Here is a 230,686-nt window from a genome sequence, read left to right as displayed (position 1 = left end):
CTGAAAAGATTGAAATCACGGGTAACGCCATCGGGTTAGATGTAGGACTTAAAGAGTTTTACACTGACTCAAATGGCATTGCAGTTGATAACCCGCGTTTCCTCCGCCAGGGAGAACGCAGGTTGAAGAAATCCCAAAAACGAGTTTCAAAACGAGTCAAGGGTTCGCAAAACCGGAAAAAGCTAGAGCGATTCTAGGGAAGCGCCACCTCAAAATCAGCAGACAGCGTAAAGATTTTGCCGTGAAGCTGGCAAGATGCGTCATCCAGTCTAACGACTGTGTAGTCTACGAAGATTTGAGGATTAAAAATATGGTGAAGAATCACTGTCTGGCAAAATCGATTAACGACGCTTCTTGGTATATGTTCCGAATTTGGCTGGAATATTTTGGCAAAGTATTCGGAAGAATTACGATTGCCGTACCAGCTAACGGAACAAGTCAAGAATGCTCTAGTTGCGGAACAATTGTTAAGAAAAGTCTCTCAACGCGAACCCACGCTTGTCGGTGTGGATGCGTATTAGATCGTGACTGGAACGCAGCTAAAAATATCCTAAGTCGGGGATTGAGTACGGCGGGGCACGTCGGAACTTGGATCTTAGATCCGAACGCTTGTGGAGAATTGACCGCTACCGATGTTGAAGTAATTCTGCATCGGCAAGTCGATTCTGCGAATCAAGAATCTCCTCGGCTTTAGCCAGGAGAGTGTCAATCCTGTAAAATAACCGCGATAGTTAAAAAAAGCTAGTGGCGCGTTTACCGAAAGAATTGCCAAAACATGAATTTTTGGGGCGGGTTGAGACTTTCTCTCTCATACAAATCCGAGATGAGAGTAAACCCGCCTCGGCTCAAAACTCGCAACTGTCGATCGATTAATTCTTGCGAGCCGGCGATACTTGATAAAGTCCTCTAACGGGCCCTGGATCGGTCGGTGCATCTTGCTGCTGTCTTGGAAGTGTAAACTGATCTTGGAGTCCGGCGGGAGTGGCGAAACAGCCGCTTGGTTGAGGTGCTAGCTGACAAGCAGCAGGCAGTGCCATGATTGAAGCATCGAAGGGATTGACGGCATCGGGGACGCGGAGAATCGGATCGCTGGAAACTTGGCGCTGCATTACTCGTCGGTAGAAGCCGTTGACGCGACTGGCATCCCGCTCAATTTCTTTTTCGGGAAAGGCAACGACGCCGCTGGGGGAACCGATGCCTAAATAGTCGCCCAAGTAACCTTGCAAGCTGACGTTGTGGTAAAAGTCTCCTGAAGCTTCAAAGAATTGTCGGTTGAAGTCATCGGCAATCGGGTGAAATCGTGCTGTTTGTGCTTGACCTGGTTTGACGGATGCCATTGCGGCAGAGGCGACAGCGAGAATCAACGCGCCGCTCAGGCCTTTTAACTTTTGACTCATATATTTGGGCCTCCTTAATTAATTCCGATTCCACTATAAACTGATTATCGGCGGATTATTTGTGTTTTTTACACGGTGTGAGTTATGAATGCTGCGGATTTAAAAGTGTTGCGCGATCGACTTCTCGATTTGTTGTGCGAGTTTGCCTATCGCGAAGGCGATTTTGTGCTGTCTTCGGGGCAGAAAAGTTCTTATTACATTAACTGCAAACCGGTGACGCTGCACGCTGAAGGTGCTTTGGCAACGGGACGTTTGCTGTTGTCGATGCTGTCGTCGGATGTGCAAGCTGTGGGCGGCTTGACTTTGGGTGCTGACCCGATTGTAACTGCGGTGAGCGTAGTTTCGGCTTTGGGCGATCGACCTATACCAGCTTTAATTGTCAGAAAGGAGACGAAGGGACACGGGACAATGGCGTATATTGAGGGGCCGCTGTTGCCAGAGGGCACGAATGTGGCGGTTTTGGAGGATGTGGTGACGACGGGCAAGTCGGCGATGCAGGCGGTGGATCGGTTGCGGGCGGCTGGTTATAAAGTCGATCGTATTTTGTCTCTGATTGATAGAGAGCAAGGTGGAGGGGAATTATATCGCGAGGCGGGATTGAATTTTCAAGCCATTTTTACCATTCAGGATCTTAAGGAATGGATTAGTAGCAAGAAATAGGGAAAAGTGCGATCGCCAGCCTCCTCCTCAGAAGAATCCCGTCAACCGCCGAACATTTAATAGCGAGAAGGGCGGGCGATCTCATCAAACTCACAGCACTTAATACCACAAAAAACCAAAAATGTCAACTCAAAATTACAGAAGAACAGTTGAAGAAATCCGTGAGTTAGCTTCTATGTTTTGGCCTTCCGACTTATCTCAAAAGGAAGCAGAACTCAGTGTCATACCAAAATTGATAGAAACTCAAGAGCAATTTATCGCTATTCTTAGCGTCCCAGTTTCGGAGTTAAGCGGACTATTTCAAATAGTAGAAGCTTCAACACTTTCTGCAAATATGTTCCTGAAGCATTTAATTGTACTGGCGGACTTTGGGGGAGAAATGATAAAAAGAGTGAATAGTCAGTTTACTTCTATGTTTCCCTTAAAGAGATTAGATTACCTTTGGAACCTGCAAACTTACTCTTATCAATTCACTTTTCTACCAGCATCAGGTCAACTAACCAATAATAAACTAGGGATTGACGGTAAAAAAATTCTCCAAAATCAATCTCTATCTTTGGCACATAAAGATTTAATAGCAATTCTTTTGTTCGGCGCTAGTTCGCTGAATGAAAAAAGCGCTGAGGTTCTAGCTAAATGTGAAATTGGTAATTACTTAGGTCAACCCGATAAATTAAATAAGTTTATTAAACAACGATATATCTGGGTTAGCCGGATAACCTCTGGGTCACAATCCAATACTTTAGGTCAAATCGCTCAAAACTTTGTCAAAGAATACTTACAAGATAATTTAGGGGTTATAGATATAGCTATTAGACCTAACGCTCATTTACCCGGCGTTAGACATACTGACCAAGAAAGCGAAAAAGGACTAACAACATTTGATCTAGTTCTTTCTAAAGAAGATAAGTTTGTTGCAATAGAGATTAGCTTTCAGGTAACAACAAATAGTGTAATTGAACGTAAAGCTGGACAAGCAAGAGCTAGATTTGAGCAGATTGAAAATGCAGGTTATAAAATGGCTTATATCATTGATGGCGCTGGTAACTTTGAGAGGGAAAATGCAATCAGAACCTTGTGTACGTACAGTCATTGCACTGTTGCATTTTCCCACAATGAACTGAATGTACTTTGCGATTTTTTGAGGGATTACTTTGTGCCTAACAATGAGTAAAGAGATGGTATACTTAAGAAATGGTGTTAAAATCTAAACTAACTAAAATTATTATGCCAAAAATCCGTTTTATTGACTTATTCTCAGGAATAGGCGGCATGAGATTAGCGTTTGAATCCGCTGCTCGTTCCTTGAATCTGGAAACAGAATGCGTATTAAGCAGCGAAATCAATCCAGACGCTCAGTTAGTTTACCAGAAAAACTTTGCCGACACACCTTTAGGCGACATCCGATTAATTGACAAACTGCCTGAACATGAAATTTTACTAGCGGGATTTCCTTGTCAGTCTTTCTCCTATGCTGGCAAAAAAGAGGGCTTTGGAGACACCAGAGGCACCCTATTTTTTGAGATTGCCAGGTTAATTGATACCTTTAAACCTCAAGCATTTATTTTCGAGAACGTGCGGGGGCTTGTCAGCCACGACGGCGGCAGAACCCTCGAAACTATTAAGGGCGAAATCAAAAGCCGAGGTTACAGCTTCGATTATTTTTTGCTCAACAGCTCTAACTTTAGCTTACCTCAGAACCGCGTCCGAGTTTACCTAGTAGGAATTTTAAATGCTTCGCCCCAATTTAAGCTAATTACCGACTTAGGCCCAAAAGATTCGCATTCCTCTAGTCATCAACAGCTATCGTTATTTTCTCCCTTAAGTCAACCTGTCACAGTTTCAGATATTTTGGAAGACAATCCAGATGCAAAATATGATTGTTCGCCAGAATTTGTTAAGGCATTGAAACAAATAGTTAACAATGATTTCAGCCGACTGCACGGTAGGCGGCTAATTGACTATCGCGGCGGCAATTCGATTCATTCTTGGGAACTGGGTTTGCGAGGCGAGTGCAGTTTAGACGAAATTGAATTAATGAATCTTTTTATCTTGAAAAGGCGCAATAAAGAATTTGGAACTGACCGAGATGGCAAGCTCTTAACTAAAGAGCAAATAGCTACTTTTTTTGCTCATCCCAATCTCGATCAAATTCTGGATTCCTTGGTAACAAAAAAGTACCTGCAACGGAACAACAATCGATACAAACCTGTATCCGGTAACTTTTCCTTTGAAGTCTATAAATTTCTCGATCCGCAGAAAATTTCTGTAACAATTGTTGCCAGTGATGCTAATAGATTAGGAGTTTACTATCATCAGCGAGTCCGCAGGATTACTCCCCGCGAGGCGGCGCGGTTACAAGGTTTTTCCGATAATTTTATTCTGCATTCTAATGATGAGAAAGCTTATCATCAACTGGGTAATAGTGTAAGTATTAATGTAGTTGAAGCTGTTGCTCTAGAAGTTATCCAAAATGTTTTGTGCTCTACCAAACAAAAAGTTAGCGCCTGGTGAATTGGGAAGGGTGGGCGGAGTGTTTCCGCCCACCCTTCCAACTAGCTTTGCGCTACAGGTTGCTCAGCCAAAAACTTCTCTAATTCCGTCAATCGATTTTTGATTTTTGATTTTTGATTTTTGATTTTAGCATTGACCCCACGGATAAATGCTCTTTCTTGAGGATTTTTGATTTTAGATTTTGGATTGATTCCACGGATAAATCACGTGGCGGGTACCACCTTTGAAATTCTTGGTCAAAGCATCGGCATCAAGCTTAGATCGGTGTTTTATTGGGTGGGATTAGAAATTATGCCCGCTCTAATTTTATCAAAATCAGCTCAGGTACTTGGAGGACAATAGAAAATAAAGTTTTCGGTGCTAAACAAGCGCAAGCTTTCAGGTTCAGCATCTCTACCAATCGGCAGATTTTAGCAGAGCGAAATTATAACCTGAGTGAGATATTAACTAGAGAAGACTGTTTTAAGGTGTTAGATGACCTGGCGCAAGGAGAAGCAGCAATGATTTTACCTGCATCTGTTAAAGGGAAATGGAAACGACTGGCAACAGCCTTTATTTGTCCTCTGACACTAATTGGTGTTGGCATTCAGCAACAACCGATTCAAGCACAACAAAATCCATCTAAGACTAATGTTGCTGCTTTGCCAGATGGTATTTACCTGTACGGAGATTCGCCACAGCCCAACCAAGTTCTTCAAAACTATATTGTGTTTCAACGCCAGAACGATCGGGTAGTGGGTGCAATCTACGCGCCGCGATCGGACTTTGCGTGCTTCACTGGTACAATTCAGGGAAATACACTGTACGGGAAGGCAATCTCAGCCGGAAAGGTTCAAACAGTTGAAGTCAATACTCAGCTAACAAATCTGCATTCTATTCGCACAATTAGCTCAAACGATCGGCGCATTCTTTCAACGTGCCAAGAAACTGCACAAGCTAACATATCGAGGTAAATCTTTTACTTAGCTCAAATGGTGCATGAGGCTGGCGGTGCGTTACACGGCGTTAACGCACCCTACAAATTGAAAATTTCTCGTTACCAGGCAGAGCATGGTAATAAATATCTTGGTAAGTATTAATGTAGTTGAAGCTGTTGGTCTAGAAGTAATCCAGAATTGTTTATCCTCTGCAAAGCAAGGGCATTTGAAAAATGCAGTTTAATCAGCATCAAGCAGCAAATTTATTGTTCTGCGGTTGAGGAAGTGCGATCGCCCGCACTCAATATCAAATCCACACTGACTGTAAAATCAGGAAAGGCGATCGGTGCCACCTCTTGACCAGGGTACAAGTTTAGTATTAAACTATAACCGTTTGGTGTTGGCTGGCGGTAAACTTCTAAGCTGTTTTCCACTAAATTAACCAGCCAAACCTCTTGAATGAGCGATCGGGCATAAATAGGAATTTTGACATTTCTGTCATTATCCACTGTACTGTCAGCGACTTCTACCAAAAGTAACACTTCTGAGGGAACTGGATGTGCTGTCTCGTAATCATCATCGCGAAATTGGAGCAATACTACATCAGGTTGCGGTTCAGTACGTTCGCTTAACAGAACAGGGTTTTGGACATCAACAATAACTCTATCTTCTGGTAATCGGTGAAAAAGTCGGTTAAGTCGTCTCACAGCAGTTGCGTGACGAGTTCCAATAGCAGCCATTTGAATAATTTCTCCTTCAATGAGTTCGACGCGCTCAGCTTCAGAAAGAATCCCTGTCTCACCCATTAAATGATATTCTTTCACCGTAAAAAGGCGTTTTTGAAGTTGAACGGACATCGCAATTCTCCTTTTCGGAAACTCCTTTTAATATAACCTTAAGTAAGGTACGCCATCAGCACCCTAGTTTTGGGCGAGCAGGATGCCCGCCCCACAAGAAACGAAACAGCTTTACGATTAAGTAAGGTGAGCAATGCCCACCCTACTAATATTAGCTTTGGGCTACAGGTTCCTTAGCCAAAAACTTCTCTAATTCTGTCAAAGCATCGGCATCAACCTTAGTCTGCATCGGACAGAACTTAGGCCCGCACATCGAACAGAATTCAGCAGTTTTGTAGATATCCGCTGGCAAAGTTTCGTCGTGATATTCCTTTGCCCGTTCTGGATCTAATGACAGCTCAAATTGACGGTTCCAATCGAAATTGTAACGCGCTTTTGAGAGTTCATCATCGCGATCGCGCGCACCCGGCCGCCTCCGCGCAATATCCGCTGCGTGGGCTGCAATTTTGTAAGCAATTAACCCGTTTCGGACATCCTCAGCATTCGGCAATCCCAAGTGTTCCTTCGGAGTCACGTAACACAGCATTGCAGTACCGTACCAACCAGCCATCGCCGCCCCAATTGCTGAGGTAATGTGGTCGTATCCAGGCGCAATATCTGTCACCAAGGGCCCCAAAACATAGAAGGGTGCTTCGGAACATTCCTCCATTTGTTTCTTGACATTAAACTCAATTTGATCCATCGGCACGTGGCCGGGGCCTTCCACCATTACCTGCACGTCATGTTCCCAAGCTTTGCGAGTTAATTGTCCCAAAGTCTTGAGTTCGGCTAATTGAGCTTCGTCGGAAGCATCGTGAGTGCAACCGGGGCGCAGAGAATCTCCCAAACTAAACGAAACATCGTATTTTTTGAAGATTTCAATGATGTCGTTAAAGTGAGTGTAGAGGGGATTTTGTTTGTGGTGGTGCAGCATCCACCGCGCCAAAATACCGCCGCCGCGAGAGACAATGCCAGTAATTCTGTTCCTCACCAGCGGCAAATGTTCGATGAGAATTCCGGCGTGAATTGTTTGGTAATCAACACCTTGTTGAGCGTGTTTGTCAATGATGTGAAGAAAGTCATTCGCGGTTAGGCTTTCCATATTACCGTGAACGCTTTCTAGAGCTTGGTAAATTGGTACAGTACCGATCGGCACCGGTGAAGCTTTGATAATCGTAGTGCGAATTTCATCCAAATTGCCGCCGCCAGTGGACAAGTCCATCACGGTATCAGCGCCGTATTTAACTGCTAGTTTAAGCTTGTCAACTTCTTCTTCCATATTGGAAGAGTTGGGAGATGCACCGATATTAGCATTGACTTTGCATTTAGATGCAATGCCGATCGCCATCGGTTCCAAATTCGGGTGATTGATGTTAGCGGGAATAATCATCCGTCCCCGCGCTACTTCCGCGCGGATCAGTTCTGGCGGGAGATTCTCTCGCTTAGCAACAAAGTGCATTTCCTCAGTAATTACACCTTGGCGGGCGTAGTGCATTTGAGATACATTGCTCTGCCCGCTACGCTTAGCGATCCATTCGGTACGCATATTTAATTTCCTTGATAAACAGCTTCCCTCCGCTGGTATTACCCAGACTCAGGTTCTAAGGGTGTTTTCTCAGCCCGGATATTCGGGCACCCCTAGCTAAGCTATTAATAGTAGCACTGATGTCTGTACTAAATGAAAGCAATTAAGGAAATCTTAATATAAACAATGTGGTGAGGATATCGAAAGTGCGAGATCCCTTTCCTGACTTCAGATGTTTCTGCTGTTTAAAAAGTACACGCCAGCGAAGCTATCCTGAAGGGAATCGCACCCCATTTAACAACCTAAAAACAATCACACCTCATCAGGATTAATCCCCATTTCGCGCAATTTTGCTGCTAGGCGATCGGCGCGTTGTTTTTCTTCTTCAGCGCGAAGGCGTTCTTCTTCAGCGCGAAGGCGTTCTTCTCCAGCGCGAAGGCGTTCTCGTTCCGCCCGCAGGCGTTCTTCTCGGGCACGTTCCTCTCCAATTAACAGCAAATTCCCTTCACTATCCCACCAACGCAACCAAGGTAAATTCATCTCATCATATTCACCTTGCCAAATTCCCAACTCAACTCCAAGCTGAGGAATCGGATAGCGACCGCGCTCATTTGCACTCATGCGCTGATAGCAATTGTCTTCTAAATGATACATTTCTACAGCGGCTTTTTTCACTTCATAAATCCCGTAGTAAGGCACGCGAATCGCCTGTTCGTAAACCCAAAATTTGCCCGCATTTTGTTCTTCGGCTTGACCGGGTTCGGGCGGAGGGGTTCTGTCTCGCTCTTCTGAACCATTACCCGAAACAAATTCCAAAACAATCAGCGGTGCAACGTATTCTTTCCACAATACATAAGAACGTCGCACCTCACCATTTAATAGTGGGGGAACATTCGGCACATAAAACCAATCGGGCGCTTCGGCACCGCGTTCGAGAGGGTCAGTTAAACGCCAATAAATCCCGCAATCTTGGCCGATGCGATAGCGTCCGTCAGGATGAATTCTTTGCAATATTGGTCGGAGTGAATCAGTGAGAATAATGCTTTGAGGAAGTTCTTGAAAGTTTTTCACGAAAGTACCGTCTGACTCTGGTAATTCAGTGTGGTCTGGGAGATGGGTGACTTCCAATTCAAATGATTTGGCAATAGTCATAAAACGTGAACTCATTTGAGTAATTAAACTTATTATATAGCAATCCTAAATCATTTGTGAATTTCTTACTCCCTCCCCTTGATAAGGGGAGGGTTGGAGTGGGGTAAAAATTTTACGACTCCTGCAAGGATTGCTATAGTAGAAGTTAGAAGGAATAATCTAAATTTTGGAATAATTCAAATCGCCCCCTAAATTAGTAAAATTTAATCATATAAAAATTCCTATTAACCCAATATAAAATCAACGCTCACTTCTAAATCGGGAAAAGCCAGCGGCGCAACTTGTTGACCGCGCCAAAACTTGAGCATTAAACCATAACCGTTCGGGCCGGGCTGACGGTAGACTTCCAAACAATTTTCAACTAAATCTACCAGCCAAACTTCCTGAATGAGCGATCGCGCGTAAATCGATACTTTCACATCTCTGTCATAATCAACCGTACTATCTGAAACCTCAACTAACAGCAAAACTTCAGACGGTACAGGATGGGCTGTGGCGTAGTAATCAGCGCGAGGTTCCAGCAATACAACATCCGGTTGAGGTTCAGTGCGCTCAGTCAACTGGATAGGGTCTTGGGCGCCTATAATCGCACGTCTTCTCTCCAAATCCGAGAACACAGCGATCAGACGCTTAACGGAACTTGCATGGCGAGTACCAATTGCAGCCATTTTAACAATCTCTCCTTCTATAAGTTCTACCCGATCGCCCTCGGAGAGAATACCAGCCTCAGTCATCAAATGATATTCTTTTACTGTAAACAACCGTTTTTGAAGCTGAACAGACATATAACTATTCTCCTTGTTTGCAGCTTACCTAAATTTACCATAAAAAAACCGCCCCAAACAGAGCGGCAAAAAAATATTTTTTTTGACGATATACCTCAGATAAAAAGCATTTTAATTCCAGCTATTAAGTTTGCTCAAAACTAGAAAATAACTGTTTATATGGTTCATGTTCAACCATTTATAGAGCTAAATTTGATTGGCGCTGCCAAAGTGTATCTCGATATACAGGCAACATATTCTCATCATTTATCAACTTACAAATAGGGTTAGCCTCCCGATTTTACTGACACTTATGAATTTTTAACAACCGGATTTCCCGTGAATTTAAGTCTCTTTTTCCCCGGAATCAACTTTGTCTGTATCCTGCTTTAATTCTGATACAATTGCGCCGCGATCGCGCCAAGCTTCGGCATTTTCTGGTTTGATGGCAATAGCTCGATCGTAAGCTGCCATTGCTTCCTCATACCGCTTTAATGCTGACAAAGCTATCCCCACATGACGCCAAGCATCGTAGGAGTCAGGCTTAATAGCAATCGCTTTCTCATAAGCTGCGATCGCTTCTTCATTGCGCTGCAATTTTGCCAAAGATTCCCCTTTGGCAAACCAAGCTTCGTAGCACTCCGGATTCAGGGTAATTGCTGATTCGTAAGATGCAATTGCTGCTTCGTGCTGCGACAGTTTATCGAAAGCTGCACCTCGGTTGTGCCACACTTCAAAATCCTGCGGTTTGATGGCTATTGCTTTGTCGTAGGATTCGATCGATTCTTGATATCGCTGCAATTTTCCGAGTACAGCGGCTCTATTGTACCAAACTTCGTATTTATCCGGCCGGATGCAGATCGCCCGATCGTAAGAATCAATAGCATCGCTGTAGCGAAGCAGTCTCCACAGCATATTGCCTCGATTGTACCAAGTTTCGTATCTGTTGGGATTGAAAGCCAGAGCGCGATCGTAAGATTCGACTGCTGCTGCGTACTGCTGTACTTTGGCCAGCATCGCGCCTCGGTTGTGCCAAATTTCGCTGTCTGTTGCTTTGATAGCGAGGGCGCGATCGTAACTGGCGATCGCTTCTTCGTAATGCTGCAATTTAGCCAACAAAGCCGCTATACTGTGCCAACAACCGTATTTTCGGGATTCGCTCGAACTGGCTCGCTCGTAACAGGCGATCGCCTCTTCGTACCTGTGCAATTTGCCTAGCAAATGCGCTTTATTATACCACAATTCGTAGTTATCTGGTTTAATCGAGATTGCTTGGTCGTAACAGGCGAGTGCTTCTTCCGGGCGCTGCAATCTGATTAACACATTTCCGCGCCAATACCAAGCCTCATCCAAATTTTTATTAGCTAAAACAGCTTTTTCCAAGCAGACTAATGCCTCATCATAATTGCCTTGAAAATAAAGCCCTTCGGCTTGCTTGATATAATCGTCAGCAATCAAATTTTCGTCGCTAGCAGGTGGAGTTTGCGAATTTGGGGAATTGTTTAATGCCGGTTGAGGTGCGCTTTTGAGAGCTTCTTTGGCAACAACTGCGGGAACTTGGGAAATTTCTCGAACAATTTGAGATTTTTTCTCGTCAACTTCTTTCAGCAAAACTTGCAGGTGCATGATAAATTGAGATTTGAGAGTCTCAATTTGCTCGACCGAAGATTTGGAAAGTTCAGTTTCTCTAGTTAAAAAATCAATGGATTGTTTAGCTGCACCTATTTGCGCTTCTAATTCATCCCTCAACTTTTGAGTCAGTTGGCTGGAATTTATCAGTTCCGATTCCAATACACCAATGCCCTGCAATCTTTTATTGGCATCAGCAACCAAGTGTTTGATTACCAGCCGTCGCATCATCCAAAAAAAGGCAATTGTCACTGGTGGAAATACAGTACCGAGAATTAGCAAAATATTGAGCAGAGTTATGGTAGTATTAAAACCGTATCCAGATTCAGCACTGCCACTAGACGGGGAGATAAAAGCTAAAACCTCGCGAACTTGAGGATTGCTTTCAACCCCGGTTTGGATTAATTTAGCCAGCCAGGTTTCTTGTAAAGATTTTGTTAGTTCATCGCCGGATATAGCAGCAGTATTCGCCTTGGTTTTTGCACCAGCAGATGAATCGGGTTGAGCGGCCGCTACCAGCAAACCTGTCGGCGATTGTACAGCAATTCGCGGGGAAAATTGTTCGTGGGCGATCGTCTCAGGCTCGCTAATTGACTCAGCCCGACGCGATGCGGTAGTATTTGAGGAAAATTGTTCGTGGGCGATCGTCTCAGACTCGCTAATTGACTCAGCCCGACGCGATGCAGTAGTATTTGAGGAAAATTGTTCGTGGGCGATCGTCTCAGGCTCGCTAATTGACTCAGCCCGACGCGATTCAGTATTATTTACCGCATCAACAAAGTTGCTAGCCTGCGGTGTCTGAGGAGAAATAGGATGTGCAGCAGGATTGGCGCTAGTATTAGCAGTTAAATTGTGGGATGCGAGGGCAGCCAGAGTCAAGAGAGCTACATTTGAGACGCGCATAAACGTCAACTCATTTAGGAGAAATTGGTGCTTGGTTGTCAGCGATCGGGCGATCGACCTCATACTCTCAGCAGTTAAAATAGCTGACATGAGGAATGCTGACTTACTATCTCCAAAATACGCGCGGAGTCTGACTTTTCAGGAAAACTGCCAGTAATTACGGCTGGGGAACTTTGGTGAAAGAATATATTCTCGCACCTAATCCGGTTGAATGACCCTCGGAATCATCATGAGGCGGGTAGGGGTGGCTTCACCAATCTGCAGAATTAGCCAACTATCCGGGTGAACCCGCCCCAACCTACCCGATTTTTAACTCTAAACCGCAGCTAAAACCGCTTCCGGCTGCTGACTTTGTGCTACCACTTCCTCTAAATCAGCGCCGTAAATTTCACAGCTATTATTCGGACTTTCAATCAGCTTAATTTTGTGCAACTCTGCGCCCAATTCCCGAACGGGCGATCGCAACAATTGCCCGATCCGAACCGCAATATTCTCCGCAGTCGGCACAACTTTCTCAAAATAAGCAATATCCTTATTTAAAAAAGTGTGATCGAAGGGTTCAACAACATAATCGTCAACGGCTTTTTGCAAAGCTCCCAAATCAGCAATCATGCCAGTCCGCGCATCAATTTCCCCTTTAACAGTCACCTCTAAATGATAATTGTGACCGTGACCGTTGGGACGAGCACATTTGCCGTAAATTTCCGAGTTTTCTTCAAAACTCAAATCGGGACGAGCCAACCGATGGGCGGCGCTAAAATGAGTGGACAAAGTTAGATAAGCTTCCATTCCGTTTCCTAAATATTCAGCCCAAAGTTCGGGATGTTCAAACAATTGAATTTTACTCACAGGTAAATGAGGGGCTAGCCTCAGCCAAATTTGCCGTGCTATGTTTTCGGTAGTTGGCAGAGTCTGCTCAAATTCCGGCCACGCTTCGTTAAGGTAGGAAAAATCGAGATCCTTGATAACTTCCCGCTTGATGACGTGCTTGACATCAGACAGGTTGAGCACCATGCCGTACTCGTCGAGTTCGCCTATCATGGAAACGTAAAGGACGTAATTGTGTCCGTGTCCCGGTGCGCGGGCAGTTGGGCCAAACCGCTCAAAGTTCTCGGCTTCGCTTAACTCCGGCAGCCAGTACCGGTGACTCGCCGAAAACTGTGCCCGACGATTGATGATGCACTGCATAAAAGTCAAGTAGGGTAAGCTTGTTAAGTTCTGTAAAGGACTTACTTCTTAAGGATAAACTAATTTTTGCTGGAATTTTTCGATTATTTGAGGGTACTGTCAATGAATTTCTACCAATTTTCCAGATATTGGCAACAAGTCGCTATTCGATCGAGCCGCCAGGTCCATTTTACGCCACAACACAGATATCCGGCCGAAAATATCGCTACAAAAGAGTTTCTCGCCATCAGTTGCTAACCCATCAGTTACGAGTCTTTGAGAGAGTGCCACTGAACCCGCACCTGTAACAGCGCGCGCCCGGAATTTCGACTTTTTAGTCTTGGCCCTGCCATGGTTAACAGTTTGCGGTTCAGTTGCGCTCAAAACTAATCACTCCTTACCAATCACCAATTACCCATTACCAAATATTAATGAATTCGATTACTGCAGGAGCCGATCGCTTTTTTGAAAATTTGTCTGGTGCGACAACAACCCCCCTCTTCTATATCGGGGACGCTCATCTGTCCATCAGTGCGATCGTTAAACTGATAATTTTAGCTATATTTGCCTTGATTATAGCTAAGATTATCAGCGAAGGAATCAAGCGCAGCGTGCTAGTTCGGATGAGATTGGATCGCGGCAGTCGAGAAGCAATTTCCACCATCATTAGCTATATTTTAGCAACTATTGGCTGTATATTCGTCCTGCAAAGTGCCGGCATCAACCTCACTTCTCTCACCGTCTTGGCTGGGGTTGTCGGCATTGGTTTTGGCTTCGGCTTGCAAAATCTCGCCAGCAACTTTATCAGCGGTCTCACCCTGCTATTCGAGCACCAAATTAGAGTCGGAGACTTTATTGAAATAGACAAGTTATTAGGAACAGTAGAAACAATTTCAATCCGCTCTACCATTATTAAAACAATTGACGGTCTATTTGTAATCATACCAAATATTAAGTTTGTCGAAACTAACATTATTAACTGGAGTTACAGAGATCCCAGATGCCGCCTCCACATCCCCGTCGGCGTTGCTTACGGATCTGACCCCGTAATAGTTACGGAAGCGCTATTAATTGCGGCGCGGATGGAATCGAATGTCTTGTCCCATCCTTCTCCTAAAGTATGGTTTCACGGTTTTGGAGATAACGCTTTAAATTTTGAACTTTTAGTTTGGATTGACCAGCCGCAGGAAAGCGATGCCATTAAAAGTGCAGTAAATTTTTTAATAGATTACGAATTGCGCCACCGGAATATCGAAATTCCCTTTCCCCAGCGGGATTTGTGGCTGCGAAACCCGCAAGAGTTAACTCAACTTTTTTACAATCACAAAGACGATAATTCCAACGGACAAGTTTTTCCGCAGAATGCCAAACATTCAGCAGATTTAAAATCTAATTCCACCCTTTCTGAACCGAAAAATTCAGTACCTAAATCCCCTAATAATTGGACGCTGCGAGATTTGTTGCGGCGAGTAACTTATTTTGAACAGTGTACGGATTTAGAACTGCGACAGTTAATTGAATACGGCTACCGACAACTGTTTCCAGCGGGACAAGTTGTATGTAAAGAAAATGACCCTGGGGATTCTTTTTATATTATTCTTTCGGGTACTGTAGAAGTTCTTTCTCAAAAAGCTGGTCAGTATATTGCTACGCTTCACGAGGGGGAGTTTTTTGGGGAAATATCTTTGCTGTTGGGTACTCCGAGAACGGCGACTGTTAAAACTAGCGAAGATGCAATTTTGTTTGTGGTGGAACGTCACGATTTGCAAAAACTTTTAAGAGAACAACCGAATTTAGCCGATCAGATTGCTCAAAAATTGTCGGAACGCCAGCAAGCTTTGAGAAATTTGGGATTGTTAGATGGCGACTCTCTGGAACAAACTCCTTTTATTAAAATTCGCAAGCGAATTCAAGTTCTTTTTGGAATTTGAAAGAAGGCAGAAGGCAGAAGGCAGAAGGCAGAAGGCAGAAGGCAGAAGGCAGAAGTAAGAAGTAAGAAGGAAGAGGGCAGAAGTAAGAAGGAAGAGGGCAGAAGGAAGAGGGCAGAGGGCAGAGGGCAGAAGGAAGAAAGAAGAAGGAACAATCTGCTTTTTTAACTTTTAAATTTTAATTCATCCTGCGCTTCCCGCCGCAGTCTAGCTGCAATTCTAAACAGTTCTTGACCGGTGTGCAAGTGGCGATCGTCATAATTGAGGGTAAATAAATACAATTCTTCTATGCCGTCTCCGACTTGATTGATACAGTAGTAGAGATGGGCCGCAACTCCGGCTACATTAGATGGATTGGGCATTGATGTAAGAAAGTTATGAGCTTTTTTGAGAAACTCGCGACTGGTTTCGATATACAGTTGAAACTTTTCTATCAGTTCGTCATCAAACGGATCTGCTGACAATTCGTCTATTTCTTTTTTAAGTGGCTTCAAGATGCTGTTGAGCATTCTATTGACGGGTTTGTATACTTTAATCAGCCACTGTTCCATTTGTTCGTCAGCGTCCCTTGCTGTTTGTGTTTGCTGGCGGCTGACGTTTGGGGCGACTGGTGATTCCTGTTCACTTTGCTGGGAAAGTTGGCGATCGTATGATTGTCTGTGCTGGGCATCTCCTAATATTTCATAGGCTGCATTGAGGCGGACAATCTCTTCGTGACCGGCTGTGGAACTCTGGCTGTCTGGATGAAATAATTTGACTAAACGGCGGTATGCTTGTTTAATCTCGGCTTGTGTTGCTGTTGGGCTAATCTTTAGGGTTTTGTAGTGATTGATAACGGAAGACACGCTGTTATTTCCTTGAAAGCTGGATAATCTGTGAAAAAGTGCTTGACAAAAATATCATTTTTTGCTAATTTATTAAGTATTTATCTGATATAAATGTCAAGAATTGTCAGTAAAAAACCTCAGTTTTCAACTTATCATAAATCTATTTTAGAAAAACATTGAGGCTTGGGAAGTGGTCAGCCGATCGACATTGAGGACTCCTATAGCCCTCCTCCCAGCAATTGTTAGCTGCTTCCTTCCCGACAAGACAGCTTACCGATCGCGAAGTTAACGCGCCGAAAGCGGTTCGTTCAAAAAAAATCCCCTTGAGAAATTCGGCCTCGATCGCGATCGAGGCAGCTACAATCTATCGCAATTCTTTAAGCTAAAAAGCCAAGCAGGGCGTACACTGCACGCCCTGCTGTGAGTTTCTGCGACTTTGGTCGGAGGCTAGCCTAGTTGAGGGCCATCGCCAGATTGAGTTCTGGATCTTGGAACAAGGGAGTGCTGAGATAGCGTTCGCCGAAGCTAGGCTGAATCATCACAATCAATTTCCCTGCATTTTCCGGGCGCTGGCCGACTTTCACTGCCGCACATAGTGCCGCACCGCTGGAAATACCGGACAAAAGTCCTTCTTCTCTGGCCAAGCGGCGGCCGTAGGCGATCGCCTCGTCATCCGTAACAACTATAATTTCGTCGATCGAATCTACATTCAGCACCGGCGGCACAAAACCAGCACCGATACCTTGAATTTTGTGAGGCCCTGGCTTTCCGCCCGACAGTACCTGACTGTTGGCCGGCTCAACGGCGATCGCCTTAAACTCGGGCTTCCTGGACTTAATCACCTCTGCCACACCCGTAATCGTACCGCCAGTGCCGACTCCCGAAATCAGGAAATCCACCTCGCCGTCTGTATCTTCCCAAATTTCCTCAGCCGTTGTGGAACGGTGAACCTGCGGGTTTGCTGGATTCCGAAACTGCTGCAACATATACGCATTGGGAGTTTTGTCCACAATCTCTTGAGCGCGGCGGATGCAGCCGCTCATGCCCTCAATTCCCGGAGTTAGTTCTAGTTGGGCCCCGTAAGCTCGCAGCATCGATCGGCGTTCCGTACTCATCGTATCCGGCATCGTCAAAATCAACTGGTAGCCCTTAGCCGCCGCCACCATTGCTAAAGCAATTCCGGTATTGCCAGAAGTCGGTTCCACTAAAACCGTTTTGCCTGGACTAATCAGCCCTTCGGCCTCGGCTTGATTGACCATATTGACACCGATGCGATCTTTCACCGATGCTGCCGGATTCATGCCTTCGAGTTTTACCACAATCCGAGCCACGCAGCCTTCAGCTTGGGGAATGCGGTTGAGTTGCACCAAGGGCGTCCGCCCTACTAATTCTGTAATGTCGCCAGCAATACGCATAATCTTTGTCAGTTTGTGGTTGAAAGTAAATGTTAATTCCTAGTTGGCAATATTTTAACTAGATGTAATACATGATATCAAGCTGCCGTCTGCCATTGCGCTTTTCGCATAGATCCTGTAGCGTATATTTTTGCAAAACTGAGTTGGCAATCGATCGAGCTTCTTGCCAAACTTCCCAAATCACCGCACTTTCTACAGTTTGAGCAGGCGAGTCTTTTTCAGAGCGATCGAACTCTGAGCCTTCGAGACAGTTGATAATTTCTAGGAGGGTAATTTTCCAGGGTTCCCTCGCCAAGATATAACCTCCCTTAGCTCCTCGCTGGCTGCGAATCAGCCCGCAGCGTCTCATGGTAGCCAGCAACTGCTCTAAATATCGATCGGGAATATTTTGCTGAGCCGCTATCTGGCGAATTTGCAGAGGCTCGCCTTCATCGTAGCAATCGGCAAGCTCCAGCAAAGCTAAGATTGCGTATTCGCTTTTACAGGAGAGTTCTACCATAATTGCTTCAAATATCTGAATTATCAACTCCTAAGTCAGATGTTAAAATTCTCCTCAATGTTGAGTTCCCAATTCTAACTCCTAACTTTACCTTTTATTATACCCCGGTTTTCCACTGAACTTAATCGACTTTCATCGCTCGATCGTTGGGAAGCTACGAAGTCTCGCTTCTGTGAAACCCAGTTTCTCGTTTCGACTTCCTCCCCTTCCACGACCGCACTACATCAAGACACCGGGTTTCTGCGTCTATGACTGATAATTTTTAATTTTTAATAGATTCTCGGCATAGATTCTCGGCACCCCATTCGTCCCGCCCACAAAAAAGCCCTGCAGCAGGCAGGGCTAAACTTGGCATCTAGAGTTGCCAGCAGAGAGGGTAGGGCCCCCCTGCCTCCTCTAACCCGCTCTTAGAACGTGAAAGTAGTTCTCAGAGTACCAATGATGATGTCATCATTACGGTCATCTTGATTGGGATTAGTTACCCAAATCACGCCCGGAGTAACAGAAATGTTGTCCGAGAGCTGAAACTTGTAGAACCCTTCGACGTGATACGAATCATCGTTGCGGAAGCTCCGCAAACTGCTTGGAGCTTCTAGTTTATCCAAGTAAGGCTCACGACCTACCACGATCCCTAGCAAGTTGCCTTCTTTCCCTAAATCAGGCAAAGCCAAGGTGACAGCGTAGTTCCAGATTCTCGCATCGCCGATGCCGAGAATGCGGGCATTGGTTAAACCAGCCCAGCCACCAAGGATAAATCTCGGGCTCAGCCGCAACGAAGCCTGAGCGCCGTAGGAGTTGCTGACAACTTTGCGAGCCCGGAAGCCATCAAAGCCTTCGCTCAAACCGTTGAGAGAATTAGCCACGCCGGTACCGGTGAAACCGCCGGCGACGCTGGCCCCGAAACCGTTGTCAAACCCAAAGTTACCTCGGTTAAAGTAACCATGGTTGTAGTTGAAAGCAACTTGCAAGTTGCGTCCGGGGGTAAAAGTCAACTGACCCATCGCCGTGTAGTCGCCGTTCGTCAAGCCTGCACCCCTAGCCGGACTCGCTGCATTTGACGCCAAATAACCAAATGACAGAGAAGTCGGACCGAACACGCCGCCCAGCAAGCCCCTGCCACCGAAGGCATAGTCAAAGCCGATACCTGCACCGCCACCTAAACGATAAATCGGGTTCCGCTGTCCAAAGGCGCTCAATGACCCGTTGCCACCGTCAAAGTCTTCAAAATAAGGGTTGACAGTCGGGATAAAGTCGTCCCAAACGACATTGTTGGCTGCAAGGGTAACGTTCAGTCGCGGACCGACGGGGAACTTGTACAGCAAGGTGTCTAGCGCAACAACGTTGTCGGTTCTGCCCACTACATTCCAAGTTTGAGTGCCTTCGCTGGTAGCCCCAAGATTGAAGTTGCGACCGTTGCCGACTTGAAGCCTGGTCAGCAACAAGTCTCTGCCGGTGAAGCTCGTATTTAAATTGAGACGCACCCGCTGTTGGAAGACAGCTTCGTTATTGTTGCTGCCGACTCTTCTTTCGTCTCGACCAAACAACCCAACGTTACCGCCAAAGTCGTCACTGAGGGCAAAAATGGCTTCCCCAGTCAGCTTGGTAGTAGTTGAGAATTGGTTGGCTTCGAGTTCGGCTGTCCGAGCTTCCAAAGCATCGACGCGGCCGCGCAGGGTTGCCAGTTCCGCTGCAAATTCTTCTTGGAGCCGTTGGAGGGCTGCCAAGTCTTCTTTGGTGGCGAAGTTGCCAGTGCCGCCTCTAATTAGCTCGCTAACCTTGTCTAAGCAAGCATTTAAACCGGCTGCGAATTCGTAGCGGGTCATGGCGCGGTTGCCGCGGAAGGTGCCGTCGGGATACCCGGCAATACAACCGTAGCGCTCGACTAGGGATTGCAGTGCTTGGAATGCCCAGTCTGTGGGCCGCACGTCGGAAAGTTGAGAAACAGAGGTGACTTGACCTTGAGTTTCGCCGCCGGCAGCACCTTCGCTGCTGTACTGGTTGAGCTGTTCTAATGTGGCGGCTGGGTTTTGCTCTTGTGGTGCGGCAGTTTGAGCTAAAGATTCAGCCGGTTGTGGCAAACTTTGTTCTGCCGACTCTGCCACTACGGGGGCTGGAGTTTCTAATTGAACTGCACCGATTTGCTCTGGGAGAGCGGTAGCTGCCGGGGCTGGAATTTCTAGTTGGGCTGCCGCGGCAGAATTTTCTACTGGTTGAGCGACTGTTTGCTCAACTGCGGCTAAAGATTCACTTGTAGGTTGTGATGCCGCTTGGGGATTTGCCTCAGCAGGGGCTGTGTTGGCTCCGACGATCGCACTTTCAGGTGCAGCCGTGGCCGAATCTTCAATCGCTGCGTGGGTTTCGCTGCCAGCGGCTTGGGAAATTTCTTTTACTGGCTCGGAGGCTGCAGTTGTTTCGGAAACAGCAGCTAAAGCATTTAGTTTCGCTTCGGAGGTTTCAGCGGTTTCAGCGGTTTCAGCTTTGGCGACAGCGGGATTGAGCGCATCAGCAGCCTGCTGAGCGTCTGCTGCCATCGCGCTCGAAGAAACTACTAGGGTAGCTCCTAAGACTGCTGGGCTGATTAGTAAGTAACTCCACAAAAATTTCGACATATTCACTCTCATCCTCACACCGATTACAGAGAAACTTTTCTAGTCTTCTATGTGGTCAGTCGTTGCTCAACTAGCATACTCTAAAAAGAGACCTAAAATTCACTTTTTCTTTTGATTCTTTCGGGCTGACCGAGTATATAGATGTGACTGACGGCTGCACAGAGCCTGTTTTTTAACCTGTACTCAACGGCGTCAAAACCAGACCAGGCTTGGGCTGTGGATTGATTTGACTGCTGACACTCGATAGCGCCCGATTGCCTACTTACTTTTTAGCACAGCACGCCCGACTCGTCTAGGCTGATTCGACTTTAACATCCAAGCTGTGTCCGAGAACGTTAAAGACTTGGCGGTGATCGAACAGTTCTAACAAATCGGCGTTTATTTTATTGTGAGCAGCTTCTTGCCGCAAAATTTTCATCGCTGCCTCTGTTCGCAGAGCTCGCTTGTAGGGTCGATCGCCTGCTGTCAGGGCGTCGTAAATATCGGCGATCGTCATCAATTGTGCTTGAATTGGAATTTCTGACTTGTTTAAACCTCGCGGATAGCCAGTGCCGTCGAGTTTTTCGTGATGTCCGTAGGCAATGTCTGGAATATTTTTTAAATCCTTTGTCCAAGGAATTTGTTTGAGAAACTCGTAAGTGTGAGTTACGTGAAATTCTATTGCCGATCGTTCTTCCGGCGTCAGGTTGCCCCTCGACACCATCAATTGCACGATCTCGTCTGGGTTCAGCAGGGGTTTCTTTGCCCCATCTATATCTCTGTAAGTTTGTCGAGAAATTTCTCGCAGTTGAGCTAGGGGTTCTGCTGCCAAAATGTGAGGCTCGTTTGCCTCTAGCAGCACTTCCCAGTATTCTGCTAATCTGCTTTTGGCCTCTGCTAGCTTAGTGTCTAGCTGTTCGATTTCCTGGCATTGAGCGCACTCTGGCTCCTGGTTCGAGTGTTTTCGGTAGGCTGAATGCTCCAGCAAGTATTTATATTTAGACTGGACGCATTCCATTTCCATCGTCCGTTGAGCTAAGCCAAAGCGGTGGCGAATGATTTCTAGCTGTGCGGGGTAGAGCTTTTTCTGTTTGGTCAAAACTGCTTCGGGCACTCCAATTTTGCCAAAATCGTGAAGCAGGGCGGCGTAGCGAAGTTCTTGAATTTGGCGGTTGTTAAAGTAAATAGAGCGCAGTCCTCCGCTGGTGACGGTGTTTACTTCTTCTGAAAGGCGTACTGTGAGGGCTGCTACTCGTTCTGAATGGCCGTAGGTACAGGGGTCTCTGGCTTCTATGACTTGCACCGAGGCTTTGACGAAGCCCTCGAACAAATTTTCTATGCTGTCTTGGAGTTGATTGCGCTCGATCGAGATTGCTGCTTGAGAAGCGAGCGAGCGAACTATCCTTTCTTCCCACTCCGAATACTGCTGCGTCGATTCCCAGGCATTGTCTGCTGTCAGCACCGTATCTGCCTTTGTTTTGCGGTTGATCAGTTGCAGTACACCTATTGTCTCCCCCTGTCGGTTTTGCATCGGCAGTACCATTACCGAGCAAGTGCGGTAATCAATATCCCTGTCAAAACTGGTATCTAGCCGATAGGGTACGCCGGGGGGTAAGTCGTAGGCATCAGACAGGTTCAAACTTTGACCTGTAATTGCCACGTATCCCGCCAAGCTTTTGTCTGTCAGTGGCAGGGCAAACTCTTTAAACGACAGTCTCGGTTTAGAAGCGTTTTGGGCTACCTTGAACAGCAGCTTAGATTTTTCGTCGCTGTGATCTACTAAGTAAACGCTGCCAGCATCGCTGTATGTAATTTCTCTACTTTTGGATAAAATTAAGTTTAACAATTCGCCCAAATCTTGGGCGCTCGACAGAGCCGCGCCAATATCTAAAAGCTTTTCTATCAGATCGGTTTTTTCGGCAGCAGACTCGTTCTTGAACTCTGGCTTTTCAAATACGATCATGGTCGGATGATGGGGAATAGCCTTTTATACATTGAACGTTTGGCCTCTCGACTTTTTAGCACCCGATTCTAACCCCAAGTCGATTTTTTATTTGCGAGCTTTTCTCTAGCGGGGACTCTTGTTGGGCCAGCGGGCACTCTTTTAATCTAGCGTAGAAATTTCTTGGGCTAGCGCAAAGTCTTTCTCAGTTAACCCTCCGGCATCGTGAGTTGTCAAGTTAAGTGTAACTTTGTTGTAGGAAATTTCTATATCGGGGTGATGTGCTGCTGCTTCTGAGGAGGCGACCAACTTATTCACAAAGGCGATCGCTTCGATAAAATCTTTAAATAAACGGGTAGAGCGCAGTTGTTTGCCTTCAACCGTCCAGCCTGACAATTGACTGGCGCGCTCTTGAATTTCAGTATTGTTAATTAGCTCAGCCATAATTTATTTTCTTTGGGATTAGCAATGGCAGATTAACTGCCCACGTGTAGAAACCCTTACCAAAAACTATCCGCTCTCACCAATAGTGTTTAGTCTCAAGTTTTAATACTCAAGATTTAACACTATTTGAGGTGAGAGCGGTCTAGCGGGTCTTCAGATTAGAACCTGACTGCCGGGAGAATCCCTAGCTCAGCCTGGTTCCCCGTGGAAGTCGTTTCCCGTTGGAGACGACGGCTGACTGCTAGTGAGCGGCCCCGGCGCACAGCCGGTAGTTTCCAATCTGATGACCCATGCGTTTACTACTTTCTATCATGGGCATCACCTCCAGGTTTAGCTAAATGGCTTAATATTGGAACGCACATCACCTAAATACAAGATTTAAGGTGATGATTTGTGCGCTAGCCATTGCCAGCGTTACCAGAAGAACTTGCGTTCTGAGTATCATTCTAGTATTCACAATTATTAGAATAACACAAGGAATTAGAAGTGGGGGATGCAAATTGAGATTTTTGTAAGATGAGGGCAAATTACTGCTGCTGCCAGGTCTTCGATCGATCTCTACAGCAAGCGGGCGATCGGCGTTTCAGCTATTTGCCCATGTGTTCTTCAGAATCCGGGCTGTGCGCTTATCAGGTGCATTGCAACTGCTACACAAAACTTGGCTAAAACATTATAAATAATACCCTGAAAACCCCGCGACTTTAGTCCGGGGATGAAAGGGACAAGGAGGCTTTAGCCTCCCAGTCTATTTTCTGAACTCTCAGGATGGCGCTGTCAAGTAAAACCATGTAAATCTTTGTGAACAACTAGAGGGATATTAAGCCGACTCTGGTAGCATAAGACTATCGTGATGAGGTCGAAGTCATGTTAGTTTTTGAGTTCAAAGCATACGGGAAAAAACAGCAATTTGACGCTGTAGACGAAGCAATTAGAACAGTGCAGTTCATCCGAAACAAAGCACTGCGGTTTTGGATGGAAAACGAAAAAGTTGATAAATACGCATTGAACAAGTATAGCGCTGTTTTAGCTAAGGAATTTCCGTTTTGCGACGAATTGAATAGCATGGCTCGACAATCGAGCTCAGAAAGAGCGTGGTCGGCAATCTCCCGATTCTACGACAACTGTAAAAAGAAAGTCCCAGGAAAAAAAGGATTCCCGCAATTCCAGAAACACAACCGCTCCGTCGAGTACAAAACTACGGGCTGGCGTCTGGCAGACGACCGGAAATCAATCACTTTTACCGACAAGCAAGGAATCGGAAAGCTCAAGTTAAAAGGAACGCGCGACTTACATTTCTCTCAGCGCAGTCAAATCAAACGAGTACGTTTGGTGAGACGGGCAGACGGATATTATGTCCAGTTTTGCATTCAAGTTGACCGTTCTGAAAAGATTGAAATCACGGGTAACACCATCGGGTTAGATGTAGGACTTAAAGAGTTTTACACTGACTCAAATGGCGTTGCAGTTGATAACCCGCGTTTCCTCCGCCAGGGAGAACGCAGGTTGAAGAAATCCCAAAAACGAGTTTCAAAACGAGTCAAGGGTTCGCAAAACCGGAAAAAAGCTAGAGCGATTCTAGGGAAGCGCCACCTCAAAATCAGCAGACAGCGTAAAGATTTTGCCGTGAAGTTGGCAAGATGCGTCATCCAGTCTAACGACTGTGTAGTCTACGAAGATTTGAGGATTAAAAATATGGTGAAGAATCACTGTCTGGCAAAATCGATTAACGACGCTTCTTGGTATATGTTCCGAATTTGGCTGGAATATTTTGGCAAAGTATTCGGAAGAATTACGATTGCCGTACCAGCTAACGGAACAAGTCAAGAATGCTCTAGTTGCGGAACAATTGTTAAGAAAAGTCTCTCAACGCGAACCCACGCTTGTCGGTGTGGATGCGTATTAGATCGTGACTGGAACGCAGCTAAAAATATCCTGAGTCGGGGATTGAGTACGCGGGGCACGTCGGAACTTGGATCTTAGATCCGAACGCTTGTGGAGAATTGACCGCTACCGATGTTGAAGTAATTCTGCACCGGCAAGTCGATTCTGCGAATCAAGAATCTCCTCGGCTTTAGCCAGGAGAGTGTCAATTAAGTCTCACCATTCAATCTCAATTACTTCTGAAGGGTCAGCTTCGGAGTTTCATCCCCGGGAGTCGGCTCATTCTAGTCTACAAGCGTTAATTGGGTGGAGGAACGCCCTAATTTAATTAATCTTAGTTTAAGCTTTTAGCCATGAGTCATCCACTATTTTCAACCAATTTAACGAAACGCGGACTTCGGTTCGACCTTGTAACAGGCTGGTAAGTTTTGACTTGCACGCTCGGTTTATTTTCCCAGATAATTAAGCGTTTTTTAGGAGTTGATGTAATTATACCGCCCAGAATGTTAATCAGTCAAGTTAAGTATGACCCACTTTTGTAAACTTTTTGGCAATTTAGTCCATCTCTGGTGGCGGGGAAAGACCGCTCGATTTATTGCCAGATAGGAGAGTTCACCAGATATAAAGACACAAGTTGTTCTAGCTACCGGCAGAGTTGGTTTTTGTACAAAATCAACTTTTTTGAGGGCGCTAATTCGATCGAATCCTGGAAACAAAAAGCTCCCGCCACCAGGCAGGAGCTTTTTAAGCATTAAGGGTAAAGCCTAAACTGCTTTATCTTACCCTTTTAAAATGTTGGAAATTTTGATATTGCGCGCTGATTACAGAGCGTTACCGCGAGGCAGAACTTCTTCAGGGAAGATGAAGTTTTCGTGGGGTTGGTCTGTCGGAGCCATCCAAGCACGAATGCCTTCGTTAAGCAGAATGTTCTTAGTGTAGAACGTTTCAAACTCAGGATCTTCAGCAGCGCGCAATTCTTGTGATACGAAGTCATAGGCGCGCAGGTTTAATGCTAAACCGACGATGCCAATGGAGCTCATCCACAAGCCTGTGACAGGTACGAACAGCATGAAGAAGTGCAACCAGCGTTTGTTGGAGAAGGCAATTCCGAAGATTTGCGACCAAAAGCGGTTGGCTGTCACCATCGAGTAGGTTTCTTCTGACTGAGTTGGGTTGAAGGCGCGGAAGGTGTTAGCACCGTCGCCGTCTTCAAACAAGGTGTTTTCTACGGTTGCACCGTGGATGGCGCACAGCAGCGCGCCGCCCAAGATGCCTGCAACGCCCATCATGTGGAACGGGTTGAGGGTCCAGTTGTGGAAGCCTTGCAGGAATAACAAAAAGCGGAAAATTGCTGCGACGCCGAAACTGGGGGCGAAGAACCAGCCTGATTGACCCAAGGGGTAAAGCAGGAACACCGACACAAACACGGCGATGGGGCCGGTGAATGCTAGGGCGTTGTAGGGACGGATGCCTACCAAACGGGCGATTTCAATCTGACGCAGGCAAAAGCCGATCAGTGCGAAGGCGCCGTGGAGGGCGACGAAGGTCCACAGCCCGCCGAGTTGGAACCAGCGGGTGAAGTCCCACTGTGCTTCGGGGCCCCACAGGAACAGCAGGGAGTGTCCGAGGCTGTTGGCTGGGGTGGACACTGCTACGGTGAGGAAGTTGGCTCCTTCGAGGTAGGAACTTGCCAAACCGTGGGTGTACCAGGATGTGACGAAGGTGGTGCCTGTTAACCAGCCACCGATGGCTAGGTAGGCGCAGGGGAATAGCAGGATGCCAGACCAGCCTACGAAGACGAAGCGATCGCGTTTGAGCCAGTCGTCGAGTACATCAAAGATGCCTCTTTCGGTCTGGGCGCGTCCGACTGCGATTGTCATTTACGCAAATCTCCAAATAGATATAATTACAGCGGATCGGTCTCTAAATCATCAATCTCCAACCGTTGCCTCTGCTTAGCAGAAAACGAGTGGGATTATGAAGAGAGTTTACTTTTCTTTACCGTATTGACGATTATAGAGGTAATTCTTTACAAGAGCAAGTTTTTCTTGAAAAACTTCCGGCTATTGACTTGTCGGAAGTCCCCGAAGTCCCCGAAGCCCTCGAAGCCCCCGAATTCTTTGCCCTGCATTTGGGCACTTCTACTGTAGAGGAGTCTTTGGGCTGTGCGTCAGAACCCGGGTGGCTGGGTAGATATATCGGCCTCAACCTCTGATTTTTCTAAGAAACTGGGTTTCCGTGGGTAAGTCCTATATATATACTGAGGATAGAGCTCCAAACTTAGGTTTTTAAGACTATATGTTCAGCATTGACATCATTGTGAAGAATACGCCCGTCTCGCTGTCGGTGCAGCGGAAGTTGGAGGAGGACGCTGAGACTGTTTACCAGGAGGTACTGGCGGCGGTTCGCAACTCCCAACCGCAAATTTTGGAACTCACCTGCGAGAAAAATCCTGAGAAAAAGGTGGCTGTACTCAGCAGCGAGATTTCTGGGGTGGTGGTTTCTCAGAAATCGGGGGCGTCATCTACAGGCAGATCCCCTGGCTTTGTTTCGATGACAGCAGAATGAGGGCTGGGGGTGTTGGTGGCGATATGAGTCAGCCAGCCGTTGCTGTGCGGGATTTGGGTTTTTGCTGGCCGTCGGGCGATCGAGTGTTGCAAGGTTGCTCTCTGGATGTACCCAAGGGCGAATTTTGGATGCTTTTGGGCACTAACGGCAGCGGCAAATCTACGCTGCTGAGGCTGATGGCTGGGCTGCTGCACCCCCAGTCGGGGGAAATTAGCCTGAGTGGGCGGGTGGGTTTTGTGTTCCAAAATCCCGACCACCAATTGGTGATGCCGACGGTGGGTGCGGATGTGGCTTTTGGTCTGGTGGAGGAAAAGCTTTCTAACATTCAGGTGCGGGCGAGGGTGGCGGAGGCTTTGGAGGCTGTGAATTTGCTGGATTTGCAGCGGCGGCCGATTTATGCTTTGAGTGGGGGCCAAAAGCAGCGAATTGCCCTTGCTGGGGCGATCGCCCGTCACTGCGAAATTCTGCTGTTGGATGAACCGACGGCTTTGTTAGATCCTGATTCTCAGTTGGATTTGGTGGCGGCGGTGCAGCGGTTGGTGAAAAATCGCGGGATTACGGCTTTGTGGGTGACTCACCGTTTGGATGAGTTGAATTATTGTGATGGGGCTTTTTTGTTGGAAAAGGGCCAAGTTGTCGATCGGGGAGATCCGGCGCGTTTGAAGCAGCGGTTGATGCAAAGCCAAGATGTTTAGCTGTTAAGCAATGCTTGAATTAAGTCATTCGGCGATTGAAATCGCTTCTACAAAAACGAAGTCTGCCTCCGCAGACTAAGAGAATGGCTGCACGCCAAATCAATCTCGCAATCCCCGATCGCGCAACCAAGCATCTGCCCAAATTGTATCGGCTTCTGACAGCGGTGGTATGACTTCCCAGTTGCGATAATCTATCTTGAGGTCGTAACTTGCTATGTCGTAAATTTGAGTGAATAATTCCTGCAAATTGATTACAGGTTCGGTATCGCCCGATCGCAGCGGCAGAGGAAAGGCAGGCATCGCGTTTTGCACGTTAAAAGCGTACAAATCTGCTCTGGGACGGCGATTTCCCCGACACACCAAAACGCTATAGTGACTTTCAACATTATTGCCAATAACTGGCATTTTTCGACCGCGCCGCAATAAATCTATTTCAATTAAATGAGTGCGGCTACCTAAAATTTCTTCTCGCTTTTCTTCGTACATTTGTCGTCCTTTTCCTGTGCGCTTATTGCTAGGCGAGAGGATTTCTATCAGGGTGATTAGTGCTTGGTTTCCTCTTTCTCTAATTTCTAAATAGCCTTCCCGAACCTGGTATGGCATGGGAATATTTACTGTCAAGGGTTGTGTTGGTGGCGCTGCAACGGCTACGTTTGATGTTATTAATTCAGTTGCAGTTTGTGGCTGGATTACGTTTACGTCAGGAATGCCAATTGACAAATCATCATCAGCGGTTTCATAGATTCTCACTTCCAACGAGACTAAATACTTAGGACGCAGTTGGGGAGACAAAAATCTAAAAATTTCACTAATTAACAAGTGATGCAGGGCAGGCCAGAGTTCGGGATGCTCTAAATACGGGTCCATACCGGGAAAGGGAGATGGCATTGATGTGACTCCTTGACTCAAGTCTATTTATAGTTTAGCAACATTTTTTTGGGGAATTTAGGGCCGATCGCACTTCCGGTAAAATAGAATAATTCCTATTTTTGGAAGCGCGATTCCCTACGGGATAGATCCGCACGCGCGTACTTTTCAACAATTAAACTTCGATCGGCAATTGTGTTTGAATTGGAACGCTGTTTTCATTTAACACAGAGACCGCATTTACGAACACAATTGTATGCGGGACTGCGGGCATTAAACGGCGCAGTGCATTTAGGTAAGATTCAGCATCGGGGCGGCGGGCGAAACGGGCGACTGTTAACCGCTGACAGTTGGGGAGGTGGCGAATTAGATGCCAAGGTTGAAGTCGATCGCGATATGTCGATTGTTTTGGTATCATAGGAAAATCCTTCCCACTTTTGTGGGTGGTGAATGAAAGGCGATCGCTCTAGATTTCTCAGGTCCGAGGGCGATCGCTGTTAACTATCTTTATTAAAAGATATGAGCATAGCTGCTGTCAAGCATAAATGGGATTAATTCGATTGCGAGTTCGAGAACTCGCTGAGGAGAAGGGTTGGACGCTCAAAGAAGTCTCGGACAGAACGGGAATTCCTTACAGCACGGTTAAAAAATACGCCCAAGCTCCTAAACTGGCAACAGTAGACTACACGGCTTTGCAGAAACTTGCTGCTGTCTTCGATTTGATGATCGAAGATTTGGTTGAGGTTTTGGAACATTGAACTGATTTGTCAGCGGGAAGATGGGTCTAATTCGATTGCGGGTTCGAGAACTAGCCGAAGAGAAGGGTTGGACATTGAAAGAAGTTTCTGAGCGATCGGGCATTCCTTACAGTACGGTTAGAAGCTATGCCCATTCTCCCAAGCTGGCAACGGTAGATTACACAGCTTTAAACAAAATGGCTCGCGTGTTTGATATTGCGATCGAAGATTTGGTTGAGATTTTGGAAGAGTAGGCTGATTTATCGTTGGGAATATGGGACGAATTAGGCTGCGAGTTCGAGAATTTGCTCGAGATAAGGGTTGGAATCTGACAGAAGTCTCCAAAAGAACAGGTATTCCATATACCACGATCGTTACCTATGCCAATTCTCCAGGCATGGCAACTGTAGATTACACAGCTTTGGACAAGATGGCCCGTGCGTTCGATATTGCAATCGAGGATTTAGTTGAAATTCTGGAACAGTAAACTGATTTATCGGCGGGAAGATGGGGCTAATTCGGTTGCGGGTTCGATAACTCGCTGAGGAAAAGGGTTGGACGCTCAAAGAAGTCTCTGACAGAACGGGAATTCCCTACAGCACAGTTAAAAAATACGCCCAAGCTCCAAAAATGGCAACGGTGGACTATACGGCTTTGCAGAAACTTGCTGCTGTCTTCGATTTGATGATCGAAGATTTGGTTGAGGTTTTGGAAGGGTAAACTGATTTGTGATTTAGTTTTTGCACTTCTTGTCACAGTCCGTCGGGGGTTGAAACCCCCGCCTCAAAGCTCAAGTCGTCTAAAGACGACTGAAAAGGCGATCGGTTTCCGCTTCAATCCTTTTTTTAAAATTTTTAATCAATCATTTCTTCAGTCCAATTCAGTGGACTTTCGCTTTGAGGCTCTTGTTGAAACAAGAGCCGGAATCGGGCAACAAATGCAAGATACAGCATATTCCATGTATATAGCAATCCGATCTGAGTCTCACAACACAACGCCATCTTGTCTTCCTAGACTTCTTGTATAGCAAGACTTTCAGATTTTCCATATCTAGAAAATCACTTAGGATTGCTATATGTGGTACACACAATCTTGTGAGATCGCCCGTGTAAGGTGCGTCGCCCACGGGCGATCTGCAAGTTTTATCAAATATGAAGCAGATCCGCACCCGGAGGATTAACATCACATAATATAGCTGCTACTGTACTTCCAAGCAATTTAAGTCACTCGGTAATTTAAATCGCTCAGCTATTTGTGTTCTCAGTCAAAAATGGGTATTAACTAATTGATGGGGAAGCTATTCCTGATGTTAAGGCATCTCTATATGGTAAATATTTTTGCCTTCTTTTATTTTTAAAATAAGTAAATTAATGTGTGTCAAAGCAATTGGAAATGGCTCTTGATGAGACTCACATAAAGTGCCGATAATCGTGACAAAATCTTCATAGGGTGGCCCACCAATATATGGTGGTACTTTCTTTAGTAGTTGTTCCTTCAATTTTATTGGTTGCTCAATAAGTATTGATTCACGATGGTTTTGACTAGATAAAATATTTGCAAAATCTGTTGACAAAAACCCCAGATCGCCGTAAAGGATAAGATATCCTACAACCTCTACTTTAGTGCCTAACAAATTAATTTGATTTAAAATTATTTCACTAACTTTCATTGTTTTTTTGAGAATATGCGTTACAGCGCGAAGACTCGGTAAAAACCCGGTTTCTTTTTCGGAGTGCGTAAATCCCGATCGCACTCAATTCGATCGCCCATTCTAAAAATCCCCAAAACCTTCAATTCCGGCACGAATTGCCAAAAGTGCGATCGACCCTGCCAGTCTTGATGAAAACCCGCTAGTTGATACTAAAAATTTGGCGATCGCGCCTATCAATTCCTCAATTTCTCGTTCTAATTTTTGCTGCAACTTTGCTTCTACTTCTAATTCGATTTTTGCTCTAAGTTTTTCCTCAATTTCTTGTTCTAATTTCTGGCGTAAATTCTCCTCCTGTGATTGTTCCCGTTGTTTTTGTTTAGCGCGATCGATTTCAACTCTTTTCTTAATTGCTTCCTCAGCGATGCGAATATTTTCTGCAATGGGTACACCTTCAGGAGTACACATCGGCCCGTACCATGTAGCTTTTGAATCCGGGGGATTGCGGCGACCAAAAAATATCCGAATCGCTTCATCATCATGCCGATGCGATAGCACGTAAGCTTTTAATTCGGATCTGCTCATTTCATCAAAGTTCGGTTTCATCCAAAAACCTCCAAAGTCCATTACTAGATACGATTACTTGCAGCTCATCACTTACGAAAATATATACTTCTGTGGTTTGAGCGTTAAAACGGAATAGTTGAATATCTCGGTAGTAGCTAGAGAACATCTGGCAGACGCGCAGACAGGCTTGGGCTTGTTCGTCAGTGGGATTAATCGTTCGTTCCTCAATTGTGGCACAAACTTTAGAATATAATATAACTTACGCATAGGAACCCCGAAACCGGGTTTTTTCTGAGAAGACGCGTTACAGTGCAAAGACTCGATAAAAACCCGGTTTCTTTGTCGGAGTGCGTAAATCCCGATCGCATTAAAAAGAGGGAATTTGCGATTTTTCGTTGGGTGGGGGCGGGTATTTGAGATTGTCTATCTGCGTCGTAAATGATTGGTGAACCCGCCCCTACAGGTCGATGGAGGATGTGCGATATCTCAGATTTTACGGTTGATTCCCCTACTTCATCTCATATCCAAATAAATTCGGATCGACTTGTCCCAAATTCAAATCGGCCAAACCGTACTCAGCCCAACGCCTTTCTACCATCGCCGCCACATCCGGATCGGACTCCAAAACTTCCCCCCATTCGTGATCGGTTTCCGGCGGCATCTTCGTAGTAGCATCAATCCCCATTCTGCCTCCCAAACCGAGTTTTTCACTGGCAAAATCTAACGTATCGAAAGGCGTGTTCGGCAGAATAAATACATCGCGAACCGGATCGACTTTAGAACTAATTGCCCAAACTACTTGACGCGGGTCGCGAATGTTGATACTTTTATCGACAACAATCACAAACTTAGTGTAAGTAAACTGCGGTAATGCACTCCAAAATGCTAAAGCAGCCCGGCGCGCTTGACCGGGATAGGCTTTATCAATCGAGATAATTGCCGCTTTATAACTAAGCGCTTCCATCGGTAAGAAGAAATCGACAATTTCCGATACTTGCTGCCGCAAAATAGGGGTATAAATGCGGTTAAGCGCGATCGCCATCATTGCTTCTTCTTTCGGCGGCCGCCCGCTAAATGTGGTCAGATAAATCGGGTCTTTCCGGTGCGTCATGCAGTGGAATCGCACCAGCGGCGAATCTTCCACGCCGCCGTAATAACCCATGTGATCGCCGAAGGGCCCGTCGGGCAGAACTTCACCGGGGGTAATCGTTCCTTCTAACACAATTTCCGAGTCCGCCGGTACTTCCAAATCTACGGTTTTGCACTTGGCCAATTGCACGCCGGAACCGCCGTAAAGTCCCGCAAATAACCATTCCGATAAATCTACAGGAATTGGCGTTGCGGCGGCGAGGATGATTAAAGGATCGACTCCCAGGGCGATCGCAACTTCCAACTTTTTACCAGCCTGCGCCGCTTTCCGCAAGTGCCGCGCGCCGCCCCGCACCGATAACCAATGTACAGTCATCGTGTTTTTTGACTGCAACTGCAACCGATAAACCCCCACATTCGGCGTGCCCGTTTCGCAATCTTTGGTAATTACCAAACCCAGGGTGATAATTTTGCCCGCATCTCCCGGATAAGGGCGAATCATCGGGATTTTGTTCAAATCCAGCCCTTCTCCCTCAATTACCACTTGCTGACAAGCTGGGAAAAAGTCGCGGCCCGGTTTGGCTTTCACTACGTCGAACAGCACTTTGCCGAATTCTATCGCTTGGGAAATCTTTTTCGGCGGTTTTGGCTGTTGCAGCATTCCCAGTTTTTTGCCGAGCTCTTCTAGTTCGTGAGGCTTTTCCATGTTCATCGCCCAGCAAACGCGCTCTTCCGTACCCAACAGGTTGATGGCGACGGGGAATTCGGCGCCTTTGACATTTTCAAACAGCAGTCCAGGGCCGCCTTTTTGCAGCATTTGGTTGGAAATTTCGGCAATTTCGAGGTCGGAATCGACTAAGGCGCTAATCCGGCGCAGTTGTCCTCGTTCTTCGAGTAGTTTGAGGAATCCCCGCAAGTCTCTAGCCATTGTGTTTAAATAAATGTTAAGTTTCTTTTACTATTATGGGGCTTCTGAACTGCTCAAGGGATATCTATTTAATGAACCGCGAAGACGCGAAGCGCGCTAAGGAAGACAAAAAAGAAGATAGGTAATTTTTTACCGCTGAGGGAGGAGGCTGCAATAATAGTTACATGAAATGTCCTCGATGCGAATCTGACCAAGTTCGTAAAAACGGCTGTCCCAACGGTCACCAGCGGTATCTTTGCAAAGCTTGCCGCAAACAATTTTTTGAGCCCGCAGATCCGCAGTCTTTAAGTCCCAAATGCACCGAAACACGGTTAAACGAAGCTATCCCGCAAGGAATCGAGTCTGCAACCACCCAAGAGTCCGGCGGGATTGCGATTTTGCTGTTGGATGCAGAAAATCTGAAACTTAAGGTTAATACAGAACAATTTTTAGCCAGTTTGTGCGACTATCCCCTGCAAGTTAAAATTGCTTTTGCTAACTGGAAAAACCCGAGTATCGGCAAGTTGGATGCTGAACTTTACGATCGCGGTTATGAATTAATTCACGTTCCGGGCGGTGCTAATAGTGCTGATGGTAAGATGATTGCCTTTGGCGCTGCTATTTTATATCGATATCGGGATGTGCGACAAGTTTTTGTCTGTTCTTCGGATGGTTTGTTAAATCATCTTTGCAATCAGTTGCAAAATCAGGGAGTGACTGTGTTTCGGGTGCGCCGGAAAAATTCGGTTTTGTCTGTAGAAAACTGTCAGAATGGTGAGAGCAATCACTATTCTTGCGAAAGGGAAGAGGAAATCCCTAGTTTTGAAGAATTGGCTAGTCAAGTTGCAGAGTTGTTGAAGGCTGAACACAAATCTATTGAGGAGCGAATCGCTCGTTTTTCTAGTGTGGCTGAGCTTTTTAAAGAGCGCCAGACTGTTGTTTTCTCTTCTACAATTTCGCCAGCAGCACTGGCGGAGTCAGCACAAAACGAAGTTACCCCGGTGCTTGAAGCTTCTTTGGCGACCTTTGCTGTCAATCAAAATGTTGCGGAGCCAAATTTTCCCGAAATAATACCTGGTCTCAATTCAAATGCTATTGAGTCGCTGGATGTTTTTAAAACTATACTTGTAGAAATAATTGAAAATGCAAAAATTGAGTTAAAAGAGGATTCTATTTCTGTGGTCAAAATTAAGAAAGATTTTTTGGCAAAGTATCAATCTCATGCTGATTTAGTTGTGAAAAATTTTCTGGGTAACAAATCCAGTTTAATCAAATATTTGCAGTCGGAATCGGGCGTTTTTCAAGTACAATTAATCGGTCAGGAACATCAAGTGGCGATCGCCAAAAATTCCTCCACTTCAACAACTCATTCCTCTGCTGCCCTGGAAGCATCTCTAGTCAAAATTATCAGAGGATTAACTGCTCGCTCTCCCGGTAGTTATATTCCGATTAACCAGGTAGCTAGCGAGTTTAATAAGTTATACAATCAACCAATTACTAAAAAACTGCAATCGCTGAATTTGGGCAGCAATGTGATTGACTTTTTGCAGTCATGCCAAACTTTTAAAGTTAAAAAAAATGGTAAGACTTATCAAGTGGCGATCGCACTGTCAGCTCGTTGATGTGTTTAATAAATCAGGTTTTCGAGTCTTGTACCTAAAAATTTAATCTGTTATTAACCAAAATTTAAGACAAGCTTATTCTTTTATTATTTAATCTGTTATTAACCAAAATTTAAAACAAGCTTATTCTTTTATATCCCTTTCGTTGCCGATTTCAGTCTATCCTAGGTCGTAGATTTGCCAAGTCGGCTATTAAGGGAGAGGAGGAATATGAATTTTTTCACAGGACGTTGGCGACGTAGTTTTATAGTGGCATTAGCAGCAGCAGCATTTTCGCTGACTTTGATTAGTTCTGCTGTAGCTGCGGTAACACTAAATGGTTCGGGAGCAACTTTCCCTAAACCTCTTTACGATCGCTACTTCTCTCAGATGAGAAGTGCAAATCAAATTACTGTAAACTACGAAGGAACTGGCAGCGGTGCTGGTATCAAAGCATTAATTGCAGGCACTGTTGATTTCGCAGGCAGCGACGCGCTGATGACTGCTGAACAAATAGCCGAAGTAAAGCGCGGCGTCATGGCGGTTCCGACTGCTGGCGGCGCTGTTGCAGTTGTCTACAACTTGCCCGGAGTGACGAATCTGAGGCTAAATAAGGATGCCATGAACGGCATCTTTGAAGGCAAAATTACTCGCTGGAACGATCCTAAAATAGCGGGAATTTCTGGACAAGCTAAAAACTTGCCCAATACTCCAATTCGAGTAGCTGTGCGGGCAGACAGCAGCGGTACTACCTTTATTTTTTCTAACCACTTGCAGGCAACTGGTAGCACCATCAAAGCTGCCGCTCAGCCGAAGTGGCCAGACACCGCTGTCAGGGGTCCAGGAAACCCCGGCGTAGCTGCTTTGGTGAAAAATACAGCGGGTGCGATCGGCTACGTTCAAGATACTTATGCTCGGCAAAACAATCTCCAAACAGCGTTTATTCAAAATAAAGCTGGCCGATTTGTAGATCCTAGCTTGGCTGAAGCAGAGAAAGCTTTAGCAGGGGAAACATTCCCCGCAGATTTCCGCTTAGTAGAAGGAAATCCTAACGACGGTTATCCGATTGTTGGTTTGACTTGGCTGTTAATCTACAAACAGTATCCTGCTGCGAAAGCAGAGGCTATTAAAAAGATGGTTAATTGGGTGATGACTACAGGTCAAGGTATCAACAAACAGCTAGAGTTTACTCAGATTCCTTCAGCTACAGCTCAAAAGGTGGTTCAAACAGTTAATCAGACTGTGGTTGCTAGAGGTTAATTTGGGCTTTTCAGAGTTATGGATTTTGAGTTAAATGTATGGCTCAAAACTCATATTTTGTATAGCAATATTCCTGATGTATGAGTCCCAATAAATCTGTGCTTTTCCCGCAGTCCGGCAGGGATTTAAATCCCTGCCTCATAGCGAAAGTCCTCGCTATGAGGACTAATAATAATGACTTAGGTAACAAGTTCGGCACAGATTTAAATCTCTACCTTATACCGAAAGTCCTCAAGTCCTCGCGAAGGATAACTGGTAATTATAGACTATCCATAAAGTGGGTTTTTACCAGATTTATTTTGGGGAATTCCAACAGTTATCTTGAGAGGAATTGAGCTTTGAGGTGGGGGTTTAACCCCCCGCCGGACTATGGGAAGACGAGATGATGCTGCTGCCGGATAGCAGGATAAATGCGTACCCTACAAGCTGGTCTTTCGATCGAATATTTCGCTGTTTACGCAATAACTCGGCTATGATCAATCTTTCAAAAAAACAAAAAAAACAGACTCGACAACCTGCAGAAATAAATACAGAATTAGATTTGACAGATACTACGGGTGAAGGTCTATGGATGGAGTCAGGATTTACAATATTTGTATGGGGTTTTGCCCTAGCGACAGCGGGTACGCTGTTTTGGATAAGTGCGGTAATTTTTAAAGATGCTTGGCCAGCTATTAGCCATTTTGGAGTCTCATTCTTGTGGAATCCCAAGTGGGATATCGGCGAGTTGCAGTTTGGGGCTTTGCCGTTTATTTACGGTACTGTAATTAGTTCTGCGATCGGCATAATCATCGCACTTCCTTTAGGGCTGTCAGTAGCTATAGTTACTAGCGAGAACTTCTTACCCGTTTGGGTGCGATCGCCCTTGGGATTCATGGTTGAATTAATTTCGGCCATTCCCAGCGTGATAGTTGGGCTGTGGGGAATCTTTGTTTTGATTCCCTTTTTGTTGCCATTGCAGCAGTCATTGTTCGATAATTTCAGTTGGTTTCCCCTATTCAGCAGCGAACCTTTAGGCCCCGGAATGCTCCCGGCTGGAATACTGTTATCAATTATGATTTTGCCAACAGTAGCCGCCATCAGCCGCGATGTATTGCTATCTGTTCCAGTAGATTTGCGAAGTGCTTCCATGTCCCTTGGCGCCACCCGCTGGGAAACAATATTCAAGCTGTTATTACCAGCAGCTAGTTCAGGGATTATCGGCGCCACCATATTAGCATTGGGACGCGCATTAGGCGAAACAATGGCAGTCACAATGGTAATTGGCAACTCGATTCAAATTAACACATCCTTGCTCGCTCCCAGCTACTCAATTCCTGCTGTTTTGGCAAGTCAATTTCGGGAAGCTCTCGAACCGCTGCACATCGGCGCTTTGATGTATTTAGCCTTAATTTTATTTGCGATCACTTTGTTGGTAAATGCGATCGCAGTATTGTTAGTTCAGCTAATTGGCGCCAAGGGAGCTAAAACTTAGGAATGAGAATTAAATAACTTACAATGCGTGATGGTTCTTGTGGGATGGGCCCATGAACCCGTCCAGAAAGGGCGGGCTATAAGAGCCAAACCCACAGACTTGTGTAAATTATTTAATTCGCGATCCTTAACATCATCGAAAGCAATTTGGTCACAAGCCACGCTGCTAGATTTATCCCCTGGTTCAATCTCAAATCTAACATCTAAAATCCCATGACTCAAGCCCAAAAATTAGACAGCATTCTGGATGCAGAAATCAACAACCCCCTGTCGCTAAGCCGAACTCTTTTCAGCCGGGGAATGACAGCTCTCGCTTTCGCTCTGACAGCTCTCGCCCTGCTCCCTTTGTTTGCTATTTTATACAAAATTCTGGGGGAAGGACTCACACATTTGAGCTGGGAAGTGCTAGTGTCTCTACCAGCACCCGTCGGAGTTGAAGACCAGCCCAACGGCTTTGCAAATGCGATTATTGGCACAAGTTTAATGGTAGGAATTGCGACATTAATCAGCGTACCCATAGGCGTAATGACGGGAATATTTTTGTCTGAGTTTGGTAGAGAAAACAAAGCGATAGCCAATAGTATTCGCTTTATCACCGTCATTCTCAGCAGCGTTCCCTCGATCGTAATTGGCGTCTTTTCCTACGCCCTAATTGTCGTTACCACCAAAGCATTTTCATCCTTAGCAGGCGGTTTTGCCCTCGGCATCATCATGCTTCCAGTGGTTGCTCTGACAACAGAACAAGCATTAAAATTAGTGCCTACTTCTTACCGCCTCGCTTCTGCTGGTTTGGGAGGCGGACGCTTTCAAACTATGTTTCGCATTATCATACCCTCAGCACTTCCAACTATTACCACAGGTATTTTACTCGCTGCTTCCCGGGCCGCAGGTGAAACCGCGCCGCTGATTGTAACGGCGTTGTCGAGTCAATTTTGGCCTCCTTTAGTTGATAAGTTGGGCGAGATAATGCAGTCTCCTATAGGTGCAGAAACTATCTCAAAACTCCAAGAAATTCCCGACACACTGCTGACTCCGACTCCTTCTATGTCAGTATTAATATATAGCTACGCCAGCTCTCCTTACAAAGAGCAGAACGAATTGGCGTGGACTGCTGCCTCTGTCCTTTTGGGTATGGTTTTAATTGCTAGCGTCGCATCCCGTACAGTAACTCAGAAACGCTTACAAAACCGATAAACCCATAACTCAAGTGCATCTATTCGTCAAATATTAACACTCTAACCAGGTAAATAATGAAACCTCAAGCTAACTTGAAATCCGAAAATTATACAGATCAATTCCTAGAAGATGCCACCCCGGAAATTGACCCCAATGCAATGCCAGCACTGCGGATTCAGGACTTGAGTTTTTATTACGGAACTCACAAAGTCTTAGAAAATTTATCGATGAATATCCCTCACCCGCAAATTACGGCGATTATTGGCCCTTCAGGTTGCGGCAAATCTACCTTTCTCAAAGCTCTCAACCGGATTGGTGAATTGGAGGGAAAGGTTCAAATTAAAGGAAGAGTAGAGTTTTTTGGACAGGATATTTACAGCCAGAAAGTAAACATTAATAGTTTGCGCCGTCAAATTGGGATGGTGTTTCAAAGACCCAATCCTTTTCCGCTTAGCATCTACGATAATATTGCTTATGGGGTGAGGATTTTTGGTCGCAAAAGCAAAGCAGAATTAGATGAAATTGTGGAATCTGCACTCCAAAGTGCGGCGCTTTGGAATGAAGTCAAAGACGATTTGAAGAAATCGGCTCAGGGGATTTCGGGGGGACAGCAGCAGCGACTTTGTATTGCTCGCGCTTTGGCTGTGAAGCCGAAAATTTTGCTAATGGATGAACCTTGTTCTGCTTTAGATCCGATTTCCACGATGAAGATTGAGGAGTTATTTCAGAGTCTGCGGCAGCAGTTAACTGTTGTGATTGTGACGCACAATATGCAGCAGGCTGCTCGTGTTTCTGATTACACGGCATTTTTTAATACTGACGAAAGTCGCATCGGCCACCTGGTTGAATTTGGGCCGACAAGTCGGATTTTTACTTCTGCAAGCAATTCGAGTACGAGGGATTACATTCAAGGCCGTTTCGGTTAATTTACATCTTGAACCTCTTTCAGAACAGGCTTTCGGGCCTGTTCCACAACAGACAAATATTTTTGTGCAGCCCGGAAAGCCTGCTATAGTTATGTCTTCAGAACAGGCTTTCCGGCCTGTTCCACAACAGACAAATATCAGCCCGGAAAGCCTGCTATAGTTATGTCTTCAGAACAGGCTTTCCGGCCTGTTCCACAACAGACAAATATTTTTGTGCAGCCCGGAAAGCCTGCTATAGTTATGTCTTCAGAACAGGCTTTCCGGCCTGTTCCACAACAGACAAATATTTTTGTGGATCTGGCATCTTGCCTGCTATATTTATGTCTTCAAAACTGCTGAAGCGAGAGTTGGGTATTTTCGGCGCTACTCTCATGGGCCTGGGATCAATCGTCGGTACCGGAGTATTTGTGAGTATCGGCATTGCTGCGGAAGTTGCTGGGCCGGGAGTGATTTTGGCTGTAGGTATTGCGGCTTTTGTTGCTGTGTGCAATGGCCTTAACAGCGCTCAATTAGCAGCAAATCATCCTGTTAGCGGTGGTACTTATGAATATGGCTACAAATATCTCAATCCTTGGCTGGGTTTCACTGCCGGCTGGATGTTTTTGTTAGCGAAAACGGCTTCTGCGGCTACTGCTGCTTTGGGTTTTGCGGGGTATTTTTTAAATGCAGTTGGTGTAGCCGATCGCACTTACCTGATCCTAACAGCTTTAGTCGCCCTCGCCACCCTCACTTTCATTGTATTGACGGGAATTAGGCGATCGAATATTGCCAATACTGCCATAGTCTCAGTTACACTTTTATCCTTAGCGGTGTTTGTTGCTGTCGGTTTGCCAGAGGTAAGGTGGGAAATGACCGCGCTACAGAATCATAGCTCGATCGGCTCCATCTTCCAGGCCACCGCCCTGATGTTTGTCGCTTATAGCGGTTACGCCCGCATCACCACAATGAGCGAGGAAGTGCGGGAACCGAGGGAAACCATTCCCAAAGCCATAATTTTCACTTTGGTGCTGACAATGCTGCTTTACGTCGGGGTAGCAGTAGTTGTCGCCGGCGCGGGGGAACCAGATAAATTGTCGTTACAAATAGGCGGTACGACTGCACCTTTGGAAGTCATCGCCCGCAGTTTCCGAATTCCGGGAGTTTCTCAACTGCTAGCCGCCGGCGCCATTACCGCTATGTTGGGAGTCTTGCTGAACTTAATTTTAGGGCTGTCGCGCATCTGGCTGGCGATGGGGCGGCGTCGGGATATGCCGAGAGTCTTGGCGCGCCTGAATCCAGAGGGGACAACTCCCTACATGGCTGTTGTGGTTGTCGAAGTTACGATCGCACTTTTAATCCTCGTCGGCGATGTCAAAACCACTTGGTCATTTAGCGCTTTTAGCGTTTTGATTTACTACGCTATCACCAACCTCGCCGCGCTGCAACTTTCCCCCGCCGAAAGGCTTTATCCGCAGTGGTTGGCTTGGGTGGGTTTGGGGAATTGTCTGTTTCTGGCTTTCTGGGTGGAGAGGGAAATTTGGCTGACAGGATTGGCATTAATTGCCACCGGTTTAATTTGGCGGGCGATCGTCCGACTCCCGGCGAAAAACTAGAATTGTGATAAATTGAAACAGCATTCCGCATTGTAGAGGGCCATGCCCGATCGAACCCCCTTGCTGGCGACTCAAGAATCTCCCGCATTCAGCGCCATCAGTCGCTATATCACTCAAACCCTAATTACCATTCAGCAACAGCATCCCGAATGGATAACTGAAAAATACAGGAAAACCCCCTGGGCCAAACCTGATTTTCAGTCACTTTTGATTGGAAAATTGACAAAAAGTTTCAGCGTAGCCAGCGATACAGATTCCTTGCTGCTGACTGCGAAAAAATACCTACAAATTCTGCTGATTCCAGAGTTCGTTAATTCACCTCAATTCAGCAAATTATGTGCCCAAATTCAGCAGCTAGCCAAATCTCAAACAGCACCAGCTAAATCAGAAAAATCAGTTTCGTCAGAACCTCCAACTCCAACAGCCAATCAACCAGCCCCGCTTCCTCTCGGCATTGCTATCTTGCTGCTAGATGTCGAAAACTTGCAACTCACCATCGAAACCGAAAAATTCCTAGAGGGAATTTGCCACTATCCCATCCAAATCAAAGTTGCCTTTGCCAACTGGCGCAGCATGGGCAAAAAAGATGCCGAATTTCACCAGCGCGGCTATCAACTAATTCACGTCCCCCCCGGCAAAGACAGCGCCGACTTAAAAATGGCTACAGTCGGCGCATCGATTTTCGTACATTATCCCACAGCCAAAGAGATTTTTGTCTGTTCTTCCGATCGCGCCCTCACTCACCTCAGCAACACACTGCAAGCCCACGGATTAACCGTATTTCAAGTCCGCAAACAAATAGATAAAATCATAGTTTTAAACAGCAAAACCGGACAAGTGGAAACCCATTCCCTTGTAACCACACCGGAAATTACACCCCTAGAACAATTAGTTATCCAACTAAAAGAATTAATCAAAAAAGAGCAAAAACGCACCTCAACTCAGTGGATAAAAGTTTCTACTGTTTCAGCTTTATTTAGGGAAAATTACGGCTTAGTCCTCAATCAAGTTGTTGCCCATCATTTGCTAGGTACTAAAACCAGGGATATCTTTCTCAAATATCCCACCGATTTTGTCCTTCACAAACCCTCCGAAGTTTCTCAAACTTATGTCACTCTTTTTGAAGTGAGATTATCGCCCCCACCGCCAATACTTAGCCAAGAAATTCTGAATAACCACCAGGCAGCACCTGCAAGTTTGACAGAAATTAATTCTCTGGAAGACTTGGAAAGAGCTCTTGTCAAAATCGTAGGCGACTTAACAGGCAACTCTCCTGAAAATTCTGTATTTCTCTCCAATGTAGGCAGCGAATTTCACCGACAATACGGCAAACAAATTACCCAAATAATTAAAGATTTTAATCTCGGTAGGAAATTTACTAAAGTTTTGCAATCCTGCGCTTCCCTCCAGCTTAAAAAAGCCGAAAAAGGCTGGCAAGTTTCCCTTCATTAATATTATTGGTTGTTGATTATTGGTTATTGGTGATTTGTTATTAGTTATATCGTTTCTGGTTGCATCGGAATAATATATTTGGATGATGTCGCGTGCGTGCGTCCACAGCGAACGAGCGAAGACGAGCGCACAGCATAATTCCGATGCCACCGGACATGATATTATTTGTTATTTGTTATTTGTTCCCCATGCCCAATTCCCTGCGCGGGCCAATTCCCAATTCCCCATTACTAGCAACTTGAGTTATCATACAATCTGGACGTAAAGAAATGTAAAGGGATATGCACGACAAAGTTGTGGTTGTGGTGGGTGCGACGGGCGGCATCGGTTCAGCGGTGGCCCGCAAACTTGCTGATGCGGGTGCGAGGCTAGTGCTCGCCGCCAGAGACAGCAGTAAGTTAGACGCTTTAGCTAGCGAACTTTCAGCAACAGAGGTACTGTGCGTGCCCACAGATATCACCGATTTACCGCAAGTCGAGACGCTGATGCACAAAGCTGTGGAACATTTCGGACAAATTGATGCCCTTATAAACGCCGCTGGTGCCGGAATTCTCAAGCAGTGGAACAAGTTAGAACCCGCTGATTTAGATGCAATGCTTGACTTGAACTTGAAAGGCAGTTTTTACACGTCTCAAGCAGCGGCGAATGTGATGAAAGAGCGCAAATCCGGCCATATTTGCAATGTCATCGGGATTTTGGGCAAGCATTCGATGGCGATGGGAACGGCTTATTGCGCTTCAAAGTTTGGGGTAGTTGGTTTCAGCAAGTGCATGGCAGATGAGCTGCGACGCTACGGCATAAAGTTTACGCTATTCTATTTTGGCGGTGTGGATTCTCCGTTTTGGGATAATGTGAGTTTGAAGGTAGACAGGTCAAAAATGCTGACTACCGAAACTGCTGCAAATGCGATTATGTTTGCTCTTTCGGCTGACCCGCAAGCTGTGCCGATGGAGATTAATATTCAGCCGGAAAGTCATTTGTTCTTTTAGCGATTGAGGAGTGATTTGAAGGCATTCGCGATGCGGCAGCGGAAGCCCAAAGCCTGAAAAATTATGACATCTTTAAGTTTGAGAAGTTGCGCGGAACCTAATTGTGTAGGGGCGCCTCGGCACACCTTACCGCTTGATGAAGACCTCGCGGCGAAATCCAAGTTATCGCAGACACCGAGTTTCTTTTAATTGCCGACCTATTTCTGCCTTCAGGGGGAGTTAGGGGATTCAATTTTTACGTTATTATTAATCCGGCGCACAAAAAAAACATGAAAAATATCCATTCCTCAATTCCCCCCTTGCATTTTCCCACTGAAAATCAGCCGATTATCCATTTTTCACTTTCCATTTTCAATTATTGATTATGGAGTTCGATCGCATTCACTTTTACGTTGAAAATGCTAAAATATCCCGCGACTGGTTTGTCAGCCGCTTAGGCTTTCAATCAATAGCAGGTTATGCCAACAGTCACAGTCACACTGAGGTTGTCAGCAGCGGCAATGTATGTTTTGTTTTATCTTCGCCCCTAACTTCTGCTAGTCCCGCTGCTAGTTGGTTGAAGTTTCATCCTCCAGGGATTGGCGATGTGGGTTTTCGGGTAAAAAATATCGAATTAGCGGTAGCTAGAGCGGCTGCCGAAGGCGGTAAAATCCTGGAACCGATTCAAGAAGACCTAAACGAAGGAGGCTATTTTAAGCGGGCAAAAATCGCTGGTTGGGGAGATTTAAGCCACACGCTGGTTGAGCGAATTGGCGGTCATTCACGACTATCGGCTTCTCCTAAGCTGCCGGTGTTTACCCTAATCGACCACGTAGTGTTAAACGTTGAATCTGGCGATTTGTCAAGTGCTGTTAGTTGGTATCAAAAAATATTAGGTTTTCAACCGCAGCAAAATTTTGACATTCAGACTCAGAAGTCGGCTTTGCGGAGCCAAGTTATGGTGCACGCTGAAGGTGGGGTGCAATTTCCGATTAATGAACCGGCATCAGCTAATTCTCAAATTCAAGAGTTTTTGAGTGCAAATCGGGGGCCGGGTATTCAGCACATGGCTTTGCAAACTAATAATATTGTGCGGGTTGTTGCCGATTTGCGATCGCGCGGTTTGCCTTTTCTGCCTGTTCCTCCAACATACTACTCCGAATTGCAGCAGCGGCAAAACTATTTGCCCGCAGATTGGCCAGCAATTGCAAGTTCTGAAGTTTTGGCAGATTGGCAAGAAGATACTCCCGCAGCGATGCTGCTGCAAATCTTTACCCAGCCAATTTTTGCAGAACCGACTTTCTTTTTCGAGATTATTGAGCGCCGAGTTAGTTTAGTTAACGGCATACAGGTGCAAGCAGGAGGTTTTGGGGCGGGGAATTTTAGAGCTTTGTTTGAGGCAATTGAACGCGAACAAATGAAGAGGGGAAGTTTGATAGATGATTGACAAAACTTTCACTTTTTAGGTCATAAAGCCGTGTTAATCAGCACTGCGATATCTTTCCACCCGTAGGCAATTTCTTTGAGTGCAACTCCTGCTCTACTTGTTTGCTGTTCGTCTACTTTTTCACCTCCTAAGAATTCATAAAACCTGTAGGCTGGATTGTCTCCTAGTACCCAAACTAGCATCGAGTTCAAACTTAATTCTGCCAATTTAGTGGCAACTGTTCTCACGAGTTGCCGTCCGATTCCTTGACGCTGATATTCCTCCAAAATATAGATGGCAAATAATTCTCCTTTATATATATATTTGCCCGTGCGCTCGCAACCACCCGCAGCAAAACCCACAATTTCTCCCGATTCATTCTCAGCAACGCAGACAAAAACCCCAGTATTTTTGACGTTGACCAGGATTTCTTGCCAACGGCTTTCTGCTTTTTCATAGGACTGTTGCGCGAGGTAATCTGTCGGTACAATTTTTCGGTAAGCTGTCCGCCAAGTATCTAGATTAACCCGTGCGATTGCAGGTGCGTCAGCGATTTTAGCTTCTCTCACAATCATCAGAACATACTCCTTTCGGGCCCTGAAATTCTCTTTTCAAATCTAGGCAAACTATACGATCGCGCCCTTCTAGTTTAGCTCGATACAGGGCTCGATCGGCTTGTCCAATTAACTCCTCGATCGACAAACCAGCAGCAGGTACAGTAGTAGCGATTCCCATACTGAGAGTTATAAACTTACTTACCTTGGAAGCAGCATGAAAAATTGCCGCAGCTTTCAAATCCCTGCGAATTGATTCAGCTACCCGCTTTGCTCCTTGCACATCAGTTCGCGACACAATTACCGCAAATTCTTCGCCGCCGTAGCGGGCGGCTAAATCTCCTGCCCGCTGAGCGTTGCTAGCTAAAATCTGGGCTACTTGTTTTAAACATTCGTCGCCTCCTTGATGCCCGTAACGATCGTTGTAAAGTTTGAAAAAATCGATATCGCACAAAATTAAAGACAGCGACTCTTGTTCTCGCTCCATCAACTGCCATTCTAACTCCAATTTTTTGTCAAAACAGCGGCGGTTGGGAATTTGAGTCAATCCATCCACCGCAGCGAGCCGCTGCAATTCCATGTTAGCTGCTTGTAATTCTAATTTTGCTTGTTCTAAAGCTAAATTTTGCCGAGCTAATTCTTCACTTTGCCGTTTTTCTTGTTCGTACAAAAATCGGATTGAAGCTTCAGCTTCTTGCAATTCTTGCTCCGCATATTTGCGCTTGACAAATTCTCCTAATTGAGAACTTACCACAGCTATGATCTGAAGTAAATCTTGATCCGGTTGCAGTTCTTCCCGGCAAAAAAAAGTCATTACTCCTACAACTTGGCCTTTAGCGTGAATGGGGAAACCGAATCCCGATCGCAGTCCCGCTGCCTCGGCCAAGCGCGATCGCACGAAATTGCGATCGGCCACAATATCGGTAATCCACTGCGTAGAACCGCTTCTGGAAACCGCTCCGGGCAAACCCTCACCCGCCGCCAAAGTAATCTGCGGGTCGTTTTCGGCAAACTCGCTAACTTCTTCCCCTGGCTGCCAAACTGCCACCCGCCGCCAACAAGGAGTTTCCTCGATCGGACAGCAGAGCTGCAGGCACCAAAGCGGCTGTTTTTCAGATTTTATTTCCGCACCCAATCTAGTGTCTGTCTCCGCCTCTGCAGGCGTCCAAAGCTCGCCCAGATCCCACCCAAAACTTTGGCAAATAGCTTGCAAAATTCTCGGAGTTGCGTTATCTAGAGAACTTGATTCTGACAGGATATGAGTAACAGCATACTGTGCTTCTTGACACTTTTTTATGCGTTGTTGCTTGGTAATGTCTTTGCCGATATAAACAAAATCTTGTATAACCCCGCTCTCTGTATCCTTGCTTCCTATGCTTGTCTCGAAAGTAGAGCATGAAAACGCGACAATCAGCTTTAAACCTATTTTCGTTTGGCAAGCTACTTTTACTTGAGGCCAATATTGGCTTTTAAGTGCAGGAGGTAGCTGGCTGACTTTGCGTAACAATTCCTCCTCTGCCGTAATCATGGATATGGATTTGCCGATTAATTCCGATTCGGTATATCCAAATAATTGCTGTGCAGCTTGATTCACTTTTTTGATTTTACCCGATGTTCCTGTTACGAACAAAACATCACCTAGGGAATTAATAATTTTGTCAATATAATCGCCAGTCGCAGCTAAATAATCGGCTTTAATACTGTTTTCGTTGGCCGCCTGAACCATGCTTTGCTGAGCTGCAATGCTATCTGTCACATCTTCGCATAAAATAATCAATCTGTCACCGTTGGCTTGTCCCTTATAACCAAAAATGTACAAATTTAGATACAAATAAGATCCGTCTTTGAGAACTCGCGTAATTGATTTTAACTGAAAGTCTTGCTCTCGTTCTTCAATAATGCCTTCAAGGATTCCTTCAAGTCCGATCAGTTCAGGAAAACTATCGCGCACGTCCTTTCCTTCGGCTGCTTCCTCATGAATGTAGGCAAAATCTTGCACTTTCAAAGATATTTCTTTAATCTTAAGTTCCCGATCGACTGCGATGTATTCAATCCTGCGTAAGGATAACAGCTTATAAAGAAGAATATTCATACTTCTTGGGCTGCTCTCTACAGTTAATGTTGGAAGTATTTCGTTATTGTAGAGCATCACTCTCCAAGGTTAGCAGGTAAAGTTAGTTGTTGTTTGGCTGCTATTTATCACGGGAATTTTTACACTGGCGGATGTCATCACTTGTTACCGCTGGCTAATTTATGGAAACAGTACAGTTTAGATTCTCCAAGCAGTTTTTGTTTATTTTAATCAGATGGCAAAATATTAATTGAACCAACATTTTTTGAGAAAACGAAGTCAAAATCAGCCTCGATTGAGGTTGATTTTTATGAACAATATGTAGTGGTTTACACTATTTGTGTGGCCCATTTTAATTTTAAATTCCCCGATATAGGTGATAACCGCTCAAGTTGAGGAACAGCACAGTTTAATTCAAATTTTTGCTTTAATTAGCACCATTCCTATAGACCTTACCTCCCCTGGGTATTTGTGTCAATTTTTGTAAAGAAAGTGTTACCTTTAAATGATATAGTATCGAAGGATTTGTATAAAAGCTTAAAAATACTCTGCTAAATGCTGAGACTTATTACCGACTTTGACGGCCCGATTATGGACGTGTCCGATCGCTACTACCGAGTTTACCAGCAGTGTCTCGCCGAGACTCAGCGTTCGGGCCAACCAGTGCGCGAACTCCCCAAAGCCGAGTTTTGGGACATGAAGCGCGCGCGGGTTCCCGAAACCGAAATCGCCATCCTCTCAGGATTAGATGCAGCCCAAGCCCGCGATTTTGCCCAGAAACGCCGTCAAACCGTCCACACCCTACCCTACATGATTTACGATCGACCAGTTCCCACCGCTGTGGAAACTCTCGAAAAGCTGCAGCGCGCTGGAGTAGACTTAGCGGTGATGACCATGCGCCGCGTTAGGGAACTAGATGAAGCCTTCAACCGCTGCAATTTAGGGCAATTTTTCCCAGAAAACCGCCGCTATTGCCTCCCCAACGATTACGTTAAAACCGGGGATGTCAAAGATAAGCCCCTGTTGATGGCAAGAGCTCTCGCCGAACTGCCGCCGGCTTCTGACACTTGGATGGTTGGCGATACGGAGGCAGATATCGTAGCAGCAAAAACGCACGGTGTCAAGGTAATTGGTGTTTTGTGCGGCATTCGGGATCGCACCCAACTAGAAATGCACCAACCGGATTTAATTGCTAACAATTTGAGCGAAGCAGTGGAGATTATTTTAGATAGTCAGTAGTCAGTTGTCAGTTTTCAGTTTTCAGTTGTCAACCATCAACAGTCATTAGTTATTGGTAATTGTTAATTGGTAATTAGTAATTGCTAATTGGTAACAATCAACTAACTACTAACACCTAAAACCTACGAACCAAGCAATAACAATTAACCAATAACAATAATTAACCGCTGTCAACTGTCAACTGTCAACTGACAACTGACAACTGACTATCGCAGAAAACCGCTGACCAGCCACAGAATTAAAAACGTAAACAAAGCGATAAATTTCTCTGTTGTTATAAATGCCGGACTGACCAAAGAACCCAAAAAGCCTCCCAGCAACAAGCCTATAACCAAGCCTGCCACAGTCAGCAGCACGGCGCGACCAAATTTTTGTTCCTTGCGATTAACAAAATAAAGACAAGAGCCGACCCCAAGTGCCAGAGTCAACTGTAGTAAACCATCATTAGCCGCCGGATAAATAGTCAGTCCGCCTAACCCCACATACACCCCAGCCGGCCACAAAATGTCCGATCGACTAGGAGTATCGATTAGCCGCTGCAACCAAGCTGGGCTGCCACTAGGAGGAGACGGAGTAAAGCTTGGGGGTGCGGGAGTCAGCCGTTCGGGAAAGCGGATGCGTTCGGGTACTTTAATTTTACCTTCCTGTCGCTGCCGCAGGCGATCCATGAGGATCGCGTCGTAAGCGGCTTCGAGCAATTCCAAACGTTTCTTGTCACCGCTGTACTGCTCAGCTAGGCGCGTGCGGGCCTCTTGCACTTCATCAAAGGAAGCATCTTCATCGACTTCAAGAAGTTGATAGGGAGTTGGCTCACTCATGGTAATAACCCGCTGAAGACTCTCGTTATAGAGCAATCTTAACAAGAGAGGAAAGCGGGGCGGGGGCTCTGCCGCTTTCCCAAAAGTTTTGCTGCTAGTTTTTAGTGCTTTAAAACAGGAACCAGCAAACCTTACGAAGGTAGAAACTAGAAGGCATTTGGCATTCGTAAATAAAAAATAATGAATCCAAAGATTTTTATTTTTATCTGGGCCGTCTAAAATTTTACCTTCTCCCAAATGCCCTCAGAAGGAACTTGTCCTGCTGGCACTCACAATTCCCGACCACTGGACTTTTTTAAGTCGATCGCGGCGGTACGAAAAAAAGCGAGCCGAGTCAGAATAAGTACAGAAAGGAGCGATCGCCACTTGAGAAAGATCGATTCCCAACTGCTGCAATTGCAGAGCATTGCAGAGGCGAACATCCAAGCGTACCTTTCCCGGTTCTGGATCGGCCAAGACAGGCGTTTCGGGGAGTTGGTGCAAAAACTCTAGCATGCCGTCGGCTGTTGCACTAACGGCACTCAAAGGAGCAATGGTGGCTCCCAGTTCCGCTGCCACTTCCACAGATACCTGGTAAACCTCTCCAGCGATCGCCGGCCCCATAGCAATCTTCAGATTTTCTAGTTGACTGCCTTGTGCCACAAGTTGAGCGATCGCCTCTGGTAATATCTTAGCAGCAGTCCCGCGCCAACCCGCGTGAACTGCCGCAACCAGTCCCGTGCGATCGTCAGCAATCAGCACCGGCACGCAGTCAGCCGAGCAAACCCACAACGCCTCCAATTCTCGCTCTGCCACCAAGCCATCAGCCTCAGCATAGCTTGAGGCAGCGGTTTCCGGGCCCGGAGCCGCAACCGGGGACAACTCAGTGGTTTTAAGTACCGCATTGCCGTGTACCTGTTGGAGTCGGTAAACCTTAGCTCCAGGTTCGAGAACCTCCGTCAGATCGATCGGCCCCTGGGGCGAGAAATCGCGAGTAAAAAAGCCGTGAGACCAGCGAGAAAGCAAGCTGCAAGTCAGATAGGGCAAGCCTTCAGAACTCTGCCAGTCCCAACTGATACCGTCAGCCCCTCCGGCGCACTCAGAGTCTGGAAAATTTGTCAAGCGATCGCCAGCTACAGTCATGAAACCTATCCTTACCCAAGCGAATCATTTAGCTTGTATTCTAAACAATCAACAATTTTGTCTGCGAAGTTTAAAGATCGGGCCGGGTTTCAGGAAAAAATCGCGATCGGTCGGCGGTTTGAGGACGACCGACGGCGCCGAAATTTTGCATGACCCGAGAAATACAGGCAACTAATTAACATAGAGGAACGCCAAAGCGCTATCATCAGTGTGGCCGTCACAGACTTCTAGGCAAGTGCCATCGGGATCAAAAACACCGGATATCGATCGCGACTGAATGCGTAAGGCATTTGAGCTTGTTCTATTAGCAAAAAAAATTGCCTCAAGCCCGGTAAAATCAGTTAGGCCTGTATATAAAGACAAGGATGGCCATACATTCGATCCCGACCAAAAAAATGGGATACAAGCCTCCCCCTTCTAAGGGGAATTTCGGTTCGGAATCTCTCAGCGAGTTGTTTGAATAAACAGCACCGCATTTATTCAGGTTAGCTCTACAATGGTTGTATGTTAAATCTCACCTACGAATACAAGCTCATTCCTACCGACGCGCAACGCCAAACTTTCGACCAGTGGCTCAATATTTGCCGCAAGGTCTACAACTTTGGATTGCGAGAACGAAAAGATTGGGTTAATTCTCGTAAGTGTGATATCAACTCGTGCAGCATTAAGCAGGAATACATTATCCCGGATGATGCACCGCGTCCAACCTTTGCCCGTCAATGCAAATCATTGGCCCAAGCAAAGAAGTTAATTCCTGAGTTGAAACTGCCTCACACCCATGTCTTGCAGCAGGCGTTGCGCCAACTAGAGGCAGCGTTTGTGGCGATGTGGGAACGAGGACACGGTTTTCCTAGATTCAAAAAGCGGATGCGCTCATTTGTGTTCCCTCAATTGAATCTAGAATCCGTTAAACGATTTGATGGTGCCGATTGGGTCAACCTGCCCAAGATAGGCCCGGTAAAAATGCACCTGTCGCGTCCAATCCCTCAAGGCTTTGATGTCAAGCAAATTCGCGTTGTTAAGAGGGCTTCTGGTTACGTAGCCATGCTCAGTTTGCAATGTGATGTCGCAGTGCCTCAAGCCTCACCTTCAGGGCATGGATTAGGGATTGATTTAGGGTTAAAACATTTTTTGGCAACTTCTGATGGTGAATTGATTGATAGACCTAGATTTTTTGTGGATGGACAACGCAAGCTGAAATTGCTGCAACGTCAACTCAAGCGCAAGAAAAAAGGTTCTAGGAAGTTTCGTCAAATTCAACACCAAATAGCCTTGCACCACGAATACATCTCGAACAGCCGCAAAGACTTTCATTTCAAAACCGCACATCATTTATGTACCTGGGCCCAAACAATATTTGCTGAGGACTTAAACCTCAAAGCAATGTCAGCCGGAATGATGAGCAAGCACACGCTTGATTCCGGGTTTGGTCAGTTCCTGAATATCTTGGGTCATGTTTGCTTTCAGCGAGGTGCATACTTTGCAAAAGTAGACCCAAACGGAACAAGTCAAACTTGTCCCAGATGTCAAACTCATACAGGCAAAAAAGAACTATCCGAACGGGTACATAGATGTCAAACCTGTGGCTATGAAACGAATCGAGATGTGGCAGCCGCGCAAGTGGTGTTGCAGCGCGGATATACAGCGGTTGGGCAAATCGCAGTGAATTTTGGGGAGGGCTAGCTACATGAGTAGTCCCAATGAACCAAGAATCCTCGTGCCTTCGGGCCGAGGAGTTGTCAATTCGAGATCCTTGTGCCCCCTGTTGAGTTGGGAAAAAAAATCGTGAAACCAGTTCCAGACAAGCAAATAACAGCCCCTTTGAACACCAAACAGCAAAAAAAGAACCCTACAGGCGTCCCGACTCGATCGCGCCTTTTGTCCGATCGCTCACTGCTGGTGGGACTGGGTTGCCTTGCCAGTCTGGGACTGCTCAGCAAAGGCGTAGTTTGGGCTCAAGCCGAAACTCCGCCAGCAGAACAAGCCGTCCCCGGCGCAGCAGACCTCCAGCCATTATTTGAAGCTCCTCTCCCGCCCCCAGAACCCTCATACAGCCAAGGGTCGCCAGAACCAGACCCTGCACCGCAGGCAGAAGTTCCGCAGTCCGAGCCTTTCGATGCCAAACCGCCGTCAGAGCCCGAGTACGCCAGCGAACCACCTCCGACCAAATACTATCTGCCGGAACCCGCGCTGATTCCCCTGCCCGAAGCGACGGCCCAGGAGCCGCCTTTTGAAGCGCCAGTTAACCCAGCGCACGCTGAAATCGACCACACAGACTACAGCGTTGGCGCTACCAGCGAGTACGAAGCGCCAACCAGAATAGAGTTTGCAGAACGATCGAACGGCTGCCAAGGAGTTGACGGTTTGTGTGCGCCTCCTCCTGTTTCCGAGCCGGTGACGGCAGATGCAGGAGAACCCAACTACAGACAGGAAACTCCGATCGCAGACGACCGTTATATTGCAGCCCCTCCTCCTCGAAATCGGCCAGAAAGCCTTCCGGGCGATGTTCGAGAAACTGTTGCGGGAAATAGTAGCGGGAATCCTGTGGGTAAACTCGGTCAAGCCGTTCAACAAATAGGAAGCCAGGTTTGGAGGGATTCAAACCCACCGGAATCTGCTTACGCACCCCCGCGCTACTCGGCTAACGCTGGATACTCCGCAGACACCGGCTACTCGGCTGCTAACATCGGCTACTCCGCAGACACTGGATACTCCGCAGACGCTGGGTATTATGCCGGATCTGCATCTTACGGCGGCGGCGCTCCAGCGCCCAGCATGGGACTCGGGCCCGTTCAAGTCGGTGCGGTTAGTGTCAGCAGCGGCAGCAATACCGGTTTTGCTTACTACAATCTCACGCCGCGTCCTGCAGGCCTGCCCGGAAATGGCAACACCAGCTTGCTGTTTCCGCTATCTATTGCTGCGGAAATTACTTCGCCGTTTGGGTGGCGGACTCATCCGGTTATGGGCTACGGCAGGTTTCACACCGGAACAGACTTGGGGGCGCCGATGGGAACGCCCGTACTGGCGGCCTATGCGGGTCAAGTGGCGATCGCAGATTGGTTGGGCGGCTACGGTTTGACTGTGGTTCTCAACCACAGCAAAAAGTCTCAGGAAACTCTCTACGGCCACCTTTCGGAACTGTTTGTGAAACCGGGAGAGTGGGTAAAACAGGGAGAGACCATCGGCCGCGTCGGCAGTACGGGAATGTCTACAGGGCCTCACCTCCACTTCGAGGTTCGGCAAATGACTGACCAGGGTTGGGTGGCGATCGACCCGGGCTCTCAGCTAGAATTCGCTCTGGCAAAAATGATCGGCACTTTGGAAACCGCCAAAGTACCCCAAATGCCGAAAATGGTGGAAATACAAACCGCTAGCGGACTCAAGGATTTGGAAAGCGATCTGCCTCAGCTTCCCCCTCTGCCGCTGGGAATGGACATCGAAGTTCACAACCTCCAGCCGCCATTCCCCGAACTGTTAAAAGCTGAGATTTCTAAGCCCAAAGATGCCCAAGCAGTCAAACCCAAAACTCAGAAGCAAGCTAGCAGGTAAAAATTGGGGATTGGCTAGATAAATTTTCTTGTGGAACGGTCGAAAAGCGCGCCCCACAAGAAAATTTATGTTTTGTGCAACGAGCTCGCGTGTTCGTTGCTTTTCCTCGTTACCGGGATCTTTCGGGTAACGAGGAAAAACTGATAAAAAATGGTAACTTGCAGCTTATGCTAATAGCGCAGCATTTGTGGGAATTAAGTTTATTTCTGATTATTCTAGTCGGCCCGATTCCCTTAAGCTTGTCTCTTGCCTTCGAGAATCAGAAAGAAAACAATAACTATTCATTTCCCCATTTTCTCCTCGTACTCCTGACGGGATGGAGCATTGCACAAGTTTGTATCGGCTTAATTTTAGGAAGTGCCGATCGACTAAATATTTCTGCGGTGATTGTAGCAGAAATTCTGATTTGTGCGATCGGCTTCATCCTGATTTATACAAAAAACCACAAAACTTTTACCTTGTCGCAGTGGCAGATTCCCCAACTCAAGCAACCTTTGGGCAAAGCAGAATCGCTAATTATTGTTGCCACCGCTGTTGCAGGAGTTGTGCTGTTGGAAACTCTCGCAACCAAACCCACAACCAATTATGATTCATTGTGGTTTCACCTGCCTGCGATCGCCCGATGGTATCAAACCCATTCATTTACATTATTAGATGCTGCGGGGAATTGGATTTTTGAACAAGAACAAGCCCGAGTATATCCCTACAATTGGCACGTTTTATCTGCTTTGTTTGTGCTTCCCTTCAAAGAAGATTTTCTGGCAGCTTTCCCCCTGCTAATTGCGTGGGTACTTGAGGGAATTGCAGTCTATCTATTAAGCATAAAATTTGGAGCAACCCGAATTCACGGTATGGCAGCAGCATCTTTAGTATTGACAGTACCGATGATGCTCAACCAAGTTAACACCATTCAGCCCGACTTACCGCTAGCTGCAATATTTACAGTCGGTTTGTATCTAGGTTTATCCTATCATAGCAGCAGAGCGCAATCGGAACTCTCCCTATTTTTGGCAGCCGCAGGAATGCTAGCCGGAATAAAAATCACTGGGATAGTCTATGCTGCCTCACTTTTAGGAGGATTAGCAATATTAGAACTTAAAAGATTCGCAGTTAATAAAAAATCCGCCCCAGCCAATTTTAGAATTCGCCACTTTATCAAACCAGTCTTGCTGTGTGGCATAGCTTGTTGCTTGCTTTTAGGAGGTTTTTGGTATGCGAGAAACTTGCTGCAAATCAATTATCCTGTCGGCGAAGTCGGCGCTCTTAAAGTTCCCTTAGAGCCTGTTTCCTTACCGTCTCCCATAGCTGCACCAATACCTCCGGTACAGCAGCAGCCCGCTTCGCCACTTCTAAAGATTTGGCAAAGCACTTTAGCAGCTCAATTTAATCCCAGCAATATTTCCCACTGGCAAACTGTCGGCTTACAAATTATCATTAGATTGCAACTGCCCTTTCTGGCGATCGCGCTTCAGGTATTGGCAGCACCTCTGGCTTTTATCCAGGGTAAAACTAGAATAATCAATCAAAATAATATTATTTTAATTATACTTCTCGCCAGCACGGGAATTCTCTATCTAATTACACCTTACACCTCCGGTACTGTCGGAGAGACGATCGGCCAACTCAGCCCTATACTCGGTTTTAACCTCAGATACGGATTTCCCTTTTTAAGCGTACTCGCCATCGCCGCCGCAGCTACAGCAACTCTCTTGAAAACTCAAAATAAATTTATTCTGGCAGTGGTTTTGGTTAGTGGTTTTTGCGGAATTACTAGCAACACAATTTTTGATTATATTAAAAATGCTTCTTTCACCGGAGATAGTATTGTTTGGGGGAGTTTGTTGATTGACAATTTGAAGTCTAACCCAAGAGAAGCTATTAATAGTATCTGGAAAATATTAGCTCCGAGTTGGCAATATATATTACCATATCCGCTATTTTATCTTGTGTCAGTGACGCTGGCTGCAATATTGTTGAAAATCAATCCCGGCTTAGGATGGCTGGATCATCTATTTCCCACCCGCAAGAAATCGATTTACATAGTGATAATGGGTGTCTGTATAGGATTGTTAGTAATTGGTCATTGGAGGGAAAAGCGAGATTTTGCACGCACCGAACTGTATCGCGGTATTTACGAATATATTGATAAAAATACAGTACCTGATGAAAGAATAGGCTTCTGTTTAAGTTCGCGCAGCTACCTGTTTTACGGGAGAAATTTGGACAGAAAAGTTTTATATGTACCGTTTAGAGCCGATCGACTTTCGGCATGGATTGACAAACTCCGGCAAAATAAAATTACGACTGTAGGATTCGGGCCCCTGACTGAGACAAACGCAGCTACCAGAAAAGCTTTATCTTGGCTGACAAGTGCCCAGGGCCCGCTGCAACCAGTTTTCGGGAAAGATTTTAATACTGAGTCGGTGCTGTATCGCTTGAAAAATTAAAAGTTATTAGTTATGATGAACCAAGCTAAAACTCTATTTTCAATTATTGTTCCGACTTACAATCGCCCCGATAAATTAGCGGCGTGTCTTCAGTCTTTTGTTGAAATTGAATATCCGCGCGATAAATTTCAAGTTATCGTGGTCAACGACAGCACCGAAATCTCTGTAGAAAATACAATTTCCCCTTTTCAAAATCAGCTAAATATCACCCTTCTGACACAACCAAACTCAGGCCCGGCAACGGCGCGAAATACTGGATCTTTTGCCGCAGAAGGCAAATTTTTAGTGTTTACAGACGATGACTGTACTGTGGGGACAGATTGGCTGCAAACTCTGGAAAAGCGATTTGGGGAAACACCAGATTGCTTAATCGGAGGTCGCACTGTAAACGCGCTGCCGGATAACATTTATTCTACTGCCAGCCAGCAACTGATCGATTACCTTTACAGTTACTATAATGCTATTGGCGATCGCGCGCAATTTTTCACTTCTAACAATTTTGCCCTTCCCGCTGAGGCTTTCCAAAAAATCGGCGGCTTTGACACGACTTTTTCTCTAGCGGCTGGAGAAGACCGGGAATTTTGCGATCGGTGGTTGCATTCGGGCAATGCCGCAATTTACGCTCCCGAAGTTATAGTCTATCACTCCCATGCACTAACTCTTGGCAAATTTTGGAAACAGCAATTCAATTATGGTAGAGGTGCTTTTTTGTTTCAGCAAATGATCTCGAAACGCGGGGCTCATGGGAAACTACAACATCCGTCATTTTATCTGAATTTGCTAGCTTATCCATTTTTCCACGCACCGGGCTTTCAAAAGCTATTAATTGCTGGCTTGTTTTTAGTTTCTCAGGCGGGAATTGCTGCGGGATTGTTTTGGGAGAAAAACCATTTTGTTGAGGAATAGAGTTGGATTATTGAACCGCAGAGAACGCAGAGAACGCAGAGAGAGAAGTAAGAGTTAGTAGGGTGCGTCTGCTTTGAGCCGTCAATTATTGATAAAATAATTCGCGGATTACGCACCCGACAAATTTATTCTTTAGTCCGCTTGAAGTGGACTTCGTTTGTCTAGCAGCGGTTTCAACCGCCGAGTTCGATCTTGGCTACGATTAAATAAATCCGTGTTCTGCTAAGAATTCGGGTGTAATTGTTCCCAAACTGTTGATTGTGGGGGTTTCTTCCCACGGTTCGGGATGGGATTTTGAGCCGCTGCGGAGAAATTTGGCGACATATTTGCCCAGAATATCTGCTTCTAAGTTTACTAAACTTCCCGGTTGCAAATAGCTGAGGTTTGTCTCGCCAAAACTGTGGGGAATTACCGCAACTTCAAACCAATTGCCGTCAGCATCGCAATCGGCCACGGTTAAGCTGATGCCGTTGACGGCGATGCTGCCCTTGGAAACGATGTAAGGTGCGATTTGACGTTGCCATCCCGAATTGGCTGCTGGTGGGGCAGTAAACCGCATCTCCCAAGCGTTGGCGGTTTGGGTTGATGTCGCTAAAGTGCCGATCGCATCTACGTGCCCGGTCACAAAATGTCCCCCCAATTTGCTACCGGCGCGCAGGGAGGTTTCTAGGTTTACCAAAGCGTCGGGGAACGATCCCAGAGTTGTCCGCCGGAGGGTTTCTGGGGAAGCGACGGCGACAAAACCTTGCGGTAGAACTTCCACCACCGTCAAACAGACTCCATCCACGGCTACGCTGTCCCCAATGGCTAAATCTTGTAAAATCTGGTAGGAGTTGTTTGAGGTGCAGGAAATTTGAAAATAATCGTTGCCTAGCGACTTCAGCTTTCCGAGAGATTGAATTAGTCCTGTAAACATAAGTATTTTTCCGTAGTCGATCGCTTATTTACATGAAACCATAGAGACAAACCAGAGACAGGAGGTTTTGCCGTCCCCCTGTCCCCCCAGGGCGGTTTCATTCTCACCAAAAACATGAATTTTGTAGGGGTAGTGCCCCCGTGCCTACCCCGCCACAGACGACTGTACAGGCGTTTGGGACATGGGGGCAGCCACGGGGGGCTGCCCCTACAAAAGAATGAAACAGCCCTGCCTCTCCCCCGACTCAATCTAAAATCTAAAATCTAAAATCTAAAATCGATAGTCCCAGATCGGTTGCAGATTCCGGCGAAGATCGAGTCATACTGGATTTAGGTGATCTATATGTCCAAGTTCTCTACTGCCTTACAGTTTCTTAATTCTATGAGGCCGATCGAATGATTGAAATGAAAGTCGCTGGAATTGCCTTAGATGCAGCCACGCGCAGTCCTATTGTCCTATTGAGAGACGCTACTGAGCGACGCGCTTTGCCTATTTATATCGGTCAGGAGCAAGCAAAGGCTATTATTAGCGCGATCGAAGGCCACAAGCCTCCTCGGCCCTTAACTCACGATCTGATGGTCAATTTCTTAGAGGCATGGAGTCTTACCTTGGAGCGCATAGTTATTCACTCGCTGCAAGATAACACGTTCTATGCCGTCCTGATCGTCCGTCAGGGAGAAGTTAAAAAAGAGATCGATGCCCGACCTAGCGACGCGATCGCCCTGGCCCTGCGTACGAACTGCCCCATCTGGGTGATGGAAGAAGTCGTCGCCGATGCTTCGATACCGGTCGATCGAGATGCTGACGAGGCAGAACGCCGGGCCTTCCGGGAATTTATCTCAAACCTCCGTCCAGAGGATTTGATCAAGAGAAGCGGCTTGGGCCCGGGCGAAACTTCCTAAACTTTATGCGCTATCGACGGTTTGGCAAAACGGAGTTGCACCTGTCTGTATTTTCCTTGGGAACCATGCGCTATTTGGCTAGTGAGGAAACTGCCTGTCAGACTGTACAGCAGGCGGTTTCTCAGGGAATCAATCACCTGGAAACGGCTGCAGGTTACGGTTGCAGCGAGGAATATCTCGGTGCGGCCCTTTCGGCTGGTTTGTCTGTCGATCGATCGCGCCTCCACCTCACTACAAAAATTTCCCCAACCGAGGATGCAGCAGCCGTGGAACGCTGCATCGACGCATCCCTCAAACGCCTGAATTTAGACTATATAGACTGTCTGGCAATTCACGGTTTGAATACTTGGGAACATTTGGCGATTGTGCGATCGCCCACAGGCTGCATGGAATCTGTACGCAAAGCCCTGGCTGATGGTCGCATTCGGCACGTCGGCTTTTCGACTCACGGGCCTCTGGATCTGATTTTGGCTGCAATCAATACAGATTTGTTTGAATTTGTCAATCTGCATTATTACTATTTTTTTCAGCGCAACGCCCCGGCAATTCAACTCGCCAAAGACAAAGATATGGGCGTTTTCATCATTTCTCCGGCAGATAAAGGAGGGCAACTCTACACGCCCCCGGAAACTCTCGCACAATTGTGCTCGCCTTTGTCGCCCTTAGAGTTAAACTATCGCTTTTTACTTAGCGATACTAGGATTGGGACTTTGAGTGTGGGCCCTGCAAATGCGACAGAATTAGAGCAACCCCTGAAATATTGCGATCGCGACTTTCCCCTCACCCACGCCGAAATCGCTGCCTTCGATCGGCTAGAATCGGTTATTGCAGCCACTTTGACAACCGACAAATGCAGCCAGTGCTATGCCTGTTTGCCTTGCCCGGAAAACATCAACATTCCCGAAGTATTGCGACTCCGCAATCTCGCCGTCGGGTGCGACATGACTGACTTTGGCAAATACCGCTACGCCATGTTTGAAAATGCCGGACACTGGTTTCCCGGCAGCAAAGGCAACCGCTGCACCGATTGCGGCGAATGTTTGCCCCGGTGTCCCGAAGAGTTAGACATCCCAACCCTGCTCAAAGATACTCACCAGCGACTGGGCGGCAAAGCAGGCAGGCGGTTGTGGGATTGAAAAAAAAGGTGAAGCAGGGAAAAGGCGATCGAGCGTATCTAAGTTTTGCAAGAATTACGCTAAACTTTGGTTTAAGTAAATTTACGATACAGTCGATCGATAAACTACTGAGTCTGGCGACTGTCTGCAAGAGCATCCCGATTTTGCAAAAAGCGTTTTCACAGGAGTGCGAGCATCCTGCACAGCCAAGCCTAAATATAAGTGCGATCGCTCCTGTGAAAGCACTCATTTGGATGCTCCCAACACACTTTAAATAGGAACCGACAGTATTATATGTAAAAACAACTAAATAACACAATCTGATTGAACAGCGAGAAACCGATTTTTTTGAGAAGACCCCTGTCATTTTCTTGATTGGTTGGCGGCGGCGAGAGGCAACAATTTTATGATGAGTGATTAACCGAACTCGATATAAAATCTAAAATCGTTCAACTGAGCGCTCACGCCGAAATCTAAAATCTAAAATCTAAAATCTAAAATTGATTGATTGCCTTCGAGATTAATTGATCGCCTGTCATCTACAACCGATCCCGCATCTACTACTATGGCTCAAACTCAGTTAAACGACAGCAAGCCAAATTGTCTGCAGCCAAATGAAGTTGCGACTTCCGAAAGATTTAAAACAGCTTTCAAGCCGTCCACTTACAACTTGTCCGTTACCAGAAAACAGTTAATTGGACTGCTGGCGTTACAAACAATCTTGCCAGTCGGACTAACGGGAACAGCACTTTGGCTAACATCGGCAGTTGGAAGCAACGAACTGCAAAATCAAGCTAAATCCGAACTGAGCCTTAGTGAAATTAACTACAATCTCCAACTCGATCGCGCCGCCGACCGTTTGCAAAACTCCTCTGACAGCCAAACGATCGCCCAAACAACCTTAGCTTACAACAGCGGAAATAAAATATCATCTTTGCAAAAATCTGTCAAGAAAATTCTAGAAAATCAAGTCAAAACAGGAGCAATACACAGTGCAGCTTTAGTGGGGAAAGATGGGAAGATAATTGTTAGCGTTAATCTCAATCAAGAGGGAAAAAGTTTTAATCCTCGCAACCTAGCCTATCAAGTATTAGCAAAAAAAGAGCCAATTACGGCCAGCAAAATTATGGCTAAATCTGAAAATCAGAAACAATTGCCAACTTTGCAACCGGGATTGAGCGAACGTATTCTTGTGAATTACTCAGAAATACCCGTAAAAAATCCCAAAAATCAGACTGTTATTGGTGCTTTATTTATAGGAAGAAATTTGAGCCAAATCCCGATCGTTGCCAGTAGCGAAATAGTCAATTCATTCGTCGGATTTGACGCTATTTATGCACCGCTTAATGAGGGCAAATATGTCTTGGTAAGTGGAAAAAGTGTTATGAAAAATCAACGGTTGCCCGACTTACAGTGGATGGACAGATCGCTACTGATCTCTGCACGCGCCGCCGATGGGAAACCAGTTGCTCAGCAAATAAAAATAGGGAATCAGGCTTATACAGTAGCTGCCAAATCCCTTGGCAATTTAGCCGGAAAACCCGCAGTAATTTTAGTGCGGGGCATCCCCAAAACCTCGATCGCAACTTGGTGGGGCAACAACTGGCTGCTGCTGGCAATGTCTGCGGCTGCCCTTGTCCCCTTAGCCTTGGGAGTTGCAGTCGCCCGCCGGATTGCCAAACCCGCTAACTCAAATTTATCAACAGCAGACGGGAATTGGCCCTCTAATTCCAGCGCCGAACCGCCGCAGCGTTCCCGGAATTTGGATCTAATTTATGACAATTTAAATTTCGGCGAATTCCCCGATCTATTTCCCAAAAAATCGAGTTTAAACGGTAAATTAGCGGTGGATTTTCGATATAAAAAAACTGCGGGCGATGGCCCCATCGCAAATCCCCACATCCCGCTCGCTTTCCAACCCCTAGCATTGCCCGCAAACTCCGTCTCAAACCAGTCGCGGCAGGCAAATACAGAACTAGAAAAAAGCGCGATCGCCTTAAATCTAGTCCAGGAAGCTTGGCAAGACTTAAATCGCCTCAACTGGGAATTGCAGCCAGAAATACTCGATCGCCAAAACACTCAAAAAGCCCTGCGAAAGAGCGAAGCACTGCTGCAAGCAATTTTAGACAACTCAACAGCAGTGATTTACATCAAAGATGTTGATGGAAAATACCTGCTCACCAACCGCCATTTTGACAATTTGTTCGACATCGCCAAAGAGCAAATAACAGGGAAAACCGACGCCGATATTTTTCCCGAAGATAAAGCAGCAGCCCTGCGAGAAAACGACCTAAAAGTTCTCGAATCCTCCTCGCCCCTAACCATCGAAGAAATCATCCCTCAAGACGACGGCCCGCACACTTATATTTCTCTGAAATTTCCCCTCTGCAACTCCGAAGGTAAAGCTTATGCAGTCGGTACAATTTCTACAGACGTGAGCGATCGCAAACTTGCCGAACTCACTCTAGAAAAAGCCAAAGCAGAACTAGAAATAGAAGTCGAACAGCGCACTCTATTCCTCAAACAAGCCAACGAACTCTTGCGGTTTGAACTCGCAGCCAGAGATTAAAGTCAGTGAAGGAGTCGCCTCCTCCACTGCTCTCCAAAACGGAACGTGATAGTTTCCCATCATTCCGCTCCTCAATAAAACGGCTGTTGTCATCAGTACGTCATTACCAACATATCGTTTTCCCAAGCCCAAAGGCTTGGTTCCACTGGTGGCTTAGGTTTAGCACTTTTGCAGCTAGATTTGTTACCAAGACTGCCATCATTGGCAGTCTTTGTGTCGTGGCAATGTCGATGGAGTAGCTGCCAATTATCATACGATTCCTTTCCACCTTTCGATTTGGGGGCGATGTGGTCAACCTCTATCGAATCTCCATCTTTGAAGTAGTTATCGCAGTGAGCGCATTTCCCTTTTTGTCGCTTGAGTAGTTTGGCTACTCTTACGGGTATTTCTGGGTGTACTCCCATTCTTGAACTCCAATATATCCAGTCACCGTCATAGGGTGATGCCATCCCTTTTACTTTTACATAGCGCTTTATTTCAGTGGAACTATGTTGTATGAGCTTTAGAGGATTGTTACCCTCTCCGGTTGCGAACACCCAGTTATTGCCTTCTACGGTTTTGAAGTATTTAAGGCGTGTCCATCCTCTGCCCTTGTTCCTATGACGATGGCGACCCCATTTGAGAAGCTTCCAAACCACTAAGTGCCACAGCCTATCAAATATTTTCTTGCTGACGACTGTTGAGAAGTAGTTACACCAACCCCTAATGATAGGATTGAGATTTTTTATTAAAGTCGCTTGGTTTAACCCACGCGATTTATTTATTACTTCCGCAACTTTTCTGTAGTGCCTTTTCTGACTTTCCTTGCTAGGGCTGATAATAGTTTTAAAGCCCAATAAAGTGCCTCTAGTTCCCTTACTTGAGTTGTGTTTTCCTACTGGAAACTGCCTGATGTTGAATCCTAGAAAGTTAAATCCAGGTTTTTCATCATCTAGTTTATTCAGGGTGTGGGCTAATCTTGTTTTACTCGGCTTTAATTCTAACCCAATGTCACTTAACCACTTCTCTATCTCAACCTTACACAGCTTCACAACTTCTACATCCTCATGGAGAACTACGAAATCGTCCGCATATCGTATCAGTGAAATCGATTTGATTTTGTCTCGTAATCCATAAGTATGACCACGAGAGTCTCTCATCTCGAATTTTGGGGCTAAACCCATAATCAATTCCTCAATCCCATGTAAGGCGACATTGGCAAGTAGAGGTGAAATCACCCCGCCCTGTGGTGTCCCTTCATCAGTTGGGAACAGCTTGTTTCCATCCATAACACCAGCTTTTAACCAAGCCCGGATTTGTCTCCGTAGGGTAGGATAGGTATTTAATTTTGAGAGAAGTACATCATGGTTAATGCGGTCGAAGCATTTACTGATATCGGCATCCAGCACATATTTTGATTTCTGACTTACCGCACTGAATATTGCTCCTATTGCATCGTGGCACGAGCGTCCTGGTCTGAACCCGTATGAGTTAGGTTCAAATCGCGCTTCCCATTCTGGTTCTAACACCAGTTTGACTAACGCTTGCAAGGCTCGGTCTTCCATTGTCGGTATGCCTAACGGTCTTTCCTCATCTGTCCCTGGTTTGGGTATCCAAACTCGGCGTGTTGGCTTAACCTTTGAACCCAATGATATTTTATCTATCAGTGCGAGACGTTGCTTTGGGGTCAGCGATTTAACACCGTCCACGCCTGCCGTCTTCTTTCCTTGATTATCTTGTGTTACCCGACGAACCGATAATGCTTTTGCTGCCCAAGAACTTATCAACAGTTTCTGGAGTCTGCGTACTAGCTTGACATCACCACGATTAGACGCTTGATATATCCGCTTTTGCAATTTAAAAACGTTACGCTCTAGCTTTCGCCAGTTGATATCGTTCCATTCATACATCGGTTTTTCTACCGTGTTCATAACATATTCATTGCTACTTGTAGCTATACCATCCGTATTACCGTAAGTCCGTTAGCATATCCTCACCATTGCAGTGAGGCGTTGGCTTTTGACTCAATCTCTACCACCTGTTACCTGGAAGTCCAGATGTTTCGTCTTAGCTGACTGCTCGAAGTATTCGACCTCTTCGAGAGTAATCAGGTGGGTTACTTCGTTCCTCATAACCATTGGTCTGTTCCGTTAGGATGTCACCTCTTCACCGAGTTTTTGGGTAACGTAGGTATGTCGGGCAAAATTCTCATACCACCCTGTACTAATGCCCTTTTGGGACTACCAGCGCATAAAGCCTTATTTCGCTGGTTCGCCGTAACGGTGATTCAGGCAGTGACTTCGCATTTGCTATCCGTAGGAACTTGCTCACGGGATACCACTTTTAGGCTAGTGGCTCTTTCCGCTTTTATCTCCGCTTCACCGATTGATGGCTAGTCTCTACAGTGGGAGATATGCTTTCACCTCTACGTCTGAGGGGCAGGACTTATCGTTTTCTAGGATACTAACGCTCACCTGCAAGGTTATGAAGTTGTCATCTACAAGGGATTAAAGTGCGAACTCAATCCTCATGGATTACCCTGTAGAAGCCAGTCATCCCCCAATTTCTCGGTTTCGACTGAACGAATCGCACTCCGCGGCGCCATCACAGTCAGACAAATGACGGCTCAGGTAGCCCGACACGCCAGAACTGTTGACGGCATTCTCGGCGCTTCTCTTGACCTAATTTTTCTAATAGATCGATCGGGAAAATACACCTATGTCAGCCGCACCGCCGCTCAAGCCGCCGGCATGAACCCCAGAGAAATGATTGGCAAAACCTGGCAGGAATTAGGCTGGTCGCCAACAATTATGCAGCGGGTTCACCAAGAATGCCACGGCATATTTGCCACAGCCGAGCCCGTGAAAGGCGAAGTAATTGTCCCCACGGCAAACTGGGGAACCCGCGACTACGAGTACATTCTCAGCCCGGTTTGTGCGACAGACGGCAGCGTCGAAGCGGTGGTGGCGACACTGCGGGATATCACCGAACGCAAAGACGCGGAGGAAGCGTGGCAGTTGGCCAAAGAAGCAGCAGAACTCGCCAACCGCGCCAAGAGTGCTTTTCTGGCAAACATGAGCCACGAGTTACGCACTCCCCTCAACGCGATTATCGGCTACAGCGATATGCTAGCGGAAGATGCCGAAGAGTTAGGCAACTTACAGGTAGTCTCGGATTTAGACAAAATTCGCACTGCTGGCAAACACTTGCTGCGCCTAATTGACGACATTCTAGACATTTCCAAAATTGAAGCTGACAAGATGGAGATTTACCTCGAAAGCTTCGATGTTGGAGGCTTAATCGAGGAGGTGGCAACAACCATCAAACCGCTAATGGATAAAAACGGCAATACTTTGCAAGTATTGAGTTCTGACAATATCGGCGCGATGCACGGCGATTTGATGAAAGTGCAGCAGGTAATGCTGAATTTGCTCAGCAATGCTGCTAAATTTTCGGCAAATGGGACGATCGTGCTTACTGTCGAAAGAATTACCAGTGAAGAATTAAAAAATAAATATCAACCGAAAGTTGCTCAAATGTTAATTTTGGATGCAGACTTTTTAATTTTCCGAGTGACCGACACGGGCATCGGCATGACACAAGAACAGCAAGAGCGACTGTTCCAACCTTTTACTCAAGCTGACAATTCAACTACTCGCAAGTACGGCGGTACGGGTTTGGGACTGACTATCAGCCAGCGTTTTTGTCAGATGATGGGCGGCGATATTGAAGTTACTAGCGAGTTAGATTGCGGTTCTACTTTTACTGTTTGTCTGCCTGCTTCATTGTTTAAGCGATCGAAATTTTAACATGACTGTAGGGGCGGGTTTTACCAACAATAAAAGCAAAAAAAACAATCCGATCAACCCGCCCCCACACAACACAAAATCGCAATGTACATCTTTTGCAGATAATAAAATGTAAGGTTTATGTAGGCGATATGCTGTGGGGGGGCGGGTTTTCGAGATGGCGAGTTTCAGACATAAATGGTTGGTAAAACCCGCCCCTACGGGAAATATATAAGAAATCAAACAATAATTATGAAATACGATGTTGATACCCGCAAGAATTGCATTTGGACAAAAAGTTTATTTTTGTTCCCGATCGCCTGTTGTGCGTGCTTCGGAGCCTTGCTGTGGGGACAATCTGCGGCATTTTCCCAGCAGCCGGCTTGCCCGACAGGCAACGCTGCTAATTTACCGTCGCCCCCGCTTTCGCAAACCGAAAAAAGCGTGCCGAGTCTGTGGTTAGCTCAAAAACAGTTTGGCGGAAAATTGCTCGATCGCTGGTTTGTCGATCCCGGCAATACTTGGGTAATTATCATCGTCAACCGCCAGCTTTGGAGTTTGCTCGATTATATGGAACGCTATCAGTTTGTCAACCGCTTCGGCACTGTCGCCAGCGAATACGGTTACAATGTGCGAGTTTGCAACCGTCAAGGCACAGCTTTGGCAGTTTATTCGTGCAAGGGCGATCGGCTTAGTTGTCGCATTGATTTAGAATCTCTCTCAAATCCGGGCCTCCGAGGAAGGGTGAAAAGATTTTAGATTAGTGTCCCTACAAGAGCTAGGACACGGGGCCGTGCCTTTGGGAGTGTCAACAAGCAGGTCAAACCCATAGTCCGGCAAGGGTTGAAACCCCTGCCTCAAAGCTAAAGTCGTCTGAAGACGACTAATATCAAATCCGTTAGCATCGGAATAGTAAATTCAAGTTCACTGTTCACTGTTCACTGTTCACTGTTCACTGTTCACTGTCAACACTCAACATCATAAGGAGTGTTACCGGAAATGATATATAGCAATTCTTGCAGGAGTTGTAAAATTTTTACCCCACCCCAACCCTCCCCAAGGCATCGGGGAGGGAGTAAGAAATTCACAAATGATGCGAGGATTGCTATAATGAGTTCTTCAGTCCTCTTTGAGAGGACTTTAGCTATTAGACAGGGGTTTCAACCCCTGGCGGACTCGCGGGATGACTAACGAACTTAAGTTGACACTCCCAAAGGCGCGACACCGTGTCCCTACAAGAGCTATGTACCTCACTGTAATTTAACTTTTCACTACTTGCCTAGTTTCTTGCCAGAGCGATCGATATTGGGCAATCCCCGCATCCCCAAACGGCAGCAGAAAGTCGCTAGCAGCAAGAATCTTAGCATCCGGCAACAACACAGAATTAGTGCGAACAGCTTCCGGCAAATCCTCCGGTTTCATGCCGACAATTATCGGCGAACTAGCCTTAGCCAGCAAAGATAATTGAGGAGCAATCCGAGGCTGCAAACAAAAATCAATCCATTTATCAACTAAAGAAACTGGATTCCCTGATGCTGGTTCTACCCACAAATCTGTCCAAAGTGCAGTTCCCGAAACCGGAATTACTAAAGCAATATCCTTTTGAGTTTGCAGCAGCGGCAGCAAGTCGCCAGAGGAACCTACGGCCAACCAAGTATCGCCTAAAATTAATGGTTGCAGGTAAGCGTCAGAACTATAAAATTTAACTTGTCGGTGCAGATTGGCGAGTTCTTTTTTAAGATTTGGGACTCGATCTAATTGCTGCGTATTGTAAGATTTCCCTAGCTTTTTTAATGTTAAACCGATAACTTCTCTGGCACTGTCTGGCAAAGAAATTCGATCGCGCAATTCAGATCGCCACAAATCTTTCCAATCTGTCGGAGTCCACCCCAAAGCCTTAAATTTGTCGGTTCGATAGGCAATTACCGTACTTCCCCAGCGGTAAGGTGCAGCCCACACTTTACCTTGAGGATCTAATTTACCCTCATCGTTGCGCCTGACGAGTTTTTGCCATCTTTCGGGCAATTGTGACCAATTAGCAAACTTAGCAGGATCGATCGGCTGAATCAATTTTTGCCTAATTGCCAAAGTCAGCCAGTAATCTCCCAACATCACCAAGTCAGCTTGATTTTTTGATTTGGGAACCCGTTTCCACTCCTGCAATAGGGCGAATAATTCTTTTAATTGCGGTTCTTGCGTTACCTGCAAAAGCGGAGACGGTTGTACATCGCGGCTAAATTTGCTTACCAGTTGGGCCGGAATACCGTTTTTGAGCGATCGAATTTTGAGAATGGGCTTCGAGCCGCACCCTGCCGCCAATTGACTTAAAGTTAGGGTGGCGGCCCCCAATAGCAAAGACCTTCGTTTCACCTGTCAATCCGCTTTTCTAAATATTGACCGATCGTTTTGTGTTCTGCAGCCGGGGAAATAATCGTTTGTCGAGTCCGGTAGTTGGCGCCGATTTGTCTTATTTCTTTTTCAAACACAGAGCCATTGTACTCGGTTCTGCTGCGCTGTGAGTCTGTTTTGCTCTTGCCCTGATTTTACCTTCTACCTTGTCGATCGAGCTTTCCGATGCCGAAAACTCCGTCAGCTTAACGCCTAATTTCTCGGCTCCAAGTTCCTTTGAGCCAGTTTTGCTCGCCAGCCGGGTCGATCGACTGCATCTGTGTTACATTTTTTAATATAACGAAACAACGAGAGCGCTGCCATCTGCAGTTGGATGACGCTTTTTACACAACCGAAGTGAAAAATCCTTTTTAAATCGGGGACAGCTTAATAACTAAAAAAACTAAAAATCCATTCATCTGAATCCTGAAAGCACTGGCGAGAGCGAAGTCAATCTAATAGGACGCTCTGCGATCCGACTCTCAGAAACCCGACGTTTTAACTCTGATTGAAGGTTTGAACGAAGTATGGGGGTTAAGCAACCCGGTGGCTGTGTCCAAGACTATGTAAAATCTAAAATCTACAATCAACAATCGACTCACTAATGACGACCGATTATCTTCAAGCTCGCTCCCTAAATCTACCGTCAGGATTGGAAACACAACAATTACGTCAAAAATTAAATAATTTAGTGATAAATCCAAGTTATGTAAAGATTTACCTTATATCTAAAGATATAAGTTACGATCCAAAGGATGATTTTATGGAAGCGCTCCGCCAGCAAGTTACACAATTGACCCACAAAGTCGAGGCCCTCTACAAACTCATAGAAAACCTCAATGAAAAGCTCTTGGAGTCTGCCAAGGAGACGAAGCTGACCCAGCAACAGAGAAACGATCGCTCTGGAACCCTAGGAAACGACCAAATCTCGCCCTATCAAACCTACAGCAGTCTCGACGGCCTCCTCGAACACAAGGATATACTGTTAGATGACAGCTACTTCGACAAGAATTCTCAAAGCATGGAAAAAGAGCTGAGCGCAGACATTCAAATCCAGCGCTTAACAGCTCAGCTAACAGCAGCTTACAATCGAATTGCCGCCTTGGAAGAACAGTTGCTCTCCAAAAGAATGCACTCGCAACATCTAGGCGGGCCTAATTAAATATTGCTAGAATATTGCTAGCGGGGATCGGGCAGTAATTTAAAAAAATACAAGTTGCGTTGATTTATGCTCGTCTACTTATAGATTCATTGCATAGAGTTTTTTATCTCCCGCAATTAGCAGGGGAATACTGCATCAAAGCCAGATATTATGTAGGAAATTCTGTAAATCTGAGAGCAGAAATGCTACAGGAAGTGATATAATTATTCAGCCAAAACTAAGCTGGGTGAGCCGGAAAACCATGTTCGCAGCTAGATCGGCGCATCTGAATTTTTAATATTTAATTCCTAACATTCCTGGACGCACAAAAAACTAAAAACCCGGTTTGCGAGTGTATTCGTCGCTGCAAAACCTCAATATTTTCAGTAAAAACCGGTTTGGTTTTTTTGCCTCCAAGAGTGTCTAATGTTTAATTTCACACCTGCGCCGTGCTAAAGCTTCAACAGCTTGAAGGAGTTGAGGAGGAGTCCAATTTGCAGCCAAGCCACTGGCGATCGCACACGCACCCGCACCGACACCTTCCTTAACATAGCCGCGATCGTAAGCTTGCAGTTGCCCGTAGCGAGATCCAGCAAAACTTAGCTGCGCCGCCAACAGAGGCACACCGCCGATCTCATTGGCAAGTCCTACAGTGTCTCCTGTAGGGTCTTCGGCTACCCAGCGCGTAGTCCCCACCGCAACTTGTTCGGGACGCCATACCAGAGCATATTCACGGGCTAAGGCTTGCATCAAAGCGTACACTGCCAGCATTTGCGTGCCCCCAGCCAGGAGTACCCCGCAAGTCCGACTCGCGGCGATCGCCATTGCCGCCACCGCTATTTGCATCGGATCGCCCACCGCCGCCACCAATTCCAGGGGAGTGCTGTTTTGTCCGCCAATTTCCCACTCAGCATGATTGAGTCCCGCTGTCACCGCAGCCAATTTTTGAGCGTGATTGCAGCGAGGATGAGAACTATTAACTTTGCCCGCCGCTGCAATACCCAAACCCATTAACACGCCCAAAGCAGTAGTCGTTCCCCCAACTACGCACTCCCCTAAAATTAAATAGCTGCCATTAGTTTGAGCGGCCAATTTAGCTCCCCAAATTAATCCTTGTTCGAGCAAATGTTTGACTGTTTCGAGTTCTAAAGCATTCCCAGAAATCAGACACTTTGCTGCAGTGCCGCCCAAATCAATTGCAGGTACGGGAGGTGGGAGGGGCAAACCAGCATTAAATAGGTAAAGCGGAAGTTCCAAAGCTTCGACTACAGCGCGAGATATCAGTACCGGCGAGGCACCCGCTTCTAGGGGCGGCAAAGGATATTGGGGCGATGCTTGGGGGCCGTTATACAAAAATTCTGCATCGGCCAAACAAGTAAATTGTCGATCGTGCGGGGTTGCTCCTGCTGCTGAAATCCCCGGAATTAAGCCTGTAGCGGTAAATCCTAACACGCAGGCAAATATCGGTTTTCGTCCCCGATAGCGATCGATCCACCGCTGGCCCTGTTCGATTTTTGTATAAATACCAATCATAAATTAGTCATTAGTCATTAGTCATTAGTCATTAGTTAGCAGTCATTAGTTAGCAGTCATTAGTCATTAGACCTCTCCAATAATTATTGTGGAACAGGCATCCTGCCTGTTCAAGACTTGCTTTTCAGGAGATATCTATTAGTCATTAGTCATTAGTTATTAGTAGCAATTAGCAATGCCCTGCGCGGGCCCATGCCCCATGCCCTGCGCGGGCCCATGCCCTGCGCGGGCCAATAACTACTCTTCATAATCGATCAAAACTTGCACCCAGCTTGGCGGCCGCGGAATTGGATTTCCCAAACGATCTAATAGCAGCAAAGCTACTAAATGCACTACAAATAAATAGACAATATTGTTAACCAAAATCATCCCGGCGGCGATCGCCCCAATTGTGTTCAAACTCGGTACATTAAGCCAGCCCAGCTTCACAAACACCCATTCCACCATCTCTGTTACCTGGGCCGTTACGTAAACCCATAGATCTTGACCCACCAACGCTGACAGCAGCCAAAACCGAAAAAAGAAGCCTACAGTACCAATGAAAGCGCCCACACTAATAGAGAGTGACCAACTCGCTTTGCGCCTCCAAAGTCCTCCCAGCGCAACTCCCATAATTCCAAAAGGCATCACGTATAAAATGCTCCGCGTCGGGCCCATCAGTACCGACAGCAGCAAACCCGATACCAAAGCTGCCATCCAAGCTGCTCGGTTGCCCCAGCGCAAGTAAACTAGGGCGATGGGTATCGGGAAAAAAACCCGCAGCAAAGGCCCCAGCGGAAAGTAATAATTTACCAGCCAAATTAAGCTCGCGGTACTTGCCAAAAAAGCCGTTTCTACAAGCCTTAAAGGCGCTTCCCCAGAGGCGCGCTTCTCCGGATCGGGATTTGTACGATCGCCAGCCATTGCTGAAATATCGGCGGTTTGCGGCTCGTTATTTGTACTGGGTGAACTACCCGAATTAGACGCAGCATCTGCTGACAAAAAATCACTCATCCGATTTTAGATTTTAGATTTTAGATTTTAGATTTTACGGGACTTGCGCCCGATACGGCTGATTCCCGATTTTCCGATTTTAGATTTTAGATTTTAGATTTTACGGGACTTGCGCCCGATACGGCTGATTCCCGATTTTCCGATTTTAGATTTTAGATTTTACGGGACTTGCGCCCGATACGGCCCAAACCCGGTTTTCCGATTTTCCGATTTTAGATTTTAGATTTTAGATTTTACGGGACTTGCGCCCCATAAGGCTGATTCCCGGTTTCACTGTTTGGATGCCTCGCCGCCAAATTTAATATTGCTCGCAGAAACCGGGTTTCGGTAGGAACGCAAGTCTTATTTGAGATGGATTTTCTCAGCCAGAATTTTCAGCAGCATTATTTTTCGATTTTGACTTCCTGGATTACCAAAACCGAACAAGATGCGTGGTGAACGACATAATTGCTGACGCTGCCGAGAAAAGCCTCTGTGAACCCCGTGCGGCCGCGCCTCCCCAACACTATTAAATCTGCGCCCCAATTTTCGGCGGATTCACAGATACAATGCCCCGGATCGCCCTCCATTTTGCAGTCAAATTCCACCTGCAATCCTTTGTTTGCTGCAGCGTCGCAGTAATTTTTCAGCAAACCCGAAGCGTGTTTTACCTCCCTTTCCAGCCGCAAACGTTGAGCTTGATAAGCTTGATCCATTAACTCGACATTCATGCCCAAATCTACCGGAATTGGCACTGCCGTCTCGCCCAGCGAGTTGACAGTAACGCAGTTAAATAGCATCACCTCGGCCCGATCGCTCAGAGCTAATTCTAAAGCTTGAGTGAAGACGCGGTGGCCGAGTTCAGAATCATCTAAGGCGGCGAAAATTTTCTTAAAACTCACAGCTTTACCTCCTGCGGGAAATCATTAATATCAGTTAGTTAACAGAGAGTGCTTTGGAATTAGATTCAATAAAAGCAAACTCTGATACTTCTAGACTAACAGACGCTCTAAGGCGTGCAAGTCGGGAATGCACAAAACGTCACGTTCGCGCTGAATAGTTCCTTTTTTTTCCAGCTTGCTCAGCACTCGCGTTACTGTTTCCCGAGCCAGCCCGCTGAGGCTGCTCAATTCTCTGTGTGGCAGGTTGGGAATTTCTGTACCTCCTGTTTCCATGATTTTTTTGCCTTGCCCCTCGGCCAAAAATAATAGAATATCTGCTACTCGCGAGGTACTGTCCGACTCTCGCAAACGCAGGCGGCGGTTGACTTGTCTCAGGCGGCGGGCCATCAGTTGAGCTAGCCGAATCCCTGCTAGCGGCTCGGTATGAATGAGCTGCACAAAATCCTGAGATGGCATATTGCCGATCAGTGTCGGGGCTAGGGTAATCACATCTGTCGATCGCGGTGCTTCTTCGATCGCGGCCATTTCCCCGAATAATTCTCCTTTCCCCAAAATATTCAGTGTTACTTCTTTTCCGTCTAGGTTGTAGGTGCGAATTTTCACCCAACCATCCAATATAAAATACACTGATGTTCCCCAGTCATTTTCGAGTAAAATCACTTGATTTGACGGATGACTGCGGGTAACGATGTGGACAGTTGCTCTCTCGATTACAGGATCGGGTAATCCTGCAAAAAAAGGAGTAGAAACTATCAATTGATTTATATTAGAATTCGGATCTCGGGTGTTAAAGCGGTCTTCCATGAGGCCATCATTTTAATTTATGCGCTTGAGCTGCGCTGGGCAGTTAGAAATAGCTTGCAGCCGAGTCATTCGATTTGAGATTCAAGATTTGAGAAACAAGGATCTAAAATCGGCAATTTTACCTCTAAAGTTTGGCGGTCAAAGGCTCAATATGGTAATTAATAGCCTCAAGCTCTGATTGGGAGCTAGAAACTTAAGAATATACCATAATTTTTTAGATATATACCACCGAGCAAATTTTATTAACAAAATTTTAGCAATGTGGCAAACGACTGAGCCGATCGAATTACCTTTGAAAGCACTTCGCGAAGACAAGCTTAACACTGCTGAGAGATTTCTTGTCACTGCCGTGCTGTCGAGAAGGCAGAATCCACGAGCAAAAGCCTGCAAGCACTGCAGACAGATCCCCAATCCGAGCAATTGGCTAGAACCTGGCAAATGTCAGCACGATCGGCAAAATCCACAGCCATTGCGAGCCTAAAGACTGGCGCTCTTCGCGAGCGAAACCCACCCACTTCCCAGCAAACTTTTCTGCTACCCCAAGATTATTGTACCATTAGTATCTAGCCATGAATACAGAGAAAAGGCTATGATAAAGGGTTACTCAAACCCAGTATACGGGGACAATCCCGAATCTCGGTATCCCAAATCGCAAATTGTTTGAGGTTTTTTCCAAGTCGGTGAAAGATCGAGAGAGCGTGGCGCGCTCCCATGCTAACGAAACTCGCGGTGACAGTGTGCGGCCCGCCGTTCCAGGGGGTGAAGGCAAAAGTTCGTGCCGATGGCAGCTATTCCTAGCAGGAATCAGCCTCCGGGTTGGGAAACTCGCCCCTGAGCCACAGAATTTCAGAGCACTTGCAATTGATAGCAGCGGGGATTTGGTGCGGAAGTACCGGCTAACCTATCATAGGCAATAGAAGTTATGCGAAGACAAAACGTTAATTAACAGTTGTCAGAAAATATTAGTGAATTATTGACAGACTCGCATTCAGATTATTCTATCTATAGGCATCGCTGCCGCCTGACTTCAGTCTTTTTTCGGTAAAGTTTCTCCCAAGCCGCATTCCCAGAGGTTCCGCCCTTGAATTCTCAGAAGTACAAAATTCAAGCACTGATTGCTGAGATAGACGAGGTACTCAGCAAGCCCGCACCCCGCTTGCCTTGGACGGGTTCGATCGATACTGTCCACCAGCGCCAACTTTTAGAGCGAGTTCGCGCTTATCTGGTTTCCTCAGACTCAAAGCTAACGGCCCCAAAAGCCCCCGCCCGCCCAAATGTCCGCCCGCAACCAGTTCCAGTGCCCAAAGTGCCTCTGGCAGCCCCTGGCCCCTCAGCCGCAGAGCAAATCATGCTTGCCGTAACCGGAGAAATCAGCCACCTGCGTTCAAGCCTGACAGGGCCGCTCCAAGAAGACATAGAAGCTCTGCGGCAAGAGCAGCAAGCTCTAATTCAAGAAATCAAACAGCTAGAAGCAAAACGGCAGCAGCAACAATCCCTAGCTCAGCAACAAGCCAACCAACAGCAAATTATTGCTGAATTCTTGCAGGTACTGACTGCCCGCTTGGAAGAAACCTTGACTAGCGATTTCTCCCAAATTCTAAGTTCGCTAGAAAATCAGTTACTGCAAAGCATCTCAGCACCCTACTCTTTGGGCAGTGCGCCTGATGAACAATCGGCTGTTGACGTAACACTTAACCGACAAACCTCAGAAGAACACCCGCTGCTGACGCCGGCTCAGAGGTTGGAGCAAATGCAACTGTTCCAATCTCATGCTGACAGTCTGCTGATGAGTCTAGATTCTAGGATGGCTATCGTGTTCGAGGCTTTGCAAGCAAATCTGCAAAGCTATCAAGCTTCTTTGAGACAAGAACTCGAAAATATGTACGGTTTGAGCCAGCAGAGCGAGGCGATGTTCGCAGCTTTTGTCAACCACTTGGCCGCACAGTTGGGGCGAGAAGCATCTTCCTACGTTCAACAGCCGATCGATTTAGCAAATAATCTCGAAACCGCCACCCCAAGCGCAGCCGATCGATCGGATGCCGCTCCCGCCCTTTCCAATACGGCGATCGAGCACTCAGCCGCAGAGACTCTGACTGGAGACTCGGTGCAGGAAATTCGCACCGGCGAATTCGGAGAACAAGACAGATTTCCCTACGCCGGTACAGAAATTTCTCCGCAATACGGACGGTTGAGGCGCGAACGCGACCGCATTCAAGCCCCAATTTTGCTCCCGGAGTTGGCAGATAATTTATTCGGTTCTACACCCGAAATATCTCGAAATGCACCTCGGTTTCCGGGCGGTGAATCGGAAAATAGGTTAACAGAAACAGACGAAGAGATTGAGGATTTGTATGCAAGTTTGTTCGCGGGAGAAGCGGTTCCTGAAGTAGAATTACAAATCGAAAGTTTCCCGGTAGAGAATACTGCAATTGAGGTCACAAGTGAAGGTGTAGAAGATCGAGGGGCGGATCGGGAAACTGCCGAATCGCAAAAAATGACCGAAGATTTGTTTGTAAATCTGCTGGATGAAGGCGAATCTTTGGAAGAGCTTTTAGTAGATGAAGATTCAGACTTTGTAAGGGGTAATTCTGTAGATTCTCTAACTTTAGATAGTGCAGATTTATTTGAACCGCAAGCGGCAGCAGTAGCTGAAGTTTCAGAAGCACCAGCCTCAACCGCTGAGGTGCAAATTGACACGGACGATCGAGAAAATCTAGAAACGGCTCAAAACCGAGGCGAGGAGTTCGGCGCTACAGTCCCTCAATCAGCAGCTTTGCCGTTGAGAACGCCTGCAGAAATTAGCCCGAACCGCCCCAGTGCCGCGCCCGGTTTGTCGAGTATCGGTGAAATTCAAAAAGGCGAGTCCGGCACTCCGTCGCAGAGGCTCGATGATGGGTACATCCAAGCTTCGCCGGAGGAGGATTTGCTGCCGGTCGAGGCATTAGAAGATGACCTCGATCGAGCTCTCAATTTGGACAACAATACTCTGGAACTGCTGGAGGCAGACCTCTACAATCTGGAGGGATTGGAAAATACTAGCTCCCGGCGATCGACTTCCTCAGCCGCTACCAGCTTGGATTTATTGGGGAGTTCCCCCGAAGGAAGTGCAAAAAATCCCTTTGCAGAGGTGGCAGAGGAAGAACTCGGCACGCTGGAGGATTTGTTCTCCGATGTGTTGGAACTCTCCTCGGATGATGAACCCTTTGTTTTGGAAAACGAACTTGAGGATGATTTGTTGGCGGAGGAAGACGAATCGAACTTGACGCTAGACGAGATTTTGGCTAGTTTGACCGAGACCGATCGACCTTTGACTGATTCTCCCCCTCCAGAAACTGCCGAAACTAACGAACTGCGATCGAGTCCTCCAGAAAGTCAAAAAAAAAACCTAATTTCGACAGAGAGTAAAGCAGGAGTTGTTGAGGGGAAAACCGATTTTAGCGAGTTTGCCGAAACACAGCAGCAAGAGGCGGCTGGGCATTCTGCAGCAGATGCGATCGCCCCATCCCCAGAAGGCCGAAATTCTAGCTGGTATTTGGGCATTGATTTCGCCTCCAGCGGCCTGTCTGCGGCTTTGCTCGATCGCACCAGCGGCCAGTTGCACCCGATTTACTGGGAAGCATCGCAGGCTGAGGCTCGGGCACCAGACGCCAGTTGTCGGATTCCCTCGGCTGCGGTGCTGGCCCAAACAGCGCCAGGAAGCCCGGGGTCAGAGGTGACAGTCAAGTCGGTGGGATTCCGACCCCAGGCTTTGGCTGCAGGAGAATTTTTACTGGAAAATTTTAAATTGCCTTTAAAGGTGGGCATTCCTTATCAGCGGGAGGCTGCTGGGATGTACGAACCGCTGTTGCAGTGGTCGCCCTTGCAGGCTTTTTCGATCGCCTTGCCGCTGCAAGGTGTGCGGGCACTGCTGGCTACTTTGAATCCGAGTTTGCGGGGACAAAAACTTGACGGATCGGGGGAAGTTTTGGATTCTGCACCGAGGGCGATGTTTGCAGGATTGCCAGTTTCTAATTTAATCTGTAGGGCTTCGGGACTGACGCCAGAAACTCTCGATGCGGCGCTTTTAGACTTGCAGGGTGTAATTTTGGGGACTCCGGCCGGCTGGTCGGATGTTTATATGTTTAATCTGCGGGAGGCGGTTTTGGGCGCGTCTCTGGTGGCTTCTGGTTCGCAAATTTTTGTGGTGGAAGATGCGATCGCCACTTTGCTTGCTGCTGTAACTCCTGTGAAAAATGGCATGGAAGCCGAGTCGTCGGCCGTGGATGCTGCTAAGGGCGGTGAAGAAGCTGCACCGCTGACTGTCAATGCTTCGTCTTTTAGCGGGGGAACTTTGATTTTGAATGCGGGGGCGGCGACGGTGGAATTAGCTTTAGTTGAGTTGCCGTCCAATCTTCAAGATTTAACTCGTGCTGATTTTACTTGCCAGAGTTTTGGTTTTGCTGGCGATGCTTTCGATCAGGATATTATCTGTCAGTTGTTGGCTAAAAATGAAACTTGGGGAATGTCGATCGATTTGCCACGTCCGGGGCATCCAGATTTGCCGAGCCGCTATCAATTGCAGCAGCGGTTACAAGGTTCTGCTTTTGGGCTGCAATTGTTAGAAGCAGCAAGGCAAATAAAAGTTATTTTGCAACATCAAAAAAGTTTTGCTTTGGATATTGGTCAGCAGCATTGGGATGTGAAGCGCAAAGATTTGGAAAGTCTGGTTTTGGTGCCTTTTGTGCAGCAGTTGAACCGTGAATTGAATGCTTTGCTCAGCCGCGCGGGAATGTCGCCGGCGGGGATTAATCAGGCGATTTGTGCGGGGGGTATGGGTGGTTGGGCTGCGATCGCCCGCTGGTTGCGGCAGAAGTTGCCGAATGCGATCGTGGTTCAAGATCGGGAATTGGAGGGCGATCGAGATATTTTTGAGATTCACAATTCTGCATTAAATTCTGTATCTCAAAGTACAAATTTTTCCCAAAAAATGGGTCGAGTTGCCTGCGGCTTAGCGAGTTTGCCTCTCTATCCTCAAATTTTGGATGTGTCGCAGCAGCAGTACAGCGACTTTTTTCTGCTGTGGGAATTAATGCAGGTTTTGGGCGGGGAAACTCTCAGCTTTCAGGAAATTTTGCAGTTGTTGGAGGGCCAAGGCGTGAATACCCGCACCTGCGAACCCCGGATTTTGGGGATTTTGGAAGGAAATTTGCCGCCGGGACTTGTGCCTGCGGAGGAAGATTTCATGCTGCTGGCCGAGGAGTCGAGGCAAAATCCTGATTGGGAAGCAATTTTGGCCGAGCCGCTTTTCTTTGAAGATGTTTCGCGGGGTTATCGGTTGAATCTCGAACACGCCTCTGTTGTTCGCGAATATTTAGGCAAACTCGCCTCTAGCAGCCAGCAAAAATTGTTAGAGCCGCTAACACTTGCTTGGGATGTTCGCACCGATATTTATCGCTAAACGGCAAAAAACCCGGTTTCTCAGTAGAATCCTCCCTGTCTTCCGGGAAGAGTGCTAGTCGAAACCAGGTTTTTTTGCGTCCAGGACTAACTTTTTTCTGTAAATTTACGTAAGTTTACATAAACTTTATACGTTTTTATAAAAAATACATAGAAACTTTATAAAAGTGTGATTGCTTTTTAAAGATTGTGCAAAGCTGAGTATTTCAGGTTCTGCAGATTTGGGATGGCTAATAAGATGGACGTAAGAGATCGTTAAAGTTGAGAGAAATCATATGAAACTTCCGATGGATGCCTCGTCGAAATCATCATTATTAGAAATGCTGTCCTTATTTTTTCAAGAATCTACTTATAAAGTATGTGTATCAAAACAACAGCATCACAGATCGGTAACGAGCAAGGTAAAACGGTCGATCGATATTTTGGGCTCGCTGCTGGGACTGGCAATTGCAGCAGTGGTGGCGGTGCCGGTGGCAGTGGCGATGCTGTTGGACAATCCGGGCCCGCTGCTTTACAGTCAAGTCCGCTGCAGCTTTAAAGGGCGACATTTCAGAATATGGAAATTTCGATCGATGGTTGTCGGTGCAGAAAATCTCAAACATTTAGTTAGCAACCAAGCCCAGGGTCACATTTTTAAGAATGAAAATGACCCGCGAATTACCCGCGTCGGCCGCTTTTTGCGGAGCACGAGTTTGGACGAGTTGCCTCAATTCTGGAATGTGTTAGTCGGCGACATGAGTTTAGTGGGAACTCGACCGCCAACTCCCGATGAGGTTGCTGCCTATGACGAGTTCCACTGGCAGCGTTTAAATGTCAAACCCGGTCTGACTGGGGAGTGGCAAGTCAACGGACGGTCTAGAGTTAAAGACTTTGACGAGATTGTCCGCATGGATCTCGACTATCAGGGTAAGTGGTCTGTTGTCTACGACATCACTCTGATTTGCAAAACAATTTGGGTAGTCTTGAGTAAAAACGGTGCGTGTTAATAGACTTGCTGTTTTGGGTTGTTTTTGGATTTTAAAATTTAGGAAAAAACACGGGATGAAATAGTAGGAAACAGATTAAATATATGTTAATAGAATTAGCTATTGGTGACGCTTACGGTGCGGGTTTTGAATTTGTTGACCAGCAGACGATCGAATTGTACAACAATCTCAACGGCTACATCAAGCATCCCCGTCACGACATCGGGCCTGGATGTTACACAGACGATACGCAGATGAGTTTAGCCGTCGCAGAAGCGATCGTCAGCCGAGAACCTTGGACACCGGAACTTTTAGCCAGCAAATTTGTTGCAGCTTTTGGGCGCGATCGGCGATTGGGTTATGCTGGCAAATTTTACAATTTTTTGCTACAAGTTCAAGACGGAAAAGAATTCTTAGAAAAAATTCACTCCGCTAGCGATAAAAGCGGATCGGCGATGCGAGCAGGCCCTATTGGCATTTTTCCGACGGTTGAAAAAGTCATCGAAAATGCTACCATTCAAGCTGCAATTACTCACAACACTCCCGATGGCATTAATGCAGCTATAGCGGCTGCTTTGATGTCTCATTACTTTATTTATCAGCTAGGTTTAAAGAAGAATTTGGGAAATTTTCTAGAAAAGCACGTCGCTGGTGAGTGGTCGATACCTTGGCAAGGACAAGTCAGCGCTAAAGGTTTGGTCTGTGTTAGAGCAGCTATTACTGCGGTCATGCGAAATGATAGTATGAGCAAACTGCTTCAAGATTGCATAGCCTTTTCGGGAGATGTCGATACAGTAGCAACTATTGCTTTAGCTGCTGGTTCTTGTAGCAGTGAAATTGCCCAAGACCTGCCAGAAAATCTGGTACAAGGATTAGAAAATCTATCTTACGGCAGAGATTATATCATCGAACTGGATCGACAGTTAATGAATTGCGCGATCGACTTCTGAGTTCTTCCTGATATCTGTTACATCCGTTAAATCCCTGACACTGTTTCGTTGCCGAACTTCTTTCTATTAGGATTAAGCCCAACTGTCACAAATAGAGTTAAATTTTATGTATGTAGTTGCGCTGGGGCGCTCTTTCCAAAGCTAAGGGATGAGAATTAAATAAAATCCACTTTTCATGACTCTTGTGGGATGGGCGTCCCGCCCGCCCAGAAAGGACGGGCGGGACGCCCATCCCACAAGAAAAAAGGGAAATTATTTAATTGACGATCCTAAGAGCGAATCGAGCACAACTACATACCTTTGTTTAATTTTCCAGTTGGCCTTCGTCTTATCTATTATGAATTTGCCTAATTTGATTACTTTTTCTCGCTTGCTGGGAGTGCCTTTTCTGCTCTACGGTTTGTACGACCCAAGCGGGCAAAGCCGCTGGATTTGCACCGCAATTTTTGTGGTAGCTGCAGCTACTGATTGGCTGGACGGCTATTTGGCTAGGAAGTTGAATCAAATTACCGATTTGGGTAAGTTTCTCGATCCTTTGGTGGATAAATTGTTGGTTCTCGCGCCGCTTTTAGTGTTGATTGAGTTGGGTCGAGTCCCGGCTTGGGGAGTGTTTTTGATTTTGGGTCGGGAGTTGACAATTGCGGGGTGGCGTGTTAATAAAACTACGATTTCGGGAGCTAATATTTGGGGGAAGTTGAAGACGGTGAGTCAGATTGTGGCGATCGCACTTTTAATTGCTCCTTTGTCTGAAGCGTGGAATTTTCCCGCATTAATTGCTTTTTGGGTTTCTGTGGCTTTAACTTTGATTTCTGGCGCTATTTATCTGTGGCCGGAACAGGAAATAAAAGAAAAGTAAGGGAGTTTTATATCATTAAACACGCGCTTTCCCCCAGTCCGGCAGAGGTTTAAACCCCCGGCGGACTGGGGGAAAAGCGAGGATTTATCAAGATTACTTCCCCTTAATAATGACTCCCAGATTTCCGGTAATGCACCGCTGTCACGCCGTCATTTTTCAGCAAATGACCGTTTTCAACCGCCGCATAAACTACCCAGTGATCGCCGCATTCCATCCGACTTATCACTTCGCATTCCAGATAAGCTAGAGCCTCAGTCAAAACCGGACAGCCGTTGCTAGCTTCCATTGTTTCGACTCCGGCAAATCTGTCTTCTCCCGGAGCAAAGTTTTTCATGAAATACTTCCGCAACTGTCGCCCTTCTGCTAAGATATTGAGTACAAATTTATCTCCGGCGTACATCAAAGCTTCGATCGATCGATCTTTCGCCACCGCAATCGTCACGCCAGGGGGATTAAACGTTGCTTGCGACACCCACGAAGCCAGCATCGCACTGGTGACATCCCCCCGCTTCGCCGAGAGTACGCACAGCGAACCAACGAGTCTCCCTACGGCTTGTTCAGTGCGATCGCTCCCCGCTGCTAACTGCGGTTTCGGTGCCCGCAATTTTTGCGATCGAATCAAAGCTTGAGCAAAATCCGTTCCCGCTTCTTTGCACTCGTGAATCGTCGCCGCCGTCGGCTTAAATTTGGCTCGAATCGGCTCAAATCCAATTCGATAGCCGGCATCTTTCAGCTTGTTTTCTACTAAGTCGATCGCCTCTCCACTCCAGCCAAAAGAACCGAAAACCCCGGCTAATTTGCTCTTAGTTGCGGTAGATAAAACTATTCCTAAAGCAGTTTGAATTTGCGTCGGAGCGTGTCCTGCTAGCGTGGGAGTTCCGATGATAAATCCCGCGCATTTTTCGATCGCCTCTTTAATTTCTCCCGGTTCGGCAAATTCGCAGTTGATAGTTTCCACCGCAACGCCGGCTTTCGTAATTCCTTTGGCGATCGCCTGCGCTAAAGTAGCCGTATTTCCGTAAGCCGAAGCATAAATCAAAGCAACTGTCAAGTCTTTTGAATTTTGTTGCTGGCTCCATTCCCGATACAAATTGCTGAGTTCATTAAGGCCGTAACGGACGATCGGGCCGTGACCGGGAGCATAAAATGCTGCTGGTAAATCGGCGAATTTATCCATTGCTGCCAGCACTTGTTTTGCCTGAGATGCGTGCAGGGAATCGTAATAATAGCGCCGATCTTCGCTGTAAACGCTCCACCCTTCATCGAATACTTGGTCGCCGCAAACGTGAGCTCCAAATAGTTTGTCAGTGAACACGATTCGAGTTTGCGGATCGTAGGTGCAAAGTTCATCAGGCCAGCGAGGAGTCGGAGTCGCGATGAATTTTAAGGCGTGACCTTTTCCTAAGTTGAGAGTTTCTTCTCCCCGAACGATCAAAATGTTTAATTCTCGATCGGGAAAAGCGGCGCGCAAACCAATTGCGGCGGGATTCGTGCAAACCAAAGCTACTTCAGGAGCTAATTCTAACAGAGCTTTAATTGTTACTGACCTGTTAGCATTGAAATGCCCCAAAATTATGTAATCCAGCTTGGTCAAGTCCACCCGTTGCTGCAAAAATTCCAGGTAATTTTCTGTAAAAGATTCCCCAGGCGGGTCGAACAAGGCAGTTTTGTCAGCTTGAATAATATAGCTATTGGCTGTCGTCCCCTTTTGCAGCGAATATTCGACTTCAAATTTGAGTCTATCCCAAGTGCGCGATCTCACAATAAAAGTATCGAGTGCGATCGGGATAAACTGCACGTCGCGTGGTTTAGCATTAGATCCGACTCTAGGAGTCAAAGTGTTAGTCATTTATTGCACCTATGAGAAACTGAACTACAGAACTTCTTTTAATTTCGTGCCAAAACTTGGTATCTACAATGTCAAACCTTGCACCTCTACCCTGTAAATTGGTATCCAGGTCAGTCAAAAATTCCCTGGTTTTCAAATCGTCGCCAATTTGGATAAAGCTCACCCCAATTTCTTCATCTTTATCTATTTTATTTGCCGCACTTACAATTATTTCGGCGACAGCAGCGGCATTTTCTGGTTTTTGATCTAAAACTGCAACAATTATGGCTCCTTTCTTTCCTTTGGGATTTGGTTGGCTTGCGAAATAATCGCTAAAAGTTGATTTCAGAGCTTCTTCCAAATTAGTTACAGTCGGGTTGGCTGAATCCTGTTCCGTATTTTGTCGCTGCAAAATTTCAGCTAACCGGGCAACATTTGAATTTTTATACTTCCACATAGGAGTAGAAGCTTCGTAAAGGGTGATGCCGTCGCTGTCAAATTCCTGACATTTTTTTGCTAAGTCGATCAGAGATGCCTGTGCTTCTACCCACTCCTCGTACCAAGGATGGTGAGGGTCTCTGCTGGCAGCGCTTCTGGCAATAATAATTGTGTAATCTCGGTCTTCTAAAACATTGGCAGGCATTGGCAATTCCCCTAGTTAAAATGGAGTCTAAATGACAACGGTTTGCCCGGTTTGCAGCTTGTGGCGCACCCAACACCCAGAACCAGGTAAGGTGCGCCACAAGCACCCAAAGTTGAGAGTTTTTGCGTCGCCAGTTGCGTCGTGGACTGTAATTGTAAGGTGCGTCAGTAGATAGTCGATGATGAAGTCGAATCAAACATCGGCTGACGCACCTTACTCATACGTTTGCGGTGTGTTGACTCAGAAAGTCGATCGATATTTCGTTGAATTTCCCTCTTGCACCTGACCACAGTCAACTGTCAACCGTCAACTGACTTCCTAATAATGATTTCCGACTTTTCGGTGGTGAACTGCCGGCAGTGCATCGGGATTGGAGACGCGGCCGCTATCGACGATCGCATATACGATATGATGATCCGAAAGTTCCATCCGGCTGACTACTTCGCATTCCATGTAAGCCAAGGAATCTGTCAGAATGGGAGAACCGTTGGTAGCAGGTTGAGTTTTAACTCCGGCAAATCGATCGGCACCAGGAGCAAAACGCTTTAAAAAGTGCCTCATCAAGGTTTGATAATTGCCTTCTTCCAGCACGTTGAGAACAAATTTATCTCCCGCGTGCATCATCGATTCAATCGCCCGATCCTTAGCAACTGCTATTGTTAAACCCAGAGGTTTAAAGCTAGCTTGAGTTACCCAAGAAGCTAGCATCGCACCGCTAACATCGCCTTTTTGGGCGGTGATGATGTACAGTCCGCCGCTGATCCGTCCCAAAGCTTTATCGAGGTCGCTGTCGAGGGATTTCATCTGTTTGACAGCCTTGTCCCGCGTCAGCCACTGTCCCAAGTCGGTGCCGGCTTCGTCGCAAAGTTGATAAATCGCTTCTGTCGGCGTTTCTTTAATCAAAATGTTGGGAAATGCCTCTTTTAAACCCAACTCTTTAAACTTGTTTCGCAGCGGGTAAATCGATGCGTCATCGCCCCCGCCGGATTCGCACAAACCGAAAGATTGTTTGTTGTTAGCCGCAACTAAAATTGTGTTGATAGCAGCTTCCGCATTCGCAGCAGCAGTACCGCTACTCGGCGGCGAACAAATTACGATGCCGACGGCGGTACCGACAAGTTCGCGGACTTCTTGCAAGTCGGCGATTCTCAAATCCATCATTTCCACAGCGACATCGGTTTTGGTGATACCGTGGGCGATCGCTTGGCTGAGCCGATCGCTAAATCCGTAGTCGGAGGTGTAAAATACCGCTACAGTGGTTTCTGCCTTAGCTTGCGCTTGGCTCCACTTTTTGTAGCGTCCGGTAAGTTCCACCACATTGTGGCGCAGCAGCGGCCCGTGACCGGTGGCAATTGTACCGATTTCTCCCAACTCTGCCATCCGCTTCATCGCAGCGAGTACCGATCGAGCGTTGGGAGCCATCAAACACTCATAATAAAAGTGGTAATCTTCCTCAACTGCTGCTAAATCGTCATCGAAGGTGCTGTCGGTACAGTAGTGCATCCCGAAAGCGTCGCAGGTGAACAGCACTTGAGTTTTGCTGTCGTAGCTGAAAATAGTATCGGGCCAGTGCAAGTTCGGCGCCGATACGAATTCGATAATGTGGTCGTTTCCTAAATCTAGTTTGTCCCCATTTTTGACTACCAATCGCTCAAATGGTTGGTGTACAAGATTTTCTAAAAATTGAATTGCTACTTTCGCCCCCACGACAATCGCTTGGGGTGCCAGCGCCAGCACGTCTTTGACTAAACCGCTGTGGTCGGGTTCGGTGTGGCTGATAATTAGATAGTCAATCTCTTTCGGGTCAATTTCGCCCGTCAGAGTTTCCATGTACTGCTGGCGAAACTTCTCGTGCGAGGTATCGACGAGGGCGGTTTTTTCACCGCGAATGATGAATGAGTTGTAAGTTGTACCGTTTTTGAGTCCGAATTCGATGTCAAAGCGGTCTCTATCCCAGTCCAGGCATCGAATTGCCGTTGTATCAAGGGCAATTTCGACTTTTTCCACCGTCAATCTGCGTTGGACTCGTTCAGTCAGCGCTACCATCAGTGCCTCCTTGTCTTTTACCCATTACCTTATTGTCTTCATTCTGACACGTTTCTTTTGTAAATCTTTATAAATTTTCTTATGAGGCTGTTAAGTATCCCAAAAGTTATGGCATAAGGCAGTTCGGCAACGCGCACTGAATCGGGAGGTAACGGATTTCAGGAAGAAGGAAAATTCAATAAAATCAATTTTGGGTCTATAAACAGTTGACAAAAAACAGATATGTGTGGTAATCAAACTGAGTTTGAGCGGTTGGGCGATCGCCCTTTTAGAAGACTATCAGTCAAATGCGATTCTCGATCGCGCGGCAATTTGGATTAGGGACAATAACTCGGCATTTCAGTCAACCTAATCAAACGTAAAATGCGATCGCGCTCTCTTATCCCCCATTTCTTTAATCAGTCGGGGATTTGGGGATAATGATAGAAGAAAAAAAATTCCAATCCGCAATCAAAAACCTACTCATTGATGTAAATCTATGTCTGAAAGTTCTGTTTATAAAACTAATTTTAGTTGGCAATTATGAAAGTTGCAACAGCGAGTAGAGGAGTGGTGGAAACTAAAAAATACCCAAAATATACCGAATGTGAAATTGCCATCAGTTGTTTGATTCCCCATCTTGTGGGCGATCGCTAAAGCATCCTTTTGGTTAATCTTAGCATTGCTCGCAGTCTGGTCTAGTTGGCAGATTTCGCAACTGTTACGTTTTTATCTTCATAATTTCAAAAATAGGAATCAAACAACTGATGGCAGTGCCCAACAAACAATTAAAGATTTGTCCGTAGCAGAGTGGTTTTTGCGATCGCAAAAGTTGCAGCAGCAAGGGAAATACCGCCAAGCTTGCCGCTTTCTTTACATGGCGGCGTTGCAGCGGTTAAATGATGCGGGAACCGCGATTCACCAACCCAGCCGCACTGATGGCGAATATTTGGAATTAATCCAGCAATTACCCCAGCCAGCGCCTTACGAAACTTTGATAAAAATACATCAGTAACTATTTTTTGGGAATAGGGAACCTTCCGCCTCAACCTTTGAAGAGTGTCAGCAAGCTTAGCAAACAATTAAGAATTAAGTCGGTAAGCGCAAAAAAACAATAATATCCAATCGATAATTCTAGGGGCAGGTTTTCCAAAAAATTATTGCCAAAAACCGACCATCTCAAAAACCCCCACCCAAGGGCAAATCGCCATCTAATTCTTTCCATATACAAGGATTAAAGGTCGTACTCGAATAACGCGCGCAGCATCTAAGAGTACGACCTTGAAATGGTTTTATCAGACCCAATTAAGCAATGGGTTGAAGACAACGAAACTAGCACCAGCAATGGGATTCGGGTCGAGACCGCCCACAATGGGCCCTGTGGGTGAATCCCATTAGTTGTCGGTGCCAGCGACTGTCACACAGCGAAGATTTTACCCGCGTACCTCGCTTTCTTGAAAAAAGCTGTAGTGAGGAGCCAGACTGATAAAAAGTATTTAACTACTTGCGGGGCATATTAGTAGAGCAAGGATTCCTCGCCCTACTAACAGCCTTAGATGAGAGTGATACTTGTTGCCGCTGTACTGCCGAAATTGTAGCCCGCAGTGGGGTTAGCAAGACCTAAGCGCACAGTCCCATTATTGGTACTAAATGGGTTGTCTTGAATAATAAAGGTTTGGCTGAGTTGGCCGTTGGCGAAGGACAACGTGCCGCCAGTGGGGCCGCCCGGGTTAAGCAGGTAGTCACCATATCCAGGTGCAGTGCCGCTGCCTGGAGTACCCGCCAGAATAATATAATCAACCGATGCTGCACCTAAGCCGCTTGAGCGGGTAACTGTAATCGTTGAGGTGCCCCCCTGACTGGCGATCGAGCCGTAATTAGACGCACTATACTGGAAGACATTGCTAGGTGCACTGCCGCTACCGTCAATAATGTCTAGTCTTGCTGTTGACGGAGTGCCGACGGGGCCGTTGTTGAGAAATAGGTTAACACTCTCAGTCATTTCAGGCACAGTATCAGGATTGACAAAGATGTTGAACGTCGTGGAAGTTACCCCAGGGGCAAAGTTGAGTACACCAGCAGTAGACAGATAATCAACCGCACTTCCAGTTGATAGGGCGGTGCCGTCAAGAGTACCGTAGCCAATGCTTGCGGCAGCGGTAGTGGCGCCGATGCGATTGACTGTCACCGTAGCAAAGCCAGATGATTCCGGAGTGGTGAAAGTAGCCGCACTAAAAACAAACTGGGTTGCTGTTGCTGGAGTGGGCGTCGGAGTTGGCGTCGTCCCAGTTGGGGGCACATCACTAATCGTCAAAATTGACGGACTACTGCCGACATTGCCACCGAAGAGCACTAAATTCACCGTTTCCGGCGATGATTCCAAAATCGAATCAGTCAAAGCCGGCACGGTGAAACTAGCGGTAGTTTGCCCCGCAGCAAAACTACCAACACCCCTGTCGCGCTATTGTAATCAGGTGCACTGCCTGTTGAACTTGCCGAACCGTCAAGAGTAGCGTAGTTAATCGATGCAGCCGCCGTGCCACCGGTGCGAGTAACGTTAATCGTCGCTACGCCGCCTTCAGCCACTGTGTAATTTGGTTGGGCGAACTGGAAGATACTTGGAGCTGTCGGAGTTGGAGTCGGAGTTGGCGTCGTCCCAGTTGGGGGCACATCACTAATCGTCAAAATTGACGGACTACTGCCGACATTGCCACCGAAGAGCACTAAATTCACCGTTTCCGGCGATGATTCCAAAATCGAATCAGTCAAAGCCGGCACGGTGAAACTAGCGGTAGTTTGCCCCGCAGCAAAACTCAACACCCCTGTCGCGCTATTGTAATCAGGTGCACTGCCTGTTGAACTTGCCGAACCGTCAAGAGTAGCGTAGTTAATCGATGCAGCCGCCGTGCCACCGGTGCGAGTAACGTTAATCGTCGCTACACCGCCTTCAGCCACCGTGTAATTTGGTTGGGCGAACTGGAAGATACTTGGAGCTGTCGGAGTTGGCGTCGGAGTTGGCGTCGTCCCAGTTGGGGGCACATCACTAATCGTCAAAATTGACGGACTACTGCCGACATTGCCACCGAAGAGCACTAAATTCACCGTTTCCGGCGATGATTCCAAAATCGAATCAGTCAAAGCCGGCACGGTGAAACTAGCGGTAGTTTGCCCCGCAGCAAAACTCAACACCCCTGTCGCGCTATTGTAATCAGGTTCACTGCCTGTTGAACTTGCCGAACCGTCAAGAGTAGCGTAGTTAATCGATGCAGCCGCCGTGCCACCGGTGCGAGTAACGTTAATCGTCGCTACACCGCCTTCAGCCACCGTGTAATTTGGTTGGGCGAACTGGAAGATACTTGGAGCTGTCGGAGTTGGCGTCGGAGTTGGCGTCGGCGTCGGCGTCGGAGTTGGCGTCGGCGTTGGCGTCACATCAATGCCTTGATATTGAATACTCCGCACTAGGTAGTCGGAACTATCGGTTTTGGTGGAGGTAGCGAGGTAGGCAGCGGTGGGGTTCGCGTAGGCTGTGGCGGAGAACCGCAGTTCGTCAAAAGTAACGCCGGTGAGAGAGTCTCCTACTATCTGGAGTGTGAAATTGCCATCGGTACGATCGCCAGTGAAAGTAACTCCATCTGAAGACACACCGAGCGGTTTTGGAGTGGTAGGAGCGCTGAGGCGAGTGATCGTAAAATTGCTGGCCGATACCTCCGCCCCATCCTTAAAGAGTTGCAGCGAACCAACTTCATCGCCTTGATCGTCCGCTGTAGTAGAACTTGATTTGGGAAATAATCCACTGAGGTCGATCTTGGCGCTAGTGATATCTTTATTATCTGCCCATTTCACCTTCAGCACCTGAGATAGATTGGTGTTGGGGTCAAAGTTGATTTCCGCCCGACTTTTAGTGGCGTCGGTAAACCAACCACTATAAGAGCCGTAGACACCAATACCACCGGAAGCGCCGTAGCTCAACCCGCTTTTAGAGTCGTTCGTTGCTAACGTGAGGTTGTTGATGGGAGTAGGGGTAGTGTAGTTCGTTTCAAAGCCATCAAAAGCTATCCCAGACAGTTGGATGCCTTGATTCTGGGCTGCAGTAGGCCATTGTGCAATTAGCTCGCTGACACTGCTGTAATTAGTGGTTGTACCCAAAGAACCATTGAATGAAGTAGCCATAGCTTGTCCTTTGATGATGAGTAATTAATGATTAGAAGTGACTGAAAACCAGAGGTTGGGCTTTCTTGTAGCGATCGATCACTGCAAGAAAATTTTCCTCATACCTGCGGGTAAATTAAGTAAAAATGCTTGCCCAATAAGCATTTGAAGGTATTATTGCCCCTGATTAAATATTGAGTGTAAATAATTACACCTAGTGAGACCTATTTACATAGATTTGTTTAACTTTCATCATCAAGAAGTTTTATCCGGAAAAAGTGCGATCTTTTTTTCAGCCCTATAAAAAGCGGGTTGTCCACATCTGTAGAGGAGAGCTTAAATCCCAGATTCCGGCCCCCAAGAGGCAGCTTTCGCTGCTTCACCGGGCAAAAGTGAATCAGGAGAGACTATTGTGAGTAAAAATACTCAGGACTTTATAGGTCTACGCATAACCCTGTTGGGAATTTCTGAAAATTGAGGTTCGGGCGTAAGTTAAATCTGATTCTATTAAAAATGCGTTAGCGAAACTTGCCGTAGGCATCGCTAAAAAACCAAGTTTATTAGTGATCCCTAATGTGATTGACGATAATGTGATTGACGATCGCTCTCAAGATGTCAAATGGGTTCTATACTACTGCCAGAGTAACAAAACAGGGTGAATCTGACTAAAGCAGGAATTATGCACTTACCCTGCTCTGATTTGTCAGCGGCAACTCTACAATAAACTCAGTTCCTTCGCCAACCTGACTGACGCAACGGATCTTGCCACCGTGAGCTTGGACAATTACCTGATAGCACACTGAAAGTCCCAAACCAGTGCCTTTCCCCACAGGTTTAGTAGTAAAAAATGGGTCAAAAATCTTGTCTTGAATTTCTGCAGGAATGCCAGTTCCCGTGTCGCGGATAGAGATTGTTACCAAGTCCGGCTCGCTTTGCCAACTGCGGATAGTTAATTCCCCCGGTTTGGTCGTTGACTGGAGCGCATCTAAAGCATTGTCAAGCAAATTATAAAATACTTGGTTGATTTGACTGGCATGACATTGAACGGGCGGTAAACTGCCGTATTGCTTGTCTATTTTGATATGGGTTTTTAGCTTGTTTTGCAGCATCAAGAAACTGCTTTCTAAACCTTCATTCAAATCTACTGGTTTTAATTCAGCGTGGTCTAAACGAGAAAAATTTCGCAGCGTCATCACGATCGAGCGAATCCTCCCGCTGCCTTCCCGCATTGAATTGAGCAGTTTACCAAAGTCTTCTCGAATGTAATCGAGTTCTAGTTCTTCATTGATTCTGACAATTGCTTCCGCTGCTTCCGGGCAGGCATTTCCGGCTACTTCTAAAGCTTCGTTCAAGGCTTTAAAATATTCTTGAGCGTGAAACAAGTTAGCGTGGATGAAATTGTTGGCGTTGTTAATTTCATGAGCAATTCCCGCTACCATTTGTCCCAAACCTGACATCTTTTCGCTTTGAATCAATTGCTGCTGTGCCGATCGCAATTCTTCTAACGCAGCCTGCAACTGCTGGGTTTGAGCTTGAGATTTTACCGCAGCCTCTTGGACTTGGCTGTAAAGTTCTGCTTGCTGAATGGCGATCGCCATTTGGTTGGCTATCTGGGATAGCAACTCCATTTCTTGCCGCTGCCAATTGCGGGTATCCCGGCACTCGTGAGCAATCAGCAAACCCCACAGCCTACCGGGAAATTTAGGATTATAGCTTCCGGCTGTGTCGGGGGTATTTTCTTCTGTTCTTGATGTAACAATCGGCACAATCAGATTAGCTTTTACCTGCAAACTATCTAAGAAATCGACGTGACAAGGCTCTAAACCAGCATTAAAAATATCATTAATTGCTTTGACTCGCCCTTGCTGGTAAAGATCGGCGTAATCTCCCCGAAAACACTTATCAGCCCCCATATCTCCTAAAATTGAAGGCCAAGGAACAGTCATGTTTTCAACAACAACTTTTCCTTGCCAGTTGTCTTGAAACTGATAGATAATTACTCGATCGCACTGCAGCATTTGGCGGACTTCCCTCACCGCTGTTTCCAGGATAGTTCCCAGATCCAGGGTACTGCGAATTTGGTTGCCGATCAGCCGCAGCAGCGATTCTCGTTCGGCTTGGCGCCTGGTTTTGCTATAGAGTTTGGCTTGATTGATCGCGATCGCCAATTGCGATCCTACCCCTTCTAAAAGCTGCTTTTCCCAATCAGTCCATTCCCGTTCGCGATCGCACTGATGCAAGCCAATTATCCCATTCACTTCACCTTGATAGCGAGTAGCTACTGCCAGCATTGACTTAATCTCCAAAGCTTCGGCAATTTTTCTGGTTTGTGGGTTCAATCCCGGAAAATCGAGAAACTTCGTCACTGCTAGGGAGTCTTGCTGAGACACGACGGCAGCCAAATGGGGGTTGTCAGTCATCGGTACTTTCATTCCCAGTTGGATCGGATAGTCGCCCGCGTTGTACTCTCCGCGCGTGACTAAAGTTTTTTCTGTATTTGATTCTTTGACTAAAATGCTCACGCGGCTGCACTGTAACGCTTGCCCCAGCAATCTGCAGGCCGATGTCAAAATTTCTTCTATATCAAGTGTACTGCGAATTTCGTTATTAATTTGGTTCAGCAAGTTTGATAACTGAACTTGCTGCTGCATCTGCACGATTAGGGCTTTTTGTTGGTCTACTTCCGGCAGCGAAAGACTTTCTTCCTGCCTCCAATTTTCCGATTCAGGCAACCGCGAAGTTACTCTGTGCCAGGGGTTTTCGTGTTCTTGTATTTTTAAAGACATATTTACTCAGCAGTTGTACAGTATTTTGATTGAGTCTGGTTTTATAAACCTGTGCTTACCTCCCCAACAGCCCCATCGCAGCTACCAGGACTTTTGGACTATCTTAAGATATTATAAAGGATGCAGCCTGAGCAAAGCAATTATTTGCTTTACAAATATTTATATTTAGCAAGTATGCGCTCTGCAGGGGACAATACTAATTAGCGCGCTGCAGGGAACTTGGTGAGATGTCAAATAGAGTTAACCGCCCGGTTAAGCGAATAAAATTAATCTAAAATCTATCTTTAGTTCAATGTTTGCGCGCGCTGGATCGACATGAAAAATTCAATTCCCGACAAGTTTCGTTTGCCAGCAAGCACGGACAACATTACTTCTGGATTTACAGGTAACGCCCAGATTAAAATAGCTTTGGCGATCGGCAATTCCCGGCTGCACTGGGGATTATTTGCGGGCAAAACCCTCCAGAAAACATGGGATACAGAGCATCTCAATGCTGATGCTGTTTCCCGGTTCTCAGAGGAGGAAAAAGCAGAATATTTGGTGCAAATAGTCATGAGGTCGATCGAGGAAATATCTTCTCAAAATCTCCTTTGTCTTCCTGCTACTCCCGCTTTTTCTAATCCTGACACACTTTCTTTAGTGCCGCTGCCTCTAATTTTGGCTTCAGTAGTTACCCAGCAAACAGCAATTTGGCAGAGTTATCCTGATGTCCGAATTATTACTTTAGACCAGTTGCCGATCGGGGGACTCTATCCTACCTTGGGAATTGACAGAGCTTTGGCTGTACTGGGCGCTGGCAACCAATTGGGTTGGCCAGTTTTACTTATAGATGCTGGTACAGCTTTAACATTTACTGGGGCTGATGTCAATAGGTATTTAGTTGGGGGCGCAATCTTACCAGGTTTGGGTTTGCAGTTATCGTCGCTCGGTAAAAAAACCGCTGCATTACCCTTAGTCAATTTACCACAAAATCTGCCGCACCGCTGGGCGACAGACACTGCTGGGGCAATTCAAAGCGGAGTTGTGTATGCGACGGTGGCAGGAGTTAGGGATTTTATTGAAGATTGGCGGTGTTTGTTTCCTGATAGCAAAATTGCGGTCACGGGGGGCGATCGCACTATGCTTTTAAAATACCTCACCGCATCCTTTCCTGATACAGCCGCAGGCTTAATTGACGCACCAGAGGCTATTTTTTGGGGAATTAGCCTGTTGACTGTTGACTGCTGACTGTTGACTGTTGACTTTTGTCATTTTATTAATGACCAATGACCAATGACCAATGACCAATTCCCAATCATTACCAATTCCCAATTCACTTCGCAAACTCGCGAATATAGTTAGCAACAACATCCGGGACTTCCTGCGGCAAATTGCTTTCCCCGGGACTGACTAATTGCAGTTCGGCATTAGGAGCCAGAGCAGCATAGGATTGACACAGAGACGAAGCTGCGGGAGTATCTTCAGAACCGTGCAACACCAAAACAGGCGCTTTCAGCAAAGGCAAATTCTCATCAACTAATTCCGCTGTAATTTCAGCCCGCCGGCGCCCGAACAGCAACTGCACGGCAACTGGGGACTCCATCAACTGCTGTCTGAACTTTAGCAGTCCGTCAATCTTTTTTTTGCTACCCAGCAACTTAGCAATTGGATAGATCGATCGCAGCCACCACAAAGCCAGCGGAGGTTTGCCGATCAGCCACCTAGCCGTCTGCCACCGCCCCCGCCGGTTGCCAACCTTGAGGCCTTCTGGGGCCAACAAAACCAAACCCTGAACTCGATCGGGATATTTGATAGCGTAGCTGGTGGCCACCCAGCCGCCCAGAGAGTGAGCGATTAAATAAACCTGTCGCACGTTCAAAGTATCGAGGTATTGGGCGAGACATTCTACTTCCAGGTCGATCGAATAATGAAGATTCGGGCGTTCCGAGTCGCCAAACCCCAGCAAATCCGGTGCGAAGCACTGGTAGTAGGGGCTCAAATGTTCGATCGTCCTCAGCCACTGACTGCTGTCGTGCCAAGAACCGTGCAAAAATACTAAATTCGGGCCTTGACCGACTTCGTGCCAGAAGATTTGCCCTACAGAGAGTTTGACCCGAGAATTTCGTAGCGGTGAGTACATCCGGTTAAATATTTAGTAATAAAAAGATGATTAATTTAATGTTCGGAGTTTGTGAATAAAAGTAGGAAAACAGTGCAAATTAATTCCACAGTGATAACAGACAACTTTTGACGGCGAGGTAATTTCCGACTTTTCTCAAATTTGGATGCCCCGCCGGTTTACGCCAAAGTTGTCAGACCTTGAAAATAGTCCTGTAAGTGTTGGTCGTTATCGTGGCTGAGCTGGCCCTCTGGCAGCGATGCGGGCAAAAAAGCCTCAACCTCGCTGACTTCAAGCGTATCCTGAACTTGCATCTTTCCCTCTACCTCTGCTGCCACCACGATACAAATCGAGTGCAGGCGAGGGTCTCGATCGGCTGCCGAATAAACACCCACCAAGCGGCGGATTTTGACTAAATCGAGTCCTGTTTCCTCCGCTAATTCCCGCCGGACTGTCGTCGGAATATCCTCTCCCCAATCCACCATACCTCCCGGCAGTGCCCAGCGACCGTTGTCGCGGCGGCGAATTAACACAATTCGCCCGTCAGGCAATACCGGAATCACGGCAGTACCAGTGATGGGATGTCGGAAAATCAGTCCCAGCACAGTTTGTCCAATTTGCCACAATCGACGCATAAACTCAAAAGCTTGTTTAGGAGATAGTAATTTCAGGCCTCCTAGCTTGCAGCTCCGGAGTCTTAATTTTTAATTTTTGATTCACGCTAGAGATCTGGCAAGTCTGCTAGGATATCCGCCGCGTGAGTTTCTGGTTTGACTTTCCGATAAACCTTTTCAATCCTACCATCAGGGTCGATCGCGAAGGTCGATCGAGTAATTCCCATAAATTCTTTTCCCATAAATTTTTTGAGTCCGTAACAGCCGTAGGCGGTAGCAACTTCGGCGTTGGAGTCGCACAGCAAGGGAAAAGGCAGTTGATATTTAGCTGCAAACTTGGCGTGGGACCCGGGCCCGTCCGTGCTGATGCCGAGGACTGCAATATTGCGCGACTCGTAGTCTGAGTAAATGTCGCGAAAGCCGCAAGCTTCTTTAGTACAGCCTGGGGTATTGTCCCTAGGGTAAAAATAAAGTACAACTCGCCGCCCTCGAAAATCTGCAAGGCTGACGACATTGCCTTGCGCGTCTGGCAGGCTGAAGACAGGAGCTACGTCACCGGGATAAATCGTCATTTGTCGTATTTTGTCAAGAGTTTATAGAAATCTTCTGGAAGATTGAAAACATGGCGTCCCGATCGCACCCAGATTCCGAGCGACTTGAATCCCCGTGTTCTTTTTTCTGGGTCTTGTACCGTGTGTGCTATGATCGTCATCGGTCTAAAATTGAGTATAACTAGCCAACGTAAAAACTTAACTGGATTAGTTGAGTGCGTAGTCACACCTAACGGTGTTGCGGTTTAGGAAAGCTAAATTTGAAGAAAACCTAACTACATAAAGAGAACTGATCGAGTACGGTAGGGCATACCGGAATTAACGCTTGGGGAGAAGACATTTATAATGCGGCGGTCGAAATCCTGTCGCAAGCAAGTGACTTCGCTGAACCAAGAATCTCAGTCACCAAGAGTGTACAGAGTGTCAACCTTAAGAATCCCCGTGCGTGAAAGCCCGGGGACTGTCAATGTTTATTAGTGAGGTCAGAATGGCTAAGCGCCGCAATCTCAAGAAAGAGAAGGCACAACGAAATCAAGCATACGCTCGCAAGTTTCGCAAGCGGAGAAATCAAGATATGTTCTCCAACAAGAGAAGGCGATTTGATGGCGGCAACGGCGGTGGCATGGGCGCCATGAGCGGCGGCAGACAGGACAAAGACATGGCTGCTGCTGAAGATTAATTGAGTCAGGCTATCTGCCGAACTTAGAACCAGAGTGGAAAACACGATCGTTCTAAGGAGAGATAGCCAGCCGGAATTTGTCCAATAATTCAACGATGTTTAGGCGATCCGATCGCGCGCAGCGATAAGTGACTTTCTCACTTGTTCAAACCCGGTACCCCCGTAACTATTGCGAGCCGCCACCACTTGCTGAGGTGCGATCGCGCTGTAAATGTCTGTCTCAAAGGCTGGGTGCAAGTCTTTCCACTCCTCAAGTGTCAAATCTTTGAGGAGTTTGCCCCCCGAAAGGCAAGTTTTGACGACTTTGCCGACAAGGTTGTAAGCTTCCCGGAAGGGAACGCCTTTGGCGGCCAAGTAGTCGGCTACGTCTGTAGCGTTAGAAAAGTCTTCCGTAACGGCAGCAGCGAGGCGATCGCCATTAAACTCGATTCCTTCGCGCAACAAAATGGTCATTGCTTCCAAGCAACCCTGTACCGTTCTTACGGTATCAAACAAAGCCTCTTTATCTTCTTGTAAATCTTTGTTGTAGGCCAAAGGAAGTCCCTTCACTACTACCAACAAGGCTTGCAAGTTACCGAACACCCGTCCCGCTTTGCCCCGCACCAACTCCGGCACGTCGGGATTTTTTTTCTGGGGCATGATGCTAGAACCAGTAGCGCAGCTATCTTTGAGCGTAATAAATCCAAATTCGTGAGCAGACCACAAAATCATTTCTTCTGACAAGCGGCTCAGGTGTACCATAATCAAGCTGGCTGCAGCGAGAAATTCGATCGCAAAATCTCGATCGCTCACTCCATCTAAGCTATTAGCATAAACATTGTCAAAATGCAATAGTTCTGCCGTATATTGTCGGTCGATCGGGAAAGTCGTCCCCGCCAGCGCGCCACAACCCAAAGGGGAAACATTCACCCGCTTGCAGATATCGCCGAGACGTTCCCAATCGCGATCGGTCATTTCAAAATAAGCTAACAGGTAATGAGCCAAACTGATCGGCTGAGCGCGCTGCAAATGAGTGTAACCGGGAATTAAAGTTTCTACGTGACGATCGGCAAGATCGAGCAAAACCCCTTGAAATTCCCGCAATTGCGATCGAATTTGGGCGATGCGATCGCGCAAATACAAGCGAGTATCGGTGCCGGCCTGATCGTTGCGCGATCGGGCCGTGTGCAACTTTTTCCCCGCATCCCCCACGATATCCGTCAGCCGCTTCTCTACTGCGAAGTGAACGTCTTCTGCATCAACTCCCGGAACAAAAAGTCCTTGGCGGTATTCGCGGCGGATCTGTTCCAAACCATTGACTAACTGTTCCCCTTCTGCTGCGGAAATAATCCCCGTTTTGGCCAGCATTTTAGCGTGAGCGACAGAACCAGTCAAGTCATACTCAATCAATTCAATATCGAAGCCAATACTAGCATTGAATCGGGCGATCGCCGGGTGCAGCGCCGATTCAAATCTTTGACTCCAAGTTTTTTGTTGTGTTGTCATTGCTCAAGCTAAAACTAGATTATATCTCTCTTGCAGAAGTCTATAAAAACCGTTTTTTAGCAAAGACTTTAGTCCTTCCTCCGGTTTGTAGTCTGGACTTTAGTCCTCCATCCCAGATTGTGCAAGCAAAAACTCAAGTCCTGACTACAAATTTTTTATACATCTTTTGACCAGAAAAAACTGAAGTCTTGACTACAAAATTGTGAAACTTTTGCTGCATCAGAAAGAAGTGAAGTTGGGGCTACAAACCTTTTAAATCCGTTACCGATACCTTCTTCGACAAGAACTCTAAGGAAAAATCCCTTTAAAGAACCAGCCAACAAAAATACCTATAAAAAAAGCTCCTATTTGACCAGTCGAAACAAAATTGTTCCAAGCTTTCTGGAAATTCGTAAAAATTTCGTAACTTTGAGCCAAAACCACCGTCGAACTCAAATGAGATTTCAAAACGACCACGTGAGCGACATCGTTCCAATTCATCGAACTGGTTAATCCAGCAGTAATTTCCGGCATTAAATTAACTATCATGGTGATTTTCTCCTGCTAAAGGTGTTACCCTAAGTACAACCAGTGTCATGTCATCTTCGTTACGATTGCCGATGCCAATAAACTGGTGAACGCGATCGAACAAATAATCCAAAATCTCTTCAGACTGCTGGTAATTTTGACAGGCCCACTGAAAAGCCGAGGTCAAGTTATCCTCATCAAACCGATCGCCCCTTTGATTAGAAGCATCGGTAAATCCATCTGTGTAATAAATAATAGTATCTCCTGGCTGCAATTGCACGCTTGCTTCTTGGTAATGCGAATCAGCATCCAGCCCAATTAACATTCCCTCCAAAGTATCGAGTTGAAGAATCGAATTAGTTGCAGCTTGCCACAGCAAAGGCGGGTGGTGAGCAGCATTGCTGTAAGACAAAACGCGAGTTTTCGGGTCATACTCCGAATAAAACAGAGTCACAAAACGGTGGGAATTTTCCAAATCCGCGTGCATAACCCGGTTTAAATGTTGCAAAATTCTCGACGGCGAGTGGCGGTTCAAAACCTCCGCGCGCAGCATACCCCGTGTCATCGTCATCAACAGGCCAGCCGGTACACCTTTGCCCATCACGTCGCCGATCACAATGCTCCAGCGGCCCTTGTCGATTTTGGACTTGAGATTTTTAATTAGGGATGGGGGGTGTTCCCCCTCATTCTCCTTGCCGATCGGGTCATAGTCAGCGGGAATAAAATCATAATAATCTCCGCCGACCCTGCTAGCAGTTTGGCAGCGGGCGGCCACGTCAACACCGGGAATTTTCGGACAACTGCGGGGTTGCAGCCGCAATTGAATTTCCGCCCCGATTTCTAACTCTCTGTCTAAGCGGTCTTTTTCCGCCAACTTAACAGTAAGTTCGTCTTTGCAAATAGCCACGGCGGTTTGATCCGCCACCAACCGAACTAATTTCTGCCTGCTGGGAGTCCAGAGATATTCCGGGTCACTGCTAAAAACATAAAGCCGTCCGCGTTCCAAATTGTTGACTAAAATTGGCGCCCCAAACAAATGAACATCCGGGCCCAAATAACGACCGACTTGCAGGTCTAGACTAGAAGTTTGCCCAGAGGTTTCCGAAAACGATGCAGCAGTAGCGCCCGCACCTGCTGTAGCTTGCCTGGTGGCTATTTCCAGCGCTTTTCGCATATCTTGGCACTGCCGTCCTTCCTGACAGTGCAACTGCTGGAACCTGACTTGACCGTTGGGTTTGAACAGCACTAAGGCTCCCCCGTCGGCATCGGTAACGCGAGTCGCCACCAAAGGTACCAACTCCAAAAATTGGTTGAGATTGTTAAAACTTCGCAGGGCAAATCCCAGCGAACCCAACATATCTTGGACGTTGTGCTGGTATCGGTGCAAGCGCGCCACCAGTTCTTTGAGGGCAAATACTGGCGTCGCGTCGGTAGAATTGCGACCCGGAGGGCGGTCAGCAGGTTGAGGTGAGGATCGAGGCAAAGGCACAGCAGTCATTTTAGATTTGTGATTTTCGATCTGAGAACGAGGAGGAATGATTGAGGACTTACGCGCCGCTTGAACAAAACCCGGTTTTTTTTCGAGCAAATAGTTTGGGTTGAGCAGGTAGGTTGGGCAGTAGGGGAACTTTACCCAACAGCATCAATTTTAGATTTGAGATTTTCAATTAAAAAATTGGAGATTTTTGCTCGCATCTCAAATCTAAAATCGCCAATTCTTTAATCGTTTGTTGGGTGTCGATCGCGCTTTGATTCCAACTAAGCTAACTAAGCAAGAACAGGGCGAAGGTATTGTTTCTAGATATTTAGTTTTTTACTCGCCACCGGGTGGCGATCGGCGCCAGACCTGCGATGCTAGTTTGAGGTTAAGGATTTGAGATTTTGAACCTCTGTATCCGCCTCCCAAAATTGGGACGACCACAGATACCTCATCAATCTAAAATCTAAAATCTAAAATCTAAAATCGAGTAGGGCTTCCACAAATTCGTAACTAGAAAACGGACGCAAGTCTTCGATGCTTTCCCCGACTCCAATAAACCGGATTGGCAGACCGAGCTGCTGCACTACTGCTAGGGCAACACCACCTTTAGCAGAACCGTCGAGTTTTGTCAATACTACTCCGCTTAATTTTGCCGATTCTGCGAACACTTCTGCCTGTCGCAAACCATTTTGACCCAGTGTGGCATCCAAGACCAGTAGAGATTCTACGGTAGCGCCTGGGGCTTTCTTATCTACAATGCGACGGATTTTACTTAATTCGTCCATCAGATTTTTTTTGTTTTGCAGGCGGCCTGCGGTGTCTACGACCAGCAGTTCTGTGCCTCGGGCGGTGGCGGCGGCGATCGCGTCAAACACGACAGCAGCCGGATCGGTATTTTTCCCTGGGTTGGCAATAATTTCGACGCCGCTGCGGGAACCCCAAACTTTCACCTGTTCGACGGCGGCGGCGCGGAAAGTGTCGGCGGCGGCAATGAGGGTTTTGTAGCCGGACTTTTGAGCAATGTGCGCTAGTTTGCCGATCGTCGTAGTTTTGCCCGCACCGTTGACTCCTACGATCAACCAGATGTTAAAAGTGTCTTTTTCCGGGGCAAATGTCAGGCTGTAGGCGGGATTACCGGCGGCGGTTTCGGCACAGGGAGCGTCGAGAATCTCGCGCAGGATGGTTTTCAGGTAGGCTAGAGCCTGTTCTGGCGGCAGCACTTCTTGTTTGAGTCTTTCTTGGAGGCGACTGATAATGATGTCGGTGGCTGCGACTCCGACATCGGCTTGCAGCAGCAAAGTCTCAATTTCGGCTACCGCGTCTTGATTGAGCGGCCCTTGACCGACGATCGCCTTTAGTCGATTAATTAAGCTGCGACGAGTTCTTTCTAAGCCTTTCCGCAGTTTTTGCAGCCAAGTGATTTCTTCGACGGATACTTGGTCTGGCCGGCGACCTTGACTTGCCAAGATTTCTGAAGACCACAGGAAGCCTTCGTCAAAGGCGAAACCGGGAATTTCTTCGATAATTGCGGCTCTCTCGGCGGCGGCTGCAATTACGTCTGGTTCTTCCAGGGCGGTTTCTTTGAGGCGTTCGATGCGCTCCATGCGATCGGCTTGAGCTCTGGCCCAAAACGGCAGGGCTTCGGCTGCTTCGCCGTCGGATGCGAGTGATGCGGTTTCTACAACCTCAGTTGCAGGTTCGGCAATTTCTATATTTTCTGCTGTAACTTCTAATTTTTGAGCTATGGGTGCAATGTCGATCGCCCCGGCTTTTGGTTGCAGAGTTTCTGGAATTTCTACTGGGTTAGCTGCATCGGTTTCTACCGCCTCGGTTGCTTCAAGTGCCGCTGGTTCTGCAACTTCTGGAACTTCTGCAACAGTTGGTGCTGTGGGTGCTGGTTCGAGTTCGATCGTCTCCGTTGGTTCAACAGCCTCCGCTTCTGCAACTTCTGGAACTGTCGCGATTTCTGTTGCGGCTGCTGGAACTTCAGCCGCTGCTGTTTCGGCAACTTCTGTTTCGGGTTTTTGCTGTTTTTGAATATTTTTGTAAGCAGCTTTCGCCCAATTGAGATAATCTTCGGCTACAGCGGGGGAACTTGAATCTGCTGCTGTATCTGTTTGAGGCTCAACCGATGCGGATTTTGCAGACTCATCTTGAGTTTGTTGGGGTGTATCTTTTTCGGAAGATTCGCTTTCGCTGTACTGGCGACGAAACCAATTAAATACCATAGAAGTAAATGGGGAATAGAGAAGAGTTATTAGTGCAGTCCTGGATGCCTTAAGGCCAGAGAAACCGGGTTTTTTAGCTTACTGTGGACTATAACGAAGGATTTTCGTAAAAAACCCGGTTTCTGACTACCCGTGCGTCCAGGACTATAGTCATTAGTCATCAGTTCTTAGTGTAGAGCGGATTGCCGATTGCAGATTGCCGATCGCTATTGACCGATGACTGATGACTGATGACTGCTGACTATCGACTACTGACTAATAACTTCTGCGTTGATTTTATCGACTACTCGGCGGAGGACTCCGTTGATGAAGCGATGTCCTTCGTCGCCGCTGTAGCGTTTTGCCAGTTGGACGGCTTCGTTGACGCTGACTTGTTCGGGTAAGCCGAGATATAGCATTTCGGCGATCGCGATTCTCATGATATCTCGATCGATCCGGGGCAACCGTTCTATTTGCCAGTCTACCAGCGCTTCCGAGAGCAATTCATCAATTTGAACACGGTTGGCGCTGACTTTCGTCAGGATTTGCAAAGCATAGGTGCGGACATCTTGCTGGTTGGCTAGCTGGATCAGTTCTGGAAACTCCATTGCTGAACCGAGACGGTTGATGGCGGTTTGGGTGAGTTCGACAGCTTCCCGCACCATTGTTCTAGCACTTTGTATATCGGCGGCACGGATTTCGCTGGCAAGCAGCTTGTCGCTACTCCGCTGCACTTCGGATGCTGCTGCTTCTAGGGATTCTTGAACTTCTGCTGTCAGGGTGCGGATGGCGGCGAGGAGAACATCTTGCAGTTTCTTGGCTTCTAAGAGTTCTGGATTCGCCGGCAGTTGGCTGATGCCGAGGAGTGCGAGTTCGCGTGCTGTTTCGCGGGCTTTTTTCATAGTTTTTAGATAGAGATTGAGAATTTAGGAAGTTTTTCGATCGCGCGCGGACTTGAACTTTAGCAGAAAACTCGACTAAAAGTTCTACCAGACCGGCAGTCTGACTCGCCAGCGGCGGGTAGTTTACAGATACTTCGCCCTCAAACCCAAGATTTATGCAAAGGAATCCGGTTTCTGAGTATAAGCTTTCTCGGTTTGGGCTGGTTTTGTCGAAATATTATAAATAAAACCCTGAAAACCCCGCGACTTTAGTCCGGGGATGAAAGGGGTAAGGAGGCTTTAGCCTCCCAGTCTATTTTCTGCGCTCTCAGGATGGCGCTGTCAAGTAAAACCATGTAAATCTTTGTGAACAACTAGAGGGATATTAAGCCGACTCTGGTAGCATAAGACTATCGTGATGAGGTCGAAGTCATGTTAGTTTTTGAGTTCAAAGCATCGGGTAAAAAGCAGCAATTTGACGCTGTAGACGAAGCAATTAGAACAGTGCAGTTCATCCGAAACAAAGCACTGCGGTTTTGGATGGACAACGAAAAAGTTGATAAATACGCATTGAACAAGTATAGCGCTGTTTTAGCTAAGGAATTTCCGTTTTGCGATGACTTGAACAGCATGGCTCGACAATCGAGCTCAGAAAGAGCGTGGTCGGCAATCTCCCGATTCTACGACAACTGTAAAAAGAAAGTCCCAGGAAAAAAAGGATTCCCGCAATTCCAGAAACACAACCGCTCCGTCGAGTACAAAACTACGGGCTGGCGTCTGGCAGACGACCGGAAATCAATCACTTTTACCGATAAAAAAGGAATCGGAAAGCTCAAGTTAAAAGGAACGCGCGACTTACATTTCTATCAGCGCAGTCAAATCAAACGAGTACGTTTGGTAAGGCGAGCAGACGGATATTATGTCCAGTTTTGCATTCAAGTTGACCGTTCTGAAAAGATTGAAATCACGGGTAACGCCATCGGGTTAGATGTAGGACTTAAAGAGTTTTACACTGACTCAAATGGCATTGCAGTTGATAACCCGCGTTTCCTCCGCAAGGGAGAACGCAGGTTGAAGAAATCCCAAAAACGAGTTTCAAAACGAGTCAAGGGTTCGCAAAACAGAAAAAAAGCTAGAGCGATTCTAGGGAAGCGCCACCTCAAAATCAGCAGACAGCGTAAAGATTTTGCCGTGAAGTTGGCAAGATGCGTCATCCAGTCTAACGACTGTGTAGTCTACGAAGATTTGAGGATTAAAAATATGGTGAAGAATCACTGTCTGGCAAAATCGATTAACGACGCTTCTTGGTATATGTTCCGAATTTGGCTGGAATATTTTGGCAAAGTATTCGGAAGAATTACGATTGCCGTACCAGCTAACGGAACAAGTCAAGAATGCTCTAGTTGCGGAACAATTGTTAAGAAAAGTCTCTCAACGCGAACCCACGCTTGTCGGTGTGGATGCGTATTAGATCGTGACTGGAACGCAGCTAAAAATATCCTGAGTCGGGGATTGAGTACGGCGGGGCACGTCGGAACTTGGATCTTAGATCCGAACGCTTGTGGAGAATTGACCGCTACCGATGTTGAAGTAATTCTGCATCGGCAAGTCGATTCTGCGAATCAAGAATCTCCTCGGCTTTAGCCAGGAGAGTGTCAACTGCTATGGGGAAAGTTTACACGGTCTTACGGGTCACTAAAGATGTCTTGGTTTAGTCTTCTTCGACTGGGACAGCCTGGTATCTTGATTCGGATACCAAGGGTTCGAGTGTTTTGCCCTTGATGTTTTCGGGGCTTACTGCAATTGAGTTGCTGGGGTTGACGATGCCGCCGGAGATGATGACTTTAAAGGCATCTTCGATCGACATTGACAAATTGACTAAATCTGCCTCCGGGACTATAGCGTACCATCCGGTAGTGGGGTTGGGAGTGGTGGGGATGAAAATACCGATCGGGGTTTCACCGGAAAGGTGAGGCGGGATATCGTTACTCTCGATCGTACCGGTCACAAATGCTAAAGTCCAGATTCCCCGCCGGGGATATTCTACTAACACCACGCGGCGAAATTTGTCATTTGATTTGAGGAGGGTTCCCAACAGTTGTTTGAGGGTTTTGTAAACCGAACCGGCTAAGGGAATTGCCTGCAGCAGCCGTTCGCCAAAGTCTAGCAGCCACTTGCCGAAAATGTTGCGGGCCATTAAACCGATGACTAAGATACTCAGCAGGGGTACAGCCAGACCTACTAAAAGATTTAGCAGATTCACCAAAATCGGGTGGAGTCCGTCAAAAGGGTTGATCTGCTTGGGAATTTTGGTGAGAAAATTGATCACCCAACTGGCGACGGTAATTGTCAGCCAGATGGTGGTAGCTAAGGGTATCACTACCAATAGTCCTGCGATCAGGTCGTTTTTTAAGTCTTGTTTGATGCGTTGGAGCACGGCGGGTCAAATCTCCTCGTAACTGGTTCCCAATAACCTGAATAAAGCTGAGACTAAAGCAACTGCACGGGCTTTACTGGAAGTCACCATAGACGATCGTCTTCAATTCTGCTAAACCCTACCATTTCTGAGGGGGAAGAGTTAGGGATCGCCGGTGCTGTACCTCTATTTTAAAGAATTATTGCAAGTTGGCGCTTGGTTTTAATATATGCGGGCTGTGCAGCAGCTCACCGTATTGTATATTTTAAGACATTTTGGCTCTGCCTCAACCAATCAGCCGATCGGTCAGAGCCAGCCTGGGAGTTCAAGTGTAGCGAGTCCAGAGAAAATTTTCTGGGATTTGTAGAGGAAATTAATTGGTCGATCGAGCTTTCTCAGATTTGCGGCTGGGTGGGACTTCGTTGTATCGAATTCAGAGGAATCTATCCAGGTTGAGTTCAGTGTCTGTAGAAAAATCTATCTTTGGATAGATGCAGCGCGACCATTGTTATTAGTTTACGAGGGTGATTGTTGAGGGGACAGCGCTCGACAAGCCAACTGCGAGCTCGGTTGCAACTGTTGCATCCTAGGCAAATCCGGCAAAAAGTAAAGCAGACAGACCAGCAACTTGGACTTTTTTGACATATCGATCGATATTCAGGAAATCAGGGCAGAATTCAAGCGAATTCGAGTTTGAGAGGAGCGACAAAGCAATATAGAATTAATCCGGGCATCACTACAAAAAAAATAATCTGCCAAACGAGGTAGCAGTCGTTAGTAGCAAGCGAGATAAATTACTATATAGCTAGTTGTTTCTGGCCAGAAGCGCGCAACTATTTGCTCAACAGGGTCTAGCTAAACGGTTGCATAGAAGCAAGACTCCAGCGGTGCAGATTCTTTGGAAGCAGACGAAAGTTAAGGAAAAACAAGCGTACTAGCCAATCAAGTCAGAGCGGGGATTCACCTCGCGACAAGCAGCAATAGACTTGGTTAGAAGTTAGGATTGAGATATGAATGCTCAACTCATGAAACCAATTGATTTTTACATTTTTTTATGCGATTCAAAACCAAGATTTTTTTGGCCTTCACTTAACCAGCCGCAGCCAGATCGAATTTTGTATCAGATAATTAATATTTAAGTAAAAGGAATTTTTGTGAAAACGCTCAATATCCTCTTAGTAGAAGACAGTCCCCTAGATGCCGAACTGATTGAGGCATATCTAATGGATGGCGGGTTCCAATTTTCTCTGGTGTGTGTGGAAACTAGAGAAGACTTTGCCGCGGCGCTGGAAAAACAATGTTTTGACATTATTTTGGCAGATTATATGCTGCCTTGTTTTAACGGAATAGCGGCACTGGAAATCGCCCACACTACTTGTCCGGGAGTGCCGTTTATTTTTGTTTCGGCTACTTTGGGCGAGGAAGTGGCGATCGAAACTTTGAAAAGCGGGGCTACTGATTATGTTCTCAAACGCCGTTTGATACGCTTGGTGCCGTCGATTCAGCGGGCCCTGCGGGAAGTTCAAGAACGGAACGAGCGCAAGCAAGCCGAAGCACAGCAGCAGGAAAGCGAAGCTCGATTTCGGATTATGGCAGATACCGCGCCGGTGATGATTTGGATGTCGGACACTGACCAACTTGGCGATTACTTTAACAAAGTTTGGCTGGAGTTTACCGGTAGAACTTTGGCGGAAGAAATGGGCACGGGTTGGATGGAAAACTTGCACCCAGATGACTTGCCAGAATGTCTGGATATTTACCAAAAAGCCTTCGACGCTGGCAGCGAGTACCGGCTCGAATGCCGCCTGAGACGCTATGACGGCGAATACCGCTGGGTTTTGGGTACGGGCGTACCCCGGTACAGGCCCGATCGCACTTTTGCAGGTTACATCGGTTCTTACATCGATATTAGCGATCGAAAACAGGCAGAACAAGAACGCGCTGCAGCTTTGTCCCGCGAACAAGCAGCCCGCAAGCAAGCAGAAGAAACAGCTAAAGCGCTGCAATCGGCAAACGATAAAATTACTAACATTCTCGAAAGCATTACCGATGCTTTTATCGCAGTAGATTTAAATTGGAACTATACCTATGTCAACCAAAAAGCTCAAGACCTTTTAGGCAAGTCACAAGCTGAACTGATCGGTAAAAAGGTTTGCGAGATATTTCCCTGGGCCGTCAATTTACCGTTTTACAAAATGGCGACCAAAGCATTAGCAGAAAGGGTAACGGTCGAGTATGAAGAATTCGTACCGTTATGGAATAAGTGGTTGAAGATGCGTTTTTATCCTTCCGATTCTGGTTTGTCGGGTTACATCCAAGACGTTACCGATCGCAAGCAAACAGAAGCTGCACTCCAAGCTAGCGAAGAAAAACTGAGAATGTTAGCCGAAGCTAACTTGATAGGAATTATCTTCGGGGATGTTAACGGCAGCATCCTCGATGCCAACGATGAATTTTTGCGGATAGTTGGTTACACGCGGGAACAGTTGCAGCGCGGGGAATTAAACTGGATTGACATGACGCCGCCGGAGTACCAGTCTCTCGACGAGAAGGGGATTGCAGAGGCACAAGCAACGGGCGTTTGCACTCCCTACGAGAAGGAATTCTGGAGGAGAGACGGCAGCCGGATTCCGGTGTTGATCGGATATGTTTTGCTGGCCCAAAAGCGGCAAGAATCTGTGGCTTTTATTCTCGATTTGACAGTTGGCAAGCAGTTGGAAAGAGAACTGCACGATCGAGCCCAGGAATTGGCGCGGGCGAACCGGATTAAAGACGAGTTTCTAGGAACTTTGTCCCACGAATTGCGGACGCCGCTGAATGCGATGCTGGGATGGGCGCAACTGCTGCGAAGCCGCAAGTTTGACGAAAAAACGACTGTTCGGGCTCTGGAAACGATCGACCGCAATACACGCTCCCTAGCAACTCTGATCGACGATTTGCTCGACGTGTCGCAGATTATTACCGGGAAACAGTCGCTGAATTTGCGGTGGGTGGATGTGATTTCGACTGTTGAGGCTGCGATCGATACTCTCGCGCCCGCGATTGCCGCCAAAAATATTGAAATTGTGACGGATTTCGACCCAACTACCGGGCGGATTGTTGCCGATTCCGGTCGCTTGCAGCAGGTAGCGTGGAATTTACTCTCGAATGCGATTAAGTTTACTCCCGATGGCGGACAGGTGAAGGTGGCGGTGCATAAGGTGCAGGGGACGATGGGCTCTGAGCAATCGGCTTGCTGTAAAAATTTGTCGCCCGCTAATGTCGAAATAGAGGTTAGCGACACGGGACAAGGGATTTCAGAAGAGTTTTTGCCGCACGTTTTCGATCGGTTCAGCCAAGCTGACAGCTCTATAAGGCGATCGTACAACGGATTGGGTTTGGGTTTGGCCCTAGTGCGGCATTTTGTGGAAATGCACGGGGGGACGGTGCAAGCAGAATCCGCCGGGAAAGGAAAAGGCTCGAGGTTTTTAGTGAGATTGCCAATTCAACAGCTTCATTGCAACGGCGGATTTTCTGTGGCCGGGCTCGGGGAGTTGGCGATTTCTCAAAGCAAGGCGCCAATCCCTGTAAAGGAGGCTTTTGTTAGCAGCAATCTTTCGGGAGTGCGGGTGTTGGTGGTCGATATCGACGCCGATTCCCTGGATTTTGCCTGTACAGTGCTCGAAGATTGCGGCGCCCTGGTGGAGACTGCTAGCTCTGGAATGGATGTCCTGGAGGCGATTGAAAGGCTGAATCCGGATGTGTTGGCGATCGATATCGAGATGCAGGCCCCTGATGGAAAGGATCTGCTGCGGCAAGTGCGATCGCGGATGGTGGACAGGGAAATTCCGGCGTTGGCGTTCACGGCGGTTGGTAGGGTAGAGGAACGGATACGGGCACTGCAGCAAGGTTTTCAAATTTACGTGCCCAAGCCGATCGAGCCTGCTGAGTTGGTGGCGGTGGTGGCAAGTTTGGCGGGGCGATCGAACGATTTTAGATTTTAGATTTTAGATTGACTCGGCGATGACGGATGTCGTAACTAGACATCAATTTTCTTGCATTCGAGCGATCGAATCATAATTCTGAGGACTAAGCCCAACTGGCAGATTAAATAAAAATATGCAGTTGCGCTTGTGCGCTCTTAGCTTAGGAAATAGCGTACAAGCGCAACTGCATACTTAAAATTTAAGCTTTATTTGTAAGAGTTGCCCTTAATCCTCATCGTGCCGAAAAACTTTTTTAGTATGAATTAGACTTAAAGCTAATTTGTCAAGTCCCAAAAGTTATAAATTTAATTTAAGTCAAAGTTTTTAGCTTTCGATCGCAGGTGCAGGAACGATCGCCCCTAACACTATCTCCTCAAATATCAAGTTCAGCAACGAGATGCTTCATTAGAAAAAGATTCGGCCAGCGTAAATGCTTCCAACACTCCTCTATTGCCCGCCGTGCAAGGATTTTTTTGTTCTTGGATGTAGACTCGCCGCCCGGTTCCCACTATCTACGGCTAGATACCAATTGCACCCGGCCGGCATCCATTTCATCCATTAATAACTCTAAAGCCTCATAATCAATATCCGAGATGTACCCCAAACGGGTGAGCTCGTAGTTGATTTCGTTTTCAATGTCAGGCGTCAACTGCTTAATGTAGAGGGCTTTTTCTACAAGTTGACGAATAGCATGAGTTGCTTGCATAGTAAGTCGGAGAACTCCGTACAGTTTAATTTTCCTCTGAACTGTCGAGCAAACAGGTGATCTAGATCAGAACTAAAAAGTGATTTAAATTACATTGTTCAGTTTTATCTAACAGCTAGGGCAAAGTCGATCGCAATTTTTAGAGTTACCAAGACTTGCGCCTGCTGGCATTAATAAAAAATAGTATAGTAGCTTACGTTTTCTGCCCAAATCTTAGGCAAAATTTCATAAAAATGAGTCAATAAATAAAGATTCAGTAAAAGCACTGAAAACAACTAGTCAGTTTGCCTCAGCTTAAGTTAGGATTCAGAGTAATCAAGTACGTTTATGCTTACATCCGTCCAGCGCAGTAGTTGAAAATACGTAGCAATCATAGGCTTGACATATGCAGACACTTCTTGCCCATAAACCAATTACGGTGATTCGACCCCTAGACTACCTGAATGCAGCCACCTGCCCAGAAGTCGGACGGCAACTAGCGACAGCAATTGCAGCCCCTGGGGTTGTAGCGGTACTCGTAGATTTGGGTGCAGTAAAATTTATTGACAGTGCCGGTTTGATGGCATTGGTTTCGGGGCTGAAGCAGGCGAAAAAAATGGGGTGCAGGTTTAGTCTTTGCTCGGTATCCCCCGGAATTAAGATGATTCTGGAACTCAGCCAACTCGATCGAGTTTTTGAGATATTTGAAAATGTCGATAGCTTTGATGCCGAAAACTCCTGCGTAAAACAACACTGATAGAGCCTCCTCATCGACGAGAACACGCAACAAAACACAGCAAATTCGGTTAAATGCCCGAAAAGACAGACGACAGTCGTTGGCGTGTTGGCAGATTTTAAGGTAGGCTGCTTAAGAGTCGCAAATATTTAGCGAGTCGAGCCGTGGCAGTAAAAATCGAAGAATTACTTACAGCAGAGATTAATCAGCCTGCTCGTTATCTGGGAAACGAATTGGGGGCTACGCACAAGCCTTGGGACGGGGCGTCTGTGCGCTGGGTTCTTACTTACCCAGAAGTCTATGAAGTTGGTGCTTCCAATCTGGGGCACATCATCCTTTACAACATTTTGAATGCTTTGCCGAGACAGTTGTGCGATCGGGCTTATTTGCCCGCACCAGACTTGGCAGCAAAACTGCAATCGACCAAAACTCCCCTGTTTGCCGTAGAATCAAGGCGATCGCTCACAGAATTTGATATTCTGGGCTTCAGCCTCAGCTACGAACTCGGAGCTACAAACATTCTGGAAATGCTGGATTTGGCCGGCATTCCCCTAACTTGGCAAGAAAGAGCGACAAATCGCCAAAACGGTCAAATGCCGCTGATTTTTGCTGGCGGGCAAACGGCAACTTCCAACCCCGAACCCTACGCGGACTTTTTTGACTTCATCGCTTTGGGAGATGGAGAAGAGTTGCTGCCAGAAATTGGCTTGATTTTGGCAGAAGGCAAAACTAATAATTTGAGCCGAGAAGCATTGCTGCTGGATTTAGCGCAAATTCCAGGCGTCTACGTCCCTCAATTCTACGATATGGCGGCCGACGGTTCTGTTCGTCCCAACCGCCCGCAAGTTCCAGAACGAATTCTGCGCCGCGTGGCAACTCCGATACCAGCTTATTCGATCGGGCTGGTTCCCTACGTCCAGACAGTACACGACAGACTGACAGTAGAAATCCGCCGGGGATGCACCCGCGGCTGTCGCTTCTGTCAGCCGGGAATGCTGACTCGCCCCGCGCGCGATGTCGAACCGCAGCAAGTCGTAGAGGCGATCGAACAGGGGATGCAAGCCACCGGGCACAGCGAGTTTTCCCTGCTTTCCCTCAGTTGTTCCGACTATCTGGCACTCCCAGCAGTCGGGATGGAAATCAAAAATCGCCTGAAAGATAAAAATATTTCTCTGTCTCTACCCAGCCAGCGGGTTGACAGATTTGACGATAATATTGCCGACATTCTCGGCGGTACGCGACAAGGGGGTTTGACTTTTGCCCCGGAAGCTGGTACTCAGCGGATGCGGGACATCGTTAACAAAGGTTTGACCAACGAAGAATTGCTTCGGGGTGTCAAAACTGCGGTCGATCGCGGCTGGGATAAAATCAAGCTGTATTTTATGATCGGTTTGCCCGGAGAAACCGATTTCGATGTTCTCGGCATCGCCGAAACAGTCCGCTGGCTGCACCGGGAATGCAGGGTGGATGGCAGGCGGGGACTGACTTTTAACTTGACAATTTCTAATTTTACGCCTAAGCCTCACACTCCTTTTCAGTGGCACTCGGTTTCTACTGCTGAGTTTTCCCGCAAGCAAAAACTCCTGAAGGAAGAGTTTCGGGGGATGCGGGGCGTCAAGGTGAATTACACTGATGTGCGGATTTCGGCAATGGAGGATTTTGTCGGACGGGGCGATCGGCGTTTGGCTGCTGTAGTCCGCCGCGCTTGGGAACTTGGCGCGGGTATGGATGCGTGGTGGGAAAGCTTGGATCGGGCTTACAAAGCTTGGACTCAGGCGATCGATGAATCGGGCCTTACCTGGAAATACCGCCAAGTCGAAAGCGGCGAGTGGAATCTTTTTGAGAAGGAAGAGGATCACGACACGGATGCGGACACGGATACACGGATGAATTTAACGCCGGGGGGGGGCACGGCGGGGGCGGGCACGGCGGCACCGCCCCTACTGGATCAACCTTTGCCTTGGGATCATTTAGACACGGGGATCGACAAAAACTGGCTGAAAATTGACTTGCAAAAGGCTTTAGAAGCAGCGACGGTTCCAGACTGTTCTTTTGAAGGGTGTTCGCGCTGCGGGGTTTGCGGTACCGATTTCGGACACAATGTGGTTGTGGATGCGCTGCCAATTCCTGAGTTTGCTGGGCAGTTTGTCCCGAATACGGAGCGGAAACAGCGTTTGCGGGTTTGGTTCGGGAAGGTGGGCGATATGGCTTTGGTTGGTCATTTGGATTTGATCCGATTGTTCGATCGAGTAGTCCGCAGAGCCGATTTGCCGATTTCGTTTACCGGCGGGTTTCACCCGAACCCTCGGATTTCTCTGGCAAATGCTCTGCCTCTGGGCGTTGCCAGCACTGGGGAAATTGCCGACTTTGAGCTAACTGAGCCGATCGATGTTGAAAGTTTTCGGGAAAAGTTGGTCGCTAAGCTGCCGGAAAATATTCCGATTTACAAGGTTGAGTCGATCGATCTCAAAGCTCCTTCTGCTAACCAGTTGTTGGAAGCAGCGGAGTACGTGATTGCTGTCGCTGTAGCGGGCTCGTTGACAGAAAATGGCGAATTAGACCGGGAAAATGCTGCTCCTGTCTCCGTGGCTCCTGATGCCAACTGGGAAGCTTGGGTCAAGAAGATCGTCGAAACCGAGGCTTTTTGGCGGGTGCATACTACTAAGTCGGGAAAGACGCAGAATGTCAATTTGCGCGATCGACTGCACAAACTAGAACTTGTAGAGCAGAAACCAGACAGCAGCACCTCTGCTAGGAGTGCTACATCCGAAGGTAGAGCCGTCTTGCGCTTTACCGGCAGTTGTCGCAGCGACGGCAACTTGCTAAAGCCAGAACATATTGTGTTCATGCTCGAACAAGTCAGCCAGCAGGAAATTCAGCTTCTGCAGGTTGAGCGCAGTCAGCTAATCCTGGGTTATGGTTAAGATAGGGAAGGCGTGGTGGAATATTTCACCTTCGACTCTCGATCGGGATGTGTCGTTTCACGCTATAATCGCTTGTTATGGAAGCCGCCGCGGCTCGAGCGCTTTAGTCGCTCGCCGCTAAGAGTCAACCAGCAACGCGGGCTGGGTGCAAATTGCTTCTGTTCAAGACTTCAAGCCTTTTTGTTGTACATTCACGGGCTAAATCTACCGCCAAACCCGCTGGAGCGGGGTCTGAACCACATTTAGCGATTAATTTCGATTGATCGACTGGTTGTCGGTGGTCGGCTTATTCAATAATCTCACGGTTCAAACCGCAGAGCGGGTATTCAACAATAGATGTTTTTGACGGGTCAAAAAACGGAGATAAGCCCCCGACTTAAGTCGTGGAGAACCAAAAATTTGAGATTTTAGATTAAAGTTCCAGCTCCCAGATTTATCTGTGGAGTAAATCTCAAATCTAAAACCTAAAATCTCAAATCGACCGATCAGTCAAAAAACAGAGATAAGCCCCCGACTTAAGTCGTGAAGAGCCAAAAATTTTAGATTTTAGACTTTAGTTCAATCTCCCAGATTCATCTGTGGAGTAAATCTAAAATCTCAAATCTAAAACCTAAAATCTCAAATCGACTGACCAGTCAAAAAACGGAGATAAGCCCCCGACTTAATTCGTGGAGAACCAAAATTTTAGATTTTAGATTAAAGTTCCAGCTCTCAGATTCATCTGTGGAGTAAATCTAAAATCTCAAATCTAAAATCTCAAATCGACTGACGAGGTTTTAGGGTTGGCAGGGGCGGAGGTTGCAGTCGAATGCCAAGCTGGGGTATGTTGAGTGCGATCGCGCAAGAATTCAACAAAAGTCTAGGCGCTTTCACTCCTACCTACTTTCGCTCAAAACCAGCCCTCAACCACCACGCAAGCGGAGTTATCAGTTCGTAGTGTTAAGTTGTGTGTTAAGAAATTGGTACGGTGTCGATGAATTTATTCGCGCTCGTTCAAAGGAAGAGTTGTAAGTGTTGAATTTTGAGTATTGATTTCGCAATTCTCAACTCAAATCTCAATATTGCTAACTCGATAAAAGCCTCCTTATTTCTATCTCTCAGATTTATCTGCTGAGCATAACTCATAACTCTGTACGGGCGGGTTTAACTACTTTATCTGTAACAGTTAACAGTGAACAGTCAACAGTTAACAGTGAACGGTCAACAGTTAACTTTCCTTCCAGCCTGCACCAACTCACAGCTAATAACTCTTCAAGCTACTACTAATTACAGTCTAAGTCAGAGGCACTATGAGTGCGTAAGTGTCTCTAACTTGCTGCCAGTTTTTTGAGGAAATTGAATGACAAAGCAGATAGTTATAGCAGAGCAGCATCGCATTGCTGCCGTCTTTTCAGAAGATCAAATCCAAGAACTTGTGGTAGCCACAGGCAGCCACCAAGTCAGTGACATTTACTTGGGAATTGTTGAAAATGTACTCCCTGGGATAGATGCGGCATTCGTCAATATTGGCGATCCAGAACGTAACGGGTTTATGCACGTCACAGACCTCGGCCCGCTGCGCCTTAAACGCTCGGCAGGAGCAATTACAGAACTCCTGACCCCCCAGCAGAAAGTGGTGGTACAGGTAATGAAAGAACCGACGGGCAGCAAAGGCCCCCGGCTGACAGGCAACATTACCCTGCCGGGCCGCTATTTGGTACTGATGCCCTACGGCAGGGGAGTCAATCTCTCGCGGCGGATCAAGTCGGAAGCCGAGCGCAACCGCCTCAGAGCCCTGGCTATTTTGGTGAAACCGGCCGGGATGGGGCTGCTGGTACGCACTGAAGCTGAAGGGATGACTGAAGAAGCGATCATGGAAGATTTGGAAGTCCTCCAAAAACAGTGGGAAGCCGTTCAACTTGAAGGCGGTACTTCGCGGGCGCCGGCACTGCTCAACCGGGATGACGATTTTATCCAGCGGGTGCTGCGAGATATGTTCAGCGGTGACGTGAATCGGATTGTGGTGGACTCGCAAAATGGAATTAAGCGGGTGAAGCAGCAGTTGATGAGCTGGAACGGCGGTAAACTTCCTGCGGGAGTTTTGATCGACCACCACCGAGAGCGCGCCTCGATTTTAGAATTTTTCCGGGTTAACGCTGCGATTAGAGAAGCCCTCAGACCAAGGGTTGATTTGCCTTCGGGCGGTTATGTGATTATCGAGCCGACTGAGGCGCTGACGGTGATCGATGTCAACTCTGGCTCGTTTACTCGATCGGCGACGGCTCGGGAAACTGTACTCTGGACAAATTGCGAAGCAGCAACGGAAATTGCCAGACAACTGCGGTTACGCAATATTGCCGGGGTGATTATTGTTGACTTTATTGACATGGAATCCCGCCGCGATCAGTTGCAGGTGCTGGAACATTTCAATAAAGCTCTCAAAGCTGACAAAGCTCGGCCGCAAATCGCTCAACTGTCGGAATTGGGACTGGTAGAACTGACCCGCAAGCGCCAAGGTCAAAATATTTATGAGTTGTTCGGTCACACTTGCCCTACTTGCAGCGGGTTGGGTCATCTGGTGCACTTGCCCGGGGAAGAAGATTTCGCCGCAGCGGTGCGGGAATCGGGCGATCGCACTGTTGCTACGTCGAACCGCGTTTTGTTGAATTTGCCCGAAGGATTGGAACGCCGCAGCTTGACGCCTGTGGCGGCTGCAACTCCTGCACCAGTGCGGGAAGAACGCCCCCCCGAACCTGCTCGGGCTGCTTGGGAACCTCAAAGCGAAAGTTTGGATTTTGAGACCGGCAGCAACGCCTTGCCTTTGGACTTGCTCAACCATCCCAGCTATCAGGATTTGGGGAACGGAACTAGACGCCGCCGCCGCCGCCGGATTGGCGAAGAGCCTTTTGCTCTCCCGGCGGAGGAGGAGCCGGTACGCAGCAAGTTGCGGCTGCCGAATACTTCGAGCGCGCCCGTCGCGGATACGCGCTCTGAGTATCTGGCACCCCCCGGCATCCGGGCGGCTTCGGAGGGCTTCGGGCTGGTGAATATGGCGACTGTTGGCAGGCGCGAGGATTTCGATCGCGTGCGTCCGGCTAAGTCTGAATTGATGAAGCCGATGGTGGAGCCTCCAGAGGTGATTTCGGTGGAAATGACGGCGGAGGAGCAGGATGTTTATGCTCTGATGGGCATTTCTCCTTTGGTGCTTACCGATCGCAGCGTGAAAAATCCTAAGAATGCGATCGTTTCAGTCACTCTCCCCGGAGCGGCCCCGAACAAGCCGCCTTTCGAGCAGCTCGAATTTGAATTTGAACCGGCGCCGTCTGCACAGAATGCTGAGGAACCGGATTATTATCCAGAAAGGTCGGCAGTTGAGCCTGTTTTTTCTGATGAGGATGATGAGGCCCAAATTTACGGCGAGAGTTCGATCGACGAAACTGATGATTTTGATCCGATGGAGGAACCCAGCGATGTGATGGGCGAATCTAATGAACCGATCGAATCTAATGAACCGATCGAATCTAATGAACCGATCGAATCCTATGAGCCGATCGAATCCTATGAGCCGATCGAACCCAGCCAACCCAGTGAACCCAGCGAACCCGAGGAGCCTGCTATCAACCGCCGCCGCCGCCGCCGCTCGTCAGCCGTTGTGGATGAGTGATATGAAGCCAGAGGGAAGAAGGAAGAAGTCAGAGAGAAGAGGGAAGAAGGAAGAAGTAGAAATTTTTACTCTCTTCCCATCTTTCCATCTTCCCCTTTCCCCCTCTCCCTCGAACGCTTTGGTAATTGCTGGTGTGGATGAAGTCGGACGAGGGGCTTGGTTCGGGCCGGTGGTGGCTGCTGCCTGCATTTTGCCCGACGAAGTTCTCGATGAATTAGCAAGTTGCGGGGTGCGCGACAGCAAGCAGTTGAGTGCCGCAGCCCGGAGTCGGTTAGCTGTAAAAATCCGGGCTGTGGCTGTTGACTGTCAAATTGGTGCGGCTTCGGTGCGGGAGATCGATCGCCTCAATATTTTGCAGGCTTCTTTGTTGGCGATGAAACGGGCGATTTTGAAGTTGAAGGTGACGCCGGATTTGTGTTTGGTTGACGGGAATCAAAGGATTCCAAATTTGGCGATCGAGCAAGAGACGATGATTAAGGGTGATGCGCGATCGATTCAGATTGCTGCTGCTAGTATTGTGGCGAAGGTTTGGCGCGATGAATTAATAGTACGTTTAGCTGTTAAGTATCCTGAATATGACTTGACAAATAACAAGGGATATGGTACTGCTAAACATAAGTTAGCTTTGGAACGCTGCGGTGTATCTGTCTTTCACCGACAATCTTTTAGTCCTTGTCGAAAATAGTTATCAGAAATCAGAATTACTCGTTAGATCGCGTCCGGTTAATCAGCGAGCTAACGAGTCCGATCGTCCCGATCGCTCTTTTAAACGATCGCGATTCAAAATAAAAGAACCACTCGACCTATCTTTTTTTTGACAACAATCAGCCCCCAGGGCAGTCAACCTCAATCTCTAATTCGCTTTACCCGAATGGTACTAAGATAGGTTATATTGCAAAAACTGGTAGTTGTTTGGTAAAACCTAAATTCCGCACCCACAACTATCACGAAGCACTCGATCGTAGCCTAAGCTTTAGTATCAACGGGGTCAACGGGCTATCTCCCTGATTCTGTCTGCTTTGTAGCTCCCTGTGTTACCCCATTCGTAACAAGTTAAGCTTGGATGGCATCTGTCAAGGGGATTTAAGAAGATGCTTCAAAGAAAAAGCAGTCAGACCCTCGCTGTCGATCGGGAAAAGGTGCCACAATTAACTTAACGTTGGGTTTTCGTTGAGATTTAACAATACCTAAATCTCGATTTTCGGGTGTGGCAAAATACTCTCTCGGATCGGTTGCCTTACCTTTTTGGCGTGCCACATAAAAATGGTAAAGACCCCGGTAAATCATTTCTAATGAAATCGAATCTATTGGTAAAGAGAGTCGATCGGCAACGGCATCACCTAAATCCACTAAGATTGCATAAAATATCCAAGTTACCCAAATTTGAAGCTGGATGCCGTTGAGAGAACCCGTCCACAAATAACTTAATCTCAACAGCCTTTTTACGGTATTAAAAGCCCATTCAATCCTCCAACGCCTGCGATATAAATCTGCTACGACGTAGGGTGGTAATACTTGAGGCTCAAGTAAGCTTGTCAAATAAGAATGCCAGGTTTTACCCGAACGAACTTCTATCAGACTTAAGGTAATAAATGGAGTTTTTGCATTTTCAGAACCCAAACGTACTAGACTATCTTTCTGGTCGTAACTTTTGGTAAATACTCGCTGTATTTGAATTGCTGCTCCTTTTTTTAAACGAGTAATTAAATGGATATATCGTTCAATTAATTTGAGCCAAAAGCTAAAATGGTAAAATCCTCTATCCAGTAAGAGTAAGGTTTTAGCTGGCACTAATTGCAGGATTTTTTCTTCAAGCTTAACATGACTAAGCTCTCGGTTTTTCCTGAAACCAAATATCAACCGGGAGCCTGGTCATTAAATCTATAACTGTTGCCATTTTAACTGCCAACTGCCGTTTAGGTATATCTTCCAGGCTCTTGAGCTTGCAAAACAATGCTTCGAGCGTCGCAGCTCTATACTGTCCAAATTCTCGAAAATTTGTTCAAGGCAAATTGAATGCTTTCTGGTAAAGGTCGCTGGTTTCTCTGGTACCAAGCAGTTCTTAAACTGGCGTAATAAATTTTTGAATACTCCCTCAAATAATGTGGCGGGAAAACTTAGAAACCTTTGAGACATTGCTTGTTGAGTTACTGTTCTAGGTCGGCACCACAAAAAACCTTCTCTTGCTAACATTCTTGTGAGTGCTGTTACTCCAGATACGTCTCGCCATAGCAAAGTTAATACTGCTGCTACCATCAACGGTAGGTTAAGAATTCTTCCTCGCAAACCCAGTTGACGGTAGTAATTTTCTTGTGAGGTAATCGCCGGTGTTAGTAATGCCGATAGTTGCGAGGCAATCTCCTCGTCCTCCACCATCGGTTTTGTAGTTTTTTTGGCGTGGTCACGGTTGGTTTTTTGACTTTTAGCCATATTTACTGACCTACACAATCGCTCAATTATTTGTCAATTATATCATTTGATAATACCAACGCCCATAACTATTATCGATCGTCCGCTATTATTATCGATCGTCCGTAACTATTATCGATCGTCCGTAACTATTATCGATCGTCCGCCATTATTATCGATCGCGATGCAACGCCAATCGAGTACACAACTTATTAATAATGATAATCGCAATCGGGTGAGAGAGTCCGCTTGCGGCGGACTCTCTCACCCTTTCCTCTATTTCATTATCATTATTATTTTATAATATTTCTATCCCCAGAGGTATTGACACGATCTACTCTCTTCTAACTTGTTACCAATGGTGTTACCCGTCAGCTTTAACCCTTCACTAACTGTTAAAATCTTGCAACTTAACCTCGCCAAATGGTGGAGTTTTGTGTTGTACAATGCCTTCATTCTATAATTTTTATCTCACCCAATCATGTGAGGGAATTGTCAGAGTCGGTTACTTCCCTACCAGTCTAGATAGTTTAGAGCAGGAAAAAGTCAAATGTTTGGAAGTCATAAACTACCCATGGTGGTAGATATAGCCATTACCCTTTTCGGAATTGCTGGGCTTGTGGCTGGGTTCGTGTTTTTGAACTGGCTGGCTGGTTTTAGCTTGAAAGCGCTAGAGTCAACCCGGTTTCGGAATCACTCTCCAAAAGTCACGAACCTGCGACAAAATATCACGGTCATATTACTCGTGACCTGCGTCGCTCTGTGTTTGCTGGTGGCAGGAGTGAATGGGGTACTGATTTTTCAGGGGAAAAGTCTTTTGTCCTTTTACCTGGGTTTGCTCAGCAGCATTCCCCGCAAAATTTGGAACCAACTAGCGATCGCCTTCTTGAAGTGCATTAGCCTACTATTGCTGGTCAAGCTCAGTCTACCTTATCTACTAAAGGTGCTGGATCGGGGCAGCATGCTGGCTCAAGGCTCGGATCAGATCACCGCCAACGACGAAAGCGTTGAGGTATTTTTCAACTCGCTCAAAAAGATTGTATCAAATGGAACTTGGCTGCTGGCGTTGATTTTTTGCAGCGATTTTCTGAACGCACCGGCTGTCGTCACCAAGTATCTCAGAGTCGGACTCAAAGCTTATCTGGCAGTTTCTCTAGGGCAGTTGCTCATCAAAGTGCTGTCTGTGCTGATCGACACGCTGGATGCTCTGAGTCTGCGCTACTCCAGCAGCGAAAATGTATTGCGTCACTATGAACGCTTTCGACACTTAATGCCAGGACTGAAGAAGGCACTGGAATACATTTTGTATGTTGCGATCGCAACTCTAATTATTCAAGACATCGACTCCATCGCTTGGATTACGAATTATTCAGGTCAAATCGTCCAGATAATTGGACTCTATTTCCTGTGTGGAGTATTTATTGAATTTACTAATATCATCTTAGAAGATTTAGTCCTCAAAACCGATCATCTTACCGATTTGCAGCGGCAGCGGCGTCTTACTATCATTCCCCTCTTCAAAAGTATCTTAAAGTATGTGACTTATTTTGTCGGAGGAATTTTTGTTCTCAATTTAATTGGCATCAATCCAACTCCCATTCTGGCTGGAGCAGGTATAGTCGGTATAGCTGTGGGGTTTGGGGCACAAAACTTAATCAACGATATTGTCTGCGGCTTCTTCATTTTGTTTGAAAACTACTATCTTGTCGGTGACTACATCGAGGCAGGGAAGGGAGAAGACCGGATTTTGGAGGGAGAAGTTGAAGCCATCGAACTCCGTACTACTCATGTTCGTCACCCAGACGGACAGTTACAGATTATCCGCAACGGAGAAATCGGCTCAATCGTCAATTACTCCAAGCGATACAGCTATGCCAAGGTAGATGTTCCAGCTCTACCAGGTTTGGATCTGGATGCAGTGTATGCATTAATTAATGAGGCCGGACTGCAGCTTCAGAGTGAATGCCCAGAAGTATTGGAACCCACGCGAATTGAAGGACTAGAAAATTTTGATGTTGACAATCTGGTTATCCGAACCATGACTCGGGTGAAACCAGGCAAGCATCTACATATTCAACGGTTACTACGCAGCAAGCTCAAGTCAGTGTTCGATCGACAATTTGCACAGAGATAATTAAGTAGGTCGGCATTAATATTTACTGTTGAGGCAAGGCAGAGGGCAGAAGACAGAAGGGAAGAAGATTTTAGGATCGAAACATTCGTTGACATACCTGGTTTTTTTGTGTCTGCTCACATCTTGCACCAGAGCCAGAAACTACTTTCTTGCAACTGCCCTTACCTGAAACTCCGGATTTTTCGTAGAGGAACCCGGTTTCTCAAGCCTTATTGAGAAAGATGCAAGACACACAGGAGCTAGCCTTTTATAACTTAATAAACCTCTTGAAAAAAATATGTGTTATCCTTAACAGTCGGCTCGAGTTTAGGTCAAACTTTGAATTATGGGGTTGATTGGCATCTCCTTAAACTTGCCGGGCCTGCTAGATTATAAAATTGGCTAGACTTTCGATATTAGCACAAAATTATTTTGCAAGAAGTCTATTATTCAATGCAGCAAAAAACTGCATCACTATCTCGTTTTCAGAAAATATGGATATCCTCTGCCTGACAAAGTTCAGTCCTGCTGTCGCGTCTGGCTCAGTATCATCTAATTCCCGGTTCAGTCGGTCAACAATCGCTAATTTGTTCGATCGGCAATTCTATGATAAACTCGGCTCCGTGGCCGAGTGCAGACACGCAACTCAGTTTGCCACCGTGTTCTTGGACAACTTTGTAGGAAATTGACAGCCCTAAACCGGTGCCTTTGTCGGCGGGTTTGGTGGTAAAAAAAGCCTCGAATAACTGCTGGGAAACTTCTTCTGGCATACCGGGGCCGTTGTCAGAAATCCTAATTACAGCATGGGAGTTTTGGACTTCTGTCCTAATTTTAATCTTGCTGCGGTTAGCTTTGACTTGGGCAACAGAACGCCCTTCGTTGTATTCCTCGATGGCGTCGATCGCATTTCCAATCAAATTCATAAATACCTGATTGATTTTCCCGGCATAACACTCAACCAAAGGCAAATTTCCATAGTCCTTAATTACCGCAATTTCGGGATAGTTACCTCTGGCTTTCAGACGGCTTTGCAGAATCAGCAACGTTCCTTCAATCCCTTCGTGCAGATTAACCTTGCTCATTTGAGAATCGTCTTTGCGAGAGAAATTTCTGAGCGATCGCACAATTTCCCGAATGCGATCGGCCCCAACCTGCATCGAAGACATCGCTTTCGGCAAATCTTCTAGCAGAAACTCTAATTCGATATCCTTAATTTTATTTTGAATTGCTGCCGGCGGCTGGGGGTAGTGCTTCTGGTACATATCGATCAAATTCAGCAAATCTTCCGTGTAGTGGCCGACGTGGACGAGATTGCCGCAGACGCTGCTAACGGGATTGTTAATTTCGTGAGCGACACCGGCTATCATTTGACCGAGAGTAGACATTTTCTCAGTGTGAATCAATTGAGCTTGAGTTTGCTGCAATTCGCGCAAAGTATTTTCGAGTTGAAGTTTTTGTTTGGTTAACTCTGTTTGCGATCGCCGCAAAGCTTCTTCACTGCGTTTCTGCTCGGAAATATCAGTAATTAATCCTTCCAAAGCTATCAATTCTCCAGAGTCGGAAAACACTCCCAAACCTTGCTCCCAAACCCATTTTAATTCGCCATTTTTAGAAGTAATTCGGTAATTTAGCTGATAGGGTCGATTTTCTTGTAAGGCAACTTGCACGGCATTCCACAAATTATCGCGATCGTCCGGGTGAGTCAATTCCGATATAGAAACTTCCCGAGTGCCGATAAATTCTTCAGGAGAATAGCCGGATAACTGATAGCAACCTTCGCTGACAAACTCCATACTGCGATCGGCATCGTTGCGAAAACGGTAGGCCATTCCCGGCAAATTGCTCATCAGCGTCGCCAAGGCCCGCTGGCTTTCCCGTAGGGCTTCTTCGGCGTGTTTGCGATCGGTAATATCAGTCATCACCGCCAGCATACAGAGTTCGCCGTCCAAATTAATCAACTCTGCTGACAGCAAACACACCACCACCGATCCCGACTTCATCCGAAACTCGCATTCCTGATTGCGAACAACACCTTGTTCGTGCAAACTTTGTCTAAAATTAACTCGGTCTTCAGGCCTTACCCAAATATTTAACCCCGGTACTGTATTAGAAATCGTTTCTTCTAAAGCGTAACCAGTCATCGACAAAAAACTATCATTAACTTCAATAAAACGACCCTCAGCAAAAGTAGTAATTATCATCGGATCTGGACTCGACCGAAAAGCCTTAGAAAACTTTTCTTCCGACAATCTCAACTTTTTAATAGCCTCTTCCAACTGACTTGTCCGCTTTTTAACCCGGCATTCCAATACCTCGTTAGCCTGCTTCAGGGCTTCCTCAGCCTGCACCCGATAAGTGATATCGCGCACCACGCCTTGCAGCCCTATTTTGCCGCCGATATCCATAGAAGTTAGCAGCACTTCCGCCGGAAACTCTGAACCATCCAAACGATAGTGCCGCCAGTCAAAACGGCAATTTCCCGATCGCATAGCGGTATTAATGCGCTCTTGATAAAGACTCATAGAATCTTGTCCGTCCGGTTGCAACGGCGGGCTGAAATCCGAAGGATGCTTACCGCAAAACTCAGACTCAGTGCTGCATCCAAATAACTTTAAAGTAGCCGGATTGCAATCCAAAAAACCCTCTTCGTCTAGCAGCATTACCGCATCAGTCGTCGATTCGTACAAAGTGCGAAACTTTTTTTCCGACGCCTGCAAAGAAGCAATCAACTGCATCTTTTCCTCAGCCGCCCGCTTTTGCTCAGTAATATCCTGCATTACTTGAGAAAAGCCCTGCAACTTTCCCCTTTCATCGCGCAAAGGAGTAACAATAATATTCGCCCAAAATCGCGATCCGTCTTTGCGAAGCCGCCAGCCTTCATTTTCGTATCGACCTTCGGCTACCGCCCGGATTAATTTTTCTTGGGGTTTGCCGATTTCAATATCTTTTTTTGTGAAAAAACACTCCGCATTATTGCCGACTATTTCATGAGACCTGTATCCAAAAATGCGTTCTGCACCAGAATTCCAGCTAGCTACATACCCATCAGTATCTAACATGAATATAGCGTAATCCTTAACGCCTTCAATTATTAAGCGCAGGCGTTCTTCGCTTTCTCGAAGTGCAGATTCTGCTTGCTTCCGCTGGGTGATATCTTCTACAAAACCTTCGTAGTAGAGCAATTTCCCTGATTCATCGCAGACAGCCCGCGCATTCTCAGCGATCCAAATTATTGTTCCGTCTCGGCGATAAATCTGCGACTCAAAATCCGATACGATACCCTGTTCTTGCAAAGCAGAAACAAACTGATCGCGCCGATCGGGATTGACGTAAAGCTGATCGCTGATATCAGTCAGACAGCCCATCAATTCCTCGGCGGAATTATATCCGTAGATGCGAGCCAAAGCTGGGTTCGCGCTGATGTAGCGACCGGATTGGGTTGTTTGAAAAATACCCGAGACAGCATTTTCAAACATACTATAATATTTTGCTTCCATTTGGTGCAGTGCCTCCGCGACATTCAGGCATTCTATCGCTTTATTTCCTAATTTTTGATTTCCCACTTGTGAATACCCTGCTCTTGTGTGTGAGTTGAATATTTTTGGTCTACCGCCTGTTAAATTTGAGCCGTTAGTTAGGCTGAAAGATGGTGTGTCGCAGCCGGAGACGAGTGTGTTTATTCATCTGTCTTACGGGGCTGTTAGTTGTTAGTGGTTGAGCAGAAAGTTTAGTCGATCGGGTATTTATTTGAGGCTTGACCCTGCCCCAAAACGGATACCGTGCCACGTACTCCTGTCGTGGAAAGATCAAAATTTTAGACCCTAGTTCAAGCTCCTAGATTTATCTGTGGGGTAAATCTAAAATCTCAAATTTAAAATCTAAAATCGACTTACTGGCTGTCACGATCGCATTGGGACATCGATCTGCCTGCGGTGCAGGTGTTCTAGAAAAACCCGTTCCTTGAAATCTCCCTGAATATATTAGCAGTTGAATACCCTGAAATAAGTTAGTAGCAAGGATGTTGTTACAACAATAATAAAAGGCAGCGACTTCTACAACTGCAAGACTCTATTTTTAGGATTTGGGTGAGAGTACGATCGACTCTTACCCGAGGCAACTAACCCGCCTGCAAGAGCTAAATGCTCGCTGTCCTTGCTGTCAGTCGATTGGAGATTGGAGATGTGAGATTAAAGAATTGACTCCAAAGATGAATCTTGGGCTCCCTAAATTCTAAAATTTTTTGGTCTCCACAACTTTTGTCGGAAACTTTTATCAGTCTTTGGCTGCTCTGAGTTACTGTTAAGTATTATTGCTGATAGATAATAAAGCAGACTGCTGGCAGTTGTACGATTTGGGGTTTCTATGTAAAGTTGGCACAACAATAGGGTAATTGTTGTATCAAAAAATTCATATTCTGCTGCTGCGGGCGGAAAAATTCTGTAGCGGTGCTGGCATTTGGGCAAAAATCTGGGCCCGATCGCGCAAAATTTGGTCGGCAAGTCTGGTAAAATCCCGATCGATTCTCGGTTTGGCCGCAAACCTCGATCGGGCTAAATTTGACTAGAAACTAATAAATGACAGATTCTCCTCTACTAGCCACGCCAGAGTTATCCCCTGCTTCAACCCAGACGCCGGATTCTCCTGTATGGCCAGCCCTCCTGCAACAACTACTAGACAGACAATCTCTCTCACGCGCCCAAGCAGCCGACTTGATGCAGGGATGGCTAGCCGAAGCTATTCCCCCCGTCCTCTCAGGAGCAATTTTAGCTGCCATCCAAGCCAAAGGCATCTCTGCCCAAGAATTGGTAGGAATGGCTCAGGTATTGCATTCTCAGTCGCTTGCAGGCGAGTCGGAGAGCCTTTTCAATCCCAAATCCTCAATCTCCAATCTCAAATTAATTGATACTTGCGGCACAGGCGGCGACGGGGCATCCACGTTTAACATTTCCACTGCTGTAGCTTTTGTGGCAGCAGCCGGCAAAGTTCGAGTCGCGAAACACGGAAATCGCTCTGCATCGAGCAAAGTGGGTTCGGCTGACGTGTTGGAAGCACTGGGAGTCAACCTCAACGCCGCTCCCGCGAAGGTAAGAGCTGCGGTAGACTCCGTGGGCATCACCTTTTTATTTGCCCCTGGGTGGCATCCCGCACTTAAGGCTGTAGCGTCGCTCCGGCGCACTTTGAAGGTGCGGACTATTTTTAACCTATTAGGGCCAATTGTCAATCCTATGCGCCCTACAGGGCAGGTAATCGGGGTGTTCGATCCTAGTCTGGTATCAACTATTGCTCGAGCTTTGGGCGAGTTGGGGACTGAGTTAGCTGTAGTCGTTCACGGCAGAGAAAAATTGGACGAGGCGGGTTTGGGTGATGTGACTGATTTGGCGGTTTTGTCGGATGGCAAAGTGGAACTCACTACTTTAGACCCGGAAAAGGTAGGATTGACACCAAGTGCGATCGGCTCGTTAAAAGGCGGAAATGTTGAGGAAAACGCCGAGATTTTGCGGAACGTTTTGCAAGGCAAAGGTACCCCCGCACAAATGGATGTTGTAGCTTTGAATGCGTCTTTGGCTTTTCAGGTGGGAGGTGCAATTCCTATGGGTTCTCACGCAGCAGGAGTTTCTCTGGCTAAGGACATTTTATTGAGCGGCGAATCTTGGTTGAAGTTGCAGCAGTTGATTGAGTTTTTGAAATGAAGTCAGTTGACTGTTGACTGTTGACTGTTGACTGTTGACTGTTGGCTGTTGGCAGTTGACTGTTGGCTGTTGACAGTTGTTATATCATATTCGGTCGATTGACCATGATTCCTGTAGGGGCTGGTTCACCAGCAACAGTCGCCAAAAACCGACCATCTCAAAAACCCGCCCCGACTCAAAAACCCGCCCCGACTATGTATGATGCGCGATCGATCGGACATGATATTAGTTGTTAGTTGACCCGAAAGCAGTTGGTAGTTGTTCGGAAAGCAGTTGCTACAAATAACGAGTAACCAATAACAACTAACAACTAACAAATAACAACTAACTGCTGACTTCTTGTTAAGAGCGCGATCGAAATTCAATGACATCTTGCTTAATAGTCACATCTTTATTACCAAAAAAGTCGTGACCCAAAAGTCCGATATCTAGGGATGGCGAGATGGCAACAACTACATTTTGAACTGCCAGACCCCCAGCTTCAATAGAAGTCAGGCGACCGAGGGGAAAAGTAGCCACTCCGTTGGGAGTTTGTGCTTGCACTGTTCCCTGAAGAACAACGCCCAAGGCTTTAGCCATTGCTGGTGTAATTACTGTGCCGCTAGCTCCAGAATCTACCATCATCTCGAACTTTTGTTTGCCGTTAAACGTGACTTCTATGACGGGGATATTAGCCTCTCGGCGTTTAATTTTTGCCTGAAATACTCCAGACTTCGCCGCGGGCGAAGTAGCGGGATTCAATGCTTCGGGGAGAAAACCGCAAACTGATTGGCTGAGGTTGACGGTTCGGCCTGACGAGCTCCGCATGAAGCATCCCTCACTTTCTTGAGCCACTGCTGGCGAGGAGTCGGCAACACTCCCTACTAAAATTGAACTGCTCAGAGAAATAAGCCCTGCTAAAACCAGTAAAGGTTGGCGCAGGTTTTGAGGGATCGGTAGAGGCTTTTTTGAGTTTGAGAGTAAAGGCAAGGGAGATTTGCTGGCCATAGTTTGATTAAACGCTGTAGCTCGATCGTAACAGCCGCAACTGCCTTTTGGTATAGATTTAGACTTTGGGCCCTCCTAAGCTGCTGGCAGATAAATTGCTGGCCGAGAGGGAGATGGAGAATTTGCACTTATCGCCTTTCTCAGTAACATGAGGTGTACGCTTGATAAGCGGGCATCGGCCTCCGTGGGCATCGGCCTCCGTGGGCATCGGCCTCCGTGGGCATCGCTCACCAAGATTGAGAACTGCGGTATGGCTGCTTTTTGATTGCGTGTGGCATCAGCGCCTTGCTTTTCCGAACCCTTGCACAAATTAAAATAATATCTGTACATTGCCGACTAGCACCAAATCCCTGGCAGTGGTAAGAATTAAACCAAACGAAAGTAATTAAGGATGCCATGTCACTTTCAACTGCACAACCCGCTCTCCTAGTCCTGGCTGACGGTACTGCTTACCGCGGCTGGTCGTTTGGCGCTGACGCCACCGTCGTTGGCGAGGTAGTATTTAATACGGGAATGACGGGCTACCAAGAAGTATTGACCGATCCCAGCTATTGCGGTCAAATTGTAACTTTTACTTATCCAGAATTGGGCAATACCGGGGTAAATCTTGAAGACGAAGAATCGAAGGGCCCGCAAATTCGGGGTGCGATCGCCCGGAACGTATGCAGCCGCCCCAGCAACTGGCGCTGTTCGCAATCTCTGCAAGACTACCTGAAACAGTACGATATCCCCGGAATTTACGGTATCGACACCCGCGCCCTGACTCGCAAAATTCGCACGGTGGGAGCGATCAACGGTGGCATTTCGACGACGATTCTCGACCAGGCAGAGCTTTTGGAGCTAGTACAAGACGCCCCCAGCATGGACGGGCTGAATCTGGTTCGGGAAGTCACCACCCGCGAGGTTTACGAGTGGTCTGAAGCCACGGACTCGGTTTGGGAGTTCAGTCCCACAGTCAAACCTGCTAGCGGCCAAATGTGGACTGTGGTAGCGCTAGACTTTGGCATCAAGCGCAACATCCTGCGGCGTCTGGCGAGTTACGGGTGTCGGGTCATCGTTGTCCCCGCTGACACGTCGCCGGAGGAAATCCTCAAATACAACCCGGACGGCATTTTTCTGTCCAACGGCCCTGGAGATCCGGCGGCGGTAACGGAAGGGATCGCTACTGCGAAAGCTTTGTTAAAGTCGGACAAACCCGTATTCGGCATCTGCATGGGACACCAAATTTTGGGACTTTCCTTGGGTGCAGAAACTTTTAAACTCAAGTTCGGCCACCGGGGATTGAATCATCCAGCGGGTTTAACTCAGCAAGTAGAAATTACTAGCCAAAATCACGGTTTTGCGATCGACCCCGATTCCCTAGTCCCGGAAGTAGAAATTACTCATCTCAATTTGAACGATCGCACCGTAGCCGGATTGAAGCATAAAACTCTGCCGCTGTTCTCAGTGCAGTACCACCCAGAAGCCAGTCCGGGCCCGCACGACGCCGATTATTTATTCGATCGATTCGTGCAGTCAATGCGAGACAATCAGAAAGTAGGCAGCAAAAAGTAGTCATTAGTCAGCAGTCATTAGTCAGCAGTCATCAGAGGCTGTTTGTGTCGATCGCTTCTGACTAATGACTAATGACTAAAAAACTGTAGACAAAAGACCAAAAAACTCCTATAATGAAGCCTCGACTTTAAGCCATATCTAGCTAGGAGGGTGTCATTCCTGAGTCATTGACCCTGACCGTTAGCCTCAGAGGCACTCGCGAAGTCAGGAATAACTGTCAGTTATTTCGCCTGACGGGCCTGCTGGACGCTTTTTCTGAGGCCACTTTTCGGAAGGTAATAAGCAAATGTATTGACGAGGGCCCAAAACACGTAATTTTGGACTTGTCTCAGATAGACTTTGTGGATAGTTCAGGCTTGGGCGCACTTGTGCAACTTGTCAAAAAAGCCCAAACCTTGGAGGGGACATTGCAAATTGTCTCAAATCCCCGCGTAACTCAGACTGTTAAACTGGTTCGCTTAGAGAAATTTTTGTCTTTGCAGCCTTCGGTTGATGAGGCGGTAAAAAACGTCAAGGATGCTTGACGCCAAAGTGAATTAAATTAGCTATCCGGTTCTCAACGCTGGATAGCAAATTTTTATTTTTGGGCAGGTAAAAGAATACCGATTTTCCCAGAAGCTGCGACAGGGGCCAGCCGCTATTTTCCAGATGCTGAGGGTTTCGGTGGATGGGCAGTAAAATATGTGTGGCAAACACGCGGAAAAATGGTATAAAAATTAGAGCATCCCGATTTGGTAAAAAGCCTTTTTTAGGAGTGCGATCGTCGCCCCAAGCTTTGCCTGTATATCTCGCTTCGCGATCTGACAGCGAACAGTCCTGTAAAAGCTATAATTGCTGAAGTAACGAAAGACGAAATCAGTAAGTGACTAGAACAACCAAGCTGTGCGGAAGTTTTATTTAAAAAAGTATGTCGCCGATCGCAGATGACGGACTCAAACTGAGTCTGACGGATATCAGTTTAAATCGAGTGCATCCTGCGAGGGCTACACCAGCAGAAATAGAAAGAATTTCGCCCGCAGCCTGGGCATATTTGGGAGATGCAGTGTACGAACTCTACGTTCGGAGTTCGTACTTAGTGCCGCCCAGAAGATTGCAAGCTTATCACGAATTAGTGGTGGGGCAAGTACGAGCCGAAACTCAAGCGCGTCATTTGCGATCGCTCTCTCCTTACTTGAACAGTACAGAATTAGCAATTGTCAAGCGCGGCCGCAATGCTGCAGCGGGCCGTTCTAAGCGAGCCGATCCAGAGATATACCAACAAGCCAGCAGCTTAGAAACATTGGTCGGATATTTGTATCTCACCGATCCCGAAAGATTGACCGAACTTCTGGCACTTTTAGATCTTGAGACTTAAAGGATGATTTTGCAGTTAAGAGTTGGGAATGGGGAGGGATTAATTAACCATCCTTGCACGGCTAACATAAAACCGCAAAAAGCTCGATCGGCAAAACAGGATTTATCAGTTATTAACTAGCAATTGGAACACAGCAAAATCCTTGCTCCCTCCCTAGAATATCTAAAATCTCAAAGCCCAAAGATTGCTCCCTCAATCAAGAATCTCACATCTACAATCTACAATCGATTAGCCTTCAGCCAAAAAGTTTTGACTACAAGAAACCAATGAGAAAATTTACCAGACCTAACTCCTCACGATCGAATTCCGACAGCAAGCCATTCCAAAGCGAAGGCCGCCGTCAGGACTCACAACCATCCTCTTCCCGCTTTGAACGCAAGCCCCGTCCCGACACTCGCGGAGTAGACGCGCCTCAAAAAAGATCGACCTTCGCCCCGCAATCGCGAGAAATGCCCGTCAGAGCAATTTTCAAACGGAGAGTCGATTCCGACAGCCAACCGGACATTCGCAGAAATAATCATTTCACAGACAGAGACAGCAGCCCGCAGGAATCGAGGGGCAATTATTACCAAGACAGAGACAGAGATAGCAGCCCCCAGCCGGCCCGCCACAATTTCCGAGATAGAGACAGAGACAGAGATAGCAGCCCCCAGCCGGCCCGCCACAATTTCCGAGACAGAGACAGAGACAGAGACAGCAGCCCCCAGCCGGCCCGCCACAATTTCCGAGACAGAGACAGAGACAGAGACAGCAGCCCGCAGGAATCGAGGAGCAATTATTACAAAGACAGAGACAGAGATAGCAGCCCGCAGGAATTCCGGGGCAACCATTTCAGAGACAGAGACAAGGACAGAGACACTCGCCCTGTTGACACTGCCTCAAATACAGTCGTGCAACCAGACGCAGACACAGACGACATGATTTACGGCCGCCATGCGGTGCAAGCAGCTTTAGAAACAAACCAAGTCCTCAACCGGATCTGGGTGGTTCCCCACCTGCGCTACGATCCCCGCTTTCACAGCTTGCTAACCGAAGCCAAAGCTAACGGCAGCATCATTGACGAAGTTGACGACTTGCGCCTCGACTACATCACGCGCAAAGCAAACCACCAAGGCGTAGCGGCTCAAGTATCAGCCTACGAATACCTGGATTTGAGCGAACTGATCGCAAAGGCTAAGTCGGCTTGCGAAGATCCAGTAATTGTGGTAGCAGAAGGACTCAACGACCCGCACAATCTAGGGGCGATTATTCGCACCGCAGAAGCATTGGGAGCTCAGGGCATGGTGATTCCGCAGCGGCGGGCTGTTGGGATTACCTCGGCAGTGAGAAAAGTGGCAGCAGGGGCATTGGAAAGCCTGCCTGTGGCGAGGGTTGTCAATCTTAACCGGGCGCTGGAAGAACTCAAAGAGGCTGGATTCTGGATTTATGGCACTGCAGCAGGCGTCGGTCAATCTCTAGAGACAGTCAATTTCTCCGGGGCTACTGTTTTAGTGGTGGGTGGTGAAGCTGACGGTTTGAGCCTTTTGATACAGCGCGGATGTGACGGATTAGTTTCAATTCCTTTAAGGGGCCATACTCCTAGCCTGAATGTCTCAGTAGCAACGGGGATGGCTTTATACGAAATTTACCGTCAGCGGGGGCCCAAAAAGTTTCACGTACACCGATCGTAAAGGTGGTTGAAAAAAAGAGCACAACAGAGTAGTTTATTGTCAATGCCGCCCAGACTGGAGTGGCACCACACCCTGAACAAGTAAGAATAGCCGATCGACTGTCGTTACTTGTTCAGGCGAAAGTAGAGGGGGTCTTGCCCCTACGTTCAAAGAGGAATTCGAAACCAATCTATTTAGATATATTTAAATAGGTTTGGATCGGTTCTTGGCAGCAGTCAGTCTGTAAATAACAAAAGCCTAGGCGTGTTCGCAGCACCCTGAAAACACCGTCAAATACATTAGAAAAGCAGATGAAAGAATTCTTGATTAGCTTGCTCAACTTTTTCGGATTGGCTTGGTGGGTTGAAGTTAAAACTTCAGCGCCGCGGTGCATTTACTATTTTGGCCCGTTCTTAACCGAGAAAGAGGCGGAATCTGCAAAAGCAGGATATGTAGAAGACATAGAAAATGAAGGGGCAGAAGGTGTTAGTGTTTCGATTTACCGCTGCAAACCAATTACTTTGACGGTTGCAGAAGATTTGGGAAAGCTTGGTGATGGAGGGCTGTGGCCGGTTTTGAGCGGTCAGTAGAAGCAGGGGGAATTTTGAGTTTTGAGAGGCTACGCTTCCCTCGCAACGCTGTGCGGTTTTGAGTTGTGAGTTGTAACTTCAAAACTCTTGACTGTTGGGTGATTAATTGCTTCTGACAAACTCCAAACTCAACACTAGCAATTGCCAACTGCTTCGGGGTGACTCTCAATCCAGCGATCGATGTCTGCGATTACCCGATCGGGAATTTCCCAAGGGAATAAGTGGGCTGTATTTGGATAGCACTGCCACTGACAATCGTGGAGGTGGCGGGCGGTTTCTAAACTGGATGCTGAGGTGATGTGCCGATCGGCCTCTCCGGCGAGTACCAAGCTGGGACATTCAATGTCGCCCAGGTGCAGCAATCGGTTGTATCCGGCCCTCAGAGCGGTATTTAAAGCCTTGGTGGCCGTGTTGGAAGTCTTGAGGTAGGCGGGGGTACCTGCCTCTGCTAAGTAGCGGTAAGGGGTGGCTGTATGCTGCTGTATCAAGTAGCGAAAGAGCGATCGCCTAGCAAAAGTATCAATATTCCACTGCCAACCGGGTATCGCCCAATTGATAATTCCGGCTATACCGGTGTAAAGGTTATCTTGCCAAGAGATGGGAGGGTGACTTCCTCGCGGTTTGGCTGCGGAGGCAAGTAGAATCAAACCGGTGACTCGCTGGGGATATTTCATGGCTAATTCCAGGGCTAAAATCCCTCCCAAAGACCATCCGATCGCCAAACACCGATCGACTCCTAATCTGTCTAAAAGTGCTTCTAAATCGAGGAGGTGGTCGGTCATTTCAAAGGGAACAGAGGTGCGGCTGTTGCCGTATCCGCGCAAGTCTGGGGCGATCGTCTGGAAGCGTTTTGATAGGTGTTCTGTGAATACCGACATACAATCGCCGGAACCTGGATGGCCGTGCAAGCAGAGGATGGGAAATCCTTTGCCTTTGACGGAAACACTGAGTTGTTGATGCGGCATTTTTAACTGTTGGGGCGGTGCGTTGTCCCCGCTATAAATTGTATATTCCAACCGTTAAAAGCTGGGGTTTCGGACAATGTAATCGGCAATTTTAGAAATAGACTGGCGCATTTGCAGATCGCCGCTGCCGGGGTCAATCACAGTCATTACATAGGCTTCGCCGTCAATGCTCATTGCTAAAGTTGTGCCCAGAACCAGGGAATTTTGGCCGGTTTTTTCGCCCAACCACTGAGCTTTAGTTCCTTGCAAGGCGGCAAATCCCAGAGCGCGATCGTACTGACCGTTGAGAGTTTCTATTAACAGTTTAGCACCAGGTGTTTCGCCATTGTAAATTTGCACCATCATTTCGGTGAGTTCGTTAGCAGTCAATCGGTTGGGGCCGGAACCGGGGTTGGCGGGCATAATCTTTTCCCCCATTAATTTGAAGTTGACGCGGGTGACTTGGTAGCCGCGATTTTCTAAGAATTGATTGATGTAATCGGAACCCAAATAATCAATAAGTTGATTGGTGGCGGTATTGCTGCTGCGATCGATCATTTCTTCTAACAGTAGCTGTAGCGGGTAATTTTTAGGGGACAAAATCTGCGTCGATGAGTCTTCGGTAAAATTACCGCTATTGACAAATACTTCCTTGTTCAAACTTATTTTCTCTTTTTCCACTTTTTGCATCAGGGCGACAGCAATCGGCAATTTAATTAAGCTGGCCGGACTGACAGGAGGCACATCGCCCCGGAGGTTTACGCATTCTCTAGAGAGGTGGCAAATGCCGATCGAAGCTCGATCCGACAAACCGCTTTCCCGGGCAACCGCAGCCAAAAAATTAGATTTTGCTTGCTGCAGTTGAAAGGTTGCTGCTGTTAAATTTTCCCGGTATTCTTGAGCTTTTGAGGCAGTGAGGGAAGCTAAAAATGAATTTTGAGGAACTTCCTGCAAGTTGTTGAGGGCCTGATGCCACAAAAATTGAGTTTTCTGTGAAGATTCGATCGACTTATTTTGCTGCCGTTGAGTTTCTACGGCTCTGTTGGCTAAACGGACTGCTTGCTGTAAGTTGTCGTTAGCCCTCTGTTCTACTAATATTTGAGCTTCCACCGCTTGCAACTGCTGTAGCACTTGTTCTTGAGGATTTGTGGCGACGGGAACTAAGCGGGAGAGCAGGGTTGGTTCTGGGGAGGGAGAGGGGGGTTGTTCTAATTCGGTGACTAGCCGATCGCGAATTTTGTAGAGTTCGTCTAAGGAACGCGGGTTAGATGATTGAGAGAATGAACTTGCGATGGTTAACATCTGAACCAGTCCGATGCCGGCTACTACTGCCGCCATCTTGTTGGCGATCGACAAAAAACGCCCGATCTCTGGCATATTTAACATCCTCAACACAACCAAATTCTATATAAGCAGCTATTGTTACATCAGTCAAACGATTTTAGATTTTAGATTTTAGATTTTAGATTACAGAACAAATCTACAATCTACAATGTGAAATCGGAAAGTTAGATCGCAGCAAGATAACTAAAATAAAGGGAGCGATCGCACGAAGGCAATCAACCCCCTCTAAATATTGCGAACTATCTACTTTCTGCGCCGCCGTCGCCAGTCAGCACCCAACCGCTTGAGGTAATCCCAGCCGCGTTGGGGCCAGACATGATCGCTACCAATCTTTTCGGCAATCCAGCGAGCGACTTTGGGGCCTGTCCAGTCTCCGCCGTCGGGGGCAGATCCTTGCAGCGCTTGTCGCAGTTCTTCTTGCTGTTCAGGATTCAGCAAGGATTTCGCAGGAGGGGGCTGGCGGTCTCCGCTGCGGTTCCTGACAGAGTTAGGCCCTTCTCGGTTGTAGCGCTGGACAATTTCTTTGGCGTAGTCGTAGTTGAGGCCTACGACTTGGGCTGCTTGTTTGATAGTCCAATTTCGGGAAACTAACAGCAGCAAGTGCCAGCGGCGCGACTCTGTGGTGTTTTGTGCCTGCCGGTAGCGAATTTTGAGTTCCTCTGCCGTCAGGTGGGATTCTAAGTGAGCTTTAGGTGGCATTCCTCCAACGGGGCATCGGGAACTTCTTAGCATATATCTTGGGTTTTGGGGATAATTCCGGATGAAATTATTTTCCTGGGGATCGTTCGGGCAAATAAGTAGCTTTTTTTACCCCAGATGCACGCAGCTACTCGCACTTGAGGAAGGACTGCTGTTTTTTTGCAGGTGCGCGCAACAAAAGACCTCGGCGTGGCGGTGAGTGTTTCGAGCTTTTTTGTGAACCCCAGATTTCTGACAGGCTTTTTGACAATCCAGCATCCACGATACAAGCCCCCGGATTCATCCGTCCAGAAATAAAAAACCTGTATCCGATAAAGAGCCGAACGTATTTATCTCGCGCAAGTCAATGCTTCAAATCTAAAATCTAAAATCTAAAATCTAAAATCTAAAATCTAAAATCGATTGACCTCTGGCAGAATGGGCGTGGATCGGAAAAGGTCGATCGCTATTTTCTTCGATCGCGCAGCGGCCATTAATTCACTCGGATGACTGATAACTTTCAGTCATTTTTGACTAAAAAAATCCTCTTCATAATCTGACCATAGTAATTAGGGAATGTGCAGCCATAATCTTATATTTTATTTGTCCTAAGTTTCTATTTTCAATTCATTATTTTATGGAGGATCGGGAGGCGATCGCTCTCGTAAAACATCAGCTTCAGATGCTTTTAAGTAGGCTTTTGAAAATAATTAAATCTCACAAGATTGGTGACTTATGACAATAAAATATTTTGTTGTATGTGAATATATTTTCCGAAACAAAGCAGTTGCAATCTGGATTATTTGATTTTCATGCCATCTTTTTCTACCATAAATCCTGGGTTGCCTCGAAGAGAATCTGGGTGATAATATTTTAGAATTTAGATTACAGAATTGGGAATGACTGCTTTCCTAATGATTGCGATCTTGTATACACATTCTTGGAGGCAGAACCTAATTATGTAGGGGCGGCATTGCACACCTTACCCCTTACTCATATAAATCTCGCGTCAAACTACTTTTTGCATCAGTCCTGATACAGTTGCATTCTTGGTTTTTTAAAAGATTAGGTAAAAAACTCGATCGCTATTTTGTGTCCGGTGGGTTTTTGGGAATTTAATGTATTGTATATAAAATGACCGATCGCGCGATCGAACTTTCGCCACAAAAATAGCAGACTTTGCCTTCGGGCTGTAAGCAGGTACAATTGCCAGCTATATTAACTGTATTGTCTCAAAGTAGAAATAATAAAGGTACGAGCATGGCATCCATCCGCGAGTTGCACCGACAACTGGTCAATAAAGAACGCTCTGCTGTGGAAATTACTCAAGAAGCATTAGACCGAATTACCCAGCTAGAGCCGAAGTTGAAAAGCTTTCTGTGCGTGACGGCAGACAGCGCATTGGCGCAGGCCCATCAAGTGGATGCCCAAATCGCAGCCGGAGAGCAAATTGGCCTGTTGGCCGGCATCCCGATCGCCGTTAAAGATAATATGTGCACCGAGGGCGTTCCCACAACCTGCGCCTCTCGGATTTTAGAGAATTTTGTTCCTCCCTACGATGCCACCGTCGTCTCCAAACTCCAAGCAGCCGGTGCGGTGATTGTGGGTAAGGCGAATATGGACGAGTTTGCAATGGGGAGCTCGACGGAAACTTCTGCCTATCAAGTTACCGCGAATCCTTGGGACTTGGAGCGCGTGCCCGGAGGGTCTTCTGGCGGTTCTGCCGCAGCAGTGGCCTCGGGAGAATGCGTCGTGAGTTTGGGTTCGGATACTGGGGGCTCAATCCGCCAACCTGCTGCTTTTTGCGGGTTGGTGGGGCTGAAACCGACTTATGGGTTGGTTTCTCGCTACGGTTTGGTGGCCTATGCTTCTTCTCTCGATCAAATCGGGCCCTTTGGCCGGACGGTTGAGGATTCGGCGATTTTGTTGGGGGCGATCGCCGGTTACGATCCGAGAGATTCCACGAGTCTTAATGTCCCAATTCCTGACTACGCTCAAGCTTTAAGACCCAGTTTGCGACCGAAGGGTCAGATTAGAATTGGTGTAATTAAAGAAACTTTTGGTGTAGGGCTGGACTCGGGGGTTAAAGACGCTGTTACTAAGGCGATCGAGCAATTTCAACAATTGGGCGCAGAAATTCAAGTCATTTCTTGTCCCCGGTTCCGCTACGGTTTGCCCACTTACTACATAATTGCTCCCTCGGAAGCTTCGGCAAATTTGGCGCGATATGATGGAGTCAAGTACGGTTTCCGGTCTCCAGACCCCGATAATCTTTTGGATATGTATGCCAAAACCCGCTCTCAGGGGTTCGGTGCGGAAGTTAAACGCCGGATTGCGATCGGCACTTACGTATTGTCGGCGGGATATTACGATGCCTATTATCTAAAAGCTCAAAAAGTTCGGACTTTGATTAAAGAAGACTTTGAAAAAGCTTTTTCTCAAGTTGATGTTTTAGTCTGTCCCACTGCTCCTACTACCGCATTTAAGGCAGGCGAAAAATTCAACGATCCCCTGAGTATGTATTTGTCAGATTTGATGACTATTCCGGTGAATCTTGCTGGTTTGCCAGCTTTGAGTTTGCCCTGCGGATTTGACGATAAAGGACTGCCCGTGGGTATACAACTGATTGGTAATGTTTTGCAAGAATCTCGGTTGTTTCAGGTGGCTCACGCTTACGAACAGTCTACGAATTGGCACTTACACCACCCCGAATTGCATTAATTTTTGAAAATCGGCGGAATAAGGCGGCGGAAGTTAGTAATCGATCTTGGCTAATTGTCTGAATTAATCATTTGCCATTAGCTTTTGAGCGATCTCTAATTTCCCGCGTGCTCTATCTATGAACAATTTGCAAGTATTCCTTTTGTCTAAATCGCTAATAGCTTTTGGGATAGTTTTGGCCGTTGCTTATTCTGCTGCTTGTGTATTCCTATTTGTAGCGCAAGGTAAGTTTATCTTTTTTCCCGCGCGGGCGATCGAAACTACGCCAGATGATTTTCAGTTGAAATATCAAGATGTTTGGCTGCCAATTTCAACTAAAACAGGCGCGGTGGAAAGCGTGCACGGGTGGTGGATCCCTGCCTCGGAAAATCCCCACCGCCCCCCCTTAGCAAGGGGTGGAGCAAGAAAGGGGGAGTCGTTTCTGGCTCCGCCCCAAAGTGACAAACGGGCCATCGCTGGGGTTCCCGCCCTTAACAAGGGGGGGCTGGGGAAGGTAGTTTTGTATCTGCACGGCAATGCTTCAAATGTGGGATCAAATGTCGAACACGCTCATCGATTTCATCGGTTAGGTTTGTCGGTGTTTGTGATGGATTATCGCGGTTATGGAAAAAGCCAGGGCGATTTTCCGAGTGAATCTCAGGTTTATGAGGATGCTCAACTTGCTTGGGATTATTTGGTGAAACAGCGGGGGATTAACCCGAATCAAATTTATATCTACGGTCATTCTTTGGGAGGGGCGATCGGGATCGATCTAGCCGTGCGTCACCCGGAGGCGGCGGGGTTAATCGTAGAAGGCTCTTTTACTTCGACACGGGCGATGGTGAATTTCCAAAAAGGGCTGTTTTGGATGTTTCCGATCGATGTTTTGCTGACACAGCGGTTTGATTCTCTTTCAAAAGTCGATCGCCTGCAAATGCCCGTGCTATTTATTCACGGCACTGCTGACAGTGTAGTTCCAGCGCAAATGAGCAAAAAACTGTTTGATGCAGCACCTGAACCCAAACAGTTGTACATAGTTCCTGATGGAGGTCACACTAATGTGGCACAGATAGGGGGCGCAAAATATCTGCAAATACTGAGCCAATTTTTAGGTTCTTCAAAGTAGATAAAAGCTATTGGCGGTAACAGGTTAAGTTTGATATCTGTACCGCCGGCTCGCCCTTCTAACTGTACATATCTCAAGCAGAGCATTTATCCCGATGATACTGCTTAGTAGAACCTTAATACATTCAGCCACCAGTCATTCAAGGCATAGCAGTAATTACAGTAATTGTTCGTGCTTATAGCTTGTTCTTTCTTAACATCGCAGCCTCGCCGCGATGTTTTTTGGTTTGGCATCCGGGCACCGCAGAGATTGGCATCTGTAAGATTAGCTTTGTTCAATCTCGCATCCCTCAAGTCGGCCGATCTCAGGTCTGCACCCCTGAGATTTGCACCGCTTAAATCGGCTTCTTGGAGGTCGGCACCCCTGAGATTTGCACCGCTTAAATCGGCATTTCTCAGGTCGGTTCTACTTAGTTTAGCTGCGCTCAAATTACTGCATTTTAAGTTAGCCAACTGGAGGGAGGCGTCTCGCAGAAAACTCTCGCTGAGGTTGGCATTTTCTAAGTTGGCTCCCCTGATGTCGGCCCTGCTCATGTCGGCTTTGCTGAGGTCGGCGTCAGCCAAAAAGGCGTTTCTCATGTTGGCGTTGTTTAAATTAGCTTCCATTAAGTCAGCCGCAGTCAAGTCGGCATCAACTAAGTCGGCCCTGCTGAGAGTGGCACGGCTCAAGGAAGCGCCAAACAAATCTGCACGGCTCAAGGAAGCGCCAAATAAGTCGCATCCGGGACATCCTCTGGTTTCTAGCAGCCGCTTGACTAGAGACAGATTTTGAGCTGGCAAGGGAAGTGCGGCGCAAAATGGGAGTAACATTATCGCTGCAGTCAAAATTTTCAGTTTGATTTTGGTCATAGTCGGGGTAAGTCCTGTAACTGCCTTTCATCACCGATTTGTCTGCGGGACTTACGCGCGGGGGACCAAAAACCCGGTTTCCTCGTTAATTCCTCGCTGTCAAACCCAATATTCTGAGCAGAAACTTGGTTGTTTGCGTAAGTCCTAGTCTAGTGGATGGACGCGACTCGACGGTGTAAGGTTCGTAGGCGTAAGCCGGGGCGTAGCCATCGCGCTCACGGATATTACTTAGGCGTTGGGGATGAAAGCCCGCACATCAAGGCTCCCCTGCAGCGAACGGCGATCGGCCCGAGGCGCTAAATGCCAGGGATTCTGGATCTGGCGACGGCTGCGGCAAGTGAGCGACTCCGACAGCGGATAAGTTTTGCAATAGATGCAGTTGGATTTTGCTGCCGAGGGCGATCGTTATCCGTACAGGCGATCGGTAAATAAGCCAATTGGCTTAGACTCTTAAGACATATTGCTGATGCGCTGCCTTCTATAAAGAAGATAGCATTTTTGTGTGATCCCGAAATAATACCGAGCCAGTAAGTATCAAAAAAATACCACGTGTCTCGGCGGGTGGGAACATAGGGTACAGCTAATACTTTCAGACGAGGAAAATAGATGTCGAACAGCATAGATCGACTTGCAGAAAGCGGCAGGGGGATCAAACTAATGTGGCAGATTGCAGACGAGCTCAGTTACACCCGGACTCTCGACAATCGAAACTGTTTGTCGCTGAGCAAAACTTACGAAGTAGAAGGTCACAATCGCTCCCAAAATATAAAAAAAGCTAGCGTTTTAGATGGGTTAATGAATTTATTAAACACCTGGGATTGGCAGACTGAAACAGAGCAGGAAGAAGAGCTGCATGAAACTTGCTTTCAACATATTAGCCTGCAAGTCAACACAGATGTGAATGCTTTAACTAAAGTTTTGTTGTGGTTTGAGCAGTTGAAAGATTTATCGCTCCCCAATGAGGTTTGGTGTAAGTTTCAGTTGGCGTTGGCCGCAGGTTTCACTAATGCAGTTCGCCACGCTCACAAAAATCTGCCAGTAGAAACTCCTGTTCAACTGGAAATTAGGGTATTTAACGGACGGTTGGAACTAAAAGTTTGGGATTGCGGGCCGTGTTTTGATTTTGATGCTAAGCTCAAGGAAATTAGGGCAGCAGATAGAAATAACGGCTTGGATTTAGAGGTTTTGAACGATGCTTGCTTGATGCCGAACAGACCAAAAACTTTGGAACCCTCTCTATTTCTAATTGCTGGATAGCTTTGGGGTGATGGACAATTAACAGACTGGCAGGGTGAAAAATGTGTTGTGCTAAAAACGGTGTTAGGGGAAAAGTTACGGGTTTTGTCTAGGCGTGGGTGAGGGGTTTTGAATACTGCAAACCTGCTGCTGCTTGGGTTAAGAGCTATGGTATTGGGTGATTCCATAGCATTTCGATACAAACGGGTGCATCTGTAGAATTAAATATTAAAAACTCAACATTAAAAGTTAAAAATTATTCACACTAATTTTTGAGCTTTTAATTTATCATAGTATCTGGTCGCTCACCAATTACTAATGATTTCCAAAGAAACTTTATTTGTTCTGTCTCTATTTCCCTACTTGGGATTTCTCTGGTTCTTGACTCGATCGGGAAAAACACCCCGTTTAGCTCTGATGGGGTTTTACGGGACTCTCGTTTTTGTAGCGGTGACGATTCCCGCCGCAATTTACGCAAAAGTTGCCTACAACGAGTCACTAGCAAATGTCGATTGGCTGCACGGTTCTGCGGAACTATTCTTAACACTTGCCAATATTTTATTAGTTTTAGGCTTTAGAGAAGCGGTGATTAAAGCCAAAGCATCCTCACAGAAGGGCGGCGAGGATCAAGAGTGTCTTTTAGATGGGGGAGAATAGCCGGGATCGTCTCAGTTTGGTATTTACTCTCGGCATAAATGCTCCAGAATAGCCGTAGTTAACAGTTGACTGTTAACATACCAGTTTGCGCTCCGCCAACCTGCAAAATTTTAGGAAAGCATTACAATATATGGAAACTCACATCAAGCACTTCTAGTGTCGTCACCTGGGTTTCTTGCCACGGGCTCAACTTGAGAGCCGAGATTTTGGGTTAAGAAAGCCAGTTTCTCAGGTATTATCGAGAATGGTGCTCTGGGCGTGAGTGGAAACAGACTACCATGTTGCTAAGTTTAGCTGTGGTGGGAATCTCCAGCCCGGAAAAAAGATGAGCTATTGCCTCAATCCCCATTGCCAAAAGCCGCAGAATGCTGACTCAACCAATTTTTGTCTGGCGTGCGGCTCTAAATTGCTACTGAAAGAGCGTTACCGCGCCCTTCAACCTATCGGTGAAGGAACATTTGGCAGAACTTTTTTAGCTGTCGATGAAGATAGGTTGAAAACTCGCTGCGCCATCAAACAATTTTTCCCCCAAGTTCAAGAAAAAGCTGAATTAGAAAAGGCAACTGCACTGTTCAAACAAGAAGCTCACCGACTGCACGAACTCGGAGAGCACCCGCAGATTCCTAGTTTGCTGGCTTCTTTTGAACAAGCCAAACGTCTGTATCTTGTGGAAGAGTTAATTGAGGGAAATAATTTGTTTCAGGAGTTGCAGCAGCGGGGAGCTTTTAGCGAGGAACAGATTTGGGAATTGTTGATCAATTTGTTGCCTGTTTTGCAATTTGTTCACGAGCAGCAGGTGATTCATCGGGATATTAAGCCGGAAAATATTGTGCGGAGAACTCCCCAAACCTTCTGGGCGGCTGGATACGGCACCTCAACTCCTGCTAAAGAAAAACGAGGGGCAAATTTACCTCAATCTTCTGGCGGTATGAAAGGGATAATTGTCGCTGAATCTCCTGCTGTACAGGGGAAGGCCAGGGGGGGTCAGTTTGTGCTCGTAGATTTTGGAGTTGCTAAGCACATTACCGGCCTTTCTGAGGCGCAAACTGGGACGATAACTGGAACTGCTGGCTATGCGCCGATCGAACAAATTCGCAGTGGCAAGGCGTATCCGGCGAGCGACCTTTACAGTTTGGGCGTTACCTGCATTCACCTGCTAACTGGGGCGGTATTGAAGGATTTGTTCGATGCTTTGGAATGCAAATGGATTTGGCGATCGCACTTGGCGCAAAAAGGCATAAAAGTCAGCCATAAATTAGCAACTATTTTGAACAAATTGCTCAAAGATTCGGTAAGAGAGCGATATCAATCTGCTGCTGAAGTGTTGCAGGATTTGGTAAATGTTGGGCAATATCCCCGCTCTCAAATCAGTTATAATTCGCCAACAAAAATAGCTATTAATTCGCCATTAACTAACTCGCAGTCCAATACAGCAACCGCAGTCTCGGCCGCGCCGCCCCAGAAGATTCATGTTGTACCATCCGCTAACAATCCGAGATTATTGCCGTCTAATAACTGGCGGTGCGATCGCATTATCCACGGTCATTCAGCCCAGGTTAATGCTGTGGTTATTAATCCTCAAGGTAATATTCTCGCTAGCGCCAGCGACGATAAAACAATTAAGCTGTGGGATCTGCAAACAGGTGAATTCATCCATACTTTTTTCGGCCATTCCGCAACGGTTGATGCTGTGGCAATCAGCCCAGACGGGAGAATGATGGTTAGCGGCAGTTTTGACAGAAAAGTTATTGAGTGGAAGCTGGATAAAAAGGCGATGATCCGCGAGTTTTACAGCGCTTTTGGTTCGCCGTACAGTCACCGGTACGGCCCCGTGTACTCGGTGGCTTTTAGTTGCGACTCTGGAGCGATCGCGAGTGCCAGCGGCGACAAGAGTATTAAATTGTGGAACCAGCGCAACGGAGCATTGGTTCAAAAACTTTCGGGACATTCTGAGAAGGTTTTATCTGTTAGTTTTCGCCCTCAAAGTATGATGCTTGCCAGCGGCAGTGCTGACAAAACTATCAAGATGTGGCTGGTAGGTATTGGGGAGAGTGTACGGACTTTTGTCGGTCATTCAGATTGGGTTTATGCGATCGCATTTAGTCAAGACGGCAAGATGATTGTCAGTGGAAGTGCCGACGCTACTGTTAAATTGTGGAATGCCGATACAGGGGAATTGATTAATACTTTGAGGGGGCATTCTGATGCGGTGATTTCGGTGGCGATGAGTCCGGATCGCGAAACTATGGCTAGCGGGAGTCGAGACGGTACGGTTAAACTCTGGAACCTGGAAACAGGAGAATGTTTGTGCTCTCTTGCTGGGTGCAATCCGGTGGCTTTTAGTCCTGACGGTCAAACTTTAGTCACCGGTGGGGATGGCGGCGAAGTGTTAGTTTGGCGGGCGTCTGTTTAGTTGGGCGAGATAAGTGACATACTTGTGAAGGCGATCGGTGTCAGTGTCAAGTAAACGACTGGCCCAAGAATGTACGTTAAGTTGCGATCGCATTTCTCGAAATACCGCAGCATCCCCGCGATTGTCTAGAGGAAAAACCCAAGCATCAAATCCAGCCGATTTGAGACGGCTAACAGTTCCCTCGCCATCTTGCACCCACAATTGTGGGTTAATCCGAAGCGGTTGACAGGAATATTCACCGACAACAATTCCCCCCACAGAAACGCTAGCATCTTCTCCCCGATTGGAAAGTTCTTGCAAAATAGCTTTGAGGGAATTGAGTTTTTTCCCGTCTTGTACTTGTTGCGGTGTAAGCTTGACAATCACCATTTCTAAAACTTCGACAGGTTTTGTCGATCGTACAACGTTGACAGGTTCCGCCGGCCAATGGTTATTTATTTCCGGTTCCGCCTTCTCGATTTCCTCTTCTACCTGTACTGTTTCAACCGGCTTTGCAGTGTCTACAATTATCTGAATTTCCTCCCCATCTTTCTCAATTTTTCCACTAATCTGTAAGATAGCATTCTCTACAATGTAAGGTTTCACTTGTTCGTAAGCCTTGGGGAACACCACAGCTTTTATTTGAGCTGTCAAATCTTCTAATTGCAAAATTGCCATCGAATCGCCTTTTTTGGTCACAACCATTTTGATAGCGCTGAGCATGACAATAACTGATACTTTCCCCTTTTTCTCTGCTAACTGTTCGAGAGTCACAACATCGGGGTCTTCGTTTACTTGCATGAGAAACTTTAGGGGATGTTCTGATACATAAAAGCCAAGTAATTCTTTTTCTAAACGCAATTTTTCCTGTTTTTCAAAATCTTTTACCAATTTAGATTTGGGCGCGGACTCATAGGTATTGACCGACTTCCCGAAGCTATTGGCACCTAACAAGTCAAAAAGATTACCTTGGCCGCTTTCTCGGTCTCTTTTGCGCTCTTGCGCCCATTTAATCACCCCTTCGAGGTCGTGTACTAATTGGTTGCGGTTGTTTTCAATTTTATCAAAAGCACCGCATTGAATTAAAGCTTCTAGAGCGCGGCGGTTGACAGAATGCAGATTTACGCGATCGCACAAATCAGCCAGCGATTTAAACTTACCCCCTTCTTGCCGCGCCGCCAAAATATTTTCAATTGCCGCTTCTCCCACATTTTTAACAGCAGAAATTCCAAACAAAATTTTATCTTTTGCACCTCCAGTAATCTGTTTGGGCAGCGGTGTAAAAGTAAGTTCAGAACTATTAACATCCGGCGGCTCAACCTCAATCCCCAGCTTGAGACAATTGGCAATATATTTCTGTACTTTATCCTGATCGCCCCTGTTAGCAGTCAGCAGTGCAGCCATGTATTCTAGAGGATAATTCGCCTTTAAATAGGCAGTTTGATACGTGATATAGGCATAAGCCATTGAATGGGATTTATTAAAACAGTTAGATGCCACCAAACTATTTTCTAGGATAAAGTTATGTTCTCGTTCAACGCCTATGTCATAGACTTCTTGAGTTCCTAGTGATTTTCGACTAATAATTTTAACCATGTTTGTAACTCCTGAGAATAGCCTCTATTTTAGTTTTCTTTCGTTGCAACCCCAAGCGGGGATACTGATACACAAAATCATAGAATGCTTGTATATTTTTTCGACTAAAGATTCTCCAATAATAAACTTTTTTTAATTGATGCTCTTGTACAGAACCCATCCCTAGGTGCATTGCTAGTTCGCGGGCAAATTCAAAGGAACCAACAATGCAGACTAAACCGCCACTTCTACCTTTGTTTGCATAAGCACAACCGTCACAGTCAAAATAGCCTAACACATAAGACCCTAAATATTTTAAGTTAGGGAAATAGGTAACTTCCGAAAAAGTTCTTCCTGTTATGATGCCGTAGCCCTGTAAAGAGCTTGCCAGCTTTTCAGAAGAAAAATTTATTCGGTAGTGAGGAGCATAATTTTGAGGCTGAATAACTCTAATTTCACCAGAGTATTGTAGCTCTATGCTGAGCATTTCTGTAAGTTCTTTGTCAATAGATTCAAAAGCTACATAATTAGTTTGAGTAACGCAGCCATCAGCAGCTATCAATCCTAATAAATAAGCTTTAGCTTGAGAGTCAATTACATCAAAATAGCTCTCATTTAAAGTATAGCGGTTTCGCCGCTTAGTATTGATGTCCGCTTCTTTTAAAACCCTTGAAACTGCTCTTTCGCTCACACCAAGGTAGTTAGGAATGTCTCGACACTCCATGCCCTGATTAAAAGCAGAAATGATTTGTTCCTTGTGTTCCGATTTTAGCTGCCTGTAGTCGAGATACATTTTATATATCTGAGCTAGAGTTGATTTGTTTTAAGTCTAATCCTTGTTCAAAGATTTCGTCAATGGGCAGCATTTGACCGCCAACAGTCATAAACTTGTGATCTTTTGTGGCGCGAATTATCGAGCCATCTTCCAGGCAATACTCAAAGACCTCCTGCTGCCCCCGGCGATGCCACTGTGCAATTGACTGTGTATAAATATAGCCGTTGCTATCAACACTATAAACAGTACATTCAATTTTTTCCTCAACGATTTTGCCAATAGCCATCGGTCCATATTCCACCGTCAATATCTTCGTGTCATAGCTCAAGCAATATTCCGCGAATTGCAGCATCTGCGCGAACAACTTTTCAGCAATTCTTTGACTGACTCCATTCTTAGTTGCGCCGTCGATAAACGTTTCTTTTTGCTTCTGCATTTCCTCAGCTTTCTTCTTGCCCATTGCGCGCCGCAGCAAGTCAGCTTGACCCAAAGAATAGCCCGCCAAATCTTGAGCCATCCGCATAATTTGCTCTTGAAAGCAAAGCGTTCCGTAAGTCTCTTTTAAAATCGGTTCTAATAGCGGATGATCGTACTCAACTGTTTTACCGTGCTTGCAGTCAATAAACTGAGGAATCAAACCTGCATCCAGCGGCCCGGGTCGGTAAAGTGCCAAAATAGAAGAAATATCATCCAGACAGGAAGGTTTGAGTTTTTTCACTACATCCAGCATTCCAGATGATTCTAACTGAAAAATACCTTCTAAATCTCCTCTTTCTAAAAGTCTATATGTTTTATCTACATCATCGGGTAACTTTTTGATTCTGCCAAAAGTCTCTTGAGCTCTGCGCTCTATATCAGAAGGTAGCATTTCTGGATCGACACTTAGATTTTGGGTTTGCTTAATATAATCAACAGTTTTCTGGAGCGTTGTTAAATTTTTCAATCCCAAAAAGTCCATTTTCAACAGCCCCAAAAATTCCAAATCTTCCATGAAATATTGGGTGATCACAGCGCCATCATTATTCTTTTGCAGCGGTACAATTTCATCCAACGGCTCTGAAGAAATTACCACACCTGCCGCGTGAACCCCATAGGTTTTGTTGGTTCCCTCAATACGAATTGCCATGTCAATCCACTGACGAACGGGGACTTCAGTACCAGTTTCTGCATTTATGCAAATTGTATTTTCATAGTTTTCTTTAAATTCCTGTGCAGGTGTTTGATCGGAAATCATCACTTTAAGTTTTTCCGGTTTTCCCCTGGACACCGGAATTAATTTAGCCATTTCGTCGGCTTTTTTGTAGGGAATACCTAACACCCTGGCAACATCTTTCAAGACAGCTTTTGATGTCATTCTGTTGAAAGTAATAATTTGCGCTACGCGCTCGCTACCATATTTTTCAGTAACGTATTTAATCATGTCGTCCCGCCTTTCTATGCAGAAATCGCTATCAATATCTGGCATAGATTTCCGTTCTGGATTGAGAAATCGCTCGAATAGTAGTCCGTGGTGTACGGGGTCTATATTGGTGATTTTTAGGACGTAGGCAACTAGAGAACCTGCGGCAGAACCCCGTCCTGGCCCTACTGGAATATCGTTGTCTCTAGCATATTTTATGTAGTCCCAAACTACTAAAAAGTATTCCGAAAAGCCCATCTGCTGAAGCATTTTCAGTTCGTATTCTAGTCTTTGTTTGTAGATGGGGGGGATTTCATTTCTGGTGCGGGCTTTGAGGCGTTCTAACAGTCCCAGCCAGGATATTTCTTCTACATAAGTATCGGCTGTATGTTCTGGGGGAATTGGAATTGTGGGAATCCGAGCTTCTCCTGTGAGCTCGTATCTCGATACTTTATTTGCGACCTCTAGGGTATTTTCGATCGCCTCTTTGATTGTTTCATCATCCAAATGGTCTCGAAACAGTTGCGCCATCTCCTCCGCAGACTTAAGATATTCAGTGCCGCTGTAGCGCATCCGCTTGTCTTCTTCAATCAGTTTGTTGGTGTTAATGCACAGCAAAGCATCGTGTGCTTCTACGTCGTTGCAGGAAATATAGTGAGAATCATTGGTGGCAATTATTTTAATGTTGAGTTCGCGGGCAATTTTGACGATTTCAACATTAACAATCCGGTCTTCCGGGGAACCGTGGTCTTGAATTTCTATATAGTAATCTTCGCCAAATACTTCTTTATACCATGTGGCTACTTCGCGGGCCGCATCTAGCTTGTTTTGCAGAATCATTTGGGGAACTTCCCCGCCCAAACAAGCACTGGTAACAATTAAACCTTCGGAGTATTGTTTTAGCAGTTCTTTGTTGATGCAGGGTCGGGCAAAAATACCTCTTTCTGGCATTCCCTTTAAATGGGAAATTGTGGTGAGTTTGACGAGGTTTTTATAACCTTGGGTATTTTTAGCTAAAACAACTTGATGGTATTTTCTTCTACCTCGAACTTTTACTTCGATGTCGCCGTTGACGACATACATTTCATTGCCAATAATCGGCTTGATATTTTTATTTCGGCAAACTTTGATTAGTTCGATCGCGCCGTACATCACCCCGTGGTCTGTCAGGGCGATCGCGGGCATCCCCAATTCCACCGCCCGTTCTGCGAGCTGCTGTAGCTGAGACGCCCCATCTAGTAAGCTATAATCGCTGTGAATGTGCAAACCAACGAAGGACATAGGGATTTTAGATTTTAGATTTTAGATTTTAGATTCTACACTATCCGCGTGTCAAAGGGTAAAATAAAAAAACCAAGTTTTATGTTACTTTTGAGATAATTTTGGTAGGGGATACCAGCCCGCAGCGCATCAGTTCGCCTCCGCCGTATTTGTTAAAAATTATCAATTGTTGAGTTACGAGTTAAAAGTTATGCGTTAAAATCTTGATTGCTATAGTTAAGCATTTGCTGTTATTTTTTAAGTGCAAAACAAGGTAATTAAATGCTGCACAATTATCAACTAGCTCTCGAAGAAATTCCCCCGCTGGCTCAAACTCTTGGCGAGCAGTTTGGCAGTTTACCTCAAGTTCTAGCCGTCGTTTTAGCAGGTTCTCGAACAACTACAGTTACGGATGAGTCGTCGGATTTAGATTTTTACGTATATGTTAAAGAGGAAATTCCTGTTGACATACGGGAGGCTATAGCGAGACAATTTTCCGATCGCATCGCAATCAACAATCAATTTTGGGAACCCGGAGACGAGTGGATAGATATTAAAACTGGCTGCGGTATAGATATTATGTACCGCCAGCCCGAATGGATCGAAGAAGAACTCGATCGCATCTTGGTAAAACATCAAGCATCAGTAGGTTATTCAACCTGTTTTTGGTGGAACGTTCTTACCTCAGTATCATTGTATGACAGAGACGGTTGGTTTCAGCAATTTCAAGCAAATGTCGATCGACCTTATCCAGAACAACTCCGTCAAGCCATAATTGCCAAAAATTATCCGATTTTGCGCCACCTGATTTTTTCATTTCGCCACCAGCTAGAATCCGCTGTTTTTCGCCGCGATTTAGTAAGTATTATCCATCGAACAGCAGCTTTTTTAGGCAGTTATTTTGATATTGTTTTTGCTGTTAATTCTCTCCCTCATCCGGGGGAAAAACGTTTGGTAGAAAGGGCAACAGCTTTGTGTTCAAAATTGCCTGAAAATTTGGAGAGTCAAATTCACAGTCTAACTAATTCTATTTCGTTACCTGCAGGCGATCGCCAAATTTTACATTGTCTTGATGGACTGGTTGACAGTCTCGATCTATTGTTGATTGAGGCAGGTTTAATTGCTACTAATTCTGTGGCGTTGCAATTCTGAAAGATTGGTGAATTAGATTTTTTACAAATACAGGCGGGACGCCTGTGCCACAAATACAGGCGGGACGCCTGTGCCACAAATACAGGCGGGACGCCTGTGCCACAAATACAGGCGGGACGCCTGTGCCACAAATACAGGCGGGACGCCTGTGCCACAAATACAGGCGGGACGCTTGTGCCACAAAGAACTTTTACAAACTTGCTTGTTTCAAATAACCTTCCAAATCTTTAATCCGTTCTTGCGTCACCCTTGCCCTGCAATAACCGTAGGTAGAAGCAGCCAAAGTTCCACCTTCAAACTGCCCCATTTCATAAGTGCAAGATTCATCTCTAAACTTGAGCCAACTACGCTGTGCTACTATCAATCTTTGCTTTTGTTTGCTGTTGAGTTTCGGCTGAAGTTGCTGATATACTTGATTGAGTTTTCTGTCTGCTGCCTGAAACTCTTGACTGGAACACGCATTCTGCTCCTGTGTAGTTTGAGGACTTTTGCAGTTAGGCTGTTGGGCAAGTTGCAAGGAAGTGTTGCTGGCTTGGCCGGGAAGTAAAAATCCGGCTGTTAACAACAGCGAACTCGCGCCTAATTTGACCCAAATAGTGATTTTTTTCAAAATATTTACCTCTTTTTCAATCTTTAATTTTTTCGGGTTGAGCCGATCGCCAAATCCACCAAGCCGCCGCCCACAAAGTAAAATTGCCGAAGAGAGTCATCGCCGCTTGCAGGGTAACGATCCATTCTAGGGCTGGGGAGTTGTCAAAATAGTGCCATGTACAGGCACACATAGCGCTGACAAGAGCGGGCAGCATTGCGGCGGAAAGGGCCCACCAAGCTCGGTTTTGAGTGACTTCGCCGTAAGTCCAAATTAACCAGATGGCGGCAATCCACTCGACGACGCTAGAGACGTGAATAATCCAGGTGGGAATTGACAAAGCGTGCATTTTTTGTATTGTGAACGAAGATGAAAGATTTATCGATCGGGACTTACGCAACTGTCATATAAAGTATGATGAGTCAGTCGATTTTAGATTTTAGATTTTAGATTTTAGATTTACTCCACAGATAAATCTTGGAGCTCGAGCTTTGGTCTAAAATTTTAGAAGCATCCACGACTTAAGTCGGGGCTTGTACCTGTTTTTGGGCTGGTCATACAATTTTAGATTTGCGATTTGAGATTTTATTAGATTTGCGATTTGAGCTGAATGATGACGTAAAGCCTTGAAGCTTGCTGACAGTAGCATTTTTTTGGTAGTAGGATCAAATCTCAAATATCAAAAAAATCTAAAATCTAAAATCTAAAATCTAAAATCGTTAGATTCCCCATTACAAAGAAAGAAAAGAGTAGAAATGCGAGCAATTTTGTGCGGCTATTACGGTAAAGGCAACGGTGGCGACGAGGCGCTGTTGGCATCGCTACTGCAAATGTTACCAGATGGCGTGACGCCGATCGTCCTGTCTGGCAATCCTGTCGAGACAAATCAGCGGTACGGGGTAGCTGCGCGCGATCGCATGAATGCGTTCCAAGTTCTCGAAGCACTCCGCACATCCGACGCCCTAATCTGGGGCGGCGGCAGTTTAATCCAAGACGCTACTAGCATTGCGAGTCCTTTCTATTATGGTGGTTTGATGGGATTAGCGCAGCGGATGGGCTTAAAAACTGTTGCTTGGGCCCAGGGAATTGGCCCTTTAAAGCGGGAAATGACTCGCAAGTTATCTCAGCGCTGTTTTGCTGGATGCACCGCCGTCAGCGTGCGGGATAAAGGTTCAGCTACTTTACTTGCAGATTGGCAAATTCCCTTTACTTTAGCGCCAGATCCCGTGTGGGCTTTGGAGAATTCTCCCGTGTCGGGTTTGTGGGATTTACCTGCGCCCAGAGTTGCTGTTTGTTTGCGTTCTCATCCTACACTAACTCCCGCGCGTTTGTCAATCTTAACTCAAGCTTTAGTTGACTTTCAAAAAGCAACTCGCACCTTAATTTTGCTGCTGCCTTTTCAAGCATCTCACGACTTAGAACTTGCCCAACATTTGCACGAAGCGCTGCCCAAAAGGAGTCGCATCCTCAGTTTAGACGATCCGAGAAAATTGAAAGGAGTGTTCCGGGGAGTCGAAATGGCGATCGGGATGCGCTACCACAGTTTAATTATGGCCGCATCCGAAGAATGCCGCTGTTTTGCCCTCAGCTACGATCCCAAAGTCAGCCAGTTAATGGAAGAGCTAGAAATGCCAGGATACTTATTATCAGAATTGCCAGAAGATCCTTATTTAATCAGCAAAACCTGGATCGAACACTATGCTAACGGCGACGCCTTATCGCCAGACAGGATAAAATTTATTGTAGGGCGATCGCTCTTTCACCGCGAAGTATTGCAAACCGCACTCCAGCAGTCTCCGTAAGAGGTAAAATACCGTGACAGCCAGTACAGCCGACTTAAAAATTACCTGGGAAAAATTGCCAGACGACTTCATTTTAGATGAGGAACCAGTGGAAAATATCGACCAGCTCTTGCTCGCTGCTGCCTTGCGCGAAATCCTAGAAATCGCAGGGCTAATTGTAACAGGAATATTAGTTGCCCCAAACATGGGAATTTGTGCTACATTAAACGACAAGCTAGTTATTAAAGCTCCAGATTGGTTTTATGCCCGCAACGTCCAGCCGCTTTCTAGTCAAGAAATTCGCCGCAGTTATACTCCCAACTTAGAAGGGGAAGTCCCGGCGATCGTCATGGAATTTTTATCAGCTAGTCCCAACGATGAATATTCTAGTAAACAAACTTATCCGCCTGGAAAATGGTTTTTTTACGAACAAGTATTGCGAGTTCCAATCTATGCACTTTTTGAGCCAGCCGCTGGAGTGTTAGAAATCTACCAGTTGGGCTCATCAGGAAAGTATGAAGTACAACCACCCGATGCTTTCGGCCGTTATTGGATTTCAGGAGTTGGGTTATTTCTGGGTGTTTGGCAGGGAACAAAAGCCGAAAGAACGGGATATTGGCTGCGGTGGTGGGATGAAAGCGGCGAGATGTTATTTTGGGGAGCAGAAATGGTAGAAAGGGAACGGCAGCAAAGGGATCTCGCTCAACAGCGGGCCGAACAAGAACGAGAACGATCGGAAAGATTAGCCGCCCAATTAAGAGCAGCAGGCATTGAACCAGAAGCCTAATGCAATAATTAGAAATGAAAAATCGTAAGTCTGCCATTTTTCATTTCTAATTCATTAAAAAGTATTAGACAACCTCGCCAAAATCAATATTTATCTGCGTTAATCCGCGTTAATCTGCCTTCATCAGCGGTTCAAAATTACATTCAGGAGACAGAAAAATTGGCAAGAGTAAGAGTGCGGGAACACGTCAATCCCCTATCAATTAGATATCAAGCATCTGCAAATCCCCCGGATTGGACTAAAATCTATGCCGACTTAAATTTACCGCTGCATTTAGATATCGGCTGCGGCAGAGGACGGTTTTTGTGGCACATGGCGCAAATCCAAACAGACTGGAACTTTCTCGGATTAGAAATTCGGGAACCTCTAGTAGAGGAGGCGAATCTTTGGCGGGACGAAAAAGGCTTGACAAATTTGCACTATTTGTTTTGCAATGCGAATAGTTCCCTGAAACCAATTTTAGAAACTTTACCCGCAGGCACTTTGCAGCGAGTTAGCATTCAGTTTCCCGATCCGTGGTTCAAGAAAAAGCACCACAAACGGCGCGTGGTGCAGCAAGAATTAGTCAACGAATTGGCAAATTATCTGGCAATTGGCGGCGAAGTTTTTATCCAGTCAGATATTGAGGAAGTAGAAAGGGAAATGTGCGATCGCTTTTCATCTCACCCCAGTTTTAAACGTCAAAACGGTAGCGAATGGTTAGCCGAAAATCCCCTACCTGTGGCTACTGAAAGAGAAATTGCTACTCTGAAACGGGGCGAACCAGTTTATCGAGCACTCTATCAAAAATAATGCTCGCTTTTGCAAACTCACCTTGGTAATAAATGTTATAACTTACATCTTGCACCTTGGTTAGGAACAGGCTTTCCGGCCTGTTCCAGAAAACTTAATTTTCTTGTGAAACGGGCATCTTGGCTGTTCATAAAAGAATTATTTCTAACTTAAACCCAAGACGGCAGCCACATCCGAATTTTCCATTCCCACTGCGACAAAGGCAGTCCCAAATAGATAGGCATCCAGAAAATAAAAGCACCAAAAACCAGAAAAATAATTGTTACCCCCATCCCTCGGAGTCGAGTTTGAGGGCTGTGCAGCCACCTGTCAACCCACCAAGCAAGTGCTAAGGCTGCGAACACCGAACAGCCCATATAATGGTACAAAAATACGCAGCGAGTCACCTTCATCCAAGGCAGCAAATTAGCAGCCCAATTAACTATTAAATACAACGCCAGCCACATTTGGGCAGTCGGCGGAAACAAAATCGGCCGCTGCTGTTCTAGAGTGTCAGCAGAAGCCTCGCTGCGCGTTTGCAGCCACACCAAAATCCGGTGAACTAAAACTCCTATTACTAGCAGTAAAGCTAAGGTTGACAGCCACCAAAGCAATGGATTTCCCATTGCGTGAACGTCAAAAATTGCCTGAGTTGCACCTTCAGGTAAAGGCGGCAAAACCGGATCAGGTTGGGCATTGCTGCTAGCAGTTTTGTAGAAGTAAACTATGGGGCGCAGCATCAAAGGCCAACTGTACCATGTGGAACAGTAAGGATGTACATCTGGGCCGCTTTTAATCCGCTGGTGATAAGTCAAAATTTCCGTTTGCATCTGCCAGAAATTGGGAGTTGGATTAAAGTGCAGGTGAGGAATCCAAGAGATGCTGTAAACTAGAATAGGAATAATAGCTAGACTCAAGCAGAGTTCTATAAAATTGAGTTTAGTCAGTTTTTGTACGGGACTTTCGGCAGGAATTAGAGGTGAATCTACCTCGCGGCTTCGTTCTTCATTTCCTTTGTTACCCTGGATAAAACGAACTGCCCAAGCACAGATTAAAATTAGATAAGTACCGAAAAGAAACCACAATCCGTTCCATTTGATAGCCGCAGATGCGCCGAAGCCAGTACCGGCAAGTACCAGCAAAAGCCAGCGCTTTTGGCCTTCTGCTTCTACGGCTTTTAAAAGAAATAACTGACCTAAAATTCCCAACAAAACTAGATAAATGTTGTTCAGCGCGTAGCGAGACTCAACTAAAAACAGACCGTCGCAGGCGATAAATAAAGCAGCAAGAAAAGCAAAGGTGCGGCGCGGAACTAGCTGATAAGCCAGCGCTCCCACAACTAGGGGAATAAAGGAACCCGTGAGAGCATTCAACCAGCGGTAATCCCAAGGGGAAAGCAGGGAACCTGCCATACTGTTGACGGCTGTTTTGCCGAAGGGAAGGTGAGTGCCGATCCAAATGCCGATCGCAATTATGTACTGGCTCAGAGGCGGGTGAGCGTTGAAAAAAGGAGTTTTCGTGAGATAATCGTTGGCAAATTTAGCGTAATAAACCTCGTCAAATACTAAAGTGTTAAATCGCTCTAGTTCCCAAAAGCGGAGACTTAAGGAAAAGAGGAAAACACCGAGCATTCCCAGGGCAAAAACAAAGATTGATTTGTGGGATTGTTTTTTGTTGGGGTTCATAAAACGTCAGAAAATAGTACATCCTAGGTTTGGGGGCGATCGCTAATTTTAATTGTCTGAGTTGAGAGTAACGTAAAATAGGACTTGTGCAGAAACCGAATTTTTCATGAGGAACCGGGTTTTTTGGAAAAAGCCAGTTTCTTAAACCCGGTTTCTAATAATGCTTGGAGAGTGCAGCGAGAAGCAGTAGCGACTATTGTTTCACCAAATGCTCTCCATCTAATTGGCAAGCCGGAAGGAAAAGCGCGCATCACAATGTGCGATAGATTATGATAGCAGCTAATCAGGTATTTTTTGAGCGAGTGTTTATGAATCTCATACTTTCGACTTGGGGGCGTTGGGGCTTAGCTGTAGGTGCGACTATCCTGATGGGATCTGCCGCCGCGCCAAATCCCCAGACATTTGAAAGTTTTGCTGATTTCTGTACCAACAAAGAGAATTTGACCCCTGAAGCCAGACATACGGTGGAGGTGCTGCTATCAAAAGCGAAAACACAAGAGTGCGATCGCGCTCAAAAAACACTGACTAATCTCACAGAACTTTCCCTAATTCGCAATCAAATAGTCGATATCAAACCATTATCAAAATTCACAAATCTGAGAAAGCTCAACCTCAGTATAAATCAAATAACCGATGTGCAACCATTATCGGGACTGACTAATCTGAGATATCTCACCCTCACTTCCAATCAAATCTCTGACGTGAAACCATTATCGGGACTGACTAATCTCACACTACTTTACCTAGCTGACAATCAAATAGTCGATATCAAACCATTATCAAAATTCACCAATTTGAGAAGGCTCAACCTCAGTGTAAATCAAATAACAGATGTGCAACCCTTATCGGGACTGACTAATCTGAGATCCCTCGTCCTCAATTTCAATCAAATCTCAGACGTGAAACCATTATCGGGACTGACTAATCTGACAGAGCTTTTCCTCGAAGCCAATCAAATCGTAGATGTAAAACCTTTAGCGGGATTGACTAATCTAACAGGGCTGTCCCTCGCATCTAATCAAATTGTAGATGTGACACCTTTATCGACAATGACGGAGTTGAATTTTCTTTATTTGAGTGGCAATAAAATTGCAGATGTGAAACCATTATCGGGATTGACAAATCTGATAGTGCTTTTCCTCGCATCAAATCAAATCGCAGATGTGAAACCATTATCGGGATTGACAAATCTGCCCACCCTAGACCTCAGTAGAAATCAAATCGCAGATGCCACACCTTTAGCGGGATTGACAAATCTAACTAACCTAGACCTCAGTAGAAATCAAATCGCAGATGCCACACCTTTAGCGGGATTGGTATATCTGACAACCCTCGATCTCAGTAGAAATCAAATCCCGGATGGGGAAGCCGAGCGATTAATTCAGAAAAACAAACAACTATTAAATCAAAAAACAGATGAAGCCGAGCGATTGGTTGAGGAAGCTGGGCGACTATTCGATCGGGAAACAGCAGCATCTTACCAGGAGGCATTGCAAAAGTTTGATGCAGCGCGTTCGCTTTATCAAATGCTTAGAAATCGGGACAAGGAAGCTGAGACGCTGAATATAATGGGCTTGATTAGTAATAGATTAGGAGAAAGACAGCAAGCCCTGAACTACTACAAGCAAGCCCTTTCTGGGTCTCAGACTGTAGGCGATCGCCCTAAACAAGCCGTCATCCTCAACAATATCGGCGCCTTCTACTATGCTTTGGGAGAGAAACAGCAAGCCATCGACTACTATAACCAAGTCCTTTCCCTAATTCGGGAAATGGGCGATCGCCCTGAAGCAAGTATCAACCTCAGCAACATCTCGAACCTACCCGCAAACAGCGATAGATCTTTGGGCGATCGCACTGCGGAAGCCACCACACTCAACAACATCGGCTTAGCCTACAGCGATTTGGGAGAAAAACAGAAAGCAAAAGAGTATTTCAACCAAGCCCTTCCCTTATTCCGCGCTGTGGGCGATCGGGCTAAGGAAGCGACTACCCTCAACAATATTGGCATAGTCTATTCAGATTTGGGAGAAAAACAAACAGCCCTCGACTACTACAAACAAGCCCTCGATTTGAGACAAAAAGCGGGCGATAGGCGTGGAGAAGCCAACAGCCTCAACAATCTAGGTAATACTTACTCAGAATTGGGAAAACTGGAGAAAGCAGAAGAATATTTCAACCAAGCCCTGCCGCTGTTTCGCACTGTGGGCGATCGTCCTGGGGAAGCTCTCACCCTCTACAATAGGGCTATTTTCAAAGGCGATCGAGGCAATTTAATCGCAGCCCTCACTGACATTGAAACCTCCATCAAAATCATCGAAAACCTCCGCACCAAAATTACCAACCACGAGCTCCGCATCTCATACTTTGCCACCGTGCAGGACTATTACCAGTTCTACATTGACCTGTTAATGCAACTGCACAAAACGCAACCAAATTCGGGTTATGATACTAAAGCCTTTCAAGCTAGCGAACGCTCCCGCGCCCGCAGCCTCCTCGAACTTCTTCAAGAAGCAAACGCCGATATTCGCCAAGGTGTCGCCCCGGAATTATTGCAGCAAGAACGCAATTTACAACAGCAACTCGATGCCTTAGAAACACGGCGAATCGAAACTACAAGCAGCCCCAATTCAACCCCCCCACAAAAAGCAGAATTAGATCAAAAACGCCAAACTTTACTAGCACAATATCAGGACATTCAAGCCCAAATCCGCTCCACCAGCCCCCGTTACGCAGCCCTCACCCAACCGCAGCCTCTAACCCTAGCACAAATTCAACAACAAATCCTCGATGAGAATACCATTTTACTCCAGTATTCTCTAGGGAAAGATCGCAGCTATCTCTGGGCTGTGACTAAAACCAGTATCACCAGTTATGAATTGCCCAAACAGGTTGACATCGAAAAAGCAGCCCGCAATTTCCGCGATGCTGTGACTAGCCCGCTCTACCGAAACATTCCCGATCGAGTGGCTGAAGCTAACAACACGCTCAGTCAAATTATTTTACAGCCCGTAGCAGCACAACTCGCTCAAAAGCGCCTGCTGATAGTTGGCGATGGCGTTCTCAATTACCTCCCCTTTGCTGCCCTCTCGCTCCCTGGAAAATACGGTGAAAATGGGAATCCGCCTTTAATAGTAGACCATGAAATCGTGCTGCTGCCTTCAGCTTCCACCTTGGGAATATTAAGACAAAACTACAATGACAGACAACCTCCTACTCGGACTTTAGCAATGCTCGCCGATCCAGTTTTTAGCCCGGAAGATGAACGAGTCAAAAACCAGTCAACCGCCACCAATCTGCAAGCAATAGAATCAGTAAATCTGGGTTTAAGCCGCTCTGGTCGCGCCAATAACTTACAGTTGAGCCGTTTAAAATTCACTCGCCAAGAAGCTCAAATCATTCAAGCGTTAGTTCCTGCCAATTCTCGCACAGAATCTTTGGATTTTGAAGCCAGTCGTGCCACAGCAACTAGCCCAAATTTAAGCCAATATAAAATCATTCATGTTGCCACTCACGGTTTCGCCAATAGCGCTCACCCGGAACTGTCGGGAATCGTCCTGTCGCTGGTAGATGAAAAGGGTAACCCTTTAAACGGATTTCTGCGACTTACTGATATTTTTAATCTCAAATTAGCAGCCGATTTAGTAGTTTTAAGTGCCTGTCAAACCGGATTAGGGCAGAACATTCAAGGCGAGGGCATGGTAGGATTGACACGGGGACTTATGTATGCGGGGGCTCAGCGAGTGGTGGTGAGTTTGTGGAATGTGGATGATGAAGGAACGGCTACGTTAATGTCAAGTTTTTATCAGGGAATGCTGAAAAAAGGGTTAACGCCAGCGGCGGCTTTAAGGGCGGCGCAACTGGAAATGTTGAAGCAGGAAGAGTGGCGTTCTCCTTATTATTGGGCGGCTTTTAACCTTCAGGGGGAATGGCGATAAATTTTAGGGAAAACCAGCATCAATTCCAACTCCGGGCGACTGTAAGTCGGGCGAGAACTTTTTGCGGTGAATCTGGATACCAAAAAAAAGCGGCTCCGCTTGTCGCAGAACCGCCGTCACAGAGGATGAAAAATCAAAAATTAACGGACTGCACCCTCAACTGAAGGTGATTCAATCGTCTTCATGAAGTACAGCTTCGCTAATTGCCAGCCGTTAGACAGATACAAAGGCAATTTTTGGAAGAATTGCAAGAATTTCGGAGTATTAGAAGCAACAATTGCGGTCAACTTCTGATTGTTCTTGAGGCAAATATCCAGCCGATCGTAAAACTCTGGGTTGTTCACGTCCAGCATGACGGGGAATACGCGACCTGCTGTTTCGTTGGTCTTTTTGATGACTTCAATGTCGTATTCGCGAGCATCGAGTCCGAGCGATCGATAAAAACCGGCGCGCTGGATATCATTGAGATACATTGTCGCGAACACTGACAGCAAGAAGAAACGGCACCAAAGCTTAGCGCGCCAATCGTTCAACATCTGAGGCTGAGCTCTCATCACCGCATCAAAGAAATCTCCGTGGCGGTTTTCATCCTGGCACCAATTTTCAAAGAATCGGAAAATCGGATAAATCTGGTCTTCAGGATGGGCTTTTAAGTGCTGATAAATCGTGATGTAGCGCCAATAACCGATCTTTTCAGACAAGTAAGTCGCGTAGAAAATAAACTTCGGCTTAAAGAATGTGTAACTGCGGCTCTTTGTCAAGAAACCCAAATCCAGGGACAAATTAAAGTCCGAGAGGGCTTTGTTGAGGAATCCGGCGTGCCGCGCTTCGTCCCGCGACATCAGGTTGAAACCCTCGGCGAGCACTGGATTTTTGTCTTTGAGCCTGCGTCCCAATTCTTTGTAAAGCAAGAACCCAGAAAACTCAGCGGTGCATGAACGTTCTAGAAACTCAATGAACAACTGGCGTTTTTCGCCGTCTATGTGTTCCCAAGATTGATCGAACTCGGCATCCCGCACGAAGTGGTTTTTGTTGTAGTCAACGCGGAACTCTTGGATAATTGCTTCTAGTTCGGCTTCATTTACCGAGATGTCCATTTTGGCCATCTCGTCAAAATCTGTTGTGTAAAATCTCGGTGTGAGAATAGTTTCTTTGGCTGGGGCTTTCACTCCCGGCCGCAGTTCTTCAAAAGTGGGTTTTTTGAGGGAATCTACCATATGTTTATTGGATTTCTGCTTATAACTACTCGCTTGTTTCCATTGTCGGGTACTGCGGGCGATCGCGCTCGTGTATGTCCGGCCAGCGCTGGCGGCGCGCTTGGTTTGGCGCTCCGTGTGGAATCCAGGTCTAAGCTGCTGTAATTTCCACGCCCTCCAGTTTACCAAGCTCTCGCCCGCGCAAATATGTTGCTGGCGTTAAGAATTGCTACGCAAAATTACTCACTGGGCATGGGCATGGGCCAAACAGGGCATGGGCCAAACAGGGCATGGGCCAAACAGGGCATGGGGCATTGGTAGTAAATAACCAATAACTTCGGACAATTCACAAATATCTGCTGGTGTCAAACTGTTCAAACACCAGATAGAAAGTACAAAATGTATAGAGGGACTCCAATTCTTAGAATAATCAGGCAGGACGGTCAGAAAATGAGCAATTTAGGTGTTAGTTACCTTTTATGGGCAGCTTGTTTTTTCGGCCCATTCGGACTCCACCGCCTCTACAACGGCAAGATTGGTACGGGTTTGCTGTGGCTGTTTACCTTTGGTTTGTTTGGGTTTGGGCAATTGTTTGACTTGCTGCTGCTGCCGAACATGGTGGACGAACACAATGCCAGTCTCAGGGGCAAACTCGGCGTATCTCGCGAAGGTATACCGCTATATCCCAGCAGCGGGGCGATCGCCGCGACATACCCCAAGCAAACTCCAGACCAGTTAGGGGTTAAACTCCTGAAGGCAGCTTATACCAAGAACGGAAGATTATCTGTCACCCAAGGGGTGATGGCAACCGGCGCGACTTTTGCCGAAGTGGAAGAGGCTTTCACGGCAATGCTCAAAACCGGTTATGTGAGTATCGAGAACGATGCCGTCACTGGCGTCGTGATCTACCACTTTCACGAACTTTAGCTGCTGCGAGTGCGTCAGTTCGGAGATTTTGTCTATTTTTCCAGAAGCTAATTGCTGACGCACCCTACTACTTGACATTGCTGACCGAGCAGTTGTTGCCGTTTTTCGAGTAAGCATTGGGCAAAATCGGCTAGAATGTTTGTTTGTCTATATAAGCAAGCAGAAAGTATTTAGCGTCATGGCAGTCCCTAAGAAGAAAACCTCCAAATCTAAGAAGAATATGCGTAAGGCTACATGGAAGCGCAAAGCTGCAGTGGCAGCTCAGAAAGCTCTGTCTCTGGGCAAATCAGTTTTGACTGGGCGTTCCAACAGCTTCGTGTATCCCGGCAATGAAGAAGAGGAGGAAGAATAGAAACGGAATACCGGGCATGGGGCGAACCCGATGCCCGATCGATCAATCCTTTGTTGCTGTTGGTAAAATCAGCATGGCATCGCCAAAGGAATAAAAGCGGTACTGATGCTCGATCGCTTCTCGGTACAAATCCAACAGCCGAGGCCTTCCAATCATCGCACTTACCATCATCATCAAAGTAGAGCGGGGCAAGTGAAAATTGGTAATCATCCCCTCTACAACCCGCCACCTGTAACCAGGGTAGATAAACAAATTGGTCGGGCCGCAAAAAGGTTGCAAGGAAAAATCGCCACTCGCGGCGGCGGCTCCCTCTAAAGCTCGCACTGCTGTTGTACCCACGGCAACGATCCGCCCGCCTCGGGCTTGAGTTTCCCGAATTTTCTCGACGGTGGCGGGGGGTACTTCCACCCATTCGCCGTGCATTTTGTGAGCCGTCACGTCTGCCACCTCCACCGGGCGAAACGTCCCCACTCCTACGTGTAAGGTGACAAAAGTTTTTTCGATTCCCCGCTGTTCCAAGCGGCAGAACAATTCTTCGGTGAAGTGCAGGCCTGCTGTGGGGGCAGCCACCGCCCCAAGCCGCTCGGCATAAACAGTCTGGTACTGTTCCGCTGAAGCTTGGGAATTTTCGATGTACGGCGGCAGGGGTACGTGGCCGTATTCGTCCAAAAACTTCGCCAGATTCTCATCTTTGGGGATGTCAAACTCCAACAGCCGTCCCCCTGTTGCGTCGTCCCTCTCTATAACTGTTGCAGTCAATCGACGGCGATGGGGCATCGCGGCATCGGGAAGGCAACAGCAAGGAGCTGTGGTTGAGTCCTCACAGGCAGGGGCGATGGGATCGAACTCAATTTTCGATCCCAACTTTAAGCGTTTCCCCGGTTTAACCAAAGCCAACCAGCAGTTGTGCTGCCGTTCTTCCATCAACAATATCTCCACAGCCGGGCCGTTGGGTTTGTGCCCGTAGAGCCTCGCTGGCAGCACGCGGGTGTTGTTCAGTACCAGCAAGTCGCCCGGTTGCAGCAAATCGGGTAAATTCCTAAAAATCCGGTGTTGGTGGCTGCTGGGAGAATCTACAGCCAGCAAGCGAGAACTGTCCCTCGGCACTACGGGATTTTGGGCAATGCGCGAGGGCGGAAGTTCGTAGTCGTAGCCGTCCAAAGACCAGTCCATCTCTGTCATCGAGTGAATTCCTGTGCGATCGATCTGTTAACTGGGTAACAAATTGGGTAAAAACCCCCATCCAAAGTCGGGTGCTTTTCCCCTTGTGGTGGCGGGTATAGCCCGCGAGGATAGAGGTGTAGCATCAGCTTTGCTCATAAGGATCGTTATGGAATACCTCTACTACATCGCCAATACTAGCCTTACTCTGAGAGTCGTGGATTACCTACGCACGGCTCATCATCTTCCCTTGCAATTTATCACTGTTATTCACCAAATTGACGGCTGGGTGGTAAAGGTGAAAATGAGCCAATATTTAACTCCCGAAATGCACGGGGATTTTCGGGCTTTTATGAACGAACTCGGGATTCCTTACGATCCTGAAATTCGCTTGCAAATGGCGCTTTGGAGTTTGGAAACCGGACAGTCGCCGCTGAGCGTGATGCGCCGCTACCAGGTGGCAGTGGTTTGTCACGGCAGCCCTGACCGCAAAGAAATTGAAGCGTTTCGCCAGCAGTTTGTCAAGGGTCTGGGATATTGCCCGGAAACTCTCGCCTAGATTGCTACGCATATAAATTAACTGTGAGGACAGAACAGGAGAGGGAGAGAAGGGGAAAGCGGGAGAAGATTTAACGCTTTTTTCAGATCCGTTAAAGCTCAAGCAGAGAAATGCGCGACAGCCTAGGCAAGTTAACAGTTAAAAATTACCTAGTGGCATTGCTTTGAGATTTTACCCTCTAAATTTTAATTAGAGCATATTCCATGTATATGTGGTATATACAATAAAAGCGATCGCCTGCTGTAGGGTGCGTCGCCCACTGGCGATCTGCAAGTTTTGTCAAATATGAAGCAGCGAGGCACCCTACAGATTGACACCACATAATATAGCTACTACTGTACTTCATGAAGCTGGAATATGCTGTATATATTTTTAATTGCTAAAAGCCGATCGAATGTATTCTTCCAGGGTGAGTCGGTAGTTTCCTGCAACGGCGGATTGAGAGTGGGCTGCTGTTAATGGCGGTAATATTCGCTTAGTGTTTTGTTGTGAATGTTCGCACCTGACTAAAGCGACATCAAAGCGACAATAATTATTGGCTAAATCTGGATGACTGCTTAAAAATATTTCGGCTGTTTGCCAAAGTTTGGCTTGTTTTGCGGTACTAACAGCCAGCATTCCACCAGCATCCCAATTACCCCGGCGGCGAGTTTTTACCTCGACAAATGCTAATGTTTGGGAATGGGGAATGGGGAATGGGGAATTTTCGTTACCTCTGTTGATTTTGCTTTCTTCATCTCTTCCGAGTGCGATGATGTCAATCTCTCCCCACCGACAGCGCCACTGCCGGTGCAGGATTTCCCAACCTTGCTGCTGCAAGCAGTGGGCGACTAAGTTTTCTCCCAATGTGCCGATCTCCCGAGAGTTTGGGGATTGGGGGGAATTGGAGTGGGCCGTGGCGATCGGGCGAGCGCGCTTTCTGGTAGAATTCAATTCTGAACTGTCACGACTGCCCATTAGCTTGAACTTGTATGATGATTTCTCGAATTCGCCAACATATTTATACTTTCTTGCTGAGTTTTGTTATTTTAGCAGTAATTGCCGCTGGGGCGATCGGCATTAATCCCGCACCTGCTTTCGCTTTGGATCGCGACAAAGAAATCCTAGTCGGCGCTGATTTTACCGGCAAAGTTCTGACTGACGACAGTTTTAATAAAGCCAATCTTCGCAACAGCAATTTTACTAATGCAGATTTGCGCGGCGTCAGCTTTTTTGCGGCAAATATGGAAGAGGCAAATTTTGAAGGCGCTAATTTGACGGGTGCTACTTTAGATTTAGCTCGCATGATGAAAGCAAATTTAACTAATGCTATCCTTGAGGGTGCTTTCGCTTACAATACCAGACTCGAAGGAGCTGTTATTGACGGTGCTGATTTTACAGAAACACTGCTGCGAGACGATATGATAGAAAAACTTTGTAAAGTGGCAAAAGGTACTAATCCGGTGACGGGTAGAGATACTCGCGAAACTCTTTTTTGCGATTATTAAAAGGCTCGTTGAATAAAGTAATAAAGTCCTTAAGCTGTCGCGCATTTAAATTGTAGATTCACGGCGGGCTCATAGGCCCACCCCACAAGACTTTAAGTTTTTTGACAGACAATTTAAATGCCGCAACAGCTTACTAAAAACCCGTTTCTAGTAAGGAATTTATACCTTAGATCAGTTTAAAACAATGTCACCCCAGGCAAGCTTCAAACCTATATCGAACGAGTCATCTCCCATCTAAAATCTAAAATCTAAAATCTCCAATCTAAAATCTAAAAGGGTATTAGCCCCACGGCACGGATGTTAAATCGTAAAAATTCACTTGACGCAGCCGCTCTAATTCCTGGAGCCATTCTTGTTCGGCACAGAATAGTTGGTGATATTCTATAGCCTCTTCGCCACTGCTAGCTGCCTTGGCTTTTTCCCACATATTGAGTGCAATCCGGCGGCGCTTCATGCTAATTATTTGCTCGATACAGGCGAGGGCAGATCTAATTACTAGAGGGGCGCGATAAACGTTTCTTTCTGAGAACTCGTTTAAGTGAAATAAATGCGAGATTTGATTGAGTTGATTCGGATATTCAATGAAGCTATCTTGCAATTTCAATATTAACTCAGAAGGCGCTACTTGTAAAGACATTTTGTGCAAGATTTCTGCATTCACAATCTGGTGCCACAAAAATCTGTGGTGAGAAAGGCTAAACTGCACGTCTCTAGCTTCTATTGCTTCTCTGACATCTTGGCGGTATTCTGGACAGTGCAAATAAATCTGCAATAATTGCGCTTCTGCTTCTTCTAAAAGACTGCGGGCTACGGCAGACAAGCTGGATTTTGAGCTTTTGTTTTCGCCGCTTGCACGCTGCTTTTTATATTGTTTGTTCGGCTTCAGCTTGTTTCTAATTAACAGGGGCATTGTTAAAGATTCGTCTTGACTCTGCCGCTTTGCCCAATCGCTGACTACTTGATTGAGCAAGTTTTCAGCGATCATTTTTGTGAGTCTAAAATCTCCTTTGCTGAGAATTTCGGCGCACTTTTGCAGGTAATGTGCTAGCTGATTGTCGTCAGTGATATTGGTTAATAAATTAATAATTTTTTTTGTAACTTGCTGGGAAGTATCGGCTTGCTTCAAATCTTGATTGACGATAGTTTGTTGCAGTTGCCAGTCGAGCCACAACGGAGCATTTTCGAGCAATTCTCGATATTGTTCTGGGGAGTATGTTTTGAGGTATTCGTCGGCATCTTTGCCGTCGGGAATGTTGAGCACGCGCAGTTGCACTTCTCCTTGATAAGCGAGTTTTTCTATTTCTCCTATAGCGCGTTCTGCTGCTTGAGTTCCTGCTTTGTCGGCGTCGAAGTTGAGGATAATTTGTTTGGAGTCAGTGTAGCGCAATAACTGCCGTACTTGGTTTAAACTTAAGGCTGTGCCGAGGGAAGCGACGGCGTTGGAGATGCCGGCTGCCTGAAGTGCGATCGCATCAAAGTACCCCTCTACAACCACTGCGCGATCGGCTTTGCTAATTGCTGTTTTTGCTGTATCTAAGGCGAATAAAGTTTTGCCTTTGTCGAACAGTTCTGTTTCGGGAGAATTGAGGTATTTCGGCTGTTCGTCGCCGAGAGCTCGGCCGCCGAAACCGATGACTCTGCCTTGGGTGTCGCGTATGGGAATCATAATCCGATTGCGGAAGCGATCGTAATAACCGCTGCCGCCATTTTTTCGGGGTACAATTAATCCAGCTTGTTCTACTAATTGCGCCGGATAGTTTTTCTGTTCTACTAAATAACTGTAAAGTGCTTCCCAACCTTGGGGTGCATAACCTAATTGAAATTGTTGGATAGTTTCTTCGCTTAGCTTGCGTTCTGATTTGAGATATGCTAAGGGTTCTTCTCCTTGGGTTTGTCGCAAAGCGTGTTCGTAAAACTTGGCTGTTAGTGCTGAGATTTCATACAGTTGTTCCCGCAGAGAAATTTGGCGCTGCAATTCTTGTCGGTGTTCCGGTTCGACTGTTTTGACGGGTACTTGATAATTTTTAGCTAATTCTAATACTACTTCGCTGAAAGGGCGTTTCTCCAATTCCATGAGAAACTTAAAAGCATTGCCGCCTGCACCGCAGCCGAAACAATAATACATTTGTTTGCCGGGACTGACTGTAAAGCTGGGAGATTTTTCGTCGTGAAATGGACACAAACCTACGAATTCTTTACCGCGTTTACGCAACACGACGCGACCGGAAATAACGTCTACTATGTCGGCTCTTTGTTTGACTTCTTCGATGGTTTCTGGATGCAGCCTAGGAACTTGCATAGGGCTATTTTAGGGAAATTAAAATTATGTTTATTTTGAGCGATCGCACTTTAGTAAAGCACACAACTGACTTTCAAGACTTGCACACAAAAAGTCCAGCATTCCGGTTTTTTGTACCAGGGCAGATCGCTGTTAATATGTGTTTTCTTAAAAAACCCGGTTTCTCCGTAAGGCATAACTTTATTGTAAGATATTTACACTAACTGTAAGGAGCATCGAAAATAATGCGAATTTTAATGATGGGCGGTACTCGGTTTATTGGGGTTTATCTTACTAAGATTTTAGCAGCACAAGGGCATGAAGTGGTGTTGTTTAACCGGGGCAACAAGCCTGTGCCGGTTGCGGGCGTAAAACAGATTCAGGGCGATCGCACAAATGTCGAACAACTGCAAGAAAAGTTATCGACGGTCGAGTTTGACGCCGTTTTTGATAACAACGGCCGCGAACTGAGCGATACAAAGCCTTTAGCTGAAATATTTAAAGGGCGGGTGCAGCACTTTGTTTACATGAGCTCTGCGGGGGTTTATTTGAAGTCGGATCAAATGCCTCATATTGAAGGGGACGCTACCGATCCTAAAAGCCGGCATTTGGGTAAATGCGAAACCGAAAATTACTTGGCAGAGTCCGGTTTGCCTTGGACTTCGATTCGCCCGACTTACATTTACGGCCCCCAAAATTATAACGATTTAGAGGCTTGGTTTTTCGATCGCATTGTGCGCGATCGACCGATTCCGATTCCCGGTAACGGAATGCACTTCACGCAGTTGGGGCACTGTCAGGATTTGGCTAGGGCTATGGCGGCGGTTTTGGGCAACTCTAGGGCGATCGGGCAAATTTACAACGTTTCGGGCGATCGATTTGTCACCTTTGACGGTTTAGCCCGCGCCTGCATTCAAGCCGCAGGCAAATCCCCTGATGCTATTAAGATTGTACACTACGATCCGAAACAATTTGACTTCGGCAAAAAGAAAGCTTTTCCGATGAGATTGCAGCACTTTTTCGCTTCCGTTAATAAAGCTGTCACCGATCTTAACTGGCAGCCGGAATTTGACTTAGTTTCGGGATTGCAAGATTCTTTTCAGAATGATTATGTAGTTTCGGGGCGGGACAAAGCTGAGATAGATTTTTCAGTCGATGATGAAATTTTGAAATCAGTTCAAAGTTAAGTTAGAGTGGGAGCATCCCAATGCCAGCAACAATCTAGAACCCCACCCTAACCCTCCCCTTACTAAGGGGAGGGAACAAGAAAGAAAGCAAACAGACTGTCACAGTAAAGTTCGCACCGCGCACCTTACATCAACACCAAAGATAGCTACTTAGAGGCGATAGCAAAATTCCCCAAGGGCTGGTATGTAATTATTGAAATTCAAGTTCTAAATCGGCAGGAATTAGACTAGCTAGCTTTGTAAAATACAGCAACAACTGATGGCACTAAATTAATGATTGAAGAACTGCACAAGGGATTTCACCCTAAAATTGATTTTATTGAAATTCAAACTCCCCAGTTGCCCTTCGACCAATTAAAAAATTTAGAGAGGCCATGTTAGAATTTTCAAATGCGGAAAATGTGACAATCAAGCATCTAGGATACAAGCGCCCGGATTCATCCGTCCAGAAATAAAAAACCTGTATCCGATGAAACTTGCCCACCGAATTTATCTCGCGCAAGTCAATGCTTCAATTCTTTAATCTAAAATCTAAAATCTAAAATCGATTGACAGCTTGGTTGGAAGCTAATTCTCCAAACGACTAGGAAATATTAGGTGAATTTCATGCTTGGAATAACACTCGGCAATCGCTACAGTATTATCCGTCACTTGGGAGGCGGCGGATTTGCTCAAACTTATTTAGCTGAAGATAAGCAGCTACCAGGCAATCACCTCTGCGTCGTCAAGCAGCTTAAACCTCAAGCAACAAATCCCGAAACTCTACAGGTAGCTAGACGTTTATTCGATACCGAAGCACAAGTTTTGTACAAGTTGGGAAATCACGATCGCATTCCCCGACTTTTTGCTTTTTTTGAAGAGAATCAAGAGTTTTATCTAGTTCAAGAATTTATAAAAGGTCACGATTTAAGTCAAGAAATTATACCCCCCCAAACCCCCCCTTACCAAGGGGGGGCTGGGGGGGGTTCTTCGGGCGCGGCAGGAGTCATGCAGGAAGATGCAGTCATTTGTATATTGGAGGAACTTCTCGAAATTTTAGACTTTGTACACCAGCAAAATGTGATTCACCGCGATGTCAATCCCCGCAATATCCTCCGCAGAGATAGAGACGGAAAATTAGTTTTAATTGACTTCGGCGCAGTCAAAGAAATTACGACTCAAATCACCAATCCTCAGCCCAAGAATAGCTTGAGTGTCAGCATCGGTACTCCCGGTTATATGCCCAGCGAACAAGCTCACGGCAACCCGAAACTCAGCAGCGATATATATGCCGTCGGTGCGATCGCAATTCAGTTTCTCACTGGCATAAATCCTCACCAAATGCCAAAAAACCCCGATACAGAGGAAATTATTTGGCAGGACAAAACATCCGTCAGTCCTGAATTTGCCAAGATTTTAGATAAGATGGTAAAGTACGATTTTCGCCAACGTTATTCTAGTGCTGGCGAAACGCTGCAAGCTATTAAAGAATTGAAAAATTCTGTCAGCGGTACAGTTCCTGTATTGCCTCCGGTTGCTGCTGCGAAGGGGCGGCTCAAATCCCGAAAAAAACTGTATTTAAAAATATTGTCGATCGCCAGTTTAATTGGTATCACTACTATCGCCTCAATTTATGGTGTAAACACTTTTAATTCTGCTAATGCAACTGATTTGTACAACCGAGGAAATACTCTTTACAATTTAAGCCGATTTGAAGAAGCTCTGGCAGCTTATGAGCGAGCAATAACTCTCAGGCCGGACTACGCGGAAGTTTGGCAGGAAAAAGCCAAAACTTTGTACAAATTGAAAAAATACCAAGAATCGCAGGCCGCTTACGATCGAGCCATAGAATTAAAGCCGGAATACTTAGAAGCTTGGACGGGACGCGGTTATGCTTTGGAGAAGTTGCAACAGTCTCAAGAGGCGATCGCATCTTTTGATAACGCTTTGAAAATCCAGCCCGACTATGCCGCAGCGTGGGAAGGCAGAGGCGATGTCCTGTTAGATTCGCAGCGGTACGAAGAGGCGATCGCCTCCTACGAAAAAGCTGTACAATTTCAGCCCAATTTGTACGGTGCTTGGTACAATCGGGGACAAGCTCACCAAAAATTAAAACAGTACGATCGAGCCGTTGAATCCTATCAAAAAGCAGTTGAAATCAAATTCGATAATTATGAAGCTTGGTACAATTTAGGTAATGTTTTCCTAGAATTAAATAAAAACCAAGAAGCTTTTGAAGCTTACGAAAAAGCCGTGCGGTTTCAGCCCAATTTTTATCAAGGGTGGTACAGTAAAGGCATCGCTTTGCTGAAAATGCGCCGACATGAAGAAGCGGTAGAAGCTTACGAAAAAGCTGTGAAATTAAAACCTGATTATTATCAAGCATGGTACAATTTAGGTTGGTCATATCACGAATTACGCAAGTACGAACAAGCAATTGAGTGTTACAACAGAGCCTTAGATTTAAACCCGAAAGAATATCAAGCGTGGTACAATAGAGGCAACGCTCAGTCCAATTTAAAGCGGTACGAAGATGCGCTAGTCTCTTACAATGAAGCTGTCTATGTCAAGCCTGACTACTCGGAAGCCTGGTACAGCCGCGGCAATGCACTTGTGGCGGTAAAAAGATACGAAGATGCGATCGCCTCCTATGACAAAGCAATTCGCTACAAACCGGATTACGGAGCGGCAATGGAAGCAAAAAAGCGGGCAGAAAGTCAGCTAGGAAGCCGCCCGCTAGAATCCCAACAACAACAATAATTGTTATTAGTCCGCTTAGGCGGGCTTTGTTTGACAAGAAGCAATTTCAATTGTCAAGTTTTATCTTTTAGCGAACAGCGGGAGAAATTACGGTAACTCGGCGGCTGTCTACTAACATCGGCCAAAAACCTCGATCGCTCAATGTTTTTACAGCGGCAGTAGCGGCGTTTTGATCCGTTGTATAAGCGACGAATAAAAAGGGACGCTGGCCGTAGGAAGCTAAGCCTACTTGCGTACCTAATGCTTGCCTAACTTGCGAGGCTAATTCCGGTTGGTTGAAGTAATCGACTAACACTGCATAACCAGGGCCCAGGGGTCGGGGATTGAAGGCAAGATTGCCGCTGGGAGAATTGGTGATTGGTTCAAAACCTGGTGCTGGCTGAGGGTTGTAGACTGGCAAATTTTGGGGTAGTGCCGCTGCGGGCGATCGTACTACGTAAGCTTGCAATCCGACAACATCTTCGATGTATTTAACCCAATCGCTGGCGATTTGCGAGTCGCGAAAGCCACCAACTCGCGTCACCGTGTCATTGATGTATTGACAAACTGTGTTGTTAGTATTTCCAGGGAAAGAGCGTTTTGCTCTTTCTTGCTGTTCGGGTGTTCTGGTGACAATTAACAGTAGATATTCGTCCGACTGCGGCGGTTGGCAGCTCGACTGAGCTTTAACAGAACTCGATAAAACTGTCAAGACTAAAAGGGCGATCGAAGTAGCAGAAAATAGAGGTAGAGACAAAATAAATTTGTACAATTGACTTCTAATTTCTGTGAGTTGTTTTGTCGGATTTTGGGCCAGTTTATTCATGCTGTCTGTAGGGATGCAAGGGCATCGGGAATAGTTGGTGATGGTGCTTGAAATTCACCTGTCAGTACATATTCTAATCGCAGTTTCAACCAGGTGATGAAGACAGGATCGGTAGAAATAATAGCGGCTGATGGCTGAGGGCATTTTGCTTTAACTTCTGCCATTGTCGGTGCTTCTAGGAAAGCGGGCTGTTTGACCAACCAGAAGTCTATTTGTTTTTCTTGTTCGTTGTAGTTGCGAGTTCTTTCTTTAAACACTTCATCTAGGGGTTCTTCCTCTAGCAAAAAGCGTTGGCTGGCTAAAACGTAGTAGTAGGTTTGCATTTTTCTCGCTTGTTAGGGGTTGACGGTTTGCGGTTAATGCCGCCTGTACCGACCAGTTTTGCCGGTCAGGGGCGGGTTTGCCGAGTTGCGGTCTTTGGAGAGTTCTAGACTCTTGTGCCGTTTACTTTACCTTATTTGCTGTCATCTTGGGTAGATGCAGAGCAAGTCGCCTCAGAAAAATCTTTGGTGGTGAGAGTTGGGGGAGTTGTGAGTGTTGCGAGAGTTGCTAGTTTTTTGGGGATTTGGGCGATTATTTTTCGGGCTGGTGATTTTCGGGAAAATTTAGGTGACAATAGGAAATTAGATGGAATTGCAGGTTGAATAATTACCAATTATTGAGGCAATCTGGGGGCTGTTAAACCTGATTGGGAGTGGTTTGCATATGAAAAGTTGTTGGAGTGCGATCGCGACTGGTATTGCTTGGTGTCTGGCTTGGGGCGATCGACGCGAACCTCAATTTGAGATCGGCGTGTTGCAGGAAATGCGACGGGCTTTGAATTCTGGGGAGGAAGTGCCGGAGGATGTGAGGGAAATTGTCGATCGGGTTCAGGAACTAGAAAAACTTGAGTTTCCTGAAACTCTCGAAGAACTAACGGAACTGACAAAAAAATATCCGGTACTGTGGGAATCTAAAATTGGTTTAGTTTACGGCGGTGCGACCAAAATCAAGCAATATGTGTTTGAAGCGGCAAAAATTCAGGATGTTCGCGGTGGCTCAGCGTTATTGGACAGAATAAACCTAGTTGACTTACCTGCTTTTTTTAATAAAAATCCTCAGTTATCCCGATACAAAGTTCAGTGCCAAGAAATCCGAACATGGCTCGATCGCACAATTCCCAGCCAGCCAAAACTCTCAGAAGCACTGATTCCAGAACTCATTATTTATTCAACAGGCGGCAATATTCTGGCATTTTGTCCGGCTGCATTTGTTGACGACTTGGCTGATGCCATTGAAAAACGCTACACAGAAGAAACTTTAACTGCAAATTCCTGTGCCGTAGGGGAGAAATTTAAACTCTTAGAAATTCGCTTTGGGTTGCTACGAGAGGCCATTGAAAATACACTTTGGCTAGAGTGGTATCGTCAGCACTATCAAAAACCGCTTCTTCAAGCTTACTTTGGTAATTTGGAGAAAAATCTAGAGAATAGTAAAACTGAACGGTGTACTGAAGAGCCTATATCCGTTGAAGATGCTTTTGCAAATAGAAAGAGCTTTAATGAAATAACAACAAAATTGGCAGTTATGTTTAATCAACGGCGGAGCGGCAATGATTTTTCAAATCGTCCCAGTCGCCGCTATCCGCCGATGTTTGAAACACATCCTTACTTGATACGAGATGGGAATGAACGTCGTTCAGCAATAACAAGGGTGCAACCACCAAAACTGCCTAGAGAAACCAATTTTTCGGAAACTTCTGCTCGGAAACATCGAGTTGGTTACAGAGCTAAAAAAGATTTGCGCCAAGTACCTGAATGGTACGAGGAATCTCAGCTAGAATGGAACCCCGGCGTAATAGAAGGCTGGGTAGCTAGATTCGATCGCTTTCTGGAAAAAAATCCCAGTCTCAAACAGAAATACTATGGAGGTTTGAAATCCGATAACGTTGAAATTGCCGAAAACCTCAGCCATATTGGGAATGCGAGTAAAAATTTTATTGCCTATATCTATGCTGATGGCAATAATATGGGTGGCTATATTCAAAATATTCGCACTCCCCAAAAATATCAAGAGTTTAGTAAAGATGTAGAATTAGCAACGGAGTATGCTGTTTACCAAGCATTAGCAGAGAGTTTGCATCCTCATGAATTGCAAAATTTTACCGATGAAGATTCTACACTCAGTAACGGCGATTTAGTCCATCCTTTTGAAATCATTACCATTGGTGGGGATGATATTTTCTTGATTGTTCCAGCAGATAAAGCATTGGCGATCGCCCAAACTATCGGACAACGATTTGAAAAAATATTGCTAAAACAACAGCCATTGGTAGAAAATTCAACAGCAACAGAACAAATCAAGGGAGACTATCAGATTCAGCGATCTAATAAACCTATCGACAAGAAAAAAATCCACCGCTACAAGCCTACAGAAGCTCCTCCTTCTCAATGCCAACTCAGTACCTCAAGTGGCGTACTAATTACAGCTTATGATACCCCCATCTATTATGCCAAAGATTTTCTCGATCAATTACTGAAATCAGCAAAAGAACGAGCAAAAAAATTAAAGAGCGCCGGATACTGTGGCGGAACCGTTGATTTTATGGTAATGAAATCTGTTACCATGATTTCTTCGGATGTAAAAGTATTTCGCAAGGAGGCATTGTTCAAGAAATTGAAACCCAACCTCAAGCTTTATGCTGCGCCCTATACATTACATGAATTAGGAGGATTACTAAGCTCAATAGAAGCCTTAAACAAGGCTAAATTTCCCAAATCGCAACTTTACCAAATTCGGAGCTTTTTAGAGCGTGGGAAACACACAGCTATTCTTAATTACCGCTACTTCCGCACGCGACTACAGCAAGGAAAATCAGGACTGCTAGAACATTTTGAAGAAGCTTGGTGTCAACCAAAAGATCCCACTAACCCAGGCAATTTAGCTCCTTGGATGTATGATGATGGGTCGCTTGAGACTGACAAGTCAGACTATCCACTTTTTGAAACCATTTGGCGAGACATGGTAGATTTATATGATTTTATTGCTGCCTCTGAAAATGACGATATGTTAGAATCAGAGCTAGCGACAATGGAGGTTGAATCATGATTTTTCTCGATGAAATATCCAACTCCCGCCTCACATCCTGTGAAATTACCGCTGTAATTGACTCCGCTTTGTGTGTCGGTGCGGGTGGTTCTTCAGGTTCGCTAGCTGATAAACCAATTGTTCGGAACTCAGAAAGAAATTTAGTGATTCCTGGTTCTCAAATTAAAGGGCGTTTGCGTCACGAGTGTGAAAAAATTGCTAGAGGTTTGCATTGGGCTGTTTGTGATTCACCTAACCCTCAAACTATGTGTCCTCAAAGAGCAGGTTTAACAGAAAACTTCGATCGCCCGGAATATCATGTACCAGGCTACGAGGGGAAGCATTGCCTAATTTGTCAAATATTCGGCAATCCAGTTTTGCCTTCTCGCATCTTATTTGATGATTTAATTTGTACGGAAGACCCAGAAAACTTACCAGAAATATTGCGTCCAGGTGTCACAATCAATCGTCGTCGCCGCGTTGCTGAAGAGCAAAAACTTTACTTTCTAGAAACCTCGCCAGCAAATACCCAACTTAAGTTTACAGGACAAATTCACCTATATGATGCGCCCAAGAATGCTAATGCACCAGATAATGCTAATTATCCCGATTATGCAGGAGAATTAATATTAACTGGCTTGAGACATATTCATGCTTTAGGTGGTAGTAAATCAGCAGGTTTGGGATGGCTGCATTGGGAATTTCCTAAGTTACCCTTGAAAGAAGCCGCGTGGGATTTTCTGGCAAAAGGAGATGGAGAATGAAAAAGATTAATTTAGAAATTAAAGCATTGTCTCCTTTGGCGATCGGCAAACAGAAGCCCGGCAGCTCAATTAGTGAAGCAGAAACCTACATTCCTGGTACAGTAATTCGAGGGGCAGTTGCAGCTTACATACTGAAACGCGCAACTACACCCATTACTGCTAGCGACAATTTTCACGATCTGTTTTTGGGTGATAATCCAGCTATTTTCCAAAATGCTTATCCTGCAACAATTGAGGGTGAGAAGCAAACTAGAATCCAACCAGAAGTTAAGGTGGTACCCGCTACTGCTCTTAGTTCTAAAACAAAATCAGGTTTTAAGTCCAAAGGAAACAATGGCGTTTTTGATACTCTTATCGATCGCTTCTGTGCGGAAGGATTCGGTCATTTGTACGATCCAAACTGCCCTAGGGATGGAGGTAGAGTCGATGTTTTTAAAGGTTTTTACAGCGAATTAAATGGCAAATATTACAGCCATTCCGCAACTACCCGTCTGCTAACGCGAGTTGGCATTAATCGAAGACGAGCCACTTCTGAAGAAAGAGTATTGTACAGTATTGAAGTTTTGAATGAATCTCAAAGTAGGGGTAAAAAAGAGAAGCCTGTCGTCTATACAGGAGCAATTGTAGTAGCAAATGAAATAGCAGATACTCTACAAACTTTTATACACAATCATCAGGACGATTTGAGATTAGGTGGCGCAACTTCACGGGGATTGGGACGAGTTAAAATTACAGCTAAGTCGCCTGTAGATGCAAAAGCTTTGAAGCCTTCGGTGGAAGAAAGAATCAATAAGTTTCAGAAAAAATTACATCAGCGGTGGGAGGAATGGAAGAGAATTTATAACCACCCTATCGAAGATTGGCTACAAAATCGCACGTATTTCACCATCGATCTACAATCTGATGCTATATTAATAGAAAATTGGAGACGTACTACTGTTATTTCAGAAGATATGCTTCGTCAGTTTTCAGGAGTGATAGATTCATCTCTGAAATTGCACGCTGCTTATAGTAGTTATGATTACTTATCGGGTTGGAATTCTGCATGGGGATTGATGAAAGATGTGGAGTCGATCGCAGATAAGGGAGGGGTTTATTTATTCAGTACAACTCAGTCAAATTTATGGAGGGAGAAGTTAAATGATTTGGAAATCAAGGGAGTAGGCGATCGCACAGAGGAAGGCTTCGGTCAAATACAAATTTGCAACGAATTTCATCTAATACTTCGGGAGGAAGCTAAATGAGCGAATCATCAGAGCAACAAAAACAACTAAAAATTCAGAAAGGTATTCGTCAGGCTGAAGACTTTTTAGTAACTTGGATTCAGGATGCTTTGGATAATAAAAAGTCTTACGGAGAGTTAGAAGAATCTCAATTTCGGAATTTAGTACGAGTTGCTGACACAACAGAAAGCACAGAAGTTATCAAAAATTTCTTGCGCTATCAAGTTGGACGTGACAAAAAATGGGGCAGAGGAAATGATTCTCTAGCTGCCCAAATAATTAAAGATATTGACACCAGAATTAAGGAACGTGCTAAGAAAATAGCGGATGAAGTTAATACCGACGATCTCAACATTATCTGGATCGAACTAACCCGTCGTTATCTCGGCTACGGTGCGCGACATTTGACCTACAAACTCAAAGGTTAATTTTAGTTGATAAAAGGAAGTTGATGCTATGAATAAACTCGTAATTTCTACCGTTGGTACAAGCTTGCTCACCAATCAAATCGATCGAGAATTTGAAGATAACTGGGCTGTTCGTTTGCGAGATACAGCGAATTTATCTCAGGAAGAAATCGCCAACCATCATGAAGATGTATCAGATATTATTAAAACTTTGCAGGATAGAGCAGCAGAGAAGCTTAAGGGTGAAGTTGAAGATATTCGAGAAGCAAGTGCTGAATTGAATGGCATCTATGCTTTATACAAAAAACAATTAAATCAAGGTAGTAAAGATATGCACTGGTTAATTGCTACTGACACAGCACAAGACCAAGTTACAGCAAAAATGCTAGAAGAGTTTCTGCGTAAACAGGGTTTAACTGCTGATGTATATACACCCCAGGGTTTTTCAGCAAGAAGTACAGAATCTTTCACCAATGGTATTGATGAGTTTCTGAACTGGATTGATGAGACTGTTCCTGGTTATAAAGATAGCGGTTCTCAAGTTTGTTTTAACTTAGTGGGTGGTTTCAAAGCGATTCAAGGATTCGCTAACACGATAGGGATGTTCTATGCGGATGAAATTATTTACATTTTTGAAGGTAGTCAAGACTTTATTAGAATTCCTCGCTTGCCCATCCAAGTTGATAAATCAGTAATTAAGCCAGTTCAATTTGCTCTAATGGCTTCAGGAGTAGGCGTTTGGGTTAAGTTATCAGAACTTCAGAGTGTGCCGGAAACTTTGATATTTGTGGTAGGTGAGGAAGCAACACTGAGCAACTGGGGTAGACTGACTTGGAATAACTGTAAACGAGAACTTCTCGCCCGAGATTTATTAGAGTTTCCTTGCCTTGTTTACGAAGATTGGTTTGAAAAAGACTATAAAAAAACCAATGTAGACTCTCAAAGAAAATTTGAGTTACACGAGGTACTTTCTGAAGTATCTGGTTCAATGCTAAAATTTAACGGAGATACCACTCGATTTGATTCTAGACTTCACTTTTCGCGGTATGAAGGAGGGCAAAGATGTGAAGGAGGAGTCAGAAAGAATGAAATCGATCACTTTTACATTAAAAATACTGGCTGGCGAGTCAGTTGTATTGCCAAAGATGGCAAGCTGTACCTGCGCCATTATGGAAAGCATGATGATGTCAACGACAACCCCTGATCGCTTTATGTTTGAAACATTCAAAAATCGACTGGAAATCACAGGAACGCTCAAAACTGTAACAGCACTCCGAATTAGTGCTGGTCGATCGACCGAACCGATCGGCTCCGATTTACCTGTAATCAAAGATGCTTTGGGGCGACCTTTGATTCCTGGTTCGAGCTTTAAAGGGGCTTTGCGATCGCGCCTCGAAAGCTTCCTGCGAGGAATTGTGGGGAGCGATCGCAAATTAGTAGCCAATCCAGCCATTGAGAATGAATGGTCAATTACCGCTCAGGAAATGAAGCAAATTAAACAAAATTTCCCAGATGACCAAGCTCTAACTGATGAAATTCTCAAGCATACAGATTTAGTTTCTCATCTATTTGGCACTCCCTGGCTTGCCAGCAAATTTCAAGTTCGCGACTTAACCGTACAACCCGATGCGTGGTTCGGACAATATCAAGAACGAGATGGAGTAGCCATTGACAGAGACACAGAAACCGCCGCAGATGGCAAACTCTACGACTACCAAGTTGTCCCCGCCGCAACACCTTTTGATTTTAAAGCAGTAGTTGAAAATGCTCGCGATTGGGAATTGGGTTTATTAATGATCGGTTTGCACCAATTTGAGACAGAACAAATTCCTCTCGGAGGAGGGCGATCGCGCGGCTTAGGTGTTGTTAAACTAGAAATTGATAAGATGCGTTGGGTTGATGTCGAAGACCATCCCGAATTTTTGTTAGAATACTTAAAAAAGTTAGTCATGGGAGAGCAAACAGCTTATGAAGATGCGGCAGATTATAAAGATGAGTGGGTACAAAAGCTGATCGATCGACTGAACAATAACATTTCTCAATCATCTCCATCTCAAATAGCTCAAAAGTAAAACTAAATACTGCACGCAGGAGGTAAAGATGGGCTTCAGTAATTACAAAGATATCGGTGAAGTTCTCCAAGAGTTTCAGATTACTTACACTGAAGCTAATTTCATGGGAGAAACTGAATTTAGTATCCCTGACTATTTTCGGGAAGACTTAGCATTTATGATGCGAGAAGCAGTTGTGGACAATTCAGAGTTTGCTGTGTGCGAAAATTTGATCTATCCAGTTATCAAAGAAGTCTGGAAATCTTATTATAGTAAGTTTGTTCTCTGGAGCCATAAATCTCTTACATACGACCTGAATCTGTCTGGTTTTCCTGAATATATTTTGGCTAAACGCTCTCCTTTGGGAAAATTCGTGTTTGAAAAACCTTATTTTCTGTTAGTTGAGGCTAAGCAAGATAAATTCGACGAAGGGTGGGCGCAGTGTTTAGCTGAGATGATTGCAGCACAGCGGTTGAATGACAAATTGCAACTCACAATTTTTGGTATTGTTTCTAATGGAGAGCGCTGGCAATTTGGTAAGCTTGAAGCCAAGCTATTTACTCGCAATAAAACTTACTACACAATTCAGGAGTTAGACAAACTTTTTGCTGCTATTAACTATGTTTTTCAACAATGCGAAATACAGCTTAACGAGTTAGTAGCTGCCTAATTTTCAACGCTCTATCGACTTACTCAACCATGCACAAACGATTTGTCAATCATTGCACGATCGCCCTCACCATCATTCCCGATGGTCCAATATTAATTAAATCTGGCGAAGAAGGAGGCGGAGCAGATCCGACTAAACCGGCTATGGAATTTGTCGAAACCTACCATGCAGGAGGAAAGTCAATTTACCTCCCAGGAAGCAGTCTGAAAGGAGCAATTCGCGCTCACGCCGAACGCATTGTCAGGACAATAGGTAGGGATAAACGCTCTAGTAGTGATGATGGATTTACCCTTTGGGCTAGTGACCCTCTCAGCGAAGATAAACGAAATAATCCAAATCATTATTTAGAAGATTGGAAAAAGGCTAACAAAAACCATCATAATCCGGGGCAAGAAATATACAAACAATCCTGCTTTGTGTCTCAAATGTTTGGCAATACTTCTGTTGCCAGTCGCGTCAGAATAGAAGATGCTTATCCCGACAAAGACAAACCAAAACCCAAATTAGAAGAACGCAATGGAGTCGCGATCGATCGCGTTTTCGGTTCCGTAGCCGTTGGCCCCTTTAACTACCAAGTCTGCACCGCCGGAGAATTTCGCACTAAAATACATCTCAAAAACTTTTCCTTAGCACAATTAGGCTTAATTGGCTTAGTTTTGCGAGACTTAAATGATGGCTGGTTTGGAATCGGTTTTGCCAAATCTCGCGGTTTGGGGACGGTGACAGTCAAATATAACGAAGCCGTAGTTCAATATCCCGGCTGTGAATTAGATCGAGATAATCGCCAAATTAAACAAATATTACAACCCGGTCGATGGGGACACGCTTTTTTGCTGGGTGCAGGAGAATTTTTAGACACTGAAGAAGCAGCAAACTATGGCTTTTCTAAACCCGATCGCGAACAAACTCCAATTGCTGCTGAACCGATGGATTTAGGTTTTGGAGTGCAGCTAAAATGGCAAGGCGACGGTGAGACTGGTGTACCGAATTTATTTAAATGTGCAGTTTGTGCTTGGAGTAAGCTTTTAACAGGTGCCGCAGCATGAACAAAGGTTTTGTATATGTTCGATCGAGTTTGTCACAAGATCAAGTTAAAGAGTTGTTAGAAAAGTTAGCAACTGAGGAAAGTTATTATTTTGTGCGATCGCCCCACGCAGTCAGTGGCATTTGCATGAAATTGCCCGAAGAGTTTTTCCCCGGTTTTGAAGGGCAAATGTTTAATGCCGATCGGGAATTGCGCTGGAAAAAGCAGGGAAGTGCATATCAAGCGTTACTGCTGAGTCGAGTTGAAGCGGATTTAGAAGGGTTTGAGCCGATCGATAAAGATTGCGAGTGGCAAATTTGCGATCGCGCGGCTTACTTTCACCCTCTTGACGAACCAAAATTCCCTAAAACTTTTGTCTATAAAGGAGAAAAGAATGAAAAGATTGTCTCTAACAATATTAGCATAGGTCAGCGATACTTTCAAGAAAAAAGAACTGCTACCGTTCATTTTGTCGCCCTCACCGTCAGGAGTAAAAATGACTAATAATCCCCTGCCCAAGCCCCGACGTTCTACACCGCCACCAAGTAGTCCGGTTTCTAATAATCCCGCTGAAACTGGAGAACCTAAACCTTATGAATTAATTAGTTTCCCCAAGGAACGACCGCCAAAAAAACATCCGGCCGGACATCACCAATATTTGGGCGATCGCCTGCACGGAACTTTGTTTCTAACTCTGAAAGTTCAGACTACTTTGCACGTCTCTACAGGCGTAGTTGTCATGGGTAGCGACATAGGCAGCCGCGTCCCTTTAATCAAAACAATGGTTCAAAATATTGACCAAAAGTTATCAATTCAAGGTAGTTCTCTCAAAGGCTGCATCCGGTCAGCATACGAAGCCATTACTAACAGCACTTTAGCAGTAATTACATCAAAATACAGAGATAAAATTCCGCAAGAACGGTTGCCATGTAAAAATAAACAAGAACTCTGTCCGGCAAGTCAAGTATTCGGTGCCTTAGATTGGCAAGGGCTAATTGAATTCAGCGATGCTAAATGCGAAAATACGGGCTTTGCTACGGGATTTATGCCATCTTTATATCGTCCCCGTCCCGATCAAAGACGAGCATATTTTGACGCAAGAGGCAACGTAGCAGGGCGCAAGTTTTACTATCACACAATTCGGGCGATCGACAAAGGTCAAGATCGAGGAATTACCGTTCAGCAAGCGGCTAAAGAGTATACTTTCAAAACACAGATACAATTCAAAAACTTAACAGCAGCAGAGTTAGGAACGCTTTTGATTGTGTTGGGGCAAGATCCAAAGTATCCGATCGCCCTCAAGGTAGGCGGCGGGAAGCCGATCGGCATGGGAACAATGACTGTGGAGGTGACGGCGGCAAGGGTGTTGCAGAATAAGGGAGATTTGCGCGATCGCTATTCCTCCTACAATCCTCCAGAATCTGACAGCATGACTGGCACAAAATTGCAACAATTTATGCAAAAAAATATTCAAGCTGCTCATTCTAGCTTAGTGCAAGCAACTCAATTGCAAGAACTAGCTGAAGTGTTGAAATATCCGACCGATCGGGAACCGCCAACAGGAATGTATTAAAGATGTCGAATACTGAATTAGTGACAGAATCTTTGACCGAAAACCAGTGGAAAATTGCCCACGCGATCGCTCAAACTTTAGTTAAAGAACAAACCGATGTAAATGAATTGGGAAAGGCGATCGCTTATCTCCGCAATGCAGTAAATCAAGATCGATCTGATGCCAATTCCCGGTTTTTCAAATATCTTAAAACCCTAGTCGGTAATGGCAGACAAATCGGACACAGTAGCAAAACCACAGATTATTACCGCAGCATCGACAAAGCTTGTACCGATTGTCTCAAAGGATTTCAAGGGGATGCTAGCACTTTGCTGCAAATTTTAGGTTGGGCATCTCGTTTGATGCGTTACTACAAAGAAGCGGGGCCGATTGGAGAAGTTGTGACCCCAGTTGTAGAGTCAGCGAGACAAGTTGAAATTGCTAAGGCGATCGGCAGTCATGAGTTTGCAATCGGTCAAATTGTCGAAGCCAAAGTTACTGCTGTCAAAGGAAACAAAGTGACATATGAAATTCTGGGAACTATCAGGCTAACTGAAAAAGAACCGAAAAAAGCACAATCTCTTTCTGAAGGACAAACGGTTAAGGTTGAAATTTTAGACATTAAGGAGGATGGCAGTCCCAAAAAGGTAAAATACTCTGAGTGATAAATAATTGCCGATCGCACCCCCCACTCCCATCCGCTCCCCGTCATCCCCCGATTTGTGGCATTCTATATCTGAAAACCTCACAAAACACCGCATGAAGGAGGGCAGCAAGTACCAGTCGCTCTTAGATTATCTGCGCGAAAATCGCCATCTCGACGAAGTAACCCTCAACTTCGCCGAAATAGAGGCATTGCTAAACGACGCACTCCCCCCTTCCGCCCTCCGTCAGCAAGCTTGGTGGAGCAACCGCAAAAAGGGCGCTCTGCAAGCTACCGCTTGGATGGAGGCAGGATATCGGGTGGAAACAGTCGATTTCGACGCACAACGGGTAACATTTCGCAAGTTAATCCAGAAAATTCAGGTTCCGCAGGCGGGCGATGGGGTGCAGTGGAATGGCGAACTCATCAAGGCATTGCGTCTCCATATGGGCTTGACACAAGCAGAATTTGCACAACACATAGGCGTGCGACAGGCTACAGTCAGCGATTGGGAGAACGGGCAATTGCCTGCTCGTTCCACATCAAAACATTTGGATTTGATAGCCGAGATGGCAGGATTCAAATACAGAGAGGAATCTGAAAATTCGGATTAGACTGTTGACATATTAAAGATAAACGTATATATTGTCAATAAGGCAGTTTAGTTAGGCGATCGTCAAGTGCGATCGCCCCAAAAAACAAAGCCCCCAAAAACAAAAGCCAGCGCCGCAAATTGGGCACTGGCCGATTCAAAATTAAAAAATCACCTCTATGATACACCATTCTTTGACGCCTCGCCCGATTACGGATCGAGAAAAACGAATCATTCAGCTTTACGCTGACTGTCAACTGGCGATGACTCCGCAGCAATTCTACGCAAAATGGGATGTCCCGCAAGAAGCTCTAGCTCTCATTTGCTGTCGTGAGCTTTCTACTGTGCGTCGCTGGTTTACCAGGGGAGGCAGGCACCGCCATCCCCAACTGCACGACTTGCGTCACCTCGCCTTGATGAATTTTCTGTTAGAGCATTTTGAAGCGATTCCCCCAGAACTTCGGCAACAACTTTGCTTAGCCAATTCGTAATCTTGCATTTTTTCCCAGCCACCTGACCAAGTAGGTGGCTTTAATTTAGCCCGCTATAATTAAGCTGAAACATTTGTTGGGGATCTCGATATGCCTTTCAGTGCTTATAAAACGATCGCTGCCGTTCTCAAAGAATTTACAATCAGTTATATAGAAGCAAATTTTATTGTTGAAACTGCATTTAATATTCCTGACTACTTTCGAGAAGATTTAGAAATTGTCAGGCAAGATAATGTCGTCAACAACTCAGAATACGCTATTTGTGAATACATCATTGTGCCGATTTTAAAAGAAGTTTGGAAGCAATATCGCAAAAACTTCATTTTGTGGAGCCACCAAGCCTTAAACTGCGATGCTAATCTTAACGGATTTCCTGAATATATTTTAGCTCAAAAATCTCCTTTAGGTAAATTGGTATTCGATCGACCTTATTTTGTAATTATAGAAGCCAAACAAGATGATTTTGAGGCTGGATGGGCGCAATGTTTAGCCGAAGCGATCGCAGATCAACGGCTTAATGACAAACCAGAACAAGATGTATTCGGCATTGTTTCCAACGGCAAACTATGGCAGTTTGGCAAACTCAAAACAAATGTTTTTACTCTCAACCAAAAATCTTATTTAATAGACGATTTAGACAAACTTTTTGCTGCAATAAATTATGTATTTCAACAGTGCGAATTACTGAGCAATTCAGATAAGTTGCAGTCATGATTGACAACAATAAGCGCTCGTTTACAGAAAATCACTTGACTTCGATCGACTAAAGGCTAAACTGAACTAAAGCTTTACTATAATATCTTCTCCCCGTTCATGAACATTGCTTATCTAATCAACCAATATCCCAAAGTCAGCCACAGCTTTGTCCGCAGAGAAGTGCTAGCAGTTGAAAATTGCGGCATGAAAGTCGCGCGTTTTTCGATCCGATCCTGCGAATCAGAACTCGTGGACGGGGCAGACCAACTAGAGCAAGAATTGACTAAAGTAATCTTAGGAGTTGGTGTACAGGGGTTAGCGTGGGGTTTGCTCCGCGTTGCCGCAACTAGACCAATTCGATTCATCGAAGCTGTGCGGTTAATGTTCAAAGTTGGCTGGCACTCGGAACGGGGGATTTTGCTGCATCTAGCTTATTTAGCAGAAGCTTGCATTCTTTTAAACTGGTTTGCAGAATCGGGTATCGCACACGTTCACGCTCACTTCGGGACAAATTCGACAACAGTCGCAATGCTGTGCCGCGTGCTTGGCGGCCCGACTTACAGTTTCACGGTTCACGGCCCTGAAGAATTCGATAAAGCCACACTTCTTTCCTTAGACGAAAAAATTAAACGATCGACCTTTGTAGCGGCCGTTAGTTCCTTCGGTAAAAGTCAGCTTTTTCGGTGGTGCGATCGCACTTTTTGGTCAAAAATTCAAGTCATACACTGCGGCGTAGATGGTGCATTTTTAGCTGCACCCTACGTCCCCATACCCGCAGCACCCCGCTTAGCTTGCATTGGCCGGCTCAGCGAACAAAAAGGTCATTTGTTATTGCTAGAAGCTGCGAACTTGCTAGCAGTTCAAGGCTTAGAGTTTAAGTTGGTACTCGTAGGAGACGGGCCGCTGCGATCGGATATTGAACAGCAGATTCTGGAACTCGGCTTGCAAAATCATATAGAAATTACCGGTTGGGCCAGCGGCGATCGAGTTCAGCAAGAGATTTTAGCTTCACGGGCAATGGTATTGCCGAGTTTTGCTGAAGGTTTGCCCGTTGTAATTATGGAAGCCCTCGCTCTCCACCGGCCCGTAATTAGCACTTATGTTGCTGGCATCCCGGAACTCGTAGAACCCGGTGTTTGCGGTTGGTTAGTTCCTCCCGGTTCCGCAGAAGCATTAGCCGTAGCAATGCGCGCGGTATTGGAAGCACCTCTAGAAAAACTAGAACAAATGGGGAAAACAGGAGCAGAACGAGTTGCTCAACAACACAATGTCGATTTAGAGGCAAAGAAATTAGTGGCGCTGTTTGAGAGTGCTTGAGAATGGTGCAAAACCTATTGATTAACTGATATCAAATCTATCTGTTAGCATCGGAATTATTCAGATATCTCCGATCTTTATCTGCGTGAATCTGCGTCAATCTCTTGTCATCTGCGCTTGCTGAAATTTTCTTTTTTTTACCGCAGATGATGGCAGATAAACACAGATTAACGCAGATGAATTAGATTGATTCCGGTTGCAGCGTCCGTGATTGTTGAGTGTTGACTGGATTTGACGCCCGACGATGCTACCGGGTTTGATATGACATCTTGCACCATGATTAATAAGTCTTTCAAGGGCGGGTTCTCCTGCCCACTCCACAGGAAAATTAATTATTTGTGGAACAGGCCGGAAAGCCTGTTCCTTGAATTAAAGCAACCTACTTACAAACTTTTCAAGGAATAGGAACAGACCGCAACAACTTGTCAACAATCGTCTTAGCCCTCCTTCCCCCCGCCGGAATCAACCGGTGAGAAAGTACGTGCGGGGCCAAATATTTCACATCATCAGGAGTCCCATAATCCCGGCCCTCCATAAACGCCAAAGCCTGGGACGCCCGGTGCAAAGCCACCGCACCGCGGGGACTCACCCCCAGAGTAATCTCCTCATCTTCCCGCGTCGATCGCACCAAATCTACAATATACTGTTTCAAAGAGCCTTCCACCTTCACAGCAGCGCACAAACGGCGCAATTCCTGCACTTCTTCCAAAGAAATACAGGGCTGCAAATCTTCAACAGCAACACTATCAGAAAGCCGTTCTAACATTTGCAACTCTTCCAACGCAGCGGGATAGCCCAAAGTCAAAGACAAAGTAAACCGATCCATCTGCGCTTCCGGCAGCGGAAAAGTGCCTTGATATTCGATCGGGTTCTGAGTCGCAATCACAAAAAATGGCGCGGGAACGTTCCGAGACACTCCATCTACTGTCACCTGCTTTTCTTCCATCACTTCCAGCAAAGCTGACTGAGTTCGCGGCGTCGCCCGATTGATTTCATCGGCAAGCAAAACATTAGCAAAAACTGGCCCGGGCAAAAACTCAAACTCTCCGCTGCGCGGATTCCAAATATTAGTACCGGTGATATCAGTCGGCAACAAATCGGGAGTGCACTGAATCCGCTGAAACTTCCCATCGATCGATCGCGCCAAAGACTTCGCCAGCAGTGTTTTTCCCACACCAGGCACGTCTTCCAGCAGCGCGTGTCCGCCTGAAAGCACGGCTACCAGCACCAAGCGAATAGCATCGGCTTTGCCAACAATAGTTTTGCCTAGATTTTGTTTGAGCCGCTCAATATGTTGTCTCATATCCCTGATTGCTAATTGCTAATTGCTAATTGTGGAAAAGATATCAAGATTGCCAAATTCTTGAGTCTTTGCCTTGCGAACTTCATATTTGTAGAACTAGAATTTAGTCTGACTCATCTTGCACCATTTTGAAAACCGATCGCCTGTTCTAGATCGCATAATTATTAGACTTTAGCAGCTAATACGCTTCTAGCAATATCGCAATCTGCCTGAATTTGAGTTTTGAGAGCATCCAGAGAAGCGAATTTTTGTTCGGGCCGCAAAAACTCTACCAGACTCGCGCTCAAGGTTTTACCGTACAAATCCCCAGACCAATCTAACAGGTGAACTTCCACAGTGGGTTGCAGCCCGTCTACCGTCGGGCGGCAGCCAACATTCATCACCCCATTGACAAAAGATAAATTTGATGCTTTGCCGGTAATTAGAGATTTGGGATTTTCCCGCTGATAGGAAGAACTTTCCTCTTTCATCTTTTCCCATCCATGCTTCAGCGAGACTCGCACCGCGTACACGCCAAAACGCGGCAAAAATTTTTCCGGCGGCAGTTCGATATTAGCAGTAGGAAATCCGATCGTCCTGCCCAGCCGCTGTCCCCCAACCACAGTCCCGACTAAACTGTAAGGTCGCCCCAGCAACTGATTCGCTCTTGTGAGGTCGCCGGATGCCAGACCTTCGCGGATTGCTGAACTGCTGATCCGATCGCCCTCACCGCAATTGTGCAGGGGTACAAGACCAACATCAATACCGTAACCCGAGGCGATCGACTGCAAATCTACAGCCGTCCCAGCGCGTCCCCGTCCAAACCGAAAATCAACCCCCACACTAATTCGACTCGCTTTTAGTTGCCGCACCAGAATTTCCTCGACAAACTCAATAGCCGTCAAAGCCGCCAATTCTCGATCGAACGGCAGCAGCACAAGTTGCTCGACGCCCATTGCTGCGAGCAATTCTACCTTTTCTGCCATAGGCGTCAGCAGTTTTTTCGGTTGACCCGAAAAGAATTCTTGCGGGTGCGGATCGAATGTCACCACAGTGCTGTAAAGTCGATCGACCCCATCAGAATCGCGACCATAGAGGCTGTTGCCGTCGGCCCTAGGGCCTATCAAACCCTCGAAATTATGGCGGCTGTCGGCTCGATCGGGCGGTGCTGCTGAGTCGTTGTAGCAGGTCGCCGGATGTTCTGTTTCCAAATTTTGATCTTTGCCAGCGTTGGAGCGCAAGTTTGGCCCCGACGCAATCACCGTCGCAGAATTTTGCCCGGGCGATCGATTTAAAATTGGCTGCACGACTTGTCGATGCCCTAGGTGCAAACCATCAAAGTTTCCCAAGGCAACAGAAGTTGGAGTCAGAGCAGCGGTACAAGAAGAAGTTACCCACACGCTTAAAATTTTGACATACTTAGCCAGATTGCGATCGCCAGTCGATTTTAGATTTTAGATTTTAGATTTTAGATTTTACCCCACAGATAAATCTGGAAGGTTGAACTTTGGTCTAAACTTTTTGGTTTTCCAGGACAGGAGTACGTGGCACGGTATCCGTCTTTGAGTGAGGTCAATCGATTTTTGATTTTTGATTTTTGATTTTCGATTGAAGCCTTGACCTCACAGATAAATACGTTCGGCTCTTTATCGGATACAGGTTTTTGATTTTTCCACGGATGAATCCGGGGGCTTGTATCCTGGATGCTTGATTGTCAGCCCTCGCTTAAATTTTCGATTTCACCGATCGAGATTTCAGAACCATCTGGCAATCTCACATCCCTCAGACAGGCACATGAGGCGCTTGCACCGACACTTCAGACACATCGTTATCGTTATCAGGAGGCAGCAATTGTAACGACAAACCTTCCCGGGCCATCAAACTATTCGGGAATCTTTGAGCCACTTGTTCTCCCACCCTGTCTAAAAACTCGTCATTGTGCAGCGGGTCGTGGTGAAAAATCACCAACTTTTTGACGTTAGCAGCCTTTGCCACCTTCACCGCTTCCTGCCAAGTCGAATGTCCCCAGCCGACCTTGCTGCTCTTCTCGGCATAATACTCCTCATCGGTATAAGTAGCGTCGTAGATCAGCACCTCAGCATCCTGAGCCAAATACAGCACATTTTCGTCTAAACGATCGGGAAAATGTTCGGTATCAGTCACGTAAGCAGCCGAATACCCCCGCCAGTTTACGCGGTAGCCTATAGCTTCGCCTGGATGGTTGAGCAAAGCAGTTTCCACCTTAATCTCTCCGATTTCCAGCGGTTTGCCCACTTCTATATCGTTAAATTTCAGGTCGGCCCCCATAATTTGCAGGGGTACCGGAAAATTGGGGTGCAGCATCTGGTCGTGGAGGCGCTGCTGGATAGTAGCCTTATTAGGAGCAATAGCCCCATAGATGTGAAAGCAGTTCCCAGGAATAAAAGCTGGGACAAAAAATGGGAATCCTTGAATGTGATCCCAGTGAGAGTGAGTAAAAAACATATGAGCTTTTACGGGCATCTGGGACAGCAGAGTTTGTCCCAAAACCCGCAATCCAGTACCGCCATCGAAAATTAGGCGACTCTCACCCACTCGCATTTCTACACAGGGCGTGTTGCCCCCGTAACGTACTGTTTCTGCCCCGGGAGACGCTATGCTACCTCTAACGCCCCAGAAGTGAACCGTGAATTGGTTGTGCATACTAGACATGGGTTTTCTTGCAAGATTGTTCCGGCGAGTTATCGGTAAGGTGTTTACATATTACTAAGGGCTTTACCATCAAACCCAAGTTTTTTGACGGTAGAGTTCCCCACTTGTTGGAAGTGCCAATAGTTTCGCTTGCGAGAGAATGCTAAACTGTTGGGCTTGACAACTGAGCAATAAATTACAAGGTAGACTAATCAAGTCTGGAGCGTAACTATTTTTTTCCTCTCTTCACTAGCCTAACCTCCGCAGACACACTTTGGGGCCGGAGTTCTGTATGAGTTTGGTCACAAGCCACTGTTTCTCCAGCCTCCGCACTTGCCGAACACGATCGCGCGGTTGGTTGCTTGCCTTGCTGCTTTACCGGCTTGAACCCGGATGATGGGCTTTCTCAACTCCCATTAATTCACAAATCTTAGCAGTTTGGGAATGCTCCTGCTAATTATCCAACAATACTGTCTGTGTCTGGATTCTCTGCTCGCCCGGAGGCTGCGGTTTGTCCAGCTAGCGGTCAAGCTGAACCCAGCCTCATCTGACACCGGGGGTAGCAGGGAGAGTCCGGGGCTGGGGGCAAAAGGCTAAATTTTCGTCGTACATTTCTTGGCGGACGAATTGAATCACTCAAAATTCCCCTCTTTTGTGAAGTTAAAAAAATTCGATTTTTTGCCATCATGCCAACTCCGATCGCCCTTGGGCCTCAACAGTGATTCAGAAATATTCCCTGTTAACCTGTGGTGCTTTTCTCAACTATCTTCAATAGCTCTATTTTTGGTAAGGATTTCTCGGAATTCGGCGCAGTTGCGGTACTCGCCACGGGTTTGAATTTCGGGTATCATAGAGTCTTAGACTCTTGTTTACCGAGAATCTAAATCAGTGCTAAAAAAGCCTGGATAACTTGAAGTTATTTTTCAAAAAAGTCAGTATGAATCAAGTTAAAAAAACTACAACCAAGCTGAATAGATCGCCTGTGAAAGTGTCCGATCGCACTTTGGAACTCGGTAATCTCCCCTTGAGCGACCTGTCTTTAGAAAAAACTGACGATCGAGCTTTGAGGGATTTTAGTTCGGACGATCGCCCGCCGGGAACCCCAACAGCCACAGGTCGGACTGCCGAAAAAAGGCGTCGGAGGGTAGATGGCAAGAGCGAGTGGGCCCGATCGCCTGTGGTTTCTACTGCCTTTCTCAAGTGGCTGCTAGAGAGTTTGACTCGATCGAAAGGTTGGCTGGCAGTTGTCACCCTGGCAGCAGTTTGGGAGTGGTGGAACAGTCAGTTACTGTTTTCCACAGGCCTGGGGATAGCAGCGATGATGCTGGTTTACCGAGGGCAGTCGCGGGACTGGCAATTGCTGCGAGCAAAAGGCGAGCAATTTTGGGAGGGCCCGAACCGCCGATTCGTTTTAGCCGTCGGCACCGGTGGCATGGCTACCTTGGGCGCTTACATGAGTTTGGCGATTTGGGCGGACTCAAGCAGCCACTGGATCGCTTTGAGCCTAATTTTGCAGAATTTGGGCACGATCGCAATTGCAGGGCTGTTGCTGCGGCAAGGGTTGAGTCTGGGGGCCGCAAAAGATGAAGTGGCCCTCGATCGCATCTTGGCGGATTTGACCGATGCTGACCCCGTGAAGCGTTTGATTGCAGTGCGGCAAATGACCGATTTGGTGAATCAGGGTGGGTTTGGCCCTGTGAGCTCTGTCAAAAGTTCGCTCGCCCGTTCCCGCGCTGCCGAGTGCTTTCGCCTGATGCTGAGTCGGGAACCAGAAGCTTTAGTCCGCAATGCCCTTCTCGAAGGTTTGCAGACTTGGGACACTACTTATGGCATGGCTTTAAAATCCAAACATCAAGTCATCGACTACTAGCTGACCGTCAAAAGCGTAAAAAGTAATTCGATAAATATTAGGAGCTTTTACGCGCAGGGGAGCCCTAGGGGCGATCGGAGAATTAGACCCGACCAGATTGGGCGCCGGCATTTCATCCTGAACAATTGGGTTGCCGTCAATGTCACAAGCAGATAAAACAGTTCGCCGCGAACTGGTGACCAGTCCTGACACCCAGCGAACTGGATACTTAAAAGTTACTTCTATCAGTCCGCTTTTGGGGGCTCCCATTAACACTGTTGCCCCAGAACCCGTGAAAAATGATGGGTTTGAAGGTTGGATGGCGACGGCATTGCTAAAAGTCACCCCCCAATGTGCAAACTGGTGTTCTACTACTTCAAAGCATTTCAAGTCTTCTAAAGCTACCCGGACGATCGCGGGTACCGTGGCGCGCGATCGCACATCTGACCCGGCGCCTGAGCGTTCTGGAGTAGCGACAAAAGACTTTTTGCCGTTTAAATCCTTGCTTCGACAGGCTGTGTCAAATTCTGCAAACCCGTCCGATTGAAGACTTTTCGCATCAACCATAAAACCCTCGCGATCCCGTTTTCTGAGCAGTTGCATTTTAGTAGACCTCCCTGAGATTAGTTGTTTCTTGTGTTTTGGAATTGATAACGGCGAGGCCCGTGATTGCCAAACCTGCAATTAGGAATCGAAACCCCATCGCCCGCCCTCCAACAAAGACTTTCGACCTCAAAAGCCACTGCTCCGCAAAATATCGTGATTAATGATTCGTGATTGGCGAGGCTCGGCCAACCTGCCGCCCGCCTGAAAGCGAGTTCTAATACTCCTCCTTTCCGAGCGCCTGGTTTCGGGGTTGGCGAACAGACTCTATTTTGTTGAGGGGTCTTACCCATCATTTTGCTATTATCTCCGATCGGCGGTAGTTTGCAAGGGTGAGGATAACTACACAGCCGAATAGCCCAAATCGCAAAACTTACTTCGTGTCTGTAGTTTCACGCTTCACCTGTACTAAAATAGATTTAAATCATTACTCAATCTTTACAAAAACGCCACCAGCTTTGCACGTTTTTTAAACAGAGACGGGGCGACGGAAAAGAATCTAAAACATAACAGCGATTGAGGTTAGTTTATGCTTGTACCCCTCGGCTTCGGTCAGCGATCGATAGTTACTTCTCTCGGCAGAATGGTCTACTACACTGCTGAAAACATGCCTTGGATGGGGTTGCCGACCTCAACTTCGGAAAATCAACCAAACTTAGTATTTTTTCACGGTTTTGGCGGCGGGTCGAGTGCCTACGAATGGTCGAAAGTTTATCCGGCTTTTGCGGCAGAATATCGAATTTTAGCACCTGATTTAATCGGTTGGGGGCGATCGGAACATCCGCCGAGAAATTACCAAGTTGAAGATTATATCACAACTTCGATCGAATTTATAGAAAAAACTTGCGGCAGTCCGACAGAGGTGATTGCTTCTTCGCTAACAGGGGCGATCGCGATTCGAGCTGCGATCGCACGCCCGGATCTCTTCAAATCCCTGATTTTGACCATACCCAGCGGTTTGTCGGACTTCGGACAAGATTACGGCACAAGTTTCTTCGCTAAGCTAGTCAACACGCCGATTTTAGATCGCTTGCTCTACAGTACCGGAATCGCCACAGACGGCGGCATCCGCAGCTTCCTAGAACAGCGCCAATTTGCCGATTCGCGTCGCGTTTACCAAGAAATTGTTGATGCTTACCTCGAATCTGCTTTGGAACCCAATGCAGAATATGCCGCCCTGTCTTTTGTGCGGGGAGATTTGTGCTTTGATTTGTCGCTGTACATCACTCAGCTAACAACGCCGACAGCGATTATTTGGGGAGAAAAATCGCAGTTTACCGGGCCCGATATCGGCCAGCGCTTGGCCAACCTCAACCCCGAAGCAATCAAAGTTTTTCAACCTCTGGAAAACGTAGGTTTGACTCCGCAGTTAGAAATTCCCGCTGTCACGATTGGCTTAATTAGGCAATACTTAAAATTGCTTTCGGAAAAGTGAAGAAGTTCGGCAACGAAGCACTCTACGGGATGTAACGGATGGAGGAAAAAGGAAGAAGGAAGTTCGGCAACGGATTTTTTAAGGGATGTAACGGATGGAGGAAGAGGCTAGAAGGAAGATTAATTAGCCATTACGCATTAGCCATTACGCATTAGCCATTACCCATGACTAATGACTAATGACTAATGACTACTAATTATTCTTTGACTCGCACGTCGATGACGCTGGCGTTGAAAATGTACTTGCTGCCTTCAAGCTCTAGCGTAGTGCCAATTTTGACTTTCGTATTACCTAAAACCGGGCCATTTTCAGTAAGTTGACCTTTTCCCTCTAAGGTAAACATCATATTTTTGCTGAAGGCTTCTTCTTCTCTGGGATCGGGGAGAGCTTTCAGAGTGCCGTTGGGCTGAGGAACTGCTAGGGTTCTGGTGAGAGTTTTGACAGATTTGATCGTAATCTGACCGGAGGGTTGATTGCGGATCACCACATTGATTTTATCGCCTGCTTTGAACAAATTTGGAACGTTTGTCCCTTTGAGACCGATCGCAATTGCATCAATTTCTACAGGTTTGACACTGGTGCCGACTTGGGCGACGGAACCGCCAGAAGTGCCGGGAAAGAAGAAGATTCCGACTGCAACTAGCAGTACGATCAGAGCGGCAGCTACGTCTAGAATGCTGAGTTTGCCGAACAGCCGGCCTTGAGAATCCAAAATTTTCATAAATCGCCTATTATACTGATAGCGACAGGAGTATGTTTACAAGCTCAGGACTTACGCAGACATCGATGAAAAACAGATGCTGCTATTGCTGAGCTACCGCTGGCAATGACATACTTTATTGATGCGTAAGTCCTGAAGCTAAAAGATATTACCACAACGATCGCCCAAAATCCGCATGACTGGGGCACTTAAGCCAGAAGGCAGTTGAGGGCGGTTGGTTGGCCTTGGCTCGATCGCCCAGAAGCTGGTGGCGCGGTTAAAAATTGACAAAAAGCTAGAATAGCAACTAAGCAGCCTCAAATTGCGTCTGCCTATTTAGTGACTTTTCGAGTTTTTCCTACAATTTTATCTAACTTCTGGCACCTATCACTCATGTTAAAAAGTTTTTGGTTGACTTGCCGGCATACTTGCGGCCGGGGGATTTATCTGTTTCTGTCCCTGATTGTGGCTGCGGGTATCTGGGTGCTTTCCCCGGAACCGACTCAAGCATTTTCTTTACCTGAACTGATTTTTCGAGGCATTCAAGTTATTCAATTGTCGAATATGTCCGATCGCCAAGAGGTGGCTATTGGCCAACAAATTAATCAGCAGTTAACGAACAGGGAGTTTAAGATTGACCGCGATCGGGACACTACATTATATATCAACCGCATCGGTCAACGACTCGCTCAAGAAAGCACTCGCCCGAATATTCCTTATACTTTTCAAGTCATTGACGACGACACGATTAATGCTTTTGCAACTATGGGCGGTTTTGTTTATGTGAATAAAGGCTTGATGGCAGCGGCGGACAATGAGGCAGAATTGGCAAGTGTGATCGCCCACGAAATTGCTCACATTAATGCTCGCCACGCGATTAAACAAATGCGTCAAATGGCCATAGCTTCAGGTGTAGCTTCGGCGACTGGGCTCGATCGATCTCAGGCGGTTCAGATTGGGGTGGAATTGGCTTTGCGGCGCCCCCACAGCCGCCAAGCTGAGTATGAAGCCGATCAGTTGGGATTGCAAACTATGGGGCGAGCAGGCTACGCTCAATCTGGGATGGTTGATTTTATGAAAAAGTTGCTCAACAAGCCTTCTCCTCCTAGCATTTTAAGCACTCACCCGGCAACTGGCGATCGTATTGCTGCTATTTCGCAGGCTATAGATCCAGCTCTTGCTAGCGGTGAAGGTTTGAATAATGAGGATTACAGGCTAGAAATCCGCCGGCTTTTAGGTTCCTAGCAAATGTAAATCAGTCAGGCACTCTCTTGTTTTCTCTTCTCTTCTCTTCTCTTTTCTTACTTCGCGCTCTTCGCGTCTTCGCGGTTCGTAAAAAAATAAATCCAGTTACTAAGGTATGTCAGCAGCCAGTTAATTTCGATTTATATAGATATCACATCTTGCACCATTCTCAAGAACGGGCTCTTCGGCCCGTTCCACAAGAGATAAATTTTTTTGTGGAACAGGCCGGAGAGCCTCTTCATAAAAGAATTATTGACAATGGTGCAAGATCTAAGATAGATCGGACTTAATCTGACATACCCTAAAACTACAAATTAATTTAACACTGCTGTTGAACAACAGAATCGATCGCAGGTTCCGGGGGTGCAATCGGCTGTGGCCTCAATTGCCTGACAACTTCGTCAAACGGCAAAATTCGGACTTGATTGTTAAATACATTTACTTGATAAACTCTGCGGTAGCTGAGGTCAAATCCTGTCAGCCAGCCGCTTTTGGGATGATAAGCACCCGTGTCAATATCCAACCACCCTTCGCCCCTGACTAATTCGCCCGGTCTGACTCCATGAAAGGTAAAGGTGATCGTGTGACCGGTGATAATTAATTTATTGGGAAAATAGGGTTTCGACATGGTGTGAAATTCCCTGCGAATCCAACACAGTTGTTCGATCGACTGTTCATCGATCGACAGATGCGGGTCAACGCCGGCGTGAACCAGCCAGATGTCCCCTAAATCCAGGTGCGTGGGGAGCGATCGCAGCCACTCTAAGTGTTTGTACGGCATCATCCCTGTATCTCTGTAGCTGGCTACTGTCGCATCGCCGCCACTGTAGAGCCAAGATTGCCACGCTCGCATATCCATCGGTGTCCCAGACAAAGCCTCCAGCATCAGTTGTTCGTGGTTGCCCAACAGAGTGTGGTAGGGGCTTTGCTGCACAAAATCTAATACCTGAGCGCTTTTGGGGCCACGATCGATTAAGTCTCCCAAAAAATAGACGCGATCGTTCGAGCTGGGGGCAAGTGCCTCTAGCAGGGTCATTAAGCCGTCATAATGCCCGTGTACGTCCCCGATAACAATGCGCCGGTGCTCCATTGTGTTTATCCGCTTCCCTGACTCAAAACCCCCATCTCTAGCCTATAGCATCTGATTTTACTGCTATTTGCCTCCCCTCTTTTACGGTGGAGGGGTGTCACCCATTATACTGCTTTGTATAAATGTCGTGTAAAGCTCGCCAGTCTCTGTTTGCGTAGCTACTGATAGAAACACAGGCAAGCTGTTAATTGTGCTTCTGCAACTGCTGTTACTGAGGCAAAGCTTTGAGTTATTTCACGCTTTAGGGTGCATCAGCGATTAGCCGACGGATTAAGTCGAAAATAATCCTTGACACACCCTAAAATACGATCGAGCCTTAACGATGGTCACTGAGTCAAAGCTTTGAGGAATGTCTGGAGTTCTGCCAAAAAACCTTTCTTTTTTAGAGGTTTTGCAGGTGTGGTGGAGTCAGGATCGGCGCTTGGGAGAGAAGCGGCTAAAATCCGCTCTAAATCGTCTCCGACAGGTTTTTGGGCGGTTTCAGAAATTAGTTCGTATTCGTCGTTTGTTTCCAGCCACACTTGCCACGGTTGGGGGTAGCAGCGGAATAAAGCAGCGGTGTCTAGGGGTCTGATGTAGTAGCAGGATTCAATTTTGTTGAGGAATCGATCGCGCAATTGGCGGCCCGCATAGCCTATACCTATGGTGGCAACATCTTCCAGGCGCGGGTTGAGTAGAATTACTGGGCGACCTGCAGCAGCTATGTAAATTTTTTCAACTTGGGCAACTTCTACGGCTGCTGGATTTATCAAAAGGAAAAGTTGATCTTCCGGTGCTATTTTATCTTCAACAGGGGTGCGACTGCTACCTAAATCAGTTACTTTAAACGGTGTTTCTCCCCAGTCGCGGCGCGCGAGGGCTGCAGCACCGGTGTCGGGAAAAAAGACTTTTACTCCGGGGTAGATTTCCTCAAATTCTGGGAGAAATTGTAGGGTGATAGACTGTGCTTGCAGGGCGATTTCTGGAAATACTAATTCGACTTGCAGTAGAGTTTTGCCGTCCGAGAGGGCAGCGGCGGTGGCAATGCGGGATTGGGCGATCGCCTCGTTGAGATCCTTGGGCAGTTCTGTCATTAATCTAATTGTTTTTACTCGACTTCTCTCAATCCAATTTTACCTGAGATATTGCACCATTCTCAATTACCTGTTTAGGAACAGGCAAGATGCCTGTGAAGCGAAGAGTGAATTTTCTTGTGGAACGGGCCGGAGAGCCCGTTCTTAAGAATGGTGCAAGATGTAAGTTTTACCGCCTCAATCAACAAAAGCTAACACCGAAACGGGCGAACCGGAACCTCCCAAAAGGCGCAATATTCCGATAACTAAAGTGATGTCAGCCGCAGGTAACAAGTCGAGATTTGCTAGATTTTCCAGCACTATTCGCTGCTTTTCCAATACCAATTTGTTAACCGCAAAACTTTCATCTCGCCCGGTATCGACTCCGTGGGTGTCGGTTCCTATTCCGGCGATCGAGCGTTCTTCTAGCAAAAATTGAGTTGCTGCTTTGCCAAATCCGGGAAAGTGGCAAATTCCGCGATCGTCTCGGTTGAAAAATGCTCGCTCGTGATCCCATTTTTCTTGCCAGCCAGTATACAATAAAACTATATTTCCCGGTTCTATAAGTTTGTGCTGTTGTTCCCAAGTCAATATATCATCAATTGTTAAAGTGTAGTCTGGATTGGCAAGACTTTGCTCTCGGATGTCGATCGCAATTGCGGGGGAAACTAGCGACTGCGGGGAATAACTATCAATGCTGGCGCCTCCTGCATAAAAGCTGTTGGGTGCGTTGATGTGAGTGCCGCTGTGTTCTCCCATTGAGAATTTTCGCAGGAAATACCCGTCTGTTTCTATTTGAGCTACTGTGGCAATTTCTGTCGCTGGATCTCCCGACCAAATGGGAATATTTGGGTGAATTGCATGGGTTAAGTCTACAATTTTGCTGTAGGCGATCGTTTTTAAGTTATTTGACTTAAAGTTGTTTGTCATCAGGTTAAATATATCTATTTTTTATTAAACAAAGTTGAGTTTTTGACCTTCTGCGAGATCGATCTCAAATCTCAAATCTCAAATTCGATTAGTCGATCGACCGTAGCTTCCATCACATCCTTTGTTTGCCCGGAAACAGTATACACCAAAGCTTCTCGATAAACTCTCCCGGCCGGGTGTAACGCACCGTTAGCAGCACCGCTAGAAACTGCAACCGCAGCGTGCCCGCAACGCACCGCTAAATCAATGGCTTGAGCTCGCAGCGCTAATTGTTCTGTTTTCGAGCTATGTTGAGATTGTGGAAACTTCTGTTTTAGCCGATCGAGCTTTTGCTCTAGTTTTTGGCAAGCCGCCGCTATAAAAGGTGAATTTTTAGCAGCCGCCGCTGCTGCAATTACATCCAATCCCGCTCGAATACAGCCAAAAGTACCCGGAACAAAATTCAGTATATTTTTGGTGTCGTTTTCCGAAATCCAGCCGAGAGGTTTAACTGAAATTATTTCCGATTCATGCAGCAACCAATTATCGAGAGTTGCTGTCACAGTATTAGTCGAGTTCATGGCGATTAACTGCATGATTTCGCTACAAGCTATTTTACCCGATTCGCGTTCAATATTGGCAAAAGGCACTAAACCGAAAACTGCGCGATTGTCAGGAAGTACCGCCGCTACAATAAACTTTTGAAACAAGGCAAAACCTGTTACCCACGGAACTTTTCCTGACAGTAAATAACCCGCTTTTGTGGGAGTTGCGGTGACGGCAGGATTGCCCGATCGCCTTAAATGCGAAAACCCAATACCCAAGCGTAACTCTTTTTGGGCGATCGCGGGCAAGTATCTGCTTTTTAGCATTTCATTGTCGCTGTTGGCAAGCATGGCAGTTGCGCTGTGGTGCTGAGTTTGCAGGAAAGACAAAGCGCCGGAATATCGAGCCGTCAATTCCTGATATTGGTAAAAAATCTCCGGTGCAATTTCGGCACCGCCCCATTTTTGGGGAACTCGCAACGCTAAGAGCGATCGATCTTCCAATCCCGCAACTGCTGTTTTCAGGGCTTCCGAGTCGCTGTCGATAATTTCCGCGTGGGGTGAAATGCACTTTTGCAGGTAAGTTTCTGTGCTGTTGAGAATATCTTGAGAATCCATTTTTTATAATTATTTTATAGCAGAGGTAGGGACACGGCAGTGCCGTTTCCCTACTTACAGCATATTCCATGTAAATGTAGTACGGAGAAACCGGGTTTCGAGGAACAGAATCAGTAATGATGCGAGAACTTTAAAGAAACCAGGTTTTGCGCGGTGTACTTCATAAACCTGGAATACGCTGTATTTCCTCACATTCTGCACCCCGATCGAGAACAGGCTTTTCGGCCTGTTCCACAACAAATAAATTCTATCTATTGTGGAACGGGCCGGAGAACCAGTTCATAAAAGGCTTGTTGAGAATGCAACAATTAACTTTTTACCACACTTTCCAAGGAGCCTTCCCTTCATCCCAAAGTTCGTTTAAATACTTGTATTCTCGATAAGTATCCATCGCAAAGAAGAAGCCCTCATGACGGTAAGCCATCAACTGTCCCTCTGCAGCTAAACGCTGCATCGGCTCTTGTTCTAAAATACAATCATCTTCCCCCAAATACTCAAATACCCGGCGGTTAAATATCATATACCCAACACTGATCCAGCCGTCGATTTGAGGTTTCTCAGTAAATTGTACTACGCGGCTATCGCTGTCTACATCCAAAATCCCAAAGCGAGAAATCGGACGGAATGTGGTGACAGTTGCCAGCTTACCGTGAGACTTGTGGAAATCGACTAAAGCCTCAATATTGACATCAGCTACTCCATCGCCGTATGTCACCATGAAATTCTCGCGATCGATATATTTTTCGATCCGTTTTACCCGCCCTCCTGTCATGCTTGCCGCGCCAGTTTCAGCCAGGGTCACTTTAAAATCTTGTTCTAGATGTTCCTCGTGATAAGTGATGGTATTTTGGCGTCCCAGACAGATAGTAAAGTCATTGTTCATGGCTTCATAATTCAGGAAATATTCTTTAATCATGTTGCCGCGATAGCCCAAGCACACAATAAATTGTTGAAAACCGAAGTGTGCATAGATTTTCATGATGTGCCAAATAATCGGATGCCCCCCCACATCAACTAAGGGTTTGGGACGAAATTCTGTTTCTTCTCTAAGACGAGTACCGAGACCACCTGCTAGGATAACTACTTGCATTTTTTCATTTTTTTAAAGATGATAAATTAATTTATCATTAATCATCAGTGATTTATTCAAAGAATTATTAACTTTTTCTCATAGTGAGTGAAGCTTTGTAAACAACAGAAATCACGAACTATTCTCAATAATCGTAGGGTGCGCGCGGAGAACAATGTATTTAAAAATTGCGCGAACTTATAACTAATAGTAGGGTGGTACGGCCGACAGTATATTTGAATACAGCACAATTTTAAAATTACTAATAGTCGATTAACAAACAGACAAAAAAACAGCAATCATTTATACTAAATCTAAGAAAGAGATTCAACAGCAATGAAAAATCAACTCGATCGCCTAAAAAAGTTTTTAGGTATCCTCTGTGCGATCGCCTCAATAATTATATTATTCCAATCGGCTATACCTGGTGTTTACGCCACGGTTGTTGCACTGGAAGGCTCAACTATACCACAAACCACCGTAGCTTTTGTTCCCAACATACCGGGCGGCGGATTAGACTTTCACGAATCAGCAGGAGGACACACTTTAGAGAGACACGTTGGTAAAACAGAAGCACAACTAGCACAGCGACTCGCAAGCGAAACGACAATTTCTGCAGCATCTTCTTTTACTAACCTTTCCGTCGCCGAAGCGGCTATTGCAGAAGCAATGAACAGAAACCAAAGTGCGATCGACTCTTGGGTGAAAAGTCGAGGTAATCGTTATACGATCGACTACAACGCCAACAGAATAATTGGCATTACTCTGCGTCGCCGCGCATCCAAAGCAACTTCAACATCTCGCCTGAGAATCGTCCTCCAGCGCAGCGTCAAATTACCTCCCGGATACTTTATTCTCACAGCCTATCCCCAATGATAAATCAATTTCCTCATTTAACCCAATTTTTCAGTTCCTACTTTCACCAAGACTGGCCGTTAGAAGCTGACACTCCCAGCGATGTAGTGAACAACTACCGCAGCAGCGAACCGCGCCCAAGTGTTGAAGCTGCATCGCAAGAGCTCAGCAAACTGCTAGAAATGCCGATCGCCCCATCCGATTTAGAAGCATTTATCCTCGATGAATTAGGGTGTTACTACGACCCACAATCCGAAAATCAAACAGTCAGAGAATGGTTGGAATCCGTACAAAAATCTTTGAATAATCCCAGCTAAACTCTACTGACATCAGCTACCGCGCGATCGATAAATCCGTAGGGGCGGGTTCACCACCAGCCTCAAAAAGTACAGATAGGTTAAATAAACCCGCCCCCACCCCGCGATTTCTCTTCAAATCAAGCTCATTTGCTAACCGTCAATAAGTAGCCTTCGTGGACGTTGAAATTAGGGATAACATAAGCCAAGCTGCCGCTACCCACCGACAAACTTTCTTCTTTAACGGTGACAAGCTTTGGCACGGCTCCTTCTTGATTGTTGGGAATTTTTTCTAATTTTAGAGTAATTTTCTGACCTCTTTGAATACCTAGCTGCTCCAAATTTCCGAGGGTTAATGTTACCGTTGTTGCTGAGGAAAAATTGGGGTCGAAATAACCTAACAGTATCTGTGCTTTACCTTCAGGATTGGACTTGCTGGCTAAAGCGACAAGGCGATTGTTATTTGACCAACTCCGCACCCGCGAATTAACTCCGTCAGCATAAGCTTTGTAAGTCCACCAAGCTGCTCTCGGCTCAAAAGTATTAGGCGTCACCATCCCACTCAGCGTATTGTTGAAGCAATTGCTAACTTTATTTGGCCCTTTACTCTCCCAACAAGCTCTGCAAGCACCGTCAGCTTTTGCATACTCTAAGTTATACAAATAACCTAAGATTTCCCCCGGCTGGTACTGCGCTAAGTTCCCGACAATTTCGTTGACGTAAATTTTTTGTAATTTCAGTTCCTTGTAAGAGGGACTTTGCTGAAAATTGCGTTTAGCCTCAATTACGTGATCGTCAACAAATAAAATCATCGTGTCGTTAAGTTCGTGCCATGAGAGGAAGTTTACTTCAAGTTTGTTAGCCTTGCAGTAATCCAAAAAAGCGGCGAGATATTCTTTGCTGTAGCGGCCGAGGCTCGGTCCGCCAATCATTGCTGACGGCCCCAGTTCTTCCCGCAAAATTTTGTAAGCTCTTTTGTAAGTTTCAAAGAATTGTTCTCTGCTTCCATTCCAAAATGGATCTTTCCAATCTGGCTCATTCCATACATCCCAAATGATTTTTTTGCCTTTATTTTGCTGGGCTAACTGTCGGATGAATGCTTCCCACGCGGGGTAGTTTTGATAGGGCCAGCCATTGGGATTGCTACCGTAGCCCCACAAGTCGCTAACTACTAACTGAAACTCGGCTCCGCTGGCGATTACTCGATCGTAAATATCGAGTCTCCCCGCCCGCCAAAGTTTGGGCTGCAAGGGTTTGATAGAACTATCCGGCGGCTTGCTGGTGTCGATTCCGTGCAGGATGCCACTCATGGAAATTGTACCGGTGGCTGGCTGTCCAAAATCTACTGTAACGTTCGATCGCAGTTGGGCAACTGTTGGTTGCTGTCCCAAATATGTGATTAACAGGAGAGTGACAATAGCTAAACAAATTGGCAGCAGTTTATTAATACGTGGGAACTTGAATGTAAATTGCATATCTTTTGTTTGGTTGATGTTTTGTGGAATGGGCCGGATAGCCCGTTCCTAAGACTGCTGCAAGAGCTCAGTTGTAACGAACAGATGAAAACACTTCAAAACCCTGTATTGATTCTATCACTTGTTGCCACGAGCGGGATTTGATCAGCTCGTTGGTATCGAAGGGAACTCCTTTTTCTGCTGCAAAAATGCCAAAATTTTTCACCCAATCAAAGATAGTTTCTGTGGTAAAATAAGGCGTGCAGGCCCAAGCAGATTGCAAATTACTCGCCATCTCGGACATATCTCCTCGATTGTAAGCCTCCCAAGCTTTCCACACTAAATAATAGTATTTCAGCAGGCTATCAACTTGCTGTACCTGCTTTTTGAGTTTCGGACTAATAGAGAAACTGTCGCTCTCACCGTCACTTACAAATGCCTGTTCAATTATTTCTCCATATTCCCGAAGCATCCGTTCTTCTTTGAATAGTTCTTGGGCTCGCGCTTTGCACGCTTGTCCTGCAAGTCGGCGCGATTCCGGATTTTCTGCCCATATTTCCACCGTTTGTACCAACTCTTTTACTGTTCCTTCTGGGTCGATTGTAGGATCGGGGAGCAACTTTCCCGTATCTCCCAATTCTTCAGGAATCCCGCTGACTGCTGTGGCAATTACGGGCAATCCTTTCGCCATTGCTTCCATAATTGCTAGCGGCATTCCTTCTGCTTGGGAAGATAAAATAAAGATGTCGCTGGCATCTAGCCAATCGGCAATATCCCAGCGCTGTCCTAAGAATTTAACCTGTTCTTCTACTCCCAATTTGCTCACCGTTGCTCTTAATTCAGGTTCCATATTGTCGTGAGTAGTAGACCCAGGCCCGGCCCAAACAAAGTAAATTTGGGACCAAATTGGACGATTTTTCAATTGGGCGATCGCCTGCAATTGATACTGATATCCTTTAATTGGAGTCAATCTCGCCGCCGTAAAACAAACCACAGCATTTTCAGGGATTCCTTGTTCTTGACGCAGGCGTTGGCGAGTGGAAAGATTCGGCGGCTCAAAATAACTATTTGGTCTGCCATAATAGATTACTTTTCCTCGTTCTAGACGCGCTTTAAATAGACTTTGGAACAAGTTTAAATTCTCGTGGGAAACTGCTACTGCTGCTTTGGCTACAATGTACTGGTAGGCAACTGCATCGAAATAGGGAATTTGATCGCCGCGATCGAAGGTTTCATAATTGCGATTGATATAACCCAGACTGATTATGTACGGTATATTTTGCTCGATCGCAACTTGTTTAGCTGCAAAGTTAGCCATCGGCCAGCCGTCACTAAATATAATTAAATCCGGTCGAGCCTGGGCGTAAATCTTTTGAGCATCATCCAAATTGTAAGCTATTCGCAAAAACTCTTTCATCGTGTCGAACTCTAGCCAAATATGTTCGATGCCGAGCTGTTTTTGTTCAATAATTAAAGGGTTAGAAGCTTGACTTTGAACGCTGGTAACTCGGTAGCCATCGGCAGCTAATTTACACATCAGCGAGTGGTTAAACTGAGCCAAACCGCCGACTCCTGAGTCTTCTGTGTACAGGAGTACGTGCTGTCTTGGCGGCGGAGAAGTCGAACTGGGAGCGGATTGAAACTGATAAGGATTGTTCGCTGCGATCGCCACTATGTCTTGCCATTCCTGTAAATTGGTTAAGGCATAGGCATCAAAGTTGTAGCCGTACTGTTCCGAAACCCCCTTAAAAGTTTCCAGCCAATTAAAAACAGTTTCAGTGCCTGTCAAACGAGTGTAATACAGAGATTTTTCCAGACTTTCGACCATTTCTGCCAAATATCCGTCGCGGTACATCCGCCATGCTATCCATACGAAACACTTGTAACGTTCCGCGCGTTTCAAGTCACGGATACGCTGAGGCAAATCTGGCCGCGCGAAAAATTGCTCCATCAAAATTTCCGTATTTTTCATTAATTTGGAGCCGTTAGACATGATATTGCTGTCGTGCTGACGATAGCAGGTTAATATCTCTTTTAACCAAACTGACTTGCAGCCTTTTAAAGCTAAACGTAGGACAAAATCTAAATCTTCGGTTGGCGGCAAGCGACGATCGAAACCTCCCAAGCGTTCCCACCACTCTCGCCGCAGCATCATGGCGCTGGGCCGCACTGATTTGTACAAAACAAAGGCTTCTAAATCTAATTTTGGTGCTTCTTCCCAAGGCTTTACTCCATAGATGCCTTCGTCGTTTTTGCCAACGATGACCCAACCTGTTTGCACCATATCTAATGTGGGGTCAGCGTCAAAGCAAGCTACTTGTTTTTCGAGTTTTTCTGGTAGGAAGAAGTCGTCAGCATCTAGAAAAGCTAAAAATTCCCCTTTTGCTAACTTACAAGCATGATTTCGAGCAATTGCTGCTCCTTGATTTTCTTGATAAACATACTGAATTAAATCGAGGTAGGGTGCTAAGACTTGGCGAGTGTTGTCAGTTGAACCGTCGTCTACGACGATAATTTCCCAGTTTTGATAAGTCTGGCCCAGAACACTCTCTACGGCTCTGACAATGTAGCGCTCGCAGTTGTAAGCCGGGATGATGACACTAACGCGCACTTTTTGGGGAGTAATAATACTATCCATTAAATCTTTCCATTCTGGTAATTTTCTGATACAAATTGCATCGATATTGCAGCCGTAGGTCTTAGCAATTTCAGTGATGCGCTTTACCCAATCTGCTATAGTTGCTGTCAGGGAGTACGGGGTATAATCTAAAGATTTTTGCAAATACTCAGTCATTTCTGCCGGATAGCCGCTGTAGTAAAGTTGCCAAGCCATCCATGTCAGAGCTTCATAAAAAGCCTGCTTTTCTAATTGGCGGATATCCTCTGGCAAGTCGGCTATACTGAAGAAATTTTGCTTTAATTTAATACTAAGGCTTGCCTGTTTTAGCGCTCTCTGGATGGAGACATTTTGCCCGTGCTGGCGGTAGCATACTGTCACTTGAGGTAACCAAACAGCTTCGCACCCAGATAGTGATAAACGCACAATTAAGTCGGCATCATCTACTGAATCATACTGAGAATCAAAGCCACCGACTCGTTCCAGCCACGCCCGCGAAAACATCATGGCGCTGGGAAGTAGGGGCATATAAACAATCCAGGTTTTTAAGTCGAGCTGAGGAAAGTATTCCCAGGGTTTTATATCGCAAATACTTTCGCCTTGCTCTTTAACAATTCGCCAGCCACTATTAACAATTCCTAGTGATGGCTGAGCGTCAAATAACGCAACTTGTCCAGCCAACTTATCTGACAAGAAAAAGTCATCTTGATCTAAAAAAGCAATTAATTCACCTCGGGATTCCTGAATTCCTCGGTTGCGGGCGGCAGCTACTCCTTGGTTTTCCTGATAAACATAGCGAATTTTGTCAAAATAAGGCTGCAATACTTGTCGGGTGTCGTCGCTTGAACCGTCGTCTACGACGATAATTTCCCAGTTTTTATAGGTTTGGCTGATGACGCTTTCTACCGCTTGTGCGATGTAGCGATCGCCATTATATGCTGGAATAATTACACTTACTCGCGGTGTCGGATTTGCTATTGACATGAATTTTATCGGTGATCGGGAAGGGTTCGGCAACGGATTATGAAACGGACGTAACGGAGGTCAGGCAGAAGGCAGAAGGCAGAAAGCAGAAGGCAGATGCAATTCTAATGCTGACAGCAATCCGAATTTGAAATGTCAATCTGGTATTTTAGCGTGCATAAAATACAGATTCAATACCCTGTAATTCCTGGACTAATTGTTGCCATTCTGCTGAGTTAATTAGAGAATATGTATCTAAATAATGCCCTTTAGCTGAGGAAAAATTGGCAAAATATTCTACCCAGTTTAAGAGCGTTTCTGTAGTCAAAAAAGGTGTGTACTTCAAAGATTCTTGAAGCGACTTCTGCATTCCGCTTAGATCTTCTTGACAGTAAGCCTGCCAAGCATTCCACACTAAAGAGCTGTAATGCACCCGGCTTTCTATCTTCGTTATTGACCCCTGTACCTCTTTTTGAGTAACAAATTCATCTGTTTGGCGATCGCAAACTAAAGCTTTTTCGATCGCCTCAATCGACTCTGCCAACATCCGTTCCTCTTTAAACAGTTTTTCGGCCCGCTGCTTGCAAGCTTGACCGATTTGATGCCGCAATTCTGGATTCATCGCCCAAGCTTCTACAGTTTTCGCCAATTCCCTCGCGGTTCCGTCTGGATCGGTATTCGGATCGGGCAACAATTTCCCCGTATCGCCAAGCCCTTCAGGAATGCCGCCCACAGCCGTTGCAACTATCGGCAATCCTTTAGCCATCGCTTCCATGACTGCAAAAGAAGGCGTTCCATCTGCCAGAGATGTCAAAATGAATATGTCGCTAGCATCCAGCCAATCTAGGATATCCCAGCGCTGTCCGATCGCCTTCACGCGATCGCTCGCCCCTAACTCTTTAATAGTTTCCCTCAATTCTATTTCTACATTGTCAGCGCTTCCCTCACCAGTTCCTGCCCAAACAAAATACAGTTTAGACCACACAGGAGACTGCTGCAACTGCTTGATTGCTTCAATCTGATATCGATGCCCTTTAATCGATGCCAATCGAGCAGATGTGAAACAGACAATCGCATCTTCAGGAATTCCTATTTCTTGTCGCAGGCGTTGACGAGCAGCAGCATTAGGAGGTGCAAAATATTCAGGAGAACGCCCCAAGTAAATCACTTGTCCTCGCTCTTTTGGCAACTTGAAATGTTGGCACAATAAATTCAAATGTTCGTAAGCGCCCACAATCAAGGCTCTAGCTTGCAGGCAGTGGTAGAGCACTCCTTCTACATAAGGCACTACATCCCCGCAGGCAAAAGTTGCGTGTTCTGGCATAACTAACCCGATCACCATCATGTATGGTATTCCCATTTGAATAACTACCTGTTTAGCAGCAAAATTGGAAAATGGCCAACCATCGCTAAAAATAATCAGATCGGGTTTATTGCTAGCAAAAATCTCTCGTGCATCCTGAGTATTTCTTAACACCCGCTGTAAATCTTTATGACCGCTAAAATCCAGCCACAAGTGTTCTATACCTAACTCTCGTTCTCGCTCAAGCAAGGGGCTAGAATGTTTGGTTTGCACGCAAGTGACTCGATAGCCTAATAGGGCTAACTGACAGAGAATGGCATGATTGTATTGCGCTAATCCTCCCACGCCCGGATCGTCCGTGTTGTAGAGTAAAATGTGCGTTTCCCTACGGGATAGCTTCGCTTCACGCGCTTTTGAAGCTGTGGGAATAGAACTCTGTTGAGATTGGGGTGGATTAGTCATCACCATCACAATTATGTCTTGCCATTCCGCTAACTTACTCAGCGAATAAGCATCAAAATTTTCACCATATTCTTCAGAAGCCATCTGAAAACTTTCCAGCCAATTTAAGACTGTTTTTGTGGGCGAAAAAGGCGTATATTGCAATGACTTTTCTAAACACTGAGCCATCTCTGTTAGATGACCGTCGCGATACATCCGCCATGCCAGCCACTTTAAGCATTGATAGCGTTCCTGGTTTTTTAACTGCCGGATTGACTGAGGCAAATCGGGTCGAGCGAAAAATTGTTTCATCACAATTTCTATATTCTTCATTAGGCGAAAGCCGCTTGACATGAGATTAGAATTGTGCTGGCGATAACAGGTAAGTGTCTCTTCTAACCAAACTGCTTTGCACCCCTTTAAAGCTAAACGCAAGGTAAAGTCTAAATCTTCTGCTAGTGGAAATTGAGAATCGAAACCTCCCAATTTTTCCCACCACTTTCGGCGCATAATCATCGCACTCGGCCGCACACATTTATATAGAATAAAGCTTTCTAAATCTAATTGTGACGCTTGCTGCCAAGGCTTGACAGCCGAAATCTCTCGCCCGGTTTCATCGACGATCACCCAACCTGTTTGCACCATATCTAAGGTGGGATCGGCATCAAAGCAAGCTACCTGTTTCTCTAGCTTGGATGGTAGGAAATAGTCATCGGCATCTAGAAATGCCAAAAACTCGCCTTGCGCTAGTTGGCAAGCACTATTCCGGGCTACCCCGACTCCTTGGTTTTCCTGATAAATGTAGCGAATTCTGTCAAAATAAGGTTGCAATACTTGCTGCGTGCGATCTGTTGAACCATCGTCTACAACTATAATCTCCAAATTAGTAAAAGTTTGACTGAGGGCGCTCTCCACCGCTTGTACGATGTAGCGATCGCCATTATATACAGGTATAATTACGCTTACTTTCGGTGTTCGAGTAGCTGTTGACATTATTTAGCTCGCTGTTAACCTATGATGATCTAGTTTAGATGAATGTGGCGGACCTTCAGCATTATTCTGTGTTCGGTAGCTCTACTTACAAAAACTTGAAGTTTGGGAAATTGTAGCATATAATTTTACAGGTAATCATGACTCAAAAGGAAAATAAAAAATGAATTCGGAAACAGCGCAGGTGAATTTTCAGCAACAGGCAGAACTTTATTTAGCTACAGGCAACTTCGATCGGGCGATCGCACTTTGCCAACAAGTTTTGGCATCTGAACCCAATTCAGCAGAGACTTGCAAAACCCTAGGAAAGGCGCTGCAAGCTCAGGGTAAACTAGAAGACGCAAGGTATTGGTATAAAGTTGCGATCGCCCACCAACCGGATTTTGCCGAAGCTTTTGCTAACCTCGGCACTCTCTACGCGACTTTGGAACAGTGGCAAGAGGCGATCGCCTGTTACCAAAAAGCCATCTCCCTGCAACCAAACTTTGCAGGATTTTACCGTAATTTGAGCCGGATATTTACCCAAGCCGGTCAAGCTGAAGAAGCAGCAGACTTTTGGTATCAAGCACTCATGGTTGAACCGATAGAGATAGCGGAAGAATATCTCGATTTAGGTAATACTTTGTTGGCGCAAAACAAGCCAGAAAAAGCCCTGACTTGTTACCACCGCACGATTTATTTAAACCCGAGTTTTTGCGAAGCTTACTGCCAATTAGCAGAAGCTGCTAGCGAGCTAAAAAAGTGGGACGAAGCTATTATTCACTACCGCAAAGCTATTCAACTCCAGCCGGAGATTTCGGAGTTTTATTACAAATTAGGCAATGTTTTGCAAGCTAAGGAACTCTGGCGCGAAGCGGAGGCTGCCTACCGAAAAAGTATTGATTTAAATCCCAATTCTTTTTTGTCATACTACAACTTAGGCAGCGTGCTGCTCAATTTAGAAAAATGGCAAGAAGCTGCGATCGCCTACCGCACGGCTGTTGAAATTAACCCGGATTTTTCTTGGTCTTACTACAGCATCGGTGCAGCTTGCGATCGATTAGAAGAATGGTCTGAATCCGCCGCAGCTTACCAGCGCGCTACTGAAGTAGACCCGAATTTTTTCGCAGCTTTTCACAAGTTAGGAGATGCTCTTTTTAAGCTAGAAAAATGGTCAGAAGCTGAGGCTGCATACGAACGGGCGATCGCACTAAATGCGGATTTATTTTGGTCTCATTATAACTTAGCTTTGACTTTAGTTAAACTTCAAAAGTTTGCAGCAGCAACACTCGCTTATCGGCGGGCGATCGCACTCAATCCAGAATTCTCTTGGACTTACCACAATTTAGGAGAAGCGCTGTTAAAAACCCAACAGTGGAAAGCCGCAGCTACCGCTTACCGACGTGCTATTGAACTTAATCCCACTATTTCTTGGTCTTATTACAATTTAGGCGATGCTTTGAGTGGAATTCACGCATGGAACGATGCTGTTTCCGCCTACCTTTGTGCGCTTCAAATCGACCCGTCTCTACCGAAAATTTACATAAAGTTAGGTGAGGCTCTAATTAAAAGAACTCCGGTAGATTCCGATGTAGCAACTAGCTACTATCACCACGAAATGCAGCCACTCCACGCTCCTGAATTTTACTGCGAAATAGCCCAAAAGTTTGCTGAGAGCGATCGGATTAACGAAGCCATAATGTTGTACTTGATGGCATTAGAAATTAGACCAAAAGATCCAGAAATATCCCAAAAATTAGAGGATTTTTTAGAAAAACAGCGTCAAACAGGGGAATCTAATATATTATTAGAGTTAGAAGCTAAGGATATTCGCGATCGCTACATTGCCCGAGTAGTCAAAGGCAAGACTTTTGCAGAAGTCGGCGGCTTGTGGGGAACTGTCAGCGAAAAAGTATCTGTAGCTAGCAAATACGGTGCAGTTTCTCTGACAATGATTGATGCCATGCCGGCATCCCTCCACTGGTGGCAAGATTTTCACGATCGGATGACAAGTTTAAATATTGCTAATTATAATTGTATCAATCGAGATATAACTCAGATGCAGCTTGCAGAAATTGGCGAGCCTTACGATGTAGTTCACTGTGCAGGAGTTTTGTACCATCACCCCCATCCGTTGCAGATTTTAGTTGCCTTGCGTCAGATAACTCGCGAGCATTTAGTTTTCACTTCAGCTATTACCCAAGAAGTTATAGAGAATGAGTTAGGACGCTATGAACTTCCCGCTTCTGCAGTAATGTTTATTCCCGCTTTGGACGACGCAGAACGAGCTATTTTAACAGCTTACTGGCAGCCCTACCTCAACAACAACCCACTTATAGGGATAACTGAGAAAGCAGTTTTTGACATGAACAATTTTGCGGCGTGGTGGTGGCTGCCTACAGCTACTGCTTTAGAAGCTATGTGCAAAGTCGCGGGATTTAAAGTTTTAGACAAAGGATTGGCTTGGGACAATAATGTTCTGACTCTGCTGCTGGGGATTTGAGGATTAGTAAACGAACAATAACAAGACTTGCTTGTGCACAAACGGCTAAACACCCGGTTTATGAGCGGATTCCTCGTTTTTTTTTGCTATATTCCTACTAGAAACCGGGTATTTTCTGTAAGTCCTAAATAAAATAGCTGCCAACCTTTTTTGTGAAGAAAACAGGAACTAGAAAATAATCAATGAACAATAACCAACCAAGAACGTCGTTAGGAAACATTTTAGTAGTAGACGATACAGCAGAAAACCTGCGTCTGTTGTCTACGATGTTGACTCAGAGGGGGTACATCCCCCGCTGCGTGATTAACGGAAAAATGGCTTTGAGAGCCTGCAATTCTAATCCACCCGATTTGATTTTGCTCGACATAATGATGCCGGAAATGAACGGTTACGAAGTTTGTCAGCACTTGAAATTAGAGCCTAAAACTCGCGAAATTCCGGTAATTTTTATCAGCGCTAAAGATGAAGTTTTCGACAAAGTAAACGCATTTGCTGTGGGGGCTGTTGACTATATCAGCAAGCCATTTCAGTTTGAAGAAGTGCTCGCCCGCATCGAAAGTCACCTCAGCCTGCGGAATTTACAAAAGCAGCTAAAAGAACAAAATGTGCTGCTGCAAGAAGAAATCACGAGCCGCTTAGCAGTAGAAAAAACGCTCCAAGAAAAAAACCAAATCCTGCAACAAGAAATCAGCACCCGTCGCGCCGTAGAAAAAGCTCTGCAAGAGCAAAATTTGGTACTCCAACAAGAGATATCGCACCGCCAGCGCGCCGAATCTGCTCTATTAAAATCTAACCAAGAATTAGCGCGTTCAAATGCAGAACTAGAACAATTTGCTTATGTGGCTTCTCATGACCTGCAAGCGCCTTTAGCAACCATTGCCAGTTACGCTCAACTTTTAGAAAAACGCTACAAAGACCAACTCGACAGCCAAGGTAGTAAGTTTATCGGCAATATCGTTCAGGGCTGCACCAGAATGCAAAATTTAATTGACGATTTACTCGAATATTCGCGCGTTGGCCGGAGTCGGAAACCTTTTCAACTGACAGATTGCAATCATGCAGTCGAGCAAGCACTCGCGAACTTGCAAGGGGCGATCCGCGAGGCTAAAGCCGTTGTCACCTACAGCGAATTACCAACGGTAATGGGGGATATTTCTCAACTCGTACAGCTTTTTCAAAATTTAGTCAGCAATGCGATTAAATATCGCCACGATGTACCGCCTGTGGTTCATATTACCGCTTGCAAACAGGATGAAAACTGGTTAATTTGTGTCTCAGATAATGGAATTGGGATTGCTCCCCAGCATCAAAAACGTATCTTTCAAATTTTCCAGCGCTTGCACACTCAAAGAGAATATTCTGGGACAGGTATTGGTTTAGCAATTTGTCAAAAAATTGTGGAACTTCACGGCGGATCTATCTGGGTGGAATCGGAACCGGAGCAAGGTTCAACTTTTTACTTTACTCTCGCTTAATTGAGACATACTTTCGGCAAAAGGTATAAGATATAAATTGGTGAAATTAAGTATTTTATATATTTTAACTCCTAACTTGGAAGGTACAATCTAGGAGTTAATACTATTTAATAGTGTAGATAAAAGCATTGAATAATTGGGAATGACGGTGACTATCGGGGTGGGAAGATGGGCTACAGTTGCATTATTCTTTTAAGTGATATAAATGGCAAGTTAGAATAAAAATTATTTTGCGTTGACAGTCTAGTTGGTGCGTGATAGAATTTTAATAATTAAACAAAATTTTTGTAGCGCTTGCTTACCCTCCCAAATCTGACGGTCGATGTATCTGTACGTGCAATTGAATGACTGTCCTGAAAATAAAAGGTAAAATTCAAGTTAGTTTAATATTTACTTAATTTAAAAATATTATGAAAGCAGTTTTTAACTTAGCTTTGCCTCCTATCTGCTTTAAAGTTTTGTTAGTAGAAGACAACCCTCAAGAAGCTGAGCTGATTGAAGATTTGCTGTCAGAAATAGGTGGCTCGCAGCGTATATTGCTGACGAAAGTAGAGCGCCTCAGCGAAGCGCAGGAGCGATTGAATCAAGAAACTTTTGACATAATTTTATTAGACCTTTCACTGCCAGATAGTCTGGGAATCGAGACGGTGGCTCGGGTACAAGAGTACGGGGTAAATGTGCCGATCGTAGTTCTGACCGCCCAAAACGACGAAGAACTTGCCCTGCGGTTGATTTCGGTCGGCGTACAGGATTATTTGGTAAAAAGAAAAATCGACAGCGAACTGTTAATTCGATCGCTCCGTTACGCCATAGAACGCCAGAACAGTCAAGATGCTTTGCGAAAAAGTGAAGAAAAATATCGCTCGGTGGTGGAAAATTCTCTGATCGGCATTGCCATCATCGCTCCAATTATTGACCGCGAAATTCCTCTAAATTGCCACTGGATAGAAGTTAACGATGCCCTGTGCAATTTGCTGGGCTATGAGCGCTACGAACTCGTGCAAAAGAATTGGCTAGAGTTGACTCATCCAGAGGATTTGGAGGCTAATTGTGAAAAGTTTTCTCAGATGTTAGCAGGTAAGATAGACGGTTACATCTCAGACAAAAGGTGGCTGAAACAAGACAGCGAAATAGTTCACACGCGAGTTTCCCTGCGCTGCATCCGCCGCCTGGACGGGTCTATCTACCGGATAATCGAAGTAGTGTTGGACGTGAGCGATCGCTACCGCTACGAAGCCAAACTGAAAGCGTCAGAAGAATTTTTAAACCACACCATAAATGCTACGCCCGACCCAATTTTTGTCAAAGACGAGCAACACCGCTGGATGATATTAAATGATGCTTTTTGTCAGTTGGTCGGCCGCTCGCGGCAAGAACTGATCGGCAAATCAGATTATGACTTTTTCCCCCAATCAGAAGCTGCTGTTTTTTGGACAAAAGATGAAGAAGTATTGACAACGGGTGTCTGCTTGGAAACCGAAGAAAAATTCACAGACTCTGCCGGGAAACAACACATAATTTCTACCAAAAAAAGCGTCTTCCAAATAGCAGACGGCAGTAAAGTAATAGTGGGTACAATTAGAGATTTTACCGAATACAGACAGCAACAAAAAGCCCTGGAACAAAGCGAAGCTCGGTTTCAAAAATTGGTAGCTAACCTGCCGGGAACAATTTATCAATTACGAATGTCAGCAACTGGAAAAATGTCTTTCCCCTACATCTCTTCAGGCAGCCGCCAACTCTACGAATTAGAAGCAGAAGCAATCGAGCAAAATGCGGAACTGATTTTCAGCGGAATTCACGCCGACGATCTCTTAGATTTAAAAGCATCGATCGCAATTTCAGCCACTAAGCTGGAACCTTGGCAGCAGCAGTGGCGGCAGAATTTACCATCTGGAAAAGTTAAGTGGCTGCAAGGAGCTGCGAGACCAGAAAGGCTCAATAATGAAAGTAAATCTGGCAGCGAAGGCGATATTCTCTGGGACGGTTTAGTGATGGATATCACTGAATTAAAGCAGGCACAAACAGAGCGCGATCGTTTTTTTACCATCTCCTTAGACTTGCTTTGCATTATAGGTTTTGACGGCTATTTTAAACGTTTAAACCCCGCTTGGTCAACAGCTTTAGGCTACAGTATTAGCGAATTGTTTGCCAAGCCAATGATTGACTTTGTTCATCCAGACGATCGAAAAGCCACCGCAGCCGAAGGAGCAAAACTAATAGCGGGTACGTCCAGTATCTCCTTTGAAAACCGCTACATCTGCAAAGACGGTTCTTACAAATACTTCCTGTGGACGGCATCGCCATTTAGCGAAGAAGGTTTAATCTACTCAGTCGGTCACGACATTACCTCTCGCAAACAAGCAGAGTCCCAACTCCAGCGACAAGCAGTAGCAATGGCGGCTGCTTATGACGGAATCGCCATTTTTAATAATAATAAAGAATGTATTTATTCAAACGACGCTTATCTCAAAATGTACGCCTTGGCTAGCCGTAGCGAACTGTACGGGAAGAAATGGAAAATGCTCTACAGCAAAGCAGAAAATATTTTTTTTGAACTACAAATAATGCCGATGCTCCTGCAAAAAGGGTACTGCAATCTAGAAGCTATCGGTCAGCGCCGGGACGGTACTAAGTTCCCTCAAGAATTGTCGCTGACAATGCTTGTCGGTGGCGAAATCATTTCTATAGTCCGCGATATAACTAATCGAAAACAGGTAGAATCTGCCCTGCGATCGAGCCAGCGCCGGTACCAAACTTTAGCAGAAGCATCGCCAGTTTGCATATTTCACACCGACACCTTGGGAAATTGCCTTTATGTGAATCAGCGCTGGAGCGAAATTACGGGATTAAACGCAGAATTAGCAGCAGAAACTGGCTGGATGAATGCCATACATCCCGATGATATGGAGCGGGTGAAAAATGAATGGCATCGAGCAATTATTGAGAAAATTCCTTTTAAATCAGAATACCGCTTTCAGCGTCCAGACGGTCGTGTAATCTGGGTGATCGGTCAGGCAATTGCAGAAATCGGAGACAAGCAGGAAATTAAAGGCTATATCGGCACTATTACTGATATTAGCGATCGCAAACAAGCAGAATTAGATTTGCTGCGAGTTACTCAAGCGGTGGAAAGCACCAGCGATGCGATCGGGATTGCTGACTTGACAGGGCGATCGCTCTACCACAATCAAGCCTTTGTTCAACAGTACGGCTACACCGCAGAAGAACTAAACACAGCAGGCGGATTAAAAGCACTTTACCCCCAAACTAAAGTGCTGCTAGAAATGTTTAAAACGATCCGTAAAGGCAAATCTTGGCAAGGCGAACTCAAAATCAACACTAAAAGCAATCAACTGGTAACAACTTTATTTCGCGCCGACGGCATTAAAGATGAAACTGGTCATTTAATCGGGTTAGTGGGAGTAATTACCGACATCACCGAACGCAAACAAGCGGAGATGGCCCTGCAGCAGCAATTAAGGCGAGAACGGCTAGTAGTTGCCATGCTCGATCGCATTCGCTCCTCCCTAAATTTAGAAGAACTCCTGACAACTGCTGTCGAAGAAGTGCGGCAATTTTTGCAAACAGACCGCACAGTTATTTACCGATTTAATCCCGACTGGAGCGGTATTGTAGTTGTCGAATCCGTAGCAAAAGATAGAATTTCGCTGCTCAATCTTAACAATGTTGATGGCTGTTTTAAAGAAAAATTTGTTGAAGTTTATCAGCAAGGTTATATTAGATGTATGGAAGATATTTACCGGGAAAATTTGACGGAATGCCACATGAAATTTCTCGAAGGAATTGAAGTAAAAGCTAACTTAATAGTCCCAATTTTAAAAGCAAGAGAAAGCATTTCCCAAGTCCAACCGACGGCAGAAAATCAGCTCTGGGGACTGCTGATCGCCCAGGATTGCAGCGGCCCCCGTCCCTGGGATTCCTCAGAAATAGAATCCCTCCGGCAATTGTGCGTGCAATTGGCGATCGCGATCCAGCAATCGACGCTATTTGAACAAGCACAAACGGAAATTGTCGATCGCAAACTTGCAGAATCTGCCCTCCAACAAGCTGCATTAGCCGCAGAAAGCGCCAACCGCGCCAAAAGCGAATTTCTTGCCAACATGAGCCACGAACTACGCACGCCTTTAAACGGCGTTTTAGGTTACACTCAAATCCTCAAAACCGACAAAGACTTAAACTCAGATCAGCAAGAAAGTCTCAGCAATATTCTGCAGTGCGGTCAACACCTGCTGATGTTAATCGACGATGTTTTAGATCTTTCCAAAATTGAAGCTAGAAAAATGGAACTCTACCCGGAAGAGTTAAATTTTATAAATTTTATGAAAAACATTGCCGATCTATTTCAGATGCGGGCCTCTCAAAAAGAAATTTTATTCCATTACGAACAAGTCTCTCCCCTGCCTAGCTGCGTTCGTGTGGATCCAAAAAGATTGCGCCAAATTCTCATAAATTTACTCAGCAATGCCGTTAAATTTACTAGCAGTGGCGGTGTGACTTTCAAAGTCGGCTATGTCGGCACAGGAGCCTGGAGTCTAGGGCAAGGAGAAAGTTATAAGTTCTCGACTTTGAGTTCGGAACTGAAACAAAATTATATGCGCTTCGCCCATAATGCGATCGCAGCCAAACACGCTTTAAAAATCCGCTTTCAAGTCGAGGATACCGGCACGGGAATAGAGCGAAGCAAGTTAGAAGAAATATTTTTGCCTTTCCACCAAGTAGGAGGCAATACGTTTGTTGAAGGTACAGGTCTCGGACTCTCGATTAGCCAGAAATTAGCCAAACTAATGGGTGCCGAAATTCGCGTCCACAGCACTTTAGGAAAAGGCAGCACTTTTTGGCTAGATTTAGAATTGCCAGCAGCTAAACGGTACTTGGAGGTGTCTCCTTTGCAGGAAAAACGCTGGCTTGTCGGTTTTGTCGGCAACAAGCGGAAAGTGCTAATCGTGGAGGACAATCAACTGGATCGCGATTTGTTGTGCAGGCTGCTGCGGCGTTTGGGATTTGAGGTTGCAGAGGCCCAAAACGGGCAAGAATGCCTCTGCAAAACAGTTGAATTTCAACCGGATGTGATTTTAATGGACTTGCGGATGCCTGTAATGGATGGCTTAGAAACTGCAAGAAAACTGCGGCAGTTGCCGGAAGGAAAAGATGTCGTGTTAATGGCTATGTCAGCTAGCGTTTTCGCGGCTACGCAGCAAGATAGCATCCTCGCAGGGTACGATGATTTTCTTCCCAAACCGATCGAAGCAAATCACTTTTTGGAACAGTTGCGCCTGCATTTGGGACTAGAATGGATTTATGGGGAATCTTCGGAAAACAAAAAGCGCAAAACTTCCAGTTTGTTACCAGCCGCTGATTTTCCTGCTTATTCTTCTCTGTTACCTGCGGCTTCTGAGTCAGTAGCAAAACTTTTGAAACTCGCAGCTATGGGCGACATTGAAGAAATTTTTGAGGAGAGTGCTAAGCTGGAGAGTTTAGAACCTAATTTAGTGCCGTTTGTCTCGAAGCTGCGCCAACTTGCTAAGGGATTTCAGCTCAAACAAATTCGGAATACTTTAAACCAATATATCGAGAGAAAATAGTATGAGTCTCATGGTTGAGAGCTTGGCTGGATACATACTATAGCCTTTCGAACTCTCATATGAGGTACAAGTTTAGATTTTAGATTTTAGATTTTAGATTTTAGATTTTAGATTGGGGGATTGAGGAATTGTTAATTAATTAGTAAATACCTCATCTTTATGAGAATCGCTATATAGCCTTTCGATCTCTCATATGAGGTACTCTAGGCCTCCGCGGCCTCCGCGGCCTCCGCGGCCTCCGCGGGCATAGCGCATAGGGCATACCTCACCACGCTTGAGAACCGCTGTAATTTAGATGGGCAGAAACTTACCGCCGCGTTATTTAGTCGGAGATATGGCAGTTGTCGATCGCGCAATTGTCAGTGCAGGCGGCCGTAACTCCCAACATTAAACAAGTTATTTTGCCGCTTCAGAAGTTGTATCCCAGAGCCCGATCAACTGCTGTTAAATGCCAGATATCTTTGGGCGCAGTATAGATTTTGAGCAGCGCCTCCTGTAGCTCGCTATTACCGTGTTTTGTACTCTTTCAAACAAGATTTTTCTGGTAAACTAAAGTGTAAAGTTGCCTTTCATCCCTAGACTGAAGTCGCAGGGTTTTCAGGCAATTTTTTGATAAGAGAGTTTTTGAGAGAGTTGGGATTGAAATTACTTTGCCTCAGTAACGGCCACGGAGAAGACGCGATCGCCCTTCGCATCTTGCAGGAACTGCAACAGCACCCGCATCCGCCAGAATTAGCCGTGTTTCCGCTAGTGGGTGAAGGGCAAGCTTTCGCTCAACTAGAAAACGCCCGCATCATCGGCCCGATGCAGCGGATGCCTTCGGGCGGCTTTATTTACATGGACGGGAGGGAATTTTTGCGCGATGTCAAAGGCGGGCTGCTTCAGTTGACAATCGCTCAGTTTAAAGCCATCCGCGCTTGGGTGCGGACTCAACAACAGTCTGGGAATCAAGACGGCGTTATTTTAGCCTGCGGGGATATTGTACCGCTGCTGTTTGCTTGGCTCAGCGGCGCGCCCTATGCCTTTGTCGGTACTGCCAAGTCCGAGTATTATTTGCGGGACGAGGACGGGCCTCTGGCTCGCAAATCCAGGGTCTTTGGTGGGCGGAGTTGGTCGCGATCGGTTTATTTGCCTTGGGAGCGCTGGTTGATGACTCGATCGCGCTGTCGGGCCGTTTTTGCCAGGGACGCGCTCACCGCCGAGACTTTACAAAAGCTGGGAATTCCCGCTTACAATCTCGGAAACCCGATGATGGACGGACTCGAACCGGAAAATCCAGCCGGTTTTTACGGCCCTGACGCAGAGTTTCGGGAAAGGTCGCGATCGCTCGTCATCACCTTACTCCCCGGTTCTAGAGCGCCGGAAGCCTATGCTAATTGGCTGCTAATAGTAGAGGCTGTAGCCGGAATTTTGTCGCTGTTTGCCGATCGCAAATTGTTATTTTTTGGAGCCATTTCTCCGGAGTTAAATTTAGAAGCTTTGCGACCTAGTTTAGAATTTTTCGGCTGGCGACAAGACGGCGAAACTAGAACGCAGCGGCGAGAAGGAAGTATTTTGCGACCTCCTGTTTCTAGCGATCGAGAAATTCGGAAAGAATCTCCTAATTTGCTATTGCCCTTGACATTGGTGCAGAGAAACGCCACGATGATTTTGACTCAGCAAAGTTTTAACGATTGTTTGTACGAAGCCGATTTAGCAATAGCAATGGCAGGAACAGCTACAGAACAATTTGTAGGTTTAGGAAAACCGGCGATCGCCATTCCCGGAAACGGCCCGCAATTTACTCCAGCTTTTGCAGAAGCTCAAAGTCGCCTGTTAGGCCCGTCATTAATTTTAGTCAAACATCCCGCCGAAGTTGCCGGCGCCGTGCAGTCTTTGCTCCGCGACCCCGACAGGTTGCAGCTAATCGCTGAAAATGGCTGGCGGCGCATGGGAGAACCCGGTGCAGCAGCCAGAATTGCCGAGTGTTTAATTCAGCGGTTCGGCGGTGAATGCAGCAATTCTCAATTGCCTGCAATAGACTAGGGAAAAAACAATGTTTTGTCCCTACCAAGTATGTTTAATTCTACTTGCTTAAAAAAATATTGTTCATTCACTACCTACTAATTTCCGTAGGGTGCGCCTAGGCGCACCTTACTAATACTGCATTCGCAGAAAATTTCAATTCGCCGTTTTTTCCGAAGATATATCCCAGAAATTAGCTGGAGGAATTTTAAAATCCGACTTAACCAAAACTCCCGGTTCTCGCTGCACCGGCAGCACATCTAAAGTATCCGTTTGCGCGCAATATTTTAAATCTTCAATAACACCTAAACCGAGGAGGCGCTGGCCGTGACTGGCTCTTTCCAACAATTCGTGCAACCTATCTTGCCAGTGCAAATAAAGAGCAATAGCCGCAAATACTTCATCGTTACCAGCAAAATCGCTCGCAGGAATACCGCTTTCTGCCAGGAGACTTTGGGCGATCGCACCAGCACAAACCGTATCTTCCAACGAATAACCCCCTTCCCAACCAGAACCCACAATCCAAATAGTTTCCGGCTGTTTATTTAACAAAAACTGCACCACAGATTTGCGGTTAATCAAAGCCGCCGTTAACACAGTTGCAGCAGCTTGCACTCGCTCCAGAGCCCGAGTACCGTTAGTTGTGCTGATAAAAATTCGCTTCCCAGTGACCTTTTCTGGCGTGCAGTCGAAGGGGGAATTCCCCATGTCAAATCCGTCAACTTTGCTGCCGCCGCGCTCTCCGGCGCGAATCCGCTTGTCTGCAGGCCATTTTTCGCTGCTTGCCATTAACTTATCTAAGTCGCTGAAAACTTGGACAGCTTCCGCCCCATTATTCAGGGCCGTTGCCATTGTCGTAGTCGCCCGCAGCACATCAACTGCGATCGCGCAAGCCGGCATTTTGTCGGCTGGCGTAAGTTCCGGGGTATGGTAAATAAAAAGCTTCACTGTTGGGCTACCTGCGATAAATCCTCATCAGCAATAATAATGGAAAGTGGATAATAGAAAATAGAGTCGAGTCCTCAAAAGCAGAAAATATGTCAAAACAGCTAAATTCAAACCCCGCCCGCGCCGCCATTACCGCACCAATTGGACTGCTGGCCGGTTTCACCTATCCTTTGCGAGCTTTCACGCTGATTTTGCAAACTCCCAAGCTGTGGACTTATGTATTAGTTCCCGTGGTGCTAAATTTTATAATTGGTATCGGTCTTTATTTAAGCTTGCTATTTCCCAGTTTGGCAGGGATAGACGTTTTAGTTGCCGATTTATCCGTCCGATTTAACGCTCTAATTGCGAGTTTTCCAGCTTGGCTGAGCTTTCTGGGTCTGTTAACAGTCGCTTTCGGCTGGCTGCTGCGCGTACTCCTAGTCTCAGGACTTTTGCTGATAATTGGATTTTTGTTAGTGCAGTTTGGCGTGATTTTAGGTTCGCCCTGGTACGGCAAACTTTCCGAACAATTGGAACTCCTGCGGAACGGTCAATTGCCCGCAGAAGCACCAATGAATTTGGCGAATAGTTTTCGGGATATTCAAAGGGCGATCGCCTTTGAACTGCGAAAACTACAAATTTTGTTGAGCGTCGGTATACCGCTGCTGCTGCTAAATTTTATCCCTGGTGTCGGCTCTATTCTTAGCAGTTTGGGTGGCGTAGCTTTGGGCGCGACTATTGTCTGTTTGGACTTTTTAGATGCACCTTTGGAGAGGCGGAGGCGACCTTTTCAGGAGAAGTTGGAGATAATTTGGGCGAGTTTGCCGGCCAGCGGGAGTTTTGGTTTGGTTTGTTTGGGTTTGGTGAGCATTCCGCTGTTGAATCTGTTGGCGATTCCGCTGTGCGTGACGGCGGGAACTTTGTTTTTTTGCGATCGCATTTGGCCTGCCCGCTTTGCCCCAGAAGAAACTCATAGCGATCGAGAAACTAACATTACTAATTAAAAACTAGGGAGATGCTTCTTCCTTCGGCTGACTCTGGGAGTTAAGACCCAAAAACGGGCTTAACAACAGCCAGCTAATGAAGAAAAAGGATGCTGTAAATAGCTGGACAATATCGATCGCCGACAAATATCCGTCAGACAATAGTGCAATAGTTCTATCTGTCAGCCCGAATATCCAAGAGAGAATCCCAAACAGCCAAATGCCTTTTTGGAGGATGGGCAAAAATGCTGAAACTTCCGAGTTTTGCTGGTTCATTAATTTAGCCCTTGTTTGCGAAAAGTCTGATTAACCGGGGCACCCCAAGGGCTTAAGGATTTTTGGTGTCTCCTCGGATTCCCTTTGTTATCTATAATGTTAAGAAATATTTCCCGATATGACAACGCGCCCTGGGAGGTATTTCCGCATCTATCTCAAGAGGTAGTTGCAGCCCCAACAAAGAGTGATATTTGCTACACTTTGGCAGCGGCGCTAGAGATTTTGCCGATTTTTTGAGATATAAATTGCTGGGCACGGGTAGCGACGGGATCTCTTGGCACCGCGCCTACAAAAAACTTGTAATTTATTTTGAATTATGTAATACTACACAATGAGCAAGTTTGGTTCAAGAACGATCGCGAGGTTTGTACTGAGGAGGGAGAGTTATCAAAGCCCTAAAAGCCACAGGACAAACAATTTGATTGTCAGTATTAACCCGGCTTGATATCAGTTCAGCGTCAATAAAATCGAACAATGGCACGCTTAAATCAGATTATTGCGATCGAAAAAGGCATCAAAAGCCGATCCGTCCAAGAACTCGCCGAAGCTCAAAAAGCACTCCAGAAGCCCGCTGTGCTTTCGGGAATCTCCCGCACTTACCGCCCCAAAGACGAAGAAGGCGAACAACTGCCGCCCGAGTCCAAAAAAGTTGAAGTCAAAGCCGAAGAGATTATCCGCAAAACAACTGAAGTTTTGACCAAACTCTTCGACGTAACCGCAACCAAAGATTGGACAAATTGTAGCGCCCGCGCTGACGTAACTGTAGACGGAAACGTGCTTTTGAGCCAAGTTCCCGTCAGCTATTTGCTATTCCTTGAAAAGCAGTTGGCCGATTTGCAAGCATTCATCAAAAAACTTCCCGTCTTAGATGCCTCCGAGACTTGGAACTTCGATGCTTCGGCAGACTGCTGGGCCACAGAACCGGTGCAAACTCTCAAAACTTTTAAAACTCCGCGCAATCACGTTAAAGCTGAAGCTACCGAACACCATCCGGCTCAAGTCGATGTTTATTACGAAGATATTACGATCGGCTATTGGCGGACTGTGAAGTTTTCTGGAGCTTTGCCAGCGCGCCGGATCAATGAGTTGCTGCAAAGGGTGGAAATCTTGCAGCAAGCTGTTATGTTCGCCCGCGAAGAAGCTAACAATTCTGAAGTTGAGGAACAGAGAGTGGGAGAACGAATTTTTCAGTTTATTTTCCGCTAATTGCTTGCTTTTTTGATAGTTATGGTTTAAGATATAAACAGAGTACAAGTTCAATCTAAAACTTCAACTTAAACCGTACAAATGTGATAGTGCAGGTTCGACTCCTGTCCCTCCTACCAAAAAAAGGGGGGTAGCCCAATTGGCAGAGGCAGCATTGCGTACAAATTCAGCAGCAAGTTATTACTCTAAACTCAGCATTCACCGCCGATCGCTAAAACGAATGTCAGGAAAATCACATCATCGATGTTGCTGGTTCAACTCCAGCCTCCTCAACCAAACGCTGGGGAGTAGCTCAATCGGTAGAGCGCGATGCTATTAATCTTAAATCCTTGACTTAAATGTGATAGCGTGTGCAAATGGGCGGTAAATATAAACCCAGTAGTAAGGTCAGAACTACTGGGTTTTACGCT

At 46.1% G+C, this 230,686-nt stretch carries 181 protein-coding genes, 6 pseudogenes and 1 riboswitch (1 of these 188 running past the window's edge); of the genes and pseudogenes, 103 read left to right on the top strand and 84 right to left on the bottom strand.

Annotated features, from left to right (window positions below):
• Nucleotides 1-694: pseudogene (locus tag OSC7112_RS15150) on the top strand (RNA-guided endonuclease InsQ/TnpB family protein); it begins 517 nt to the left of the window's first position.
• 175 nt (nucleotides 695-869) lie between these two features.
• On the opposite strand, the gene OSC7112_RS15145 reads toward OSC7112_RS15150, so the two are convergent.
• Complete coding sequence (locus OSC7112_RS15145; RefSeq protein ID WP_015176724.1) at nucleotides 870-1,397, bottom strand: hypothetical protein; 528 nt, start codon at nucleotides 1,395-1,397, stop codon at nucleotides 870-872.
• A gap of 84 nt (nucleotides 1,398-1,481) precedes the next feature.
• Between OSC7112_RS15145 and pyrE the strand changes: the two genes are divergently transcribed.
• The 4 genes from pyrE to OSC7112_RS15125 all read left to right on the top strand — a co-directional run bounded on the left by pyrE (nucleotide 1,482) and on the right by OSC7112_RS15125 (nucleotide 5,524).
• Nucleotides 1,482-2,057 carry an orotate phosphoribosyltransferase gene (pyrE, locus tag OSC7112_RS15140; protein ID WP_015176723.1) on the top strand — a complete coding sequence of 192 codons (576 nt, stop codon included), beginning with the start codon at nucleotides 1,482-1,484 and terminating at the stop codon, nucleotides 2,055-2,057.
• 121 nt (nucleotides 2,058-2,178) lie between these two features.
• A complete protein-coding gene (locus OSC7112_RS15135; RefSeq protein ID WP_015176722.1) occupies nucleotides 2,179-3,231 on the top strand; it encodes a type II site-specific deoxyribonuclease in 1,053 nt (350 codons plus the stop codon).
• A gap of 53 nt (nucleotides 3,232-3,284) precedes the next feature.
• Nucleotides 3,285-4,571 carry a DNA (cytosine-5-)-methyltransferase gene (gene dcm, locus OSC7112_RS15130; protein ID WP_041622546.1) on the top strand — a complete coding sequence of 429 codons (1,287 nt, stop codon included), beginning with the start codon at nucleotides 3,285-3,287 and terminating at the stop codon, nucleotides 4,569-4,571.
• Between the two features lie 500 nt (nucleotides 4,572-5,071).
• Nucleotides 5,072-5,524, top strand: coding sequence for a hypothetical protein (locus OSC7112_RS15125; RefSeq protein ID WP_223300838.1), 453 nt, complete (start codon nucleotides 5,072-5,074; stop codon nucleotides 5,522-5,524).
• 227 nt (nucleotides 5,525-5,751) lie between these two features.
• Here the strand turns inward: OSC7112_RS15125 and OSC7112_RS15120 are convergent, their stop codons facing one another.
• From OSC7112_RS15120 to OSC7112_RS15095, 6 genes are all read right to left on the bottom strand, one after another.
• Nucleotides 5,752-6,345 (bottom strand): Uma2 family endonuclease, encoded by a 594-nt coding sequence (locus tag OSC7112_RS15120; protein ID WP_015176718.1) that lies wholly within the window; start codon nucleotides 6,343-6,345, stop codon nucleotides 5,752-5,754.
• Between the two features lie 151 nt (nucleotides 6,346-6,496).
• Nucleotides 6,497-7,870, bottom strand: a complete 1,374-nt coding sequence (gene thiC / locus OSC7112_RS15115; RefSeq protein ID WP_015176717.1) for a phosphomethylpyrimidine synthase ThiC — start codon at nucleotides 7,868-7,870, stop codon at nucleotides 6,497-6,499.
• Between the two features lie 7 nt (nucleotides 7,871-7,877).
• Nucleotides 7,878-7,974, bottom strand: a riboswitch (TPP riboswitch).
• Between the two features lie 187 nt (nucleotides 7,975-8,161).
• Nucleotides 8,162-9,001, bottom strand: coding sequence for a Uma2 family endonuclease (locus tag OSC7112_RS15110; protein WP_015176716.1), 840 nt, complete (start codon nucleotides 8,999-9,001; stop codon nucleotides 8,162-8,164).
• A 224-nt stretch (nucleotides 9,002-9,225) separates the two neighbouring features.
• Nucleotides 9,226-9,786: a Uma2 family endonuclease gene (locus tag OSC7112_RS15105; RefSeq protein WP_015176715.1), complete on the bottom strand. Its 561-nt coding sequence runs from the start codon at nucleotides 9,784-9,786 to the stop codon at nucleotides 9,226-9,228.
• A 324-nt stretch (nucleotides 9,787-10,110) separates the two neighbouring features.
• Entirely contained in the window at nucleotides 10,111-12,387 is a 2,277-nt protein-coding gene (locus OSC7112_RS15100; RefSeq protein ID WP_015176714.1) for a tetratricopeptide repeat protein, read from the bottom strand.
• A 225-nt stretch (nucleotides 12,388-12,612) separates the two neighbouring features.
• The gene (locus OSC7112_RS15095; RefSeq protein ID WP_015176713.1) at nucleotides 12,613-13,485 is read right to left on the bottom strand and encodes a 6-carboxytetrahydropterin synthase; all 873 of its coding nucleotides are present in this window, start codon (nucleotides 13,483-13,485) and stop codon (nucleotides 12,613-12,615) included.
• 410 nt (nucleotides 13,486-13,895) lie between these two features.
• On the opposite strand from OSC7112_RS15095, the gene OSC7112_RS15085 reads away from it, so the two are divergent.
• A complete protein-coding gene (locus OSC7112_RS15085; RefSeq protein ID WP_015176711.1) occupies nucleotides 13,896-15,395 on the top strand; it encodes a cyclic nucleotide-binding domain-containing protein in 1,500 nt (499 codons plus the stop codon).
• A gap of 161 nt (nucleotides 15,396-15,556) precedes the next feature.
• Here OSC7112_RS15085 and OSC7112_RS15080 read toward each other — a convergent pair whose 3' ends face one another.
• The 6 genes from OSC7112_RS15080 to OSC7112_RS15055 all read right to left on the bottom strand — a co-directional run bounded on the left by OSC7112_RS15080 (nucleotide 15,557) and on the right by OSC7112_RS15055 (nucleotide 23,107).
• Complete coding sequence (locus OSC7112_RS15080) at nucleotides 15,557-16,237, bottom strand: J domain-containing protein (RefSeq protein WP_015176710.1); 681 nt, start codon at nucleotides 16,235-16,237, stop codon at nucleotides 15,557-15,559.
• Between the two features lie 434 nt (nucleotides 16,238-16,671).
• Entirely contained in the window at nucleotides 16,672-17,634 is a 963-nt protein-coding gene (cysK, locus tag OSC7112_RS15075) for a cysteine synthase A (RefSeq protein ID WP_015176709.1), read from the bottom strand.
• Between the two features lie 58 nt (nucleotides 17,635-17,692).
• Nucleotides 17,693-18,133 (bottom strand): RrF2 family transcriptional regulator, encoded by a 441-nt coding sequence (locus tag OSC7112_RS15070; protein WP_015176708.1) that lies wholly within the window; start codon nucleotides 18,131-18,133, stop codon nucleotides 17,693-17,695.
• 407 nt (nucleotides 18,134-18,540) lie between these two features.
• Nucleotides 18,541-20,742, bottom strand: a complete 2,202-nt coding sequence (locus OSC7112_RS15065) for an iron uptake porin (RefSeq protein WP_015176707.1) — start codon at nucleotides 20,740-20,742, stop codon at nucleotides 18,541-18,543.
• Between the two features lie 292 nt (nucleotides 20,743-21,034).
• Nucleotides 21,035-22,684 carry an HD family phosphohydrolase gene (locus OSC7112_RS15060; RefSeq protein WP_015176706.1) on the bottom strand — a complete coding sequence of 550 codons (1,650 nt, stop codon included), beginning with the start codon at nucleotides 22,682-22,684 and terminating at the stop codon, nucleotides 21,035-21,037.
• A 141-nt stretch (nucleotides 22,685-22,825) separates the two neighbouring features.
• The gene (locus tag OSC7112_RS15055; protein WP_015176705.1) at nucleotides 22,826-23,107 is read right to left on the bottom strand and encodes a 4a-hydroxytetrahydrobiopterin dehydratase; all 282 of its coding nucleotides are present in this window, start codon (nucleotides 23,105-23,107) and stop codon (nucleotides 22,826-22,828) included.
• Nucleotides 23,108-23,971: 864 nt separating this feature from the next.
• Between OSC7112_RS15055 and OSC7112_RS15050 the strand changes: the two are divergent.
• Nucleotides 23,972-25,182, top strand: a pseudogene (locus OSC7112_RS15050) (RNA-guided endonuclease InsQ/TnpB family protein).
• Between the two features lie 627 nt (nucleotides 25,183-25,809).
• Here OSC7112_RS15050 and psbD read toward each other — a convergent pair.
• Nucleotides 25,810-26,868 (bottom strand): photosystem II reaction center subunit D2, encoded by a 1,059-nt coding sequence (gene psbD, locus OSC7112_RS15040; protein WP_015175175.1) that lies wholly within the window; start codon nucleotides 26,866-26,868, stop codon nucleotides 25,810-25,812.
• A 191-nt stretch (nucleotides 26,869-27,059) separates the two neighbouring features.
• On the opposite strand from psbD, the gene OSC7112_RS39770 reads away from it, so the two are divergent.
• The 3 genes from OSC7112_RS39770 (at nucleotide 27,060) to OSC7112_RS15030 (ending at nucleotide 28,251) form a co-directional block, all read left to right on the top strand.
• Nucleotides 27,060-27,203, top strand: coding sequence for a hypothetical protein (locus tag OSC7112_RS39770; protein WP_190274403.1), 144 nt, complete (start codon nucleotides 27,060-27,062; stop codon nucleotides 27,201-27,203).
• An 83-nt stretch (nucleotides 27,204-27,286) separates the two neighbouring features.
• On the top strand, nucleotides 27,287-27,556 hold the full coding sequence (locus tag OSC7112_RS15035; protein ID WP_015176702.1) for a UPF0367 protein family: 270 nt from the start codon (nucleotides 27,287-27,289) through the stop codon (nucleotides 27,554-27,556).
• A complete protein-coding gene (locus OSC7112_RS15030) occupies nucleotides 27,553-28,251 on the top strand; it encodes an energy-coupling factor ABC transporter ATP-binding protein (RefSeq protein ID WP_015176701.1) in 699 nt (232 codons plus the stop codon). The genes OSC7112_RS15035 and OSC7112_RS15030 overlap by 4 nt, the downstream gene beginning before the upstream one ends.
• A 99-nt stretch (nucleotides 28,252-28,350) precedes the next feature.
• Here OSC7112_RS15030 and OSC7112_RS15025 read toward each other — a convergent pair whose 3' ends face one another.
• Both OSC7112_RS15025 and OSC7112_RS35700 read right to left on the bottom strand, forming a co-directional pair.
• Nucleotides 28,351-29,139, bottom strand: coding sequence for a DUF4058 family protein (locus OSC7112_RS15025; RefSeq protein ID WP_015176700.1), 789 nt, complete (start codon nucleotides 29,137-29,139; stop codon nucleotides 28,351-28,353).
• Between the two features lie 154 nt (nucleotides 29,140-29,293).
• Nucleotides 29,294-29,536, bottom strand: coding sequence for a hypothetical protein (locus OSC7112_RS35700; protein WP_015176699.1), 243 nt, complete (start codon nucleotides 29,534-29,536; stop codon nucleotides 29,294-29,296).
• 127 nt (nucleotides 29,537-29,663) lie between these two features.
• Between OSC7112_RS35700 and OSC7112_RS15015 the strand changes: the two genes are divergently transcribed.
• The 4 genes and pseudogenes from OSC7112_RS15015 to OSC7112_RS15000 all read left to right on the top strand — a co-directional run.
• Nucleotides 29,664-29,876 (top strand): helix-turn-helix domain-containing protein, encoded by a 213-nt coding sequence (locus OSC7112_RS15015; RefSeq protein ID WP_015176698.1) that lies wholly within the window; start codon nucleotides 29,664-29,666, stop codon nucleotides 29,874-29,876.
• Between the two features lie 20 nt (nucleotides 29,877-29,896).
• Nucleotides 29,897-30,109 carry a helix-turn-helix domain-containing protein gene (locus OSC7112_RS15010; protein ID WP_006635455.1) on the top strand — a complete coding sequence of 71 codons (213 nt, stop codon included), beginning with the start codon at nucleotides 29,897-29,899 and terminating at the stop codon, nucleotides 30,107-30,109.
• A 20-nt stretch (nucleotides 30,110-30,129) separates the two neighbouring features.
• Complete coding sequence (locus OSC7112_RS15005) at nucleotides 30,130-30,342, top strand: helix-turn-helix domain-containing protein (protein WP_015176697.1); 213 nt, start codon at nucleotides 30,130-30,132, stop codon at nucleotides 30,340-30,342.
• A gap of 65 nt (nucleotides 30,343-30,407) precedes the next feature.
• Nucleotides 30,408-30,575, top strand: a pseudogene (locus OSC7112_RS15000) (helix-turn-helix domain-containing protein); the annotation flags it as partial.
• Nucleotides 30,576-31,164: 589 nt separating this feature from the next.
• On the opposite strand, the gene OSC7112_RS14995 reads toward OSC7112_RS15000, so the two are convergent.
• From OSC7112_RS14995 to OSC7112_RS14985, 4 genes are all read right to left on the bottom strand, one after another.
• A complete protein-coding gene (locus OSC7112_RS14995) occupies nucleotides 31,165-31,524 on the bottom strand; it encodes a hypothetical protein (RefSeq protein WP_015176694.1) in 360 nt (119 codons plus the stop codon).
• Between the two features lie 102 nt (nucleotides 31,525-31,626).
• Entirely contained in the window at nucleotides 31,627-32,109 is a 483-nt protein-coding gene (locus OSC7112_RS41005; RefSeq protein WP_015176693.1) for a DUF6887 family protein, read from the bottom strand.
• Nucleotides 32,093-32,284 carry a DUF6888 family protein gene (locus tag OSC7112_RS42385; RefSeq protein ID WP_397319573.1) on the bottom strand — a complete coding sequence of 64 codons (192 nt, stop codon included), beginning with the start codon at nucleotides 32,282-32,284 and terminating at the stop codon, nucleotides 32,093-32,095. The genes OSC7112_RS41005 and OSC7112_RS42385 overlap by 17 nt, the downstream gene beginning before the upstream one ends.
• 294 nt (nucleotides 32,285-32,578) lie before the next feature.
• A complete protein-coding gene (locus OSC7112_RS14985; RefSeq protein WP_015176692.1) occupies nucleotides 32,579-34,087 on the bottom strand; it encodes a UbiD family decarboxylase in 1,509 nt (502 codons plus the stop codon).
• A 170-nt stretch (nucleotides 34,088-34,257) separates the two neighbouring features.
• Between OSC7112_RS14985 and OSC7112_RS41000 the strand changes: the two are divergent.
• The 10 genes and pseudogenes from OSC7112_RS41000 to hppD form a co-directional block, all read left to right on the top strand.
• Nucleotides 34,258-34,353, top strand: a pseudogene (locus OSC7112_RS41000) (IS1/IS1595 family N-terminal zinc-binding domain-containing protein); the annotation flags it as partial.
• A gap of 111 nt (nucleotides 34,354-34,464) precedes the next feature.
• Nucleotides 34,465-35,688 carry an NYN domain-containing protein gene (locus OSC7112_RS14980; protein ID WP_223300880.1) on the top strand — a complete coding sequence of 408 codons (1,224 nt, stop codon included), beginning with the start codon at nucleotides 34,465-34,467 and terminating at the stop codon, nucleotides 35,686-35,688.
• A gap of 210 nt (nucleotides 35,689-35,898) precedes the next feature.
• On the top strand, nucleotides 35,899-36,927 hold the full coding sequence (gene pstS, locus OSC7112_RS14975; protein WP_015176690.1) for a phosphate ABC transporter substrate-binding protein PstS: 1,029 nt from the start codon (nucleotides 35,899-35,901) through the stop codon (nucleotides 36,925-36,927).
• Nucleotides 36,928-37,399: 472 nt separating this feature from the next.
• Entirely contained in the window at nucleotides 37,400-38,401 is a 1,002-nt protein-coding gene (gene pstC, locus OSC7112_RS14965; RefSeq protein ID WP_015176689.1) for a phosphate ABC transporter permease subunit PstC, read from the top strand.
• 212 nt (nucleotides 38,402-38,613) lie between these two features.
• The gene (pstA, locus tag OSC7112_RS14960; protein WP_015176688.1) at nucleotides 38,614-39,594 is read left to right on the top strand and encodes a phosphate ABC transporter permease PstA; all 981 of its coding nucleotides are present in this window, start codon (nucleotides 38,614-38,616) and stop codon (nucleotides 39,592-39,594) included.
• 56 nt (nucleotides 39,595-39,650) lie between these two features.
• Nucleotides 39,651-40,502, top strand: a complete 852-nt coding sequence (gene pstB, locus OSC7112_RS14955; protein ID WP_015176687.1) for a phosphate ABC transporter ATP-binding protein PstB — start codon at nucleotides 39,651-39,653, stop codon at nucleotides 40,500-40,502.
• 320 nt (nucleotides 40,503-40,822) lie between these two features.
• Entirely contained in the window at nucleotides 40,823-42,094 is a 1,272-nt protein-coding gene (locus OSC7112_RS14950) for an APC family permease (protein WP_015176686.1), read from the top strand.
• A gap of 42 nt (nucleotides 42,095-42,136) precedes the next feature.
• Nucleotides 42,137-43,546: a PIN domain-containing protein gene (locus OSC7112_RS14945; protein WP_015176685.1), complete on the top strand. Its 1,410-nt coding sequence runs from the start codon at nucleotides 42,137-42,139 to the stop codon at nucleotides 43,544-43,546.
• A 281-nt stretch (nucleotides 43,547-43,827) separates the two neighbouring features.
• Nucleotides 43,828-44,535: an SDR family oxidoreductase gene (locus tag OSC7112_RS14940; RefSeq protein ID WP_015176684.1), complete on the top strand. Its 708-nt coding sequence runs from the start codon at nucleotides 43,828-43,830 to the stop codon at nucleotides 44,533-44,535.
• Nucleotides 44,536-44,899: 364 nt separating this feature from the next.
• Entirely contained in the window at nucleotides 44,900-45,961 is a 1,062-nt protein-coding gene (gene hppD, locus OSC7112_RS14935; protein ID WP_015176683.1) for a 4-hydroxyphenylpyruvate dioxygenase, read from the top strand.
• A 20-nt stretch (nucleotides 45,962-45,981) separates the two neighbouring features.
• Here hppD and OSC7112_RS14930 read toward each other — a convergent pair whose 3' ends face one another.
• Both OSC7112_RS14930 and OSC7112_RS14925 read right to left on the bottom strand, forming a co-directional pair.
• Nucleotides 45,982-46,515: a GNAT family N-acetyltransferase gene (locus OSC7112_RS14930; protein WP_015176682.1), complete on the bottom strand. Its 534-nt coding sequence runs from the start codon at nucleotides 46,513-46,515 to the stop codon at nucleotides 45,982-45,984.
• Entirely contained in the window at nucleotides 46,496-48,586 is a 2,091-nt protein-coding gene (locus OSC7112_RS14925; protein ID WP_223300837.1) for a diguanylate cyclase domain-containing protein, read from the bottom strand. The genes OSC7112_RS14930 and OSC7112_RS14925 overlap by 20 nt, the downstream gene beginning before the upstream one ends.
• Before the next feature lie 534 nt (nucleotides 48,587-49,120).
• On the opposite strand from OSC7112_RS14925, the gene OSC7112_RS14920 reads away from it, so the two are divergent.
• Entirely contained in the window at nucleotides 49,121-49,804 is a 684-nt protein-coding gene (locus tag OSC7112_RS14920; RefSeq protein ID WP_015176680.1) for an HAD family hydrolase, read from the top strand.
• A gap of 206 nt (nucleotides 49,805-50,010) precedes the next feature.
• Here OSC7112_RS14920 and OSC7112_RS14915 read toward each other — a convergent pair whose 3' ends face one another.
• Nucleotides 50,011-50,622 carry a CPP1-like family protein gene (locus tag OSC7112_RS14915; RefSeq protein ID WP_015176679.1) on the bottom strand — a complete coding sequence of 204 codons (612 nt, stop codon included), beginning with the start codon at nucleotides 50,620-50,622 and terminating at the stop codon, nucleotides 50,011-50,013.
• 243 nt (nucleotides 50,623-50,865) lie between these two features.
• On the bottom strand, nucleotides 50,866-51,744 hold the full coding sequence (pgeF, locus tag OSC7112_RS14910; protein ID WP_015176678.1) for a peptidoglycan editing factor PgeF: 879 nt from the start codon (nucleotides 51,742-51,744) through the stop codon (nucleotides 50,866-50,868).
• A 504-nt stretch (nucleotides 51,745-52,248) separates the two neighbouring features.
• Here pgeF and OSC7112_RS14905 point away from each other — a divergent pair.
• From OSC7112_RS14905 to OSC7112_RS14890, 4 genes are all read left to right on the top strand, one after another.
• Complete coding sequence (locus OSC7112_RS14905) at nucleotides 52,249-53,427, top strand: RNA-guided endonuclease InsQ/TnpB family protein (protein WP_015176677.1); 1,179 nt, start codon at nucleotides 52,249-52,251, stop codon at nucleotides 53,425-53,427.
• A gap of 102 nt (nucleotides 53,428-53,529) precedes the next feature.
• Entirely contained in the window at nucleotides 53,530-55,293 is a 1,764-nt protein-coding gene (locus OSC7112_RS14900; RefSeq protein ID WP_051041594.1) for a M23 family metallopeptidase, read from the top strand.
• A gap of 74 nt (nucleotides 55,294-55,367) precedes the next feature.
• On the top strand, nucleotides 55,368-57,740 hold the full coding sequence (locus OSC7112_RS14895) for a glycosyltransferase family protein (protein WP_190274402.1): 2,373 nt from the start codon (nucleotides 55,368-55,370) through the stop codon (nucleotides 57,738-57,740).
• A 12-nt stretch (nucleotides 57,741-57,752) separates the two neighbouring features.
• Nucleotides 57,753-58,646 carry a glycosyltransferase family 2 protein gene (locus OSC7112_RS14890; protein ID WP_015176674.1) on the top strand — a complete coding sequence of 298 codons (894 nt, stop codon included), beginning with the start codon at nucleotides 57,753-57,755 and terminating at the stop codon, nucleotides 58,644-58,646.
• A 202-nt stretch (nucleotides 58,647-58,848) separates the two neighbouring features.
• On the opposite strand, the gene ribE is transcribed toward OSC7112_RS14890, so the two are convergent.
• The gene (ribE, locus tag OSC7112_RS14885; RefSeq protein WP_015176673.1) at nucleotides 58,849-59,562 is read right to left on the bottom strand and encodes a riboflavin synthase; all 714 of its coding nucleotides are present in this window, start codon (nucleotides 59,560-59,562) and stop codon (nucleotides 58,849-58,851) included.
• A gap of 395 nt (nucleotides 59,563-59,957) precedes the next feature.
• Here ribE and OSC7112_RS14880 point away from each other — a divergent pair, with 395 nt between their 5' ends.
• The 3 genes from OSC7112_RS14880 (at nucleotide 59,958) to OSC7112_RS14865 (ending at nucleotide 64,148) form a co-directional block, all read left to right on the top strand.
• Nucleotides 59,958-60,464: a bifunctional nuclease family protein gene (locus tag OSC7112_RS14880; protein ID WP_015176672.1), complete on the top strand. Its 507-nt coding sequence runs from the start codon at nucleotides 59,958-59,960 to the stop codon at nucleotides 60,462-60,464.
• Between the two features lie 5 nt (nucleotides 60,465-60,469).
• On the top strand, nucleotides 60,470-61,600 hold the full coding sequence (locus tag OSC7112_RS14875; RefSeq protein ID WP_015176671.1) for an aldo/keto reductase: 1,131 nt from the start codon (nucleotides 60,470-60,472) through the stop codon (nucleotides 61,598-61,600).
• A 544-nt stretch (nucleotides 61,601-62,144) separates the two neighbouring features.
• Nucleotides 62,145-64,148, top strand: a complete 2,004-nt coding sequence (locus OSC7112_RS14865; protein ID WP_015176670.1) for a PAS domain-containing protein — start codon at nucleotides 62,145-62,147, stop codon at nucleotides 64,146-64,148.
• 92 nt (nucleotides 64,149-64,240) lie between these two features.
• Here the strand turns inward: OSC7112_RS14865 and ltrA are convergent, their stop codons facing one another.
• Nucleotides 64,241-66,058 (bottom strand): group II intron reverse transcriptase/maturase, encoded by a 1,818-nt coding sequence (gene ltrA, locus OSC7112_RS14860; RefSeq protein ID WP_015174099.1) that lies wholly within the window; start codon nucleotides 66,056-66,058, stop codon nucleotides 64,241-64,243.
• Nucleotides 66,059-66,745: 687 nt separating this feature from the next.
• Between ltrA and OSC7112_RS14855 the strand changes: the two genes are divergently transcribed.
• Both OSC7112_RS14855 and OSC7112_RS14850 read left to right on the top strand, forming a co-directional pair.
• Entirely contained in the window at nucleotides 66,746-67,936 is a 1,191-nt protein-coding gene (locus OSC7112_RS14855) for a PAS domain-containing sensor histidine kinase (protein WP_015176669.1), read from the top strand.
• A 231-nt stretch (nucleotides 67,937-68,167) separates the two neighbouring features.
• Nucleotides 68,168-68,674, top strand: a complete 507-nt coding sequence (locus tag OSC7112_RS14850) for a hypothetical protein (protein WP_015176668.1) — start codon at nucleotides 68,168-68,170, stop codon at nucleotides 68,672-68,674.
• 501 nt (nucleotides 68,675-69,175) lie between these two features.
• On the opposite strand, the gene OSC7112_RS14845 is transcribed toward OSC7112_RS14850, so the two are convergent.
• Nucleotides 69,176-70,285 carry an extracellular solute-binding protein gene (locus OSC7112_RS14845; protein ID WP_015176667.1) on the bottom strand — a complete coding sequence of 370 codons (1,110 nt, stop codon included), beginning with the start codon at nucleotides 70,283-70,285 and terminating at the stop codon, nucleotides 69,176-69,178.
• Nucleotides 70,282-70,410 (bottom strand): annotated as a pseudogene (locus OSC7112_RS42380) (phycobiliprotein lyase); the annotation flags it as partial. The gene OSC7112_RS14845 and the pseudogene OSC7112_RS42380, both read right to left, overlap by 4 nt.
• A 497-nt stretch (nucleotides 70,411-70,907) precedes the next feature.
• Here OSC7112_RS42380 and OSC7112_RS14840 point away from each other — a divergent pair.
• Nucleotides 70,908-71,465: a hypothetical protein gene (locus tag OSC7112_RS14840; RefSeq protein ID WP_015176666.1), complete on the top strand. Its 558-nt coding sequence runs from the start codon at nucleotides 70,908-70,910 to the stop codon at nucleotides 71,463-71,465.
• 402 nt (nucleotides 71,466-71,867) lie between these two features.
• On the opposite strand, the gene cobT is transcribed toward OSC7112_RS14840, so the two are convergent.
• The 4 genes from cobT to OSC7112_RS14820 all read right to left on the bottom strand — a co-directional run bounded on the left by cobT (nucleotide 71,868) and on the right by OSC7112_RS14820 (nucleotide 75,655).
• Complete coding sequence (gene cobT, locus OSC7112_RS14835) at nucleotides 71,868-72,977, bottom strand: nicotinate mononucleotide-dependent phosphoribosyltransferase CobT (RefSeq protein ID WP_015176665.1); 1,110 nt, start codon at nucleotides 72,975-72,977, stop codon at nucleotides 71,868-71,870.
• 237 nt (nucleotides 72,978-73,214) lie between these two features.
• Nucleotides 73,215-73,970 (bottom strand): DUF2232 domain-containing protein, encoded by a 756-nt coding sequence (locus OSC7112_RS14830; RefSeq protein WP_015176664.1) that lies wholly within the window; start codon nucleotides 73,968-73,970, stop codon nucleotides 73,215-73,217.
• A gap of 383 nt (nucleotides 73,971-74,353) precedes the next feature.
• Nucleotides 74,354-74,851, bottom strand: coding sequence for a universal stress protein (locus OSC7112_RS14825; RefSeq protein ID WP_015176663.1), 498 nt, complete (start codon nucleotides 74,849-74,851; stop codon nucleotides 74,354-74,356).
• A gap of 90 nt (nucleotides 74,852-74,941) precedes the next feature.
• Nucleotides 74,942-75,655 carry a Crp/Fnr family transcriptional regulator gene (locus OSC7112_RS14820; protein WP_015176662.1) on the bottom strand — a complete coding sequence of 238 codons (714 nt, stop codon included), beginning with the start codon at nucleotides 75,653-75,655 and terminating at the stop codon, nucleotides 74,942-74,944.
• Between the two features lie 1,081 nt (nucleotides 75,656-76,736).
• Between OSC7112_RS14820 and OSC7112_RS14810 the strand changes: the two genes are divergently transcribed.
• From OSC7112_RS14810 to pgsA, 4 genes are all read left to right on the top strand, one after another.
• Nucleotides 76,737-81,092 carry an acetate and sugar kinases/Hsc70/actin family protein gene (locus OSC7112_RS14810; protein ID WP_015176661.1) on the top strand — a complete coding sequence of 1,452 codons (4,356 nt, stop codon included), beginning with the start codon at nucleotides 76,737-76,739 and terminating at the stop codon, nucleotides 81,090-81,092.
• Nucleotides 81,093-81,366: 274 nt separating this feature from the next.
• A complete protein-coding gene (locus tag OSC7112_RS14805; protein ID WP_015176660.1) occupies nucleotides 81,367-82,077 on the top strand; it encodes a sugar transferase in 711 nt (236 codons plus the stop codon).
• A gap of 83 nt (nucleotides 82,078-82,160) precedes the next feature.
• Nucleotides 82,161-83,006, top strand: a complete 846-nt coding sequence (locus tag OSC7112_RS14800; protein ID WP_015176659.1) for an ADP-ribosylglycohydrolase family protein — start codon at nucleotides 82,161-82,163, stop codon at nucleotides 83,004-83,006.
• Nucleotides 83,007-83,343: 337 nt separating this feature from the next.
• Nucleotides 83,344-83,862, top strand: a complete 519-nt coding sequence (pgsA, locus tag OSC7112_RS14795; RefSeq protein ID WP_041623146.1) for a CDP-diacylglycerol--glycerol-3-phosphate 3-phosphatidyltransferase — start codon at nucleotides 83,344-83,346, stop codon at nucleotides 83,860-83,862.
• A 103-nt stretch (nucleotides 83,863-83,965) separates the two neighbouring features.
• Here pgsA and OSC7112_RS14790 read toward each other — a convergent pair whose 3' ends face one another.
• From OSC7112_RS14790 to OSC7112_RS14780, 3 genes are all read right to left on the bottom strand, one after another.
• A complete protein-coding gene (locus OSC7112_RS14790; protein WP_015176657.1) occupies nucleotides 83,966-85,711 on the bottom strand; it encodes a diflavin flavoprotein in 1,746 nt (581 codons plus the stop codon).
• Entirely contained in the window at nucleotides 85,704-86,333 is a 630-nt protein-coding gene (locus OSC7112_RS14785; protein WP_015176656.1) for a vWA domain-containing protein, read from the bottom strand. Before OSC7112_RS14785 ends, OSC7112_RS14790 begins: the two co-directional genes overlap by 8 nt.
• A gap of 318 nt (nucleotides 86,334-86,651) precedes the next feature.
• A complete protein-coding gene (locus tag OSC7112_RS14780) occupies nucleotides 86,652-88,379 on the bottom strand; it encodes a diflavin flavoprotein (RefSeq protein ID WP_015176655.1) in 1,728 nt (575 codons plus the stop codon).
• 226 nt (nucleotides 88,380-88,605) lie between these two features.
• Between OSC7112_RS14780 and OSC7112_RS41775 the strand changes: the two genes are divergently transcribed.
• Nucleotides 88,606-88,731, top strand: a complete 126-nt coding sequence (locus OSC7112_RS41775; RefSeq protein ID WP_263053613.1) for a hypothetical protein — start codon at nucleotides 88,606-88,608, stop codon at nucleotides 88,729-88,731.
• Between the two features lie 423 nt (nucleotides 88,732-89,154).
• Entirely contained in the window at nucleotides 89,155-89,373 is a 219-nt protein-coding gene (locus OSC7112_RS38185; protein WP_150111542.1) for a DUF4129 domain-containing protein, read from the top strand.
• 537 nt (nucleotides 89,374-89,910) lie between these two features.
• On the opposite strand, the gene OSC7112_RS34515 is transcribed toward OSC7112_RS38185, so the two are convergent.
• From OSC7112_RS34515 to OSC7112_RS14760, 3 genes are all read right to left on the bottom strand, one after another.
• A complete protein-coding gene (locus OSC7112_RS34515) occupies nucleotides 89,911-90,765 on the bottom strand; it encodes a Calx-beta domain-containing protein (RefSeq protein WP_015176654.1) in 855 nt (284 codons plus the stop codon).
• A complete protein-coding gene (locus tag OSC7112_RS34510; protein WP_015176653.1) occupies nucleotides 90,753-92,528 on the bottom strand; it encodes a Calx-beta domain-containing protein in 1,776 nt (591 codons plus the stop codon). Before OSC7112_RS34510 ends, OSC7112_RS34515 begins: the two co-directional genes overlap by 13 nt.
• A 656-nt stretch (nucleotides 92,529-93,184) precedes the next feature.
• Entirely contained in the window at nucleotides 93,185-95,293 is a 2,109-nt protein-coding gene (locus OSC7112_RS14760) for a GAF domain-containing sensor histidine kinase (RefSeq protein ID WP_015176652.1), read from the bottom strand.
• Between the two features lie 315 nt (nucleotides 95,294-95,608).
• Between OSC7112_RS14760 and OSC7112_RS14755 the strand changes: the two genes are divergently transcribed.
• Nucleotides 95,609-96,520, top strand: coding sequence for a pantothenate kinase (locus tag OSC7112_RS14755; RefSeq protein WP_015176651.1), 912 nt, complete (start codon nucleotides 95,609-95,611; stop codon nucleotides 96,518-96,520).
• A gap of 85 nt (nucleotides 96,521-96,605) precedes the next feature.
• Here the strand turns inward: OSC7112_RS14755 and OSC7112_RS14750 are convergent, their stop codons facing one another.
• The 4 genes from OSC7112_RS14750 to OSC7112_RS39765 all read right to left on the bottom strand — a co-directional run bounded on the left by OSC7112_RS14750 (nucleotide 96,606) and on the right by OSC7112_RS39765 (nucleotide 98,717).
• Nucleotides 96,606-97,412 (bottom strand): alpha/beta fold hydrolase, encoded by an 807-nt coding sequence (locus tag OSC7112_RS14750; RefSeq protein ID WP_015176649.1) that lies wholly within the window; start codon nucleotides 97,410-97,412, stop codon nucleotides 96,606-96,608.
• A gap of 158 nt (nucleotides 97,413-97,570) precedes the next feature.
• Entirely contained in the window at nucleotides 97,571-98,026 is a 456-nt protein-coding gene (locus OSC7112_RS14745; RefSeq protein WP_015176648.1) for an NUDIX hydrolase, read from the bottom strand.
• Between the two features lie 86 nt (nucleotides 98,027-98,112).
• The gene (bcp, locus tag OSC7112_RS14740) at nucleotides 98,113-98,577 is read right to left on the bottom strand and encodes a thioredoxin-dependent thiol peroxidase (RefSeq protein ID WP_015176647.1); all 465 of its coding nucleotides are present in this window, start codon (nucleotides 98,575-98,577) and stop codon (nucleotides 98,113-98,115) included.
• A complete protein-coding gene (locus OSC7112_RS39765; RefSeq protein WP_190274401.1) occupies nucleotides 98,574-98,717 on the bottom strand; it encodes a hypothetical protein in 144 nt (47 codons plus the stop codon). The genes bcp and OSC7112_RS39765 overlap by 4 nt, the downstream gene beginning before the upstream one ends.
• Nucleotides 98,718-99,043: 326 nt before the next feature.
• On the opposite strand from OSC7112_RS39765, the gene OSC7112_RS14735 reads away from it, so the two are divergent.
• Nucleotides 99,044-99,235, top strand: a complete 192-nt coding sequence (locus OSC7112_RS14735) for an Asl3888 family RNA-binding protein (RefSeq protein WP_041623140.1) — start codon at nucleotides 99,044-99,046, stop codon at nucleotides 99,233-99,235.
• Between the two features lie 99 nt (nucleotides 99,236-99,334).
• Here the strand turns inward: OSC7112_RS14735 and argH are convergent, their stop codons facing one another.
• The 5 genes from argH to nusB form a co-directional block, all read right to left on the bottom strand.
• A complete protein-coding gene (argH, locus tag OSC7112_RS14730) occupies nucleotides 99,335-100,720 on the bottom strand; it encodes an argininosuccinate lyase (RefSeq protein ID WP_015176645.1) in 1,386 nt (461 codons plus the stop codon).
• A 288-nt stretch (nucleotides 100,721-101,008) separates the two neighbouring features.
• The gene (locus OSC7112_RS14725; RefSeq protein ID WP_015176644.1) at nucleotides 101,009-101,248 is read right to left on the bottom strand and encodes a hypothetical protein; all 240 of its coding nucleotides are present in this window, start codon (nucleotides 101,246-101,248) and stop codon (nucleotides 101,009-101,011) included.
• Nucleotides 101,238-102,725: a PP2C family protein-serine/threonine phosphatase gene (locus tag OSC7112_RS14720; RefSeq protein ID WP_015176643.1), complete on the bottom strand. Its 1,488-nt coding sequence runs from the start codon at nucleotides 102,723-102,725 to the stop codon at nucleotides 101,238-101,240. The genes OSC7112_RS14725 and OSC7112_RS14720 overlap by 11 nt, the downstream gene beginning before the upstream one ends.
• Nucleotides 102,726-103,177: 452 nt before the next feature.
• Nucleotides 103,178-104,935, bottom strand: a complete 1,758-nt coding sequence (gene ftsY / locus OSC7112_RS14715; protein WP_015176642.1) for a signal recognition particle-docking protein FtsY — start codon at nucleotides 104,933-104,935, stop codon at nucleotides 103,178-103,180.
• Between the two features lie 248 nt (nucleotides 104,936-105,183).
• Nucleotides 105,184-105,816 (bottom strand): transcription antitermination factor NusB, encoded by a 633-nt coding sequence (gene nusB, locus OSC7112_RS14710; RefSeq protein ID WP_015176641.1) that lies wholly within the window; start codon nucleotides 105,814-105,816, stop codon nucleotides 105,184-105,186.
• Between the two features lie 411 nt (nucleotides 105,817-106,227).
• On the opposite strand from nusB, the gene OSC7112_RS14705 reads away from it, so the two are divergent.
• A complete protein-coding gene (locus tag OSC7112_RS14705) occupies nucleotides 106,228-107,439 on the top strand; it encodes an RNA-guided endonuclease InsQ/TnpB family protein (RefSeq protein WP_015176640.1) in 1,212 nt (403 codons plus the stop codon).
• A 67-nt stretch (nucleotides 107,440-107,506) separates the two neighbouring features.
• Here OSC7112_RS14705 and OSC7112_RS14700 read toward each other — a convergent pair whose 3' ends face one another.
• Entirely contained in the window at nucleotides 107,507-108,232 is a 726-nt protein-coding gene (locus OSC7112_RS14700; RefSeq protein ID WP_015176639.1) for a DUF502 domain-containing protein, read from the bottom strand.
• A gap of 1,133 nt (nucleotides 108,233-109,365) precedes the next feature.
• Here OSC7112_RS14700 and OSC7112_RS14695 point away from each other — a divergent pair.
• Nucleotides 109,366-112,194 carry a PAS domain S-box protein gene (locus OSC7112_RS14695; RefSeq protein WP_015176638.1) on the top strand — a complete coding sequence of 943 codons (2,829 nt, stop codon included), beginning with the start codon at nucleotides 109,366-109,368 and terminating at the stop codon, nucleotides 112,192-112,194.
• 490 nt (nucleotides 112,195-112,684) lie between these two features.
• On the opposite strand, the gene OSC7112_RS14690 is transcribed toward OSC7112_RS14695, so the two are convergent.
• Entirely contained in the window at nucleotides 112,685-112,882 is a 198-nt protein-coding gene (locus OSC7112_RS14690) for a hypothetical protein (protein ID WP_015176637.1), read from the bottom strand.
• A gap of 385 nt (nucleotides 112,883-113,267) precedes the next feature.
• Here OSC7112_RS14690 and OSC7112_RS14685 point away from each other — a divergent pair, with 385 nt between their 5' ends.
• From OSC7112_RS14685 to OSC7112_RS14670, 5 genes are all read left to right on the top strand, one after another.
• Nucleotides 113,268-113,618 (top strand): STAS domain-containing protein, encoded by a 351-nt coding sequence (locus OSC7112_RS14685; RefSeq protein ID WP_015176636.1) that lies wholly within the window; start codon nucleotides 113,268-113,270, stop codon nucleotides 113,616-113,618.
• 143 nt (nucleotides 113,619-113,761) lie between these two features.
• A complete protein-coding gene (locus tag OSC7112_RS14680; protein WP_015176635.1) occupies nucleotides 113,762-116,521 on the top strand; it encodes a TIGR03960 family B12-binding radical SAM protein in 2,760 nt (919 codons plus the stop codon).
• Between the two features lie 808 nt (nucleotides 116,522-117,329).
• A complete protein-coding gene (locus OSC7112_RS41770) occupies nucleotides 117,330-117,458 on the top strand; it encodes a hypothetical protein (RefSeq protein WP_263053612.1) in 129 nt (42 codons plus the stop codon).
• Between the two features lie 402 nt (nucleotides 117,459-117,860).
• Nucleotides 117,861-120,164 carry a ribonuclease E gene (gene rne, locus OSC7112_RS14675; RefSeq protein ID WP_015176634.1) on the top strand — a complete coding sequence of 768 codons (2,304 nt, stop codon included), beginning with the start codon at nucleotides 117,861-117,863 and terminating at the stop codon, nucleotides 120,162-120,164.
• A 1-nt stretch (nucleotide 120,165) separates the two neighbouring features.
• Entirely contained in the window at nucleotides 120,166-120,849 is a 684-nt protein-coding gene (locus OSC7112_RS14670; RefSeq protein WP_015176633.1) for a ribonuclease HII, read from the top strand.
• A gap of 398 nt (nucleotides 120,850-121,247) precedes the next feature.
• On the opposite strand, the pseudogene OSC7112_RS37060 reads toward OSC7112_RS14670, so the two are convergent.
• Nucleotides 121,248-122,540: pseudogene (locus OSC7112_RS37060) on the bottom strand (IS4 family transposase).
• 583 nt (nucleotides 122,541-123,123) lie between these two features.
• Here OSC7112_RS37060 and OSC7112_RS14660 point away from each other — a divergent pair.
• The gene (locus tag OSC7112_RS14660; RefSeq protein ID WP_015176632.1) at nucleotides 123,124-124,707 is read left to right on the top strand and encodes a mechanosensitive ion channel family protein; all 1,584 of its coding nucleotides are present in this window, start codon (nucleotides 123,124-123,126) and stop codon (nucleotides 124,705-124,707) included.
• Between the two features lie 551 nt (nucleotides 124,708-125,258).
• On the opposite strand, the gene OSC7112_RS14655 is transcribed toward OSC7112_RS14660, so the two are convergent.
• Nucleotides 125,259-128,249, bottom strand: a complete 2,991-nt coding sequence (locus OSC7112_RS14655) for a PAS domain-containing sensor histidine kinase (protein WP_015176631.1) — start codon at nucleotides 128,247-128,249, stop codon at nucleotides 125,259-125,261.
• A gap of 830 nt (nucleotides 128,250-129,079) precedes the next feature.
• Here OSC7112_RS14655 and OSC7112_RS39760 point away from each other — a divergent pair.
• From OSC7112_RS39760 to OSC7112_RS41765, 3 genes are all read left to right on the top strand, one after another.
• Nucleotides 129,080-129,250, top strand: a complete 171-nt coding sequence (locus OSC7112_RS39760) for a hypothetical protein (RefSeq protein WP_190274400.1) — start codon at nucleotides 129,080-129,082, stop codon at nucleotides 129,248-129,250.
• Between the two features lie 10 nt (nucleotides 129,251-129,260).
• A complete protein-coding gene (gene trpD / locus OSC7112_RS14650) occupies nucleotides 129,261-130,376 on the top strand; it encodes an anthranilate phosphoribosyltransferase (RefSeq protein WP_015176630.1) in 1,116 nt (371 codons plus the stop codon).
• Between the two features lie 104 nt (nucleotides 130,377-130,480).
• Entirely contained in the window at nucleotides 130,481-130,612 is a 132-nt protein-coding gene (locus OSC7112_RS41765) for a hypothetical protein (RefSeq protein WP_263053611.1), read from the top strand.
• 106 nt (nucleotides 130,613-130,718) lie between these two features.
• Here OSC7112_RS41765 and OSC7112_RS14645 read toward each other — a convergent pair whose 3' ends face one another.
• On the bottom strand, nucleotides 130,719-131,363 hold the full coding sequence (locus OSC7112_RS14645; RefSeq protein ID WP_015176629.1) for a retropepsin-like aspartic protease family protein: 645 nt from the start codon (nucleotides 131,361-131,363) through the stop codon (nucleotides 130,719-130,721).
• A gap of 396 nt (nucleotides 131,364-131,759) precedes the next feature.
• On the opposite strand from OSC7112_RS14645, the gene carA reads away from it, so the two are divergent.
• From carA to OSC7112_RS14620, 5 genes are all read left to right on the top strand, one after another.
• The gene (gene carA, locus OSC7112_RS14640) at nucleotides 131,760-132,917 is read left to right on the top strand and encodes a glutamine-hydrolyzing carbamoyl-phosphate synthase small subunit (protein ID WP_015176628.1); all 1,158 of its coding nucleotides are present in this window, start codon (nucleotides 131,760-131,762) and stop codon (nucleotides 132,915-132,917) included.
• Between the two features lie 167 nt (nucleotides 132,918-133,084).
• A complete protein-coding gene (locus OSC7112_RS14635; RefSeq protein ID WP_015176627.1) occupies nucleotides 133,085-133,441 on the top strand; it encodes an STAS domain-containing protein in 357 nt (118 codons plus the stop codon).
• 383 nt (nucleotides 133,442-133,824) lie between these two features.
• Nucleotides 133,825-134,271, top strand: a complete 447-nt coding sequence (locus OSC7112_RS14630; protein WP_015176626.1) for a Mini-ribonuclease 3 — start codon at nucleotides 133,825-133,827, stop codon at nucleotides 134,269-134,271.
• Between the two features lie 266 nt (nucleotides 134,272-134,537).
• Complete coding sequence (gene rlmB, locus OSC7112_RS14625; protein ID WP_015176625.1) at nucleotides 134,538-135,941, top strand: 23S rRNA (guanosine(2251)-2'-O)-methyltransferase RlmB; 1,404 nt, start codon at nucleotides 134,538-134,540, stop codon at nucleotides 135,939-135,941.
• A gap of 290 nt (nucleotides 135,942-136,231) precedes the next feature.
• A complete protein-coding gene (locus OSC7112_RS14620; RefSeq protein WP_015176624.1) occupies nucleotides 136,232-136,510 on the top strand; it encodes a DUF1816 domain-containing protein in 279 nt (92 codons plus the stop codon).
• Nucleotides 136,511-136,644: 134 nt separating this feature from the next.
• Here OSC7112_RS14620 and OSC7112_RS14615 read toward each other — a convergent pair whose 3' ends face one another.
• The 3 genes from OSC7112_RS14615 to OSC7112_RS14605 form a co-directional block, all read right to left on the bottom strand.
• Nucleotides 136,645-137,475, bottom strand: a complete 831-nt coding sequence (locus OSC7112_RS14615) for an alpha/beta fold hydrolase (RefSeq protein ID WP_015176623.1) — start codon at nucleotides 137,473-137,475, stop codon at nucleotides 136,645-136,647.
• A 54-nt stretch (nucleotides 137,476-137,529) separates the two neighbouring features.
• Complete coding sequence (locus OSC7112_RS14610; protein ID WP_015176622.1) at nucleotides 137,530-138,831, bottom strand: serine hydrolase; 1,302 nt, start codon at nucleotides 138,829-138,831, stop codon at nucleotides 137,530-137,532.
• A 210-nt stretch (nucleotides 138,832-139,041) separates the two neighbouring features.
• On the bottom strand, nucleotides 139,042-139,497 hold the full coding sequence (locus OSC7112_RS14605) for a helix-turn-helix domain-containing protein (protein ID WP_015176621.1): 456 nt from the start codon (nucleotides 139,495-139,497) through the stop codon (nucleotides 139,042-139,044).
• A gap of 1,239 nt (nucleotides 139,498-140,736) precedes the next feature.
• Between OSC7112_RS14605 and gatA the strand changes: the two genes are divergently transcribed.
• Together gatA and OSC7112_RS14595 are read left to right on the top strand one after the other, a co-directional pair.
• Nucleotides 140,737-142,197, top strand: coding sequence for an Asp-tRNA(Asn)/Glu-tRNA(Gln) amidotransferase subunit GatA (gatA, locus tag OSC7112_RS14600; RefSeq protein ID WP_015176620.1), 1,461 nt, complete (start codon nucleotides 140,737-140,739; stop codon nucleotides 142,195-142,197).
• A 118-nt stretch (nucleotides 142,198-142,315) separates the two neighbouring features.
• Nucleotides 142,316-143,302 (top strand): alpha/beta hydrolase, encoded by a 987-nt coding sequence (locus OSC7112_RS14595; RefSeq protein WP_015176619.1) that lies wholly within the window; start codon nucleotides 142,316-142,318, stop codon nucleotides 143,300-143,302.
• A gap of 104 nt (nucleotides 143,303-143,406) precedes the next feature.
• Here OSC7112_RS14595 and OSC7112_RS14590 read toward each other — a convergent pair whose 3' ends face one another.
• Complete coding sequence (locus OSC7112_RS14590; RefSeq protein ID WP_223300836.1) at nucleotides 143,407-144,111, bottom strand: pentapeptide repeat-containing protein; 705 nt, start codon at nucleotides 144,109-144,111, stop codon at nucleotides 143,407-143,409.
• 645 nt (nucleotides 144,112-144,756) lie between these two features.
• Between OSC7112_RS14590 and OSC7112_RS14585 the strand changes: the two genes are divergently transcribed.
• The 3 genes from OSC7112_RS14585 to OSC7112_RS14575 all read left to right on the top strand — a co-directional run bounded on the left by OSC7112_RS14585 (nucleotide 144,757) and on the right by OSC7112_RS14575 (nucleotide 148,456).
• On the top strand, nucleotides 144,757-145,407 hold the full coding sequence (locus OSC7112_RS14585) for an ATP-binding protein (RefSeq protein ID WP_015176617.1): 651 nt from the start codon (nucleotides 144,757-144,759) through the stop codon (nucleotides 145,405-145,407).
• A 297-nt stretch (nucleotides 145,408-145,704) separates the two neighbouring features.
• Nucleotides 145,705-146,043, top strand: a complete 339-nt coding sequence (locus OSC7112_RS14580; RefSeq protein WP_015176616.1) for a DUF3593 domain-containing protein — start codon at nucleotides 145,705-145,707, stop codon at nucleotides 146,041-146,043.
• Between the two features lie 325 nt (nucleotides 146,044-146,368).
• Entirely contained in the window at nucleotides 146,369-148,456 is a 2,088-nt protein-coding gene (locus OSC7112_RS14575) for a serine/threonine-protein kinase (RefSeq protein WP_015176615.1), read from the top strand.
• On the opposite strand, the gene OSC7112_RS14570 is transcribed toward OSC7112_RS14575, so the two are convergent.
• From OSC7112_RS14570 to OSC7112_RS14560, 3 genes are read right to left on the bottom strand one after another with little or no spacing between them, the layout of a single operon-like run.
• Nucleotides 148,433-150,031: a trans-splicing intein-formed DNA polymerase III subunit alpha C-terminal partner DnaE-C gene (locus OSC7112_RS14570; RefSeq protein WP_015176614.1), complete on the bottom strand. Its 1,599-nt coding sequence runs from the start codon at nucleotides 150,029-150,031 to the stop codon at nucleotides 148,433-148,435. The two genes, OSC7112_RS14575 and OSC7112_RS14570, sit on opposite strands and share 24 nt — an antisense overlap.
• Nucleotides 150,024-150,803, bottom strand: a complete 780-nt coding sequence (locus OSC7112_RS14565) for an LAGLIDADG family homing endonuclease (protein WP_015176613.1) — start codon at nucleotides 150,801-150,803, stop codon at nucleotides 150,024-150,026. The genes OSC7112_RS14570 and OSC7112_RS14565 overlap by 8 nt, the downstream gene beginning before the upstream one ends.
• 1 nt (nucleotide 150,804) lies before the next feature.
• Nucleotides 150,805-153,465 carry a trans-splicing intein-formed DNA polymerase III subunit alpha N-terminal partner DnaE-N gene (locus OSC7112_RS14560; RefSeq protein WP_015176612.1) on the bottom strand — a complete coding sequence of 887 codons (2,661 nt, stop codon included), beginning with the start codon at nucleotides 153,463-153,465 and terminating at the stop codon, nucleotides 150,805-150,807.
• Between the two features lie 261 nt (nucleotides 153,466-153,726).
• Between OSC7112_RS14560 and OSC7112_RS14555 the strand changes: the two genes are divergently transcribed.
• On the top strand, nucleotides 153,727-154,596 hold the full coding sequence (locus tag OSC7112_RS14555) for a DUF4037 domain-containing protein (protein ID WP_015176611.1): 870 nt from the start codon (nucleotides 153,727-153,729) through the stop codon (nucleotides 154,594-154,596).
• A gap of 190 nt (nucleotides 154,597-154,786) precedes the next feature.
• On the opposite strand, the gene OSC7112_RS14550 is transcribed toward OSC7112_RS14555, so the two are convergent.
• Together OSC7112_RS14550 and OSC7112_RS14545 are read right to left on the bottom strand one after the other, a co-directional pair.
• Nucleotides 154,787-155,206, bottom strand: a complete 420-nt coding sequence (locus tag OSC7112_RS14550; RefSeq protein ID WP_015176610.1) for a lysozyme inhibitor LprI family protein — start codon at nucleotides 155,204-155,206, stop codon at nucleotides 154,787-154,789.
• A gap of 16 nt (nucleotides 155,207-155,222) precedes the next feature.
• On the bottom strand, nucleotides 155,223-155,534 hold the full coding sequence (locus OSC7112_RS14545) for a DUF2499 domain-containing protein (RefSeq protein WP_015176609.1): 312 nt from the start codon (nucleotides 155,532-155,534) through the stop codon (nucleotides 155,223-155,225).
• 406 nt (nucleotides 155,535-155,940) lie between these two features.
• Between OSC7112_RS14545 and csaB the strand changes: the two genes are divergently transcribed.
• The 3 genes from csaB (at nucleotide 155,941) to trmB (ending at nucleotide 158,545) form a co-directional block, all read left to right on the top strand.
• Complete coding sequence (csaB, locus tag OSC7112_RS14540; RefSeq protein WP_015176608.1) at nucleotides 155,941-156,987, top strand: polysaccharide pyruvyl transferase CsaB; 1,047 nt, start codon at nucleotides 155,941-155,943, stop codon at nucleotides 156,985-156,987.
• A gap of 13 nt (nucleotides 156,988-157,000) precedes the next feature.
• Nucleotides 157,001-157,753, top strand: a complete 753-nt coding sequence (locus tag OSC7112_RS14535) for a Uma2 family endonuclease (RefSeq protein ID WP_015176607.1) — start codon at nucleotides 157,001-157,003, stop codon at nucleotides 157,751-157,753.
• A 159-nt stretch (nucleotides 157,754-157,912) separates the two neighbouring features.
• Nucleotides 157,913-158,545 carry a tRNA (guanosine(46)-N7)-methyltransferase TrmB gene (trmB, locus tag OSC7112_RS14530; RefSeq protein WP_015176606.1) on the top strand — a complete coding sequence of 211 codons (633 nt, stop codon included), beginning with the start codon at nucleotides 157,913-157,915 and terminating at the stop codon, nucleotides 158,543-158,545.
• Nucleotides 158,546-158,694: 149 nt separating this feature from the next.
• On the opposite strand, the gene OSC7112_RS14525 is transcribed toward trmB, so the two are convergent.
• Entirely contained in the window at nucleotides 158,695-160,209 is a 1,515-nt protein-coding gene (locus OSC7112_RS14525) for a dolichyl-phosphate-mannose--protein mannosyltransferase (protein ID WP_015176605.1), read from the bottom strand.
• Between the two features lie 123 nt (nucleotides 160,210-160,332).
• On the opposite strand from OSC7112_RS14525, the gene OSC7112_RS39755 reads away from it, so the two are divergent.
• Together OSC7112_RS39755 and OSC7112_RS14515 are read left to right on the top strand one after the other, a co-directional pair.
• Nucleotides 160,333-160,482, top strand: coding sequence for a hypothetical protein (locus tag OSC7112_RS39755; protein ID WP_190274399.1), 150 nt, complete (start codon nucleotides 160,333-160,335; stop codon nucleotides 160,480-160,482).
• Entirely contained in the window at nucleotides 160,479-164,144 is a 3,666-nt protein-coding gene (locus OSC7112_RS14515) for a CHAT domain-containing protein (RefSeq protein ID WP_015176604.1), read from the top strand. The genes OSC7112_RS39755 and OSC7112_RS14515 overlap by 4 nt, the downstream gene beginning before the upstream one ends.
• A 140-nt stretch (nucleotides 164,145-164,284) precedes the next feature.
• Here the strand turns inward: OSC7112_RS14515 and acsF are convergent, their stop codons facing one another.
• Nucleotides 164,285-165,361: a magnesium-protoporphyrin IX monomethyl ester (oxidative) cyclase gene (gene acsF / locus OSC7112_RS14510; protein WP_015176603.1), complete on the bottom strand. Its 1,077-nt coding sequence runs from the start codon at nucleotides 165,359-165,361 to the stop codon at nucleotides 164,285-164,287.
• 429 nt (nucleotides 165,362-165,790) lie between these two features.
• Here acsF and OSC7112_RS14505 point away from each other — a divergent pair, with 429 nt between their 5' ends.
• Both OSC7112_RS14505 and rpmF read left to right on the top strand, forming a co-directional pair.
• Nucleotides 165,791-166,267, top strand: coding sequence for a TM2 domain-containing protein (locus OSC7112_RS14505; RefSeq protein ID WP_015176602.1), 477 nt, complete (start codon nucleotides 165,791-165,793; stop codon nucleotides 166,265-166,267).
• A 178-nt stretch (nucleotides 166,268-166,445) separates the two neighbouring features.
• Nucleotides 166,446-166,619: a 50S ribosomal protein L32 gene (gene rpmF / locus OSC7112_RS14500; protein ID WP_015176601.1), complete on the top strand. Its 174-nt coding sequence runs from the start codon at nucleotides 166,446-166,448 to the stop codon at nucleotides 166,617-166,619.
• A gap of 42 nt (nucleotides 166,620-166,661) precedes the next feature.
• On the opposite strand, the gene queA is transcribed toward rpmF, so the two are convergent.
• Nucleotides 166,662-167,801, bottom strand: a complete 1,140-nt coding sequence (gene queA, locus OSC7112_RS14495) for a tRNA preQ1(34) S-adenosylmethionine ribosyltransferase-isomerase QueA (protein WP_015176600.1) — start codon at nucleotides 167,799-167,801, stop codon at nucleotides 166,662-166,664.
• Nucleotides 167,802-167,949: 148 nt separating this feature from the next.
• On the opposite strand from queA, the gene OSC7112_RS14490 reads away from it, so the two are divergent.
• On the top strand, nucleotides 167,950-168,339 hold the full coding sequence (locus tag OSC7112_RS14490; RefSeq protein ID WP_006632408.1) for a hypothetical protein: 390 nt from the start codon (nucleotides 167,950-167,952) through the stop codon (nucleotides 168,337-168,339).
• 372 nt (nucleotides 168,340-168,711) lie between these two features.
• On the opposite strand, the gene OSC7112_RS14485 is transcribed toward OSC7112_RS14490, so the two are convergent.
• A complete protein-coding gene (locus OSC7112_RS14485) occupies nucleotides 168,712-169,296 on the bottom strand; it encodes a YraN family protein (protein ID WP_015176598.1) in 585 nt (194 codons plus the stop codon).
• 14 nt (nucleotides 169,297-169,310) lie between these two features.
• Here OSC7112_RS14485 and OSC7112_RS14480 point away from each other — a divergent pair, with 14 nt between their 5' ends.
• Complete coding sequence (locus OSC7112_RS14480; protein WP_015176597.1) at nucleotides 169,311-169,826, top strand: pentapeptide repeat-containing protein; 516 nt, start codon at nucleotides 169,311-169,313, stop codon at nucleotides 169,824-169,826.
• A gap of 280 nt (nucleotides 169,827-170,106) precedes the next feature.
• On the opposite strand, the gene dnaG is transcribed toward OSC7112_RS14480, so the two are convergent.
• Complete coding sequence (dnaG, locus tag OSC7112_RS14475) at nucleotides 170,107-172,125, bottom strand: DNA primase (RefSeq protein ID WP_015176596.1); 2,019 nt, start codon at nucleotides 172,123-172,125, stop codon at nucleotides 170,107-170,109.
• A 224-nt stretch (nucleotides 172,126-172,349) separates the two neighbouring features.
• Here dnaG and OSC7112_RS14470 point away from each other — a divergent pair, with 224 nt between their 5' ends.
• Entirely contained in the window at nucleotides 172,350-173,291 is a 942-nt protein-coding gene (locus OSC7112_RS14470) for an NAD-dependent epimerase/dehydratase family protein (protein WP_015176595.1), read from the top strand.
• Nucleotides 173,292-173,897: 606 nt separating this feature from the next.
• Nucleotides 173,898-176,030 carry a serine/threonine-protein kinase gene (locus OSC7112_RS14465; protein WP_015176593.1) on the top strand — a complete coding sequence of 711 codons (2,133 nt, stop codon included), beginning with the start codon at nucleotides 173,898-173,900 and terminating at the stop codon, nucleotides 176,028-176,030.
• A 67-nt stretch (nucleotides 176,031-176,097) separates the two neighbouring features.
• Here OSC7112_RS14465 and OSC7112_RS14460 read toward each other — a convergent pair whose 3' ends face one another.
• Together OSC7112_RS14460 and OSC7112_RS14455 are read right to left on the bottom strand one after the other, a co-directional pair.
• The gene (locus OSC7112_RS14460) at nucleotides 176,098-176,835 is read right to left on the bottom strand and encodes a hypothetical protein (protein ID WP_015176592.1); all 738 of its coding nucleotides are present in this window, start codon (nucleotides 176,833-176,835) and stop codon (nucleotides 176,098-176,100) included.
• Entirely contained in the window at nucleotides 176,832-177,158 is a 327-nt protein-coding gene (locus tag OSC7112_RS14455; RefSeq protein WP_015176591.1) for an MgPME-cyclase complex family protein, read from the bottom strand. The genes OSC7112_RS14460 and OSC7112_RS14455 overlap by 4 nt, the downstream gene beginning before the upstream one ends.
• A gap of 114 nt (nucleotides 177,159-177,272) precedes the next feature.
• Here OSC7112_RS14455 and OSC7112_RS14450 point away from each other — a divergent pair, with 114 nt between their 5' ends.
• From OSC7112_RS14450 to OSC7112_RS14375, 16 genes are all read left to right on the top strand, one after another.
• Nucleotides 177,273-177,479, top strand: coding sequence for a hypothetical protein (locus OSC7112_RS14450; protein WP_041622535.1), 207 nt, complete (start codon nucleotides 177,273-177,275; stop codon nucleotides 177,477-177,479).
• Between the two features lie 61 nt (nucleotides 177,480-177,540).
• Nucleotides 177,541-179,922 (top strand): type III-B CRISPR-associated protein Cas10/Cmr2, encoded by a 2,382-nt coding sequence (gene cas10 / locus OSC7112_RS14445; RefSeq protein WP_015176590.1) that lies wholly within the window; start codon nucleotides 177,541-177,543, stop codon nucleotides 179,920-179,922.
• Nucleotides 179,919-180,665: an RAMP superfamily CRISPR-associated protein gene (locus OSC7112_RS14440; RefSeq protein ID WP_015176589.1), complete on the top strand. Its 747-nt coding sequence runs from the start codon at nucleotides 179,919-179,921 to the stop codon at nucleotides 180,663-180,665. The genes cas10 and OSC7112_RS14440 overlap by 4 nt, the downstream gene beginning before the upstream one ends.
• Nucleotides 180,662-181,909, top strand: a complete 1,248-nt coding sequence (gene csx10, locus OSC7112_RS14435) for a type III-D CRISPR-associated RAMP protein Csx10 (protein WP_015176588.1) — start codon at nucleotides 180,662-180,664, stop codon at nucleotides 181,907-181,909. The genes OSC7112_RS14440 and csx10 overlap by 4 nt, the downstream gene beginning before the upstream one ends.
• Nucleotides 181,906-182,316, top strand: a complete 411-nt coding sequence (locus tag OSC7112_RS14430; protein WP_015176587.1) for a hypothetical protein — start codon at nucleotides 181,906-181,908, stop codon at nucleotides 182,314-182,316. Before csx10 ends, OSC7112_RS14430 begins: the two co-directional genes overlap by 4 nt.
• Before the next feature lie 28 nt (nucleotides 182,317-182,344).
• The gene (locus OSC7112_RS14425) at nucleotides 182,345-183,499 is read left to right on the top strand and encodes a putative CRISPR-associated protein (protein WP_015176586.1); all 1,155 of its coding nucleotides are present in this window, start codon (nucleotides 182,345-182,347) and stop codon (nucleotides 183,497-183,499) included.
• A gap of 7 nt (nucleotides 183,500-183,506) precedes the next feature.
• Entirely contained in the window at nucleotides 183,507-184,367 is an 861-nt protein-coding gene (gene csx7 / locus OSC7112_RS14420) for a type III CRISPR-associated RAMP protein Csx7 (protein ID WP_041622534.1), read from the top strand.
• Nucleotides 184,368-184,395: 28 nt separating this feature from the next.
• Nucleotides 184,396-185,016, top strand: coding sequence for a hypothetical protein (locus OSC7112_RS14415; RefSeq protein WP_015176584.1), 621 nt, complete (start codon nucleotides 184,396-184,398; stop codon nucleotides 185,014-185,016).
• A gap of 29 nt (nucleotides 185,017-185,045) precedes the next feature.
• On the top strand, nucleotides 185,046-186,062 hold the full coding sequence (locus OSC7112_RS14410; RefSeq protein WP_015176583.1) for an RAMP superfamily CRISPR-associated protein: 1,017 nt from the start codon (nucleotides 185,046-185,048) through the stop codon (nucleotides 186,060-186,062).
• Complete coding sequence (locus tag OSC7112_RS14405) at nucleotides 186,059-186,544, top strand: hypothetical protein (protein WP_015176582.1); 486 nt, start codon at nucleotides 186,059-186,061, stop codon at nucleotides 186,542-186,544. The genes OSC7112_RS14410 and OSC7112_RS14405 overlap by 4 nt, the downstream gene beginning before the upstream one ends.
• Nucleotides 186,537-187,613 carry an RAMP superfamily CRISPR-associated protein gene (locus tag OSC7112_RS14400; RefSeq protein WP_015176581.1) on the top strand — a complete coding sequence of 359 codons (1,077 nt, stop codon included), beginning with the start codon at nucleotides 186,537-186,539 and terminating at the stop codon, nucleotides 187,611-187,613. Before OSC7112_RS14405 ends, OSC7112_RS14400 begins: the two co-directional genes overlap by 8 nt.
• Nucleotides 187,614-187,615: 2 nt before the next feature.
• A complete protein-coding gene (locus tag OSC7112_RS14395) occupies nucleotides 187,616-188,257 on the top strand; it encodes a hypothetical protein (RefSeq protein WP_015176580.1) in 642 nt (213 codons plus the stop codon).
• A gap of 7 nt (nucleotides 188,258-188,264) precedes the next feature.
• Entirely contained in the window at nucleotides 188,265-188,849 is a 585-nt protein-coding gene (locus tag OSC7112_RS14390; RefSeq protein WP_015176579.1) for a helix-turn-helix domain-containing protein, read from the top strand.
• A gap of 157 nt (nucleotides 188,850-189,006) precedes the next feature.
• The gene (locus OSC7112_RS14385) at nucleotides 189,007-189,318 is read left to right on the top strand and encodes a hypothetical protein (protein WP_015176578.1); all 312 of its coding nucleotides are present in this window, start codon (nucleotides 189,007-189,009) and stop codon (nucleotides 189,316-189,318) included.
• A gap of 90 nt (nucleotides 189,319-189,408) precedes the next feature.
• Nucleotides 189,409-190,032 carry a hypothetical protein gene (locus OSC7112_RS14380; RefSeq protein WP_015176577.1) on the top strand — a complete coding sequence of 208 codons (624 nt, stop codon included), beginning with the start codon at nucleotides 189,409-189,411 and terminating at the stop codon, nucleotides 190,030-190,032.
• A 99-nt stretch (nucleotides 190,033-190,131) separates the two neighbouring features.
• Complete coding sequence (locus OSC7112_RS14375; protein WP_015176576.1) at nucleotides 190,132-191,331, top strand: glycosyltransferase; 1,200 nt, start codon at nucleotides 190,132-190,134, stop codon at nucleotides 191,329-191,331.
• A 394-nt stretch (nucleotides 191,332-191,725) separates the two neighbouring features.
• Here the strand turns inward: OSC7112_RS14375 and OSC7112_RS14370 are convergent, their stop codons facing one another.
• From OSC7112_RS14370 to OSC7112_RS14360, 3 genes are all read right to left on the bottom strand, one after another.
• Nucleotides 191,726-192,634: an AAA family ATPase gene (locus tag OSC7112_RS14370; RefSeq protein ID WP_015176575.1), complete on the bottom strand. Its 909-nt coding sequence runs from the start codon at nucleotides 192,632-192,634 to the stop codon at nucleotides 191,726-191,728.
• A gap of 164 nt (nucleotides 192,635-192,798) precedes the next feature.
• Complete coding sequence (locus OSC7112_RS14365; protein WP_015176574.1) at nucleotides 192,799-194,013, bottom strand: bifunctional riboflavin kinase/FAD synthetase; 1,215 nt, start codon at nucleotides 194,011-194,013, stop codon at nucleotides 192,799-192,801.
• 382 nt (nucleotides 194,014-194,395) lie between these two features.
• Complete coding sequence (locus OSC7112_RS14360) at nucleotides 194,396-195,304, bottom strand: MBL fold metallo-hydrolase (RefSeq protein ID WP_015176573.1); 909 nt, start codon at nucleotides 195,302-195,304, stop codon at nucleotides 194,396-194,398.
• A 916-nt stretch (nucleotides 195,305-196,220) separates the two neighbouring features.
• Between OSC7112_RS14360 and OSC7112_RS14355 the strand changes: the two genes are divergently transcribed.
• On the top strand, nucleotides 196,221-197,153 hold the full coding sequence (locus tag OSC7112_RS14355) for a hypothetical protein (protein WP_015176572.1): 933 nt from the start codon (nucleotides 196,221-196,223) through the stop codon (nucleotides 197,151-197,153).
• On the opposite strand, the gene OSC7112_RS14350 is transcribed toward OSC7112_RS14355, so the two are convergent.
• Nucleotides 197,121-197,735 carry a hypothetical protein gene (locus tag OSC7112_RS14350; protein ID WP_015176571.1) on the bottom strand — a complete coding sequence of 205 codons (615 nt, stop codon included), beginning with the start codon at nucleotides 197,733-197,735 and terminating at the stop codon, nucleotides 197,121-197,123. The genes OSC7112_RS14355 and OSC7112_RS14350 overlap by 33 nt on opposite strands.
• A gap of 529 nt (nucleotides 197,736-198,264) precedes the next feature.
• Between OSC7112_RS14350 and OSC7112_RS14340 the strand changes: the two genes are divergently transcribed.
• Nucleotides 198,265-199,170: an alpha/beta fold hydrolase gene (locus tag OSC7112_RS14340; protein WP_015176569.1), complete on the top strand. Its 906-nt coding sequence runs from the start codon at nucleotides 198,265-198,267 to the stop codon at nucleotides 199,168-199,170.
• 196 nt (nucleotides 199,171-199,366) lie between these two features.
• Here the strand turns inward: OSC7112_RS14340 and OSC7112_RS14335 are convergent, their stop codons facing one another.
• Nucleotides 199,367-199,891: a DUF4330 domain-containing protein gene (locus tag OSC7112_RS14335; protein ID WP_015176568.1), complete on the bottom strand. Its 525-nt coding sequence runs from the start codon at nucleotides 199,889-199,891 to the stop codon at nucleotides 199,367-199,369.
• Nucleotides 199,892-200,029: 138 nt separating this feature from the next.
• Nucleotides 200,030-200,161, bottom strand: a complete 132-nt coding sequence (locus OSC7112_RS41760) for a hypothetical protein (RefSeq protein WP_263053610.1) — start codon at nucleotides 200,159-200,161, stop codon at nucleotides 200,030-200,032.
• Nucleotides 200,162-200,263: 102 nt separating this feature from the next.
• Here OSC7112_RS41760 and OSC7112_RS14330 point away from each other — a divergent pair, with 102 nt between their 5' ends.
• The gene (locus tag OSC7112_RS14330) at nucleotides 200,264-201,115 is read left to right on the top strand and encodes a M48 family metallopeptidase (protein ID WP_015176567.1); all 852 of its coding nucleotides are present in this window, start codon (nucleotides 200,264-200,266) and stop codon (nucleotides 201,113-201,115) included.
• 319 nt (nucleotides 201,116-201,434) lie between these two features.
• On the opposite strand, the gene OSC7112_RS14325 is transcribed toward OSC7112_RS14330, so the two are convergent.
• From OSC7112_RS14325 to rfbF, 5 genes are all read right to left on the bottom strand, one after another.
• A complete protein-coding gene (locus tag OSC7112_RS14325) occupies nucleotides 201,435-202,205 on the bottom strand; it encodes a metallophosphoesterase family protein (protein WP_015176566.1) in 771 nt (256 codons plus the stop codon).
• A gap of 326 nt (nucleotides 202,206-202,531) precedes the next feature.
• Complete coding sequence (locus tag OSC7112_RS14320) at nucleotides 202,532-203,278, bottom strand: DUF1995 family protein (protein WP_015176565.1); 747 nt, start codon at nucleotides 203,276-203,278, stop codon at nucleotides 202,532-202,534.
• Nucleotides 203,279-203,455: 177 nt separating this feature from the next.
• Complete coding sequence (locus OSC7112_RS14315) at nucleotides 203,456-204,187, bottom strand: cyclase family protein (RefSeq protein ID WP_015176564.1); 732 nt, start codon at nucleotides 204,185-204,187, stop codon at nucleotides 203,456-203,458.
• Between the two features lie 71 nt (nucleotides 204,188-204,258).
• Entirely contained in the window at nucleotides 204,259-205,329 is a 1,071-nt protein-coding gene (locus OSC7112_RS14310; RefSeq protein WP_015176563.1) for an acyl-CoA dehydrogenase family protein, read from the bottom strand.
• Between the two features lie 316 nt (nucleotides 205,330-205,645).
• Nucleotides 205,646-206,419: a glucose-1-phosphate cytidylyltransferase gene (gene rfbF, locus OSC7112_RS14305; protein ID WP_015176562.1), complete on the bottom strand. Its 774-nt coding sequence runs from the start codon at nucleotides 206,417-206,419 to the stop codon at nucleotides 205,646-205,648.
• A 315-nt stretch (nucleotides 206,420-206,734) separates the two neighbouring features.
• On the opposite strand from rfbF, the gene OSC7112_RS14300 reads away from it, so the two are divergent.
• Nucleotides 206,735-207,274, top strand: coding sequence for an RNase A-like domain-containing protein (locus tag OSC7112_RS14300; protein ID WP_015176561.1), 540 nt, complete (start codon nucleotides 206,735-206,737; stop codon nucleotides 207,272-207,274).
• Complete coding sequence (locus tag OSC7112_RS14295) at nucleotides 207,271-207,570, top strand: contact-dependent growth inhibition system immunity protein (protein ID WP_015176560.1); 300 nt, start codon at nucleotides 207,271-207,273, stop codon at nucleotides 207,568-207,570. The genes OSC7112_RS14300 and OSC7112_RS14295 overlap by 4 nt, the downstream gene beginning before the upstream one ends.
• A gap of 125 nt (nucleotides 207,571-207,695) precedes the next feature.
• On the opposite strand, the gene OSC7112_RS14290 is transcribed toward OSC7112_RS14295, so the two are convergent.
• The 3 genes from OSC7112_RS14290 to OSC7112_RS14280 form a co-directional block, all read right to left on the bottom strand.
• Nucleotides 207,696-209,024 (bottom strand): GH39 family glycosyl hydrolase, encoded by a 1,329-nt coding sequence (locus OSC7112_RS14290; protein ID WP_015176559.1) that lies wholly within the window; start codon nucleotides 209,022-209,024, stop codon nucleotides 207,696-207,698.
• A 67-nt stretch (nucleotides 209,025-209,091) separates the two neighbouring features.
• The gene (locus OSC7112_RS14285; protein ID WP_015176558.1) at nucleotides 209,092-212,604 is read right to left on the bottom strand and encodes a glycosyltransferase; all 3,513 of its coding nucleotides are present in this window, start codon (nucleotides 212,602-212,604) and stop codon (nucleotides 209,092-209,094) included.
• Nucleotides 212,605-212,752: 148 nt separating this feature from the next.
• Entirely contained in the window at nucleotides 212,753-215,320 is a 2,568-nt protein-coding gene (locus OSC7112_RS14280) for a glycosyltransferase (protein ID WP_015176557.1), read from the bottom strand.
• A 160-nt stretch (nucleotides 215,321-215,480) separates the two neighbouring features.
• Between OSC7112_RS14280 and OSC7112_RS14275 the strand changes: the two genes are divergently transcribed.
• From OSC7112_RS14275 to OSC7112_RS14260, 4 genes are all read left to right on the top strand, one after another.
• On the top strand, nucleotides 215,481-217,799 hold the full coding sequence (locus OSC7112_RS14275; protein WP_015176556.1) for a tetratricopeptide repeat protein: 2,319 nt from the start codon (nucleotides 215,481-215,483) through the stop codon (nucleotides 217,797-217,799).
• A 182-nt stretch (nucleotides 217,800-217,981) separates the two neighbouring features.
• Entirely contained in the window at nucleotides 217,982-219,274 is a 1,293-nt protein-coding gene (locus tag OSC7112_RS14270; RefSeq protein WP_015176555.1) for an ATP-binding protein, read from the top strand.
• A 410-nt stretch (nucleotides 219,275-219,684) separates the two neighbouring features.
• Nucleotides 219,685-224,880: a PAS domain S-box protein gene (locus OSC7112_RS14265; protein WP_015176554.1), complete on the top strand. Its 5,196-nt coding sequence runs from the start codon at nucleotides 219,685-219,687 to the stop codon at nucleotides 224,878-224,880.
• Between the two features lie 639 nt (nucleotides 224,881-225,519).
• On the top strand, nucleotides 225,520-226,905 hold the full coding sequence (locus OSC7112_RS14260) for a lipid-A-disaccharide synthase-related protein (protein WP_051041592.1): 1,386 nt from the start codon (nucleotides 225,520-225,522) through the stop codon (nucleotides 226,903-226,905).
• A 135-nt stretch (nucleotides 226,906-227,040) separates the two neighbouring features.
• On the opposite strand, the gene OSC7112_RS14255 is transcribed toward OSC7112_RS14260, so the two are convergent.
• Nucleotides 227,041-227,832, bottom strand: coding sequence for a 2-phosphosulfolactate phosphatase family protein (locus OSC7112_RS14255; protein ID WP_015176552.1), 792 nt, complete (start codon nucleotides 227,830-227,832; stop codon nucleotides 227,041-227,043).
• Between the two features lie 89 nt (nucleotides 227,833-227,921).
• On the opposite strand from OSC7112_RS14255, the gene OSC7112_RS14250 reads away from it, so the two are divergent.
• Nucleotides 227,922-228,815, top strand: coding sequence for an EI24 domain-containing protein (locus OSC7112_RS14250; RefSeq protein WP_015176551.1), 894 nt, complete (start codon nucleotides 227,922-227,924; stop codon nucleotides 228,813-228,815).
• Between the two features lie 3 nt (nucleotides 228,816-228,818).
• Here OSC7112_RS14250 and OSC7112_RS14245 read toward each other — a convergent pair whose 3' ends face one another.
• Nucleotides 228,819-229,070 carry a hypothetical protein gene (locus tag OSC7112_RS14245; RefSeq protein WP_015176550.1) on the bottom strand — a complete coding sequence of 84 codons (252 nt, stop codon included), beginning with the start codon at nucleotides 229,068-229,070 and terminating at the stop codon, nucleotides 228,819-228,821.
• A gap of 474 nt (nucleotides 229,071-229,544) precedes the next feature.
• Here OSC7112_RS14245 and OSC7112_RS14240 point away from each other — a divergent pair, with 474 nt between their 5' ends.
• Nucleotides 229,545-230,276, top strand: coding sequence for a DUF7873 family protein (locus OSC7112_RS14240; protein ID WP_015176549.1), 732 nt, complete (start codon nucleotides 229,545-229,547; stop codon nucleotides 230,274-230,276).
• Nucleotides 230,277-230,686 lie beyond the last annotated feature (410 nt).

The organism is Oscillatoria nigro-viridis PCC 7112 (assembly GCF_000317475.1).
GTDB lineage: Bacteria > Cyanobacteriota > Cyanobacteriia > Cyanobacteriales > Microcoleaceae > Microcoleus > Microcoleus nigroviridis.
Note: the sequence above shows the minus strand (reverse complement) of the source record. Positions and strands in the feature narration are given on the sequence as shown.

Bases quoted from the DNA above. Each gene is read 5' to 3' on its own strand.
- OSC7112_RS41005 (WP_015176693.1), bottom strand. From the start codon at position 32,109: ATGAAACCGAACTTTGATGAAATGAGCAGATCCGAATTAAAAGCTTAC.
- carA (WP_015176628.1), top strand. From the start codon at position 131,760: ATGTCACTTTCAACTGCACAACCCGCTCTCCTAGTCCTGGCTGACGGT.
- OSC7112_RS14485 (WP_015176598.1), bottom strand. From the start codon at position 169,296: ATGGGCAGTCGTGACAGTTCAGAATTGAATTCTACCAGAAAGCGCGCT.
- OSC7112_RS41770 (WP_263053612.1), top strand. From the start codon at position 117,330: ATGCCAAGCTGGGGTATGTTGAGTGCGATCGCGCAAGAATTCAACAAA.
- OSC7112_RS15125 (WP_223300838.1), top strand. From the start codon at position 5,072: ATGATTTTACCTGCATCTGTTAAAGGGAAATGGAAACGACTGGCAACA.
- OSC7112_RS14360 (WP_015176573.1), bottom strand. From the start codon at position 195,304: ATGTCTAGTATGCACAACCAATTCACGGTTCACTTCTGGGGCGTTAGA.
- OSC7112_RS14585 (WP_015176617.1), top strand. From the start codon at position 144,757: ATGTCGAACAGCATAGATCGACTTGCAGAAAGCGGCAGGGGGATCAAA.
- OSC7112_RS15035 (WP_015176702.1), top strand. From the start codon at position 27,287: ATGTTCAGCATTGACATCATTGTGAAGAATACGCCCGTCTCGCTGTCG.
- OSC7112_RS14800 (WP_015176659.1), top strand. From the start codon at position 82,161: ATGTTAATAGAATTAGCTATTGGTGACGCTTACGGTGCGGGTTTTGAA.
- pstB (WP_015176687.1), top strand. From the start codon at position 39,651: ATGAAACCTCAAGCTAACTTGAAATCCGAAAATTATACAGATCAATTC.
- OSC7112_RS14930 (WP_015176682.1), bottom strand. From the start codon at position 46,515: ATGATTGTGAGAGAAGCTAAAATCGCTGACGCACCTGCAATCGCACGG.
- OSC7112_RS14590 (WP_223300836.1), bottom strand. From the start codon at position 144,111: ATGTTACTCCCATTTTGCGCCGCACTTCCCTTGCCAGCTCAAAATCTG.
- OSC7112_RS15070 (WP_015176708.1), bottom strand. From the start codon at position 18,133: ATGGTAGAACTCTCCTGTAAAAGCGAATACGCAATCTTAGCTTTGCTG.
- OSC7112_RS14620 (WP_015176624.1), top strand. From the start codon at position 136,232: ATGAAAGAATTCTTGATTAGCTTGCTCAACTTTTTCGGATTGGCTTGG.
- OSC7112_RS14460 (WP_015176592.1), bottom strand. From the start codon at position 176,835: ATGAATAAACTGGCCCAAAATCCGACAAAACAACTCACAGAAATTAGA.
- OSC7112_RS14670 (WP_015176633.1), top strand. From the start codon at position 120,166: ATGAAGCCAGAGGGAAGAAGGAAGAAGTCAGAGAGAAGAGGGAAGAAG.
- csx10 (WP_015176588.1), top strand. From the start codon at position 180,662: ATGAAAAAGATTAATTTAGAAATTAAAGCATTGTCTCCTTTGGCGATC.
- OSC7112_RS14555 (WP_015176611.1), top strand. From the start codon at position 153,727: ATGCTGCACAATTATCAACTAGCTCTCGAAGAAATTCCCCCGCTGGCT.
- OSC7112_RS15135 (WP_015176722.1), top strand. From the start codon at position 2,179: ATGTCAACTCAAAATTACAGAAGAACAGTTGAAGAAATCCGTGAGTTA.
- OSC7112_RS14340 (WP_015176569.1), top strand. From the start codon at position 198,265: ATGCTTGTACCCCTCGGCTTCGGTCAGCGATCGATAGTTACTTCTCTC.
- OSC7112_RS14915 (WP_015176679.1), bottom strand. From the start codon at position 50,622: ATGAGTGAGCCAACTCCCTATCAACTTCTTGAAGTCGATGAAGATGCT.
- OSC7112_RS14375 (WP_015176576.1), top strand. From the start codon at position 190,132: ATGAACATTGCTTATCTAATCAACCAATATCCCAAAGTCAGCCACAGC.
- OSC7112_RS14545 (WP_015176609.1), bottom strand. From the start codon at position 155,534: ATGCACGCTTTGTCAATTCCCACCTGGATTATTCACGTCTCTAGCGTC.
- OSC7112_RS15055 (WP_015176705.1), bottom strand. From the start codon at position 23,107: ATGGCTGAGCTAATTAACAATACTGAAATTCAAGAGCGCGCCAGTCAA.
- argH (WP_015176645.1), bottom strand. From the start codon at position 100,720: ATGACAACACAACAAAAAACTTGGAGTCAAAGATTTGAATCGGCGCTG.
- OSC7112_RS14415 (WP_015176584.1), top strand. From the start codon at position 184,396: ATGGGCTTCAGTAATTACAAAGATATCGGTGAAGTTCTCCAAGAGTTT.
- OSC7112_RS14385 (WP_015176578.1), top strand. From the start codon at position 189,007: ATGATACACCATTCTTTGACGCCTCGCCCGATTACGGATCGAGAAAAA.
- OSC7112_RS15120 (WP_015176718.1), bottom strand. From the start codon at position 6,345: ATGTCCGTTCAACTTCAAAAACGCCTTTTTACGGTGAAAGAATATCAT.
- OSC7112_RS14905 (WP_015176677.1), top strand. From the start codon at position 52,249: ATGTTAAATCTCACCTACGAATACAAGCTCATTCCTACCGACGCGCAA.
- OSC7112_RS14410 (WP_015176583.1), top strand. From the start codon at position 185,046: ATGCACAAACGATTTGTCAATCATTGCACGATCGCCCTCACCATCATT.
- OSC7112_RS14465 (WP_015176593.1), top strand. From the start codon at position 173,898: ATGCTTGGAATAACACTCGGCAATCGCTACAGTATTATCCGTCACTTG.
- OSC7112_RS14400 (WP_015176581.1), top strand. From the start codon at position 186,537: ATGACTAATAATCCCCTGCCCAAGCCCCGACGTTCTACACCGCCACCA.
- OSC7112_RS14570 (WP_015176614.1), bottom strand. From the start codon at position 150,031: ATGGTTAAAATTATTAGTCGAAAATCACTAGGAACTCAAGAAGTCTAT.
- OSC7112_RS14290 (WP_015176559.1), bottom strand. From the start codon at position 209,024: ATGCAATTTACATTCAAGTTCCCACGTATTAATAAACTGCTGCCAATT.
- OSC7112_RS14780 (WP_015176655.1), bottom strand. From the start codon at position 88,379: ATGGTAGCGCTGACTGAACGAGTCCAACGCAGATTGACGGTGGAAAAA.
- cysK (WP_015176709.1), bottom strand. From the start codon at position 17,634: ATGCGTATTGCTGGCGACATTACAGAATTAGTAGGGCGGACGCCCTTG.
- OSC7112_RS14745 (WP_015176648.1), bottom strand. From the start codon at position 98,026: ATGCGTCGATTGTGGCAAATTGGACAAACTGTGCTGGGACTGATTTTC.
- dnaG (WP_015176596.1), bottom strand. From the start codon at position 172,125: ATGCAAGTTCCTAGGCTGCATCCAGAAACCATCGAAGAAGTCAAACAA.
- cas10 (WP_015176590.1), top strand. From the start codon at position 177,541: ATGAAAAGTTGTTGGAGTGCGATCGCGACTGGTATTGCTTGGTGTCTG.
- hppD (WP_015176683.1), top strand. From the start codon at position 44,900: ATGGAGTTCGATCGCATTCACTTTTACGTTGAAAATGCTAAAATATCC.
- OSC7112_RS15085 (WP_015176711.1), top strand. From the start codon at position 13,896: ATGAATTCGATTACTGCAGGAGCCGATCGCTTTTTTGAAAATTTGTCT.
- OSC7112_RS14315 (WP_015176564.1), bottom strand. From the start codon at position 204,187: ATGACAAACAACTTTAAGTCAAATAACTTAAAAACGATCGCCTACAGC.
- OSC7112_RS15065 (WP_015176707.1), bottom strand. From the start codon at position 20,742: ATGTCGAAATTTTTGTGGAGTTACTTACTAATCAGCCCAGCAGTCTTA.
- ftsY (WP_015176642.1), bottom strand. From the start codon at position 104,935: ATGGTATTTAATTGGTTTCGTCGCCAGTACAGCGAAAGCGAATCTTCC.
- OSC7112_RS14270 (WP_015176555.1), top strand. From the start codon at position 217,982: ATGAACAATAACCAACCAAGAACGTCGTTAGGAAACATTTTAGTAGTA.
- OSC7112_RS41765 (WP_263053611.1), top strand. From the start codon at position 130,481: ATGATTCCTGTAGGGGCTGGTTCACCAGCAACAGTCGCCAAAAACCGA.
- OSC7112_RS14310 (WP_015176563.1), bottom strand. From the start codon at position 205,329: ATGGATTCTCAAGATATTCTCAACAGCACAGAAACTTACCTGCAAAAG.
- OSC7112_RS34510 (WP_015176653.1), bottom strand. From the start codon at position 92,528: ATGGCTACTTCATTCAATGGTTCTTTGGGTACAACCACTAATTACAGC.
- OSC7112_RS14660 (WP_015176632.1), top strand. From the start codon at position 123,124: ATGTTTGGAAGTCATAAACTACCCATGGTGGTAGATATAGCCATTACC.
- OSC7112_RS14440 (WP_015176589.1), top strand. From the start codon at position 179,919: ATGATTTTTCTCGATGAAATATCCAACTCCCGCCTCACATCCTGTGAA.
- OSC7112_RS14350 (WP_015176571.1), bottom strand. From the start codon at position 197,735: ATGCAACTGCTCAGAAAACGGGATCGCGAGGGTTTTATGGTTGATGCG.
- OSC7112_RS14505 (WP_015176602.1), top strand. From the start codon at position 165,791: ATGAGCAATTTAGGTGTTAGTTACCTTTTATGGGCAGCTTGTTTTTTC.
- OSC7112_RS14880 (WP_015176672.1), top strand. From the start codon at position 59,958: ATGATTGAAATGAAAGTCGCTGGAATTGCCTTAGATGCAGCCACGCGC.
- trpD (WP_015176630.1), top strand. From the start codon at position 129,261: ATGACAGATTCTCCTCTACTAGCCACGCCAGAGTTATCCCCTGCTTCA.
- OSC7112_RS14830 (WP_015176664.1), bottom strand. From the start codon at position 73,970: ATGAGTGATTTTTTGTCAGCAGATGCTGCGTCTAATTCGGGTAGTTCA.
- OSC7112_RS14370 (WP_015176575.1), bottom strand. From the start codon at position 192,634: ATGAGACAACATATTGAGCGGCTCAAACAAAATCTAGGCAAAACTATT.
- OSC7112_RS14455 (WP_015176591.1), bottom strand. From the start codon at position 177,158: ATGCAAACCTACTACTACGTTTTAGCCAGCCAACGCTTTTTGCTAGAG.
- OSC7112_RS14580 (WP_015176616.1), top strand. From the start codon at position 145,705: ATGATTTCCAAAGAAACTTTATTTGTTCTGTCTCTATTTCCCTACTTG.
- acsF (WP_015176603.1), bottom strand. From the start codon at position 165,361: ATGGTAGATTCCCTCAAAAAACCCACTTTTGAAGAACTGCGGCCGGGA.
- OSC7112_RS14355 (WP_015176572.1), top strand. From the start codon at position 196,221: ATGAATCAAGTTAAAAAAACTACAACCAAGCTGAATAGATCGCCTGTG.
- OSC7112_RS14610 (WP_015176622.1), bottom strand. From the start codon at position 138,831: ATGCCAGAGATCGGGCGTTTTTTGTCGATCGCCAACAAGATGGCGGCA.
- OSC7112_RS14565 (WP_015176613.1), bottom strand. From the start codon at position 150,803: ATGTATCTCGACTACAGGCAGCTAAAATCGGAACACAAGGAACAAATC.
- OSC7112_RS14560 (WP_015176612.1), bottom strand. From the start codon at position 153,465: ATGTCCTTCGTTGGTTTGCACATTCACAGCGATTATAGCTTACTAGAT.
- OSC7112_RS14605 (WP_015176621.1), bottom strand. From the start codon at position 139,497: ATGCCACCTAAAGCTCACTTAGAATCCCACCTGACGGCAGAGGAACTC.
- csx7 (WP_041622534.1), top strand. From the start codon at position 183,507: ATGTTTGAAACATTCAAAAATCGACTGGAAATCACAGGAACGCTCAAA.
- OSC7112_RS39765 (WP_190274401.1), bottom strand. From the start codon at position 98,717: ATGACGATCATAGCACACACGGTACAAGACCCAGAAAAAAGAACACGG.
- OSC7112_RS14855 (WP_015176669.1), top strand. From the start codon at position 66,746: ATGACGGCTCAGGTAGCCCGACACGCCAGAACTGTTGACGGCATTCTC.
- OSC7112_RS15030 (WP_015176701.1), top strand. From the start codon at position 27,553: ATGAGGGCTGGGGGTGTTGGTGGCGATATGAGTCAGCCAGCCGTTGCT.
- pgeF (WP_015176678.1), bottom strand. From the start codon at position 51,744: ATGACTGTAGCTGGCGATCGCTTGACAAATTTTCCAGACTCTGAGTGC.
- OSC7112_RS14890 (WP_015176674.1), top strand. From the start codon at position 57,753: ATGATGAACCAAGCTAAAACTCTATTTTCAATTATTGTTCCGACTTAC.
- OSC7112_RS14525 (WP_015176605.1), bottom strand. From the start codon at position 160,209: ATGAACCCCAACAAAAAACAATCCCACAAATCAATCTTTGTTTTTGCC.
- OSC7112_RS15110 (WP_015176716.1), bottom strand. From the start codon at position 9,001: ATGACTATTGCCAAATCATTTGAATTGGAAGTCACCCATCTCCCAGAC.
- OSC7112_RS14720 (WP_015176643.1), bottom strand. From the start codon at position 102,725: ATGACTGCTGTGCCTTTGCCTCGATCCTCACCTCAACCTGCTGACCGC.
- OSC7112_RS14805 (WP_015176660.1), top strand. From the start codon at position 81,367: ATGAAACTTCCGATGGATGCCTCGTCGAAATCATCATTATTAGAAATG.
- OSC7112_RS14755 (WP_015176651.1), top strand. From the start codon at position 95,609: ATGAAAAATTCAATTCCCGACAAGTTTCGTTTGCCAGCAAGCACGGAC.
- rne (WP_015176634.1), top strand. From the start codon at position 117,861: ATGACAAAGCAGATAGTTATAGCAGAGCAGCATCGCATTGCTGCCGTC.
- nusB (WP_015176641.1), bottom strand. From the start codon at position 105,816: ATGAAAAAAGCCCGCGAAACAGCACGCGAACTCGCACTCCTCGGCATC.
- OSC7112_RS14985 (WP_015176692.1), bottom strand. From the start codon at position 34,087: ATGGCTAGAGACTTGCGGGGATTCCTCAAACTACTCGAAGAACGAGGA.
- OSC7112_RS14300 (WP_015176561.1), top strand. From the start codon at position 206,735: ATGAAAAATCAACTCGATCGCCTAAAAAAGTTTTTAGGTATCCTCTGT.
- OSC7112_RS14940 (WP_015176684.1), top strand. From the start codon at position 43,828: ATGCACGACAAAGTTGTGGTTGTGGTGGGTGCGACGGGCGGCATCGGT.
- rlmB (WP_015176625.1), top strand. From the start codon at position 134,538: ATGAGAAAATTTACCAGACCTAACTCCTCACGATCGAATTCCGACAGC.
- OSC7112_RS14995 (WP_015176694.1), bottom strand. From the start codon at position 31,524: ATGAAAGTTAGTGAAATAATTTTAAATCAAATTAATTTGTTAGGCACT.
- OSC7112_RS15060 (WP_015176706.1), bottom strand. From the start codon at position 22,684: ATGATCGTATTTGAAAAGCCAGAGTTCAAGAACGAGTCTGCTGCCGAA.
- OSC7112_RS14690 (WP_015176637.1), bottom strand. From the start codon at position 112,882: ATGCAAGCAACTCATGCTATTCGTCAACTTGTAGAAAAAGCCCTCTAC.
- OSC7112_RS14245 (WP_015176550.1), bottom strand. From the start codon at position 229,070: ATGAACCAGCAAAACTCGGAAGTTTCAGCATTTTTGCCCATCCTCCAA.
- OSC7112_RS14925 (WP_223300837.1), bottom strand. From the start codon at position 48,586: ATGAATATTCTTCTTTATAAGCTGTTATCCTTACGCAGGATTGAATAC.
- pgsA (WP_041623146.1), top strand. From the start codon at position 83,344: ATGAATTTGCCTAATTTGATTACTTTTTCTCGCTTGCTGGGAGTGCCT.
- OSC7112_RS14295 (WP_015176560.1), top strand. From the start codon at position 207,271: ATGATAAATCAATTTCCTCATTTAACCCAATTTTTCAGTTCCTACTTT.
- OSC7112_RS14275 (WP_015176556.1), top strand. From the start codon at position 215,481: ATGAATTCGGAAACAGCGCAGGTGAATTTTCAGCAACAGGCAGAACTT.
- rfbF (WP_015176562.1), bottom strand. From the start codon at position 206,419: ATGCAAGTAGTTATCCTAGCAGGTGGTCTCGGTACTCGTCTTAGAGAA.
- OSC7112_RS14850 (WP_015176668.1), top strand. From the start codon at position 68,168: ATGAAATACGATGTTGATACCCGCAAGAATTGCATTTGGACAAAAAGT.
- OSC7112_RS14320 (WP_015176565.1), bottom strand. From the start codon at position 203,278: ATGACAGAACTGCCCAAGGATCTCAACGAGGCGATCGCCCAATCCCGC.
- OSC7112_RS14785 (WP_015176656.1), bottom strand. From the start codon at position 86,333: ATGCCTGCCAATGTTTTAGAAGACCGAGATTACACAATTATTATTGCC.
- OSC7112_RS14645 (WP_015176629.1), bottom strand. From the start codon at position 131,363: ATGGCCAGCAAATCTCCCTTGCCTTTACTCTCAAACTCAAAAAAGCCT.
- OSC7112_RS14425 (WP_015176586.1), top strand. From the start codon at position 182,345: ATGAATAAACTCGTAATTTCTACCGTTGGTACAAGCTTGCTCACCAAT.
- OSC7112_RS14725 (WP_015176644.1), bottom strand. From the start codon at position 101,248: ATGATAGTTAATTTAATGCCGGAAATTACTGCTGGATTAACCAGTTCG.
- OSC7112_RS14920 (WP_015176680.1), top strand. From the start codon at position 49,121: ATGCTGAGACTTATTACCGACTTTGACGGCCCGATTATGGACGTGTCC.
- OSC7112_RS15105 (WP_015176715.1), bottom strand. From the start codon at position 9,786: ATGTCTGTTCAGCTTCAAAAACGGTTGTTTACAGTAAAAGAATATCAT.
- OSC7112_RS14790 (WP_015176657.1), bottom strand. From the start codon at position 85,711: ATGACTAACACTTTGACTCCTAGAGTCGGATCTAATGCTAAACCACGC.
- bcp (WP_015176647.1), bottom strand. From the start codon at position 98,577: ATGACGATTTATCCCGGTGACGTAGCTCCTGTCTTCAGCCTGCCAGAC.
- OSC7112_RS14705 (WP_015176640.1), top strand. From the start codon at position 106,228: ATGTTAGTTTTTGAGTTCAAAGCATCGGGTAAAAAGCAGCAATTTGAC.
- OSC7112_RS14335 (WP_015176568.1), bottom strand. From the start codon at position 199,891: ATGAAAATTTTGGATTCTCAAGGCCGGCTGTTCGGCAAACTCAGCATT.
- OSC7112_RS14240 (WP_015176549.1), top strand. From the start codon at position 229,545: ATGGCACGCTTAAATCAGATTATTGCGATCGAAAAAGGCATCAAAAGC.
- queA (WP_015176600.1), bottom strand. From the start codon at position 167,801: ATGACAGAGATGGACTGGTCTTTGGACGGCTACGACTACGAACTTCCG.
- psbD (WP_015175175.1), bottom strand. From the start codon at position 26,868: ATGACAATCGCAGTCGGACGCGCCCAGACCGAAAGAGGCATCTTTGAT.
- OSC7112_RS14595 (WP_015176619.1), top strand. From the start codon at position 142,316: ATGAACAATTTGCAAGTATTCCTTTTGTCTAAATCGCTAATAGCTTTT.
- rpmF (WP_015176601.1), top strand. From the start codon at position 166,446: ATGGCAGTCCCTAAGAAGAAAACCTCCAAATCTAAGAAGAATATGCGT.
- OSC7112_RS14840 (WP_015176666.1), top strand. From the start codon at position 70,908: ATGACGACCGATTATCTTCAAGCTCGCTCCCTAAATCTACCGTCAGGA.
- OSC7112_RS14280 (WP_015176557.1), bottom strand. From the start codon at position 215,320: ATGTCAACAGCTACTCGAACACCGAAAGTAAGCGTAATTATACCTGTA.
- gatA (WP_015176620.1), top strand. From the start codon at position 140,737: ATGGCATCCATCCGCGAGTTGCACCGACAACTGGTCAATAAAGAACGC.
- OSC7112_RS35700 (WP_015176699.1), bottom strand. From the start codon at position 29,536: ATGATACCAAAACAATCGACATATCGCGATCGACTTCAACCTTGGCAT.
- OSC7112_RS14250 (WP_015176551.1), top strand. From the start codon at position 227,922: ATGTCAAAACAGCTAAATTCAAACCCCGCCCGCGCCGCCATTACCGCA.
- OSC7112_RS14575 (WP_015176615.1), top strand. From the start codon at position 146,369: ATGAGCTATTGCCTCAATCCCCATTGCCAAAAGCCGCAGAATGCTGAC.
- OSC7112_RS15005 (WP_015176697.1), top strand. From the start codon at position 30,130: ATGGGACGAATTAGGCTGCGAGTTCGAGAATTTGCTCGAGATAAGGGT.
- OSC7112_RS14820 (WP_015176662.1), bottom strand. From the start codon at position 75,655: ATGGAAGACCGCTTTAACACCCGAGATCCGAATTCTAATATAAATCAA.
- OSC7112_RS14480 (WP_015176597.1), top strand. From the start codon at position 169,311: ATGATGATTTCTCGAATTCGCCAACATATTTATACTTTCTTGCTGAGT.
- OSC7112_RS14325 (WP_015176566.1), bottom strand. From the start codon at position 202,205: ATGGAGCACCGGCGCATTGTTATCGGGGACGTACACGGGCATTATGAC.
- pstA (WP_015176688.1), top strand. From the start codon at position 38,614: ATGACTCAAGCCCAAAAATTAGACAGCATTCTGGATGCAGAAATCAAC.
- OSC7112_RS14945 (WP_015176685.1), top strand. From the start codon at position 42,137: ATGCCCGATCGAACCCCCTTGCTGGCGACTCAAGAATCTCCCGCATTC.
- OSC7112_RS14490 (WP_006632408.1), top strand. From the start codon at position 167,950: ATGGAATACCTCTACTACATCGCCAATACTAGCCTTACTCTGAGAGTC.
- OSC7112_RS15145 (WP_015176724.1), bottom strand. From the start codon at position 1,397: ATGAGTCAAAAGTTAAAAGGCCTGAGCGGCGCGTTGATTCTCGCTGTC.
- OSC7112_RS15010 (WP_006635455.1), top strand. From the start codon at position 29,897: ATGGGTCTAATTCGATTGCGGGTTCGAGAACTAGCCGAAGAGAAGGGT.
- OSC7112_RS15095 (WP_015176713.1), bottom strand. From the start codon at position 13,485: ATGCAGTGCATCATCAATCGTCGGGCACAGTTTTCGGCGAGTCACCGG.
- OSC7112_RS15025 (WP_015176700.1), bottom strand. From the start codon at position 29,139: ATGCCATCTCCCTTTCCCGGTATGGACCCGTATTTAGAGCATCCCGAA.
- OSC7112_RS14875 (WP_015176671.1), top strand. From the start codon at position 60,470: ATGCGCTATCGACGGTTTGGCAAAACGGAGTTGCACCTGTCTGTATTT.
- ribE (WP_015176673.1), bottom strand. From the start codon at position 59,562: ATGTTTACAGGACTAATTCAATCTCTCGGAAAGCTGAAGTCGCTAGGC.
- OSC7112_RS15015 (WP_015176698.1), top strand. From the start codon at position 29,664: ATGGGATTAATTCGATTGCGAGTTCGAGAACTCGCTGAGGAGAAGGGT.
- OSC7112_RS14395 (WP_015176580.1), top strand. From the start codon at position 187,616: ATGTCGAATACTGAATTAGTGACAGAATCTTTGACCGAAAACCAGTGG.
- OSC7112_RS14380 (WP_015176577.1), top strand. From the start codon at position 189,409: ATGCCTTTCAGTGCTTATAAAACGATCGCTGCCGTTCTCAAAGAATTT.
- pstC (WP_015176689.1), top strand. From the start codon at position 37,400: ATGATCAATCTTTCAAAAAAACAAAAAAAACAGACTCGACAACCTGCA.
- pstS (WP_015176690.1), top strand. From the start codon at position 35,899: ATGAATTTTTTCACAGGACGTTGGCGACGTAGTTTTATAGTGGCATTA.
- dcm (WP_041622546.1), top strand. From the start codon at position 3,285: ATGCCAAAAATCCGTTTTATTGACTTATTCTCAGGAATAGGCGGCATG.
- OSC7112_RS14405 (WP_015176582.1), top strand. From the start codon at position 186,059: ATGAACAAAGGTTTTGTATATGTTCGATCGAGTTTGTCACAAGATCAA.
- cobT (WP_015176665.1), bottom strand. From the start codon at position 72,977: ATGATTGGTATTTATACAAAAATCGAACAGGGCCAGCGGTGGATCGAT.
- OSC7112_RS14470 (WP_015176595.1), top strand. From the start codon at position 172,350: ATGCGAATTTTAATGATGGGCGGTACTCGGTTTATTGGGGTTTATCTT.
- OSC7112_RS14265 (WP_015176554.1), top strand. From the start codon at position 219,685: ATGAAAGCAGTTTTTAACTTAGCTTTGCCTCCTATCTGCTTTAAAGTT.
- OSC7112_RS14330 (WP_015176567.1), top strand. From the start codon at position 200,264: ATGTTAAAAAGTTTTTGGTTGACTTGCCGGCATACTTGCGGCCGGGGG.
- OSC7112_RS14950 (WP_015176686.1), top strand. From the start codon at position 40,823: ATGTCTTCAAAACTGCTGAAGCGAGAGTTGGGTATTTTCGGCGCTACT.
- OSC7112_RS14750 (WP_015176649.1), bottom strand. From the start codon at position 97,412: ATGTACTCACCGCTACGAAATTCTCGGGTCAAACTCTCTGTAGGGCAA.
- OSC7112_RS15100 (WP_015176714.1), bottom strand. From the start codon at position 12,387: ATGTCAGCTATTTTAACTGCTGAGAGTATGAGGTCGATCGCCCGATCG.
- csaB (WP_015176608.1), top strand. From the start codon at position 155,941: ATGCGAGCAATTTTGTGCGGCTATTACGGTAAAGGCAACGGTGGCGAC.
- pyrE (WP_015176723.1), top strand. From the start codon at position 1,482: ATGAATGCTGCGGATTTAAAAGTGTTGCGCGATCGACTTCTCGATTTG.
- ltrA (WP_015174099.1), bottom strand. From the start codon at position 66,058: ATGAACACGGTAGAAAAACCGATGTATGAATGGAACGATATCAACTGG.
- OSC7112_RS14515 (WP_015176604.1), top strand. From the start codon at position 160,479: ATGATAGCAGCTAATCAGGTATTTTTTGAGCGAGTGTTTATGAATCTC.
- thiC (WP_015176717.1), bottom strand. From the start codon at position 7,870: ATGCGTACCGAATGGATCGCTAAGCGTAGCGGGCAGAGCAATGTATCT.
- OSC7112_RS14430 (WP_015176587.1), top strand. From the start codon at position 181,906: ATGAGCGAATCATCAGAGCAACAAAAACAACTAAAAATTCAGAAAGGT.
- OSC7112_RS14615 (WP_015176623.1), bottom strand. From the start codon at position 137,475: ATGCCGCATCAACAACTCAGTGTTTCCGTCAAAGGCAAAGGATTTCCC.
- OSC7112_RS14285 (WP_015176558.1), bottom strand. From the start codon at position 212,604: ATGTCAATAGCAAATCCGACACCGCGAGTAAGTGTAATTATTCCAGCA.
- OSC7112_RS14760 (WP_015176652.1), bottom strand. From the start codon at position 95,293: ATGTCTTTAAAAATACAAGAACACGAAAACCCCTGGCACAGAGTAACT.
- OSC7112_RS14630 (WP_015176626.1), top strand. From the start codon at position 133,825: ATGTCGCCGATCGCAGATGACGGACTCAAACTGAGTCTGACGGATATC.
- OSC7112_RS14685 (WP_015176636.1), top strand. From the start codon at position 113,268: ATGCAGACACTTCTTGCCCATAAACCAATTACGGTGATTCGACCCCTA.
- OSC7112_RS14735 (WP_041623140.1), top strand. From the start codon at position 99,044: ATGGCTAAGCGCCGCAATCTCAAGAAAGAGAAGGCACAACGAAATCAA.
- OSC7112_RS14865 (WP_015176670.1), top strand. From the start codon at position 62,145: ATGGCTCAAACTCAGTTAAACGACAGCAAGCCAAATTGTCTGCAGCCA.